The 230,686-nt window shown below is 50.6% G+C and carries 171 protein-coding genes, 2 tRNA genes, 1 other RNA gene and 3 other annotated features (2 of these 177 cut by a window edge); of the genes, 90 read left to right on the forward strand and 84 right to left on the reverse strand.

Annotation, left to right across the window (positions count from 1 at the left end):
- Both C4F51_RS14600 and C4F51_RS14605 read left to right on the forward strand, forming a co-directional pair.
- Positions 1 to 941, forward strand: partial view of a peptidoglycan DD-metalloendopeptidase family protein gene (locus C4F51_RS14600; protein ID WP_193911018.1) — the 3' portion only. Its footprint begins 505 nt before the window's first position; 941 of the gene's 1,446 nt are visible here — the last part of the coding sequence; the start codon falls outside the window, past its left edge; it ends in the stop codon at positions 939 to 941.
- Positions 941 to 2,047 (forward strand): anhydro-N-acetylmuramic acid kinase, encoded by a 1,107-nt coding sequence (locus tag C4F51_RS14605; RefSeq protein ID WP_202987695.1) that lies wholly within the window; start codon positions 941 to 943, stop codon positions 2,045 to 2,047. Before C4F51_RS14600 ends, C4F51_RS14605 begins: the two co-directional genes overlap by 1 nt.
- Before the next feature lie 64 nt (positions 2,048 to 2,111).
- On the opposite strand, the gene erpA is transcribed toward C4F51_RS14605, so the two are convergent.
- The 4 genes from erpA to argC form a co-directional block, all read right to left on the reverse strand.
- The gene (gene erpA / locus C4F51_RS14610; RefSeq protein WP_193911020.1) at positions 2,112 to 2,465 is read right to left on the reverse strand and encodes an iron-sulfur cluster insertion protein ErpA; all 354 of its coding nucleotides are present in this window, start codon (positions 2,463 to 2,465) and stop codon (positions 2,112 to 2,114) included.
- A gap of 92 nt (positions 2,466 to 2,557) precedes the next feature.
- Positions 2,558 to 2,977, reverse strand: a complete 420-nt coding sequence (locus C4F51_RS14615; protein ID WP_193911022.1) for a bactofilin family protein — start codon at positions 2,975 to 2,977, stop codon at positions 2,558 to 2,560.
- Between the two features lie 22 nt (positions 2,978 to 2,999).
- Complete coding sequence (locus C4F51_RS14620) at positions 3,000 to 3,743, reverse strand: DUF6776 family protein (protein WP_193911024.1); 744 nt, start codon at positions 3,741 to 3,743, stop codon at positions 3,000 to 3,002.
- Positions 3,744 to 3,822: 79 nt separating this feature from the next.
- Positions 3,823 to 4,869, reverse strand: coding sequence for an N-acetyl-gamma-glutamyl-phosphate reductase (gene argC / locus C4F51_RS14625; protein ID WP_193911026.1), 1,047 nt, complete (start codon positions 4,867 to 4,869; stop codon positions 3,823 to 3,825).
- 267 nt (positions 4,870 to 5,136) lie between these two features.
- On the opposite strand from argC, the gene hemJ reads away from it, so the two are divergent.
- Positions 5,137 to 5,559 (forward strand): protoporphyrinogen oxidase HemJ, encoded by a 423-nt coding sequence (gene hemJ, locus C4F51_RS14630; RefSeq protein WP_193911028.1) that lies wholly within the window; start codon positions 5,137 to 5,139, stop codon positions 5,557 to 5,559.
- A 14-nt stretch (positions 5,560 to 5,573) separates the two neighbouring features.
- Complete coding sequence (gene thiE, locus C4F51_RS14635) at positions 5,574 to 6,182, forward strand: thiamine phosphate synthase (protein WP_202987696.1); 609 nt, start codon at positions 5,574 to 5,576, stop codon at positions 6,180 to 6,182.
- A gap of 68 nt (positions 6,183 to 6,250) precedes the next feature.
- Here thiE and C4F51_RS14640 read toward each other — a convergent pair whose 3' ends face one another.
- The gene (locus C4F51_RS14640; protein WP_193911030.1) at positions 6,251 to 6,814 is read right to left on the reverse strand and encodes a mechanosensitive ion channel family protein; all 564 of its coding nucleotides are present in this window, start codon (positions 6,812 to 6,814) and stop codon (positions 6,251 to 6,253) included.
- 128 nt (positions 6,815 to 6,942) lie between these two features.
- On the opposite strand from C4F51_RS14640, the gene C4F51_RS14645 reads away from it, so the two are divergent.
- On the forward strand, positions 6,943 to 7,689 hold the full coding sequence (locus tag C4F51_RS14645) for a glycerophosphodiester phosphodiesterase (protein ID WP_193911032.1): 747 nt from the start codon (positions 6,943 to 6,945) through the stop codon (positions 7,687 to 7,689).
- On the opposite strand, the gene C4F51_RS14650 is transcribed toward C4F51_RS14645, so the two are convergent.
- The 18 genes from C4F51_RS14650 to C4F51_RS14735 form a co-directional block, all read right to left on the reverse strand.
- Entirely contained in the window at positions 7,686 to 8,162 is a 477-nt protein-coding gene (locus C4F51_RS14650; RefSeq protein WP_193911034.1) for a GNAT family N-acetyltransferase, read from the reverse strand. The genes C4F51_RS14645 and C4F51_RS14650 overlap by 4 nt on opposite strands.
- Before the next feature lie 98 nt (positions 8,163 to 8,260).
- On the reverse strand, positions 8,261 to 9,271 hold the full coding sequence (lipA, locus tag C4F51_RS14655; RefSeq protein ID WP_193911036.1) for a lipoyl synthase: 1,011 nt from the start codon (positions 9,269 to 9,271) through the stop codon (positions 8,261 to 8,263).
- Between the two features lie 14 nt (positions 9,272 to 9,285).
- Complete coding sequence (gene lipB, locus C4F51_RS14660) at positions 9,286 to 9,975, reverse strand: lipoyl(octanoyl) transferase LipB (protein WP_193911038.1); 690 nt, start codon at positions 9,973 to 9,975, stop codon at positions 9,286 to 9,288.
- Between the two features lie 2 nt (positions 9,976 to 9,977).
- Positions 9,978 to 10,250: a YbeD family protein gene (locus tag C4F51_RS14665; protein ID WP_193911040.1), complete on the reverse strand. Its 273-nt coding sequence runs from the start codon at positions 10,248 to 10,250 to the stop codon at positions 9,978 to 9,980.
- A 109-nt stretch (positions 10,251 to 10,359) separates the two neighbouring features.
- The gene (locus tag C4F51_RS14670) at positions 10,360 to 10,974 is read right to left on the reverse strand and encodes a DUF805 domain-containing protein (RefSeq protein WP_193911042.1); all 615 of its coding nucleotides are present in this window, start codon (positions 10,972 to 10,974) and stop codon (positions 10,360 to 10,362) included.
- A 63-nt stretch (positions 10,975 to 11,037) separates the two neighbouring features.
- Positions 11,038 to 12,213, reverse strand: a complete 1,176-nt coding sequence (locus C4F51_RS14675) for a D-alanyl-D-alanine carboxypeptidase family protein (protein WP_193911044.1) — start codon at positions 12,211 to 12,213, stop codon at positions 11,038 to 11,040.
- Between the two features lie 149 nt (positions 12,214 to 12,362).
- A complete protein-coding gene (locus tag C4F51_RS14680) occupies positions 12,363 to 13,214 on the reverse strand; it encodes a septal ring lytic transglycosylase RlpA family protein (protein WP_193911046.1) in 852 nt (283 codons plus the stop codon).
- A complete protein-coding gene (gene mltB / locus C4F51_RS14685; protein ID WP_235992345.1) occupies positions 13,214 to 14,251 on the reverse strand; it encodes a lytic murein transglycosylase B in 1,038 nt (345 codons plus the stop codon). The genes C4F51_RS14680 and mltB overlap by 1 nt, the downstream gene beginning before the upstream one ends.
- Before the next feature lie 68 nt (positions 14,252 to 14,319).
- Positions 14,320 to 15,477: a rod shape-determining protein RodA gene (gene rodA, locus C4F51_RS14690; RefSeq protein ID WP_193911047.1), complete on the reverse strand. Its 1,158-nt coding sequence runs from the start codon at positions 15,475 to 15,477 to the stop codon at positions 14,320 to 14,322.
- A 3-nt stretch (positions 15,478 to 15,480) separates the two neighbouring features.
- Entirely contained in the window at positions 15,481 to 17,394 is a 1,914-nt protein-coding gene (gene mrdA / locus C4F51_RS14695) for a penicillin-binding protein 2 (RefSeq protein WP_407926923.1), read from the reverse strand.
- 67 nt (positions 17,395 to 17,461) lie between these two features.
- Positions 17,462 to 17,929: a 23S rRNA (pseudouridine(1915)-N(3))-methyltransferase RlmH gene (gene rlmH, locus C4F51_RS14700; RefSeq protein ID WP_193911052.1), complete on the reverse strand. Its 468-nt coding sequence runs from the start codon at positions 17,927 to 17,929 to the stop codon at positions 17,462 to 17,464.
- A gap of 30 nt (positions 17,930 to 17,959) precedes the next feature.
- Positions 17,960 to 18,295, reverse strand: a complete 336-nt coding sequence (gene rsfS / locus C4F51_RS14705) for a ribosome silencing factor (RefSeq protein WP_193911054.1) — start codon at positions 18,293 to 18,295, stop codon at positions 17,960 to 17,962.
- 35 nt (positions 18,296 to 18,330) lie between these two features.
- Positions 18,331 to 18,984 carry a nicotinate-nucleotide adenylyltransferase gene (nadD, locus tag C4F51_RS14710; protein WP_193911056.1) on the reverse strand — a complete coding sequence of 218 codons (654 nt, stop codon included), beginning with the start codon at positions 18,982 to 18,984 and terminating at the stop codon, positions 18,331 to 18,333.
- 12 nt (positions 18,985 to 18,996) lie between these two features.
- On the reverse strand, positions 18,997 to 20,262 hold the full coding sequence (locus C4F51_RS14715) for a glutamate-5-semialdehyde dehydrogenase (protein WP_193911058.1): 1,266 nt from the start codon (positions 20,260 to 20,262) through the stop codon (positions 18,997 to 18,999).
- Positions 20,263 to 20,423: 161 nt separating this feature from the next.
- Entirely contained in the window at positions 20,424 to 20,993 is a 570-nt protein-coding gene (locus tag C4F51_RS14720; RefSeq protein WP_193911060.1) for a flavin reductase family protein, read from the reverse strand.
- Between the two features lie 407 nt (positions 20,994 to 21,400).
- On the reverse strand, positions 21,401 to 23,263 hold the full coding sequence (locus C4F51_RS14725) for a glycoside hydrolase family 13 protein (protein WP_193911062.1): 1,863 nt from the start codon (positions 23,261 to 23,263) through the stop codon (positions 21,401 to 21,403).
- A gap of 143 nt (positions 23,264 to 23,406) precedes the next feature.
- Positions 23,407 to 26,175 carry a TonB-dependent receptor gene (locus C4F51_RS14730; RefSeq protein WP_193911064.1) on the reverse strand — a complete coding sequence of 923 codons (2,769 nt, stop codon included), beginning with the start codon at positions 26,173 to 26,175 and terminating at the stop codon, positions 23,407 to 23,409.
- A 585-nt stretch (positions 26,176 to 26,760) separates the two neighbouring features.
- Positions 26,761 to 28,383, reverse strand: a complete 1,623-nt coding sequence (locus C4F51_RS14735; RefSeq protein ID WP_193911066.1) for an alpha-glucosidase family protein — start codon at positions 28,381 to 28,383, stop codon at positions 26,761 to 26,763.
- 524 nt (positions 28,384 to 28,907) lie between these two features.
- Here C4F51_RS14735 and C4F51_RS14740 point away from each other — a divergent pair.
- A complete protein-coding gene (locus C4F51_RS14740) occupies positions 28,908 to 31,331 on the forward strand; it encodes a glucan 1,4-alpha-glucosidase (RefSeq protein ID WP_193911069.1) in 2,424 nt (807 codons plus the stop codon).
- A gap of 61 nt (positions 31,332 to 31,392) precedes the next feature.
- Positions 31,393 to 32,886 (forward strand): MFS transporter, encoded by a 1,494-nt coding sequence (locus tag C4F51_RS14745; protein ID WP_193911071.1) that lies wholly within the window; start codon positions 31,393 to 31,395, stop codon positions 32,884 to 32,886.
- Between the two features lie 417 nt (positions 32,887 to 33,303).
- On the opposite strand, the gene C4F51_RS14750 is transcribed toward C4F51_RS14745, so the two are convergent.
- The 8 genes from C4F51_RS14750 to C4F51_RS14785 form a co-directional block, all read right to left on the reverse strand.
- Positions 33,304 to 34,428, reverse strand: coding sequence for an SIR2 family protein (locus C4F51_RS14750; protein ID WP_193911073.1), 1,125 nt, complete (start codon positions 34,426 to 34,428; stop codon positions 33,304 to 33,306).
- 79 nt (positions 34,429 to 34,507) lie between these two features.
- Entirely contained in the window at positions 34,508 to 35,176 is a 669-nt protein-coding gene (locus C4F51_RS14755) for an SLATT domain-containing protein (RefSeq protein ID WP_193911075.1), read from the reverse strand.
- A 433-nt stretch (positions 35,177 to 35,609) separates the two neighbouring features.
- A complete protein-coding gene (locus C4F51_RS14760) occupies positions 35,610 to 36,560 on the reverse strand; it encodes an FRG domain-containing protein (RefSeq protein ID WP_193911077.1) in 951 nt (316 codons plus the stop codon).
- A 133-nt stretch (positions 36,561 to 36,693) separates the two neighbouring features.
- The gene (locus C4F51_RS14765; protein WP_193911079.1) at positions 36,694 to 37,185 is read right to left on the reverse strand and encodes a hypothetical protein; all 492 of its coding nucleotides are present in this window, start codon (positions 37,183 to 37,185) and stop codon (positions 36,694 to 36,696) included.
- Between the two features lie 613 nt (positions 37,186 to 37,798).
- The gene (locus tag C4F51_RS14770; RefSeq protein ID WP_193911081.1) at positions 37,799 to 38,836 is read right to left on the reverse strand and encodes a LacI family DNA-binding transcriptional regulator; all 1,038 of its coding nucleotides are present in this window, start codon (positions 38,834 to 38,836) and stop codon (positions 37,799 to 37,801) included.
- A gap of 105 nt (positions 38,837 to 38,941) precedes the next feature.
- Positions 38,942 to 39,664, reverse strand: coding sequence for a hypothetical protein (locus tag C4F51_RS14775; RefSeq protein ID WP_193911083.1), 723 nt, complete (start codon positions 39,662 to 39,664; stop codon positions 38,942 to 38,944).
- Positions 39,664 to 40,584: a hypothetical protein gene (locus tag C4F51_RS14780; protein ID WP_193911086.1), complete on the reverse strand. Its 921-nt coding sequence runs from the start codon at positions 40,582 to 40,584 to the stop codon at positions 39,664 to 39,666. Before C4F51_RS14780 ends, C4F51_RS14775 begins: the two co-directional genes overlap by 1 nt.
- Before the next feature lie 16 nt (positions 40,585 to 40,600).
- The gene (locus C4F51_RS14785; protein ID WP_235992346.1) at positions 40,601 to 41,986 is read right to left on the reverse strand and encodes a deoxyguanosinetriphosphate triphosphohydrolase; all 1,386 of its coding nucleotides are present in this window, start codon (positions 41,984 to 41,986) and stop codon (positions 40,601 to 40,603) included.
- Positions 41,987 to 42,089: 103 nt separating this feature from the next.
- Here C4F51_RS14785 and C4F51_RS14790 point away from each other — a divergent pair, with 103 nt between their 5' ends.
- Positions 42,090 to 42,956: a DMT family transporter gene (locus C4F51_RS14790; RefSeq protein WP_193911088.1), complete on the forward strand. Its 867-nt coding sequence runs from the start codon at positions 42,090 to 42,092 to the stop codon at positions 42,954 to 42,956.
- Positions 42,957 to 43,168: 212 nt separating this feature from the next.
- On the opposite strand, the gene hisN is transcribed toward C4F51_RS14790, so the two are convergent.
- Entirely contained in the window at positions 43,169 to 43,960 is a 792-nt protein-coding gene (hisN, locus tag C4F51_RS14795) for a histidinol-phosphatase (RefSeq protein WP_193911091.1), read from the reverse strand.
- A gap of 158 nt (positions 43,961 to 44,118) precedes the next feature.
- On the opposite strand from hisN, the gene C4F51_RS14800 reads away from it, so the two are divergent.
- From C4F51_RS14800 to C4F51_RS14825, 6 genes are all read left to right on the forward strand, one after another.
- Complete coding sequence (locus tag C4F51_RS14800) at positions 44,119 to 44,763, forward strand: TetR/AcrR family transcriptional regulator (protein WP_193911093.1); 645 nt, start codon at positions 44,119 to 44,121, stop codon at positions 44,761 to 44,763.
- Positions 44,764 to 45,064: 301 nt separating this feature from the next.
- Positions 45,065 to 47,059 (forward strand): ligand-gated channel protein, encoded by a 1,995-nt coding sequence (locus tag C4F51_RS14805; RefSeq protein WP_193911095.1) that lies wholly within the window; start codon positions 45,065 to 45,067, stop codon positions 47,057 to 47,059.
- Positions 47,060 to 47,304: 245 nt separating this feature from the next.
- Entirely contained in the window at positions 47,305 to 48,267 is a 963-nt protein-coding gene (locus C4F51_RS14810) for a siderophore ABC transporter substrate-binding protein (protein ID WP_193911097.1), read from the forward strand.
- Positions 48,268 to 48,347: 80 nt separating this feature from the next.
- Positions 48,348 to 49,346, forward strand: coding sequence for an ABC transporter permease (locus C4F51_RS14815; RefSeq protein ID WP_193911099.1), 999 nt, complete (start codon positions 48,348 to 48,350; stop codon positions 49,344 to 49,346).
- Positions 49,339 to 50,307 (forward strand): iron chelate uptake ABC transporter family permease subunit, encoded by a 969-nt coding sequence (locus C4F51_RS14820; protein WP_202987697.1) that lies wholly within the window; start codon positions 49,339 to 49,341, stop codon positions 50,305 to 50,307. Before C4F51_RS14815 ends, C4F51_RS14820 begins: the two co-directional genes overlap by 8 nt.
- On the forward strand, positions 50,304 to 51,062 hold the full coding sequence (locus C4F51_RS14825; RefSeq protein WP_193911101.1) for an iron ABC transporter ATP-binding protein: 759 nt from the start codon (positions 50,304 to 50,306) through the stop codon (positions 51,060 to 51,062). The genes C4F51_RS14820 and C4F51_RS14825 overlap by 4 nt, the downstream gene beginning before the upstream one ends.
- Positions 51,063 to 51,081: 19 nt before the next feature.
- Here C4F51_RS14825 and C4F51_RS14830 read toward each other — a convergent pair whose 3' ends face one another.
- Positions 51,082 to 52,335, reverse strand: a complete 1,254-nt coding sequence (locus C4F51_RS14830) for a DUF418 domain-containing protein (protein WP_193911104.1) — start codon at positions 52,333 to 52,335, stop codon at positions 51,082 to 51,084.
- A 479-nt stretch (positions 52,336 to 52,814) separates the two neighbouring features.
- Between C4F51_RS14830 and C4F51_RS14835 the strand changes: the two genes are divergently transcribed.
- The 13 genes from C4F51_RS14835 to C4F51_RS14895 all read left to right on the forward strand — a co-directional run bounded on the left by C4F51_RS14835 (position 52,815) and on the right by C4F51_RS14895 (position 71,134).
- Positions 52,815 to 53,915: an alpha/beta hydrolase gene (locus tag C4F51_RS14835; RefSeq protein WP_193911106.1), complete on the forward strand. Its 1,101-nt coding sequence runs from the start codon at positions 52,815 to 52,817 to the stop codon at positions 53,913 to 53,915.
- Between the two features lie 80 nt (positions 53,916 to 53,995).
- Positions 53,996 to 55,132, forward strand: coding sequence for a cupin domain-containing carboxymuconolactone decarboxylase family protein (locus C4F51_RS14840; RefSeq protein ID WP_202987698.1), 1,137 nt, complete (start codon positions 53,996 to 53,998; stop codon positions 55,130 to 55,132).
- Between the two features lie 32 nt (positions 55,133 to 55,164).
- A complete protein-coding gene (locus tag C4F51_RS14845; protein WP_193911108.1) occupies positions 55,165 to 56,253 on the forward strand; it encodes an alpha/beta hydrolase in 1,089 nt (362 codons plus the stop codon).
- 312 nt (positions 56,254 to 56,565) lie between these two features.
- Complete coding sequence (gene atzF / locus C4F51_RS14850) at positions 56,566 to 58,365, forward strand: allophanate hydrolase (RefSeq protein WP_193911109.1); 1,800 nt, start codon at positions 56,566 to 56,568, stop codon at positions 58,363 to 58,365.
- A 22-nt stretch (positions 58,366 to 58,387) separates the two neighbouring features.
- Positions 58,388 to 62,008 (forward strand): urea carboxylase, encoded by a 3,621-nt coding sequence (uca, locus tag C4F51_RS14855; protein ID WP_193911111.1) that lies wholly within the window; start codon positions 58,388 to 58,390, stop codon positions 62,006 to 62,008.
- A gap of 4 nt (positions 62,009 to 62,012) precedes the next feature.
- A complete protein-coding gene (locus C4F51_RS14860) occupies positions 62,013 to 62,711 on the forward strand; it encodes a GntR family transcriptional regulator (protein WP_193911113.1) in 699 nt (232 codons plus the stop codon).
- 97 nt (positions 62,712 to 62,808) lie between these two features.
- A complete protein-coding gene (urtA, locus tag C4F51_RS14865) occupies positions 62,809 to 64,110 on the forward strand; it encodes an urea ABC transporter substrate-binding protein (RefSeq protein ID WP_193911115.1) in 1,302 nt (433 codons plus the stop codon).
- A 370-nt stretch (positions 64,111 to 64,480) separates the two neighbouring features.
- Positions 64,481 to 66,124 (forward strand): urea ABC transporter permease subunit UrtB, encoded by a 1,644-nt coding sequence (gene urtB / locus C4F51_RS14870; RefSeq protein WP_193911117.1) that lies wholly within the window; start codon positions 64,481 to 64,483, stop codon positions 66,122 to 66,124.
- 99 nt (positions 66,125 to 66,223) lie between these two features.
- Positions 66,224 to 67,336, forward strand: a complete 1,113-nt coding sequence (gene urtC / locus C4F51_RS14875; protein ID WP_193912621.1) for an urea ABC transporter permease subunit UrtC — start codon at positions 66,224 to 66,226, stop codon at positions 67,334 to 67,336.
- Entirely contained in the window at positions 67,336 to 68,163 is an 828-nt protein-coding gene (gene urtD, locus C4F51_RS14880) for an urea ABC transporter ATP-binding protein UrtD (protein ID WP_193911119.1), read from the forward strand. The genes urtC and urtD overlap by 1 nt, the downstream gene beginning before the upstream one ends.
- 2 nt (positions 68,164 to 68,165) lie before the next feature.
- Positions 68,166 to 68,861: an urea ABC transporter ATP-binding subunit UrtE gene (gene urtE / locus C4F51_RS14885; protein WP_193911121.1), complete on the forward strand. Its 696-nt coding sequence runs from the start codon at positions 68,166 to 68,168 to the stop codon at positions 68,859 to 68,861.
- Positions 68,862 to 69,093: 232 nt separating this feature from the next.
- Positions 69,094 to 69,483, forward strand: a transfer-messenger RNA (tmRNA) gene (ssrA, locus tag C4F51_RS14890).
- 434 nt (positions 69,484 to 69,917) lie between these two features.
- Positions 69,918 to 71,134, forward strand: a protein-coding gene (locus C4F51_RS14895) for an IS3 family transposase (protein WP_193906707.1) whose coding sequence is annotated in 2 segments (ribosomal slippage) — positions 69,918 to 70,197 and positions 70,197 to 71,134 — 1,218 coding nt in all. Because the reading frame shifts where the segments join, the coding sequence is not laid out codon by codon here.
- Positions 70,196 to 70,312, forward strand: a sequence feature (AL1L pseudoknot). Its footprint overlaps the gene before it by 117 nt.
- Positions 71,135 to 71,970: 836 nt before the next feature.
- Here C4F51_RS14895 and C4F51_RS14900 read toward each other — a convergent pair.
- The gene (locus C4F51_RS14900) at positions 71,971 to 72,279 is read right to left on the reverse strand and encodes a hypothetical protein (RefSeq protein ID WP_193911123.1); all 309 of its coding nucleotides are present in this window, start codon (positions 72,277 to 72,279) and stop codon (positions 71,971 to 71,973) included.
- Between the two features lie 417 nt (positions 72,280 to 72,696).
- Positions 72,697 to 72,996 (reverse strand): hypothetical protein, encoded by a 300-nt coding sequence (locus tag C4F51_RS14905; RefSeq protein WP_193911125.1) that lies wholly within the window; start codon positions 72,994 to 72,996, stop codon positions 72,697 to 72,699.
- A 254-nt stretch (positions 72,997 to 73,250) separates the two neighbouring features.
- Between C4F51_RS14905 and C4F51_RS14910 the strand changes: the two genes are divergently transcribed.
- From C4F51_RS14910 to C4F51_RS14925, 4 genes are all read left to right on the forward strand, one after another.
- A complete protein-coding gene (locus C4F51_RS14910; protein WP_193911127.1) occupies positions 73,251 to 73,901 on the forward strand; it encodes a hypothetical protein in 651 nt (216 codons plus the stop codon).
- On the forward strand, positions 73,871 to 74,512 hold the full coding sequence (locus C4F51_RS14915; RefSeq protein WP_202987699.1) for a S41 family peptidase: 642 nt from the start codon (positions 73,871 to 73,873) through the stop codon (positions 74,510 to 74,512). The genes C4F51_RS14910 and C4F51_RS14915 overlap by 31 nt, the downstream gene beginning before the upstream one ends.
- A gap of 51 nt (positions 74,513 to 74,563) precedes the next feature.
- Complete coding sequence (gene alkB, locus C4F51_RS14920) at positions 74,564 to 75,211, forward strand: DNA oxidative demethylase AlkB (RefSeq protein WP_193911129.1); 648 nt, start codon at positions 74,564 to 74,566, stop codon at positions 75,209 to 75,211.
- A gap of 457 nt (positions 75,212 to 75,668) precedes the next feature.
- Positions 75,669 to 78,551: a TonB-dependent receptor gene (locus C4F51_RS14925; protein ID WP_193911131.1), complete on the forward strand. Its 2,883-nt coding sequence runs from the start codon at positions 75,669 to 75,671 to the stop codon at positions 78,549 to 78,551.
- 82 nt (positions 78,552 to 78,633) lie between these two features.
- On the opposite strand, the gene C4F51_RS14930 is transcribed toward C4F51_RS14925, so the two are convergent.
- From C4F51_RS14930 to C4F51_RS14940, 3 genes are all read right to left on the reverse strand, one after another.
- Positions 78,634 to 79,644 (reverse strand): LacI family DNA-binding transcriptional regulator, encoded by a 1,011-nt coding sequence (locus C4F51_RS14930; protein WP_193911133.1) that lies wholly within the window; start codon positions 79,642 to 79,644, stop codon positions 78,634 to 78,636.
- 33 nt (positions 79,645 to 79,677) lie between these two features.
- A complete protein-coding gene (locus C4F51_RS14935) occupies positions 79,678 to 81,012 on the reverse strand; it encodes an MFS transporter (protein WP_193911135.1) in 1,335 nt (444 codons plus the stop codon).
- Between the two features lie 92 nt (positions 81,013 to 81,104).
- Positions 81,105 to 83,492, reverse strand: a complete 2,388-nt coding sequence (locus C4F51_RS14940) for a glycoside hydrolase family 2 protein (RefSeq protein ID WP_235992347.1) — start codon at positions 83,490 to 83,492, stop codon at positions 81,105 to 81,107.
- A 446-nt stretch (positions 83,493 to 83,938) separates the two neighbouring features.
- Between C4F51_RS14940 and ogt the strand changes: the two genes are divergently transcribed.
- Together ogt and C4F51_RS14950 are read left to right on the forward strand one after the other, a co-directional pair.
- Entirely contained in the window at positions 83,939 to 84,493 is a 555-nt protein-coding gene (gene ogt / locus C4F51_RS14945) for a methylated-DNA--[protein]-cysteine S-methyltransferase (protein WP_193912624.1), read from the forward strand.
- A gap of 220 nt (positions 84,494 to 84,713) precedes the next feature.
- A tRNA-Asn gene (locus C4F51_RS14950) sits at positions 84,714 to 84,789 on the forward strand.
- A 60-nt stretch (positions 84,790 to 84,849) separates the two neighbouring features.
- Here C4F51_RS14950 and C4F51_RS14955 read toward each other — a convergent pair.
- Positions 84,850 to 85,083, reverse strand: a complete 234-nt coding sequence (locus tag C4F51_RS14955; protein WP_193911137.1) for a hypothetical protein — start codon at positions 85,081 to 85,083, stop codon at positions 84,850 to 84,852.
- A 129-nt stretch (positions 85,084 to 85,212) separates the two neighbouring features.
- Here C4F51_RS14955 and C4F51_RS14960 point away from each other — a divergent pair, with 129 nt between their 5' ends.
- From C4F51_RS14960 to C4F51_RS15035, 16 genes are all read left to right on the forward strand, one after another.
- Positions 85,213 to 87,447, forward strand: coding sequence for a TonB-dependent receptor (locus C4F51_RS14960; RefSeq protein ID WP_193911138.1), 2,235 nt, complete (start codon positions 85,213 to 85,215; stop codon positions 87,445 to 87,447).
- A 281-nt stretch (positions 87,448 to 87,728) separates the two neighbouring features.
- The gene (locus C4F51_RS14965) at positions 87,729 to 89,150 is read left to right on the forward strand and encodes a PepSY-associated TM helix domain-containing protein (protein ID WP_193911140.1); all 1,422 of its coding nucleotides are present in this window, start codon (positions 87,729 to 87,731) and stop codon (positions 89,148 to 89,150) included.
- Between the two features lie 498 nt (positions 89,151 to 89,648).
- Positions 89,649 to 90,128 (forward strand): hypothetical protein, encoded by a 480-nt coding sequence (locus C4F51_RS14970; RefSeq protein WP_193911142.1) that lies wholly within the window; start codon positions 89,649 to 89,651, stop codon positions 90,126 to 90,128.
- 61 nt (positions 90,129 to 90,189) lie between these two features.
- Positions 90,190 to 92,151, forward strand: coding sequence for an AAA family ATPase (locus tag C4F51_RS14975; RefSeq protein ID WP_193911144.1), 1,962 nt, complete (start codon positions 90,190 to 90,192; stop codon positions 92,149 to 92,151).
- 1,716 nt (positions 92,152 to 93,867) lie between these two features.
- Positions 93,868 to 94,641, forward strand: a complete 774-nt coding sequence (locus C4F51_RS14980) for a GntR family transcriptional regulator (protein WP_193911146.1) — start codon at positions 93,868 to 93,870, stop codon at positions 94,639 to 94,641.
- Positions 94,638 to 96,374: a fumarate reductase/succinate dehydrogenase flavoprotein subunit gene (locus C4F51_RS14985; RefSeq protein WP_193911148.1), complete on the forward strand. Its 1,737-nt coding sequence runs from the start codon at positions 94,638 to 94,640 to the stop codon at positions 96,372 to 96,374. The genes C4F51_RS14980 and C4F51_RS14985 overlap by 4 nt, the downstream gene beginning before the upstream one ends.
- Positions 96,375 to 96,390: 16 nt before the next feature.
- The gene (locus C4F51_RS14990) at positions 96,391 to 96,636 is read left to right on the forward strand and encodes a 4Fe-4S dicluster domain-containing protein (RefSeq protein WP_193911150.1); all 246 of its coding nucleotides are present in this window, start codon (positions 96,391 to 96,393) and stop codon (positions 96,634 to 96,636) included.
- 112 nt (positions 96,637 to 96,748) lie between these two features.
- Entirely contained in the window at positions 96,749 to 98,146 is a 1,398-nt protein-coding gene (locus C4F51_RS14995; protein ID WP_193911152.1) for an ABC transporter substrate-binding protein, read from the forward strand.
- 5 nt (positions 98,147 to 98,151) lie between these two features.
- Positions 98,152 to 98,952 carry an ABC transporter permease gene (locus tag C4F51_RS15000; RefSeq protein ID WP_193911154.1) on the forward strand — a complete coding sequence of 267 codons (801 nt, stop codon included), beginning with the start codon at positions 98,152 to 98,154 and terminating at the stop codon, positions 98,950 to 98,952.
- A complete protein-coding gene (locus C4F51_RS15005) occupies positions 98,952 to 99,770 on the forward strand; it encodes an ABC transporter ATP-binding protein (RefSeq protein WP_193911156.1) in 819 nt (272 codons plus the stop codon). Before C4F51_RS15000 ends, C4F51_RS15005 begins: the two co-directional genes overlap by 1 nt.
- Before the next feature lie 315 nt (positions 99,771 to 100,085).
- Positions 100,086 to 101,054, forward strand: coding sequence for a HEAT repeat domain-containing protein (locus tag C4F51_RS15010; RefSeq protein ID WP_193911158.1), 969 nt, complete (start codon positions 100,086 to 100,088; stop codon positions 101,052 to 101,054).
- The gene (locus C4F51_RS15015) at positions 101,051 to 101,377 is read left to right on the forward strand and encodes a DUF971 domain-containing protein (protein ID WP_193911160.1); all 327 of its coding nucleotides are present in this window, start codon (positions 101,051 to 101,053) and stop codon (positions 101,375 to 101,377) included. The genes C4F51_RS15010 and C4F51_RS15015 overlap by 4 nt, the downstream gene beginning before the upstream one ends.
- 96 nt (positions 101,378 to 101,473) lie before the next feature.
- Positions 101,474 to 101,911 carry a DUF411 domain-containing protein gene (locus tag C4F51_RS15020; protein ID WP_193911162.1) on the forward strand — a complete coding sequence of 146 codons (438 nt, stop codon included), beginning with the start codon at positions 101,474 to 101,476 and terminating at the stop codon, positions 101,909 to 101,911.
- Positions 101,912 to 102,124: 213 nt separating this feature from the next.
- Positions 102,125 to 103,219, forward strand: coding sequence for an FUSC family protein (locus tag C4F51_RS18370; protein WP_193911164.1), 1,095 nt, complete (start codon positions 102,125 to 102,127; stop codon positions 103,217 to 103,219).
- A 174-nt stretch (positions 103,220 to 103,393) separates the two neighbouring features.
- Positions 103,394 to 104,734: an amidohydrolase family protein gene (locus C4F51_RS15030; RefSeq protein ID WP_193911166.1), complete on the forward strand. Its 1,341-nt coding sequence runs from the start codon at positions 103,394 to 103,396 to the stop codon at positions 104,732 to 104,734.
- Positions 104,735 to 104,767: 33 nt separating this feature from the next.
- Positions 104,768 to 105,358, forward strand: a complete 591-nt coding sequence (locus C4F51_RS15035; RefSeq protein WP_193911168.1) for a hypothetical protein — start codon at positions 104,768 to 104,770, stop codon at positions 105,356 to 105,358.
- 36 nt (positions 105,359 to 105,394) lie between these two features.
- On the opposite strand, the gene galE is transcribed toward C4F51_RS15035, so the two are convergent.
- Together galE and C4F51_RS15045 are read right to left on the reverse strand one after the other, a co-directional pair.
- Positions 105,395 to 106,444: a UDP-glucose 4-epimerase GalE gene (galE, locus tag C4F51_RS15040; RefSeq protein ID WP_193911170.1), complete on the reverse strand. Its 1,050-nt coding sequence runs from the start codon at positions 106,442 to 106,444 to the stop codon at positions 105,395 to 105,397.
- A gap of 107 nt (positions 106,445 to 106,551) precedes the next feature.
- Positions 106,552 to 107,268, reverse strand: a complete 717-nt coding sequence (locus C4F51_RS15045; protein ID WP_193911172.1) for a response regulator transcription factor — start codon at positions 107,266 to 107,268, stop codon at positions 106,552 to 106,554.
- Between C4F51_RS15045 and C4F51_RS15050 the strand changes: the two genes are divergently transcribed.
- The 3 genes from C4F51_RS15050 (at position 107,267) to C4F51_RS15060 (ending at position 117,407) form a co-directional block, all read left to right on the forward strand.
- The gene (locus C4F51_RS15050; RefSeq protein WP_193911174.1) at positions 107,267 to 109,180 is read left to right on the forward strand and encodes a sensor histidine kinase; all 1,914 of its coding nucleotides are present in this window, start codon (positions 107,267 to 107,269) and stop codon (positions 109,178 to 109,180) included. The genes C4F51_RS15045 and C4F51_RS15050 overlap by 2 nt on opposite strands.
- Positions 109,181 to 109,394: 214 nt before the next feature.
- On the forward strand, positions 109,395 to 109,805 hold the full coding sequence (locus C4F51_RS15055; RefSeq protein ID WP_193911176.1) for a hypothetical protein: 411 nt from the start codon (positions 109,395 to 109,397) through the stop codon (positions 109,803 to 109,805).
- 57 nt (positions 109,806 to 109,862) lie between these two features.
- Positions 109,863 to 117,407 (forward strand): putative Ig domain-containing protein, encoded by a 7,545-nt coding sequence (locus tag C4F51_RS15060; RefSeq protein ID WP_193911178.1) that lies wholly within the window; start codon positions 109,863 to 109,865, stop codon positions 117,405 to 117,407.
- A gap of 339 nt (positions 117,408 to 117,746) precedes the next feature.
- On the opposite strand, the gene C4F51_RS15065 is transcribed toward C4F51_RS15060, so the two are convergent.
- Entirely contained in the window at positions 117,747 to 118,391 is a 645-nt protein-coding gene (locus tag C4F51_RS15065) for a TorF family putative porin (protein ID WP_193911180.1), read from the reverse strand.
- A gap of 250 nt (positions 118,392 to 118,641) precedes the next feature.
- Positions 118,642 to 119,586, reverse strand: coding sequence for a DMT family transporter (locus C4F51_RS15070; RefSeq protein WP_193911183.1), 945 nt, complete (start codon positions 119,584 to 119,586; stop codon positions 118,642 to 118,644).
- 449 nt (positions 119,587 to 120,035) lie between these two features.
- On the opposite strand from C4F51_RS15070, the gene C4F51_RS15075 reads away from it, so the two are divergent.
- From C4F51_RS15075 to C4F51_RS15090, 4 genes are all read left to right on the forward strand, one after another.
- Positions 120,036 to 121,262: a multifunctional CCA addition/repair protein gene (locus C4F51_RS15075; RefSeq protein ID WP_193911185.1), complete on the forward strand. Its 1,227-nt coding sequence runs from the start codon at positions 120,036 to 120,038 to the stop codon at positions 121,260 to 121,262.
- A 10-nt stretch (positions 121,263 to 121,272) separates the two neighbouring features.
- Positions 121,273 to 122,028: a pteridine reductase gene (locus C4F51_RS15080; protein WP_193911187.1), complete on the forward strand. Its 756-nt coding sequence runs from the start codon at positions 121,273 to 121,275 to the stop codon at positions 122,026 to 122,028.
- A 47-nt stretch (positions 122,029 to 122,075) separates the two neighbouring features.
- The gene (locus C4F51_RS15085) at positions 122,076 to 123,044 is read left to right on the forward strand and encodes a magnesium transporter CorA family protein (protein ID WP_193911189.1); all 969 of its coding nucleotides are present in this window, start codon (positions 122,076 to 122,078) and stop codon (positions 123,042 to 123,044) included.
- Between the two features lie 136 nt (positions 123,045 to 123,180).
- Entirely contained in the window at positions 123,181 to 124,677 is a 1,497-nt protein-coding gene (locus C4F51_RS15090; RefSeq protein ID WP_193911191.1) for an acetyl-CoA hydrolase/transferase family protein, read from the forward strand.
- Here C4F51_RS15090 and folK read toward each other — a convergent pair.
- From folK to tsaD, 3 genes are read right to left on the reverse strand one after another with little or no spacing between them, the layout of a single operon-like run.
- On the reverse strand, positions 124,674 to 125,192 hold the full coding sequence (gene folK, locus C4F51_RS15095) for a 2-amino-4-hydroxy-6-hydroxymethyldihydropteridine diphosphokinase (protein WP_193911193.1): 519 nt from the start codon (positions 125,190 to 125,192) through the stop codon (positions 124,674 to 124,676). The genes C4F51_RS15090 and folK overlap by 4 nt on opposite strands.
- Positions 125,189 to 125,548 carry a dihydroneopterin aldolase gene (folB, locus tag C4F51_RS15100; RefSeq protein WP_193911195.1) on the reverse strand — a complete coding sequence of 120 codons (360 nt, stop codon included), beginning with the start codon at positions 125,546 to 125,548 and terminating at the stop codon, positions 125,189 to 125,191. Before folB ends, folK begins: the two co-directional genes overlap by 4 nt.
- Before the next feature lie 15 nt (positions 125,549 to 125,563).
- The gene (gene tsaD, locus C4F51_RS15105; protein WP_193911197.1) at positions 125,564 to 126,613 is read right to left on the reverse strand and encodes a tRNA (adenosine(37)-N6)-threonylcarbamoyltransferase complex transferase subunit TsaD; all 1,050 of its coding nucleotides are present in this window, start codon (positions 126,611 to 126,613) and stop codon (positions 125,564 to 125,566) included.
- Positions 126,614 to 126,816: 203 nt separating this feature from the next.
- Between tsaD and rpsU the strand changes: the two genes are divergently transcribed.
- The 5 genes from rpsU to C4F51_RS15130 all read left to right on the forward strand — a co-directional run bounded on the left by rpsU (position 126,817) and on the right by C4F51_RS15130 (position 133,350).
- Positions 126,817 to 127,032 (forward strand): 30S ribosomal protein S21, encoded by a 216-nt coding sequence (gene rpsU, locus C4F51_RS15110; RefSeq protein WP_193911199.1) that lies wholly within the window; start codon positions 126,817 to 126,819, stop codon positions 127,030 to 127,032.
- A gap of 335 nt (positions 127,033 to 127,367) precedes the next feature.
- The gene (dnaG, locus tag C4F51_RS15115) at positions 127,368 to 129,410 is read left to right on the forward strand and encodes a DNA primase (RefSeq protein ID WP_193911201.1); all 2,043 of its coding nucleotides are present in this window, start codon (positions 127,368 to 127,370) and stop codon (positions 129,408 to 129,410) included.
- 118 nt (positions 129,411 to 129,528) lie between these two features.
- Positions 129,529 to 131,391: an RNA polymerase sigma factor RpoD gene (gene rpoD / locus C4F51_RS15120; protein WP_193911203.1), complete on the forward strand. Its 1,863-nt coding sequence runs from the start codon at positions 129,529 to 129,531 to the stop codon at positions 131,389 to 131,391.
- A 282-nt stretch (positions 131,392 to 131,673) separates the two neighbouring features.
- Positions 131,674 to 131,750: transfer RNA gene (locus C4F51_RS15125), tRNA-Ile, on the forward strand.
- Between the two features lie 383 nt (positions 131,751 to 132,133).
- Positions 132,134 to 133,350 (forward strand): IS3 family transposase gene (locus C4F51_RS15130; protein ID WP_193906707.1). Its coding sequence is split into 2 segments (ribosomal slippage): positions 132,134 to 132,413 and positions 132,413 to 133,350, totalling 1,218 coding nucleotides; the frame shifts between segments, so codons are not numbered across the junction.
- Positions 132,412 to 132,528, forward strand: a sequence feature (AL1L pseudoknot). It overlaps the preceding gene by 117 nt.
- On the opposite strand, the gene C4F51_RS15135 is transcribed toward C4F51_RS15130, so the two are convergent.
- From C4F51_RS15135 to C4F51_RS15165, 7 genes are all read right to left on the reverse strand, one after another.
- Positions 133,338 to 134,441, reverse strand: a complete 1,104-nt coding sequence (locus tag C4F51_RS15135) for an ATP-binding protein (protein WP_193911204.1) — start codon at positions 134,439 to 134,441, stop codon at positions 133,338 to 133,340. The two genes, C4F51_RS15130 and C4F51_RS15135, sit on opposite strands and share 13 nt — an antisense overlap.
- An 18-nt stretch (positions 134,442 to 134,459) precedes the next feature.
- Positions 134,460 to 137,477 (reverse strand): type I restriction endonuclease subunit R, encoded by a 3,018-nt coding sequence (locus C4F51_RS15140; protein ID WP_193911206.1) that lies wholly within the window; start codon positions 137,475 to 137,477, stop codon positions 134,460 to 134,462.
- Between the two features lie 14 nt (positions 137,478 to 137,491).
- On the reverse strand, positions 137,492 to 138,655 hold the full coding sequence (locus C4F51_RS15145) for a DUF4268 domain-containing protein (RefSeq protein WP_193911208.1): 1,164 nt from the start codon (positions 138,653 to 138,655) through the stop codon (positions 137,492 to 137,494).
- Positions 138,656 to 138,664: 9 nt separating this feature from the next.
- Positions 138,665 to 139,975: a restriction endonuclease subunit S gene (locus C4F51_RS15150; protein ID WP_193911210.1), complete on the reverse strand. Its 1,311-nt coding sequence runs from the start codon at positions 139,973 to 139,975 to the stop codon at positions 138,665 to 138,667.
- On the reverse strand, positions 139,975 to 142,404 hold the full coding sequence (locus C4F51_RS15155; RefSeq protein ID WP_193911212.1) for a type I restriction-modification system subunit M: 2,430 nt from the start codon (positions 142,402 to 142,404) through the stop codon (positions 139,975 to 139,977). Before C4F51_RS15155 ends, C4F51_RS15150 begins: the two co-directional genes overlap by 1 nt.
- A 113-nt stretch (positions 142,405 to 142,517) precedes the next feature.
- On the reverse strand, positions 142,518 to 143,456 hold the full coding sequence (locus C4F51_RS15160; protein ID WP_193911214.1) for a WYL domain-containing protein: 939 nt from the start codon (positions 143,454 to 143,456) through the stop codon (positions 142,518 to 142,520).
- Between the two features lie 256 nt (positions 143,457 to 143,712).
- Positions 143,713 to 144,903, reverse strand: coding sequence for a Tn7-like element transposition protein TnsE (locus tag C4F51_RS15165; protein WP_202987700.1), 1,191 nt, complete (start codon positions 144,901 to 144,903; stop codon positions 143,713 to 143,715).
- A 274-nt stretch (positions 144,904 to 145,177) separates the two neighbouring features.
- On the opposite strand from C4F51_RS15165, the gene C4F51_RS15170 reads away from it, so the two are divergent.
- Positions 145,178 to 146,394 (forward strand): IS3 family transposase gene (locus tag C4F51_RS15170; protein ID WP_193911216.1). Its coding sequence is split into 2 segments (ribosomal slippage): positions 145,178 to 145,457 and positions 145,457 to 146,394, totalling 1,218 coding nucleotides; the frame shifts between segments, so codons are not numbered across the junction.
- Positions 145,456 to 145,572: a sequence feature (AL1L pseudoknot), on the forward strand. It overlaps the preceding gene by 117 nt.
- A gap of 95 nt (positions 146,395 to 146,489) precedes the next feature.
- On the opposite strand, the gene C4F51_RS15175 is transcribed toward C4F51_RS15170, so the two are convergent.
- From C4F51_RS15175 to C4F51_RS15185, 3 genes are read right to left on the reverse strand one after another with little or no spacing between them, the layout of a single operon-like run.
- Complete coding sequence (locus tag C4F51_RS15175; RefSeq protein WP_193911218.1) at positions 146,490 to 147,794, reverse strand: TniQ family protein; 1,305 nt, start codon at positions 147,792 to 147,794, stop codon at positions 146,490 to 146,492.
- A complete protein-coding gene (locus tag C4F51_RS15180) occupies positions 147,787 to 148,869 on the reverse strand; it encodes an ATP-binding protein (protein WP_193911220.1) in 1,083 nt (360 codons plus the stop codon). The genes C4F51_RS15175 and C4F51_RS15180 overlap by 8 nt, the downstream gene beginning before the upstream one ends.
- Positions 148,859 to 151,264, reverse strand: coding sequence for a Mu transposase C-terminal domain-containing protein (locus tag C4F51_RS15185; RefSeq protein ID WP_193911222.1), 2,406 nt, complete (start codon positions 151,262 to 151,264; stop codon positions 148,859 to 148,861). The genes C4F51_RS15180 and C4F51_RS15185 overlap by 11 nt, the downstream gene beginning before the upstream one ends.
- A 772-nt stretch (positions 151,265 to 152,036) precedes the next feature.
- Here C4F51_RS15185 and C4F51_RS15190 point away from each other — a divergent pair.
- The 3 genes from C4F51_RS15190 to yghU all read left to right on the forward strand — a co-directional run bounded on the left by C4F51_RS15190 (position 152,037) and on the right by yghU (position 154,912).
- Positions 152,037 to 152,849 (forward strand): hypothetical protein, encoded by an 813-nt coding sequence (locus C4F51_RS15190; protein ID WP_193911224.1) that lies wholly within the window; start codon positions 152,037 to 152,039, stop codon positions 152,847 to 152,849.
- A gap of 190 nt (positions 152,850 to 153,039) precedes the next feature.
- Positions 153,040 to 153,573 (forward strand): hypothetical protein, encoded by a 534-nt coding sequence (locus tag C4F51_RS15195; RefSeq protein WP_193911226.1) that lies wholly within the window; start codon positions 153,040 to 153,042, stop codon positions 153,571 to 153,573.
- A gap of 496 nt (positions 153,574 to 154,069) precedes the next feature.
- Entirely contained in the window at positions 154,070 to 154,912 is an 843-nt protein-coding gene (yghU, locus tag C4F51_RS15200) for a glutathione-dependent disulfide-bond oxidoreductase (protein ID WP_193911228.1), read from the forward strand.
- 179 nt (positions 154,913 to 155,091) lie between these two features.
- On the opposite strand, the gene C4F51_RS15205 is transcribed toward yghU, so the two are convergent.
- The 4 genes from C4F51_RS15205 to C4F51_RS15220 form a co-directional block, all read right to left on the reverse strand.
- Positions 155,092 to 159,996, reverse strand: a complete 4,905-nt coding sequence (locus C4F51_RS15205; protein ID WP_193911230.1) for a beta strand repeat-containing protein — start codon at positions 159,994 to 159,996, stop codon at positions 155,092 to 155,094.
- A gap of 318 nt (positions 159,997 to 160,314) precedes the next feature.
- Positions 160,315 to 160,881, reverse strand: a complete 567-nt coding sequence (locus C4F51_RS15210; protein WP_193911232.1) for a gluconate 2-dehydrogenase subunit 3 family protein — start codon at positions 160,879 to 160,881, stop codon at positions 160,315 to 160,317.
- Positions 160,878 to 162,566 carry a GMC oxidoreductase gene (locus C4F51_RS15215; protein ID WP_193911234.1) on the reverse strand — a complete coding sequence of 563 codons (1,689 nt, stop codon included), beginning with the start codon at positions 162,564 to 162,566 and terminating at the stop codon, positions 160,878 to 160,880. The genes C4F51_RS15210 and C4F51_RS15215 overlap by 4 nt, the downstream gene beginning before the upstream one ends.
- A gap of 24 nt (positions 162,567 to 162,590) precedes the next feature.
- A complete protein-coding gene (locus C4F51_RS15220) occupies positions 162,591 to 163,487 on the reverse strand; it encodes a hydroxypyruvate isomerase family protein (RefSeq protein WP_193911236.1) in 897 nt (298 codons plus the stop codon).
- 373 nt (positions 163,488 to 163,860) lie between these two features.
- Between C4F51_RS15220 and cysC the strand changes: the two genes are divergently transcribed.
- Positions 163,861 to 164,418: an adenylyl-sulfate kinase gene (gene cysC, locus C4F51_RS15225; RefSeq protein WP_193911238.1), complete on the forward strand. Its 558-nt coding sequence runs from the start codon at positions 163,861 to 163,863 to the stop codon at positions 164,416 to 164,418.
- A 173-nt stretch (positions 164,419 to 164,591) separates the two neighbouring features.
- Here cysC and C4F51_RS15230 read toward each other — a convergent pair whose 3' ends face one another.
- The 6 genes from C4F51_RS15230 to C4F51_RS15255 form a co-directional block, all read right to left on the reverse strand.
- The gene (locus C4F51_RS15230; RefSeq protein ID WP_193911239.1) at positions 164,592 to 169,730 is read right to left on the reverse strand and encodes a discoidin domain-containing protein; all 5,139 of its coding nucleotides are present in this window, start codon (positions 169,728 to 169,730) and stop codon (positions 164,592 to 164,594) included.
- A 372-nt stretch (positions 169,731 to 170,102) separates the two neighbouring features.
- On the reverse strand, positions 170,103 to 171,500 hold the full coding sequence (locus C4F51_RS15235) for a glycosyl hydrolase family 28 protein (protein ID WP_193911241.1): 1,398 nt from the start codon (positions 171,498 to 171,500) through the stop codon (positions 170,103 to 170,105).
- A 78-nt stretch (positions 171,501 to 171,578) separates the two neighbouring features.
- Complete coding sequence (locus C4F51_RS15240) at positions 171,579 to 173,501, reverse strand: TRAP transporter large permease (protein ID WP_193911243.1); 1,923 nt, start codon at positions 173,499 to 173,501, stop codon at positions 171,579 to 171,581.
- 183 nt (positions 173,502 to 173,684) lie between these two features.
- Positions 173,685 to 174,671 (reverse strand): TRAP transporter substrate-binding protein DctP, encoded by a 987-nt coding sequence (gene dctP / locus C4F51_RS15245; protein WP_193911245.1) that lies wholly within the window; start codon positions 174,669 to 174,671, stop codon positions 173,685 to 173,687.
- Between the two features lie 80 nt (positions 174,672 to 174,751).
- On the reverse strand, positions 174,752 to 176,647 hold the full coding sequence (locus C4F51_RS15250) for a glycoside hydrolase family 97 protein (RefSeq protein WP_193911247.1): 1,896 nt from the start codon (positions 176,645 to 176,647) through the stop codon (positions 174,752 to 174,754).
- 149 nt (positions 176,648 to 176,796) lie between these two features.
- Positions 176,797 to 179,655, reverse strand: a complete 2,859-nt coding sequence (locus C4F51_RS15255) for a TonB-dependent receptor (protein ID WP_202987701.1) — start codon at positions 179,653 to 179,655, stop codon at positions 176,797 to 176,799.
- A 395-nt stretch (positions 179,656 to 180,050) separates the two neighbouring features.
- Between C4F51_RS15255 and C4F51_RS15260 the strand changes: the two genes are divergently transcribed.
- The 4 genes from C4F51_RS15260 (at position 180,051) to C4F51_RS15275 (ending at position 185,998) form a co-directional block, all read left to right on the forward strand.
- Positions 180,051 to 181,163 (forward strand): LacI family DNA-binding transcriptional regulator, encoded by a 1,113-nt coding sequence (locus C4F51_RS15260; protein WP_193911249.1) that lies wholly within the window; start codon positions 180,051 to 180,053, stop codon positions 181,161 to 181,163.
- A 357-nt stretch (positions 181,164 to 181,520) separates the two neighbouring features.
- Positions 181,521 to 182,738, forward strand: coding sequence for a glycoside hydrolase family 88 protein (locus C4F51_RS15265; protein WP_193911251.1), 1,218 nt, complete (start codon positions 181,521 to 181,523; stop codon positions 182,736 to 182,738).
- On the forward strand, positions 182,738 to 183,646 hold the full coding sequence (locus tag C4F51_RS15270; protein WP_193911253.1) for an ROK family protein: 909 nt from the start codon (positions 182,738 to 182,740) through the stop codon (positions 183,644 to 183,646). The genes C4F51_RS15265 and C4F51_RS15270 overlap by 1 nt, the downstream gene beginning before the upstream one ends.
- Before the next feature lie 417 nt (positions 183,647 to 184,063).
- Positions 184,064 to 185,998, forward strand: coding sequence for a TonB-dependent siderophore receptor (locus C4F51_RS15275; protein ID WP_328701435.1), 1,935 nt, complete (start codon positions 184,064 to 184,066; stop codon positions 185,996 to 185,998).
- Here C4F51_RS15275 and C4F51_RS15280 read toward each other — a convergent pair.
- Genes C4F51_RS15280 through C4F51_RS15305 form a run of 6 tightly spaced genes read right to left on the reverse strand, consistent with a single transcriptional unit; the run spans position 185,992 to position 196,286 of the window.
- Entirely contained in the window at positions 185,992 to 187,293 is a 1,302-nt protein-coding gene (locus tag C4F51_RS15280; protein WP_193911257.1) for a molybdopterin molybdotransferase MoeA, read from the reverse strand. The genes C4F51_RS15275 and C4F51_RS15280 overlap by 7 nt on opposite strands.
- 27 nt (positions 187,294 to 187,320) lie before the next feature.
- Positions 187,321 to 187,926, reverse strand: coding sequence for a molybdenum cofactor guanylyltransferase (gene mobA / locus C4F51_RS15285; RefSeq protein ID WP_193911259.1), 606 nt, complete (start codon positions 187,924 to 187,926; stop codon positions 187,321 to 187,323).
- The gene (locus C4F51_RS15290) at positions 187,926 to 190,712 is read right to left on the reverse strand and encodes a nitrate reductase (RefSeq protein WP_193911261.1); all 2,787 of its coding nucleotides are present in this window, start codon (positions 190,710 to 190,712) and stop codon (positions 187,926 to 187,928) included. Before C4F51_RS15290 ends, mobA begins: the two co-directional genes overlap by 1 nt.
- A gap of 43 nt (positions 190,713 to 190,755) precedes the next feature.
- Positions 190,756 to 192,369 carry a nitrite reductase small subunit NirD gene (nirD, locus tag C4F51_RS15295; RefSeq protein WP_193911263.1) on the reverse strand — a complete coding sequence of 538 codons (1,614 nt, stop codon included), beginning with the start codon at positions 192,367 to 192,369 and terminating at the stop codon, positions 190,756 to 190,758.
- A gap of 14 nt (positions 192,370 to 192,383) precedes the next feature.
- Entirely contained in the window at positions 192,384 to 194,927 is a 2,544-nt protein-coding gene (gene nirB / locus C4F51_RS15300) for a nitrite reductase large subunit NirB (RefSeq protein ID WP_202987702.1), read from the reverse strand.
- 18 nt (positions 194,928 to 194,945) lie between these two features.
- Complete coding sequence (locus tag C4F51_RS15305; protein WP_193911265.1) at positions 194,946 to 196,286, reverse strand: MFS transporter; 1,341 nt, start codon at positions 196,284 to 196,286, stop codon at positions 194,946 to 194,948.
- 394 nt (positions 196,287 to 196,680) lie between these two features.
- Between C4F51_RS15305 and C4F51_RS15310 the strand changes: the two genes are divergently transcribed.
- Both C4F51_RS15310 and C4F51_RS15315 read left to right on the forward strand, forming a co-directional pair.
- Positions 196,681 to 197,268: an ANTAR domain-containing response regulator gene (locus C4F51_RS15310; RefSeq protein ID WP_193911267.1), complete on the forward strand. Its 588-nt coding sequence runs from the start codon at positions 196,681 to 196,683 to the stop codon at positions 197,266 to 197,268.
- Between the two features lie 4 nt (positions 197,269 to 197,272).
- Positions 197,273 to 198,295: a CmpA/NrtA family ABC transporter substrate-binding protein gene (locus C4F51_RS15315; protein ID WP_193911269.1), complete on the forward strand. Its 1,023-nt coding sequence runs from the start codon at positions 197,273 to 197,275 to the stop codon at positions 198,293 to 198,295.
- A 10-nt stretch (positions 198,296 to 198,305) separates the two neighbouring features.
- Here the strand turns inward: C4F51_RS15315 and C4F51_RS15320 are convergent, their stop codons facing one another.
- Together C4F51_RS15320 and C4F51_RS15325 are read right to left on the reverse strand one after the other, a co-directional pair.
- On the reverse strand, positions 198,306 to 199,052 hold the full coding sequence (locus C4F51_RS15320; protein WP_193911271.1) for a transporter: 747 nt from the start codon (positions 199,050 to 199,052) through the stop codon (positions 198,306 to 198,308).
- Positions 199,053 to 199,089: 37 nt separating this feature from the next.
- Entirely contained in the window at positions 199,090 to 200,718 is a 1,629-nt protein-coding gene (locus C4F51_RS15325) for a methyl-accepting chemotaxis protein (protein ID WP_202987703.1), read from the reverse strand.
- 321 nt (positions 200,719 to 201,039) lie between these two features.
- On the opposite strand from C4F51_RS15325, the gene mqo reads away from it, so the two are divergent.
- Positions 201,040 to 202,608 (forward strand): malate dehydrogenase (quinone), encoded by a 1,569-nt coding sequence (gene mqo, locus C4F51_RS15330; protein WP_193911273.1) that lies wholly within the window; start codon positions 201,040 to 201,042, stop codon positions 202,606 to 202,608.
- Positions 202,609 to 202,664: 56 nt separating this feature from the next.
- Here mqo and C4F51_RS15335 read toward each other — a convergent pair whose 3' ends face one another.
- Positions 202,665 to 203,561: a J domain-containing protein gene (locus C4F51_RS15335; protein ID WP_193911275.1), complete on the reverse strand. Its 897-nt coding sequence runs from the start codon at positions 203,559 to 203,561 to the stop codon at positions 202,665 to 202,667.
- Positions 203,558 to 205,249, reverse strand: coding sequence for a molecular chaperone HscC (locus C4F51_RS15340; RefSeq protein WP_193911277.1), 1,692 nt, complete (start codon positions 205,247 to 205,249; stop codon positions 203,558 to 203,560). The genes C4F51_RS15335 and C4F51_RS15340 overlap by 4 nt, the downstream gene beginning before the upstream one ends.
- Before the next feature lie 323 nt (positions 205,250 to 205,572).
- Between C4F51_RS15340 and moaA the strand changes: the two genes are divergently transcribed.
- The 9 genes from moaA to C4F51_RS15385 all read left to right on the forward strand — a co-directional run bounded on the left by moaA (position 205,573) and on the right by C4F51_RS15385 (position 214,246).
- Positions 205,573 to 206,553, forward strand: coding sequence for a GTP 3',8-cyclase MoaA (gene moaA, locus C4F51_RS15345; protein WP_193911279.1), 981 nt, complete (start codon positions 205,573 to 205,575; stop codon positions 206,551 to 206,553).
- A 72-nt stretch (positions 206,554 to 206,625) separates the two neighbouring features.
- Positions 206,626 to 207,156, forward strand: a complete 531-nt coding sequence (gene moaB, locus C4F51_RS15350; protein WP_193911281.1) for a molybdenum cofactor biosynthesis protein B — start codon at positions 206,626 to 206,628, stop codon at positions 207,154 to 207,156.
- Positions 207,153 to 207,656, forward strand: a complete 504-nt coding sequence (moaC, locus tag C4F51_RS15355; RefSeq protein ID WP_193911283.1) for a cyclic pyranopterin monophosphate synthase MoaC — start codon at positions 207,153 to 207,155, stop codon at positions 207,654 to 207,656. Before moaB ends, moaC begins: the two co-directional genes overlap by 4 nt.
- A 57-nt stretch (positions 207,657 to 207,713) precedes the next feature.
- A complete protein-coding gene (locus tag C4F51_RS15360; protein WP_193911284.1) occupies positions 207,714 to 207,965 on the forward strand; it encodes a MoaD/ThiS family protein in 252 nt (83 codons plus the stop codon).
- Positions 207,966 to 208,418 (forward strand): molybdopterin synthase catalytic subunit MoaE, encoded by a 453-nt coding sequence (moaE, locus tag C4F51_RS15365; protein WP_193911286.1) that lies wholly within the window; start codon positions 207,966 to 207,968, stop codon positions 208,416 to 208,418.
- A gap of 324 nt (positions 208,419 to 208,742) precedes the next feature.
- Positions 208,743 to 210,074 carry a BNR repeat-containing protein gene (locus C4F51_RS15370; RefSeq protein WP_193911288.1) on the forward strand — a complete coding sequence of 444 codons (1,332 nt, stop codon included), beginning with the start codon at positions 208,743 to 208,745 and terminating at the stop codon, positions 210,072 to 210,074.
- A gap of 167 nt (positions 210,075 to 210,241) precedes the next feature.
- On the forward strand, positions 210,242 to 211,267 hold the full coding sequence (locus tag C4F51_RS15375) for a CDP-glycerol glycerophosphotransferase family protein (RefSeq protein ID WP_193911290.1): 1,026 nt from the start codon (positions 210,242 to 210,244) through the stop codon (positions 211,265 to 211,267).
- Between the two features lie 33 nt (positions 211,268 to 211,300).
- Complete coding sequence (locus C4F51_RS15380; RefSeq protein WP_193911292.1) at positions 211,301 to 212,074, forward strand: glycosyltransferase family 2 protein; 774 nt, start codon at positions 211,301 to 211,303, stop codon at positions 212,072 to 212,074.
- 18 nt (positions 212,075 to 212,092) lie between these two features.
- Positions 212,093 to 214,246: a lipopolysaccharide kinase InaA family protein gene (locus C4F51_RS15385; RefSeq protein WP_193912628.1), complete on the forward strand. Its 2,154-nt coding sequence runs from the start codon at positions 212,093 to 212,095 to the stop codon at positions 214,244 to 214,246.
- 95 nt (positions 214,247 to 214,341) lie between these two features.
- Here the strand turns inward: C4F51_RS15385 and C4F51_RS15390 are convergent, their stop codons facing one another.
- The 5 genes from C4F51_RS15390 to C4F51_RS15410 form a co-directional block, all read right to left on the reverse strand.
- Entirely contained in the window at positions 214,342 to 215,409 is a 1,068-nt protein-coding gene (locus C4F51_RS15390) for a glycosyl transferase family 90 (protein ID WP_193911294.1), read from the reverse strand.
- Between the two features lie 214 nt (positions 215,410 to 215,623).
- Positions 215,624 to 216,679, reverse strand: a complete 1,056-nt coding sequence (locus C4F51_RS15395; RefSeq protein ID WP_193911296.1) for a glycosyltransferase family 9 protein — start codon at positions 216,677 to 216,679, stop codon at positions 215,624 to 215,626.
- A gap of 549 nt (positions 216,680 to 217,228) precedes the next feature.
- A complete protein-coding gene (locus C4F51_RS15400) occupies positions 217,229 to 218,491 on the reverse strand; it encodes an allantoate amidohydrolase (RefSeq protein ID WP_193911298.1) in 1,263 nt (420 codons plus the stop codon).
- A 606-nt stretch (positions 218,492 to 219,097) separates the two neighbouring features.
- Positions 219,098 to 219,652 carry a hypoxanthine phosphoribosyltransferase gene (hpt, locus tag C4F51_RS15405; RefSeq protein WP_193911300.1) on the reverse strand — a complete coding sequence of 185 codons (555 nt, stop codon included), beginning with the start codon at positions 219,650 to 219,652 and terminating at the stop codon, positions 219,098 to 219,100.
- Between the two features lie 314 nt (positions 219,653 to 219,966).
- Positions 219,967 to 220,716 carry an SDR family NAD(P)-dependent oxidoreductase gene (locus C4F51_RS15410; RefSeq protein ID WP_193911302.1) on the reverse strand — a complete coding sequence of 250 codons (750 nt, stop codon included), beginning with the start codon at positions 220,714 to 220,716 and terminating at the stop codon, positions 219,967 to 219,969.
- A 219-nt stretch (positions 220,717 to 220,935) separates the two neighbouring features.
- On the opposite strand from C4F51_RS15410, the gene C4F51_RS15415 reads away from it, so the two are divergent.
- The 5 genes from C4F51_RS15415 (at position 220,936) to fabB (ending at position 225,558) form a co-directional block, all read left to right on the forward strand.
- Positions 220,936 to 221,610: an IMPACT family protein gene (locus C4F51_RS15415; protein WP_235992348.1), complete on the forward strand. Its 675-nt coding sequence runs from the start codon at positions 220,936 to 220,938 to the stop codon at positions 221,608 to 221,610.
- Between the two features lie 100 nt (positions 221,611 to 221,710).
- On the forward strand, positions 221,711 to 222,490 hold the full coding sequence (locus C4F51_RS15420) for a 4'-phosphopantetheinyl transferase family protein (protein ID WP_193911305.1): 780 nt from the start codon (positions 221,711 to 221,713) through the stop codon (positions 222,488 to 222,490).
- Positions 222,491 to 222,580: 90 nt separating this feature from the next.
- The gene (locus C4F51_RS15425; protein ID WP_193911307.1) at positions 222,581 to 223,543 is read left to right on the forward strand and encodes a polyprenyl synthetase family protein; all 963 of its coding nucleotides are present in this window, start codon (positions 222,581 to 222,583) and stop codon (positions 223,541 to 223,543) included.
- 138 nt (positions 223,544 to 223,681) lie between these two features.
- A complete protein-coding gene (gene fabA / locus C4F51_RS15430) occupies positions 223,682 to 224,206 on the forward strand; it encodes a 3-hydroxyacyl-[acyl-carrier-protein] dehydratase FabA (RefSeq protein ID WP_193911309.1) in 525 nt (174 codons plus the stop codon).
- Positions 224,207 to 224,340: 134 nt separating this feature from the next.
- Positions 224,341 to 225,558, forward strand: coding sequence for a beta-ketoacyl-ACP synthase I (fabB, locus tag C4F51_RS15435; protein ID WP_193911311.1), 1,218 nt, complete (start codon positions 224,341 to 224,343; stop codon positions 225,556 to 225,558).
- Between the two features lie 136 nt (positions 225,559 to 225,694).
- Here fabB and C4F51_RS15440 read toward each other — a convergent pair whose 3' ends face one another.
- On the reverse strand, positions 225,695 to 226,576 hold the full coding sequence (locus C4F51_RS15440) for a sugar nucleotide-binding protein (protein ID WP_193911313.1): 882 nt from the start codon (positions 226,574 to 226,576) through the stop codon (positions 225,695 to 225,697).
- Positions 226,577 to 226,766: 190 nt separating this feature from the next.
- The gene (locus C4F51_RS15445; RefSeq protein ID WP_193911315.1) at positions 226,767 to 227,129 is read right to left on the reverse strand and encodes a MarR family transcriptional regulator; all 363 of its coding nucleotides are present in this window, start codon (positions 227,127 to 227,129) and stop codon (positions 226,767 to 226,769) included.
- Between the two features lie 210 nt (positions 227,130 to 227,339).
- Between C4F51_RS15445 and C4F51_RS15450 the strand changes: the two genes are divergently transcribed.
- From C4F51_RS15450 to C4F51_RS15460, 3 genes are read left to right on the forward strand one after another with little or no spacing between them, the layout of a single operon-like run.
- On the forward strand, positions 227,340 to 228,191 hold the full coding sequence (locus C4F51_RS15450; protein WP_193911317.1) for a sugar phosphate isomerase/epimerase family protein: 852 nt from the start codon (positions 227,340 to 227,342) through the stop codon (positions 228,189 to 228,191).
- 25 nt (positions 228,192 to 228,216) lie between these two features.
- Entirely contained in the window at positions 228,217 to 229,278 is a 1,062-nt protein-coding gene (locus tag C4F51_RS15455) for a putative urea ABC transporter substrate-binding protein (protein WP_193911319.1), read from the forward strand.
- 23 nt (positions 229,279 to 229,301) lie between these two features.
- Entirely contained in the window at positions 229,302 to 230,333 is a 1,032-nt protein-coding gene (locus C4F51_RS15460) for an isopenicillin N synthase family dioxygenase (protein WP_193911321.1), read from the forward strand.
- 189 nt (positions 230,334 to 230,522) lie between these two features.
- Here the strand turns inward: C4F51_RS15460 and C4F51_RS15465 are convergent, their stop codons facing one another.
- Positions 230,523 to 230,686, reverse strand: partial view of a DUF2061 domain-containing protein gene (locus tag C4F51_RS15465; RefSeq protein WP_193911323.1) — the 3' portion only. 55 nt of this gene lie beyond the right edge of the window; only the last 164 of its 219 coding nucleotides appear in the window; its start codon lies beyond the right edge, outside the window; the stop codon is at positions 230,523 to 230,525.

A 230,686-nucleotide genomic window follows, 5' to 3' on the forward strand; every position in this document is an offset into this window, starting at 1 on the left:
AGCTGACCTACGTAAAAAATGAGCTGACCAGCCTGGAATTCTCCCGTACCGAGAAAGGCTTCAGTAGCAAAAAAGTAGAGCGCGAACCGGAAATCCGTACCGCATTCCGCCACGCCACTATTAACAGCTCATTGTTCATGGCCGGCAAAAATGCCGGTATGTCGAACAGCATGGTGATGGATCTTGCCAACATCTTCGCCTGGGATATCGACTTTGCCCAGGATATTCGCCGCGGTGATCAGTTCAAGGTGATGTTCGAAGAAAAGTTCATTGACGGTAAAAAAATTGGTAATGGTGCGATTTTGGCGGTTGAGTTTATCAACCAGGGCAAAAAGCATAATGCTGTACGTTATACCGACCGCGAAGGCTACACCAACTATTACACCCCGACGGGCGAAAGTATGCGCAAAGCGTTTTTGCGTATGCCAGTCGACTTCGCCCGCATCAGCTCACACTTTAATCTGAATCGCAAACACCCGGTACTACACACCATTCGCGCGCACAAAGGCACTGATTACGCAGCCCCTCGTGGTACGCCAATCAAAGCGGCGGGCGATGGCAAGATAGTACATGCCGCTGCGAAAGGCGGTTATGGTAATACCGTGATCATCCAGCACGGACAGGGCTACCAAACCTTGTATGCTCACATGCATAATTTTGCGCGCAACATCAAGTCAGGCTCACGGGTGCGACAGGGCGATATTATCGGCTACGTAGGCACCACCGGTCTTTCCACCGGTCCGCATTTGCACTATGAGTTCCACGTTAATGGCGTTCCAAAAAATCCGCTGACCATTGACCTCCCCAAAACCGTTGCGATCGAAAAATCCGAGAAGCAGGAATTCCTGAGCAAAACCCGGATGGTTGTAGCGCAGCTTGATCAATACAGAACCCCTACCCAGCTCGCACTGGCTGACGATACCGAACCCAACATCAACTGATGAAGCGGTACTATGTCGGACTGATGTCCGGAACCAGTGCCGACGCCATAGATGCAGTACTGGTCGATTTTTCGACCGGTACTGCCATCAAGCAAACCCTCTCCCACCCTTATTCACAACAGATCAGTCGTGAGATTCGAGCCCTGGCTCGCCCCGGAACCAATGAAATAGAGCGCGCGCTTTCGCTGGACGTTTTATTGGGAGAATTATTTGCTGACACCGTTCAGAAATTACTTCATCTCGCCGGCGTTGCAGCCAATGAGGTCGCAGCGATTGGCAGCCACGGGCAAACCATCCGGCATCGCCCCGCCACCATCAATACCGCCGGCTTCAGCTGGCAGGTTGCCGACCCCAACATTATTGCCGAGAGAACCGGCATCACGACTATCGCTGATTTCCGCCGTCGGGATATCGCGGCCGGCGGGCAAGGTGCACCGCTGGTACCAGCCTTCCATCAATCTGTTTTTCAATCTGCCGAACGCCATCGGGTAATTGTTAATATCGGCGGCATTGCCAATCTGACCTGGCTGCCGATCGAAGGCACGGTGGTCGGTTTCGATACGGGCCCCGGCAACACGCTTATGGATGCCTGGATTCAACAGCATCAGCAACGGGCTTATGATGCGGAAGGCGCATGGGCAATCTCGGGGAAGGTCAATCAACCACTGCTTGCAGAATTACTGGCAGATCCTTTTTTCATGCTGCCATTTCCAAAGAGTACAGGGCCGGAATATTTCAATCTGGCATGGCTGGAGCACAAGATACACCAGCACTTGCTGAACCCGGAGGATGTGCAGGCAACCCTGCTGGCCCTGACTAGCCATTCGATTGCTCAGGCGATAACAACTCTTGCCCCTTCAGGCCCAACGGATGTTTTTGTATGCGGCGGTGGCAGTAAGAACCATGCGCTGATGAAGAGCCTTCAACGACAGCTTCCGGATTTTTCTGTCAGCAGCACAACGATGCTGGGAGTCGACCCTATGTGGGTGGAAGCGCTGGCATTTGCATGGCTGGCCAAACAAACTATGGAAAGCAAAACCGGCAATCTGGCCGCCGTTACCGGGGCAAAAGGTGCCAGAGTGCTGGGGGGAATTTATCCGGGGTAACCGGTAAAGAGGCGTATGGCAGAATCCCTGGTATTAACCTGACCTGCCATAACAAAAAGAAGCGTTAGATCGAGAAAGACGAGCCGCAACCGCAAGTACTTGCTGCATTGGGGTTTTGCACAATAAAACGGGAGCCTTGCAGCCCTTCTTCATAATGAACCTGGGCGCCAGCCAGATAGGGGTAACTCATGGCATCAACCAGTACTTTGACGCCATCACGCTCCACTACAGAATCATCTTCTGCAACGCTTTCATCGAAAGTAAAACCGTATTGAAACCCGGAACAACCGCCACCCGTTACATAAACGCGCAACTTGAGCTCTGTATTTTCTTCTTCCTCAATCAGGCTTCTGACTTTGGCGATGGCGTTATCACTAACCATGAACGCCTGAGGCGTGAAAACTTCTGCTGTAGACATATCAACTCCGGAACAAGGCCTCATCAAGGAATGAGGCCGAATATTATTGCTTTACCCAGGTAAAACAGTCAACTATTGTCCGGAGGGATTTGTCAGTCTGCGACCGTCTCGGCTATCTGGCTGGAGATTAACAAGGGTTCCGGCGCCTTTCTCGTATCATTGCAAATAAGGCTGCCATTGACCTGGGAACCTTTGACCATCTCGATGGAAACATAATTAACATTCCCGGCCACCACGGCTTTGGCTGCCAGCTCTACGTGGGCAGATGAATGGATATCGCCTTGCACAAACCCGTTGATAACGGCGGACGGCACGCGAATATCGCCCTCTACCAGACCGGTTTCAGCCACCACAATTCTCGCATCCTGCCCCGGCTCGGCGGTGATATTACCAACGACCTTACCCTCAATTTGCAACTCACCAGCAAAATGGATATCGCCTTCGAGGCGAGTAGCCCGGGATACCAGCGTGTGGTGATTGGAGATGCTTGATGATTTCCTTGAGCCAAACATAATAATCCTGTCATATCAAAAGTTATAAAGCGGTAACCGACCAGTCCAGCTGTCGCTCCACATGGGTTGTTTTTTTTCTGTCGGAAGATTCCACGACAATGATGACGCGCTCTGCAGAAAAGCCTTCCGGCAGCAGCAGCTCACCTTCCAGGTTCTGAAAGTATTTGAAATCCAGCGGAATGCGCTCGTCAGACGCCTGTGCCGACACCTGGTGCAAGGGAATCTCCAGCGCCTTGTTGTCTTTAGTGCCGAGAATCGAGAACTTCAAGGTGCCTTTGAAGGCTTCTTTGTTAGCAGAAAGTTGTTGTACCAGCAGCTTGTACTTATAACCGCGCACCCCACCCTGCCCCGTCAAGGTTAACGAGCCGACACTGATTCCGAGCGGATTGGAGCCATTGGCGGTAGGCAACATACCGCGATAAACCGTAATGTCGTGTTCCAGCTCAAGAATTCTGGCTTTTTGCTCCACGGCTTCACGGCGAATATCGTCGTAGCCTTGCTTATCCACGGCAGACGCCATTTGCAGGTTGGCAATTTCCTGACGCAGGGCATCTGTCTCTTCCTGCAACTCAAGAAATTGCTCGGACGGAACATCGCCCACCGACGCCAGATTGCCCCCGGAGGACGCATGGCCATAACCGAAAAAGAAGCTGGCACCGGTAGCAATTAAAAAAATCAGCGCCAGCAGAAAATAGGTAAAAACACGGCGCATGGGGCGATAAGGCATCACCACCATGCGATATTGCGTACTTCCTTTTACTGACATGAACCGCCCTTAACCGCCAAAAGCAGTAATTGTCGGCCAGCGAGAAGGTGATGCGATGACATATCCATTACCCCGGTTTTTACGGCAACAAGGCAACGATATCCAGACCTTCCTTTTCATCAAACCCGAACATGATGTTCATGTTCTGAACAGCCTGTCCGGAAGCGCCTTTGGTGAGGTTGTCAATAATGGAAAGCACCACGATGGTATCTTTGTCCTGCGGTCTTAATACCGCAATGCGACATATGTTGGAGCCTTTTACGGTACGCGTTTGCGGTAATACACCGGCTGGCAACACATCCACAAACGGCTCGTTGGCATAACGTTGCTCATACAGCTGTTGCAAGTCCGGCAGGTTTTTCACATCCAGCGCGGTGGCATAGAGTGTTGCGTGAATACCCCGAATGATTGGCAGCAAATGCGGCACAAAGGTCAGCGATATCGGGTTGGCACCGGCCGGTTGCACATCACCGAGACCCTGCTCAATCTCCGGCAAATGACGATGCCCGGCAACGCCATAGGCCTTGAAGCTATCGCTGATTTCGGTCAGCAACACGTCAATTTTTCCCTGGCGACCCGCACCGCTGGCACCGCTGGCTGCGTTGGAGATAAGACGTCCGGGATCCACCAGATTATTTTCAATCAGAGGCAGAAAGCCCAACTGGGTTGCCGTTGGATAACAACCCGGACAGGCAATCAGTTTGGCAGTGCGAATTTTTTCCCGGTTAACTTCCGGCAGTCCGTAAACCGCCTGATTCACCAGTTCGGGAGCACCATGTGCCTGGCCATACCATTTCTCCCACACTGGCACATCACGAATACGGAAGTCTGCCGAGAGGTCGATAATACGCGCCGGGGTTTTCATCAGCGCTGGCATCAGGTTTTGCGCTACGCCATGCGGTGTTGCGAAAAATACCACGTCGCAGGCACCGAGCGTGTTGATATCCGGTTCGGTAAATGCGAGGTCAATATGGCCACGCAAACTGGGGTAAATATCCGCGACTTTAACGCCAGCTTCAGCGCGCGAGGTAATGACCGTGACTTCAACCTGGGAGTGACGTGCCAATAACCGCAACAGCTCCACACCGGTATAACCTGTCGCGCCAACAATGCCTGCTTTAATCACGGAAATCTCCTCACGCGTGAATCGGAAAGATACAAAATGGCGGATAGTGTAACGCCAAGATAGTCAGGCGGCTATGATAAAAGCCGTCTATGCAAAGCAAAAGTGGCTGACAACACAATTGCCATGAATACCGCAGCAGCGCCGGAATAGCGTGATAGAACGCACATAAAACGGCAGCGACAAACGCAACCCGAGGTTGGGTTAATTACATGAAAAGATTACAAATACAGTATCATGCAGCAGTTTTCGTGCTTGCAGAGATTAATCATGCTGTGGATTAAAGCCTTTCATATTATTGCGGTGGTGACCTGGTTTGCCGCCCTTTTTTACCTGCCTCGCCTGTTCGTTTATCACAGCATGAGTGAAGACGAAACCAGCCGCGAGCGCTTTAAAATCATGGAGCGCAAGTTGTATCGCGGCATAGCCACACCGTCGATGGTAGTGGTTATTTTGCTGGGCGCCTGGATGAGCTATTTAAACTGGGCCTGGTACTCACAAACCGGCTGGTATTGGTGCAAGCTGATTCTGGTTGCCATTCTTATGGGTTATCACCATGCCTGCGCTGTTTATATGCGCCAATTAAAAGAAGACCGCTGCCGTAAAAGTCACGTCTTCTTTCGCTGGTTCAATGAATTTCCGGTGTTGTTGCTGGTGGGAATTATTCTCCTTGTAGTGGTCAAGCCGTTTTAAAGGCCAAGATATTTATGAGCAAACTTTACGCAATTACCGACAGCCAACTGATGCCCGGGCAATTATTATTTGATGGGGTAAATGCGGCATTGCAAGGCGGTTGCCGCCTGGTGCAATACCGGGACAAATCCGGGGATGCGGTAAAACGCCGCCAGGAAGCTGAGGGACTATTGGAGATTTGCCACTATCACGGTGCCCGTCTGATTATTAACGACGATCCTTTACTGGCAAAAGCCATAGGCGCTCACGGCGTGCATCTGGGGCAAACTGATGGTGACGCCAGGGCCGCACGGCAGCTACTGGGGCCGGAAGCGATGCTGGGCGTTACCTGCCATGCTTCGCTGGAGTTTGCCCGGCAAGCGCTGGCAGATGGTGCCAGCTATATTGCTTTCGGGCGCTTTTTCCCGTCGCAAACCAAACCCGATGCGCCACCTGCCCCGCTATCCCTGATTAGCGAAGCCGCAACACGTTATCCGGACACTCAGGTGGTAGCAATTGGCGGCATCACCCTGGACAACGCAGCAACCATTACCGAAGCCGGTGCGCATTACGTCGCCGTAAGCCATGCACTTTTCAATGCACCGGATATTCGCTGGCAGGCCGAGCAATTTTCCAGGCTGTAAAGCGCTCGCTATAAGCGCCTTACGCTTTGCCAGTACGGGGCGGTGATACAACGCCTGCAGCAAACGATCTAGAGCTTGGGCGATGTTGAACCGTCATCCAGCAAAGAGAGCTGGGTTACCGAGGGCGGATTTTCGATCTTCAATACCGCTTTTTGCAGAATTAACGAGTTGGGATAGGTAATCAAATTGCCGTCATCGCGGCGGATAATGACATGAAACATACTGATTTCATAAACAACGCCCGTCATATCATCGTCCTTGTCCATGATCTTGATGCGGTCCCCGACTTTGTAGGGAAACGAAAAAAAGATGATCATGCTGGCGGTGACGTTACTCAAAATTGACCACTGCGCGAACAGGGCAATGCCAACCACGGCGAAGATAGAAGAGAGAAAAACAGAAACCTGGCTATAACCCAGCCCCAGCAAAAAGCACACAACAACGATGCAACAAAATGCCAGCCCGATATTGGACATGCGCTCCATGTACCTTACGCGTAACATGCCCAGCGAGCGCGCGATCGCCAGCTCATGAATAATTTTTCGCAATAATTTGCTCAGCAGATAAAATGCGAAAATGGTAATAACAACCAGCATCAACCGGGTGAATGCACTGTGGCTTAAAATGCTCATAACTCACTCAAATAAAACATAAAATATGCGAAATTGCGGAGCCAGTTCAGGAGCTTCGCGTTGCAGCTTTGGAAAACGCCAATGCAGCGAGTATAGCGTTATTCCAGCCTTATTCTACAGAGGTGTTTATGTCTGCACTGCTATGCATTGCACACCGTGGCGGTCCCATTATTGACGATGTAATCAGCCCGGAAAACAGCTTGCAAGCTATTCAGCGCAGCCTTGCGCTGGGTGTCGATGCGATTGAAATTGATGTTTGGCAATTACACGGCGAACTGTTTGTCACCCATGACCGTGCGCTCGGCAGACAGATTGCAGGTGCAGGATTATTACAATCGAAGTCGCTGGAGGAATTGCACAGGTTAAGACTCGGCAATGGTGAACCCATACCCCGACTTTATGAGGTGTTACATGCTGTTGGCGATAAAGCTGCACTGAATATTGAGATCAAGGGCGCCAATTCGGCCGACGCGGTTATCAAGACCCTGACCGCTTTTGTACAAGATCATCAGCGGTCATTTGAGCAATATTCCGTGTCCAGTTTTGACCATCAGCAGCTCTTTGAAATGCTGCAAAAAGCGCCACACATCAAACGCGGGGTACTGATTGAAGGCATCCCTCTCGACTACGCGGCCTGCTGTGCCGCCTTGCAGGCCTGGTCGCTGAATTCCCATGTGGGGTTTTTAAACCATGCGCTGATTAACGATGCACGCCAGCGCGGCCTGAAAAATTTTATTTATACCGTGAATACCGAGGAAGACTGGCAGTGGATGCTGGAGCTGGGCGTAGACGGGGTTTTTACGGACAGGCCAGCAGAGCTGTTACGGTTTAACCAGCATCAGACAATTACCCGGCAGCCCGGTGGCGGTATTTAACGATCAATCGTCAAGCGCATAATATTCACATCGCGCCCGCCCAGCCTTGCCTGGCGGGTGACCTTCCAACCCCGTCGATGATAAAACGCCGTGTAATCTGCTGCCGATAACCACAACTCGGTAAAAGCCAGTTGTTTAACATAAGCGATGGCAGCGTTGATCAGTGCTTCACCAATCCCCTGATGACGCAGCGATTCCAGTACAAACAAATTGCTTAGCCACACCGGCAGTGCTGTTTCTCCTCCTGAAAACGAATAACGAACCAGACTGACACAACCCACCGGCTGATCTGCCAGCACCGCCACCAGGGTTTTCGGAATAGCATTTTGCTGGACGTGTAACTGCAACCGCTGGCGACGCAGCGCCAACGTGCTGCGCAAGCCCTGGCGCTCGCATTCCTGATGGTGCCAGGCGGCGATAATTGCCATGTGCTCGGGCAAGGTTTCCAGTGGTTTGATCAACAGCGAAGACATAGATAAATGACCATTCTCATCTGCCACAATTCCAGGCAGATGAGAGGAGCAAGGGGAATGAAAATCAGATGCGGGGGTGGTGCGGGGGGCTGAAAAAATCAGCCCTGGGCGACATCAAACCATTTTACGTCTTCACCGTGAGCCTGCTTGTCAGCATGATAGCTGGAGCGCACCAATGGCCCACACGCGGCATGCTTGAAGCCCATTTCATGAGCCAGACGGGTATATTCGGCAAACTCATCCGGGTGAACATAACGATCTACCGGCAAATGCTCACGAGACGGCTGCAGATATTGCCCGATGGTCAGCATGTCGATGTCGTGATCACGCATATGCTGCATGACTTCAATAATTTCTTCTTTGGTTTCACCGAGGCCAACCATCAAACCGGATTTGGTCAACACATCCGGGCGACGCGCTTTGTACTTTTTCAGCAGCTCCAGCGACCAGGCATAGTTGGCACCCGGGCGCGACTGACGGTAAAGACGGGAAACGGTTTCCATATTGTGGTTGAAAACGTCCGGCGCTTCTTTTTCAAGAATATCCAGCGCGATATCCATGCGACCACGGAAATCCGGCACCAGCACTTCTACTTGTAATTTCGGACTCAACGCCCGCGCTTCACGAATACAATCGGCAAAATGCTGGGCGCCGCCATCACGCAAATCATCGCGGTCAACGGAGGTAATTACCACATACTTCAAGCGCATTTCGGCAATGGCTTCGGCAAGTTTACGCGGCTCGTTTTCGTCCAGCGGATTGGGCTTACCGTGGCCCACATCGCAGAAGGGGCAGCGGCGGGTACAGATGTCGCCCATGATCATAAAGGTGGCGGTGCCGCCACTGAAACACTCACCCAGATTGGGGCAGTTGGCTTCTTCGCAAACCGAGGAGAGTTTGTTTTTACGCAGAATACTTTTAATGCGGTCCACTTCCGGCGAGGCCGGAATACGCACCCGGATCCAGTCCGGTTTGCGCGGCATGTCATCGCGGTCGGTGGCAATGACCTTAACCGGGATGCGTTCTACTTTTGCACCATCGCGGAGTTTCTCGCCCTGCCGGTAACGTTCGGTACGTTTGACGGGTTGTAATTCAGAAAAATCGGACATGAAAAGAGAATCTCTTACTCGGTTAATGAATTCACAGCATCACCCCGGAATCCGGGTAAAACCGCGGGCATTGTACAGGCTTTGTGGCCACTCTTGCGGACAAATTGATCAACCAATTGCTCCGCCACCTGGGCCATTGTGGGTACTTCCTGGAGAAAATCCGCCATACGGGTCATTTGCAATCCCTGATAACCGCAGGGGTTAATACGGGAAAAAGGCGACAAATCCAGAGAAACGTTCAAACTGAGGCCATGGAAACTGCAACTTCGTCTGACACGCAGACCAAGCGAAGCGATCTTGGCTCCATCCACATAGACACCGGGGGCGTCCGGTTTGGGAGACGCGGCAATGGCGTAATGCTCCAGCAGAGCCACGATAGTTTGTTCAATCATGGTCACCAGATCGCGTACGCCGATATTCAACCGCCGCAGATTCAGCAGCGGATAGGCGATCAACTGGCCGGGGCCATGGTAGGTGACCTGCCCGCCGCGATCCGATTGCACCACCGGAATATCGCCGGGAAACAACAGGTGTTCTGCCTTGCCGGCCTGACCCTGGGTGAAAACCGGTGCGTGTTCCAGCAACCAGAGTTCGTCGCTGGTGTCATCAGTGCGGTCGCGGGTGAAATCCATCATCGCTTGCCAGATTTCACGATAATCCCGCTGCCCCAGATAGCGCACCTGCAATGGCAAGGATTCAGCCATGATTACATCACCATTTTGGTGATGCTGTTGGCTCGCAAATCATTGTGAATGGCATGCAGTTGCGGCTCGCCGGTGGCGGTGATCCACACCGTCAAAGACTGAAATCGTCCTTTGCTACTTTCGGCGATGGTAATGCGCGTCTGGTCAAACCCGGACGCGTGGCGCTCCATGACTTCAATAACCAGCTGATAAAGCTCGTCACCGGCTTCACCAAGCACTTTGATCGGGTAATCTTCGCAGGGGAATTCAATTTTCGGGGGCTGTTGTTCAGACATGGCAAGGCAACCATAAAATCGTAAAGGCGCAGATTATAACAGAATCCGGTGAAAGGCTGACGGGCATCAACACAGGTCATTTTCACCTCGCCAACCGGCGGCTACAAACTCATTCGTCGGTAGGGCTGTCGGGGTCGATTTCGTTAGCTTCCCCGCCTTCCGGCGCTGGCAACAAACCGGCTTCAGGCTCAGCACTGCCCAACCGCACCTGCTCGGCATACACCGTGTAGAGCTGACCACCAACAACGTAGATCGCACTTCCCATCAGCCCGATCATGATCAGCGGAGCCACCAGACCGGCCAACCAGTGCCAGAAACGGTTCGGCGGCGGGCAAATACCATAGTGATTTTCGCTGCGACTGCCCGGGTAGAGGCAGATTATCAATAAAAAAATCAGATTGACGCCGGGTACCAGCAACAACAGCGCCAGCCAGGTTGACCCGTTGCAGTCGTGCAATCGCTGCAAGGTAAACAGATACAACATCACCGAAAAAACGATAAAAGCCGGTACAACCAGCACGGCAAAGGTTTGCCATTGGCCAAAAAACAAGACCGCTGCTACAGCAACAACGCCCAGCAAACACAGAGTAATAAGACACAAACGGGCAAGATAGCGCAAACGGCCAATGCGCAGACCGGGCGTTAATAAAAAAGAAAGGGTGTCGGAAACCTGGGCGGGCAAGCGGGATACGGGAGATGCCGGTTTATCTGTGTCTTTACTCACGGGATTACCTCAACCGGAAAAGCAAACCGGCGACAGACACAGCTGCCGCCGGCCAATCAATCATTAGCTGAAAAGATTGCGGAAGAACAATTTGATGTTATCAATCACACGGGCAAAGAATCCGGCGCGCTCAACCGGCTCGAGTGCCACTACCGGCACCTCGGTCAGCACCTGATCTTCCAGCGTAATGGTTAAAGTACCAATGGCCTGACCCACTTCCAGCGGCGCCTTGATCACCGAATTGATCACCAGATCCGCTTGCAAGTCATCCTGCTTGCCACGCGGCAAGGTCAGTTTGATATCCTGGGATACCCCGTAATTAACATTGTTGGCTTCACCACCCCACACGCGAGTGTTGTTGATCACATCGCCCGATTTGTAGAGCGCGCGGGTTTCAAAGTAGCGGAAACCGTAGGTCAGCAGCTTTTGTGATTCAGCGGCGCGGGCTTCTTCACTGCGGGTTCCCATCACCACCGAGATCAAACGCATATCGCCACGTTTGGCAGACGCCACCAGACAAAAACCGGCTTCGTCAGTGTGGCCGGTTTTCAGGCCATCAACGGTTTCATCACGAAACAACAACAGGTTGCGGTTGGGCTGGCGAATATCATTCCAGACAAAATACTTTTCTTTGTAGAGCGCGTAATGATCCGGGTGATCATTAATAACCGATTTGGCCAGAATGGCGAGATCACGCGCGGTGGTCAAATGCCCTTCTGCCGGCCAGCCGGTGGAGTTTTCAAAATGCGTCTGGGTCATGCCCATCAGCGCAGCTTTCTGGTTCATCACATCAACGAAGGCTTCTTCACTGCCGGAGATATGTTCCGCCAAGGCAACGGTAGCATCGTTGCCGGACTGCACGATAACGCCCAGTAACAAATCATGAACCGACACTTGCGTGCCTTCACGAATGAACATTTTCGAGCCGCCCATGCGCCAGGCTTTCACGCTGATATTGACCATGTCCTGTTCACCAACACGGCCGCGCTCGATTTCCTGGGAGACGATGTAGCTGGACATCATCTTGGTCAAACTGGCCGGGGGCAAACGCTCATCGGCATTGTGCTCAACGATCACGTGGCCGGTATCGGCATCAATCAGCAAATAGCCGGTTGCCGCCAACTGGGGCGCCGACGGAATAATAGTAGGCTGTGGCGCCAGCGTGGGCGTAAGGGTCTGGGCAAACACCGCATTGCCTGCAGCACACAGGAGGAATCCGGCAAAAATTTTCTTCAACATATCAAGAGTTCACATCCAAGGGTCAATATCAAATCAGGTATTAAAAGCGGCTGGTCCAATCGGCAACACCCGGTACATTATGGACACATTACCTTGCGGTGTCCTCTTATGCGGGAATTTATGCCACAGACGTGATCAGCCGCGCTTTATTAATCGCCGTATACCACATGCGGTTCGGGGATATTCAAGCTACGAATCTGGTCGCGCGCATGCTGCATCTGGCGCGCATCTTTCAGTGGGCCAACCCGCACACGATACAAGGTGGCGTGGGTTTTTACTCTACTGATAAACACCGGATAGGTCAGTTTACGGCCAACATCCGCAGCAAATTGTTTGGCGCTGGCTTCCGAACCGAAAGCACCCAATTGCAGATGGGTGTTGGGTGGTAACTGGCTGCCCGGTGTCGCCACCGTTTGCTGGCTGGCGCGGGGCGGCGGCGCGGCATCGGTGGGCAGTACAATTTCTACATCCACCTGGCCGGTACCATTGCCAAGAATGCCAATCCGTTGTGCCGCCGCGTAACTCAAATCAATAACCCGGCTGCTATGAAACGGGCCCCGGTCATTTACCCGCACCACCACCGTTTTGCCGTTACTCACATTGGTAACGCGAACGTACGACGGAATAGGCAAGGTTTTGTGGGCTGCGGTCATGGCATACATGTCATAAACCTCACCATTGGAGGTGCGCTCGCCATGAAATTTGGTGCCGTACCAGGAGGCGTAACCGCGCTCTTTATAAGAGCGCTCGTCCTCAATCAGATAGTAGGTTTTGCCGAGTACCGTGTAAGGGTTTTTATTGCCCGCCATGGTACGCACTTCATAGCGCGGCACAGCATCCGGCACATGGGATGTATCAACAAATTTACCCGGACCCGCATCGTGTTTTTGCTTGTAACGCGAGGGCGGCTCCGATTTCCCGGGCTTGGTCGTTGGTGTGCTGGAACAACCTGCAATCAACGACACCAACAGTGCCGGAACAAGAATTCTCCATGCATGCATCAGCGAGTTGCCTCCATTGACTCACGAAGTTGCTGACTCAATTGATACACCGCCAGAGAATAAAGATGGCTGCGGTTGTATCGGGTAATCACATAAAAATTGCGTGGCGCGATCCAGTATTCGGTACCGTGCTGCCCTTCCAGTTGCAAGACTACCGCAGGCAATTTGCCATCCAGGGGCGTAATCGGCTCGAAGCCGCGTTTTTTCCAGTCAGCGACCGTTTGTTGTGGCGGTTCTATCTGGTTAAAGGTAATACCATCCGGCTTGCCTTCAAAACGGGCTCGCACCGCGACCGGTTCGCCTTCTTTCCAACCATGGCGCTTGAAATAATTGGCTACACTGCCGATCGCATCAGTGGTGTTATTCCAGATATCGGTAAACCCGTCGCCATCAAAATCGACCGCATATTCACGGTAGCTGGATGGCATAAATTGACCGTAACCCATGGCACCGGCGTAAGACCCTTTAAACGAGAGCGGGTCCTGTTTTTGTTCGCGGATCAGCAGGAAATAGTTTTGCAGTTCCTTGCGGAAAAACGGCGAGCGCGGCGGATAGTCAAAGGCCAGTGTAGATAGAGCATCAATCACTTTATGGCTGCCGGTGTTGCGACCGTAATTGGTTTCTACACCAATAATAGCAACGATGATTTCGGCTGGAACGCCCCATTGTTTTTCTGCACGGGCGAGAACGTCTTTATGTTCCTGCCAGAACTTTATGCCATTGGTTACCCGTAACGGCACGATGAAAATGGGTCGGTATTCTTTCCAGGTTTTGGTACGCTCGGCAGGGCGGGCAATCGCATCGAGAATGGACTGTTGCTTGTTGGCATTGGCAAACCAGTTTTCCATTTGCTGGCGATCAAAACCGTGCTCGTTGACCATCTCATCAATAAATATTTTTGCTTCGGGATGTTCCCGATAATCAGCAGCTGCAAACGGAGCCAGCATTGCCAGCATCCAGCCGGCACCTGCTCTGCGCAGGGATGTAAACGCGGAGCCAACTCCGCTTTTCTTACCTGAAGTGTTGCCTGGCAACATAAGCAATCCTCTTATAGACGGCCCCGGGCGTTTTCGCCGGCCGTTCTTTTCATGTGAAATATCCGGTTTTACTGCGGGGTCATTACCCGTTTTGGCTGTGTAGCAACGGCCATAATAATGCCGAACCCGGCCATCAGGGTAACCACCGCAGTACCACCCTGGCTGATCAGCGGCAAGGGTACGCCAACTACCGGTAACAAGCCGGAAACCATTCCCATATTGACGAAAATATAGGTAAAAAACGTCATGGTGATACCAGAAACCATCAACCGGCCAAAGGCATCCTGTGCGCGAACGGCGATCATCATGCAGCGCACAATGAGTAATAAATACATGGCCAGTAAGACCACTACACCAACAAATCCAAACTCTTCAGCCATTACCGCAATAATAAAATCGGTGTGGCCTTCAGGTAAAAAGTCGAGCCGCGACTGCGTGCCTTCCAACCAGCCTTTACCGTAAAAACCGCCCGAACCAATGGCGGTTTTGGATTGAATAATATTCCACCCCGCCCCGAGGCGATCCGCCTCCGGATTGAGCAAGGTCAGTACCCGCGTGCGCTGGTAATCATGCATCATAAAATGCCAGATTGGCCACAGGCTGGCACCAAGAAGAAAGACCGCCGCAAAAATATAGCGCCAATGCAGACCGGCAAAAAATAGCACTACAAAACCCGAGGCAGCAACCAGAATGGAGGTTCCCAAATCCGGCTGGTCGATAATCAACGCGGTGGGAATCGCCACCAGCAACGCGCTGAAAAAAACGTGCTTGAAACGCGGTGGCATAAAGCGGGTGCCAAGATAGGCGGCAATGGTCATCGGCATCGCCAGCTTCATCACTTCCGCTGGCTGGAACCGAAACCCGCCCAACGATAACCAGCGCTGGGCGCCTTTTGCTCCAACGCCGATCACCAGCACCAGAATTAACAGCACCACGCCGCCAGCGTACGCCCAGGGAGCCATGCGCCGCATAAAATCGACAGGAACCTGAGCCACCATGACCATGACGACGTAAGCGAGACCAAAGAAAATACACTGGCGGGTCATGGACTCCCGGCTTTCCGAGCTGGCGCTATACAGCACCACCAGGCCAACCGCCGAAATTGCCAATAACAACAGCAGCAAAATAAAATCGATGTGCAGCCGCTGCTCCAGCCGTTCCCGGCGGGCAAAACTGCGGCTCGCACCAGGCAGGCGCCGTAAAAAATCTCTTTCACTTATTTTCACAGCTTAATGATTCCGTACGCTGGCTACACCCGCAGCGGGGGCTGATTCATCGGGGCCCGGCAATTCACCGGGCGTCAGGAAATGCCCTAACAAGTAGGCATCCATCATTTTTCTGGCGACCGGCGCCGCCTGGCTGGAACCACCTTCACCGTTTTCTACAATCACCGCCACGGCAATTTGCGGGTCTTCTATCGGCGCAAAAGAAACAAACAGGGCGTGTTCACGGTTGCGTTCGGCCAGTGCAGCGCTGTCGTATCTTGCGCCCTGGGCGATACCCACCACCTGCGCCGTACCGGATTTTCCGGCCATACGATAACTGGCACCTTCGGCAGCGCGGCGCGCCGTTCCGCGGGCGCCGTGCATCACTTCAGCCATGGCCTCGAATACAGAATCCCAGTGATGCGCTTCTACTTCCATCACGCCTTCTACCACTGGCTCTACCACGTGTTCATTAATAGAACGCACCATGTGCGGGCGAATACGTTTGCCGCGATTGGCAATGGTAGCGGTAAATTGCGCCAGCTGCATGGGCGAGGTCAACACCATGCCCTGGCCGATGGCCATATTGACGGTGTCACCCGGGTACCAGCTTTCGCCGCGCGCGGCGCGCTTCCACTCGCGGGATGGCCAGATGCCTTTGCGTTCATTGGGAATATCCACGCCGGTGACTTCACCAAGACCAAAATAGGCTCCAAATTCACTCATGCGATCAATACCCATGCGAGTGCCCAGATCCCAAAAATAGGTATTACAGGACTCCGCAATCGCCTGCTTGAGGTTAACCGCAGGGCCGTGGCCTCCGCGCTTCCAGTCACGCCACACCCAGCGGGCGTTGGGCAACCGGAAGGTACCCGGGTCATAAATCGTGCGACGTGCGTCAGTAACGCCGTAGTGCAAACCGGCCAGCGCAACCATGGGCTTGATGGTGGAACCAGGCGGATAAACGCCCTGAATAAAGCGGTTGTAGAGTGGCCGGTCAATGGATTCATTCAGCGCTTTGAAATCTTCATGGCCAATCCCGGTCACGAATAAATTAGGATCAAAATCCGGCAAGCTTACCGCGGCCAGCACACCGCCGGTTTTTACATCCAGCGCCACCACCGCACCACGGCGGCCTGCCATGGCGGCGATGGCGGTTTCCTGCATGCGAATATCGAGATAGAGGTGTAAATCCTTGCCTGGCACCGGGTCTTCGCGATCCAGCACCCGCAGTACCCGGCCACGGGCGTTGGTTTCCACGTTCTGGCTGCCTACCTGACCGTGCAACACATCTTCATAAAAATTTTCCAAACCGTTTTTACCGATGGAGTGGGTGCCGCGATAGCGCAGATCCTGCTCTTCGGTAAATCGGCTCACATCCGCTTCACTGATGCGACCGGTATAACCGATATTGTGGGCAAACAAGGCGCCGTAAGGATAATGGCGCACCAATTGCGCATCCACTTCCACGCCTTCAAGGCGATACTCGTTAACCGCCAGACGGGCAATCTCTTCTTCAGTGAGACGATAGCGCAGTGGCACGGGTTCAAGAGGATGGCGGCGCTGACGAATAGCGCGCTGGAAACGTTCCAGATCAGCGTCGGTAATGCTGACCAGACTTTGCAGCAGAGAAAGGGTTTTATCGAGATCGGTGGTACGTTGAACCACCACTGACAAGGTATAGGTTGGGCGATTGTCGGCCAGTAAAATGCCCTGACGGTCATAGATCAGGCCACGGGTTGGCGGTACCGGCTGAATGTGGATGCGGTTGCGATCCGACTGGGTGACATAATGCTGATAAAGATCAACCTGCAGGTGGTGATAGCGATACGCCAAACCACCCAGCATGAGCACCATCACCAGCAACATGAACAGCACACGGCGCTGAAAAAGTCTGGCTTCGCGCAGATAATCTTTGAAATGTTGCGACTCGGACATCATGCCTCGGACAAACAGAAAAATAGTTATGATGTGACAGACAAACGTTTTCCCAAGGCGTTCACCCTTACTTGTGGTAAGGGTGATTTTGCAAAATAGTCGTCGCTCGGTAGAGTTGTTCGATCAGTAAAATACGTACCAGCGGATGAGGCAATGTCAGCGGCGAGAGCGACCAGCGAATGGTCGCCTGTGCCAGACAGGCTGGCGCCAGGCCGTCAGGGCCACCAATAAGCAGACTGTAATTATTACCACTCATCTTCCAGCCAGCCATTTGCTCGGCCAGCTGTTCAGTACTCCAGGGTTTACCTTTTACATCCAGCGCAATCACCGTATCGCCTTTGCCAAAGGCGGCCATCATCGCCTCACCTTCTTTTTCCATGGCTCTGGCAATATCGCTGTTTTTACTGCGCACGGCCAAGGGCAATTCGACCAGTTCAACGCTGCAATCCCTTGGCAGACGCTTGGCATATTCGTTGTAACCCTGCTCTACCCAATCGGGCATGCGGGTACCTACGGCAATCAAACGGATTCGCACAACAACTCCGATACAGTGAATTAATCAGTGTTATTCACGGCCCGCCGGCTTCATGGACCAGAGTTTTTCCAGTTCGTAAAAATCGCGGGTTTCCTGCTGCATCACGTGTACCACGGTATCGCCGTAATCCACCAGCACCCAGTCACCGGCATCAATACCTTCTACACCAATCGGGCGATGTCCCTGTTTTTTGCTTTCTTCAACCAGATTGCTGGCCATGGATCGCGCATGACGGCTGGAGGTGCCGCTGGCGATAATCAGGGTATCCATCACATCGCTGAGTTCACGCACATCGAGCTGGACAATATTTTGACCTTTAAGATCTTCCAGTGCAGTGATCACGAGTTGATTTAACGCTTCAGACATTCTTTGTATACCTGTGAAATGAAAAAAATAACAACCTAACGATACAAGCGATTATCGACCAGATAATCACAAATGTTGTCCGGCAATAAATAACGTGGCGACAGCCCTTGCGCCAATTGCTGGCGAATCGCTGTGGCCGATATATCCAGCATGCTGAGCGCCGGCAATACGATGGCGCCCTGCGGTGTTGTATCCAGTGCTGCCAGTGGTGCGCGGTGCGTCTGCAGAAATTCTGCTTCGGCGCCCTGTTCCGGCAAGCGGTAACCGGGGCGTCCAATAACGATCAAATGCGCCAGGTCCAACAGTTCCTGCCAACGGTGCCAGGAGGACAAATGGATAAACGCATCCATTCCTACTACCCAGCTCAAACTGACATCCGGGCCGATTTCGCCGCGAATATCCTGCAAGGTATCGAAGGTGTAAGACGGTCGATCCTGGCGCAACTCCCGCTCATCCAGTTCAAGCTGCGGACAATCGGCTATAGCCAGCCGAACCATCTCCGCCCGCGCTTGCGCCGACGCCCCCGGATTATCCCGGTGTACCGGGCGGTGGCAGGGCATCAGGCTCATCCGATCCAGCTGCAGAGCGTGTTGCAACTCCAGCGCCAGCCGCAAATGGCCGTTATGGATGGGATCAAAAGTCCCGCCCAGAATGGCTTCCTTGCGAAGTACTTTTTGTGGCGCCGCCATTACTCGCCCGGCTTACTGACGAATATGGCCATCGCCCAGCACGATCCACTTCTGCGAGGTCAGGCCATCCAGCCCAACCGGGCCGCGTGCATGAATTTTGTCAGTAGAAATACCGATTTCGGCACCCAGGCCATATTCAAAACCGTCGGCAAAACGGGTTGAGGCGTTCACCATCACCGAGCTTGAATCCACTTCGGTCAAAAAGCGGCGGGCGCGGGTAAAGTCTTCGGTCACAATCGCTTCGGAATGCTGCGAGCTGTAGCGATTGATATGCTCAATGGCCTCATCCAGACCGGCAACGATTTTGATAGAAAGAATCGGCGCCAGATATTCGGTAGACCAGTCAGCTTCGACCGCTTCGTTGGCACTGATGATGGCACGGGTCTTTTCACAACCGCGCAACTCAACGCCTTTTTCCGCCAGCGCTTCTGCCAGCGACGGCAGTACTTGTGCGGCGATACCTTCCGCAACCAGCAGGGTTTCCAACGCATTGCACACACCGTAACGGTGAGTTTTGGCATTCAGAGTGATGTCAAAAGCCTTTTTGAGGTCGGCTTTGTCATCAATATAAACATGACAAATACCGTCCAGGTGTTTGATCACCGGCACTTTGGCTTCGCGGGAGATGCGCTCGATCAACCCTTTGCCGCCACGCGGTACGATAACGTCCACATATTCCGGCATGGTAATCAGCTCACCCACCGCTGCACGGTCAGTAGTTTCTACCACCTGTACTACAGTCGATGGCAAACCTGCCACTTCGAGGCCACGCTGCAAACAGGCGGCAATGGCGCGGTTGGAATGGATGGATTCCGAACCACCACGCAAAATAGCCGCGTTACCGGATTTCAAACACAGGCTGGCAGCATCAATGGTCACATTGGGGCGCGACTCATAAATAATGCCGATGACCCCGAGCGGTACGCGCATTTTGCCAACCTGAATACCGGAAGGCATGTAATTCAAATCAGTAATCTCGCCGCAGGGATCGCGCAAGGCCGCAACCTGACGCAAGCCTTCGATCATTTTATCGATAGTGGCGTCTTTTACGGCGAGGCGATCCAGCATGGCTGCATCCAGACCGTTGGCAGCTCCGGCCGCCAGGTCTTTGCTATTTTCGGCAATCAGCATGCTACGGCACGCATTCAACTCATCGGCAATGGCCAGCAAGGCTTTGTTTTTGACGGCAACTGGTGCCGCTGCAACCAGACGGGAGGCCAGACGGGCTTTTTGCCCGAGTTCGGTCATATAAGCTTTTACATCGCGCTCAGCAGTCATGGGCAGAAATCCGTAAACAGTCAGTAATCTTTGAAAAATCGGGCATTATACCCGGAAGCGGGCCGGAAGTCGGCAGAAATAGCGACGATAGTGTGGATAATTCGCAAGCTGTGATCTGGCGACAAACCTCACTCAGCCGCACCTGAAGCACCGGCAGGGCTTCAGCTTTCTACCGCATCACCAATGGCGTAGTAATGACCGCCGGCAACATGGTGCAAACTTTTCCAACGGGCATCCGCCTGCTCAAACAACCAATGGCCTTGGCGAAAAATACGCTGATCGGCCCAGGCGGCGGTTACCTCGCCGATAAACAAATCGTAGCTTTGCTGATTATGGGGTTCCGATACCAGTTCACAAGCCAGCCATGCCGAACAACCGGCAACCAATGGCAGGTTGTTATCGCCCACAGAAAATAACTCCACGCCGTGTTGCTGCAACTTGTCCGGATTATCGTGCAGGCTGTTATTACCTACGCCATTAACCAGTGCCAGTTGCGCCAGGTTGGGCACCTGTATCACGAAGCGGCCACTGCGCTCCACCAGCTCGCGGGTGCGGGTAATTTTATCCAGCACCACCGTCAGTTTTGGCGGCGCAAAGTCCAGCGCACAACACCATGCCGCCGCCATCACATCCACCACACCGCCGTGCGATGCAGAAACCAGCACCGTGGGGCCATGGGTAACCAGGCGGTACGCTTTTTCCAGCTCAACAGGAAGAATATTACTGTCCATACAACCTCTGCAAATCATGACAGCGGCGCCACGGGCTTGTAGCGGCACCGAAGAATAAAGGGGGTAATTGCAGGCGTGCGTTAAAGCCAGGCCCGGCCTGCTGCGCTCAAACATGCCTGCAAAAAACATCATTGAAAAAGAGCATCGTAGCAGTGTACCAGGCGCGCGAAATAAAAACGAAGGGAGTTTGTTTTTTGCGGGCAAGTTGCCCGAGCGGGATAAAGACGGGACAGAATGGCGGACACCAAAGGCGATATCGGTGTATCAGCGGCAGTGGCGGCATAAAGACCTGAACTTCATGCAGAAGAAGATCGCGCCCTGTTTGGCCGGGATCTTCTTCCGCATTATTTTTTATCTGGGGAGTGTGCCAATTTACCGATGGTCCGCCCATTCACCGGTCGGCTTTTTTACCATTCAAGAATCATGGATTGCCTGGCAGGCAGGTCAACGAATTTACGAATATCCGCCACTTCACCGGTTAACAGATTACGCGCCTCGCTTGCCTTGCTAACAAACCCGGCAAAGCGCGCCGTTTCCAGCCGCAGGTTTTCGGTATTTTTATTGAGAATAACCATAACCGTTTTATTGTCGTTGTAGCGGAAGTAAACATAAGTGCCCTGTTCGGGTGCAAAGTGCATCAACTTGCCGATGTGAATAACCGGGTTGGCCTTACGCCAGTTAAACAGTTTCCGTACCAGCGACTGCATATCTTTTTCGGCGGACGACAAGCCTTCGCCGGTGAATGCATTCTTCCGGTCACCCGCCCAGCCACCGGGCATATCGGCACGCACGGCACCATCGTCCCGCTCGCGGGGGCTGGTCATTAAAATTTCTCCGCCGTAATAAAACTGCGGAATGCCGCGCATGGTGGCCAGCCAGATCATCGCACTGCGATAGAGATTTTTGTCTTCATGCAGGTAGCTGAACAAGCGCGAGGTATCGTGGTTTTCAGGAAAAATCACCAGCTCATAAGGGTCAGGGTACAAATGATCATTGGCAAGGGCTTCGTACAATTCAATCCAGCCTTTATCCCAGGACTCTTCGTTTAACAGGCCGCTACGCAAAGCCTCGTACAACGGAAAATCCATCATACTATTCACATGAGAGACGTGCCCATTGGCGCTGGTATAACCGCGCTGCCACTGGGCAATCATCAACGGATTGTTGCTCCACTCTTCACCCACGATAGAAAAATTCGGGTACTCGGTCATCAGGGCTTTGCCCCAGCGCGTGAGAAATTTTTCGTCCGCATAACCGTAGGTGTCTTCGCGAATACCGGACAGACCCGCGTACTCTGTCCACCAGATGGAGTGTTGCACCAGGTAAGTGGCCAACAGTGGATGCTGCTGATTCAAGTCCGGCATGCCCCGTGAAAACCAGCCATTTACAAACGCGTTTTTATCGGAAGGTGCCGCGTAGGGGTCTTGCAACGTGGTGCGACGGTGATTGGTTTCCACATAGGTGTCATGCTCATTCAACCAATCTTTGGCAGGCAAGTCTTTCATCCACCAATGTTCGGAACCGATATGATTGAGAATAATATCCTTGATAACGCCAAGGCCGCGCTGGCGAGCTTCCTGAACAAAACGGCGGAAGTCTTCATTAGTGCCAAACCGCTCGTCAATGCGGTATAAATCGGTAGCGGCATAGCCGTGATACGAATAAGCGGGCTGGTCATTTTCCAGTAACGGATTGGGCCAGATTTGCGTGAATCCCATCGCGGCAATGTAATCCAGCTGCCGAATCATGCCGTCAAGATCACCACCGTGTCGCCCGCCTTTATTTTTCCGGTCTGCATTTTCCTTTAGCTGTGGCAAGGAATCATTGCCGGCATTGCCGTTGGCGAATCTGTCCGGCGTTATTAAATAAATAGCATCGCTATTATTAAAACCCTGGCGCTGCGCTGAACCGGGTTCGCGAGCGGCGAGGTTAAAATCAAATCCGGCTTTGACGGTTTTATTGTCCAGCAAGTCAACTCGCAAATCACCGGGTTTTACCGCCTCGCCAATTTCAAGCGTAATAAACAAATAATTGGGGTTATCGGTTGTTTCGGTATTCACAACGCGTACACCGGCGACCTGAACCTGCGGCGTTAGCGTGGCAATATCTTTTCCGTATACCATTAATTGAAGTTGGGAGTGCTGCATACCCACCCACCAGGACGGCGGCTCGACGCGATCAACCCCATGGTTGCTCGCCTGAGATAACGGCGATAATAGAAGTGTAACGAGGCTGATAAAAAATATAACCCGAGGAAAAATCACTTTCATAGATTCTGCTCCTTCATCATGAGCGTTTTATTATTAAGTTCAAAGCAACAGATTGCTGTGGTAAAAATAAAAAAGCCACCTGAATTTATAAGGTGGCAGAGTTAAAGCGGCATCCTTGCAACAGAAGAGCCATCCAGCGGAAATCAGAAGGAGTAATTTACTCCCAGGAACATTTGCCTTCCGTAATATTGAAGAGTACCGGTTTGCGCTTCAGATCCAAAGTAGGTAGTGGTCGGTTCGTCGGTCACGTTATTGATCTGGAAAACCAGATTGATACCGCTATCAAAGGTGTAGGAAGCCTGATAGTCCACGACGGTTTCATCACCGTAATAAACATCCATCGGGTTTTCCGCCATCATCTCTTCACCCACGAAGGCTTCCTTGTAGCGAACTGAAACACGGGTAGAAAATCCCTGGTAATCGTAAAAAAGTGTGCCGTTAAAGACACTCCTTGATAAGCCGGGGAAGCCGACATCACGCGCGAAACCGGCGTTGGTATTGGTTTTGCTGATGGAGCTTTCGGTGTAGGAGTAACTGGTAGTAAAACCCAAGCCGGAAAATGCCCCAGGCAGAAAATCCAGAGTTTGGGTAAAGCCCAACTCCACACCGCGAATATAACCACCGTCGGTATTATTACGGGCGGTCTGGTATTCACCATTCAGGAAAGGCTGATTGGTGTTGGGATCGGTCGGCACAAAAATACCGGCAGCAGCGAAGTCGAAGTTACTGTAGGTAATATTTTCTACATAAGACTCAACATCTTTGTAGAAGAGAGCAATCACCAGTGCGCCGTGCGTCTCGGAAAAATAATGCTCATAAGACAAGTCAGCCTGGGTTGCATAGAAAGGATCCAGCAACGGGCTGGTATTGCCCCACACATTAAAGCGGCCACCATCCACCCAGGAACCGCCACCGGATTTCAGTTTGTCCAGCGGTGCGCGCGCCATCACCTTGGCGGCGGCAAAACGTAATTGGTCGTTATCTGTAAGGTGATAATTCAAATTGAGCGATGGCAACCAGTCGGTGAATTTTTTGCCGGCTTCAACCGGTTGGTAATCGTAACTCACCAAACCATTATCATCCGCGATGCCCGGGCCATTACCGCGTTCCGCACCTTGCAGTTCCAAATAACCGTTACTGCTTTGATCGGTTTCAACCATCCGCACACCCAGGTTACCGGTCAGCGGGCGGTCGAAAAGGCTGGTTTCCAGATTGGCTTGCACATAAGCCGCCAACACATCTTCGTACACATCGCCGGTTTGAATCATGGTCCAGTTGTTGTTCCAGTTTTTCACCGGATTGGCCTGAATACCATTTCGTGCCAGCACTTTATCGAGATCAATTGCCAGGAATGATGGAAAGTTGGCGAATTTGTTGCTGAAATGAATCACCTCAACATCGTCCGGTGTGAGTGCCAGCGCCGGTTGGTCTGCCGGGTTCAAACCGAAATCGTTACCGTACTCAAATACGCCGCGCTCGGCACTGAAATGGCGCTCGGAGTAACGAGCACCAAACTCAACAGACGAAATAAACGCAGGGTTATCAAATTCGAACTTCACATCCGTTTTATAGGCGGTTAACACGTCTTTGTTTTTAAACGGGTAAACACCCACTTTGGATAAACCCATTTTATCCAGATTGAGATAATTTTCCGGATTGGAAAAACTCACCTGCGGAACGTTCAAACCGTTCAGCAAATAATCGACCGAAATATTCTGATCGGGTGTTGGTGACGCGCTGTTGATGTCATTGAACAAAATGCCCCAGCTGACGCCATTGATAAAATCGCCATTGGCTTCGGAACGGGAAATATCCGCAGAAACCGTCCAGGGGCCTTCCTGCCAGGTGGCATTTAACCCGGTAGAAAGCACATCGCGGTTGCGAGACTCATCATCGTTAGTGGTTTGAACCGTGAAATAATCATTGGCCGGATCACGAGTAATAGTACCACCCGTTACCGCGCCGCCCGCTTGAATCACCGGATTGGTAACGATGCCATCATTAAGGGTTTTTACACGAAAACCGCGGGCAAAAGCTTCAGACTCAAACTCGGAATAAAATACATCGCCCTTCAGCGTGAAGGCATCTGACGGTTGCCACACCAGGGTGCCCATAAAACCGTCGCGGGTTTCGTCGCCACCTTTTTGTTGCATTTCGAAACCTTCGCTCAGGTATTCGTTAGCGCCATCGCCATTCAGATCATCCTGCCCGGTGTATGACAGGCCGACAAACTGGGTATTGACGTAGGGCTGGAACAAACGGGAATAACCGAGCGCAACACCAATGGTGTCATCGGCAAATTTTCCCTGCCAGGAAGTGCTCAAACGGTAGCCGTATTCATCGGCACCCACCACGCTGTCGGCCCGGTCGTTATAACTGCCGCGAGCGTTGATGTGAAAGGCATTGTCCTTGTCGTTATTCAAGGGGTTGGCGGTACGCAGTTCTACGGTGCCGGCCACGCCGCCTTCAATAAGAGAAGCTTTGGGCGATTTGTAAACCGCCGCTTCGGAAATCAACTCGGAGGGATACTGGTCAAACTCGATTTTACGGCTGCCACTGGTGGCTGTTTGTTCACGACCATTGAGGGTGGAATGCACATACTCGCCGCCCATGCCGCGAATATTCACCATGCCCGCCTGCCCACCGGCACGCACCAGCGATACACCGGGCAACCGCGACAGCGCATCGGCAATGGAAACATCGGGCAGTACACCCAGGTCATCGGCAGAAATGGCTTCTACCACCACATCCGCATTACGTTTGGCGTCAATCGCGCTGAGCACACTGTTACGGAAACTGGAAGTCACGAGAATTTCTTCTACCGGCTCCTGCGCGTACACACTGACAGAACCGGCAACCATGGCCATGGTGGAGGCCAGGGCAAAAAATTTATTAAATTTATGTTTTAACATGAGGTCGCTCTCCATAGAGATATTGCTTTTATTGTTAGAGCATCGTGTAAGTAAAGAGGCGCTTTACACAAGTTATAAAACAGTTCACCTGTCTTGAATGGATTGTCGGCGCAAGCTCGGGCACTCACAAGGGCTTGCATACGTATTCAGCGTTAGCATACGTATGCATTTGGCCAACAATAAATCGCATAAATTGTCCTTTGGCAAGCCCCGAATACACTAATCTGGCCGCCCCCTTAAGAATCATTACCCTTTTTGCAATAAAATCGCTACCGCGTTAGAGCGCAAGAGGTTTCCGGTTAACGGCAGCAGGCTGATTGAAGCTTTTTGTACCTGTAAATTCTACCGCCACACAGGTGTGTGTAACCGGATAGCAGCAGCATAGTTTGCCAATGGTTGGCGAGCAGATGAGCGGGAAATAAAGAAAGGGATCGGCAACAGACAATGGATAATGTCTTCAAAAAAAACAAACCGCTCCGGCAAGGAACGGCCTGTTATTCATTGAGCAACAGCAGTATTGAAAAACGAAGCTTATTAAAAAATCAATGGCGTCAAAAAAATCGCTGCGCACTTTACTGAAAATTATTAAAACCGAATAAACTGGCTGCCATAAGGTGCCAAAGTAATCCTATTATTCGCTGCCAACGCCATGGTTTGTGCCGGCGAAGCGTAAACCGGCATTCCGCCACTCTCCGGCAAGGTAAACTGCTGCGCCTCACCGGAAAAATTAAATACTGCCAGCAGGCGCTGTTCACCCGTGTAACGATAAAACGCCAATACATTTTCCGAATCGCATACAAAACGAATATTCCCTTCCAGCAACAGCGGTTGCTGTTTGCGCCAGCGGATAAAATCACGGTAATGATTTAATACCGAGCCGGCTTCATGCTCCTGCACATCCACGGCAAATTCGCGGTGGCTCTCGGAAACCGGTAACCAGGTGTTTTCGCTATCGGAAAATCCCCCGGCAATGGCAGTTTTATGCCATGGCATGGGCGTACGGCAACCATCGCGACCTTTAAACATTGGCCAGAAGGTAATGCCGTAAGGGTCTTGCAACTTGTGATGCTCAATGACCGCTTCTGTCAGCCCCAGCTCTTCACCCTGATAGGTACATACGCTACCGCGCAGTGACAACAATAAGGTGTTGAACAATTTTGCCATCGCCGGGGTGGGCGTTTCACCGCCCCAGCGGCTGAGAACGCGTACCACATCATGGTTGCCGTGCGCCCAGCAAGACCAACCTTCGGTGAGGTTTTTTTCCAAATTCTCGACCGTTTCACGCACATAAGCAGGCGATACCTTTTCGGCCAGCAATTCAAAACTGTAAGCCATGTGCAAGCGATTGTTGCCCGCCGTGTATTCCGCCATGGAGTGCAACGAGTCTTCGGTAGAAATTTCACCCAGCGTTACCGTGCCCGGATAACCATTCAGCAAGGCGCGCAATTTTTCAATAAACGCCAGTGTTTCCGGGCGATCATTGTTGTATAAATGACGCTGAAAAGCATAAGGGTTATCTACCGAAAAGCCCCTGCCCTTGCGCTCCTCTGCCGGCTTGGCCGGGTTGTCCCGCAGCGCCTCATCATGAAAGCAAAAAGTAATGGCATCCAGACGCAAACCGTCCACACCCCGTTTCAACCAGAATTCCACTTCATCGAGAATTTGTTGCTGTACCGCTTCGCAGTGATAATTCAAATCCGGCTGGCTTTTTAAAAAATTGTGCAAATAATACTGGCCGCGGCGCGGTTCCCACTCCCAGGCGACACCACCAAAGATCGCCAGCCAATTGTTGGGTGGTGAACCGTCATCACGTGGATCGACCCACACATACCAATCGGCCTTCTCGTTAGTTCGCGATGTGCGGCTCTCCTGAAACCAGGCATGCTGGTCAGAGGTATGGCTGAGCACCTGATCAATAATGATTTTCAGACCGAGTTGATGGGCTTTTTTAATAAGCCGATCCAGATCATCCAGGTGACCGAAAATAGGATCAATGCTGCGGTAGTCACTGATGTCGTAACCGAAGTCGTGCATGGGGGATTTGAAAAAAGGCGATATCCAAATGGCATCCACACCCAGACTGGCAATGTAATCCAGTTTTTCAATAATACCAGGCAGGTCACCAATGCCATCGCCATTGCTGTCCATAAGGCTGCGAGGATAAACCTGATAGATCACCGCACCGCGCCACCAGAGAGAAGAGGTCATGATGGCTGTACTCCTTCGCGCCGATTTATTGTGTGGGCTTGATAATTTGAGGCTGCGCATAAGCGCGCAGCAAGACCGAATACCACTGCAACCGTCAGTGACAGTGAACACACCACGACAGACATAAACGTTACCTGACATCGTTATTATTGACTTGCCATCCGAGGTGATTCGATGGCCTTGTTAAGCAATTTTTCGGGATCGCTTTTTTGTCAGACCAAAATACGCCAGTGTTCCTTTACGTCGCAAGGCTATACATACGTATGCATAGCCGCGCCAGCTTAATTTTTGTTCGATTCGTGTAGGAATACGTATGCAATAAATAACTGAAAAGGTTTTATATGGCGGAAGAGACTACGGCGCCCGATGGGACGGCGGTCTCAACGCCTATGTCAGAAAAACCAAATAACTCTGTTCAAATGAACAAGCTTTAACGACTGAATACGTATGTAACCTATTGAATTGAAGAGCCCCAAAAACTACCGTAGGCGTAACTCATAACAATATCCAATAAGGCCTTCACCATGCGTATTCTTTGCAGCAGCTTTCTGCTGGGTTCCCTTGCCTTGCTCACCGGTTGCGACTCCTCCCCCAAAGAAGCTTCCACTCCCAACAAAACAGCCAGCGCACTGGTCGCGCCCGGCGCGCCGGGTGACAACCCGGTATGGGCGTTTTCGGGAAAAACCGGTATCGGCACATCTTATGAAGCTTACCGGGATGGTCACTATCACGATGATGCCAGCACCGGCACTGTGTCCAAAGTATGGTTCTCGCTGGCCGAAGGCATCATCACCGAAACTATGTACGGCATGATTCATGAAGCCCAAATTAAAGACATTCAATTTTTTATTCAGGGCGAGGGCTTTTTGCATGAAGAAAGCAAAGACACCATCAGCCATATTGAATATCTGCATACCGATGCAGAAGGCCGCCCGTTATCCCTGGCGTATAAAATTATCAACCGCGATAAACAAAACCGTTACGAAATCGAAAAACATGTGTTTACCGATCCGGACGGACAATCATTAATGTTCCGGGTCATCTTTCGGGCCAACGAAGAACATATTACGCCCTGGTTACATATTACACCGCAGGTTGCCAATACCGGCATTAACGACAAAGCCTGGCAGGAAAATAGCACCTGGTACGCGCAAGAAGGTAATACCACTCTGGCGGTAAAAACCGATGCGCCGGTGGCCAGCAGCACCGTCGGTTTTATGGGGCAATCCGATGGTGTTACACAGCTGCAACAGCAGGGAAAATTGCACCGGGCTTACACCACCACCGGCGATAAACCCGGTCATGTGGGTATCACCTTGCAGCTGCCAATGCTGAATAATGAAAGCGCCGATTGGCAATTTGTCATTGGTTTTGGCGATAGCCCGGCCAGCAGCTCACAACAGGCCGATGCAACCTTGAAAAGAGGCTATGAAGAAGTACTCGGGCATTACAATGGTGAAGGCCAACATATCGGCTGGCAGGATTATCTGGAAAGTTTGCCGCAATTACCGGCGTTGTCTGCAATTGCAACTGACCAGGGTAAATTGCTGTATGCCAGCGCGCTGGTGTTAAAAGCCCAGGAAGATAAAACCCATGCCGGTGCGCTGATCGCATCACTCTCAAACCCTTGGGGTGATACCGTACCGGCGACTACCGCACGCACTGGTTATAAAGCCGTGTGGCCACGGGATTTTTACCAGGTTGCCATGGCGATGCTGGCGCTGGGTGATCGCGAAACGCCCAAAGTCGCGTTTGAATATTTACAAAAAGTGCAGGTAACTGAAAACACGCCGGGTTTTAGCGGCGCACCCGGCTGGTTTTTACAAAAAACCCGGGTTGATGGTGAGCTGGAATGGGTAGCCATTCAAATGGACCAAACCGCCATGCCAATTATGCTGGGCTGGCGCTTGTGGCAAGAGGATGTACTAACCGATGAAGAAGCAGTGCATTGGTTTAACCACATGCTGAAACCGGCCGCCGATTTTCTCGCCGATGGCGGCAAGGTAAAACTGGATTGGGTCGATATTGATTTAAAACCACCCTTTACCCAGCAAGAGCGCTGGGAAGAACAACAAGGTTATTCGCCGTCCAGCACCGCAGCCATTATTGCCGGCCTGATTACCGCAGCAGACCTGGCAAAACTGGCTGGAAATGAGGAGCGCGCCGCGCATTATCTGCAAGTTGCCGATCGTATTTCCGGTGAGATAGAAAGCACCATGTTTACCACGCAAGGTTCGCTCACCGGCGAGTACGGCGATGGCCGTTATTATTTGCGCATTACTGAAAACACCAACCCCAATGATCGTGCGTCGCTGGCAACTCGCAACGGACGCGATATGACCGATGAAAGTCTGGTGATTGACGGTGGCTTTTTGGAGCTGGTGCGGTATGGTGTTCGCCCGGCCAATGATGCCTATATTCTGGAAGCCCTGCCTGAGTTGGATAATCAATCGCTATCGGATGATTTACGCGTGAAATACGAATTCAGCTTCCCCGGTGTTGACGGATCTTTCCCGGGCTGGCGCCGCTACGGTATTGATGGCTACGGTGAAGATATCAAAACCGGGCTGGGCTACGGTGCAGTCAATGAAGTGATGAGCCCCGGCCAACGTGGCCGCGTATGGCCATTTTTTACTGGCGAACGCGCCCATTACGAACTGGCTCATGCGCGAGCAACCGAGGCACTCAATGAAAAAACACTGGGCAATTTGCGCAGTACCTATGTAAAAGGTCTTGAGTTGTTCGCCAACGAAGGGCTGATGCTACCGGAACAGGTATGGGACGGTGTCGGCAATAATGAAGTTCGCCATTATGCGCCTGGCCAAGGCACCAACTCGGCAACCCCGCTGGCCTGGACCCACGCCGAATATGTAAAACTGCTGCGCTCCTTACACGATAAAACGGTGTGGGATCACTACCCACTGGTAGAACAGCATTTCCAACAATAAAAAATAAGGTAACGGCTAAAGGCAGGGACGCCATAGCCATAGATCACAGGTAATAATAAAAATGAATGTAAAACCGCAGTTAAGTTTTTGGCAAATCTGGAACATGTGTTTCGGGTTTCTTGGTATTCAATTCGGCTTCGCCTTGCAAAACACCAATGTCAGCCGCGTGTTTCAAACACTCGGCGCATCCATTGATGATATTCCGCTGTTATGGATAGCCGCGCCAGTAACCGGCTTGCTGGTGCAACCGATCATTGGTTACTGGAGCGACCGCACCTGGAGCACACTGGGTCGTCGTCGGCCGTTTATTTTATACGGCGCTATTGCCGCCAGCCTGGCATTGATCGTTATGCCCAACTCGCCCACGCTGTGGATTGCAGCCGGTATGCTGTGGGTACTGGATGCGTCCATCAACATCACCATGGAGCCCTTTCGTGCGCTCACTGGCGATATGCTACCGGAAAGCCAACGTGCCACCGGCTTTACCTTGCAAAGTTTTTTTATTGGCGTGGGCGCGGTGATTGCTTCGGCGCTGCCGTGGATTTTCAGCAACTGGTTGGGCATTGCCAATACCGCCCCGGAAGGTGTAATTCCCGATTCGGTAATTTATGCATTTTATTGCGGCGCTGTTATTTATTTATTGAGCGTGCTCTGGACGGTACTAAAAACCCGCGAATATACACCGCAACAAATGGCAGCATTTGATGGCCTGCGCGAAGAAAGTCGCCAGAAACATAACGACCCGGGCATTCAACACCGCTTCTCTCGCAATGGTATTTATTACCTCGCCGCTGCCATGTTATTTACGCTGGTAATTTATTGGCGCAACTGGGATGCCCAGTTGTATATTCTGTGCGGGTTGCTGGCGACATTTGCGCTGTTACAAATGATTGCCGGGCAACTGCAAAATAAACAACGCCTCAACAATGCCTGGTTTCAAATTACCAACGATTTGTACCAGATGCCCAACACCATGAAACAGCTGGCCGTAGTGCAGTTTTTCTCCTGGTTCGCCCTTTTTTCCATGTGGATTTACACCACACCGGCAGTAACCTCCCACCACTACCAAACCACCGATACCACATCTTTGGCCTACAACCAGGGCGCTGACCTGGTGGCTATTTTATTCGCCGCCTACAACGGCTTTGCCGCACTGGCCGCGTTGATTATTCCTTTTCTCGTGAAGAAAACCGGCGCGCAAATAGCACATGCACTGTGTCTGGTTTGCGGCGGTTTGGGGTTAATTTCCTTCTGGCTAATCACCGACCCAAGCTGGTTAATATTCTCCATGGTCGGCGTAGGCATCGCCTGGGCGTCCATCCTCTCCCTGCCCTACGCCATGCTCTCCTGCGCCTTACCGGCACACAAAATGGGAATTTATATCGGGATTTTCAATTTCTTTATTGTAATTCCGCAAATACTGGCTGCCAGTTTATTGGGGCTTTTACTGCGGGAAGTATTACAAGGCAGCACACTGATGGTACTGGTAGCAGGCGGCGGCTCGTTTATTCTGGCAGCGCTATTCAGCTTGCGGGTGCGGTGGCAAAGTGTTTGAAATTTAACACCGCATGCAAGGACGCGAGTTTATGAGCACCCCATCGCCTCTTGGGCGGTTTATTGACATGCTTTGTTAATGGTCATTTCATCGCGCTCATCCAACCTCGCCTGCCTTTCCTGGAGAATTTCCCTGTAGAGTGGGCGCATGCTGATCCATCTCTGCGTATACGAACCAAAGACCTCACTTTCGGGGTGTTTTGCAAGTTATCGCTTTGCTGCTTCGTGGTATCAGCTGCAAATAAGTAGAGTATGAGATCCACTACCGGCAAGACTAAAATTAACGTGTAAATTGCTTTTAAGGCCATATAGCCTGGTTTCAAGCACAGCCGCGCGACGCAAATGGTCACAAAAAAATATGAAATATATAGAACTGTAATAAGGCTAGATTCCACATGCTACTCAATTAACGCAAAGCTCAGGAGCGGCTCTCGAAGCGAGCCATCCCCAGCAGCGTCTTGTTAGCTGAAAGCAGTCCATCAAAAATTTTCGATTTTACAAACCGTTCGAATGTATATTCATAGTATTCAACATTTTTTGACAACCCTTCATATCTATGTTTGAGGTCCTTGGCTCTACTTTTATTTATAACGATAATCTTCCCGTCTTCTGAAAAACATCTCCTTATTAGCGCACGAATATGAACATCAGCTTCAGGAAATGAGTATCCGATAAAAACAAGCTGCTTAGCATTTCCTACAAGATAGGACGCCTCATCATAAAGCTTACTAAATATGAAATTATGGTTAGTCTTAATATGCGTTGGCATTTGAAGTAAAGAAGAAAGCCGGTTCCGATCAAAGGGGCATTCTGTGACCTGATTGTCCATAAACGACTTAAATGAGTCTAACTTAAGATTAAACTCGTGCTGCCAAGGTGTGAGAGCTATCTGCCCACAGCATGAGCAGTATTTCCAATTCAGACTGCCGTGCAACTTGATTAGTTTAATTCTAGTAACCTTATCGTAATTGAATCTCTCGCTAGGCTTTTTGGGATCAACCCACCAATCAAATGCCCCCCCTGCTTCTGGATTTCTGAAATTTATAAAGTCAAGACAGTAATCAATTAAACACTCTGGATATATTGAGTCAAAAGCTTCGTCTGCAAGCGTGTCGTAATTTGTTGTGATTACACCTACTTCTGGATCTACCTCCTTGATCTTTCTCCAAAACTCTCCAAATAGCTCACTTCTCTTCGTATTCTTGCTTATGAGATAGTGTACAACTTTGGTGAAATCTACCTTTATCTCAAGCAGCTCCTTAACTCCCCACCCTCTCGATAAAGAGAGATCATTCTTAATGAAGAACTCAATAAACCCGAAAACTTCCTCAAGTGACGGTGTTTGTTCTCCTTGGGCAAAATACTCAGTCAGAAATTTACGAAGACGCTTTGCTGTATCAGAGTGCTTGAGCTGAGGATCTGTATCTCTAATTATCTGAGGTAGTATATCCGCCTGCAAGGGAACACCATCAGCATAAGAAGCACCAGCACCAAATATGAACACAGTTGAAGGCTTATCATTCTGAACTGGTAACGCTTCCATTTTCTCGATCTACCCTTTGAGCCAACGTTTAAACTCAGGCCGCGGGCCGCCATGGCGAGCCGTACCTGCAAGCGAATGGTTAGTCCGAACCACACTGATTTCCGGGCCCACCGGCATGTCTTTGTAACTCCAATTTCGTCAAATCGACCGCCTTCTTCCATTCAGCAGTTTCAGTGCCAAGCACCAAATGCATCTGCTCGATAAACTCAACAGAACGATCAATCAATAAAACCGATTTCTCTGCATCCGAAGCAAAAATATTTGATACAAAAATTCGTTTGGCATCAAGCGCATATAACTCGAATATTCGCTCTATATCCAACTGTGTCTTCACATATCGGTGGTGAGAGTTAGTTCCACCAAATACGTTGTCTGCGACCAGGACGGAGCCTGCGAGCGCAAAGAAGTAGTACCCCCAAGAAAGGAAATTCTCAGGCAAGTCGCTCAAAATGTGTCCCGCAACTGGAACCAGTATTCCGACAGTACCGAATAGCCATGCCATATAATGAAGAAGAGTTGATAGCCTTCTTGCTTGCACACGACGCAGATAGTAATAACGAATTTCCGCATTGGCGAGTTCGCCAACCAGAGCGAAAATTTCATTTCCTGAATTAGTAGGATCTACTATTCTCAATGTTTCCGAGAACTGAGTTACACGAACGGGATCTTCTACCTTAGGGCCAAAAGGATATGGAAGTCCTATGCGCCACCTGAACGGATCGAGCTTATGCTTGTCATTTTTGAACATCCCCATTTGACTCCTGAACCAACCTTCATGTGCCAGCTAATCTTCGCTAAGGGGAGCGCACCAAGGCGTCCCATGGAAGCCGCACGCGGCCGGAATATACTTAAGCTAATTGTTATTGGAGCCAACGCAGAGAGAAAGTGACAAAAGGAAACTGCAACCAACCTTGGCACATTTAATTTTCTCGGATATTGGCACCTAAGCCAGCATTTGGCAAGACTCAATATAACTACATTTTTCGCCGAACTTTAATATTTGCAATGAATAAAAATTCCAAATCAGAGAATCACTAAAAAAACATGAAAAAATACACACGGAATTTCAGATTTTACTCGTTAAGAACAACACGAAAATAATAACGCCGCGTTATGCAGAAAATTTGGAGCGCAGCGGAAAATTTTTCCGACAGCAGCGCCTTGCTAAGCGCGTCGCCCCACTAGTAAATTTTAATTTTCGGTGTCGCAAAGTTAGAAAATCCTGAGAAATCCGGGTAGATCGTAGAATGCCTATAGCCGAAAAGCTTGTCCAGTCTTCGGCGAATATCCTCTTTTGCTCCGGCTTTAATTCTGAACGTATACAAGGCTCCAGATCCAGCACCTTTGCCTTTGGCTGGATCAAACACATGAGGCCTTGCTGCTATACAGCATGCATTTCTTCCTTCCTCAATCGTCCACCAACCATCTTTAAAGTTTGGGGTCTTTGGAAACTGAAACTTCTTTTTATCTGGCTTATTTGACGCAGGCACGCCGCCAAATAAGAAGCCGCCGTTTTGAGCTGCAATTCGTGCATCTATATTGGCCGGCTTCCACGCAAAAACCGATGTAGTCCATTCCTTCTTGTCTACTCCATCTTCCCGGCCAATCTTCCACGGCCTGTTAAGATCGTCCTCCCAGGAGCGAAAACTATCGTTCTCATTGATTAATCGGTCGGTTATGTCAAACGCGAATAGCCTGGCATCCTTATCTTCGTGAACTCGGGCTCCGTTGCTCCATTTTTCCTCAACCGCAAACCATGCACCGACCCAAGCATTGAAAGTGATATCAAGTAAGCGCGTGGGCGCTCCATAATGTTGGAGCATCGCAAGTTGATTCAGGATCGAAAGTCTTCCAGTTTGAGAGGATGAGTGCAGTCCCCAGCGGTGCAGCTCAGCGAGAATATCTTGCTCTTCTTTCGCAATCTCATCTTCGGTGAGAACCTTAGCCTTTGTAATATTCATCCTCCGATACAACGAGCTATGAAGCGCCCAACTTGCATCAATCTGTCCTCGCCAAGCAAACTTAATGTCCTTGGTGACGGCTTTTTCCATGATCTGGTTAATAACTGAAAGCAATCCATTAAAGTCGGCAACTTCTACCTCAAAGGGCTTCCAAAAATCCTCAGCGCTCAAAATATATTTCCTTATCGCTTAACGCCGTAATAAACGGTGGCTTTTAAGTTTCACTTTTTCCAAAAAATGGAGCGAAGCGGAATGGAAAAAGTGAAACTTAAAAGCCATCCGTTTGACTGCTTTGGTATATATATTAACCACGATCTGGAACCCTAATTGTTCCTGTCAATTTGCTATCTGTAAGAATTGATTGAGCCGCAAATTTTTCCAGAAGACTTTCAACAATAATTCTATCGCTGCAACTACAAAGAGGGCCGAGTGTCACAGTCATTTCATCAAATATTTCGGGATTAAGATCCATGTCATAATAGTTAATATCAGAACCCTGTCCCGACTCTAAAGCTTGAGTAACATTTCCCATTAGCTCTTTATTGAATTGAATAAATGAGTTGTTGCACCTCACAGCCGTACTATTAGGAAATATCATTAAGACAAACCTATATTCGTCTTGAAAAGACCAATCCGGACTTTTTAGAGCGGCCAACTGGCTTGGGGTATTAATTTTTAAGTTTATTAGTTTTCCATTTTCAAACTCAGCTTCTATCCCTCTATTTTTTTGTTCTTTATAGTCATCTCGATATATCACTTCTCTCGCAAACCACTCATGCCTAATGAAATCAGGCATGATAAAATATTTATCCGACGACCACTGTTCAAAAGGAATTGGGATAAAAAACTGACCTTTAGATCGCTCCGTTAAATAATCAGGTGCTTTTAATGGCTGTTAATTAAACATTCGCTCTGGAAGAGATATACGAACGCCAGACATATTCGGCGTATACATATTCCACTGTGGAATACTTTCCCTACATTGGGTAGTCCAGCAACTAACAAAGAAGAACTCTCCCAACTTCAATTGTGAAAAAGCATCATTTTCAGTTGTGTCATCTACACGATCTAGCCTATTGAATCTTATGTTTCCTGTCTTTAGTATCAATGCCAACGCATCGATACTAGTATAGTGATGGATTATTCTATTCAACTACAACGTCTCCGAAAGACACATAACATTAGTATATCGCGCATGCGCGTTATCCTGCCTGATTTTGCACATTATCATTCCTAGCGTGCTGGGAACCGGCTGACTATAAATCGGTTTTTAACGAAAGCAAAGTGGATAACACGTATTACAAGTAGATAAACGAGCAATAGATTTATTGCAGCTTCAATACAATTAATAAAAACACAATATAGGCCAGCGACTACTTTTCTTATGGCAGGTCTGAAAAAAATTATCGCTATAAGTTATTTTTCCCACCGCAAGAACCACGCACCATTAAATCCGCTGGCATAAGAAAAGATTGCCGGGTTTCGCCATTGACCAGATCCAGCAAATTTTCTACCAGCAATTCACCGGCCTTGCGGGTGTTTTGTTGTACGGTGGTTAGCGGTGGATGGGTGTAGCTGGCCATGGGGATATCATCAAAACCGACGACGGATAGTTCATCGGGGATTGCTACACCGGCTTCCTGAAAGGCTTTCATGGCACCAATGGCGATGAGGTCGCTGGCACCGAACAAACCGTCGATGGTGGTGTGTCTTTCCTGTAATGTGAGCGCTGCTTTGTAACCGGCATCTTCCGAGGTTTCGGCATCTACTTGAAGTAGTGGCTCGGCTGCAATACCGGCTTCTTGCAAAGCCGCCAGGTAGCCGCGATAGCGTTGTAAAAATTCCGGGCTGCGTTCGGAAATGTCACCAATAAAGGCAATGTGGCGGCTCCCCAGATTTATTAAATGACGGGTTGCGGTGAGTGCGGCATTGAAGTTATCGCAGCCAATAAACATGCCCGGCTGACCTTCCAGCACCGGCCCCCAGGTGATGTAGTGCGCACCAGCGGCGTCCAGACGCGCCAGCTTTTCAGAGTAGGTTACGTAGTCGCCATAGCCCAGAAAAATAATGCCATCGGCCCGGTTGGCGTCTTCGTAGTCGGCTTGCCAGTCTTCGCTGAATTGTTGAAAGGAAATCAGCAAGTCGTAACCACGCGAAGCCGATGCTCGGGTGATGCTACCCAGCATGGAGAGAAAAAACGGATTGATCAGTGAATCGCCAGTGCCCTGGTCTTCACAAAAAAGCAGTGCCAGGGTGCGTGTTTTTTGCGAGCGTAAATTGCGCGCATTGATATCCACTTTGTAATTCAGTTCGCGGGCAATGGCTTGCACCTTGCGGCGGGTTTCTTCATTCACCAGCGGGCTGTTGCGCAGAGCACGCGACACGGTGGGCTGGGAAACCCCGGCCAGCCAGGCAATATCAAACGAGGTGGGTTTGCCGTCTTTCATTGCGTACTACTCCGGGCAACGCCATCAACAGGGGCGGTCGGGTTATCGTTATAATTAGGTCGCGTTGGCGGATACTATACCGGGTGCATGCGCTTAACAATAGCCTCAAAAACGACTGCCCAGGGCGACAAAAAATTGCGCTCCGGACAGGTCCACTTCACCGGCATCGCCAAAATCAAACTCTACTGCGGTGTGGCGAACCCCGGCGCCCAGAATAATGTCATGCGGTAACAACAGATCAACACCGGCACGCGCTGAGACGCCAAAGCGCCAGTCGTCATTGCCGTTACGGCGGTCAATAATAATGACCCCGCCACTGCCATTGTTATTAGCAACCGCATTGTTGCCTGAGCCACCTTTCATGTTTAAACGACCCCAGTAAAGACCCGGGCCAGCAGCAACATAGGCTCGCGCCCATGACACAGGCCGCACGCCAATAAAGGCACCCGCAGCTATTTCTGCACTGCGAAAGCGACTGTTGCTTTCCAGCCGCAGGTTGCCGCCGTCTTCACCACTGTAAAAATAAAGCGTTGGGCGGTGGTCATGCACATAACCCAGATTGATATCCAGACCGTATTCCAGCCCGCGTGAGGTGTCGCTGTGTTTATTGCCACGCAAGAGTTGCAACGAAAACCCCAGTTCGCGCACCCGTTCAATATCCGCCCGATAAGCACGCTGATCTTCGGTAAGGTACCAGGCGTTATCAATATCACCACTGCCATAACGCACATGGGCGTAACCGGACTGATCGGCAAACACATTCGCCTGGCTGCTCGCACTACCCAGACACAACAGGGCGCTGAATAACGCCAAAGCTGATTTTTTCATCATGGCTCCAAACGAAAATTGTCAAAATACAGCGTTACCGGCTGTGGCAAATTCATGGTGAAAATGCCCAGAGTTTGTATGCGGCTTAAATCCATATCGCGCTTTGTCGGGGCGTTCAATATATCGTCCAGCGCAAATTGATAGCTGTTCCAACCCGGCTCGGCTTGAAAGCGAACATTGTAACGATCGCCGTAAGCCTGGCCGGATTGCTGATGCCAAATGTCGTGCACCCGCAGTACCATTGTTAACGATTTTTCGCCCGGATTGAAAAGGTCAAAATGTAAACGCTTGTAACCCCGCCAGTCTGCCGGGAAATGCTCAAAATAAAACCCGGAATAACGCGCCGTATTGAGCTCTACTTTTAGTGCATGACCATTGGCGTTTTCTCGCCCGGGCACTGCCGCAATGCTGACATCACCCCGCCAATAATCCACCCCCACCGGCCGCTCAAAATTGGCCAGCACCGGAAACTCATTAAACGATTTCACTCGATCAACGGCCAGGTTAATGAACGGAACAAACAACACCGCCAGCGCGACCGCCGAAAGCACGCGATGCCAGCGCAACCACTGTGCCTGCGCTACCCCCCAGGCCAGCCCGAGCCACACACCGGTCATGTTTCTGGCAACATCTCCCCAACTGGCATTGCGGCCAGTCATGCCCTGGATCATTTCAATACTGCCACCCACTGCAAATGCCAGCGCGGCAACCAGAAACCAGCTGCGAGCGCTGACCAGTTTGTAACGCCATTGCACGGCATATACCACGCAGAAAAAAAACAGAATATGGCAGAGGTCCCACACTGCCAACAGCAGCGGCGAGCGCCAGCTGTGGGGCAAATGTACAAAAAACCACGGCACCACCAGCACCAGTAATAACAAAGATACCCACACCGGCTTGCGCAGCAACCAACTTGTCAAACCCTTAACTCCTGAATCAATAGCGCACTTCGCCCATGCCATTAAACTGCTTGGCAAGGTTGGTGGCATAGTTATCGGTCATACCGCTGATGTAATCAATCACCGCCATCAGTGCGAGATAATAATGATCACCCTCGCGCGCCTGCACTTGCGGATGAAAATGGCTTTCGCCCAGTAACGATAAAATACGGCTGTCTTTATAGGTAACTTGCTGCTCATCACCGAGCGATGCGTAAACCGCCGCACACATCGCGTTCAACAAGGTGGCAATAGTGGCGTAAGCACCAATTTCCAGCTCAATACGTTTGGGATGGTTGAATATTTTTTGTTTGGCGAGATCTTTGGCAGCTTGCACGGCGTTCATTACCCGCTCATCACACAGCGAGATCAAATCGTGCTCCACCTTTCCGGTAAGAAAATCCTGTTGATGATTAATAAACGCACGGGTACCCGCCGAGATAAACGCGTCAATAATAGTACCGCGCAATAACGCCGGTTTGCGGCTGTCGTTAACGCGGGATAAAGCGCGTTCCAGTTCGTGCTGCTGGTTTTTATCGGCAATGACCGGGCGCAAAATTTCATAAATTTCGCCCCACTGCAGAATGCCCATTTCCAGACCATCTTCCAGGTCAATAATGCCGTAACAAAAGTCATCGGCGGCTTCCATCAAATACACCAACGGATGTCGGCAATACCAGTTTTCTCCGCGTGCAATCAAACCGGTTTTACCCGCGACTTCGTGAAAATAATCGAGTTCTGACTGAAAAATGCCGTACTTGTTACGCTTGGGGCGTTCGCCGCGTTGCGTCGGCGCGGCACACCAGGGATATTTTATGGAAGCCGCCAATGTGGCGTAGGTAAGACGCATACCTTCCTGATGCTGATGGTATTCCGACGAGGTAAGCACCCGCAGCCCTTGCGCATTGCCTTCAAAAAACAACACGTCCATTTGTTGTTCGGGCGTTAATTTTTCAAGATACTCCGCGCCCTCTTTTTGAAACCAGTTGCGAATGGCCTCTTCACCGGTATGACCAAAAGGCGGGTTGCCAATGTCATGGGCAAGGCAAGATGCCTGCACAATATCGCCAATATCTGTGGGCAAAATGGCCTCTGGCAAATCACCGGCTTTTTTCAACGCCGCCCCGACGCGAATTCCCAATGTTCGCCCCACACACGCCACTTCCAGGCTGTGGGTCATACGGTTGTGAATATGATCATTGGAGGCGAGCGGGTGCACCTGGGTTTTACGGGCCAGGCGCCGAAAGGCACCGGAAAAAATTATCTTGTCGTGATCCGACAAAAACGGCGAACGCCCCTCTTCTTCTTTTACCGCCCTGCCGCCAAGCCGCTCGGCACACAACAGCTGATTCCACTGCATCGACATAAACAAAGCATCCATCATTCGTTAAGTTGCTCCGATGGTATCATTTGCACCCGGCGGTGTACCCGAACCCGGCCCAACTTTTTACAGGACTTTCTTCCAAGACTTTCTTCCAGGACTTCTCATGCTTTACATCCTTATCAGCGCCATTGCCAGCGTGAGTGTGGCCATACTGCTCAAACAGGCGCGCCACCGTGGCATGGACGCCGCCCAACTGATCACCTGGAACTACCTCGCGGCCCTGACACTGTGTGCGGTTATTTTCCGACCGGCAACCGAATGGGCGACTGACCACACCTTGCCCTGGTTCTCGCTGCTGGCGTTATCGGTAGTGCTGCCGGGCATTTTTCTGGCGCTATCCCGTTCGCTGCACGTCGCCGGTCTGGTAAAAACCGAAGTCGCGCAACGCCTGTCATTGCTGCTCTCGCTCTCGGCCGCATTCATCTGGTTTGGTGAAACGATTACGCCCTTGAAAATGGCCGGCCTCGCGGTCGGGTTATTAGCCATTCTCGGGCTGATTACCGGTCGGGCAACCAATAACAATGGCAGCGGCCAGCGCGTCTGGCCCTGGTTACTGCTGGTGTGGATGGGTTATGCACTGGTGGACGTACTGCTAAAAAATATCGCCGCCGCTGGCGTGCCCTTCAGCCTCTCACTGCTGATCACATTTTCTATCGCCTTTACCGGCATGATGGCCTGGCAACTGGTGCGCCATTTTCAAGGCAGCCAAAAGCTCACGGTTAAACACATTGCGGTCGGGCTGGTGATGGGATCACTGAATTTTGCCAATATCGCCTTCTATGTACTGGCACACCAAAGCCTCGCCAGCCAACCGGCGATTGTGTTTGCGATGATGAATATTCTGGTTGTGGTGCTGGGCACGTTAGCGGGGGTCGCAATTTTCAAGGAAAAACTGGGCAAACAGCATTGGATTGCTATTGGTGCGGCGTTGGTGGCGATTGGCTTGTTGGCGTTAAGTCGGCATTTGTGAAATGAAAAATGCTGCTCGACAGCCGCTCAACTAACGAACGGCACGATGCGAGTTTGTCATTGCTACCTGTGTTTCAAAACCGTCGAGTCAGGGATGACTCGTCGGTGCCACATGGATGTGTTCATGCGCTTTTGGAACACAGGTAGTAATGACAAACGGACGGACATGGCACCGCAATGCACAAGGGGCTGTCCGCTGTGTCAAATGTGCAGTTAAATAAACTCAGCCAATCGCTTCTGCAATTGCTCGTGCAAAACCGCATCGCCACACGCCAGCACCGTACCGCCCTGCTGTGGATCGCTACCATCCCACGCGGTAATCACCCCACCGGCACCTTTAATAATCGGAATCAACGCCTGCACATCATAGGTCTTCAAACCCGACTCAATAACCGCATCCACCAACCCCATCGCCAACATGCAATAGGCATAACAATCACCGCCAAAACGCACCAACTGGGCATCCGCCGCCACCGCAAAAAAGCCCTCTCGCTGGCGCTCGTTATCAAACATATCCGGCGTTGTACACATCACCCGGGCACTGCCGATATCCGAACAAGCGCGGGTTTTTAACGGCTGGCCATTACACCAGGCTCCGGCTGGCGTACCGAGAAAACGCTCGCCGGTAAACGGCTGGTTCATCACCCCGATCACCGGCTGCTCGCCATCATTCAACGCAATCAACGTACCCCACAACGGCAAGCCGGTAATAAACGCGCGGGTGCCATCAATCGGGTCCAACACCCAGGTCAGGTTGCTGGTGCCCTGGCGGGCGGCATCTTCTTCACCCACAATACCGTGCTCCGGGTAACGCGAAATAATCAACGTCCGCATCGCCTGCTCGGCCGCCTTGTCAGCCACAGTTACCGGATCAAATAAACGCCCGCCCTTATCTTCTACCGCCAACTTCGAACGGAAATAAGGTTTTATCGCCGCCGCCGCCGCTTCGGCGAGTTCTTCAGCAAAGGGTTGCAAGCTGGCAATCTGTTCAAGAGTCAACGACATATCAATACATCCACAAAAAATAGAGCCCGAGGAAAATACCTGACCGATGCCGAAAACCGGCCTGTTTGTCGGTGGGCATTTGCCTCTGGCAGGGTTAGGCGGTTAGAGTAGTTGGCCTTATTATTCCATAATTGATTTTTTTCTTACGGGTTATTCACATGCTTTCTCACCTGTCGCAGCTGACAGTGGCTCAGCCGGAAACTCCGGCAGCCTTGCGCCTGCAACATGCCGCGCTGCTGCGTTTTGAAAAACAGGGTTTTGACGCAACCTCGCTGGCTGAAATTGCCGCCGATGCCGGTATTAAAAAGCCGTCCATTTACGCGCACTTCAAAAGCAAAGACGCCTTGTTCCTGAGCCTGGTAGCGCCAGCTATTGCCCAGCAACTGGACTATGCCCGCGAGAAATTGACCAGTGGTGATGACCTGCGCGCGTCCTTGCAGCACTACATGGAAGACATTCGCGTACGCTACGAAACCTCACCGCAAATGCGCTTTTGGCTGCGCACTTTTTTTCTGCCGCCAGCAGAACTCTATGACATTATCATTGAAGCCTTACACGTCTATATGGCAGAAATGGAAACTATTATTCGCCAGGCTTTTGCCGGTTCATCACTGCTCAACCCCGAGCACGGTTTAAACGCTGACGCGCTCGCCTCTGCCTACCTTGGCATTCTCGACAGCATTCAGGCCGAGTTACTGTACGGCGGCGCGTTAAAATTCGAGCGCCGCTGCGCCTCGCTCTGGAAGGTGTTTGACCTCGCCTTGAAGACCTGCAACCACCCGCAGCAGGACAGCAAATCCTGAATTTTTCCGCCCCCGTGTCGCCTCTTGTTTCATTTACTATCTCATTGAAAAGCCGATAATTTTTCCTTTATGGGGATTTTTTCGAGCCAGACTCACGCCCAATAACGAGTGATAATCTGTTGCATTTGCACTTGAATCGCTTTAACCTCTGCCGCCAATTGCGATGAAGCGGCCTATACCCGGCACCGCCATCCTCTGAAAAGCCTGCAGAAAGACGGAACTCACCCGCTGCCTGACAGTGCTTTTTTTTGAACCCGCCTTAACTAACGAACGATAGGTTTTGACGTACAGGATACCGCTCATGATGACCATCTCCCCCGCCACCCTGATTAAACCCCTCGCGTTACTGATCGCCGGCCTCACTGCCGGTAACGCCTTGGCACAAACCGGCCAGCCTGCCGATGCACTGAAAACGGTAGTGGTGACAGCTTCCGGTTTCGAGCAGGAAATCAAAGATGCACCGGCCTCCATCAGCGTGATTGGTAAAGAAGATCTCGACAACAAGTTCTACCGCAACGTGATTGATGCACTGCAGGATGCACCCGGGGTGATCGTTACCGGCGGTGGCGATTCCCAGGACATCAGCCTGCGTGGCATGGGCAGCCAGTACACCCTGATGCTGGTCGACGGCAAGCGCCAATCTTCACGTGAGACCCGCACCAACAGTGACAGCGGCGGTGTAGAAGGCGGCTGGACACCACCCATTGCGGCTATTGAGCGTATTGAAATTGTGCGCGGCCCCATGTCGTCCCTGTATGGTTCGGATGCCATTGGTGGCGTAATCAATATCATCACCCGTAAGGTGCCGAAAGATTGGGGCGGTGAAGTACGCCTCGACTCCACGCTGCAAGAGCGCAGCGAATCCGGCAATATTTATCAGGGCAATTTTTACCTCGGTGGCCCGATTAAAACCGACACACTCGGGGTACAAATTTATGGCCAGTACAGCGAGCGTGAAGAAGATGAAATTTTCAGCGGTTATCGCGAACGCAAAAGCAATAACGTCACCGCCAAACTCGCTTATACCCCCAACGAAAACCACGATATTGAATTCGAAGCCGGTACATCCCGTCAGCGGGTTTACAGTACCCTGGGCAAAACCGTAGCGCCGCTGGCCGCTGGCGAAGCCTGCGGACGCAATGGCTGCCCGGCGTCTTCTTTTACCGACTACCAGAACACCAAATGGCAGTTGTCGCACACCGGCCGCTTCACAGAAAGCATTTCCGACTCTTACATTAAATACGAAGAGTTCGACAACCTTGCGCGGCAAATGAAAATTCGCAACACCGATGCACAAAGCAATTTCACTACCGTGTACGCCGACGTGCACACAGTCACCACCGGTGTTGCCTATAACTACCAGGACCTTAGCGACCAAACCGGCAACCAGCTGGCTACCGGCATCACCGATATTGATCGTTACCAATGGTCGGTTTTTGCCGAAGACGAATGGCAATTGCTGGATAGCTTCGCTTTGACCGGCGGCCTGCGTTACGACAAGGATGAAAATTACGGTGACCATTTCAGCCCGCGTATTTACGGTGTCTGGCATGTGGCTGAGGCATGGACATTAAAAGGCGGTGTATCCACCGGCTTCCGCGCACCCGATTTACGCCAGACGGTTCCCGGCTGGGGGCAGGTAAGTCGCGGCGGTAATATGTATGGCAATCCGAATCTGGAAGCTGAAAAATCAATCAGCAATGAAATCGGTATTCACTACGGTAGTGAAGGCGGTTTGAATGCCAGCTTCACCGTTTTCTACAACGACTTCGACGATAAAATTACCCGCGTTGCTTGTCCGGAAACACAGTGTACCGAAGGCCCCAACCAATTCGGCTCAAACCCCACTACTTATGTCAACGTCGATAAGGCCATTACTCAGGGTGTTGAAGCCACTATCAAATTGCCGCTGACTGCAACCTTGTCATTAAAAGGTAATTACACCTACACCGACTCTGAACAAAAAAGTGGCCCCAACCAGGGCCAGCCGTTAAACCAGCTGCCCGAACATTTGCTGCACGCCACGCTGGATTGGAAACCGAGTGACGCACTCAGTGCCTGGGCGCGCGTGAATTATCGCGGCAAGGAAAGCCAGCCGATCACCGCCGCGTCTGCCAGTACTACGCGTGCACCGTCTTATACCTTTGTGGATACCGGAGCGACCTGGCATTTTGACAAGAGCCTGTCTTTCTCTGCGGGTATTTACAACCTGCTCGACAAGGAATTGGATATTGATGAGTACGGTTATATAGAAGATGGCCGTCGTTACTGGCTGGGTGCGACCTACACATTCTGATAACCGTTACTGCCACAGCGGCACAAAGCGAGTTTGGCGTCGGGATATTTTTTCCAAAACCGCCGAGTCATAGACGACCGCCATGGATGGCGGAAGTTAGAGCAATGCAGGAGCAATTGCCGCCGACTCGTCTGAGCTACAGGGAAGTATTTATGCGTTTTTGGAAAAAATATCCCGATGACAAACGGACAGGGAATGTTATTAAAAAATTGTATCTGTTCGCCTTTCGAAACCGAGGATTTTTTATGAACCAGACTGCTCGATCGTTTCGCTCCACATTGCCCCGCTTTCGCCAATCCTTATTGGTACTGCTCTCCCTGAGCACACTGTCTTTTGCCAGCCATGCAGAAACCATTAGCGTGCAACACGCACAGGGCACGGCACAAGTACCGATAAAACCCGCAAAAGTCGTGGTGTTTGATCTGGCAACACTCGACACGTTGCGCACACTCAACATTGCCGATGTCGTCATCGGCGTACCGGAAACGCCCTACCCGAAACACCTGAGCCATTTCCAGGAAGCCAGCTACACCCGCGTCGGCTCATTGTTTGAACCGAATTACGAAGTGGTCAACCAGTTAAAACCGGAACTGGTTATTGTGGGTGGACGCTCCGGCCCCAAACAACCGGACCTTGCCAAACTGGCGCCAACCATTGACCTGACCGTCAATCAGGAAAACCCGGTTAGCAACGTGGACAGTAACGTGCGCTTGCTCGGTAAAATTTTTGATAAAGAAGCAGCGGCAGAAGCCGAGTTGAAAAAAATGCACGATGCCATTGCAGCATTAAAACAAAAAGCCTCCGGCGCAGGCACCGGCCTGATTGTGCTCACCACCGGCGGCAAGATGAGTGCCTACGGCCCCGGCTCACGCTTTGGCATCATTCACGATGTGTTCGGTTTCAAACCGGCGGTTACCGATTTGAAAGAATCCAACCACGGCCAGGCCATTTCTTTCGAGTTTATTTTGAAAACCAACCCGGACTGGATATTTGTGGTAGACCGCGATGTCGCTATCGGTTCTGAAGGTCAGTCGGCCGCGAAGCTGCTCGACAACGCGCTGGTGCGCAAAACCAATGCGTGGAAAAAGCAGCAGGTGGTTTATCTCGATTCTTTCAACTGGTACCTGCTGGCCAGCGCCGGATTAACGGCAATGCAGGAAAACATTCAGCAATTGTCTGATGCGGTCAGCGCCCACCAGCACCATTGATATTGATGATATTCCGTTGAATACACACGGCGGTTTGCACATGACGGGCAAACCGCCGTTGGTCATTAATGATGAAGCCCATGTTAATACACCCCGGTAGCAACCCGCTCACCAGCTCGTATCGCTTACTGTTACTACCCACTATTTTTCTGCTGGCGCTATCGCTGATCAGTATCAGCATCGGCGTGGGTGATTTTTCTTTTTCTCACCTGTGGGCCGATAACGACGATGCCGACGTGTGGCAACTGCTGGTAATCAGCCGCCTGCCGCGCACCCTCGCCCTGATTTTATCGGGTATGACATTGGCCGTTGCCGGGTTGATTATGCAAATGCTGGTGCGCAACCGCTTTGTAGAACCCTCTACCGCAGGCACCATTGAATCGGCCACGCTGGGTATTTTACTGGTCACGCTGATTGCCCCCGATACGCCGGTGTTTATTAAAATGCTGGTGGCCGGTGCATTTTCCATGATGGGCACGCTGGTATTTATGGCGTTGTTGTCGCGGGTGCCGCTGCGTTCGCCGTATCTGGTACCGCTTATTGGCCTGGTACTCGGCGGTGTGGTGCTGGCCTGTACCACCTTTGTCGCTTACCGTTTTGATCTGGTGCAATCACTGCATGCGTGGACCATCGGTGATTTTTCCGGTGTATTGCAAGGCCGCTATGAATTGTTGTGGATAGGTTTATTACTGGCGCTGCTGGCCTGTTTTGCGGCGGATCGTTTTACCGTTGCCGGCATGGGCGAAGCCTTTACCACCAACCTGGGGTTGAATCACCGGGCGCTGACATTGTTCGGGCTGCTGGTGGTATCCGGCATCTCTGCCACGGTGGTGATCACCTCCGGCAATATTCCTTTTCTCGGTTTGATTGTGCCCAACATTGTCAGCTTGCTGTTCGGCGATAATATGCGGCAGTCCATCCCGTGGGTTGCGCTGCTGGGCGGAACCTTTGTACTGCTGTGCGATATCATCGGTCGCCTTATTTATTACCCTTACGAAATTCCTATCGGTACAGTCGTTGGTGTGATTGGCAGTATTCTTTTTCTGACGATATTGTTTGGCAGACGCAACCGTGCTTAAAAATATACTGCATACTCGCCCATCATTCGTGCTGTTATTGCTTTCAGTAACAGCGGTAATTTGCATCATTTTATTTATGACGCTCGGCGTAAAAGGCCAATGGGATTTTGCGTTGCCGCTACGCGCAGGCAAAATCGCCGCCTTGATACTGGTGGCTTTTTGTATTGGCATTTCGGCAGTAGTGTTTCAAACCATCAGCCACAATCGCATTCTTACGCCGGGCATTATGGGATTTGATGCACTCTATATACTGATAGAAACACTGGCGTTATTTGTATTCGGGTTAAATATTTCCGGGCACATCGCCACCAGCGGCATGTTTGTGCTTGAAGTTGCGGTGATGACCGGCTTCGCCTGCCTGTTATTTTACAGTTTGTTTTCCGGCGGTGTTCGCAGCCTGCATTTAATTCTGCTGGCCGGCATTGTGTTCGGGCTGATGTTCCGCAGCTTGTCGGCGTTTATGATCCGCATCATTGACCCCAACGAATTTGTCATTTTGCAAGATCGCTTGTTCGCCAGCTTCAATCAAGTCAATACCAGCCTGCTGGTCATTTCCATTGTTACCGTTGCCCTCACCAGCATGATTGGCTGGCGCCTGCGGCATCAATACGATGTGCTCTCGCTGGGGCGCGATATCGCCGTTAATCTGGGTGTGCCTTATAAACGGACGCTCATGCTGACGCTGGTATTAATTTCGGTATTTGTGTCGGTATCTACCGCGCTGGTTGGCCCGGTACTTTTTCTCGGTTTGCTGGTGAGTAATCTTGCCTACACGCTAACCGGCTCTGACAAACACCGCTATACCTTACCGGCAGCTGTTTTATTGGGCGTGGTGTTTCTGGTGGGCGGGCAAACACTGCTGGAACGGGTTTTTGAATTGACTACGCCGCTCAGCGTGGCAATCGAATTTATCGGCGGCTTGTTGTTTATTTATCTGGTAACTCGCAAGGGGCGCGTATGATCAAGGTCTCGTCAGTATCCAAACATTACGGTGATACTACGGTAGTTAATGATGTGAGCCTGGAAATTCCCGCCAAAGGCGTTACCGCTATTATTGGTCCTAACGGCGCTGGAAAATCCACGCTGCTTTCCATGATCAGCCGCCTGTTGCCGATGAGCCAGGGGCAAATCACCGTAGACAGCCTGGATGTGGTCACTACCGACAGCAAACAACTGGCAAAACGTCTCGCCATTTTGCGCCAGGACAATCACCTGCCGCTGCGATTAACCGTGCGCGACCTGGTTGCCTTTGGCCGTTTCCCGCACTCCGGCGGCCGCCTCACCACGCAAGACAAACCCATTATTGAGCAAGCAATTGCCTATTTGAATCTGCAAAACCTCGCCGACCGTTTTCTGGATGAATTATCCGGTGGCCAGCGCCAGCGCGCCTTTGTTGCCATGGTGCTCTGCCAGGACACCGACTACGTTTTACTCGACGAGCCGCTTAACAACCTCGACATGCGCCATGCCGTAGACATGATGAAAACCTTGCGCCGAGCTGCCGATGAACTCGGCAAAACCGTGGTACTGGTACTGCACGACATCAACTTTGCCTCCTGCTACGCGGATCAAATCATCGCCATGAAAAACGGCCACCTCGCTTTGCAAGGCAGCCCGGAAACCGTGATTACCGAAGAAAATCTACGGGATATTTATGAGTTGGATATTCAGGTCAATGAAATTGATGGGCAGAGGATTTGTGTTTATTACCGATAACGCCCTCAAATAGCTTCCCTTATTTTTGTTGCTTTTTGGCAAATGACTGGAATGACAGGTAGGTGCCTGAGCGCCACAACCACTCCAGGGGGCCGTACAAATAATATTTAAGCCATACATAACTAAACGCCCCTTGAACCACATAAATAAATAACCCAAGAATGACCAGAGCGAAATTCCCCCATGACGCAAAGGTAAAACCAAATGCCCATGGAGCAAACAAAATGCTACCGATGACACCTTGCATAATATAGTTGGTCAACGCGGCTCGACCATAAGGAGATAATACGTCCAGGTAGCGACCAAACCGTTGAGAATAATAAAGTGCGAGGAACCCGCTCACCAACGCACCTGACCAGGTTACCAAACTGAGGTCATTGAGCGTCTGGGAAAAAACAACGGCCCAAGACAGATGCACACCATTCGCCCTGAAAAATACACGAGTGTCTTGCTCAGGCATCAACATTTGTAATATACCAATGGCGATTGTGACAGCGGTAAAGCCCGTAAATAGCCGTAATAATCGAGGCTTGTGCAGTTGAGCACTTTCCAGAAAACGGCTTCGGCCTACTAACAGCCCTAATATAAACAAAGCAAAAGTCACATAGCCTCTTCCTATAAAGCCAAATTGATAATTAATCTTGCCTTCGAGACGTTCCGCATAGTTATATTTCGCCGAGTTGATAAAAGAAGGGTTAGCGATATGTTCGGGCTGGCCCATGCCGGTCTGTTGTTCAGTATTGACTACTTGCTCCGATAAACCGAGCTCAGCCACCACCTGTTGATTATGAAAGTGAACCTGAATAACACGCGGCGCCCCCAGCATTAGCACAACAAATAGAACCAGCAATACCCCTGTTTTTACCCGATACAGCATTAACAACAGCAGGCCAAAAAGAGCATAAACGGAGATAATTTCAACGTTATAAAACGAATGGCACAATAATCCGAATAGCATCAATAAAACCATTCGCCATACAAAGCGGCCTCGAAAGTCGATCCCCTTTTTCGCAGCTTTATCAATTTGTATGAATAAGCTCATACCAAACAAAAAAGCGAAAATATTGACAAAGCGCCCCATCACTATATTGCTGCCTACCCACTGCATTCCAGCATCCAATGCCGGAAAATGAAGTATTGTTCCGGTAGCCGGGACAAATCCATAACCAAAGCTTTGCAGCATATGCATCACAATGATACCAAGCAAGGCAAACCCGCGCAGTGCATCCAGGGCAGTAATACGTTTCAGCGGGGAAGATAATGAGGATGACATAATTGTTTACACTCGTTAGCAAGACGTCAAATTTCGCATTTGCTTTTTATAAAAAAGCACTGAGATAAAAGCACAGAGACAGGTGGCATATCAGGAGATCTATTTTTAATTTATTTTCAGAGTAAAACCTTGAAAACAAGCCAACACGATTTATCTCAACTAAAATCTATCAATTACAGATTTCTATTTTTTATCCGGAAAAAACCATTACAGAGTAATAACATTTATTCCGTCATTCAACCGTACAATCTTAATTCTGCAAAAAGACTATCCGGCAGATTTTATCCTGAATCAAATTAACAATATTAAAATAATTACAGAAATTACGAATGGCACTGAAAGTAAGAGCAACAAAATAGATAACTGACAAAATTGTTATCTAACTGTCAGTATCAAGTCAGTCAGCAATAGCTATACTCCTGACTATCAGAGCGTTCAGCTAGTCCGCGCGGTCGGCATAGCGAAGTGAGGAATACAGCATGAAAACGACTTTTCTGAAACGATACCCGAGTGCCCCGGCTTTAAAAACTGTAGCGGCACCACTGCTGGTATTTATCGCAATCACGTTTTGCTGCGGCAAAGCGTTTGCAGATACTGGCAAGCCTGCCAATCCATTCGGTCTGGTTTACCAGGGCGCAATTACCGAAAACCGTACCGATCAGGTCAATATTCGTAGCCTCACCTATCAATTGAATGGCCTTGAAATAGCCGCCAATATCTACACACCCGCAAATTTTAACCCCGACAAAAAATATCCCGCAGTCGTGGTGGCTCATCCCAATGGCGGCGTAAAGGAACAGGTCGCTGGCCTTTATGCACAGCAACTGGCACAGCAGGGTTACATCACCATCACCGCTGATGCTGCTTACCAGGGGGCAAGTGGCGGCCAGCCCCGCAACGTGGATAAACCGGCTAACCGTATCGAAGACATTCACGGAATGGCTGACTTTATTACACAATATGCAGCGGTTGATGTTGATCGTTTGGGTTTATTGGGAATTTGCGGTGGAGGCGGTTATTCATTGTCAGCCGCGCAAACCGATAAACGGTTTAAGGCCGTTGCGACCTTAAGTCTGTTTAACTCAGGCCAGGTTCGTCGTAACGGTTTTATGGACTCCCAACTCGATACTATTCAAACACGTTTACAACAAGCCACCGAGGCCCGCGCTCAGGAAGCTGCAGGCGGTGAGAGCCTCTATGCCGGCGATGCCAATATGACCGATCAGCAAATTGCTGCACTGCCGTTTGAAATGTATCGTCAAGGTTATGAGTATTATTGGAGAACGCATGCCCATCCAAATTCAACTTTTAAATATACGATGAGCAGCCTGCTTGATCTGATGCGTTGGGATGCGAGAGATCAAATCGAATTGATTAACCAACCTTTATTGATGATTGCCGGTAGCAAGGCAGACAGCCTTTATATGACAGAAGATGCCTTTGCCAAAGCCACAGGAACAAAAGACAAGCAACTCTTTAAAATTCCCAACGCCAGCCATATCGAAACCTATTGGAAACCTGAATATGTCAAGCAAGCCATGGATAAGCTGGCTACATTTTATGACCAGCATGTGAAATAAATATTCCCGGCTTGCAAAATGACGCATTGGGTTTGCGCAAGCTATTGCTTTACTTCCTTTCAAGACAGGAATGGTAAAAAATGTTGAAGCATCGAATCAATACTTTACTGGTGATGAGTGCCGTATCTGGCATGGTATGGGCGGAAGCACCGGCCCAACAGCAGCTTACCCCGGCAAGTCAGCATGAAGTAACGCAAGCACCGGCCAGTCATTTTTCAGGTCAGGCAAATTTTTCCCGTTTCCCTGTAATGCCATCCCAAGGTGATGTAGCCCCTGCCATTGTAAATTTTGAAAGAGGCACAATTAGCAACTGGCATACTCATCCACATGGGCAATATCTCATTGTCACAGAAGGCGAAGGACGTACACAGGAATGGGGTAAAGCCACTCAAACCATCCGCAAGGGCGATACCATCTGGTGTCCGCCCAATGTCAAACACTGGCACGGGGCGAGTGAACACAGTTCAATGTCGCACATCGCCATTACCCCCGTGGCAACTGATGGGCAAAGCGTGACATGGCTTGAAAAAGTGGCGTTACCCACTGAAGCCAAAGTATCTGCACAGGCAAATTCCAGCACACCGGTGGTGTTAAGCCAGAAACAATTAAGTCTGATTCCCATTGCCGCTTTTAATGCCACCGGCGACCTTGAACAGCTCAAACCTGCATTGATTCAAGGTTTGGAAAATGGTTTAACGGTCAATGAAATCAAAGAAGTCTTTGCCCATCAATATGCCTATGCGGGATTTCCCCGTGCGTTGAACGGAATGCTTACCTTTAAAAGCCTGCTGGAGGAACGTGAGAAACAGGGCATCAAGGACATACCGGGAGCAATGCCGACCAACTTGCCAGAAAATACCAACTATTATCAGTTAGGCAGTGAAACGCTCGCTTATCTGAATAAAACGCCCCTGGCAGAACGTTCGCAGCCGCTATTTGATAATTTTTCGCCCACTATAGATCACGCATTAAAAGCGCATTTATTTGGTTATTTATTTAGCCGCGATAATTTGGCTTATCTGGAGCGTGAACTGGTTGTTGTCAGTACGCTGGCGGCGCTTGGCGATGTTAATGCCCAACTGACGTCTCACCTGAGAATCACCAGAAACCTGGGTGTGGATAAAACCCAAATGCAAAAAATAATAACAACCCTGGAGAAAGACGTTGATCCTGCGGTGTCGCGCAACGCACAAAATGTGTTGCAGCAACTCAAATAACGGGAAGCCGTCTCAAGCCAAAGGAAGTAATCATGAATCAGCCATTTATTTCAAAAAGTAAAAAAACTCTGATCCCGATGGGTCTCCTTGCATTGATTTCAGCCTGTACAGTTAACCCGCAACAATCGGCGGTATTAACGCTTGCAGAACAAGGTCATTTTGCGGCGGGTGGCAAGGTTATCCAAAGTGAAGGGCAATTTAATGGCGAGCAGTTATTTAACCCGGCAGGGCAGACCTTGCACGGTGATCATGCGTCGGTCTTTTATCAAATTCCCGTCAATGCACGCCCTCATCCACTGGTGTTTTTGCATGGTGCGGGCCAGTCGGCAAAAACATGGAGCACCACACCGGATGGCAGAGAAGGGTTTCAGGATATTTTTTTGCGTCACCGCTTTCCTGTGTATGTTGTTGATCAACCCCGCCGGGGTCAGGCCGGGCAATCTACTGTTTCAGCAGAAATAACACCCGCAACCCAGGATCAAGCCTGGTTCAATATGTTCCGATTGGGGGCTTACCCGGATTTCTTTGAAGGTGTGCAATTTCCACAAACGCCACAAGCCTTGAACCAATATTTTCGGCAAATGACACCCAACACCGGTGCTTATGATGAACAACTGATCAGTGATGCCATGGCAGAAGTAGTCAAGCGTGCCGGGGAATCCATATTGGTTACCCATTCCCAGGGCGGTGGCCCCGGTTGGTGGACGGCAATAAAATCGGACAATGTTAAAGCTATTGTTTCTTATGAGCCGGGCAGTGGTTTTGTTTTTCCTGAGAATGAATTACCGGAAGCAATGCCAAGCCTGACAGGTACGCTAACCGCCACACCGGTAACCCTGGAACAGTTTAAAAAACTCACCCAAATGCCCATTATCATTTATTACGGCGACAATATTCCCGTGCAAGTGAGTGATAACCCGGGGCAGGACAATTGGCGGGTACGATTGAAAATGGCACAACTCTGGGCAGACACCATTAACCGACATGGCGGTAACGCCAGTGTGGTGCACTTGCCTGAAAAGGGCGTTTATGGAAATACCCACTTCCCTTTTTCTGATTTGAATAATCAAACCATCGCCGGACTGCTCTCAAGCTGGCTTGAACAACATCATCTCAATTAAGCTATCGAGTAATCGCGCCTTATAAAAGCCGCTCACCTGCTGCCAGCAACGCATTAACCGAACCTATCGCGATGTAAAAAACTTGCACCAGAAAAATCCATTCGCGGCATTCGCTCGCACACTCAACGCGCACAATAAAAACTTGTATTAAAAAAAGTACAAGATGGCTGCGCTTTTTTCATTCCTGAATTATGAAAAAACCCTTTAAATACAACTACTTTAATCATTCCATTGTCGATTAATCACGGCTGGCACGGTTTCTGCTGAATACCATCTTGAATACAAGACGGTATTTTTTCACGAGCAGATGCTATGACCGATGTAACAGGATGGACCATTAACGATTGGCTGAGCGCCTACCGTAACCAGACACTGACACCGCGTGAGGCGTTAACCGCATTGCGCAACCAATTGAATCCGCATGATCCTTGCTGGATTGCAATTGCTTCTGACGACCAACTGAATACACAAATTACTGACATTGAAAGACGCGCAGCCGCTGGCGAAACAATGCCACTGGCGGGTGTTCCGTTTGTGGTTAAAGACAATATTGATGTCGCAGGTTTTGCCACCACTGCGGCTTGCCCCGCGTTTTCCTACACACCGCATGAAGATGCCACTGCCGTGGCCTTGTTGCGTCGTGCCGGTGCGGTTGTACTGGCAAAAACCAATCTCGACCAATTCGCAACCGGCTTAAATGGCACCCGCTCGCCCTACGGCGCGGTGCCTAACAGTTTTAACCCGGCTTATATTTCCGGTGGTTCCAGCTCCGGTTCGGCAGTTACGGTTGCACGCGGGTTGGTGCCTTTCAGTTTGGGTACTGACACCGCCGGTTCTGGCCGGGTGCCCGCCGGTTTTAACAATATTATCGGTTTGAAGCCGACTAAAGGTCGTTTCAGTACCAAAGGTGTAGTGCCCGCCTGCCGCAGCCTGGATTGTGTTTCGGTATTTGCGCTCACCCTGGATGACGCCGCGACCGTCGCCGGTGTGTTGCAACAATTCGATGTGAATGATGCCTTTAGTCGCGCCGCAAAACCGGCCACTGCTTTTGCCGCAACACCGCGTTTGGGCATTCCTTCCATTACCGAATGGTATGGCGATAGCCAGGCAGAAGCCGCGTGGCAACAACACCTGAATGATTTACACAAGCTGGGTGCAGAGCTGGTTGAGCTGGACTTTACCCCCATGCAAACGCTGGCGCGCATGTTGTACGAACGCTCTTTTGTTGCCGAGCGTGATGCCGCTACCAAAGACTTTTTTGCCGATCACCGCGATGATGTACACCCGGTGGTGCGCAGCATTATTGAAAATGCCAAAGGCTTTACCGCAACTGATGCCTGGCAGGATGAATACCGTCGCGCCCAACTGGCACGCGAGATTCAGCAAATCATAACCGGTGTGGACGCTCTGGTAGTACCCACCGCACCGCGTTTGCCCACCACAGAAGCAGTGCTTGCTGATCCGGTAGGGGTAAATAGCCAACTCGGCCTGTGGACCAATTTTGTTAACCTGGCAGATCTCTCTGCGCTTTCACTACCCGGTGCGTTTCGTGCTGATGGCCTGCCAGCCGGTATCACCCTGATCGCCGATGCCTGGCAAGACGACGCCCTGATCGCTTTTGGACAGCAGTGGTTGCAACAACTGCAATTGCCACTCGGCGCCACACAAAAAGCCTTCGTGCCAGCGACTGCAAACTCAAAAATTCCCGCCGGATTTTTCCGCCTCGCGGTGGTCGGTGCGCACCTTACCGGTATGCCACTGAATGTTCAGCTGCAAGAACGCCATGCCCGTTTTGTAGAAACCACGCACACCGCTAACAACTATCGCCTTTATGCCCTGCCCGACACAGTGCCGCCAAAACCCGGCTTGCGCCGTGTGTCAGATGCAGCGGAATTTTCCGAAGGCCTGATTGTGGAATTGTGGGATGTGCCCATTGAACACATCGGCAGTTTTGTTGCACTGATTCCCGCTCCACTGGGCATTGGCACCCTGACCTTGCGTGATGGACGTGAAGTAAAAGGTTTTATTTGCGAGGGCGACGCCCTTGCCGGCGCGAAAGACATTACCACCCTGGGCGGCTGGCGCGCTTACATCCAATCATTGAAAAAATAAAACAGAAGTCCGGAGAATAACCATGCTGAAAACCGTCCTGATTGCAAACCGTGGTGAAATTGCGGTGCGCATTGCCAAAACACTGAAAAAAATGGGCATCACCTCGGTCGCGGTTTATTCCGATGCCGACCGCAATAGCGCGCATGTGGCAGCTTGTGACAAAGCTATTTGCCTGGGCGGTAACAGCGCTGCAGAAAGCTATTTGAAAGTGGATAAAATTCTGGCTGCCGCGCGCGAAACCGGCGCACAGGCGATTATTCCCGGTTATGGTTTTCTCTCGGAAAATGCCGCCTTTGCAGAAGCCTGCGAAGCAGCCGGCATCGCCTTCTGCGGCCCAACACCCGCGCAAATTCGTGAGTTCGGTTTAAAACATACCTCCCGTGAAATTGCTGAAAAAGCCGGTGTACCGCTCACCCCGGGTACCGGTTTGTTGCAATCACTGGAAGAAGCGGTGAGTTTTGCGGCACAACTGGGCTACCCGGTGATGCTGAAAAGCACCGCTGGCGGTGGCGGTATCGGTTTGACCCGTTGCGACAACGAAGCGGCACTCGTCGATGCTTACGAAACTGTAAAACGCCTGGGGCAAAATTTTTTCAGTGACAGTGGTGTTTTTCTTGAGCGCTTTGTGGATAACGCCCGCCACGTAGAAGTACAAATTTTCGGTGACGGCAAAGGCAATGTGCTAGCGCTGGGTGAGCGCGATTGCTCGCTACAACGCCGCAACCAGAAAGTGGTTGAAGAAACCCCTGCCCCCAACCTGCCTGCGGCAACTCGAGAAAAATTACTGGCGGCCTCGAAAAGCCTCGGCGAAGCCGTCAATTACCGCTCAGCCGGTACCGTGGAATATATTTACGATGCTGCCCGCGATGCGTTTTACTTCCTGGAAGTAAACACTCGCCTGCAAGTAGAACACCCGATTACCGAAGCTTGCACCGGTGTGGATCTGGTGGAATGGATGATTCTTACCGCCGCCGATCAGGCGCCGGATTTGAATATCACGCTCAACCCGCAAGGCGCTGCGATTGAAGTTCGCTTATACGCAGAAGACCCGGTACGCGACTTTCAGCCATCACCCGGCGTACTGACCGATGTATATTTTCCGGAAGATGCTCGCATCGATACCTGGGTTGCCACCGGCACCGAAGTATCACCGCATTACGATCCGATGATCGCCAAAATTATTGTCAAAGGCGATAACCGCAACGACGCCATCAACAACATGCTGGATGTACTCAACGCGACCCGCGTGAGCGGTATTGCCACCAACCTGGATTATTTACGCCGCATTGTTGCCTCCGATTTTTTCCGCAACGCTGATGTTGCCACTAACAAGCTGGCTTCCTTTTCCTGGCAGCCGCCGGTGATTGAAGTGGTAAAACCCGGCACTTACACCAGCGTGCAGGATTATCCCGGGCGCGTTGGCTACTGGAGCATCGGTGTACCTCCCTCGGGGCCAATGGACGAATATGCCTTTCAACTCGCCAACCGTATTGTAGGCAACCACGAAAGCGCTGCCGGTCTGGAATGTACTCTGGTCGGCCCGGAATTACGCTTTCATACCGATGCGGTCATCGCCCTCACCGGCGCACCCAGCGCGGCAACTCTGGACGGCGTCAGTGTAGATTTCTGGCAGCCGATCAGCGTTAAAGCCGGGCAAAAGCTGGTCGTCGGGAAAGCTGAAAAGGGTTGCCGTACTTACCTTGCCGTGCGCAATGGCCTGGACGTACCGGTTTACCTCGGCAGTCGCTCTACTTTTGTATTGGGTAATTTCGGCGGCCATGCCGGCCGCATTCTGCGCGCCGCCGATATGTTGCCGATTAGTAACCCGCAACTACCCGCTTGCACCACACCCGCCCCGGCTTACGAGGCCGAAGCGACACCGGTGGCAATGATTCCGCATTACCCCAACGAGTGGGAAGTGAATGTAATTTACGGCCCCCACGGCGCACCGGACTTTTTTACCGAAGACGCCATTGAAATGTTTTTTAGCACCCCCTGGGAAGTGCATTACAACTCCAACCGGTTGGGCATTCGTTTGAATGGCCCAAAACCCACCTGGACGCGCAGTGACGGTGGTGAAGCCGGTTTGCATCCTTCCAATATTCACGATACCGAATACGCCATTGGCTCTATCAACTTCACTGGCGATATGCCGGTCATTCTCACCAAAGACGGCCCGAGCCTCGGCGGTTTTGTATGCCCGGTCACCATTATCAAAGCCGATTTATGGAAAGTAGGCCAATTCAAACCGGGCGATAAAATTCGTTTTAAAGCCGTGAGTTTTGATACCGCGCTGGCACTGGAAAACGCCCAGGACAGCGCCATCAAAAACTTGCAACCGGCCACGGCAGTAACCGCTGTTGAAGCACCGCTAGCGGCACACGGTTTGTCGGCTTGCATTGTTGAACACTTACCCGAAACCGCACAGCGTCCGCTGGTGAACTACCGTCAGGCGGGTGATAAATATCTGTTGCTCGAATACGGCGAAAATGTACTGGACCTGGCGTTGCGTTTGCGCGTCCATGCCCTGATGGAATCCATCAAGGCATCACCGATTGACGGTGTTATTGAATTGTCGCCCGGTGTTCGCTCTTTGCAAATCAATTACGACAGCCGCCGTTTACACCAGCGCGATTTGATCGCAACGCTGTTAAAGCACGAAGCCGGTTTACCCGCAGCAGAAGATATTTCTGTGCCCAGTCGCGTGGTGTATTTGCCCATGGCCTTTGAAGATTCGGCAACCCTGGATGCGGTGGCTCGCTACCGTCAATCGGTGCGTGACACTGCGCCCTGGTTGCCCAGCAACACCGAATTTATGCGCCGCATTAACGGGCTGGAATCCATCGAGCAAGTAAAAGACATTCTGTTCGATGCCAGCTACATGATTCTCGGCCTGGGCGATGTTTACCTCGGCGCGCCCTGTGCGGTACCGATTGATCCTCGTCACCGCTTGCTGACCTCCAAGTACAACCCGGCGCGCACTTATACCGCCGAAGGCACTGTAGGTATTGGCGGTGTGTACATGTGTATCTATGGTATGGATTCGCCGGGCGGTTACCAACTGGTTGGTCGCACCCTGCCCATCTGGAATACCTTTTTGAAAAGCCCCACCTTCGTTAACAACGAGCCCTGGCTGCTGAAATTTTTTGATCAGGTGCGTTATTACGAAGTGACCGAAGAAGAACTGCTGCAACAACGCGAAGCCTTTCGCGAAGGTCGCCTGTCACTGCGCATTGAAGAAACCGCCTTTAACCTCGGCGAGCACCAACAGTTTCTTACCGACAATGCCACCAGCATCGCAGCGTTTAAACAAAACCAGGCCGAAGCCTTTCGCGAAGAAGTGGCACTGTGGCAAGCCGATGAAGAAAAACAGGTCGATGCCGCGCTGCAAGTCAACCTCGGTAGCGAAGCCATTGAAGTGGATGGCCATGCCATTACCGCAGAAATCAGCGGCAATATCTGGAAACTGCTGGTAGAGCCGGGGCAACAGGTAGAAGTTGATCAACCGCTGTTAATTGTGGAAGCCATGAAAATGGAATTCCAGGTTTATGCCGACCGCTGTGCCACCGTCAGCTCGGTACATTGCCAACCGGGCAAACCGGTTAATGCCGGTGACCTGCTGCTGGTACTGGAAGCGGAATAACGCCATGAAACTGCTGCAAAACGAAAAGCCGACACCGGATGCGCCACGGGTCAATTTAACCGAGCGTATTTACCAGGCGATTAAAAATGAAATATTTGAATTTCGCTTATTACCGGGTGAACGCTTTAGTGAAAACGAAGTAGCGTTGCGCATGGATGCCAGCCGCACACCGGTGCGCGAAGCCCTGTCGCGCCTGCAAAACGAAGGGTTTGTTGAGGTTTCGTTTCGCAGCGGCTGGCAGGTAATGCCCTTTGATTTTGAAAAATTCGAACAGCTTTACGATGTGCGCATCGTGCTGGAAATGGCAGCCGTAAAGCGCCTCTGCGAAATGGACTCACCCGCAGAACTGGACGATTTGAAAGCAGTATGGCTGGTAGAACGCGAACAACGTCTTAGCGATGGCCCCACAGTTTGCGAACTGGACGAAAAATTTCACAAGCAGCTGGTAGCGGCAACCGGCAACGGCGAGATGGCACGTATTCATCACGACATTACCGAACGGCTGCGCATTATTCGCCGTATCGACTTTACCCAGCAACCACGTATTGAAGCCACTTACGACGAGCACGCAAAAATTTTACGCAACATCATCAAGCGCCGTAGTGACGACGCGCAACTGCTGTTGAAAAGTCATATTGAAGCCAGTAAAGCAGAAGTAAGGCGCATCACCCTGCATATGCTTTACCAGGCGCGCCACCCTTAAGTTGCACCCAACCATTAACCCGAAAAGCAAGGAGAACACAAACACTTAGGCTCGTAATACCGCTATCAACACATTATCAAAAAAATCGGAGACAGGAATGAACGTAAATAAATTGCTAAAACACATTGGAACCTTTGGTGTTGCTTGCAGTATGGCAATGACCTCTATGGCAACCTCCGCTGCGGAAACGATTAAAGTGGGCGTGTTGCACTCACTATCAGGCACCATGGCCATTTCAGAAACCACCCTGAAAGACACCATGTTGATGCTGATTGAAGAGCAGAACAAAAAAGGCGGTCTGCTCGGTAAAAAACTCGAAGCGGTGGTGGTTGACCCCGCCTCCAACTGGCCGCTGTTTGCCGAAAAAGCCCGTGAACTGCTGGCCCAGGAAAAAGTAGATGCCATGTTCGGCTGCTGGACTTCAGTTTCCCGTAAATCGGTTTTACCAGTAGTGGAAGAACTTAACGGCATTTTGTTTTACCCGGTTCAGTACGAAGGTGAAGAATCTTCGCGCAATGTGTTCTACACCGGTGCTGCCCCCAACCAACAAGCGATTTCTGCCGTTGATTATTTGATGAGCGAAGGTGAAGTGACGCGCTGGGTTCTTGCCGGTACCGATTATGTGTACCCGCGCACCACCAACCGCATTCTTGAAGCCTACCTGAAATCCAAAGGCGTAAAAGATGAAGACATCATGATCAACTACACGCCGTTCGGTCATTCCGACTGGCAAAACATTGTGTCTGACATTAAACGCTTCGGTAGCGCAGGCAAGAAAACTGCGGTGGTTTCTACCATCAACGGTGATGCCAACGTACCTTTCTACCGCGAGCTGGGCAACCAGGGCATTACCTCTGAAAATATTCCGGTGATTGCTTTCTCGGTCGGTGAAGAGGAGCTTTCCGGTATTGATACCAAACCTTTGGTTGGTCATCTGGCGGCATGGAATTATTTCATGAGCGAAGAGAATGAGGCGAACGAAGCTTTCATTAAAACCTGGCACAGCTTTATTAAAGATAAGAAGCGCGTAACCAACGACCCGATGGAAGCGCATTACATTGGTTTCAATATGTGGGTTAAGGCCGTTGAGAAAGCGGGCACTACCGATGTGGATAAAGTGATTGATGCAATGGTGGGTGTTGAGGTTCCTAACCTGACTGGCGGTACCAGCAAGATGTTGCCGAACCACCATATTACCAAGCCGGTGTTGATTGGTGAGATTCAGGACGATGGGCAGTTCCTGACTGTGTGGCAAACCGAAGGTTTGGTTGAGGGTGATGCATGGTCTGATTACCTGGAAGGCAGTAAGGATTTGACTGCCGATTGGACCAAGCCAATTTCCTGCGGTAACTACAACACCAAAACCAAAACCTGTCTGGGTGCTGCGGCAGCGCAGTAAAACAGATAGCCCGAACCAATCGCGCCCGGGTTGGTTCGGTGCTTTTTGCAGGAGTTTATGGTGATGGGAGGAGTATTAATTATTACTCCTCTTATAAATCCGTTTGATGTGTAAGAGCCTGTTTCAAACACGCATGAATACTTCCATGTAGCTTGAGCAAGCCATCCATGGCTTGCACATTTTGAAACAGGCTCTTACACACCAAACTCACAACGTACCATCCATAGACAAAAGCATAATTCTGAAACTCGAATTAATTTTTATTTAAAGAAATGCACATTGTTTCCAGACTACAGCCCGCACGATACATAATTACATATATGTAGTTTTATTTATAAAAAAATTCTCACGCTATTGACATGGTAACCCTATGTTCAGATTTTTAAGGATTACAAAGCCAACTCACCAAAGCATCGGGCTTCTACCCTGGGTGCTGTTACTGGGTTGCCTCACCTTTCAAGTACAAGCATCAGACGATGAAACCGGTAGTGTTGTGCAAGATGACGCAACACTGATTCAAACCATCGCCACCAGCAGTTTGCAACAACGCCTGAAAGCCATAGAAGCGCTGGCAGCGTCCGATTCCGAGCGCAAGCTGGCAGTATTGTCTGCCTTGCAACAAGGGCAATTATATGCCGATCGCGGCAAGCCACCGCAGGTCGCGATCAGTGAAAATAATCAATGGCACGATGCTATTACCCACGCCGTCATTGAGAGCGATGATGCTTTAAGGCGCATCCCTATCAACAATCCGCTGCGCAATCGCTTGCGCACCTTGCTGGCAGAAATTCAGCTGGATGCCGACGATAGCAGCATGCGCTACCAGGCCGTGCGCCGTATGATCAGCGATGGCGTGGATGAAAATACTCTTCAGCTATTAAGCCAGCGCTTGCAGGAAGAGCAAGATGACACGGTGAGCGAGGCCATTGAAAGCGCGCTCGCGTTGTATGCCATGCAACACGGCGATGAAACCGCGCAGTTGGCGGCGATTCAACAACTGCGCACCTCACTGGAACCCGAAATAAAAACAGCCCTGACGCGCATCGCTAGTAGCGAAGCACCTGCGTCTGTAAAAGAAGCAGCCGATAAAGCGTTGCAGAAAATTGATTCGCGCATCAGCTTTTTTCGCTTTGCGGAAAACGTATTTTTCGGTTTGAGTCTCGGTTCGGTGTTGCTGCTTGCGGCGATTGGTCTGGCCATTACCTTCGGGGTAATGGGCGTTATCAATATGGCGCACGGCGAGCTGATGATGATTGGTGCTTACACCACCTGGATGGTGCAACAAATCTTCCCCAACCATATTGGCTACAGCCTTGCTATCGCAGTACCCGCCGCGTTTTTAATTGCCGGGTTGATTGGTATTGCCATTGAGCGCGGTGTCATCCGTTTTCTGTATGGTCGCCCGCTGGAAACCCTGTTGGCGACTTTTGGTATTTCGCTGATTTTGCAGCAGGCGGCGCGGAGTATTTTTTCACCGTTAAACCGCGCTGTGAGCCTGCCGGATTGGATGAGTGGTTCGTTGATTATTAACCCGGTGTTTTCCATTACCTGGAGCCGCTTGTACATTTTGCTGTTCGGCTTGATGGTGTTTTTTGCTCTGTTGTTTGTATTAAAGAAAACCTCTCTCGGCCTGAAAGTACGCGCCGTTTCGCAAAACCGTGCCATGGCACGCGCGGTAGGTGTGCGTGCCAATTGGGTAGATGCACTGACCTTTGGCCTGGGTTCCGGCATCGCCGGTGTGGCCGGTGTCGCGCTGTCACAGTTGACCAACGTGGGCCCTAACCTCGGCCAGGCTTACATTATTGATTCCTTTATGGTGGTGGTATTTGGCGGCGTAGGTAATTTGTGGGGCACGCTGGTGGGCGCGATGGGCCTTGGTGTGTTGAATAAGTTTATGGAGCCCTGGGCGGGTGCTGTGCTGGCCAAAGTGGTGGTGCTGGTGTTGCTGATTCTGTTTATTCAGAAGCGCCCCAAAGGTATTTTTCCACAGAAAGGTCGCGCGGCTGCGGATTAAGACCCGCTCCGGAAGAAGCTAAAAGCCGCTTCCGGATCAGCAACAAATTTATCGGGCAGGATTGCCCGACTCATGAAACCCGTTATTGAGAGAGATTGCATGTTAACGCAACGACTATTAACCAGTGACCGAGGCGGCATGGTGGTATTGGGGCTGATTCTCCTGATCACTTTGCTGGTACCTATTCTGAATCTGGTCGTGCCACCGGATTCTCCTTTTCACGTTTCAACCTTTACCGTAACCCTGCTCGGTAAATTTTTATGTTACGCGCTGCTGGCTTTGTCAGTGGATCTGATATGGGGTTATGCCGGTATTTTATCACTCGGCCACGGTGCATTTTTTGCGCTGGGCGGTTATGTGATGGGTATGTACCTGATGCGTCAGATCGGCGAGCGTGGTCAATACGGCCACCCGGAATTGCCGGACTTTATGGTGTTTTTGAATTGGGAAAGCTTGCCCTGGTATTGGCAGGGCTTTGACATGTTCTGGTTTGCGCTGTTGATGATTGTGCTGGTACCTGGCGTGCTTGCAGGTATTTTTGGCTGGTTGGCATTTCGCTCGCGGGTTACCGGTGTATATTTCGCCATTATTACCCAGGCACTGACCTACGCGCTGATGCTGGCTTTTTTCCGTAACGAAATGGGCTTTGGCGGCAACAACGGCTTGACCGACTTTAAAGATATTCTCGGTTTTTCCATCACCGCCAACAGCACCCGCATCGGTTTGTTTATGGCGTCCGGCATCATGTTGATTATCGGCTATCTCGCCTGTCGCTATATTGTCACGTCACGCATGGGGCGCGTCATTATTGCTATTCGCGATGCCGAAAGCCGCACGCGTTTTTCCGGTTATCAGGTGGAATCCTACAAGCTGTGGTTGTTTGTGTTTTCCGCCATGCTTGCCGGTATTGCCGGTGCTTTGTATGTGCCGCAAGTGGGCATTATTAACCCCGGCGAATTTTCACCACTCAATTCTATTGAGCTGGTGGTGTGGGTTGCCACCGGCGGACGCGGCACACTCTACGGCGCAATCGTTGGTGCATTCTCGGTCAATTATGCAAAAACGATTTTTACCAGCTGGTCACCGGAGGCCTGGTTATTTGTATTGGGCTCGCTGTTTGTGCTGGTAACGCTGCTGCTGCCAAAAGGCCTGGTCGGGCTGGTAGCCCGTTTTCGCCGCCACAAACCGGCTGCTGAAAAAGGAGACGAATAATGGTGGAATTTTTAAAACACGCCCGCCAATACGGCAACCGCGCCCTGCCCCGTCGCGACCCCAATTTCGGAGCCCCATTGGATACTTCGCACGGCCCGATTCTCTACGTAGAAGGCGTCAGCGTCAGCTTCGATGGTTTTAAAGCGCTGAACAATTTGAACCTGTATATCGACGAAGGAGAATTGCGCTGCATTATCGGCCCGAACGGCGCTGGCAAAACCACCATGATGGATGTGATCACCGGTAAAACCAAACCGGACGAAGGCAGCGTTTATTTTGGTCAGCAAATTAATTTGCTGGAGCTGTCGGAACATCAAATTGCCCGTGGCGGTATTGGCCGAAAATTTCAAAAACCTACGGTGTTTGAAGCGCTCACCGTGTACCAGAATCTTGAACTGGCCACCGCTGCCGACAAGCGCGTCTGGTTTACGCTTTCACGTGAATTGAACACTATTCAGCAACAACGCATTGATGAGGTGCTTTGCCTTATCGGTTTGAAAGATCATCGCCACCGCGAGGCCGGGGCACTGTCGCATGGGCAAAAACAGTGGCTGGAAATTGGCATGTTGTTAATGCAGGAGCCACGCGTGCTGCTGGTAGACGAACCGGTAGCGGGCATGACCGGTGAAGAAACCGAAAAAACCGCTGAGCTATTGTTATCCTTGGCGGGCAAACATTCGGTCATCGTGGTTGAACACGATATGAAATTTGTACGCTCCATCGCGCGCAAGGTCACCGTACTGCACCAGGGGTCGGTGCTTACCGAAGGCACCATGGACCAGGTGCAGAACGACCCGAAAGTGATTGAAGTGTATCTGGGAGAGTAACCGTGCTGAGCATTCAAACCATTAACCAGTTTTACGGGCAAAGCCATATTCTCCGCTCGCTGTCGCTTGATTTACGCAGCGGCAGCTGTGGCTGCCTGATTGGCCGTAATGGCGTAGGTAAAACCACGCTGTTAAAAAGCATTACCGGCTTGCTGCCCATCCGCGATGGCCAAATTCAATTTAACGGCAGCGACATCAGCAAATTGTCCACCGAAGCCCGCGCTCGCGCTGGCATTGGTTACGTACCGCAAGGGCGGGATATTTTCCCGCTGCTGACAGTGGAAGAAAATTTGAAAATTTCGCTCGGCGCCCGGCCGGACAAACTGCGCCATATCCCCTCGTTGATTTATGAATTGTTCCCGGTGCTGCAATCCATGAAGCATCGACGTGGTGGCGATCTGTCGGGTGGCCAGCAACAGCAACTGGCTATTGGCCGCGCTCTGGTACTCGACCCGAAACTGTTAATTCTCGACGAACCCACCGAAGGGATTCAGCCCAACGTAGTGCGGGATATCGGTGATGTAATCCGCCGCCTGAATCGTGATTTCGGCCTCACCGTATTGCTGGTCGAGCAAAAACTACCTTTCGCACGCCGTGTTGCCGACGACTTTTTTATGATGGAAAAAGGCGAGATTGTGGCCACCGGTGCTATCGACCAGTTAAGTGATGCGCTGGTGCGGCAGTATCTGAGCGTATAACCCGGCAAAGCACCACCCCTGGTGCAGTTTGGGGCTGGTATTTAGCGGGCACTGCGCCTACAATGGCCGACTCGCAACGGAAGGGCTCAATGAACTCTTCCGGTTGGCAAGGGTCTTAACACTTGCCAATGGAATGCGGTGCCGGCCTGGCCGGTACAGTTACCCGGGGGAAGTTTCCCGGCAGCGTTTTCGCCTTTTGATCACCGCTCGCAGCAGTGGCCAAGGGGCAAACGGGGGCGATTTGGATTCGACGCTGGTAACAAAGTCCAAGGTGCATGTCGTGAGGGTAGCCAATCACGTTAATCCAAAGCTGCAAACCTTACAGTTGCCAATGATGACAACTACGGTGCCCAATTAGCTGCGTAAGCAGCTTTTGAAAGCACTAACTAGTGGTTCGCCGCTAGCGGTCTCTAACAAGGTGCCAGTACCGCGTTAAAGCCCGTCATATAGAACTGGATCGCAGTGAAGCCTGCCTGGGGTGGATCAGCTAAACCTTATCAGGATCGCGTTTTACGTCCCGCCCGCTGGGCTGTAAATCGCTAAATCAATAGGCGGATCTAAACATGTAGAGCTGCGGATAGAGTGCTGACGGACGGGGGTTCAACTCCCCCCGCCTCCACCAACACCTAACAAAAAAAGACGCCCCTGGGCGTCTTTTTTTGTGCTTTAAATTTAATGTTTTCAATTACATAGTCTTAAATTATGCCGTCATGCAATATAAGTCCATTAAATTCAGCAGAGACATTATTCGGTCTCAAATTGGCATGTTTGGATGGGTAATGACAATGTTTGGACAACATTTCCCCTACTTTCTTTTAAAACCTTGCCCTGTAACCCGGCTTCACAATAGTTGGTCAATTCAGAATATCCCGCTTAGAGAAAGCAACCTACCCGCGTGGTAAATACGCTTTGCACTAATTGGAACAACACATTAAGTGCGCCCCTGGAGTCAATACGCACCGAGCTGAGCGCACAACTGCTGATAGATAGTGAATAATACTCACTCTGAATCGCTCCGGGTTTGTCGGAGGCTAACTTTCTTGAGAGAATTAACCTATGAAAAAGAGACCCGGATATTCACCTGAAACGCGTGAACGAGCTGTAAGGCTTGTGCTCACCACCGAACAAGATCACAGCTCGCGCTGGGCGGCGATCACTTCTGTTGCCGGCAAGATTGGCTGTACACCTGAAACACTCCGTGCATGGATAAACCGAATCGAATCCAATAGCGCCGCTCCCGACACTGCAAACGTTACCGAATCCGAGCGAGTTAAAGCCTTGGAGCGCGAGAACCGTGAACTCAAACGTGCGAATGAAATCCTGCGTTTAGCCTCGGCTTTTTTTGCCCAGGCGGAGCTCGACCGCAAACCGAAACTCTAATCCACTTTGTTGATGCCCATAAAAGTGTTTTTGGTGTCGAGCCGATTTGTCAGCAGTTACAGATTGCACCATCAACGTATTATCGGCACAAGCAATTGGAGAAAACACCCGAGTTGCGGGCGCGGCGAATTCAGCAGGATGAGCGTTTAGTCGTTGAAATACAGCGTGTTTGGACTGAGAGTAATCGCAATTATGGTGCGCGAAAAATCTGGAAACAACTGCGTAGAGAGGGGTTTGATGTGGCTCGTTGTACCGTTGAGCGGCTCATGCGTCAATTGGGTATTGAAGGTGTGCGTCGTGGCAAAAAGTGTAAAACAACGATCCCCGATCACAAGGCACATTGCCCGCAAGATCTGGTTAACCGTCACTTTAAAGCGGACAAGCCAAATCAACTTTGGGTTGCCGACATTACTTACGTCGCCACCTGGTCAGGCTTTGTCTATGTCGCCTTTGTAATCGATGTATTTTCACGTCGCATTGTTGGTTGGCGAGCGATGACGACAATGCAGGCGGATTTAATTCTGGATGCATTGGAGCAGGCATTGTGGGCAAGAGGAAAACCGCGTGGCGTGATTCATCACAGTGACAGGGGCAGCCAATATTTATCCATCAGCTACACCGAACGCCTTGCTGAGGCAGGATTTAATGCGTCGGTTGGGAGCGTGGGCGATTCTTACGATAACGCCTTAGCTGAAACGATTAATGGACTCTACAAAACCGAGGTTATCCATAAGAGCGCACCGTGGAAAAATCTTGATGCTGTGGAGATGGCGACACTTGTATGGGTTGAATGGTTTAATAACCGTCGGCTTCACAGTGCGTTGGGTTATGTGCCGCCAAAGGAGTTCGAGGAATTTTTTTATCAACAAACCGAGTTGGCTCATGTAGCATGACTCAAATTAAACCGCCTCCGAAAAAGTCGGGGCGATTCACTCCGTATGAAGAAATTGACCACTATCAAGCCAGCCTCAATTGCCAGTAATGAATCCAACATCGTCCGGTAGCAGCCCTATGGACGGGGCAGCTCCTCATTGTAATCGGGAGACACTGAACCTGGCGGCTGATACCTGCCCTAACGTACTGGATTACGCCACACCAAAACAGGCTTTTCATTCAAAGCCTTCCGCACTCTTTCGCAGTACATATACGATTGAATAGCAAATTAAGACTGCCTACCGCCTCCGATGACAAAGAGAATGCGCGCCGCAATTACAGCATCACTGTAGATGTGCCGTTGCTGCCCTGAATATTCAGAAAATTTCATTAGAAAACCACCAATAGCAACCAACCAAATTAAAAAAACTGTAATTTTAAAATAGCCTTTAAATTTTCATAAAATACGAAGAATAGGTATCGTCAAAATAGTTTGCGTTTATCTATTAAAATTTTTATTTGTTTTTCCAGAAAAAGCGCGCTACCTCCTCTGATTGGATTTCATTGCGGGTTGTAATATCAGTATGCGGACAGTGTATTGCAGCTTAAATTGGGGGGGTTCTTTAACCGGGGCTTACTGACCTGAGCACGACACTACATCACTATCGATAAAGCAACCGATGATGCTCAATAAGAGATAACCAGATTGGTAGTCAAGGGAACTTAAAGCGGGAAATCATGTTGGAATGTGGAGGCAAAAAAGGGGATTGCAGGGGCGGCTTAACCTCCCCCCAATACCGAACACCCATCCGCTTTGCGCCGATACGTATTTCACAACCGGGGGCTTAAAAACCCCTTAAACGAACTTCTCCTGAGCCCAATCCAGAACCATATCGTAGGCCAATTGGTGAACAGGTAATACCACCCTTGTTTCCTCGCTATCTGCTTTACAATCCCTTACAAAGGCCAGGAGCCGCTCAGGATCTTGTGCAGACAAAGGAAACTGCCCTTCACCCAACAGTACCGACGTGGGCATTTCAAATACTTCATATTCAACGAGCGGGTCAAAAATCGACTCTGCCTCATCGTCTATGGAGACTCGCACTTTTAATAACTTATTGTCACCGAAATTACCGCTTGTCCAAGCGTGGGTTTTAAAAGCCATAAATATATCCTGGAAAAACCGGATTTACATCGACCTTGAAGGCAACAATTTTCTGTCAGGGAAGATGGAAGGAACCTCTGTGAGAAAAGAAACAGACAGAGAATTGAAGTGAAACGTTGCGTCAGAAGGTTAACCTGCCAGCGGGTAAAAAACTACACATTTGTGACGAATTAACCACATGTGGTGAGGTATAAAAATCTGGATAATGCTGAAAAATTCTGCTAGCCGCAGTCGGCAGATTTGAGGGAATCAAGCAGGAAAGCGCTTATACAAAGCATTTTTCACGTTACAGAACTGTTAATGATTACGGTGGACCCCAGATAAATGTCGCCAAAAATGGCAAAGAAAATTATGTTTCACCACCGTCAACTTAAGGCACAAAATACGCATCTCGTAAAAACCGCCATATGGCAGCTGTTAAATTTGCGCCAAGACCGACAAGTCAATTTTTATATTTCGCTCTTTCAGCCGCTCGGCGATTTCTGACGACGACTTTTCCTCCAGATCAAGCTCGTAGTTATCCCTGTGAAAGACAACCTTGTCTCGTTCAATGGTAGCCACGGGTTGATCTTTATAAATGACTCGACCACCTTCATCAACAAACCCGGCAGTATCAATCTCCGGCGCCCAGCCGTATTCGTAGATACGGTCATTGAAGATGAAGCCCATGGGCGCACCACCGTTGCTGCAAAATTCGTAATATTTTCCCTGTTCCATAAAAGTCTCTATTTCGTTCACGGATGAAAATAGAGTATAGGCGCACTTGGCTTGCCGGGAAGATTCTGTTGTTTACTGCGCCCCACCCTTGAGCAAATTACACCTGGATTATTGATCATAAAAAGCCAATCTGCTATACGTCACCGCACCGTGCACACCGCCCGCGATACGCATAAAGCGTTCATGGCATCCCCCATGTAAACCACCTTGATAAGAACTGTTTACTGCCAGGCCAAATAAAAAGGAATTACTTGATGCTACCCCGAGCAAAACGCCTCACCTTTTTCATATCAGGCAAACGCATAACGCTTTTTGCGTTGATACTTACCGCCAATTTTTCATACGCACTTACCGACAAAGACATTCAGGCATGGACAGCGGATATTGATCTCTATGCTAAAAAAATATCCACTTCCCATATCGACCCGTTTCATTCCATAGCTAAAGAAAAATTCTACAGTGACCTCAATAATTTGAAGCAGGCCTTACCGGAAAAAAGTGAAGAAGAAATTCTCGTCGAGTTAATGCGTTTGACCCATAGCATTAACGATGGACATACCTCATTTCCTTTATGGGGACGAACCCTGCACAACTTTCCTTTCTCGGTCAGCATTTTTAATGGCGAGCCTTACATTACAAAAACAAGCGCCCAGCATAAATCGCTATTAGGGGTTAAATTAATTTCGATAAACCACGTGCCCTCCCAAACTATTATGGAGAGCCTGAAGCAAATTACGCCCTTCACTGAAAACGAATACTCCTCTGCAGTAAGGGTGGCCGAATATATGACCAAAGCAGAAGTTCTGGTGGGGCTGGGTGTTTTCCTAAAGTACAAACGACGCCCATTGAGTTTGAAATTAATAGCAATAGAAAGGTGTTACAGCTGGAACCGGGCAAAAGCCTGAAACCGGACCAGGCGTTTTCTGCGAGCACTGACTCCATTTTCCTACGCAAAAAGCAGCTCAGTGATGACCTTTGGTTTGGCTCACCGGAAGATAACAAAACGGTCTATGTGCGATTCCACCGCTACCCGACCATAAAAAACATGGAATCCTTCGCCGATGACTTATTGAAGTTTATCAATAACAACCATTCCGAAAATTTGATTATCGACCTCCGGGATAACCATGGCGGCGACTTTTTCGTTGGCCTGCGGCTGGCGCAACGACTGGTGTTGGCAGATAGCATCAACTGGAAATCCGGCGTGTATGTGTTGATCAATAACGTGACTTTTTCCGCGGCCATGAGCAACGCCGCTCAGTTTCAACAACTGTTGAATGCCAAACTGGTAGGCGAACCAACCGGCGCCCGACCTTCCGGTTATCAGGATATGGGATCATTTACCCTGCCCAACTCCCAACTGGAGTTAACCTGGTCGAAACGTTTGTACCGTTTTAATGACAGCCAAAAAGATGCACTCTATCCGGATGTTACTATCAAACTTTCTATCAACGACTACATCAACCGGAAAGACCCGCAGCTGCTTTGGATACTCAATGATATCCGCAGCAAGTGAGTGTGCCGTCACAACCCCATACAGGCTACATGCCTTGGAAGCGAACCCATTATGACCTTTGACCTGTTCACCCCCACCGAACCCGGCGCCCGCGAAACACTCGGGCCGCAGGCGTTTGTGTTGCGGGGTTTTGCGTTGGATGTTGTAGATGCGTTGTTGCCAGCAATTGATCAGGTGGTAGAGGCTTCGCCATTTCGCTATATGGTGACGCGGCGAGGTTTTACGATGTCGGTGGCGCTGACCAATTGCGGGGCGCTGGGCTGGACGTCGGATCGGCGGGGTTATCGCTACCAACCGGATGATCCGGAAACCGGCCAGCCCTGGCCGACGATGCCGCCGGTGTTTCTTCAATTGGCCACGGATGCAGCAAAGGCGGCGGGGTTTGCCGGTTTTATTCCGGACTCCTGTTTGATTAACCGCTATTTGCGGGGCACACAATTGTCGTTGCATCAGGATAAAAACGAGCGGGATTTTTCGGCGCCGATTGTGTCTGTATCGCTGGGGATGACTGCCACTTTTTTATTTGGCGGGCAGGAGCGCACCGATAAAACCGTTAAGGTGCCGCTGTACCATGGCGATGTGGTGGTTTGGGGCGGTGCAGACCGCTTGCGCTACCATGGCGTGATGCCGCTGAAAGATAATCCGCACCCGCAATTGGGAAACCGGCGAATAAATTTTACTTTCCGCCGTGCCGGATAAACCGGCTTATCTCATGTGAAACCTGAAAGCCTTCTTAAACACCACCGGTGTGAACACACTTACCAGCCCCTTCCAATACCAAATGCCCCCTTAAAACACCCCCGAAGAAGCGCCAATTGACAGCTATTTACAGGCCGGGCTTATCCGGTTATATTAAGGTAAACGTTTACCAAACTATTTGCATTACTCAATAAAAACACCCCTATATAAAGAGAAAAATCAGCAGTAAACGGTTTCCTTCCAGTAGTTTTTAACGCTTGAGCCGCAGGGCAACCGGCTCCGGTGTGTTACCCCCTGAATGACACGGAGACGATTGATAAAGGCGCGCACGAATGTATTGCAGCTCGTGGCGCAGAAAAAACGGGGATTTATAAAAACGAGTTAACGTCCAGGTAAAACGGGCGATACCAGCCCGAGTTTCCAATAAAACGATAATACCAATAAGAGGAAGTAGCATATGTTCAAGCTAAATGCGTTGTCGGCAGCCGTTCTGGTTTCTGTCGGTACGTTGAGTATTTCGGATGTCTACGCGCAGGAAAATCTCCCCATTGAAGAGGTCGTGGTTCAAGGCATTCGTGCCAGCCTCAACCAGGCAAGAGACCTCAAACGTGAATCTGCGGTCATCCAGGACAGCATCGTCGCAGAAGATATTGGCAAGTTCCCCGATCAAAACGTTGCCGAATCGCTGCAACGTATTACCGGTGTCACCATCTCCCGGATTAACGGCGAAGGCTCCCAGATCAGCGTGCGCAGCTTCGGCCCTCAGTTCAACATTGTAAAACTCAATAGCCGGACACTGGCGACCACTACCGGTGAACGCAGCTTCGATTTCCAGGTGCTGCCATCCGAGTTAATCGGCGGCGCCGATGTGATCAAATCACCCACCGCAGATTTATCCGCAGGCAGTATCGGCGCTTACGTGAATGTTACGACGCCTCGTCCCTTGCAGGATGTCGGCTTCCATGCCGTAGCGTCAGCAAAGCTTAATTACCATGATCTTGCTGAAGAAATTAACCCGGAGTTCAGCGGCCTGATCAGCAACACGTTTGCCGACGATACGGTCGGCGTTCTGCTCGGTGCCACCTTCAAGGAATCGGACGGGCGCATTGACAACTACCGCACCAGCCACTGGAACCAGTACTCGAATGACGGCAGCGGCTTCGGCTTACCCATGGGAGAGAATACGCTGGGAGAAGATGGTCAACCGACCCGGCTGGAAGGCAGTCGCGGCCCGGGCCGAACGATCTTCAACATGATTAATGAGAACCGCAAACGCACTGGCGCCATGGCAGTGGTGCAGTGGCAACCGAACAGTAATTTTCTGACCACGGTAGATGTGTTGCACACCAAACTGGAGCGCGAATTCCTCGGCTCGGGCTTGCAGGTTCCCAACCAGACGCTGGGCCGCTACACCCGAGCGGTGGTGAGCGATTCGGGCACTTTGCTTGAAGCGACAATTGCCAATACGGATCTGGAAATGAACGTGGCATACGGTCTTCAGGAATCCACCACCAATGCATTCGGTATTAACAGCGTGTTCACCGAAGGCAACCTGACACTGGAGTTTGATGCGTCATTTTCGAAAGCCGACAGTGATTTTGAAGGCGACGACACCTCGGCTTTGCACTACACACTGTTCGATAACAACGGTGCAATCCAACCGGGTGAAATTATTCTGGATTACCGTACCGACATTCCCACCATGACGACCACGGGCGCGCTGGAAGTGACCGACATGTCCAAAGTACGAGCCGCCTGGCAGCGTTACTCTGCGCAGGAAATTGAAGATGAAGTTAGCGAATTCAAACTGGATGCGCTCTACCAGATCGACACCGGTATTCTGCAATCGGTAAAAGCGGGCGTCGCCTACGAAGATCGCAACATTTCCTTCCAGCGGTTTGGTACCGAGTTTGATCCTGTGAGCGGTGGCGAAACCTGGAACGGCGCCGGTATGTGGATCGGCGACGGCAGCACCTGGGGAACTGACCCAAGCCTGGGAGTACTACCCAGCAGTGTGCTCTCGATGAGCGACAGCAACTTTATGGATGGTATATCGGGTAATTTCCCTCGTCAGTGGGTGCAGGTAGCCGACCATAAAGCCTATCGACAAGCAACGCAGAAATATCTGGAAGAGCGCGTCGCCAACGGAGACAGCTACCGCGCAGACATCGTTAACGCCGGTTGGGATACGGTTTATCTGGGGCCAGGCGGCAGCTATACCAATGAAGAAGAAACCGTATCGGCCTATGCCATGGTGAATCTGCAAGGTGACCTGGGCGATTTTGCATGGTCCGGTAATGTAGGCGCGCGCTACCTGTCCATTACCAACAACGCTATCGGCACCGCATCAACTATCGACCTTTTGCGACTCAACGAAGAATCTTCAAACTTGCCGGAACAGGTCGACAACACCGCGACCACCTCGCCACAAGCGATGGAAGTTGAAACCACGGAAGACCATTTCCTGCCGAGCCTCAACCTGAAACTTGATCTGGGCAACGGCCACTACCTGCGAACCGCGGCGGCCAAAACAATCACGCGTCCGGCCTTGAGTGATTCGGGTGTAAACGTACAGGAATCAGCTGGCGTAGACAGCCCCACCGTGGCGATCAGCGGTGGCAACCCCTACCTGAAATCCTACGAGGTTATCCAGTTTGACTTGTCTTATGAATATTACGCCGACGATGACAGCAGTTACTCGGTCAGCTATTTCTACAAGGATATTGATAACTTTATTTCTACCATCAACACCGTAGCCCCCTGGAATGGCCCCATTGACCCGCAGCTGGCAGCAGCCTACGCACTGACAGGCCAAACGGTCACCTTCAACTCGACCAGAAAAGAGAACCGCGCAGGCGGTGTGGTTCAGGGTATTGAGCTGGGCGCCCTGCACTATTTCAGTTATCTGCCGGGTTTCTGGGATGGCTTCGGACTACAAGCGAACTACACCTTTGCCGACAGTGAAGACAAGGACGCGACTCCGATTAACCAACCCCTGGTGCCAGAACCGGGTGCAGGGCTGGAAGGTTTTGCCAGACACTCCTACAACCTGGTGGCCTTCTACGATAAAAATAATTTCCAAACTCGCCTGGCATACAACTGGCGCGATAACTTCCTGAGCAGCCGCAGTGGCGATGGGCTTCAACCGGAATACACCGAGGATTATGGTCAGCTCGATCTGAGTATGTCTTACGACTTTACCGAGAGCCTGACCGGATCCCTCGAAGTGATCAATCTGACCAATGAAACCCGGCTGATGTATCTCGGCCAACGGGATCGTGTCAGCCTGGTTGAAATGTCAGGCACCCGCTTCCAGGTGGGGCTGCGCGCTACGTTTTAACGATCACGCACAGAAAAAGCTCTCTTGAGGCTCTTCGGAGCCTCTTTTTATTGCTGCCGGGTTTGCCGGACTGACAGACAGCTTATGACTTACTGATATCCCTCACCGAATCGCGCTCTACCAGCGTTGGCAAAAACAGATGGGTATTGCTAATGGGTTCCTGTGGCGTCTTGCTCAAAGTTATCGCCAGATTAGCCGCATACTCGGCCATTTCTTCGATGGGATAAGCCATGGTCGTAAGATGAGGACGACAGGCCTTACTGATATAGAGATCATCAAAGCCCACCACAGAAACATCGTCAGGCACCCGCAGGCCAGCATCCTGCAACGCGTTCATGGCACCTATCGCCATAAGATCGTTGTAAGCAATAAGCGCCGTAAACTTCGCACCACTGGCCAGCAATCGGGAAACGGCTTCTGCACCACCCTCCATATTGGCTGTGGATTCCACAACATTGGCCGGGTCCAACTTCAGACCCGCCGCGTCGAGCACTTCAACAACGCCTTTCAGGCGCAACTGGGGATCATGGTTCCGGTACACGCTGGTGACCACGGCAAAGCTGGTGTGGCCGCGACTGATGAGATATTCGGCCACTTGTCTGCCACCGGAGAGGTTATCGAGCCAGACACAACGACTCGCCAGCGCGGGTATGTAGCGATTAATCAGCACCAGCCCGGGAATATTTTCTGCCAGTTTTTTGATGGTTTTTTCATCCGAATATTCACTGTGCAAAATAATCGCGTTGCAGCTGTGCTCACGCAGTGATTCGATGGCATCCAGCTCGGTTTTGGTTTCGTACAGCGAGTTGCTCATCAATAACTTCAAGCCCTTTTTGCGTGCCGCCTTTTCCGCGCCGGACGCAAGGCAACCAAAAAAAGTCATTGAGAGTTTCGGCGTTACCACACCGATGGTATTGCTGCTGTTATTGACCAGCGCCCGGGCATTTACATTGGGTCGGTAACCCAGTTCTTCGATAACTTTTTTGACCCGATGGCGACAAGCTTCGCCAACCTGACCGCCATTGTGTACCACTCTGGACACTGTTGCCGTTGATACACCGGCCACCCGAGCTACATCTTTTATCGTTACCATTTGCTTACCCTATAATCGACACAGTTGTCGCATTCACACCTGTAACTCTACGTTCCTGTGACTCGAATAACGCGCCAAAGCCAATAGCCCCAGCACACTGAACCCGACGGTTCCTGCGGACAGAATCACTCGCATGGCGAAGAGAGTGTCCTCAGGTTGATTGCCGGCCAGTTGCGACTCAAAACCTATGAGGTTAAGGCACAGCCCACTGCCCAAAAACACGATAACGCTGGCCAATATAATCACCCAGCTTTGCACCGACGCATAAACACCGGTTTTGCTGTGCTGACCGGCCGCCGCCGAACTGCGATCCGCTATCATCGAGGGTACCAGTACCACCATCGCCGTCCAGACTGCGCTGCACAATGCCGCATCCAACAGTAACAACCACTCGGCCCCCGGTACATAAATGAACCATTTGGCCAGCCCGCCCACCGCATTGAGCCCCAGAATCAAGCGCAATGCCTGCACCTTGCCTACCCGGTATGACAAATGCGTCACCACTGGCACATAGGCCATGCCACCCACGGCATAGGCGGTAGAAAGTACCCCTTTCCACACCGAGCCTTGCTGAATATCGCCACCGTTGACGTAATACACCAGCAAGTAGTAATCCATCATAGCCACACAGGCAGCGCCGCCCATCTGGATAAGAATGATGGCCATGAGAATACGCATGTTACGATCTTCAAATACCGCACCCATGCTTTGAAGAAAAGGCAAATGGGCATCCATCAAATGACGTGGCCCTGCGGCTTCACGCACCAGTAGCGCAGGCAACAACCCCAACAAAGCAAACACGCCGATACCAATGCCCCACCCGACGAATTTAATACCGGCCAGCACGCCACCAAAGAATGCCAGTTGCGCCAGCGGGAATGCCCACTGGTAGGTTAGCGATCCGGCCTTCAGAAAATACGCGGTGAAGCCCATCAGGGAGGTACGCTGGTGGTAGCCTCCGGCAAGTTCATAAGTGAAGCTGCGCAAACTCACGCTGTACACCACACCGGCAAGATAGAAACAGGATGCGGTTACCGTGAAGTAGCTGATTTGAGCAAAGCTCGACCAGTGTTGCGGCACCATCCACACCAGACCGTAACTGAAACATAATGCCAGAGCGCTTCCCGCAATGAACGGCCTGCGCCGCCCCCAACGACTATGCATGTTGTCGGAAACATGTCCTGCCACTGGCCCCAACACCCCGGCCAGCAGTAAAGGCAGCGTCATGGCCAACCCTAAAAGAAAGGGGTCAACGCCTAACGTCATTTGATAGTAAGGCACAGCCAGAATATGAATGCCCTGCGCCGCATAAAATTGCGCGAGAAAGCCGAAGCCAAGGGCGAACTTGCCAACCGTGTTCAATGACATTGTAAAAAACTGCCCCTATTCGCTGATAATCCGTGTGGTAATTTGATGAGTGGCGGCGAGGCGGGTGACCATCATCAAACCGTCGCCACCGGTCATTGGGAGAGGTGCAACCCGGCCTCCTTAACGCCCTTCGCCGACGCGGTCACCCGAATAGATTCCAGGTTGTGACCAACCCGAATCAAGGCCGCCGCAATACCATCTTCAGTAACAACCCTGGCAGGCGATACCAATTCGGCATCGCCGCTCACTTCGAAGAGAACCCACTCACCATTAACGCGACTATTATGGTTTTTGTCATCCTGTAATTGTGCGTAAACAAAAACTACATCGTTCACACCCGCTTGCGGTGCCAGCGCCGACTCGTCCAGCCACATCACCATCGCTGCTGGCTCGCCCGGGGTCGCCACACGGTGGCTGGCCACCGTGTGGCCGTTAACCAATGCACGCGCTTCCAATATGCCCGGCTTGAATGCTGTCAGATGGAACTCAAAGGGTGGGTGCGCCAGGTTGCTGTAGTTTCCACTATGTATGCCCTCAGCTACTTTTTCGCCGTTGAGGTATAAGTCCACGGAATCTGCATTACTGTAAACCTTGAAGTTCAGCGAAGAATCCGCTGTCCAATGACTGGCGATATGAGCCATATATCCGCCGGCCTGTTGGGTAGCGTCACGCTGACTTTGGTAAAAGTAGTAACTGAACTTGGGCAGCCGATCAATGCTCATAATGCCGGATGCTTCAAGATCATCGGCATAACCGCGGTTGTAATCAAACATCACCCAGTAACCATCCGCGAACGCCGGCACATTGAAATTGTCGTTATGGGCTTCGGCCACGTTGGCGGCCTGTTGCTGCAAACGCTTTTCGCCATCGCTCAGCAATTGCCGACTGGAGCGATCCGCCTGCTGAAGATCCTGCCAATCGTCCTGATTCAGCCCGGCGTTCATCGCGTAGTATTCCCAATCCCCATACTCGGAAACGACATAAGGCTTGCCACGGGTTGGCTGCTCATGATCCGAGCGGTGTTGGCGCGCCTGCAAAAAAATGTCGTAACGGTAATCCATCCACCCCGCCGAATAGGTGTGCTCACCGGGGAATTCTTCATGCACCGCGGCATGCAGCCGGTCTATCAGGGATTCGCTCATCGCGGATTCATTCAGGGAGCACTCCCAGGCCAGCACCGAGGGGCGGTTGCGGTCGCGGCGGATCATATCGCGGCAGGTGTTTACCACATGATCTTCAAACGCCCGGGTTTCACCCACATACTGCCAGCCGAGTATTGCATCCACCAGCACCAGCCCCAACTCATCCGCCGCGGCCATAAAGGTGTTGGAGTGCGGGTAATGCGACAAGCGGACATAGTCGAAGCCGGCCGCCTTGATCTTCTCCGCATCCCGATACTGGGCAGCATCCGATAATGCATAGCCAATGTAAGGGTATTCCTGATGGCGGTTCACCCCTCGCAGAAAGGTTTTTTCACCATTGATGTAAAGATCTTGCCCCACCAGTTCAAAGCGGCGGATACCGATGGAAGTCATTTCAAGATCCCACACCTCATCATCCACCAGCACTTCGGTTTTTAATTGGTACAAGTTCGGGCTGTCGGGTGACCACAGCTTTGGCAAACTCACATCAAGCGTTTGCGACAGGGTCAATTCACGCTGCCCCAGGGCGTTAACCAGCGTTTCTGTGCTGCCAACTGTTTTATCACCGTCGATAAGCGTCTGGCGTATTTTTACGGTCGGGGCATTACCATCATTCACCAGATGCGTCTGCACCCATACCTGCGCAGCCTCGCGGGTCACCTTCGGATAGCGCACAAAAATACCACCGGAAGCCACCTTATCGGCGGCTACCGCATCGGTAATGTGCAGCGGATTTTCCACACGTAACCACACGTTGCGGTAAATACCACCGTAGGTATTAAAATCCAGAATATCGAGTGGCTTGGGGCCGGTAATGGGGTTGTCGCGATTATCCAAACGCACATACAGCCTGTTCTCACCCGCTTTATCCAGCTTGCCGGTAAGATCCACAGAAAAAGGTAAATAGCCGCCCAGGTTGTGCGCTACCTTTTCGCCGTTCAGCCACACCTCGGTTTCATTCATGGCGGCTTCAAAATCCAGAATGACTTTTTTGCCATCCCATTCACTACGGTACGCCATGGACTTGCTATACCAGGCATCGCCCTGCCACTGATCATTGACAATTTTCGGCTCGACCCTGGCGGTGTGCGGCAAAGACACCGATTCCCAGGCATCAATAGCTTGTGCCTGCTGAAAATCGAGTTTCTTGTCAGAGCGCGCAAATTGCCAGTCGGTGTTGAACTTCACCGGTGCCTGATAACGGCCAGTGGCCGATACGGACAAAATTTCTTTTCCAGCCAGGTTTTCCGGGGGACTTGAGCAACCGCTCGTTAACATGGCAATCAATGTACAAAAACCCAGCGTACAGAGGCTTAAACCGGCTTTTAACCTGCGCATATTTTTTACCATTTATCCTTTATTAATTATTGGTGCCTAGCGTCGCGATGTGGCTACGGCTGCTGCGAGGAAAATTGACTACTGGGCTGACGCGGGGAAAAATGCAGCAAGGTAAACGTTTTCCTTCGGTAAAAATACTCGATTTATAACAGAAGGTAAAGCCGCTTACTCAACCGCACCGCAGCCCGTATTCATACCTCCTGCCACGGCAGCAGCATTACCAAAACGGCGGGGCATACCGCCAGCGTCACGGTTAAAAGAGGCGCCGCCAACGCAGACCTGCTCATCCTTTTTACAGCCCATGTTTTATTGGCTTCCGGTAAGATTGAGCGAGCCACCTTATTGAGCACGCCAGGATAATCCGGCTTGCTACGGCAACGAATTCACGTCACGCTTCGTTGCGTAACACTCTTCTGTTTAGCCTGTATAAAACCGAGCCACCCGTGATGCCTGAATTACATTTTTTTATCGAACGCGAACCCAGCCCTGTGGGTGAAATGCTGATTGTGACTGACGAGCAGGATCAGTTGCGTGCACTTGACTGGCACGATTATGAAGAGCGTTTTTTATTGCTGGTGCGCCGCCAGTACCCCGGCCATCACATAGAATTTCATGAGGCCACGCAACGCTCTACGGCAACACCGGCATTGCAGGCTTATTTTAAGGGCGACCTCAATGCGGTTGACCAATTGATTACCGCGACTGGCGGTACCGAATTTCAACGTGAAGTGTGGCAAGCGTTACGCGAGATCCCGGCAGGGGAAACGCTCAGTTACGGTGAGTTATCGCAGCGCATCGGCCGCCCCAAAGCGGTACGCGCCGTCGGCATGGCCAATGGCGCAAACCCCATCAGTATCGTGGTGCCTTGCCATCGGGTGATCGGTGCCAATCGCTCGCTCACCGGTTACGGAGGTGGGCTGGATAGAAAGCGCTGGTTGTTGCAACATGAGCAAACGCTGTCGCCGACAATTCCACAAAGCGGACGCTTGCCGGGGTTTTGACAGGAGTGGTTGATCACCACCACGGATGCCGTCCTATACCGGGTCGTGTTTAAAGCAACCGTTAACCTGACACGCCGCCCGACCTGACCCGCGACAACCGCATGACCGGCGCTCTGCGCGCGCATTAAAATCAACGGGTTAGCGCAAAAACAGTAAAAACGTTTTCGGGGTTGCTTTCATTTTTGAATAACAGTATTATGCGCGCCTTCGGAAATTCCGATCCGCCTTAGCTCAGTCGGTAGAGCAAATGACTGTTAATCATTGGGTCGCTGGTTCGAGTCCAGCAGGCGGAGCCAAATACAGGAAAGGGGTTGCAAGCAATTGCAGCCCCTTTTTTTTTCTGCTTTTCCTGCCAGTTATCCCTGACTGATGTGATACAAACGCTGCGCCAGCTCGGTAGAGGTGCGGCTCACGCCTTGCAGTTGATGGGCGTCTTCCGAGTTTTGTTCGGTAATCTGCTGAATGCGGTTGGCCAGCTCATCCAGACTCAAACAATGGTCGCTACGTCCCGGAAGCGCCCGCTGCGATGAATCACCACCGTGCAGATGGTCATGGCAACGCCGGATACCGGTTTTTTTGAACCGGGCCATTCAATTCGGAACAGACAGGGGGCAGTGTGCGGGCGGGCGCGACATTATGTCGCATGGTCAGCAGAGGGGGATCATAGTAATTTTGTGCACTGCAATTTTCAGTGCCTTCTGATCCCCTAAGGATACGCCATGCCACGTTTGCACACGCCAGCATCACACCTCTCTGCCCGATGTGTTACCCGCCCTTTTAAATTGCCCTTTTTACCGGCGGCGCTTTTTCTGGCGTTATTTGGCAACACGGCGTTGGCACAACAACCTGCGGCGAGCGAAGCTGAACCGGTTGAGACAATGATTGTAATCGGGCGTGCTGCGGCCATGGCACTCGACACAGCAGCCCCGGCTGCCAACCGCCTTGGACTGACCCATCGCGAAACCCCGGCAACCCTCGATGTATTAACCCAGGAGCGGATGCAAATTGAAGGGCTGCGCACCTCGGTGGAAGCCCTGAACGCCGCGCCGGGTGTGAACAGCGGCACCCTGCCCGGCTCGGTGGGCGTGTCGTCGATGCGCGGCTTTACCAGTACTGCCATCGCCTATTTGTTTGATGGCGTGCGTGTTACCGGCTCCAACAGCGCCATTCGCAATTTCGATACTTTCAATTTCGAACGGGTAGAAATTCTTAAAGGCCCGGCGTCGGTACTCTATGGCGAAGGCGCATTGGCTGGTGCTATCAACCTGGTGCCCAAGCGCGCGTATTTGAATGAGTGGTCGGGCGCGGCGCTGATCAGCGGCGGCTCTTTCGATACCTTTCGCGCCGGTGTGGGCGGCAATATTCCGCTGAATGACATCATGGCCCTGCGCACCGATGTGAGCATGAGCCAAAGCGATGGCTGGGCCGATGACACCGACAGCAAAACCACCGCCATTACCAACTCACTGTTAATCAAGCCCAGTGAGCGCCTGACGATTAATCTGTTTCTCGATTACTTCAAAGACGAATCCACCACACCGTATTTCGGTTCTACCCTGGTGCCCTTGTCGGCTGCCCGAGATCCGGTGAATCTGGTCAGCAATAACCAGGGGCTGGTGGTAGATCGCGCCACCATTCGCACCAACTACAACGTGGACGACGGCCTGATGGATTCCGAATCCTGGCAATTGCGCAGCCGTGCCAATTATCAATTGGATTCACAGTGGAGCCTGGTGGGTGAAGTCGCCGGTTACACCGCCGATCGCTTGTGGAAAAACGTAGAAGACGTGGCCTTTAATAGCAGCACCGGTTTGTTAAACCGCAGTACCACGCGCATCGCGCACGATCACGATTACTGGTCAGCACGCGGTTGGGCAGCCTTCGACGGCGACATTGCCGGGCGTCGCACCCGTTTTACCCTGGGAGCGGAGTACAGCGATACCTCGTTTGGTACCTCACGACGTTTTGGCACCACCACAGCGGTTGACCGCTTTCATCCGCAACGCGGTTTATTCCCGGCATTAACCGAGGCAAACTTTCCTGGCAGCGGCAGCCGTGTGGAATGGCAAAGCGATTCCACTACCGAAGCGGTTTTTATGGAAGCGGCGCATTACCTGACACAAGGCTGGCAACTGGTTGGTGGTTTACGCTACGAGCGGGTTGATCTGGATCGCGAAACACTGGATTTAAATACCGGTGCCTTGGCCAATTACGGGCAGGATTACGACCCGCTTTCCTGGCGATTGGGCAGCGTGTTTGATGTAACGCCGCGCACGCATTTGTATGCGCAGTTCAGCCACGCGGTGACACCGGTTTCCAGTTTTTTATTTTTAAACAGCACCAACGCTCAGTTTGATTTAAGTTCCGGCGATGCCTTTGAGCTGGGCGTGAAAACCAGTTTCTGGAATGAACGCGCTGATTTAACGGCAGCGGTTTATCACATTACCCAGGACGATATTCTCACCCGCGATCCACTGAATCCGGCGATGACGGTGCAAGGTGGTAGTCAGGAATCTTACGGCGTGGAGTTATCATTCTCGGCTGCCTTTACCGATCAATTCAGAATTGACGCTAACACCGCTTTATTGCATACCGAATTTACCAAACTGCTGGAAGCCGGTGGCGCCAACCGCGAGGGCAATCGCCCATCCAATGTGCCGGAGCAGCTGTTTAACATCAGCGCTTATTACAGTTTGCTGAGTCTGCCAGTGACTTTCGGCACCACGGTGCGTCACAATGGCGACTTTTATACCAACAATGCCAATACGTATCGGGTAGATGGCCATACCTTGTTGGATGCACAAATCAGCTGGCAAACCGCTTACGGGTTATTGACCTTGCGAGGCCGTAATTTAACCGATGAGCTTTACGCGGACTGGTCAGGTTATGGAGCTACCCAGTTGTACCTGGGCGCACCGCGCAGTGTGGATTTGACGATGAGTCATAAATTTTAAAAATATCTGAGAGATCACCCAATGCTTTGCGACTGTGTACTGGCAGTAGGTTATATTCTCCGTATTGTAGATACCAATCAATCTGTACGTTTGCCATTAGGCTTCGTGTTCCAAAAATGCATAAATACATCCCTGTAGCGCCGACGGGTCGTCCATGACCCGACGGTTTTGGAACACGAAGCCTAACGTCAAACTCGCCCGGTGCAGAACTTGAACTTTCTGTAAATCAAACGCGCGGCTTTGCAAATGGTTTCAAATAACAACAAATGACAAATCCAATAATGAAAACAGAAAATACCACCGAGCGACTTCCGTCTTTATACCGTTCCATCTGGCGCTGGCATTTTTATGCCGGGCTGGTGGTTGCGCCGTTTATGCTGATTCTCGCCGTCACCGGTGCTATTTATTTATTCAACGATGAAATTAATGATTTGCTGTATAGCGAACAGCGTTTCGTTAACGAGCAACTGCCCGCAAAACCTGCCAGTGAGCTGATTACCGCCGCGCTGAATTATTATCCCGGCAGTACTGCGACTCGTATTGATATGCCGACAACACCGGAACGCACAGCCACGGTATTTGTCACCCTGGAAAATGGCGAGGCGTGGCGAGTGTATGTTGACCCGGGCACCGCAGAAGCGCTTGGCTCATATGTCTATACAAAAACCCTGGTCGGTTTTGCCGATGTTTTTCACGGCTCGCTGTTGCTGGGCGATGTGGGCGACGCGGTTGTAGAGTTGATGGCCTGCTGGGGGCTGGTGCTGATTGTTACCGGTTTGTATTTATGGTGGCCGCGCAAAGGTTCCGGTTTATTGGGTACCTTGTTGCCGCGTTTTAATGTGCGCGGGCGTAAGGCCTGGCGGGAATGGCACAGCGTAACCGGCTTCTGGACATCTGCCCTGCTGGCCTTTTTGATTATTACCGGCTTACCCTGGGCCACCGTGTGGGGCGGTTTTTTACGGGAAGGAACCGATGCACTGGATATTGGCTACCCCGCCAGCCACCGTATGCACGGCGCAGCGCCAACCGCAGAAACCTTACAACAGGCGCTGGGCGATGCGCCCTGGACATTGGAAAACGAGCCTATGCCCGAATCCCATGTGCATCATTCCGATGCATCGGAGCCTGACCCGCATGCCGATCACCACGGCGGTGGACACGGTGTTTCCAGTGAACATTTGGCCATGGGTATTGGTGTAGACCGCGCTACAGAAATTTTTGCACAACAGGGTTTGAGCAACGATTATCGATTGTTCCTGCCGAAAAATCCGCAAGGCATTTACACCGCTTACACCTACCCGGATCAACCACAAGGCCAGCGCACCATTCACCTGGATCAATACACCGGCAAGGTGCTGGGCGATGTGAGCTTTGCCGATTACGGCTGGGCAGCCCAGGCGATTGAGCTGGGTGTGCAGTTACATATGGGTAATTACTTTGGCCGATTGAATCAGTTGCTTATGTTATTCGCCTGCCTGGGCGCCATTGCACTGTCTATCACCGGGCCAATAATGTGGTGGAAGCGCCGCCCCAAAGGCCAACTCGCCGCCCCCAAACCTCTCGCCCCCATTCAAATGCGCAACATCGCCTGGATAACACTGGGCTTTATGTTGCTATTCCCGCTGGCGGGGATATCGCTGGTGGTTATTCTGATCGGGGAAAAAATGATTGGACTGATCCGCAACATCACCAAACCCTCCTGAACCTCGGGCTAACGCAATCCAAACGAATCAAAAACCGCCTGTTTATACAGTGTATTGAAGCTGCCGCCCAAACCCTGCTCGTATTTCTCCACTTAAATGCACGTTATCATCTTGATTTCCATAAAAACCGCTTTATAGTCAGCAGCTTGCCTGTTTGGATAAGAGTGATAACGAGCAACACCAATCAGGATAACGCGCATGCGCGTTATAAAAATGTTATGGCTTAAAATGATGCAATGGATAGATTTAATAAAATACTCTAGTGTTCAACTGCGAAAACATGACGATCATGGGCGTGCCTTGTGGTTTTGGTTCCGGGTGCCTTCTTGATTTCAAAGGGGGGCGCTTTTTATTGACTGTTTTCCATGTTGCACAAAGATCATCAAAATGGAGCGCCCAGATAAAGTTGGATGATGAAAATCAGAGAACTAAAGTTTTGTTTTTAAATGAATTTAGTTATTTAGCTGATTACCCTAAAGACCAAAAAATGATAAAGATGTGGAGTTCTCTTTCCATCCTGCTCTCCCTGACTTCAAGAGCTTTTATCACAATAGAAACTGGAAGGGTGAGACATTAGAGCTTAAAGAAAGACCTGTGTTTACAGTGGATGATATTGGTGAACCAAACAAAGATACATACTATGGGTTCTCTGGTGATATCAAGCCAACATTAATCCCTGATTTAAACGCTCTTGAAACAACGCAACACATTTATCATGGTTTGAAGTTTGATAGACTAGAAAATGACATGCTGTACTTTAAATTGCCAGAAGAGCATCCAGGACATGAAATGTTTCAAGGCTGTAGTGGTGCCCCCATTATTGGAGAAGACGGAAAGGTTGTAAGTGGTGGTTGTGATAAAACCAACGAAATTTACGGTTTTAATATTCTCAAACGCATAAAAACTTTAGATTTTTTTTCTGAAGTAGCTAGCTATAACAAGGCGCACCAGTCACGGCCTACGGCCGCTGGGACGTAAAACCGCTAACGCATTTTTCTGCTCCTGTGCTTTGCGTTAGCTTCCATATCAAGGATCGAGAATGAAAATAGAATCAGTACGAATTCAGAATTTCCGAACTTTCAAGGACGAAACAATATTCTTTGATGATTACAGTTGTTTCGTTGGACCAAACGGTTCCGGAAAATCCACAGTAATGAATGCACTTAACGTGTTCTTCCGTCAATACAAGGACAGTAAAACTGATTTAAGTAAGCTCTCGATTGACGACTTTCATCATAAAAATGTGAAGGAACCAATTTCAATAACGGTCACATTTAAAGATCTATCTGCTCAAGCTAAACATGATCTTTCTGATTATGTTCGGCAAGAACGTTTAGTTGTCACAGCCAAGGCAGAGTTTGACGAAGGCACGGAAAGAGCAGAGGTGAAGCAATTTGGTAACCGCCTTGGAATGACTGAGTTCAAGGTATGGTTCGAAGCTGAAAAGTCCAAACAATCTGTCTCAGAATTAAAGCAAATTTTCGCAAATTTACAGTCAAAATGGCCGGATATCAAAAAAGCTACCGCAAAAGCCGATATGGCTAATTCACTTAATGATTTTGAATCATCGCACCCTGAGCAATGTAGTTTAATTCCAAGTGAAGATCAGTTCTATGGTGTATCTAAAGGAGCTAACCGACTTGCACCTCACTTGCAATGGGTTTTTGTGTCGGCTTCTAAGGATTTTTCTGAAGAGGCGGAGGAAAGCAAGAACTCAGCTCTTGGACAACTGCTTTCAAGAGCAATTCGGGCTAAAGTTAATTTCTCAGAAAAAGTATCAGGCCTTAGAGATGGTTTAAGGAAAAGCTATCAAACAATGCTGGAAGAGGAGCAGAGTATTCTTTCGGCTATTTCTGAATCGCTGGAAAGTAAGTTAAAGCTGTGGTCAAATCCAAGTGCGACGGCAAAAGTTCTTTGGAAGAATGATGCAGAAAAATCAATAAAGATAGAAGAGCCGCTTGCTCATATTAAAATAGGTGAGAAAGGATTCGAAAGTGAGCTGGCTCGTTTTGGTCATGGCATGCAAAGGTCATATCTTCTGACCCTTTTACAAGAGCTAGCTGATATTGATGATGGAAATGCGCCGACACTCGTGATGGCAATTGAAGAACCTGAGCTATATCAACATCCTCCACAAGCACGTTATTTGTCTGAGGTTTTGCAAGATTTAGCCAATGAAAATTCACAAATAATTGTTTGTTCACATAGTCCGTACTTTATCCCCGGAGATGATTTTCACAACGTTCGTTTGGTGAGGGAGCTAGGTTCTCCATCATGCTCAAATGTTACTTCGCTAACTTATGCTGAACTGGCAAAGGAACTTACCGATGCTGGTGAAAAGGCGGTTAAAGAAACGGGAATGATTGCAAAGCTATACCCTACCTTACGGCCAGAAATCAGCGAAATGTTTTTTAGTCGAAAGCTAATATTGGTTGAAGGTATAGAAGATGTTGCCTATTTAACCTCCTATATTCAGCTTATGGGTAGGCTTTCAGATTTTAGACGTTCTGGTTATCACATTATTCCTGTGGGTGGAAAAAATGAATTGCTAAAGCCTTTGGCTATAGCAAAGTTATTGAAAATTGAAGTATTCGTCGTCTGTGACGCAGATACAGACAAAACGAGAGAAGATGAAATCAATAAGCATAAAAAAGATAATGCGGCAATCTTATACTTGTTAGGTCACGATGTGGCAGAAAACTGGCCTGAGGCAGATATTAGAAAGTCCAATTTGAGAATGTGGAAGACAAATATCACGGATACTGTGGGTCCAGAGTTTGGTGAGGATTGGAAGACGCATGAAGATAAAGCTGCTTTATATTATGGGAATGCAGGTGGATTAAAGAAAAACCCTCTGGCTGTTTCTCGTGCACTGGAATCTGCATGGAATGCAGGCTTAAAATCCACAACGTTACAGGAATTAGTTGTTAGGCTCCTTGCTCCTAAACCACAAGAAGCTAACAAGTCAATGCAGCCGACTGCTGACGCAGCGGCTGATTGAGGCGTTAGGCTCAAGGAAAAATATATTGCAAACTGTATGCAAGCTGTGTCGTCAACCTAAGGCGTTGGTTAATTCTCACAGCATTCCAGACTCTCTCTTTCGGCAAATCTTTAAGGCTGGATCTGGTCAGGCTGTCGTCCTAGTGGGGGACGACGTCACACCCAATGTGTTGTCACAAGATAGTTGGAGTGATTATCTACTTTGTGGAGATTGCGAGCGCTTTCTGAACGAAGCCTACGACGAGTGGGGTCTGCGTCTCCTCCGAGGAAAAATCGGTCAATTGCACCGCTCTGAGAGTGGAGTCACCTTCCACAACCTGGATATTAATCGCTTTAGGAAGTGGATTCTGTCTCTCATGTGGAGAATCTCAATATCCGGTCATAAATCCTACTCAAACGTAAACTTCCCCCGAGAAATAGAAGATCACTTACGAAGTGTCATTCTTAATCAGCTGCCAATGTGTAGATTTGACTACCCAATGGTAATAACTCGGTTGCGCACCCCTCAACCGGTGCCTGGATTTAGTGAGTCGGACACAAGGACTATTCAGGCGGCTCCCTTTGCGAGACAATACCCAGTCGCAAGAAGTGTTTGCTTTGTAATGATCGGATTCTTCGTAGAGGTATTCTTTGAGTCCTTCCCAAAGACATATCGGAAAAAGCCGCAGGTTTTGACAGGTAACAATTCGGCTGTATTTTGCCTTTATCAATCGCCGTTTGACATAAAAGAATTTTCGGAGACTTTGGGCCAGGCATTGGCGAAAGAAAGTGGTGGTCGCAATGGTCCGGCCTAACAATCTGTTCCAGCCTGACGGCTGGTACTGTGCGCCTTTTGCGTTACTCGCTGGTGCTCAAACATTAACACAAAATCGCCCCGCACTAGCCGCAGCTGATCAGGGCGTTATAGCTAGAAAGCAATGAAAAATTTAATTTACATTCAGGTTCATGAGGGTCACTTTAAAATCCGAACCTTCCAAAAAACTCGTGATAGAACAATTACGTGCTCTGGGTTAAGTCATCCTAGGACGCTGGCAGGCATTTTTTCGGATGTGCAGGCTTCTTTCAAGACTGCAATAAATCAGGAGCCAAAAGTTCTCTTGGGGCTCATAAAGCCCAAAATGCTAGTTCATCTGGTGCCAGAAATGAAGGGCGGTTACACTGAGCTAGAGCTCCGATTTTTCCGAGAGGCGGCATTGGGGGCGGGGTCTAGCGCAACCTATATGCTAACAAACGAGTATGGACCTTTATCAGATGCCGAAATATCCATTATTGCCAAAAAGCTATAACCAAGCGCAGCAGTCCTGCCGCCGCAAGCTCGCGCCTCTGGGCGAGCCACTAGGCAAAGGTTAGCATGATAATTAAAATATTATTTACAGTAATTTTTGTATCAACGTTATGCTTTGCAATATCAAGAACAAATAACGAGTCATGGCTTACTCTATGGTAGTCTCCCCGAAAACTAGCAGCATTCAAAAGTGGACTTCCCGAAAAAGGTAGGCAGTCAATTATCACCTGAGCCTTTTCCTGCTCCGCCCAGCCAAAGCCAAACCAACCACTACCCAATTCGCCTCATCCAATACCCACCTGATTTTCTCCTGTTACCCCACTTTGGTTATAACCTTGGAACTAAACGTTCCTTCCTGACTTTTTTGCTCATCTCTATACTCGGCTCAACTTGTTATAACAAGTTATAACTTTTCGATTGGACGCTATAACTATGTCGAAGGCTAAATCGCCCAAACTGATTCCTCTGTCTCCGGTTCCGCTGTACAACCAGCTGAAGGAAATTTTGCGTGGGCAAATTCTGGATGGTACCTGGCCGCCACTTAGCCGGATGCCGTCGGAGAATGAATTGGGGCAGCGTTTTGACGTTAGCAGAATCACGGTGCGTCAGGCGTTGAACGATTTGCAGAAGGAAGGGCTGATTTTCAAGATCCATGGCAAGGGTACTTTTGTTGCCAAGCCCAAGGCATTTCAGAACGTCAGCACCCTGCAAGGCCTGGCGGAATCGCTGGGGCGGCAGGGCTACGAAGTTATTAACCGTTTGATCAGTTTTAAAACCGTTGCTGCCAGCAGTCAGGTAGCGCAACGGTTGAAAATCAAGGAAGGCAGCCCGGTTAGCGAGATAAAACGGCTGCGCCTGGTCAACCGCGAACCTGTGTCATTGGAGGTAACCTGGTTACCGCTGGACATTGGCCAGCAACTGGAAAAGGCCGACCTGGTTACCCGCGATATTTTTCTGATTCTGGAAAACGATTGCGGTTACAACCTCGGCCATGCCGAACTGGCGATTGACGCCATTCTCGCAGAAAGCGAATTGACCCGTTTGTTAAAAATAGAAGAAGGCTCGCCCATCATGCGCATCGAGCGGTTAACCCATACCGACGACGGCACACCGATTGATTACGAGTACCTTTATTACCGTGGCGATGCCTTTCAGTACCGTTTACGTATTGATCGTCATCGTACCGACTCTGGAGAAAAGTCATGACCGCTCACATTAACACCGTGGAGCAAGAGTACGACATCGTGGTGATTGGCGGTGGCACTGCCGGGCCGATGGCTGCCATCAAAGCGAAAGAACGCAACCCGGCGTTGCGTATTTTGCTGATTGATAAAGCCAACGTAAAACGCTCCGGCGCTATCAGCATGGGCATGGACGGTTTGAATAATGCCGTTATTCCCGGCCATGCCACGCCCGAGCAATACACCAAGGAAATCACCATTGCCAACGATGGCGTGGTGAACCAGAAAACCGTCTACGCCTATGCGCAAAACAGTTTTAAAACTATCGAGCAACTGGATCGCTGGGGCGTCAAGTTTGAAAAAGACGAAACCGGTGATTATGCAGTCAAGAAAGTGCATCACATGGGTTCCTACGTGTTGCCCATGCCGGAAGGGCACGATATTAAAAAAGTGCTCTACCGCCAATTGAAACGCGCACGCATTGCCATTACCAACCGCATTGTTTGTACGCGGGTGTTAACCGATAGCGAAGGTGCCGCTTGTGGCGTAGTCGGATTTGATTGTCGTAGTGGTGACTTTCATATTCTGCGCGCAAAGGCGGTCATTCTCTGCTGTGGTGCGGCGGGTCGTTTGGGTTTACCCGCATCCGGTTATTTGATGGGCACTTACGAAAACCCGACCAATGCCGGTGACGGTTATGCGATGGCGTACCACGCCGGTGCCGAGCTGGCGAACCTGGAATGTTTTCAAATCAATCCGTTGATTAAAGACTACAACGGCCCGGCTTGCGCCTATGTGACCGGTCCGCTGGGTGGCTATACCGCCAATAACAAAGGTGAACGCTTTATTGAGTGCGATTACTGGAGTGGGCAAATGATGTGGGAGTTCTATCAGGAACTCGAGGGCGGCAATGGCCCGGTGTTTCTGAAACTGGATCACCTCGCGGAAGAAACCATCCAGAACATTGAAACTATTTTGCACAGTAACGAGCGCCCCAGTCGCGGCCAGTTCCACGCCAATCGCAACACGGATTACCGCAAAGACATGGTGGAAATGCATATCTCCGAAATCGGTTTTTGTTCCGGTCACAGTGCTTCCGGCGTGTGGGTGAACGAGAAAGCTGAAACCTCGGTAAAGGGGTTGTATTCAGCAGGTGACATGGCGGCAGTGCCGCACAATTACATGCTCGGTGCCTTTACCTATGGCTGGTTCGCCGGTGAAAACGCCGCGGATTATGTTAGCGAGCGGGAATTTTCAGAACTGGATCAACAGAAAATTGAACAGGAAAAACAGCGCGTTTATGCCCCGCTGTTGCGCGAAGAAGGCTTACCTCCCGCGCAGGTGGAGTACAAATTACGCCGTTTTGTAAATGATTATTTACAGCCGCCCAAAGTGACTAAAAAAATGGAAATCGGCCTGACCCGTTTCCATGCCATTGAAGAGGATATTGAACAAATCAAAGCTAACAACCCGCATGAATTAATGCGAGCCATGGAAGTGAGCTTTATTCGTGACTGTGCCGAGATGGCAGCTCGCGCATCGCTGTACCGCAAGGAAAGCCGATGGGGTTTGTATCACCACCGCGTTGATTACCCGGAGCGTAATGATGCCGAATGGTTTTACCACTGCCACCTGAAAAAAGACGCCCACGGCAATATGGTGAGCTTCAAGAAAGATGTGGAACCTTACCTGATTCCATTGAATGAGTCCGAGCAAGATGCGTATCAGCATTTGCGCCTGAAAGCAGCCAACGGCTGAGCGGAGAACCTGTTAAATGGCACAACGAGCACAGGATATTTTTTTTCGCAGCAGCGCACCGGTAACCGTAGATGAAGACAAGTGCATAGCCCACAAAGGCTGCACAGTTTGCGTTGACGTTTGCCCGATGGACCTGCTGGCAATTGACCCGGTAACGCAAAAAGCGTTTATGCAGTTTGACGAATGCTGGTACTGCATGCCTTGCGAAACCGATTGCCCAACTGGCGCAGTGAAGGTAGAAATTCCTTATTTGCTTCGCTAAAAAGTTCTGCTACCCGAACAACTTTCGGATGCATTTTTGCTTTGACCCTCTCGTAGCCTACCTCGCACACCGGGGCGGAGACGAATCCGATGATGACTCCTGAGAGGAAACCATGCCTTTTTATTCGAAAATTTTAACACTGCTATTAGCATCTGTAGTCAGCTTTACCGCGTCTGCCGAGACCATCCGCGTTGCCCTTGGTACACAGGACACCACCATCAACTGCGCCGCCGGTGGTTTGGTTATTCGTGAACTGAAACTGCTCGAAAAGCATTTGCCGCGCACCGGTAAATACGAAAATGTTACCTACGACATTCAGTGGAAAAACTTTACCAGCGGCGCCCCGCTGACCAATGAAATGGTCGCCGGTAAATTGGATTTTGGCTCCATGGCTGACTTCCCCGGCTCCTTTAATGGCGTTGCCTTTCAGGAAGCAGGCAAGAAAAGTTTGTTTATCAACGTGCTCTCCGGCAGCATCAAGGGCAGCGGTAACGGCATTGTCGTGCCAGCCAGTTCGCAGGTGCAGTCACTGGCAGAGCTGAAAGGCAAAACCATTTCAGTACCCTTCGCGTCTACGGCGCATGGTGTGTTGCTACGCGCAATTCGTGACCAGGGCTGGGACCCGGAAAAAGATGTACGCATTATTGCCCAGGCTCCGGAAATCGCTGGCTCGGCGCTGAAAAGCAATCGCATTGATGCACACGCCAACTTTGTGCCCTTTGCTGATCTTTTCCCCAACCGCGGCTTCGCCAGAAAAATTTTCGACGGTTCACAAACCAATGCACCGACCTTCCATGGCAGCCTGGTTGATGCCGCTTATGCGGAAAAATATCCGGAGATTGTCGTTGCCTATATTCAGGCAACCCTGGAGGCCAACCAATTACTGGCAGCAGAGCCGGAAAAATATAGCGAGCTGATTGAAAAAGTTACCGGTATTGAAGCGGAAGTAAATTACCTCTTCCACGGCCCGCTGGGATTGCAAACTCGTGATCTGACCTGGAAACCGGAATATCGCCAGGCAACCCAAACAGCCATCGACACCTTAAGAAGCATGAAACGCACCCAAAGCGATCTGGACGCAGAGAAATTTATTACCGATAAATACGTTCGCGCCGCCTTTGCGGCATCCGGTATTGATTACGAAGCCGCCTTGAAAAATTATGAGCAATTGCCACTCACGGCCAAAGATCACACGACCGGAGTAGCCATCACTGATACCAAACGTGTAGCGCAAATCTGGGTAAAAGATGAACCGCTGGTGCGTCATTACAGCTCACCGGAAGCTGCTTTCACCGCGTTGAAAGCACTGGAAGAAGAAGGCAAGGCTATACGCGCGGTTTACGCTCAGGCATTTGATAGTGGTATCAAACTGCTGGCAACCCAGGCCTGGTTTGTGGCGGATGAGCAAGGGCAATTGAAAGCATTTTTGTTGAAAGGCCAGGCTGAAGAACATGCAGCAAAAGCTGGTGGCAAAGTGCTGGACTTCCCGTCGGCCAACCAGCAGGGATAATGAACATGCGTTTGGTCAACTATTTTATCAACCAGTGGAAACGCCTTGCCTTGCAGACCGGTGCGCTACTTGCTTGCCTGCTGTTCTGGCAAGTAGCGTCTACAACGAAATTGAATCTGGGCTTCATTACTTTTACCTATGTGCCCACGCCAACCGCTGTGCTTGATGCAGCCTGGCATTTGTTTACCTCCAACAAACTGCTGCCGCACCTCGGCAGCAGTTTGGCACGGGTATTTTCCGGGTATTTTGCGGCAGTCATTGTCGGGATTGCCCTGGGGTTAGTGATTGGGCGTTCACGCGTGGTTGAAGCATTATTACTGCCACCGCTGGAAGTCTTGCGCCCTATTCCCGCCGTTGCCTGGATTCCGCTGGCAATTCTGATGTTTCCATCCTCCGAAGTATCGATGATTTTTATCACGTTTACCGGCGCACTTTTTCCGGTGTTGCTGAATACCATTCACGGGGTGGAAGCGGTAGACAAACGCTTGATCGCTTCGGCAAAAAGTTTGGGAGCTTCACCATTTGCCATTTTGCACGAAGTGATTTTACCCGGCGCTGCGCCGAGCATTATCACCGGTTTGACCATTGGCATGGGCACCTCCTGGTTTTGCCTGGTAACCGCTGAAATGATTTCCGGCCAATGGGGTATTGGTTATTACACCTGGGAATCCTATGTGATTCAAAACTACGCCGATATTGTGGTAGGTATGTTGTTGATTGGTGTGCTGGGCATGGGGTGCAGTTTGCTGGTGCGTCTCGCCGGTAACTTTTTCATTCCCTGGTATTACCTGCGGAGAAATGTGTAATGACGATTGATCACATTATTCCCGGCGAAATTGAGCTGAAAAATCTTTCGATTCATCTGGGTGAAAAGAAAGACCGCTTTCAGGCAGTGGATAGTGTTTCTATCAATATTCAGCCGGGCGAATTTATTTGTATTCTCGGCCCATCCGGTTGCGGTAAGTCTACTTTACTGGGCGCGCTTGCCGGTCATTTGCCGCCGAGTGCGGGCGAATTGCTGGTAGATAACACACCGGTTAAAGGCCCGTCACCCGAACGCGGTATGGTGTTTCAGCAACACACGTTATTTCCGTGGAAGTCGGTTATCGATAATGTTGCTTTCGGTTTGAAGATGCGCGGGTTGGGTAAAGCCGAGCGCGAGCAACAGGCGCAGGACATTATTTCGCTGGTGGGGTTGAATGGCTTTGAGAAGCGCTGGCCGAGTCAGTTGTCCGGCGGTATGCAGCAGCGCGTGGAAATTGCTCGCGTATTGGTGAATCAGCCTCGTTTGTTGTTGATGGACGAGCCTTTCGGCGCGCTGGATGCTCAGACGCGTTTGGATATGCAGCAGTTGTTGTTGGATATCTGGTCGAAGATTCGCACTACCGTTGTTTTCGTGACGCACGATATTGATGAGGCGTTGTTTCTGGCGGATCGCATTCTGGTGATGAGCCCGAGGCCGGGGCGAATTATTGAGGATTTGCGTTTGCAGTTTGCCAGGCCACGTCATACAGACCTGGTGACCAGCAGCGAATTTATGCAACTGAAACGCCATTGTCTTGAGTTGTTACGCCATACTGACGATCAGGTATTTCCAAGATTGTCCCCGTTGGGATTGCCTTGAGTATTATCAACTCGCGATTTAAAAGTGCCAATTTGAAAGTGCCATATGGTCGTCTGGCATCAGGAGCACTACTTCGAAATCGCATAGATACTTCCATGTAGCTCCCGCAAGCCATCCCTGGCTTGCAAGGTTTCGAAGTAGTGCTCCTGACACCAGACTCGTACGCAGCATATATCACGTACAGTTTAAAAATTTCACATCGGCACAATGCGAATTTGGCGTTAGATGTTTGGCTCCAAAACCGGCGAGACGAGGAATGCTAAACAAATATAAAACGCTGTACGTTTTTTTAAAATCAATTTACCGTGAGCCACTATGTTTACCACTGAAACCGACAATGACGATATTCTTCAATTACTGCCCCGCCTTCAGGATGACGATGCCGGTGTGCGGCGTATCGCGTTGATTGCGTTGGCTGATCTTGAAGACCCGGATAGCCTGCCCTTTTTGACCGGTGCCTTGCTGCACGATGTCGATGCCGAAGTGCGCTTTGAAGCGGCGCGCCTGCTGGAAGCCTGGGAAGAAACCGAGGTAGTTTCTGCGTTGTGTACCGCGCTCACCGATACCAGCCAACAGGTGCGTGGGGCAGCAGCACAAAGTTTGAGCTTGTTAAAAGAGCCACAAAGCGGCCTGGTTATTTTGCCCTGGGCTGAACATGCCGATGAACAGGTTCGTCAGAGTGCCTTTCGTGCACTGCGAGAGCTACGCTTGCCCGATAGTAGCGGTGCAGCTATTCAGGCATTGCAGGATACCAGTGCCGGTGTACGCCGCGAGGCGGTGGGCGTATTGGGTTGGTTGAAGCACACTGAAGCCTTGCCCGAGCTCGCCCGACTGGCGAGCAGCGATGCCGATATTGAGGTAAGACGTGCCGCCGTTGGCGCACTGGCGTTTGCCAGCGATGAGCAAACCTTGCCCGCGTTGCAGGCAGCGCTGACTGATCCGGAGTGGCAAGTGCGTGAAGAGGCCGCAAAAACCTTGGGTAAACTCGCGCATCACCACAGCGGTGAAGCGTTACTGGCTGCATTGCAGGATGATTACTGGCAGGTGCGTTTGCAGGCTGCTCGTGCTTTGGGCAAGTTGCGGTATTTACCGGCACTTGAGTCGCTGTTAATAACCTTGCAACACAGCATCAGCAATTTGCGAAAAGAAGCAGCGCTGGCGTTGGGTGAACTGGGCAGTGCGCAGGCTATTCCGGCGTTGCAGCAAGCCGGGCAGGATGGCGACCCGGAAGTGAGAAAGGCGGTGCGCATTGCCTTGCAACAATTGGCACAGGCATCATCATGAATGCATTGAGCCAACCGGCCCCGCAAAGTATCCGCAATGAGCCGGCACAACAGCAAGTAAGCCTGGTGTGGAGCGACGGGGAAATCTCGTCGCTCTCGTGGTTATTGTTGCGTAGCGCTTGCCAGTGTTCCGGCTGCCGCGCCCGGCGCCTGAAAGGTACTATTTCATTGCTTGACCCGGATATCCGCGTAACCGCCATCAATAATATGGTGTACGGCATCCAGCTGGTGTTTAGCGATGGTCACGAGCGCGGTATTTTTCCCTGGTCGTATTTGCGCCAGTTATCCGGCTTCAAACCTGACGCGCCAGCAGCTTTGGCGTGATAAGTTGATGGATGTCATTCCCTCGCGCGGGGTTCTGGTGAATAATGGCGTCTTTGATCCGCCCGGATAAAGATGCCATTTTCCAGGATTCCTGCCATGAAATACCCCGCTATTTTTTCTGCCCTGTTTAGCCTGTTATTCAGCACGTCGGCGTTGGCGTCGGAGCTGCACGCCGATGTGCATCGCGATGCGTTTTGCGGCTGCTGCAAGGACTGGATTGTGCATCTGGAAAACAACGGTTTTACCGTGAATGACCAGGTGGAAAGCAATATGAATTCCATTAAAGAAAAACTCGGCATTGCACCGGCGTTGCGCTCTTGCCATACCGCTGTTATCAACGGAAAGTTTTTTGAAGGCCACGTTCCTGCGGATGCGGTAAAAAAGGTATTGGCCGATGACGATTTAATCGGCGCCGCCGTGCCCGGTATGCCGGTCGGTTCGCCCGGTATGGAAATGGGCGACCGTCAGGATAAATACGATGTTGTCGGCGTCACCCGCGATGGCAAAACCAAAGTGGTTGCCAGTTATCCCTGACCTCCGGCTTGCCGCTGTAACACCGCGTGGTTTACAGCGACGCAACAAGCCTTGCTCTGCCGTGGCGATTTTCAGCCATACTCACTACACCCTGTCAGTATTCCGCGTGCTGCTGCAACCTCTGCATTGCTGGCGACCGACCCGCCAATGCCGCCGCTTTAACAAGCAGCCATGCACTGACAGCTTCATGCAACCGTTAATGGATTTTGCGCCGTGTCACCATCGCCTTTGAGAAAAACCCGCCGCGTATTGCGGGAACAGTGGCAACAATTGATCACCTTCAATGCATCGGATCGCCGCTGGCAGTTGCCCTTTACCGCAGCGTTGGCGGCCGGGCTGCCGATGCTGATTGCGGCCATTCTCGGCCATATTCAGTTTGGTCTGGCGGCATCACTGGGCGGCATGGTGTTTTTGCATGTCAGCAAAACGCCGCTGTCTCATCGCATGATTCGCCTGATGACCTGCGCCTTCGGCATGATCGCCTGTTATGCCGTGGGGACTTTCTGCCAGTTTGTGCCGCTGTCGATTATTCCGGTGATTACCTTTACGGCGGTCGTGGTCACCATGATTGTGCGCTATTACGATATAGGCCCGCCGGGCTCTTTGTTTTTTGTGATGGCGGTGTCGATTGGCGCTTACACGCCCATTCCTATTGAACGCTTGCCGATGATGGTGGGTTTGCTCAGCCTCGGCTGTATTCTGGCGGTGTTTCTGGCGTTTTGTTACAGCCTGTATATTTTACGCATTGAACCAGCCAACCCTGCGCCGGTGATTCAGTCCCCCGCATACAACTACGTTATTTATGATTCTGTCATTATTGGTGGCTGTGTTGGCGCCTCATTATTGCTGGCGCACCTGCTGCAAATGGAACGCGCGTATTGGGTACCAATCAGCTGTGTGGCTGTTATTCAGGGCGCATCACTGCAAGCGGTCTGGTCGCGACAATTACAGCGGGTGCTGGGCACGGCGTTGGGTATCTGGCTGGCCTTCGGTTTGTTGTCTTTACCGCTGAACCCGATCAGCATTTCATTTTTAATTATGCTTCTCACCTTTTTGGTCGAAATGCTGGTGGTGCGCCATTACGGCATTGCCGCGCTGTTTTTCACTCCACTCGGCCTGCTGCTGGCTGAAGCAGCAACACTCAGCATGGGCGGTGATTCATCAGCCATTGCCGAAGCCCGTTTTTACGATACCCTGCTGGGCTGCGCGATCGGATTGCTCGGTGGCCTTCTCATTTACAACCAGCGCTGCCGCCATTATCTCATGCCCAAATTACGCCGCCTGATTCCTGCCCGCTCCATGTCATAACAGCGCATGGAGTGGCTGCGACATTAACCCGTGGCTTTTATAAAAAATTCCGTTAACGTTTTTTTAAATTCTCTGTAAACGCTGCGCCTGCACTTCTGGCACAGAATATGAATTATCCGTGTACCCGAATCATTACGATTGATTATTCAACACTGGATAAAATAGAGAGAACGCATGAAAACACGGATAACAACGCACCTGCTCCCCTTATTGCTGGCTTTGTGCCTGCCGGTATTCGCCAATGCGGCTGCTGAAAGTAAAACAGTCACTGTTTTGAAAGCGGCACATTTACTGGATGTAAAAACCGGCAAGCTGGTGGCCAACCCGCAAGTCCTTATTGAAAACGAACGCATCACCGCGATTGGCAACAATATTAATGTGCCGGACAACGCTGAAATTGTTGATCTGGGTGATTACATTTTATTGCCGGGATTTATTGATGCGCACGTTCATCTCGCCGGTGGTGGCGGTTTGAATGCCGGTGTCGCCCGCGGTGCATTGCGTGGCGCCTACAACGCAAAATTGACCTTGAATACCGGTTTTACCACGGTAAGAAGTATGGGCGGCGCAGCCTTTTCCGGTATTGCCTTACGCAATGCGATTAATGACGGTGATATTCCCGGCCCGCGCTTGTTTGATGGCGGTGCGATGTTGTCGGTTACCGGCGGCCATTGCAGCGGTCAACCATCGTCACCGGACAATATTACCGAGAGCCGTTACAGTGCCAACAGCCCGGATGAATTTCGCCACAAGACGCGAGAAATTTTTAAATACGGTGCAGACTTTGTAAAAATTTGCATCACCGGCGGTTTTGTTAGCGGCACCGACCCGACCAGTGTGCAATTTACCGAAGAAGAAGTACGTGCTGTCATTGAAACTGCTCATGCGCTGGGCAAAAAAGTGGCGGTGCACGCTTATGCACCCGAGGGTGTAAAAATTGCGTTGAATGCCGGTGCCGACTCTATTGAACACGGTTCATTACTCGACGATGAAAATATAAAACTTTTCAAGAAAAGCCCGCACTCGGTATTGGTGCCCACACTGGCCGTATTCGGAACAGCACTGGAACGCGCCGAGCGAGTGGGCATTACGCCGCTCACCCGTGAACGTTTAACCCATGTTTTATCCGTATACAAAGACAATATTCGTAAAGCCGTTCGCGCTGGCATTCCGATTATTTACGGCACGGATGGCCCCGCAGGCAATAACACCAGTGAATTTCCATTGCTGGTTGAAGTCGGCTTGTCACCCCTGGAAGTCATTCGTTCCGCCACATTGCATGCGGCAAAATTTCTCGATGCTGAAAAAGATATCGGCTCCATTGAAGTGGGCAAGTATGCAGACATTGTTGCGGTAAAGGCAGACCCCACACAAAATATTGACGTACTCAGCTATATTCCCTGGGTGATGAAAGGCGGTGTTATTTATAAAGATAAACGCGGCGAAGAAAAACCGGTGGCGCGCTTGCCAGCAAATATAAAGGACCGTTTGGCATCCGCCAACTTAGTGAGATAGACTGAACGCATCATTCACAGCAAGGACGCTGCTATGTTGCGATACATCTCTCCCGTTTTTTGCTTTCTCGGCTTTTGTCTATTGCCTGGCGGGTCACCACCGGCGCAGGCCAACAATTCCTGTGAATACCACCAACAGCGGCTTGACAGTTATAACCAGAAGCGACGCGCCGGTGGCAGCAGCCGTCAGATGAATGACTGGTTGCGCAAACGCAATTATCACCGCTCACAACTTGCCGAGTGTATCCGCACTGCCCGCTCGCAGAATATTCAAACAACCGCTGCGCCTCGCCAGCGCCGTTACGATGATCGACAATCAGAAATAAAAATCACCGCCACCGATGCAAGGGTTGTTCGCTTGTATCAAACCTGCAATTTCTGGATTCGCGAGCACAACCAGCACGCCACGGGCGATACGCTGGCGCAGCGCAATGCGGCTTGTCGCATCGCAAAAAATGCCGAACGCGAACCACCGCCCACAAGCAGCGATACACCGCTGCATTCGCGCACGCTGAAAGATTGTGTAAAACCGGGAAATTTAATTGATAACGAGGTGAGCGCCTGCCTGCAAGGTAAGCTGACGCCGGATTGGAATAAGGAGAGTATTAATGAACCTGCACATTAATGCAGGTTCTGAACGCTCAATAAGCTGACTGACCAACTAACTCTCATAGCCTTGCGGATTTTGCGATTGCCAGCGCCAGGCGTCTTGCATCATGCGCTGCAAGTCGAATTTTGCTTCCCAGCCCAGTTCCTGTTTGGCTTTTTCAGCATAGGCAAAACAGGCAGCAATATCACCCGGGCGACGCGGTGCAATACGATAAGCCACCTTGCGACCCGATGCGGCTTCAAACGCGGCAACCATTTGCAACACCGAATAACCGGTGCCCGTGCCGAGGTTGTAGGCGCGGCAACCGTCACCGCTTTTATCCAGACCTTGCAAGGCTGCCACATGGCCTTTGGCCAGATCAACCACATGAATGTAATCGCGTACGCCGGTGCCATCCACGGTGTCGTAATCATCACCGAAAACGCCCAGCTCTTTTAATTTGCCAATCGCCACCTGAGCAACGTAAGGCAGCAGGTTGTTGGGAATGCCCGCCGGGTCTTCACCGATGCGACCGCTTTCGTGAGCGCCCACCGGATTGAAATAACGCAGCAAGCTGATGTTCCATTGATTGCCCGGCGCCGCTGCCAGGTCGCGCAGAATGTCTTCCACAATTAATTTGCTGCGGCCATAAGGGTTGGTAGCCGAGGTGGCAAAACTTTCGTCAATCGGCACACTGACCGGATCGCCGTAGACCGTTGCCGATGAACTGAAAATCATTTTCCAGACGTTGTTATCAGCCATGACTTCGGCCAACGTCAGGGTGCCAGCAACATTGTAGCGATAATATTTCAGCGGAATCTGACTGGACTCACCCACTGCTTTCAGCCCGGCAAAGTGCATCACCGCCTGAACCTTGTGCGCGTTGAATACCGATTGCAGGCGTTCGCGGTCGTTGATGTCGACTTCGTAAAAAACCGGTGCAACACCGGTAATTTCTGTCACGCGTTTGAGCGCTTCATATTTGCTGTTACAGAGGTTATCAACCACCACCGGCAGATAACCGGCTTCAATCAATTCCACACAAACATGGCTGCCGATAAACCCGGCGCCACCGGTTACCAGTATTTCCGGACGGTTGGCATTGGAGGAGAAACTGCTCATCAATAGCATCCTGTTCTATTCAGATAGTTGTCAGTTCAATCAAGGCAGCATTCTGCCATATTCCGCCCGCCAACAACCTCGATAAGTGCAAACCTGGTGCAGCTTTATTACCAGCTTTTATCACTGGCGCGGCGGTTGCCCTCGAAGGTGTAACCTTTGTTGCGCAGAGTATGAATAGGAAGGTTGAGCCCGGTTTCTTTTTTGGCTTTGCTGCGCAAGCGGCTCAAAATACTATCCAGCCGGCGAGTGTCATCCTGATGACTGCCTGGCGGCAGGCATTCACATAAACGATCACGGCTGACCGGTTGTCCGGGTTGTTCCAGCAGCGTTTTTAACAATAAGGATTCAGTAACGGTGAGCGCCACACGTTCGGCATTGGGACAGATCAACTCAAGACTCATGGCATCCAGCCGCCATTGCGCCAGCGTTGAAGTTTCCAGCGACGGCTGGCCGCCGAGGCGCTGTCCAAGGTGATCAATGGTAACTTTAAGTTCACGCAAATTGATCGGCTTGATCAAATAAGCGTCAGCACCGGCACTGATTCCGTCAATACGGTCTTCCACCTGACCGCGGGCTGTGACCATAATAATGCCCAGTTGCAAGCCGTAGGTTTTGCGAAGCTCCCGTGCGACATTGAGCCCGTCACCGTCGGGCAAGGTCAGATCCAGCAACAACATGTTCCAGTGCTCATAGCGAAGCGCCTGTTGCATGTCGTGTACATTGCCAACACCACTCGCTCGATATTGACAAAACAGTAAATAATCGACAATTTCTACCCGCAGATCGGGATTGTCTTCAACAACAAGAATACGGGGAGTGGGCATGCGAGAAAGCCTTGCGCGTTATGGAATGTTTATTATTTCTCTAACGGCCTTTTTGTTATGTCATCCGGTTATGGCAGCAGCACCGGTTGCGGTACCCGATGTTCGCCTCTCCAGCCTGTCACTGCTTCCTTACACAGAAATTTTTGTTGAAAAAAACGACAGCATGACAACTAGTTTAGAAGAATTGGTGGCTGCAGACCAGTCTGGTCATAGCTTTTTTACCTGGTTTGAGGACCATAACTTCTCTTTTGGTTATACCCCCAAGGTTCACTGGTTTCGCTGGACGCTTCAACCGAATGCCAATACCGAAGGTGAATGGTGGTTGCAAATCAGCCCCACCTTCCTGGATTCGGTGGATCTTTATATTCCGCAAGCCAATGGTGAACACCGGCATTTGCGTATGGGCGACCATGTAAGACCCGCCAACCGCCCGATGCTGGCAAGGCATTTTCTGGCACCGCTGGATCTCTCCAGCGATAGCGGCGGCACCTATTATTTGCGTGTGCAAACCTCCAGCACCCTGACACTGGGGCTTACCTTGTGGGACCCGCAGGCCTACGCCTACACCCTGACCTTCGAGAATATGCTGTACGGGCTGCTGTTTGGTTTGATCCTGGCGGCGATGGTGGTGAGCCTGATCAGCGGCTTGTGGATGCGCAAAACCTTTTACTTCGCGATCACCGCCTTTTTGTTTTTTAACGGCATGATGCATTTCTGTATCAATGGTTACGACCAGATATTTTATGACCAGAATGGCAACTGGCCGGATCGCATACTGGCGTGCGGCATCTTCGCCTCCGGCGCCGCCGGGGTTTCCATGTCCATGGTGTTTATCCAGCCACGCAATTTTTTCCCGCGCTTTTCGGTGATGATGTGGGGCATCGCCATTTTCAGTGCACTGGGCGCGGTGGTCAGTCTGCTTGGCGCACCCCTGCCGTCTGTTGCGGCTATTGGTGGCATTGTGGTGCTGGTCAGTGTGCTCACCCTGACGCTGATTATGCTGAAACACCGCTTTGTGCCATCGCTGTTAATGCTGTTACTGTTCGGCCCGGGGATAGTGACGCTGAGTTTTCAAATGGCGAGAAATTTTTCACTACTGCCGATGAATTTCTGGACCACGCACGTGTGGGCCTTCATGACCATTTTGCAGGTGCCTTACATTGCGCTGGTGGTAATGCTGCATTTACGCGCCCAGGAAAAAGCTTTTCTTAGCGAACAGCAAAAGGCCAAGCTGCACCGCGAGCTGTTCAGCATGGTGGCTCACGAGTTGCGCACCCCGCTGGCGGTGGTCGGCTCGGCCATTACCAATATCCAGCTGCAAACCCAGGACTCTCACCCGGAACTGGCACCCCGCTTTCAACGCACCCACCTCGGGCTTGCCCGCATCAACGCCCTGATTGATAACGCGCTGGCAGAAGACCGCCTGTTAAATCGCGATATGCCGTTACAACTGCAGACAGTTTCGCTGAAGCGGATGATCGAGCAGGTTGAGGATTTACGCCCCGTTGAAGCGCCTCATCATCTGCACCTGGATTTCCCGGAGGAGGACATTTATCTGGACGTTGATCCCCAATGGTTTGGTCACGCGCTGATCAACCTGCTGGACAATGCGATCAAATATTCACCGGGTGGCGGGCTGATTGTTATCCAGGCCGAATGTCAGCCACAGCACTGCCAGATTCAGGTGATCGACCACGGGATCGGGATTCCGGAAGGAGAAACCGACCGGATTTTCGACAAGTTTTACCGGACAGATAACGCCCTGAAGATGGAAGGCACCAACGGCATGGGGCTGGGCTTATTCATTGTTCATACCGTCGTTTCCCGCCATAACGGACAACTGCAATACCGCGCCAACCCTGCTGGTGGCGCGATTTTCACGATTATCCTCCCCCGCAAAAACGGTGTTTGACGCACCGTTCCCTCGCTGCAAGAAATTGCAAGAAAACGCAATAAAATGCGACACGCCACCTGATTATACTCAGCAACAAGTAGTGAACTGAGTCACAGTTTTCTATCTGTGGCTTTTTGCCACCCGAGTTGCCGGAAGAGACGTATTGCCGGTCGTCCCTCTGGCGGCCCGCCTGCGTCGAACGGCTTGTTTTTCACTCTTGTTCGAGCCCGTTATGACGTTATCAAGACCTTCAAATCCGCCCTCGGCGAAGCGGTTGATTGCTGCATCACTGTTGCTACTGGGTACCGCGTTTTCAACCACCGCATTCGCTGATGAAGCCTGGCAACAAACCGTAGTGGATATTGCCGGTGTAGAAAACTACTTCCGTGAGCATTGCATGATGCTGGAAGCAGGACAAACCATCAGCTACCGCTACCAGTCCATTTATCCGCTGGATTTTAATATTCATCACCACCCGGATAACAACACCATATTCCTCTACAACGAAGAAAACCGCACCAGCTCGCGCGGTGAATTCCACGCAGATAACAAAGACCATTTCTGTTTTACCTGGACCAATAAGGTTGAACGTGGTGGCGAGGAATGGAGTGTTGTTCTGGATTACCAGGTGACCAACCAATAACAAATCGGTGTCTTTCCTCAAGACATTGTCACGTTTAACTTCAGGAATTTGTCAGCTATGAAAGCAGACTTTATTCGCAAGTACCGCGCTGTTTTAACAGCGGGATTGGTACTTGTGGCCACCCTGGCGTCAGCCCAGGCATCAGCCGTGCATTTTCGAGGCGGCTCGATAACCTGGCAGACCAAGGATATTGACGGAAATGGAGGTCAGAACGATGTTGTTTTAACCGTAAATACGGCATGGAGCCGTAGTCACGACAACATATCGTTTCAGACCAGCCCTAATCTTGCCTTTTCAAAAGTAGGTAACGATGAGCTCGTTTTCGTTAATGGGACCAACCTTAACGATGCCGATTACACTTTAAAGACCACCATCTTTCACGCACTGAACCTGGATCCCAATACCGCTTATAGCGTGGTATTTGGCGGAGGTAACAGGATCAGTACTCTGCGAAACAATGCCAACGGTTCATGGCGGATTCAAACCCGTATTTATCTGAATGACAACAATCTTGCCCCCAAGATTGATATGCCAATTGTGATGGATGTGCCGCAATTCCAACTGAACGGAACCACACGTCTGACGGACTGGAATTATCAGTTAAGCTCTACCGATCCCAACGCAGACAAACTGCGTTATCGTTTGGCTAACACCGACGAACTGGGCGGAAATGCCTCCTACACGAATCCGGTCGGGCTTGCGATAAACCCCAATACCGGTGTTATTACCTGGGTGGGCTCAGGCAATATGACCGCCGGTTTATACAGCGCCGGTCTCGTTGCTGAAGACGTTGACGAAAATGGCCAGATGAAATCCAAAACCCATGTGGATTTGATTTTTAATCTGGTGCCTAAAGCGCAGATTACTTTCAACAACTCGGGCAGTATTCCGGAGACACGTAACGTAATTGTGGAAAAGGGGGAAAGTTTTTCCTTTGCAATCACCGGCACAGCGATTGATACCCAAAGCCTGGGAACCATACAAAGCTCCCTCGCCGAAGTTACTCCTAACAACTACACGTTTACCCCCGGCCCGATGGGTTCAGGCCTCGACCCTGGTGCTTACCCGATCACTTTTGAAGTGCGCGACAACACCACGACACGCAGCAATAATTATTTGGGCCTGACCTTTATCGTGCCCGATCCGAATGCGCCGCGTGTTCGTAATCTCGAAGCAGATCGGGTTGTTTACAACGGAGCCCAGCCGATTCGGGTCGACCAGAACCTCAACGCGACAGTGACAGATGCCAACACCACGGATTTCCAGGGTGGCATGCTGAAACTGAACGTTACGTTTACGGATGGTCAACTGGAGATGTTGAGTGTTGACGCCGTTGGTAACGGTACCGGCGAAATCAATCGTGTCGGTGACACTATCTATTACGAGGGTAATGCCTTTGGTACAGTGCACCCGACCTTGAACGGGCTTGGTCGTGCATTACAAATCAATTTTACCGGCCCCACCGATATCGCTGCATTGCAGGCACTGGTTCGCACGCTCACCTACCGCGATACCTTTGCCCTGCGCTCCGAGGGTGACAGAGCGCTGTCGTTGTATGTTCGCGACCCCGATGGTCTTAGCACCTTCAATGACTTCTATGTCTACGTCGAACCACATCCGGATCGCGGCGATTACTCCGGCGTCCCCCTGGAAGCAGCCAACACCATCACGCTGGTAGAAGGCGATGCAATTGCATTGAGTAACGAAAATATCAGCTACGCCGACCCGGAAGATGATCCTATTACCTTCACGGTTAGCAATGTTACTCACGGCCGCTTTGCGCTGGTGAGCGCTCCCAATGTCGCCATCACAACCTTTACCCAGAACGACATCAATCTGGGACGTATCGCGTTTGTGCATGACGGTAGCAAAAATGCACCTGCGTACGATCTGGTTGCCAGTGATGGCACCAACAACACCAGCCCCAGTGCCGGTGATGTGAATTTTACCGCGATAAGCAACCAGACGCCGGTATTCACCAACTCGCCTGCTGCCACCATCGTTGAAGGTGCAACCTATACTTACACCCCCACCATTACCGATGGTGATCCCCAGGATACGCACTCTTTCAGTATTACCAACCGGCCTGTATGGGCAACGTTTGATCCGGCAACCGGCACCCTTTCAGGAACGCCGACTCGCGCCCATGTGGGAACCGCCAGCAATATCACTATCCGTGTGCTGGACAGCGGCGGTCGCGCTGCAAACCAGGGCCCATTCAGCATCACCGTAACTGCTGCGCCGGATACCGATGGCGATGGTGTACCGGATCATGTGGAAGCGAGCGAAGGCACCGATCCTAACGATCCGGAAGACTTCCCGGATACTGATGGTGATGGCGTACCCGACTACGTAGAAAATTACATTGATTTCACCGACCCGAACGATCCTGATGATGTAAAAGATTCAGACGGTGACGGCGTACCTGACTATGTGGAAGCGGCAGAAGGCACTGACCCCAATGACCCAACGTCATATCCCGATACTGACGGTGACGGCGTACCGGATTATGTTGAAGTTTATGTGGATGGCACAGATCCGGATGATAAAGACTCGGTTCTTGATACTGACGGCGACGGCGTACCCGATTATGTGGAAACCGAAATCGATAACACCGACCCGAACGACAAGGATTCTGTAAAAGACAGCGACGGTGACGGTGTTCCTGATTATGTGGAAGACCAACAAGGTACTGACCCGGCCGACCCGACTTCAGCCAAAGACACTGATGGCGATGGCGTACCCGACCATATCGAAATTCTGAATGGCACCGACCCGGAAGATGTTGATGATTTCCTGGATACCGATGGTGATGGAGTACCGGATTACGTTGAAGTTAATGTTTACAGCACCGATCCGAACGACAAAGACTCGGTAACCGACAGCGACGGTGACGGTGTACCCGACTATGTAGAAAACAAAGACGGTACTGACCCGAACGAGCCGACGTCATTCAAGGATAGTGATGGCGACGGCGTACCCGACCATGTTGAATTACTGGACGGTACTGACCCGAACGATCCGACTTCCTACAAGGATACCGACGGTGACGGCGTACCGGATTACGTAGAAGTTCATGTCGACAATACCGACCCGACCAACAAACGTGACTACAAGGACACCGATGGTGATGGTGCGCCTGATTACGTAGAAGTTCAGCAAGGTACTGATCCGGAAAGTGGTGACTCTTTCAAAGATACGGATGGTGATGGTGTACCCGACATCGTAGAAATACTGGATGGCACCGACCCGACCAGACGCACATCTTTCCGTGATACAGACGGCGACGGCGTGCCCGACTATGTAGAAGCTAAAGACGGCACCGACCCGAATGACGCCGATGCATTCAAGGACACTGACGGTGACAAGGTTCCGGATTACGTTGAAATCGTCGATGGCACTGACCCGACCGATCCCAAGTCTTACAAAGACACGGATGGCGACGGCGTACCTGATTATCAGGAACTGCGTGATAACACCAACCCGCGCAGCCCAACGTCTTACAAAGACAGCGATGGCGACGGCGTACCTGATTACGTAGAAACGCAAACTGACGGCACCGACCCGAATGATCCGACTTCATTCAAGGATACTGACGGCGACAAGGTTCCGGATTATGTTGAAGTGGTAGACGGTACCGACCCGACAAATCCAACGTCTTACAAAGACAGCGATGGCGATGGCATTCCGGATTACGTTGAAATAATCGACGGCACCGATCCCGGCGGCGATGATTCACTGACCGACACCGACGGTGACGGCGTACCGGATTACATCGAAATTGCCGATGGAACTGATCCAACCGACCCGACCTCGGCAAAAGATAGCGATGGCGACGGTGTGCCCGATTACCTAGAAGTACGCAACGGTACTGACCCGAACGACCCGACATCTTACAAAGACACCGATGGTGATGGCGTACCGGATTATGTCGAGATTCATGTCGACAATAGCGATCCGGAAGACAACCGTGATTACAAAGACACGGACGGCGACGGTGTACCTGACTACGTAGAAGTTCAGCAAAACACTGATCCGGAAGATGCCGAGTCTTTCAGAGACACGGATGGCGATGGCGTACCTGACCTGATCGAGATACTGGATGCTACTGACCCGACAGATCCGACGTCATACCGTGATACCGACAATGACGGTGTACCTGACTATGTGGAATTACATAACGACGGTACAGACCCCACCGATCCGACCTCTTTCAAAGACACCGATGGTGACGGCGTACCTGACTATGTTGAATTGGTAGAAGGTACAAACCCGAACGATCCGAAGTCTTACAAAGACAGCGATGGCGATGGCATCCCGGACTACATTGAAAACCGCGATGGCACCGACCCGGGTGGTAACGGTTCGATCACTGACACCGATGGTGATGGTGTGCCGGACTACATTGAAGCTGTCGATGGTACTGACCCTAACGACCCAACGTCCTACAAAGACCGGGATGGTGACGGCGTACCTGACTATGTTGAAGTGCGTGAAGGTTCATCACCTACTGATCCGACACGTTACAAAGACAGCGATGGCGATGGCGTACCTGACTACATCGAAATCCGCGATGGTACTGATCCGTTCAATCCACGCCACTACAAAGATAGTGACGGTGACGGCGTGCCTGACTATGTAGAAGTTCAGCAAGGTACCGACCCGAACAATCGCACGTCTTTCCGAGATAGCGATGGTGATGGTGTACCGGACTTTGTTGAAAGCATCTTCGACAACACTGATCCGCAAAACCGTCTGTCGGTAAAAGACAGCGATGGTGATGGCGTGCCCGATTTTGTTGAAGGTCTGGATGGCACAAATCCGCGAAATCGCACCTCCTTCAAAGACAGCGACGGTGACGGCGTACCGGATTATGTTGAAGTGCAGCACGACAATACTAATCCGAACGATCCGCGCTCCTTCAAAGATACCGATGGCGATGGCATTCCGGACTATGTTGAAAAACAACAAGGCACCAACCCGGATGGCACTGATCAGTTCCTGGATAGCGACGGCGATGGCGTACCGGATTATGTAGAACGCGCGGAAGGCACAGATCCGTTTAATCGCAATTCCTTCAAGGACAGCGATGGCGACGGCGTACCTGACTACATCGAAACCCATGTTGATAAAACCGATCCGAACAATGCCAATGACTATGCCGATATGGATGGCGACGGTATTCCGGATTATCGCGATACCGACAATGACAACGACGGTATTTCCGATGAAGACGAAGGTCGTGCCAGCAATCGTGATACCGACGGCGACGGCATTCCGGATTATCTGGATCTCGACTCCGATAACGACGGTATTCCGGATGTGATCGAAGGCAATCGCGATTCTGATGGCGACGGTATTCCGGATTACATCGACACCGACAGTGATAACGACGGTATTCCGGATATTCTCGAAGCAGCAATCAGCGTGAAACTGAGCGGTAAGGACACAGATAAAGACGGCATCGACGATGCTATCGACGTGGACCAGACCGGCGGCCCGGACGCGAATGGCAACGGCATTGATGATCGCTTTGAACCGCGTGACACCGATGGTGATGGCATCCCGGATTATCGTGACAACGACAGCGACAATGACGGCGTACCGGATCGTCTGGAAGCTGACATGATTCCGCTCAGCGGCACTGACAGTGATGGCGACGGTATTGACGACTTCCTCGATGTTGATCAGACCCGTGGTCCGGACCGCAATGGCAACGGCATTGATGACCGCTTCGAACCGGTTGATACCGATGGCGATGGCTTGCCGGATTATCTGGATCGTGACAGCGACAACGATGGTATTGCTGACGGTGTTGAAGCCGGTGCATCCGGTCGTGACAGCGATGGCGACGGTATTGATGACGCCTTCGACGTAGACCAGACCGGCGGTACCGACGCCAACGGTGACGGCATTGACGATGCTGCCAGACTGCGCGACAGCGACGGTGATGGCATCCCCGATATGCGCGACCTCGACAGCGACAACGACGGCATCTTTGATGTGATCGAAGCCGGCTTGCCCGATGCCAACAACGATGGCATGGCGGACGGCGGCATCATTATCGATAACCCGCGCGATACCGATGGCGATGGCATTCCTGACTATCGCGATACCGACAGCAACAACGACGGTATTCCGGATATTGTTGACGCCGGTTACGCCGACCTCGACAAAGATGGTGACGGACGCATTGATGACATCACCGATAAAGACGGCGATGGTATTCCGGATGTTGTAGACAATGATGTTAATGGGTTCGGCGGCAGCCTCGACAGCGATCGCGATGGCATCCCCGATGCGATTGATCAGGACGATGACAACGACGGTATTCCGGACTGGATTGAAAATGGTTTCAGCTCACCATTTGAAACCGGCCCGGATCGCGACACCGATGGTGACGGCATCCCGGATCGTCTGGACCTGGACAGCGATAACGACGGCATTCCGGACATTATCGAAAGCGGCATTCGCTTCCTGCTGGACGCTGACGGTGATGGCCGTATCGACAACTTCGTTGACAACGATCGCAACGGTTTGCACGACGCCATTGATTTACTGCTGGCGATTCTCGACACCGATGGCGATGGCATTCCTGACTTCCAGGACCTCGACAGCGATGGCGACGGTATCTGGGATCTGATTGAAGCCGGCTTGCCAGCTTCACTGGATGCCAACAACGATGGTCGTATTGATGTGTTTGTTGATATTGACCGCGACGGCATTGCCGACAGCGTTGACGGCCATGTGGTTGGTGGTACTAACGGCAAACCACCGGTACTGCTCGACAGCGATGGCGATGGCATTCCGGATTATCTGGACACCGACAGTGACAACGACGGTTTCCCGGACTCCATGGAGCGCGGTGATTACAACAACGATGGCATTCCGGATTATTTGCAAAAAGATTCCGGTGAACTGAAAACTGCAGTGAAAGGATCCGGCTCCATGCAAATCGGATGGTTGGCTCTGCTGGCGCTTGCCGCGCTGGCCAGACGCCGTCAACTCAAAGCACGGTCTTTAAAAACCGTAATGGCAGTGAGCGCGCTTGGCGCGCTCACTGCCGCACCGCTGGCACAAGCTGACAATTGCGATTTTGATTTGTCACGCTGCTGGTACGCCGGTGCTGGTGTGGCTATGTCCAAACTCAGCCCCGAAGGTGAAGTTAATGGCTGGTACAACGACGATGACAGCAGCAGCGGTTATTTCATTCACGTAGGCCAGCAGCTTTCTGCGCGCTGGTTCTGGGAGCTGAAATACACCGATGCCGGTGAAGCGGGATTGACCAACTACAACCCGGCCATGACCGCAGCCCTGCCGGACGCCGCCATTGAGTACACCGTACCCTCATTGATGGTCGGCTTCACTTTCTGGCAGAAAAATGCGTTCAGCACTTACGCCAAAGCCGGTGCTTCGTTTATTAAAACGGATGCAACGGACAAGCGTATTGGTCAGGCTCGTCAAACCTCAACGCAACTTGCTATCGGTATTGGTGCGCGTTATCAGTTTGCTGAAAAATGGCATGCGGACCTGACGCTCGACAGTTACGACAGCGATGCCCGCGTGTTAATGCTGGGGGTATCCCGCCGTTTTAACTGGTAATGGCTGTTTAATAGCACGTCATTTGCAAACAAAAGGCTCCGCATAACGCGGGGCCTTTTTTATTTCTGATCACCTGCACGCACCCACCTCCCCCACCCGCAAAATAACCTTATGTGCTGAATACTCAGTCCGCATACTGACACCGAAAATCCGGCAACGTTGATAAGAAAAACATGCAGAAGGCAAGTAATGTTTGGAACGAAGACAAGCAATCAACGCTAAAGCTGAGGATGTAATACCGGAAGATTTTTTAGAGGAATAGCAGAGAGGTATTTATTGCAGTTAAAAACAACATCCTTGTAAAGCAGGGAGGCAATTGCCTCCCAACTCGCGGAAAACTTATTTGAAGTCGATTGGCAGAGACAAGCTTACGATAAACTTGGCTTCGTCCGGATAAGCGCCACTGGCATCGTCAACCACTTTACCAACGGTGAAGCTCAGGTTGTCGTTGTACTTGTAGGTCAGGTCGATGTGCGACAGATCATCTTCGTGCTGACCGTAAAGCACGGCAAATTTCTCAAAATCCAGCGCCAGGGTGAAGTAGTTGTAACCGCTGCTGCCCGCTACGTTATCGTAGTAAGTTGCCGCAAAAGGACCGTAACCCAGACCCAGAACCACTTCCGTCAAATCACCTGGAGACAAAGGCTCGCCATCTTTCGGGTCAGCGTAGTTGTAGCTTACAACGCTCAGGCTGTAGTTAAAGTCACCAACCTCACCACCGTAACCGGCATACAGGTCATACTCGGTACCCATGGCTTCGTCACCGGAAGAAGTCCATGCGCCCACAAAGAAACCGCTCACGCTGTAGTTGATGTCAGCAGACAATGCTGCACCGCCACCCAGATCCAGACCACGCCAGTAGTACATGTTAGCAACACCTACCGACGCCGAAACTTCTGCCTGTACAGCCGGAACCATTGCCATGGATGCAAAAGCCGCAGCGGCTACAGTACTGGCCAGTAATTTCTTTTGTATCTTCTTCATGAGTTCTTTCTCCAGGATTGATCTATTTGTGTTTTCAACAGCTCTCGGTTTTTACGAGCAAGCCTGAATGGATAATTGCAGTTAACAAGCCAACTTTAATTTTCCCAACAGAATCATGGAGATAGCATTTAATTTATAAAAAAGACCAGCGCCGATGATTTTGGCGAAGCGCTTTGCTGGTGCACCTTTTATCGCCAAACAAAACACCGGCGCACAATAACAGTGCAATGTTTTGTCGCATTTCACTGCGCTATTTGTAACGATCAATCGTGGCTCTTATTTCATCCGAAACCGTGCTATTCACAGCACCTTGTTTGATGTAAAACTCAAACCACCGGCCAAAATTCCAGGGCGTCAGTAACAGCAGCCCAGCCAGCATAAATACCGCACCACCCAACACATACCAGGTTAAAGGTTCATGCTCCAACCAGTAACCCAGTAGCAAGGCAACCACCGGCGTGATCATGGTGATCAATGACACGCTGCCCGCTGATAACGTTGCCAATAGATAGAAATACAACATGAGCGCCACCAGCGAACCACCCAGCGCCAGATAAATCGTCGCGCTCCAGGCTCTGGTAGAAACGGTGGCTGGCCATTCAAAACCGCTGAACAAAACACACAACCAGATCGCTGGCACCGCCAGTAATAAAGCACCAGTAGACAGCACCAGCGGCGGAAAACGAACCGGTGAATGCGTCAGCGCTACACCACTGAAAGACACCAGCAAGGCAGATAACAGAACCGCCAGCGGCGCCCACACAGGCACATCACCGAATTGCAAAACCGGCCAGAAAATCAGTAGCAACCCGGAAAAAGCCAACAGCAACGCAACTATTTTTTTGCCCGATAAACCACGCCCCTTCCACACCCATTCAACCAACGCCGTAAAAAAAGGCGATACGGCATACAGAAGCGCAATCCAGCCGGAGGGCAACCAGACTGCAGCGCTGTATAAAAGCGGCATTGCCGGAAACAAACTTAGCGCTGCCCAGGCAAAATATTTCCAGGCATTTTTTTTGAAAAGCACGTCACGATAAATCACCAGCACCAGAGGCACGGCAATAAGTGCGGCTAACGACAAACGCAAGGCAACCGCCAGCGGCGCAGCAAAAAATTCACTACTCCACTTCACCGCCAGCGGCGTCGAAGACCACAATAAAATCAGTAATACATACGCGAGCAATAACGGCATGACAGCCTCCCTGAAAATGTCATGTCAGCGCCGTCAAACCCGAAGCCCAAAAACAAAAAAGGCCGCAGGTTTGAAACACTGCGGCCTTTTTTGAAAGAAAAATTAATCAATCATAAAAATCCGCACACGCAATAACGCGCTTGGCTGCCCAGGAGCGGCGGCCAATCGGTTGATGCATAGTGCAGACAATATTCAACATAACGAATTAATCTATGGAAATAACTGAATGATCGACTCTATCCACTTTTTTATTTTTCTACAAGATTTTTTTGAAAAGAGAAAAACTATTTTGAAATAACAAACCGCCCGGAAACCTCACATTTATCCCACACGATGTTGTTGCTCGCACAAGCGTCCCAACATAGCAGCACCAACGCCCCTTTCTATCACTGGAGAATTCCCCCCTGTTGCAGTAGAGTGTTCTGCCCTTTATTCAGAAATACAGGCGTATGAAGATCTTTCTTGTAGGCGGTGCGGTGCGTGACAAACTGCTCGGCTACCCGTCTACCGAAAATGACTGGGTGGTCACCGGCAGCTCGCCCGATGCCATGCAGGCCCTGGGTTACACGCCCGTGGGCAAAGACTTTCCGGTGTTCCTCCACCCCCACACCAAAGAAGAATATGCACTCGCTCGCACCGAGCGCAAAAGCGGCCACGGTTATGGCGGCTTTACCTTTTACTGTGGCGAAAATGTCACCCTGGAAGAAGATTTACGCCGTCGCGATTTGACCATCAACGCGATTGCCGAAACGCCCGAAGGCGAGCTGGTTGACCCCTACGGCGGCCAGCAGGATTTGCAAAACCGCCTGCTTCGCCATGTTGATCCTGCCTTTGCAGAAGACCCCTTGCGCATTTTGCGGGTCGCCCGCTTTGCCGCCCGCTACCACCATCTCGGCTTCACCGTTGCCCCGGAAACGCTGCAACTGATGCAACACATGGTTGATATCGGCGAAGTCGATCACCTGGTGAAAGAGCGCGTCTGGAAAGAAACCGAACGGGCGCTGGGGGAACAGTCCCCCTGGATTTATATCGACCTGCTGCGTCAGTGCGGCGCCCTGAAGGTATTGATGCCCGAAGTCGATGCACTCTTCGGCGTACCGCAAACGGCCACGCATCACCCGGAAATTGACACCGGCATTCACACCCTGCTCAGCCTGCAACAAGCCAGCCTGCTCAGTGAACAAACGCTGATACGCTTTGCGGTGCTTTGCCATGATCTCGGTAAAGGCACCACACCGGAAGCAGAATGGCCGCGCCATATTGCCCATGAAACCCGCAGCCTACCCTTGGTAAAACGGCTGGCAGACCGGCTGGCAGCACCGCGCGAATACCGTGAGCTGGCATTGCTGGTAGCCGAGTTTCACACCCACGCTCACCGCGCACTGGAGTTAAAACCGGCCACCGTTTTAAAAGTTCTCAAAAAACTGGATGCCTTTCGCAGACCCGGCCGCTGGGAAGCCTTTATTCTGTGCTGCGAGGCAGACGCACGCGGCCGCACCGGGTTTGAACAGCGGGACTACCCGCAGGCCGACTACCTGCGCGCGGCGCTGACACACTGCCAGCAAATTGATGCCAAAGCGATTGCCGCCGCCGGTTACACCGGCGCAGCCTTTGGCGAAGAAATTGATAAGCAACGCCTGCAACAACTCACGGCGTTGAAAGAAAAAAATCATTGAGTTGCCCTGCATGATCACCACCCATAACGCAAACCCCGTTGTTCTGATTACCGGTGCCGGTCGCCGCATTGGCGCTACCCTCGCCGGGGAATTGCACAGCGACGGCTTTAACCTGGTACTGCACTACCGGCGATCACGCAGCGAAACTGAAGCGCTGGCGCAAACGCTAAATCAGCGTCGCCCCGACTCGGCCATCGCGCTGCCAGCAGACCTTAACAACACCGATGCCCTGACAGAACTTGCCCGGCTCGCCAGCAGCCACTGGGGACGCCTGGACGTACTGATCAACAATGCATCGGCCTTCTACCCCACGCCGCTGGGAAATGTCACCAGTGACACCTGGGACGATTTGATTGGCAGCAACCTCAAAGCTCCTTTTTTTCTCGCACAGGCACTGCTCCTGGCATTGAAACAGCAACAGGGCTGCATCATTAATATCGCCGACATCTATGCCGAAAAACCGCTAAAAGAACACACCGTGTATTGCATTGCCAAAGCGGGCAACGTGATGCTCACCAAGTCGCTGGCACAAGAGCTGGCACCGGATATTCGCGTTAACGGCATTGCCCCCGGCGCTATTTTCTGGCCGGAAAATGTGCAACAGGACAACACCGATTACATCAACCACCTTTTGCATAAAATACCGCTGCAACGTCGCGGCCAGGCCGCCGATATTGCCCGTACGGTTCGCTTTCTCATCAGCGATGCCCCCTACATTACCGGGCAAATTATCGCCGTGGATGGCGGACGTAACCTCCATATCTGAGCCATACTGATGGCAGCTCGTCACTCTGAATACAACGGAAAAACACCATGATAAGAACCCAGTTAATCACCGCGACCGGTGAATACTTTCAGGGCGCCGAAGAATTGATTGAACGCTGGCAAAATGATTCCGGCAGTTATTTATGGATTGATCTGGAAAATGAAGCACCGGCAAAAGAAAGTGCGCTGCTCGAATCCATGGACTGCCACCCGCTCGCTATTGAAGACGTGCAGCGCTTTCGCCACCCGCCCAAAACCGAGGATTTTGATGATCACACTCTGATCCTCTACCGCGGTATTACCCAATTCAATCCCGATCTCACCATTGAGCAAATGTCGATTGCGCTGTTTGCCAAAGAGCGCTGTCTGATCAGCTGCCACCCACAGCCCTCAACCGGCGTTAATTATTGGTGGAATCACGCCGCGCAAAGCGACATGTTGCGTAGCCCCGGTTTGCTGGCATCGCGCATCATGCTGTTTTCTGTAGGCCGCTATCTGGATGCCATTCTGGAATTCGAACCATCGCTGAATGATCTTGAAGACGGCATGCAGGAGCGCCCCAATGACGACATGTTGCGCGAACTGATTGCCTACCAATCACGGCTGCGCAAACTCAAGCGTATTTTTAACTACCACGAACGGCTGGCATACAATCTGCTGAAAGATATTCCGGCACGCTGGCACGCCGAAGACGGCGATATTGAACACGCCCTGCAGGATTTGTTTGAGCGCTGCGAACGTCTGCATGGCCTTTGCGCAATGTATTACGATATTTGCGGTGACCTGATCAACGGCTACCTTTCCATTGCATCGCATCGCCTGAACGACACCATGCGCATTCTCACGGTGATTACCGCGATTTTTGTACCACTGACTTTTATTGCCGGTATTTACGGCATGAACTTCGTCAACATGCCGGAGTTGCAATGGCAGTACGGTTATTTTTACGCCTGGGGTTTTATGTTGTTTACCGCCAGTATTTTCGGCTGGTTTGCCTGGAAAAAATGGCTGCAGTAATGCAGCCCCTTCGCTACATCTACCGCTAAAGAAGTAGCTCAACTACCCACCAGGTAAATGACGCCGGTAATTCTGTATAAAAACCACGTTGCAAAGCATAAAATCGATTTATCCCGTGTAAATCAGAGTGTGTTTAATGCATCAACAAGCTATTCGCCGCCCCGAGTTATTGAGCAAAGTGATGTCGGCCGACGCGGCCGCAGAATTGATCAAGGATGGCATGACCGTCGGCATGAGTGGCTTTACCCGCGCCGGTGAAGCCAAAGCCGTACCCAGGGCTCTGGCCATCAAAGCGCTGGCCTCACCGCTGAAAATCACCCTGATGACCGGTGCATCACTCGGCAACGACCTCGACAAACAACTTACCGAAGCCGGTGTACTGGCCCGCCGAATGCCATTCCAGGTTGACAACACCTTGCGCAAGGCCATCAACAACGGACAGGTCATGTTTATTGATCAGCACCTGTCAGAAACCGTTGAGCTATTACGCAACCATCAATTGAAGTTGCCGGATATTGCCGTTATCGAAGCGGTCGCCATTACCGAAGAGGGCCACATAGTACCCACCACATCAGTCGGCAACTCGGCCAGTTTTGCGGTGTTTGCCAAACAGATTATTGTGGAAATCAATACCGCACATCACCCGAACCTCGAAGGCCTGCACGACATTTATATCCCCACCTACCGCCCCACCCGCACGCCCTTGCCACTCACGCAGGTAGATGACCGAATCGGCAGCAGCGCGATTGCGATTGACCCGGCAAAAATTGTTGCCATTGTTTATTCCGAACAACCGGACTCCCCGTCAACCATCTTGCCACCGGATGCGGAAACCCGGGCAATTGCCGATCATTTAATCGATTTTTTTGAAAACGAAGTGGCAGAAAAACGGCTTGGTAAAAACCTCGCGCCGTTGCAGGCAGGTATTGGCTCTATTGCCAATTCGGTGATGAACGGTTTGTTGAATTCTTCGTTTGAAGATCTGGTGATGTATTCCGAAGTGTTGCAGGACTCTACCTTTGATTTGATTGACGCCGGCAAAATGCGCTTTGCCTCAGCCAGCTCTATCACGCTCTCTGCGGAGTGTAATGCGAGGGTGTTCGGTAACTTTGAAAACTACAAAAACAAACTGGTTTTACGCCCCCAGGAAATTTCCAATCACCCGGAAATTGTGCGCCGACTGGGTGTTATTGCGGTAAACACCGCGCTGGAATTTGATATTTATGCCAACGTCAATTCCACGCATGTGTGCGGTACAAAAATGATGAATGGCATTGGCGGCTCGGGGGATTTTGCCCGCAATGCCCACCTGTCCATTTTCGTGACCAAATCGACGGCTAAAAACGGGGCAATTTCTTCGGTTGTGCCCTTCGCCAGCCACGTTGATCACAATGAACACGATGTGGATATTCTGGTTACCGAAATGGGGCTGGCAGATTTGCGCGGGCTCGCGCCAAGAGAAAGAGCTCAGCTGATTATTTCCAACTGCGTGCATCCGGATTTTCAAGCCGCGCTACAGGATTATTTTGACCGCGCCTGCCAGCGCGGCGGCCACACACCGCACATTCTGGAAGAAGCCTTATCCTGGCATGTGCGGCTGGAAGAAACCGGAACGATGAAAAAGCCGGGTTAATTCCCGGCTTTCGATACCTGCCGTTCACGCCAGGTAAAATCAACCCGCCACAGTGACTGCGACGCTTTGTCGTAGCTTCCCCACAGCGCATCATAAGTGCCCAACAACGCAGGATGCTTTTCGCTGCCCGCGATTTCTGCCAGCGGCAATAGCACAAACGCATTTTTGGTAATTTCCGTGCGCGGCAATTCAACACCGTGCTCCACGCCAACAAAATCACCGTAGGTGAGAATATCGATATCCAGAGTCCGCGGGCTGAACTTCGGGCCGCTGCGCACCCGGCCGTTATCATTTTCAATTTGTTTCAGTTGGTCTGATAGCGCGGCAATGGGCAAATCGGTATCTACACCCACCACCAGATTGAAAAAATTACTGCCATCAAAACCGACCGATTTACTTTCGTAAACCGGTGAAATCATCAGTTCACCAAAGGCATCTGCCAGGGCATCCAGCGCCGCGTGAATATGCTGGTGGCGATGAATATTGCTGCCCAGGCTCAGGTAGACTCGTGTCATTCGGGTTTGACTCCACGCTCGATAATCAAACCGACATCCTGAGCACCGCGCACCGCACCGGGCTTGCTCAAACGCAAACGCAGCCAGGGCACATCAAACTCTTGCAATACAATCGCCGCCAATTCTTCGGCCAGCGACTCAACCAGCAACGCATTGCGATTTTCAACGTAGGCAATCACCCGCTTGGAAACGGCTTTGTAATTCAGCGCGTATTGAATATCGTCGGTGGCCGCCGCCTGGCGAATGTCAGAGGCCATTTCCAGGTCAATGCTGACCGTTTGTTTGACCTGACGCTCCCAGTCGTAAATACCAATGATGGTTTCAATGCGCAGATCGCGAATATAAACAATATCCATAACCGGACTCAGTTATTACAGGGAAGAGGAAACACCGTCCAGCGGCGAGAGAGAATCGAGCGGCCAGCGGGCGCGCACATTAACCGCCAGCGGCTCCTGCTGACCAGCCAGTAAACGCTGGCAGCCGGCATAGGCGATCATCGCCCCGTTGTCGGTACAGAATTCATGGCGGGCGTAGAATACTTTGGCGCCGATTTTCGCCAGCGCCTGTTCCAGGTCAGCGCGCAATTTTTTGTTAGCGGAAACGCCACCGGCAATCACCAGGGTTTTCATGCCGGTGTGCTCCAGCGCGCGGCGGCATTTCACCACCAGCGTACTGACTACCGCCGTTTGAAAGGCATTGGCGATATCGGCGCAGGTTTGTTGGTCGGGCAAACCGTCTGCCAGTGCGTGTGCCGCCACGGTATTCAGGGTGTAGGTTTTCAAACCGCTGAAACTGAAATCCAGCCCCGGGCGATCAACCATCGGACGCGGGAAGACAAAACGCCCATCTTCGCCCTGCTCCGCCAATTTGGCGACTTGCGGACCGCCCGGGTAATCGAGATCCAGCATTCGCGCCGCTTTGTCAAAAGCTTCACCGGCAGCATCGTCCAGCGACTCGCCCAGCAGCTCGTAACGGCCAATCGCATCAACCCGCACCAATTGGGTGTGCCCGCCGGAAACCAGCAGCGCAACGAACGGAAAGGCCGGTGGCTGCGCTTCCAGCATGGGGGCTAGCAAATGCCCCTCCATGTGGTGTACACCCACCGCAGGCACCTTCCAGGCGTACGCCAGCGAGCGCGACAGGGTTGCCCCTACCATCAGCGCGCCGATCAGGCCCGGCCCTGCGGTATAGGCCACCCCGTCGATCCCGGCGGGGGTAGAGCCACTCTCGGCCATCACCTGCTGAATTAGCGGCAATAACTTGCGTACGTGATCCCGCGAGGCCAGCTCGGGCACCACACCACCGTATTCGGCGTGGATGTCAATCTGACTGTAAAGCGCATGGGCCAGCAGCCCGCGCTCACTGTCATAAACCGCCACACCGGTTTCGTCACAGGAGGTTTCAATACCTAAAACACGCATAACCACAGAATTTCCGGCCGGATAAAAGCCGCTATGATAAAGCTGCCGGCAGCGCCCGACCAGTTAAAATTCGCCACTTGCTGCTCATAAAAGCGCCACACGGTTGCAGCGGCAAAAAGAAATGTATAGAATCTGCGCCCCTCGGAGCCCTGGATGCACACTTGCACCTGTGGGGTATAGACACGACAGTTACAGGTAATGACATGCCATCAGTAAAACTCAAAGAAAACGAACCATTTGACGTAGCTTTGCGCCGTTTCAAGCGCGCCTGTGAAAAAGCCGGCATCCTGGCCGACGTTCGCGCTCGCGAAGCTTATGAAAAACCCACCACTGTACGTAAGCGTAATGCTGCTGCTGCAGTAAAGCGTCACGCCAAGAAAGTTCAGCGCGAATCCAAGAAGTTTACTCGCCTGTATTGATTCCTGGTTTTGGGGCGTAATGCCTCAACGGACTCCGGACGACTGCCCGCTCGATAGCAGAGCAACCAACAGCGTCAACTGCCGAATGTGATACCCCGAAAAACCGCTTTATCGCGCAGGCGATAACAAGCGGTTTTTGCTATTTGCCAAATTGGCTCACAGCGTGCGAAAGCCGGCAACGGTTAACGCACCGGATCTTTCACATTCGTCTCACCGCCCGCCAGCAAGTGTTATGCTTGATTGCGGCTGTGCCATCCCGTTGCCTTTGGCAAACCGGCAGGCAAGCGCCTCAATGACCGATAACACCAACCGAACTCCGTGAACGAAAAAACTCCATGGCTGGCCTGATTCCACAGCAATTTATCGACACCCTGCTCGACCGCGTCGACATCGTCGAAGTGGTGGATCATCGCGTCAAGCTGAAAAAATCCGGCAAAAATTACAGCGCCTGCTGCCCGTTTCACGAAGAACGCACCCCCTCATTTACCGTCAGCCCCGACAAACAGTTTTATTACTGCTTTGGCTGTGGTGCCAGCGGCAATGCGCTCGGCTTTATCATCGACTACGAGCGGCTCGCGTTTCCCGATGCGGTAGAACAACTGGCGCGCCTCGCCGGCCTTGAAGTGCCCCGCGAAGCGCGGACCGAAGCGCAAACCCGCAAGGAAGAAGAAAAGCGCAGCATTTACACCCTGCTGGAAAAAGCCGATCAGTTTTATCAATCGCAACTGCGCCAGCACCCCAGCAAACATGTCGCCGTTAACTACCTGAAAGGTCGCGGCCTGGATGGCAAAATTGCCCGTGAATACGGCGTAGGCTTTGCGCCACCCGGCTGGGACAACCTGCTCAAAGCGCTGGCAACCAACGATGAAGACAAGCATCTGCTGATTGAAGGCGGCATGCTGATTCATCAGCCCGACGAAAAGAAAATTTACGACCGCTTTCGCCACCGCATCATGTTCCCGATCCGCGACACCCGCGGGCGGGTTATCGGCTTTGGCGGGCGCGTACTGGGCGACGACAAACCCAAGTACCTGAACTCCCCGGAAACCCCGGTATTCCACAAAGGCCAGGAACTCTACGGGCTGTTTGAAGCGCGCAAAGCCCACCGCGACCTGCCCCGCCTGCTGGTGGTAGAAGGCTATATGGACGTGGTGAGCCTGGCGCAATTCGGCATTCATTATGCCGTGGCCACACTCGGCACCGCCTGCGGCGAAGAGCACCTCAACCGCGCGTTTCGCTACACCAGCGAAGTGGTTTTTTGTTTCGACGGCGACAAAGCCGGCCGCACCGCCGCCCAGCGCGCCCTGGAAAGCACCCTCGGCAGCATGACCGACGGCCGCCAGGTAAAGTTTCTGTTTTTACCTGACGGCGAAGACCCGGACACCCTGGTGCGTCAGGTCGGCCCGGAAAAGTTTACCCGCATGATCGAGATGGCCGTGCCGCTCGAAGATTACCTTTTCGACGCCATCGCCGAAGGGCTGAACATTCGCAGCATGGAAGGTCGCGCCACCTTCAGCAAACGCGCCGCGCCGCTGCTCGACAAGCTCCCCAAAGGGGTTTTTCGCGAGCTGATGTTTGAAAGCCTGGCAACCCGCACCGGCCTCAGCCGCAGCGTGCTCCAGGAGCTGGTCAGCACCCAGGAAAAGCCACTCGCTCAAATTGAAACATCTGAATTAACAAGCAAAAACCCGATAGCGAGCACTCACAAACCGAAACAACAGCCACCGACATTCGCCCCACCGCAAATGCCGGATTACACGCCCGCGTACTACGGCGATTACGACGATCCCGGCTACCCATCGCCACCGGCCGATTACCAGGGATACTACGAATCCGCACCCGCGCCAGGGCAGCGACAAAAGCAACTCACGCTGGCCGCCCATCCGGAAAAGCGCTATCGCATGCCGCCGGTTCGCAAAGCCATTGCCCTGTTGCTGATGCACACCGGGCTGGCAGCTCACGAACCGGAGCATGATCGCTGGCTGCAAAACGACGATGAAGACCTGGTGATGCTGGGGCAACTGCTCAAACTTCTGCACGAGCGCCCGCACTACCAGCTATCCCATATCATCGGCTACTGGCGCGCCATGTACGGCGCCGAAAGCACCGAACAACTGGCCGCTATTGCCGGGCACGACCTGCTACAAGCCACCCGCGCCATGGCACAGCAACGGGAAGACAAAGCCATTAAAGCCGACTACGACGCCCAGGCCGCCTTTTGTGATTGCATAGGGAACCTTTATCGCCAGGAAGACACCAAACGAAGCAATCTAATGTTGGAAAAGCTGCGCAACGCCAACACAGCGCAAATGACAAAGGAAGAGCGGGAACAGCTGGTCAGGGAGCTTTTGGCCACAAAAACCAAACTGCCCTCCTGAATCACCACTTTTTCTCTCAAAACCAGCGGAAACACTGGTATTTCTGGAATAACAAGCAGCGTTTGGAGTATAATCCGCCGCTTTGTAATTATTACCTCACGTTCTTACAGGGTCTCGAATGTCAGACGACGCTCAACAGCAACAATCTCGTATTAAAGAACTGATCGCCCGCGGTAAAGAGCAGGGCTACCTGACTTATGCCGAGGTTAACGATCACCTTCCGGAAGATATTTCCGATCCCGATCAGGTCGAAGACATCATCCAGATGATCAACGACATGGGCATCCGCGTTTACGAAACCGCGCCGGACGCCGACACCCTGTTAATGACCGACGGCGATTCTGCTGCTGACGAGATTGCCGCCGCAGAAGCTGCTGCCGCTCTCGCCGCCGTAGAAACCGAAGCCGGCCGCACAACAGACCCGGTGCGCATGTACATGCGCGAAATGGGTACCGTTGAACTGCTTACCCGCGAAGGCGAAATCGTCATTGCCAAGCGCATCGAAGAAGGTGTGCGCGAGCTGATGCACGCCCTCGCCTACTGGCCAGGTGCCGTTCGTCAAATCCTCGACGAATACGCCCTGGTTGAAAAAGAAGAGCGCCGCCTGGCCGATGTTATTATCGGCTGGCTCGACCCCACCGAAGACGTTCCTCCGCCCACCGCCGACGTAGAAGAAGTCCCGGCCGTCGCCAGCAATGCTAAAAAAGCAGCTGACGATGACGAAGACGAAGAAAGCGAAGCGAGCGACGAGGAAGAAGAAGCGGTATCCGGTGTAGACCCGGAAGAAGCCCGCGCCCGCTTCGGAGCCCTGAGAGATCAGCTGGACAAGGCCGAAAAAGCCATTGCCAAACATGGCCGCGATGCCAAGCAGGTAGAAAAAGAACTGAGCGCCCTCGGCGACCTGTTCAAATTCTTCAAACTGCCACCGCGTCAGTTTGACCCCATCTACACCGGCGTCCGCGATGTACTGGAAAGCGTTCGCAAACAAGAGCGTGTGATTATGGATCTGTGTATTCGCAGAGCCCACATGCCACGCAAAACCTTTATCAAGGAATTTCCGGGCAACGAAACTGACGTAACCTGGATTCCGGAAATTATCCGCAAGAAGCGCGACTACTCCGAAGGCATGAAAGCTTTTGAAGAGAAAATTGTCGACGCCCAGCGTAGCCTGATCCAAATTGAAACTGACTCGTCCGTTTCTCTGGCGCACATCAAGGACATCAACCGTCGCATGTCGATCGGTGAAGCCCGTGCCCGTCGCGCCAAAAAGGAAATGGTTGAAGCCAACTTGCGTCTGGTTATTTCTATCGCCAAAAAATACACCAACCGCGGTTTGCAATTCCTCGACCTCATTCAGGAAGGCAACATCGGCCTGATGAAAGCGGTAGACAAGTTTGAATACCGTCGCGGCTACAAGTTCTCGACCTACGCCACCTGGTGGATTCGTCAGGCGATTACCCGCTCGATTGCCGACCAGGCACGCACCATCCGTATTCCGGTACACATGATTGAGACCATCAACAAACTCAACCGTGTCTCCCGTCAGATGCTGCAGGAAATGGGTCGCGAACCAACACCGGAAGAACTGGGTATCCGTATGGATATGCCGGAAGACAAGGTGCGCAAGGTACTGAAAATTGCCAAAGAGCCGATCTCCATGGAGACGCCGATTGGTGACGACGAAGATTCACATCTGGGCGACTTTATCGAAGACACCACCATTATTTCACCGGTGGAATCTGCGACGATTGAAGGCCTGACTGAAGCGACCCGCGAAGTACTCGCCGGCCTCACCGCCCGTGAAGCCAAGGTACTGCGTATGCGTTTCGGTATTGATATGAACACCGATCACACACTGGAAGAAGTCGGCAAGCAATTCGACGTAACCCGTGAGCGTATCCGCCAGATCGAAGCGAAAGCGTTGCGCAAACTGCGTCACCCTTCCCGCTCCGACCACCTGCGCAGCTTCCTGGACGAATAATCCCGGCAGCCAACAAACGAAGAAGCCCGCAAATGCGGGCTTTTTTGTGTCTTTCAATCCTCGGTTACCACCTTTCGACGCCCTGCCGGAGCAACATCAAAGATAACTCCCGACCACTTTTTGTGGGCGCTTACTTACCGCTAAAACCGTGTATTTAAGCGGGCAAAAATACAGAAATACCAGAGAAATCAACAACTTCACAAGTTGGCAGTAAAAGCTGGTCATCGCCCTCGCTTCACCTTATAATGCCACCCGCTGCAACTTTCGCAGCCCCCGTACTCCGGGCCTATAGCTCAGTTGGTTAGAGCATCCGACTCATAATCGGCAGGTCGCTGGTTCAAGTCCAGCTGGGCCCACCATTTATCTCCTTGCGATACATACCTGTTCTTGACACCATAGCTTGGCCATTTTGGCCAATGTATCGTGTATTAGTACACCCGAAATGGCCATAATTAAAAGCACCAACTGCCAAGAAGAAAAATTCTTGCAGCATACCCCACCGCCAATTGGCAAACAGACTTCTGCACTTGTTAAATCCAGCTAACTAGTTGCAATGGTGTAGTAAATTATCAGACCCCAGCAGTGTGCAGATTCAATTCTTCTCTCGAACTCTCCCCAGACAAAGTTTCGTGATTGCAATATCGAATTAACCCTTTACTATCCAATATCCTGAATAATTAGCTTTATGTTATTGAATCGCTCCGGGTTTGTCGGAGGCTAACTTTCTTGAGAGAATTAACCTATGAAAAAGAGACCCGGATATTCACCTGAAACGCGTGAACGAGCTGTAAGGCTTGTGCTCACCACCGAACAAGATCACAGCTCGCGCTGGGCGGCGATCACTTCTGTTGCCGGCAAGATTGGCTGTACACCTGAAACACTCCGTGCATGGATAAACCGAATCGAATCCAATAGCGCCGCTCCCGACACTGCAAACGTTACCGAATCCGAGCGAGTTAAAGCCTTGGAGCGCGAGAACCGTGAACTCAAACGTGCGAATGAAATCCTGCGTTTAGCCTCGGCTTTTTTTGCCCAGGCGGAGCTCGACCGCAAACCGAAACTCTAATCCACTTTGTTGATGCCCATAAAAGTGTTTTTGGTGTCGAGCCGATTTGTCAGCAGTTACAGATTGCACCATCAACGTATTATCGGCACAAGCAATTGGAGAAAACACCCGAGTTGCGGGCGCGGCGAATTCAGCAGGATGAGCGTTTAGTCGTTGAAATACAGCGTGTTTGGACTGAGAGTAATCGCAATTATGGTGCGCGAAAAATCTGGAAACAACTGCGTAGAGAGGGGTTTGATGTGGCTCGTTGTACCGTTGAGCGGCTCATGCGTCAATTGGGTATTGAAGGTGTGCGTCGTGGCAAAAAGTGTAAAACAACGATCCCCGATCACAAGGCACATTGCCCGCAAGATCTGGTTAACCGTCACTTTAAAGCGGACAAGCCAAATCAACTTTGGGTTGCCGACATTACTTACGTCGCCACCTGGTCAGGCTTTGTCTATGTCGCCTTTGTAATCGATGTATTTTCACGTCGCATTGTTGGTTGGCGAGCGATGACGACAATGCAGGCGGATTTAATTCTGGATGCATTGGAGCAGGCATTGTGGGCAAGAGGAAAACCGCGTGGCGTGATTCATCACAGTGACAGGGGCAGCCAATATTTATCCATCAGCTACACCGAACGCCTTGCTGAGGCAGGATTTAATGCGTCGGTTGGGAGCGTGGGCGATTCTTACGATAACGCCTTAGCTGAAACGATTAATGGACTCTACAAAACCGAGGTTATCCATAAGAGCGCACCGTGGAAAAATCTTGATGCTGTGGAGATGGCGACACTTGTATGGGTTGAATGGTTTAATAACCGTCGGCTTCACAGTGCGTTGGGTTATGTGCCGCCAAAGGAGTTCGAGGAATTTTTTTATCAACAAACCGAGTTGGCTCATGTAGCATGACTCAAATTAAACCGCCTCCGAAAAAGTCGGGGCGATTCATGGGTTCCCGTGATAGGGACTAACCCTCGATCTTCAGAAACATTGATGAGTTGACCCTTCGAGTATTCCAAAGCCAATGAGAAAGTTAGCTGCCTAATAACAATGATAACTTTCTCTTTGCTAGCGTGCTCTCGACTACTCTTAAAGCCTAGCCCCCGACCTTTACCAAAGCGACTAACCTCACCAGATGTAAATGCTTTTTGAACGAGCGCAATGTCATTCTCAACAGTTTCCGCTGAAAACTGTGCGTACAACTTCGGATGTTCACTTTGTAACGTTGTTCTCAAAGTAGCGGCAATACCTAAACCAGAGTCGGATATGACTGTTTGAATATGCTTTGGTTTATTATACGGTCGATACACTTGCAGACCTGCTAGTCCAGGTATTTTGGATTCACTGTGATCAGTAACGTTGCCTACAAGCTCTGAAAAAACAGTCTTAGCCGCTAAGAAATAGCTAGCTGAAGAATGTTCTACAAACCTGTCGCCCAAACGAATTACAAGCTCTTTGTTTTGGGTTGGCTGTGCAATTTCTCCTAGTTCGACCAAGGTATCGCTTTTATCCCGATAAGTTTTAGCAGCTGACAAAACGGGCCTTTCAGGAAGACAAGTGACACTTTGATTAAGATAATCAAAGAAGCCATTTCTGCTGAAAAAACCGCGTGTATTAGGACATGCTGTAGTATCCATCACCACATCCTTACCATTCGCAGTAAGCTGATTCGCGAGAGCAAGAAAACGGGCCAATGCTATCAGCAAAAACTTACAATCGATGCCGAATCTAAAGGTGATCTTGTTTGCATCTTTTTGATACGCAAGCTTACCGATAGCACTCTCAAAGGCTTTATCATCAATCCAACCTGTAGCGAAATCAATTTCCACATGCTGAGCCCGTATCAAGCACCATTCATGATTTGAGTTTTTCACAAACGTATCCTGGTTTTTATGAAGAAACGAGTTCACTTGAGACTTATCCAGTCCCAGCTCCTTGGCAATTTGACGTCCTTTCAGGCCTGGTGACCCATTTAACAACTCTGAGACTGCCTTCAGCAAACCATCACTCCTTTCTACCTACCTACCTACCATTCGTTGCATACTTTGCGTCCACGACGCTTTAAATGCTGAATCTCCTGCGAACAACTTGTAGAGCTCAAGTTCATCTTTACGGCGTTGCAGCATAATTTCCTTGAGCATTTTTTCGAAAGCCAAATCTCGATTATGAGGATCTGGGTTGTTTTTGTATTTAGATTCAAAATCTGGGTGATTACGGATACTCTCAGCGATGTTCACGAACTTAACCTTTTGCTCTTCAGGTGTGGCACTCCAGCCCTGGAACCATCGTTCATTAAATGTGCGAATTATTTCATCCAGCGGGTCAGTTTCTTTTTCACCGCCATGCGCCCCACGTGGGTTCGGATTTTGAGGATCAAGCTCCGCTTCTTGGTCACTAAGTTTAATACTGTGGTTAAGCTTCACACGTTGCAAACCGTATGAACTCAGATCGACAGAATCGAGAAGCTCATCAATAGCATCAGCATCGGGATCTTCTACTTTCAATTTCGGTATTAAAAACTTCAGGAACCAAAACAGTTTTTCCCAGCTGACCATTTCATAAGGCATGATAGAAGCCATCTGCCCATAGATTTTCACGAACTGCTTGGCTTTAATCTTAAAGTCCACTTTAGCTTCAGCTTCAAGCTCCAGCTCATGGTCAAACCGTGCTGCTGCAACATCAATGATTGGACTGAGTGTCTGGGCGTCTTCATTCTTGAAATAACGCGTCACAAAGTCTTCAACTTCATACCACTCGTACACACCGACATCGTCCATTTCATCTTTCAACTCGTGCAGTACGTTTATATCTGTAGCTTGGGACAATGACGTTGCTGTGTAGAAAGGATCGAATGCTGACTGAATATCTTCAACCGAGTTGAAAAAATCTAAAACAAACAGGTCTTCAGTTTTTTTACCCCATTTAGGCGCACTTCGATTGAGACGAGACAATGTCTGTACACACAAGACACTGGCGAGCTTCTTGTCCACATACATGGCGCAAAGCTTAGGCTGGTCAAACCCAGTCAGATACTTGTTAGCAACCACTAAAAGTCGATATTCATCGGTATCAAACATATCTTTGGTATCTGACTCGGAAAAACCATTAATATCTGCTTCGGTATATTCAATACCGTCAACTTCTTTGGTTCCTGAGAAAGCAATGGCAACTTTAAAGGGGTTCCCTTGCTCCTCAAGTATCCGCCTTATCGCTTTGTAGTATCGAATGGCCGTCTCAATATTTTGAGTGACCACCATTCCCTTACCTTTACCTTTGAGTTTTTTCGCATTCACGACATGTGGAACAAAATGCTCCAGCATAATCTCTGCCTTGGTATCAATTGTTTGCTGGCTTCGCTCTACATAAGCTCTGAGTTTTTTCTGCGCCTTTTTGGTATCAAACTCAGGGTTATCAGCGATTGATTTCTCAATCTCATAATAACTTTTGTACGTCGTATAATTTGCCAGCACATCCAAGATGAAGCCTTCTTCAATGGCTTGTTTCATCGAATACAAGTGAAACGGCTTGAAAGAGCCATCTTCTTGGCGTTGACCAAATTTCTCCAAAGTGCTGTTTTTTGGTGTCGCTGTAAATGCCAGGTACGATGCATTCCCGCGCATCTTGCGCGATTTCATCGCCTGAAGGATTTTATCCTGAGCATCTTCTACCTCTTCGATTTCAGACTTGCCCATCGCTCGGTTCATATTGTCATGCGCCGAACCAGACTGTGAGCTGTGTGCTTCATCGATGATCACCGCAAAGCGCTTGTCACTAAGATCAGCGATACCATCAATAATGAACGGGAATTTCTGAATCGTCGTTATAATGATCTTTTTGCCATTCTCCAGCGCCTGCTTAAGCTCAGATGACTTGTTCGCCGGGGCAATAATGTTCTTTACTTCAGAAAACTCTTTAATGTTATCCCGCAGCTGCTTGTCCAATAGGCGTCTATCGGTGACAACAATCACAGAGTCAAACAACGGTTGCTCCAAGCTTTTTCCGCCTGCCACATCAGACGATGCAGGATAGGTTTCAATTAACTGATAAGCAGCCCAAGTAATCGAATTAGACTTACCTGAACCGGCAGAATGTTGAATTAAATAAGTCTGACCGACACCGTGCTGGGCAGCATGGTCTACCAATTTTCTCACCACATCCAATTGGTGGTATCGAGGAAAGAACAGGGTTCGCTTTGGTAATGGATCTTTGCTTGACCCATCCAGACGCACAAAATGCTGAATAATATTCGCCAAGCTTTCTTTGGTGAATACTTCTTGCCATAGGTATGCCGTTTTATGGCCAGTTGGGTTCGGCGGATTGCCTTGTCCAAGATTGTGTCCTTTATTGAACGGCAAGAAGAAGGTACTGCCACCTGATAACTTGGTGGTCATATACACTTCGTCGGTATCGACCGCCATATGCACTAGGCAGCGACCAAAGGTCAGCAATGGCTGAGTTGCATCTCGATCATCCCGATACTGCTTTTGGCCGTGATAACGTGCTGTTTGCCCCGTCCATGCGTTTTTCAACTCCAGCGTTATCAATGGTATTCCGTTGATAAACAATACCATGTCGATTTCTTGTAGGGGATTTGCCATGGAATAGCGTACTTGGCGAGTACAACTAAACACGTTATCTGCAAAGTTTTGCTTTACCTTCTCACTACTGCTTGCCAAAGGGGCTGGATAGAGCAAATTGAAATGAGCATCGTCTACGCTTAGCCCTTTCTTAAGTAAATGCAGAATGCCATGCTTCTTAATCAGTCGGTCAAATCGTTCGAGTAACTTACACTGCCAATCTGCGGGGTTGTTCTTTTGCAGTTTGGCCAGCTCTACTTCTTGTGTCTTTTGCAGAAATTGCCAGAAAAAACGCTCATCAATGGCATATTGCATATTAAAGTCACTAGCAGCACCAATGAAGTATCCAGCACCCAGTGACTGCTGACTCAGCCCCTCTTTGAGCTCTTCAGTACTGATCCCAGCCAGACATTTCTCAATGGCCGACTCTAATGCTTGTTCATTGGTTTGACTGACCATAATTGTAAATTCCCTTAATCAAAATTCTTCTGTTTCATTGCCTCAGCCGCTTTTTGTAGCGGTCCTTTCAAGGCTTTTTCTAACTTTGTCATCTGCTCTAAGTGCCATGCAACCGCTTGGGGCCAAGTCTCTTTATTAAACCCATCAGCTTTGGTCGAAAACTGGATACGGCAAGATTTCTTCTCATCCAGCCTCATCCACTCAAGTTCTGCACCAAAAGTATGTTCAATGTCCTGTTTGGACTGACTCAACAAGTCAAAAAGGTATTTATTCTCTTCGGTAACCCCACGGCTGATCCAAAGCTCTACTCGAAGCTCTTTTTGCAGAAATATCAGGTTATACGGACATCCACTTAGCCCTGAGCCTGCTGATAACCAATGATCTTTGCTTGGGCTAATGTTGTTATAGAGTTGGCAAGCGCTTTTCTGAAACGCCTCTAAGGCACGCTCCCAGTACTCGCGACGCACGGTATGGCGGTTTTTCAGTACCACTTCGGTGGTTTTTTCTTCCGCTTCCTTGGCATTAATGCCGATCATCAACTCTTTCGCTTCTGGCGTTGGGATGATCTGGTCAATATTAATCAGGAGCTGTTCACCCAGTGAATAAGGAGTGATTTTGAAGCAGGCAATGCTAATGCCTTGACCCAATAACCACAGCGCTGTGCTGGTGACTTCTTTGCGAAAGTTCGCCGCAACTAGCATAATGCGCTGGCTGTTACCCAGGTTGAGCTTTAACTCATCCAGATCGGGCGCATCCAAAAACTCACATATTCTCGCCGAGGCACTTGCAGGGGCATTTAACAAGTCAACCTCTCCTGTTACAGGCTCATAGCGGTCTAAATACTGCTGGTAAATTTCAACGATTTGCGCCTTGGTTAAACTTGCACAGTAAGAGGCATATTTAAGCGCCTGCCAAACCACATCTCGGCCACTGTCGTCCAGCTTGTTTTCAATAATGACCAAATTGCCATCTTTATCCAGCGCCAGTAAATCTAAGCGTTCACGGGTATCATCAAAGCCATCGAACTCCTTTTGAATAATCAACAGCTCTTCACCGAGTGAGGAAGGTTCGTGTGCCAACCATTCCTGAAGATGTTTGCGCTCAGTAAAGCCCAACTCACTGAACTTCTTCGTCTTAACCGGACTAATCCTATTGGTCTGATGATTTACCGTAAACATATGCGCGTCCTATTGCTCAACCATTTCTGGGGTGATTTTTATTTTTCCTGTCACGGCGCTGTTGATCAGGGAGGTTTTGTATTCCTTGATTTTTTCAATTTGCTTGGTCAGAACGCTAATGCCACCATCAATTTCTTGATGACTTTTTTCAATTTCTAAAACCACCTTATTTTGCGTTTCGATATCTGGCAGAGGAAAAAACAACTCTGAAAAATCTTTATATCTAAAGTCAGTTGACCTTTCGCGAATTCCTTTTGCTAAAGATTCGATAAAGCCACCTAACGCTAAGCTTCTTAAATAAAGTGCATAGTATTTTGGATTAACCTTCACACCTGTTACTGGGGTGCATGCAGAATATACTGGGCTTGATTTACCGTCAGAGTCGGAAACACCTATAGCTCCCGCAAACGCATCCATTGCATGAATAACAAGATCTCCTTTCCGTATCCCCTGATAACCATGCTCCTTAGTAGCAAATGTAAAACCTTCGGTTCGCCTGTTAGTCCGTAATGTAACCTGGCCATCCCTAAAACATGTAACAACATCGTCTTCGAGCCTAACAGGTCGGTTTTCTTTCTTAAAAATATACTTAGCTCTTCTAACCTCCCAATGTTCTGGAATCTTTCCAATCCAATCCACACCGGAATCTTTCATTGGCACATTAAGATCAAGCCCTTGGGTCACCGCCTGTTGGATGATGATCTGCTTACGCTCTTTGAGCAGGTTAATTTGCTGCTCTTTGATAGCAATCGCGTCGTTAATTTGAGTCGTTTTCTTGTCGAGAAAATTTGCAATTAGGGACTGCTCTTCTTCTGAAGGCAGGACAAAAGGAATCACCTTCATCCTTGTTTTTGAAAGGTCCCACTGACCAATCCTTACACCATCTGATGCACTACCAAAAAACGATACGTATAACTTACTGCGTATCGCCCAATTGAAAAACTCAGGATTTATTGCCTTTGTAAAATCAAAAACAAAATACGCAGGACTTACAATTCCAGTGAACTTTGATACACCGTAGGAACCTTGCCACGCTTTCATTTTATTCATACCAAATTGACCTTTCTCAAGCTTTTTATAGCCGCTAAGATCATCTGGTATAAAATTGTGATTTGACTCTTGATCATCCACGTCTCTCTCAATAACACCTTGTTCGCGTGTTATCGAAAGCAGTGGCAATTCAGGGCAGTTTTTGACCGATACTGGGGATAGGCACGAGCCCAATTTAACCAAGTCCCAATGCTGTGGAATTTCGCCAATCCACTCATAACCCGAGTCAATATATTGATCATACTTCGGCGTTGAGGTAATGCTTTCCATTAGGCTTCTCCCTGAACTTCCGCCACTTTTACGCCTAATATTTGTGCAATCAAACCCTCAGCCTTCTGCTCTAGGTTAATAATATCAGTTGCTACTTCTTCAAGACTACGTAATGGCTTATGCAGATAGAAATACTTATTGAAGCTGATTTCATAGCCAATTTTTACCGTGTCTAGGTTTATCCATGCCTCATCGACATGAGGCTTCACTTCGTCTAGGAAGTACTGGTAGATGCTTTGCTTCAATGGAACAGATTCTGTGTCACGCAGGTCTGAACTCGTCTCGTAAGTAATGAACTCGCCTTTTTTACCGCCTTCTGTGGTAGGAACGGGGTAATAACCAAAATCTGGCAGGTCAGCGACTTCACACTCATAGCGATCCAGCAGGTCGTTTAATTTTTCACCCGTTAATTTAACGGTCTTTTTCACCACTTTCTTGGCGGTTTCGTCATACCAGCTCACCGCGTTCAGGATGGCATTTTTCTCAGGTGCTGAAAGCTTAATGGCATGGGCTTTTAGCGATTTATCAACCTGGGTTTTAAAGCTATTGAAGTCATCAAATTCATTGCTACCGATGTCAGCCATCAGCGTTTGTGCTGTTTCAAGCAATGCTTTTAGCGCCAGCCAGTGTTTCACATCAAGCAGTTTAGCCTTAGCCTTGGCATTGAGACTGATGTCGTTTTCTTCACACCAAGAAAGAATGTCTTTCTCGATGGATTTTAAAAAGCTCTTTTTCTTGTCAGAACCATAGCCATTTTTTTCGTAAACACGTTCGTCGTGCTCTGCGTACACGTACTCCATCACTTCACTGAGCTGCTTATCAAAACGCAGTGGGGCTATTGCGTCTTGAGTGAACTTTGCTCTTCGGCGGTCTGGGCGCTCGATAGTGACTTTGTAGTAGCCAAAGTCGTCATTACTAAACACCTTACTGGCGATACCGATAGGATCATTGTTTGCATCAAGCGCTCTTTCAACATCCTCACACGCGAGGTAAGTATCGGTGATTTCCGTGATGTGCTCAGGCGCAAATTCGCAGTTTTTGTTACCCAAGTTCTTACGCAACTTACGGTATAGCAAGCTGGCATCAATCAGTTGCACCTTGCCTTTGCGTGCCTCAGGTTTATTGTTGTTCAACACCCAAATGTAAGTGGTAATACCGGTGTTGTAGAACAGGTTATTTGGTAACTGAACGATGGCATCTAGCATGTCGTTTTCAATGATGAAGCGACGAATGTTACTTTCGCCACCGCCCGCATCACCGGTAAAGAGCGATGAGCCATTATGAACAGAAGCAATCCGGCTGCCTAATGGGCTTACGCTCGGATCTTTCATCTTATTGACCATTTCCATTAAGAAGAGCAGCTGGCCATCACTTGAACGTGGCGTGGCATCCACCACTTCGAGATTTCCCCAATAGTCTTTCAGGCTAACCTTAAAACGCGGGTCGATCACATCACTGCCGTCTTTAATGTGCTTCTGTTCGGACGCCCAACTCTTACCATATGGCGGGTTAGACAACATAAAGTCAAAGCGAGAAGCCGCAAACTCGTCGGTAGACAAGGTTGAGCCTACTTTGATGTTCTCAGGGTTGTTACCTTTGATCATCATGTCCGATTTACAAATCGCGTAGGTCTCGTCGTTGATCTCTTTGCCGTAAAGGTAAACATCACGGCTGTCGTTCGGGTATTTCTCTTCAATGAAGTTTTGAGATTCAGTCAACATACCACCGCTACCACACGCAGGGTCATACACTGTCATGGTAAGCGGTAACTGGTCTTTCACTGGGTCAAACACCAGGTGCGTCATCAATTCAATCACTTCACGTGGCGTAAAGTGTTCACCTGCTTCTTCATTGTTTTCTTCGTTGAACTTGCGGATCAACTCTTCGAACACGTAACCCATACCCAGGTTAGTAAGGGCTGGCATCTTGTTGCCATCCGGGTCTTCGACCGTTTCATGAGTTAAGTTGATGTAAGGGGAAACAAACTTTTCGACGACATCAAGCAGGACTTGCTTTGAGGCCATGTGACGAATTTGCGATTTGAGGTTAAAGCATTCAATGATCTCTTTAACATTATCGCTAAAGCCAAGCAGGTACTCTTCAAAGTTGGCGAGTAATATCTGTTGGTTATTTGTCGCGGTGTTGAACAGGGATTTCAGAGTCCATTTAGACGTATTGTAAAAGACATAACCACTGGCCGCCTTTAATGGTTCATCATCAAGCTCCGTGGCTTGCATCTCTTCTTTTTGGAACTTTACCTCTTCAAGCACGGCTTCTTTGGTGGGTTCAAGTAACGTATCTAAACGTCGTAATACCACCATAGGTAAAATCACATCACGGTACTTACCGCGAACGTACACATCCCGTAAACAGTCGTCGGCAATGTTCCAAATAAATGAGATGAGCTTGTTATGTACACTATGATCCATTTTCTTTTCCTATTCAGTGTTGGTTGCACCCCACTTGGTTGCTGCAACGGCTTCACTATAAATTTAAAATTCAGTTCTTTATGTAACGTCTCAATGGTCGCTACATCGTTCGATTAACTTGTTCTACCCGGCGCAATGCTTAAGTTTGTGACACCATAAAGTGCCTGGCTGTTACGCAACCAAAGCTGATACTCAAAGCCCATTAATGAGTGTTCCGTAGAACAATCCACATGCCATTGGCGAAGCAAATACCCTGCCGTTGCCGCTCTAATCTCAACCTTTAGAACGCCACCCGTCATGCCATAGTCCAGCTCTATCGCCTCGCTGTGTTCAATACGTGGATGCGGCACTAACTCTAGTTCTACAAATCGGTTCCATTGCCGATCTTGGGTTTCGAGCTCACTTTCTTTGATAACAGAAGGCGACAAAGTGGAATCTTCAATCACAACCGCGGCTTTAATTCGGGTCAGCACAAAGTCACGAAACTCGCCATGCTTGCGGTCAAAACCACGCACATGCCAACGCAGCCCATTGTCCACCAGCGTATGCGGCACAATTTCACGCGTGGTTTCACCGCTCGATAACGACACATAGGTGATACGCAAGGCTTTGCCTTTGTGAATGGCCTCGGTGACTTTCGCCACTATCGATAGATTCGGTTTGTTAAGGTGATAAGGCGCTTCACAAGCAAGGGGTGGTTTTACCTTTCCAGTGAAGCCATCTCCGTAGCCTTGGCTAATGGTTGCCAGTGTTCTCACAACGTCGTAGTCGAACAAGGATTCAAATGCTTCACCACGCTTATGCAACTTGAGCTTTTGGTCATACTCAATGTTGCCTGGTGCAAGCTCTCGGTACATTGTGAAGTCTTTCGTTGCTTGTGCAGCGGCTATGCTGAACCGATCGACTAAGTCTGCCCGTACCGCTTCTCCCTTAAACAATAAGGTGAAATCGATGTGGGCAATGCGATCCCTGGTTGCTTGTGGCAACTGCGCTATCTGCGAGAGCCTATCTGGCTTCGCCACTACTGTTTGTTTCAGACCATCATTTGTCATGCGTCTTGTTTATCCAATTCAACCAGATTCTTAAAACTCTGTTTATAAAGTACGGACCGACATCGCGTAATCACATTGAATAGCGTCACTCAATGCTGCTCTGCATCCGCAATGACTTAGCAATCTCTACCGGTTGAAGCTGGACAGACGGCTATAGAACACTGAATAGGCTTCAACCTAATTAATTTTATTAGGTATCATCCTATCACAAATTATTTTGTAGGGAAGACTAAGCGGCAACTTTTTGATCTGTAAACTAAAGCTTTTCTGCAACTCTTCCAGCCCAATCTAGAATTGACTCAGTAGGAATACCTGTCGGGTGTCCTTCTACCGACTTAGGGTGAGATATACCAATATGCTTTTTGAAGCCAAACATGGCATCCATTTCTTGGGTTGGCCATCCAAGAGACTTTGTCACTACGCCTTTTTTGATTCGAGAAAACTGCTCTTTCCAATTGCGAGTATCAATCTGCCGTATACATTTTGTGGAGATCCATTTACTCAGACCTGTTACATCAACTTCGAGCAAGTAATTCACATGACCATTTCGCTCCACGACAACGCAACGAATCGTTCTCTTTGCACCAGAGTCAATCAAGTGGCATTTACTGCGTCCAACCTGATCCAGCTCATTAGTGTAAGAATCAATGATTGTGCAGGCGTATTTTTCCTCTAGCATTTGCACCATCATGTTAAAGGCCGTAAAACGAGAAGCATACTCCTCTGATTTATCAGTACAATCTTGCATACCTCCGCCCATGTCTGCCGAAGGTACCTCGCCATTACTACCAGGCTCATTGGTACTTACCGTATCACCCGCTTTCTTGGATGTATCTATACTGCTATATGGCCTATGACTCCTTTTGGGCGTTGTTGCTTTAGACGTTGAAAAATGATTTTTAAATCTTACTGAGCAGGTGTTTTCTCCTAGCAAGAATGCATGGTTAGCATCGGAAGCCTCTCTATCGTCATCGATAATATGATCTTCTGGGCGCTCATACGGTTCAGGGCCTTCACAACTAATCGTTGGCTCTTGGCCTTCATCTGGATGCGTAAAAGACGGGTTATGAAAGTAGACCCTAGACGGCATTTGAGCATTAATTTCAATATCCGTTATCTTTTCAACCAAAAAGTAGCGACCACTTGTATCAAGCCTGCCTTCATATGAGAAAGACCACCCAGACATTTGAGGTGGATCGAAATGAAATAGCCAGCGCTTAAACCCCGCATATACATCACGGTCTTTCTCGACGTTGAAGTATCTAAAAATCGATTCAAATGAACGCTTTGCATTGCAATCAATAAGCAACCAGCTCAACATTGCTCTTGTTGCTGAATCATTGAATGCCGAAGGAGGAAAGTTTGATGTTTGCAACACTTCGATATTGGCATAGTCCTCCTTGGTGTTAACTTCGACCTTGAAGTCTATAAGCAAACGAGAAGACATTAATGACGCTCGCGATAAGTAAGAGCTGGCATAAAATAGGACCCTTGCCAACTCAAGCTGAGGAATAATCAGTTTAGGGGCAGATACTCGGTCTAATACAAATGCATGTTGCTCTGACTCTTTCTTTCTTAAAGACCCTGCTGACTCTGAGTCTGGGAACTCACTCAAGCTGCTGTGTCGAAGGAACTCATTACTTCTAAATTTATGACGCCCTCGTTTAGCATTGAATCGCTCCGGGTTTGTCGGAGGCTAACTTTCTTGAGAGAATTAGCCTATGAAAAAGAGACCCGGATATTCACCTGAAACGCGTGAACGAGCTGTAAGGCTTGTGCTCACCACCGAACAAGATCACAGCTCGCGCTGGGCTGCGATCACTTCCGTTGCCAACAAGATTGGCTGTACGCCTGAAACACTTCGCGCCTGGATAAACCGAACTGAATCCAATAGCACTCCACCATCCACCTCAAGTGCTACAGAGTCAGAACGCATTAAAGCCTTGGAGCGCGAGAACCGTGAACTCAAACGTGCGAATGAAATCCTGCGTTTAGCCTCGGCTTTTTTTGCCCAGGCGGAGCTCGACCGCAAACCGAAACTCTAATCCACTTTGTTGATGCCCATAAAAGTGCTTTTGGTGTCGAGCCGATTTGTCAGCAGTTACAGATTGCACCATCAACGTATTATCGGCACAAGCAATTGGAGAAAACACCCGAGTTGCGGGCGCGGCGAATTCAGCAGGATGAGCGTTTAGTCGTTGAAATACAGCGTGTTTGGACTGAGAGTAATCGCAACTATGGTGCGCGAAAAATCTGGAAACAACTGCGTAGAGAGGGGTTTGATGTGGCTCGTTGTACCGTTGAGCGGCTCATGCGTCAATTGGGTATTGAAGGTGTGCGTCGTGGCAAAAAGTGTAAAACAACGATCCCCGATCACAAGGCACATTGCCCGCAAGATCTGGTTAACCGTCACTTTAAAGCGGACAAGCCAAATCAACTTTGGGTTGCCGACATTACTTACGTCGCCACCTGGTCAGGCTTTGTCTATGTCGCCTTTGTAATCGATGTATTTTCACGTCGCATTGTTGGTTGGCGAGCGATGACGACAATGCAGGCGGATTTAATTCTGGATGCATTGGAGCAGGCATTGTGGGCAAGAGGAAAACCGCGTGGCGTGATTCATCACAGTGACAGGGGCAGCCAATATTTATCCATCAGCTACACCGAACGCCTTGCTGAGGCAGGATTTAATGCGTCGGTTGGGAGCGTGGGCGATTCTTACGATAACGCCTTAGCTGAAACGATTAATGGACTCTACAAAACCGAGGTTATCCATAAGAGCGCACCGTGGAAAAATCTTGATGCTGTGGAGATGGCGACACTTGTATGGGTTGAATGGTTTAATAACCGTCGGCTTCACAGTGCGTTGGGTTATGTGCCGCCAAAGGAGTTCGAAGAAATTTTTTATCAACAAACTGAGTTGGCTCATGTAGCATGACTCAAATTAAACCGCCTCCGAAAAAGTCGGGGCGATTCAAACTATCAAATTGTAATTAACAATTACGCTATGGCAGCATATTGCATTTAAATAAGCTAATCCGGCTTAGTCAAAGTCAGATACACGTCTTGAATCACGCTTTTTAGCAAAAACTTAGGCAAGCCGGTCTCTGCGCGAATACTAAAGTATGCCTGCTTCCTAGACTTCGGGGCATCATGGGCTCCACTGACGAAATACCTCAACGCCTTTTCTTGTGCGCAGCGATATTTCTGCAATCGAAGGCTGGAGAGAAAATCCTGGTTTCTTTCCACTATGTACCGCACCTGTACTGGAAAGCGATACTCAAGATAGCCGACGGAGACTTCCAGCGCTCTAGCGACTGCTTTGAGAGAGAGGGGTTTTACTTCATCCTCCATCAGTTGCTGAAGTTTATGCAACAAAGCTTCATGATCGCGTTTAAAACGAGGAGATGCGCCCATGAAGCTGGAAGGAAAGGGGCAAAACTCTAGATAATTGAAGCTTCGAGAAGCCTGTACCGCATTACCACTCAATAGATCGTAAAGAGAGATACCAAGACGAAACGCTACCTTGCGTGCGGTATTGAGGCTGAGAATTCTCATACGATAACCGAACGAAGATAATTGATTACAATCCAGTATTTGATTGAAGTCTTCCCCTCTTTGTCGACGTAAACAGTCGTCAAAAATTCCATCAAGCGACTGGAAGACTCCGTCATCCGGAAGAGAGTTATATCCATATTCGGACAAATCCCTAAACAACTCAACAATATCTCGGCCTATGTCTTGCCAACTACTAGCGAAGTCTCGCAGCTCAAGCATATTCCCTCGCACCGAGAGTGGTGCACCACAATCCTGACAAAAATCTAAAGCTCTTCGTTTAATATAGCTTGTCTGATCACAACCGCAGTGATCACATTTCACAAGTAGGGGGGTGTAATGAATAGGACATGCCTGTATCGCTTTAAATTGCCAAATAAGCTTGAAATAAGGCTCCTCCCCCATCATTGCCATTTCAGTAAAACATTCAGGACACCACCTGAATCCTGCGTGCAGCTCTCCTCTGGACATAGTAAGGGGACCACTGAAAACTGTAACTGTTGTGCCTGCGAGACATTGGTGAGTCAAATGTTCGAATATGCTCACAAGCCCTTGAGCGAGCCCATTTGATCTAAGTAGATCATGAACATATATATGATGAGGAAGAGTGACCAATTGCCCACTATAACTCTTATCTCTTTCAGCCTGTCTGACTACAAATCTCAGTAGCTCACCAACGAAAACTCCGTGCCTGTAGGCCAGTCTGTGAACGTAAGAGGGAAGTGACTCCACCTCAGCAGTTCTAATGCCACGTACAGGGATTGGAAAAAGGCGGTTAGACATCCGGTAATACCTCCGTCCGATTGCCAGATTTTTGCCGAGTTGGATTCTTCTGAAAAGGCCTACCTTTGTTCTTATTATTACTATCAATGCGCCCGTCGCCAGCGGCTAACGCTTGTCGAACACCGCCAGTTCGCTCTAATAGCGAAGTCCTCTCCAACCATTTTTCGCCATTCCGTATCTCAGCGCTGATCTCACGCAAGTCCATGTCGGTCAGGCGCTTGCTTCGCAACAACTCTTCACTCACCGGCACATTATGATATGACGCCACTGCATCTGTGCGTTTGAGCCAAGCCTTGAGTAGGCCAATACACCCCAGGCTACCCTCGTACATCAACTCTGCTACGTCATTGAGCGACGTTAGTGACTCGTCCAGGCTCAGAAACTCCGAGTATTTTTGCAGGAGTTGGCCGAACGCGACGATGTCTTCTCGATTGGCATGATACCGAGGGAAGTGAACCTGATGGTTTCGACCCAAGAGATGAGGAGAATTCTTAACAATATCCAAAATTGGATAGGCACCGACTAACACTAAAACTAAACCCGTGGTTTGAGCAAGACACTTCCATGAGTCCATTACTGCAAACGAAGCTTGCGCATCCTTACTGGCATACCTGACATGCTGAGCCTCATCAATAAAAAGATATTTTGTCTGACGAGCAATCAATGCGTGTTCCAGTGCAACCCTAAGGGTTGCCTCTGTCGAACGATCCATTTTTTGCATGGCTATAAGGTCCTCTAAATCGTGTCCTTTCATCGAAAAAAGAGGGTGCTTCACCGACTCCAGAAGTCGCTGTGTGAAGGCCTTGGTAGAAAAGCCTCCATGAGGGCCAGCATTTACCGCTTCCACAACTACCGCAGGAAGTAGCCCACTCTCATCGAAATGACTTTCACCAAACAACATCTGTATCAATCGGTGAATTAGCAACGATTTTCCTGCGCGTGAAGGGCCAGTTATACATACAACTTCACCCGGTGATGCGCAGCTGAGGACGGCAAACGCGTCGGCCAAAGCACACTGCCAATTGCGATGAGGAATTGCTACGTCGAACATGCTGGAATTAATGCTACCAGACATGTTTCACCTCCCAGTCCTCAACCTCAAGCGTTTGAATATCAGCATCCTTCAGTAATTGAAAAACAGAATCCTCCTCGTATTCTTGCGACTCATCAACGGGGGATAAAACCGCTATTTGACTCTTTCCATGCTGTTGACGGCTTTCAGTCATACTTCGGATTATCCTAACTACCTCCTCATCAGCCTGCGCCTTCACCTTTTGGCGAGCGCTGAACGCATCAAGCACAATAAGGCCGTCTACCCATTGCGATATAGGGTCCAGTGCGGAATACCGATTGATCCTTGAGCTGTAACATGGCACCCATCTATTGCCTATCAACGCATAAACTACGTGCGGGTTTTCAGGATCACACCTAACCTCTACAGAATTTTTCTTTGCCTTCAACTCGTTGAGCTCTGGTGACCAGTACCAAATCCCTCCAATGTGAAGACCTCTCTGAAAATCTATCTTGTAGTTTCGCCCATCGACAGCGGTTGCAATTGCATATTCACTGTTAAACTCTTGTCGTACACCGATAAAGGGAAACTCTCTCATGTGCCGAGCCAAAATGTTCCTTGGCGCACTTATAGAAGCGCTTTTCGGGCACGAATCGCGCCAGGAAATAAAAGTCTCAAACTCTCGATAAAAATCATACGGCGTCAGAACAGCCAACTTCTTCGGTTGCAACTTTCCGTCGACTCCACGAGCATTCTTGAAGTCCGTCGTATTTCCAGGCCGTTGCGATAACCATTGCTTCTTGAATTCGCCGAATAATCCTTCAACCTCACCACCGTAACGAGAATGCGAAGAGGGTCGTAAGACAAGCTCCATTTTGCTATGTGCTAGCAATGCAGAAAAATAAACCGAGCGAAAGTCAGAACCCCGATCTACGATAATCTCTCTTGGTAACATGCTATGGCGTCGAACACAGTCCCGCATAACCTTTGCAACTGATCTTCGGGACGGATTTTGGAATGAGATACTGAAAGCAAGTGTGCAGCCGGTGGCCAAATCAATCATTACCGTGAGCCAAGGTCTCATCACATGAGGGCATTCTTCTGAATCGAAGAAAACCAAATAGATATCAGCTAAATAATGGTCCACAGCGGCTCGCTGCCATGCAAGCTCAGCTTTTAATTGCCTCAGAAGAGGATTTGAAGGGGCTGCAACAGCATTTGCTTTCCGCTTCCCCTCTCTAATCAAAGCGACTCGTTCCGACAAGACCTGTAAGCGCCTGATAAAAGTAGTCCTTGCTGCAGGAGGGTACGCAGGATGTTCCTCCTGCGCTCTAACTCGATAACGAATATAGCTACGATAGTCACTTAAACCCGGTGAGGCAGCATGGTCCTCTATTATGTATTTATATAGAAATTCTTCGACCAACTCATTTACTTTTCTGCGCCGATTACCAGAAAAAAACCATTTGGGTATTAATGACTGAAATTCACTCCAGCCTTCACGCCCCCCTTTCTTTACAAGCGCCCGCCAACGCCTCACAGAACGGCCATTTTCATGTGAACCTATTCGTTTTAGGCGCTCTAGTGCAGACTCCGCGTAGGCTGTTGGTGGCATCCGCACCACCTCAATGGCAGACAATAAGCTATCGTGATATATCTTCGGCCCACGAAACTCTGAAACATACTTTAGCAAGTCCTTTCGCTTCACCAAATAACAGCCACGGGGCTCTGAAAGCATTTCGGTGTCGCACTCGAAGAATAACTTTCCTTCGTCTATACATTGAATAATGCTGGTATAGTCGTTTAGCTTCATTCGCTCGCGAAGATCATATAAAGTCCAGCAAAATGACTCTTCAAAAGCATTACTAAGATCATCTTCTACTATACATGGAGAGCCCATAGTTCTCGTGCGTAAGAGCAACTCCTGATTAAGCACGCGAAAACGTAAATCATTCGACGCAACAAAAACCCTAAATCCCAGTCCGATTTTCTCAAATACTCGCTTGGCAGGAAGGTAATCGATACTTCCATCATATCTCTTAACCCAGTCTTCAGCTTTAGCAGCCACAAGCTTCGTTATCGTAGCAACATCTTTCACCTCCACAACACATGGCCCATCTTTATCCAATATAAGAAAGTCAGCGGTATAAGAGGAGTTCCTTCTCTGGCCTTTGCTGTTGTTTTTTTGAATTATCACAGGTTCTGGCTGATCCCATATTTCGAATACATTCCTGTCGAATTCTGACAAAACAACGAAAGCTCTCTCGGCAGTCCTGCTTTCTGTTGAGATTGTCCGCTCCATTTTCTCGGAGTAGAACCATGAACAGACATTATTTCTGGCGTGTGTTCCTACCATTCGTGATGGCTGAGAGTTACGAGTATTGAGTATGTATTGCACAGCATCAGAACTGACATTGTGATCATCAAAGTAGCGGTATAACTGGCTTTCACTGAGCATGGCATCTCCCATGAGCGATCGAGTCGTGCTAACCGAGCGGGCAGCAGCGAACCTCGAAGGCTCAATTCGTGAATCAAAGAACTTGACTAGAGACTTTTAGGGAGGGATACTTCTGGCTCCTATACCGAGGGCATCGCCTTCCCTAAGAGCCGAAGACAAGTGTATGTTTTCGGCTTTTTTGTTTTCTACGTCATATAGTCAACCCTCAAAATACCCGCCCAAAAAGATTTAGACACTCTGATATATACCTGCATTAGTGATCTGTGAGGATGCACTTCAACCTTTATATTTTTTAGAAACTCTACAAATTTTAGGTAAATTCTTAATCAATTAAAAACCGGTTAAGTCCTTTAATTAATTATCAACTCGACCAAAAAATCACCTTTCTTCTATGACTCTATAGGACAGGTTTGGACAGGCGAGGACAATTTCATTTTTTCGATACATTCCGCAACATCTTCTACATGGGCAAAAAATCCCGATCGGCCCTTCAGGCGATATAGATTAATTGGAAGTGTTTTTCGTGCATGCGCTTTTCGCACTGCTGCCACAGTTTTATAACGAAATATTTCAGCCACTTCGTCAATCGTCAAAATTTGGCCATACTTTTCCCTCAAGTATGTCACCGTATCCGGGGATGTTAACGTCATTGAATGCACCAGCACCTTTGTTAGGTAGAAATGTCGTCGCCTGTCAAAATTTAACATCAATAAAGGGTAAATTCCCGGTAGAATTTAGTTATTAATTTCTGCTAAAAACTACAGGATCATTTATGCACCGCACCATATTTGAAGTCATGTCGAAATCGAGCAAAAAAAGAACTAGCTCAAAAACAACTGTTGGAACCCTCCAAACCAGAATTTGGCTGGAGAACCTCCTTCGCACCCATAAAATAAGCAGAAAAGACTTCACTAAAAAAATTGGTGCGGAAAACGGAGATCCCACGGGAATAGTTCTACGCTGGTTAAAAGGCCTACACACTGTCAAAGAAAGCCGTGTAGAAAACTTGGCGAAAATTTTCGAAGGAAGTGACGCTCCATATAAGCTGCCTCTATTTAAATTACTAAGAAACCGGCCACTGACAAAAGCTGACTTATTCAAGATAATGTCTCCATACATGCGCATATCTTGGTGGATATTTCCTGATCCCAAGCAACCTGAAAACATGGGACTTTCATTCCCTCCTTGCCTGATAAATGACACAGACACATTAATAGAAAGAGGAGACATATATGGATTTACAGCCATCCTATATTTGGTGAGAATAGCTGAAGCAGAAAAAGATGCGATTGCGCATTTTTATTATATGGGTGCCGCATATAGCGCGCTCCCAGGACTGTGTCGCAATCAATTATTTAGAAAACGATGGAGGGAAGTATTGGATTGTTTGCAAAGCATACATTGTCGAGTAATGACCTCAATGTTTATTGTGAAACCTATACCGTCAGTGATAGAGACGCAAATTTTTTCAAAATATCATATTACAAGACGCATATTCAGACCTATAGACCCTGAAACCAGCAGACTCATCGAACTACAGAAACCTTTTGAAATCGCTGATTTCCACCAGCCTACAAGGCAATGATCATATGGAAATCAGTTAAATATCCCGTTTTTTATTAGAATCTACAGTTCCAGCCACAATAATAAATATACTATTTACTCAAGAAAATATTATGAAGGAATATTTCATTTGCATTAAATGTGGGAAGGTTAAATACAGATCGAAATCGAGGCATTACAAATTAGATGAAAGTCAGAATAGTGGAATGACAATGAATACGGAAAAAATAGCCCAAGAAATAATAGATGCTGCAGATTTTTCGAGAATAGCGCATATTCACCACTCGAGAAAGTTGACAGGAAGAGTGAGATTTCATGACAAGAAAACTCCTTACATTGTACATCCGATATGGTGTGCAATGACCATTCTCACCGAAACAACTCTTCAGGAGAGTGTAAGACTAAATGGTTATCTTGCTTTAATGTGGCATGATGTTCTAGAGGATACGAGTATCTCTCTTCCTACCTTTGCAGATGATGCAGTCAAAGAGCTCGTAAATAGCATGACCTTTAGCAGCTTCGAAGAGGAAACAATGCGATTATGGGAAAAATCTCCGATAGTACGCCTGCTAAAACTATACGATAAAACCTCTAACCTACTTGATGCCTCCCACCTCAGCAAAGAAAAATGGAGTCGTTACACCGATTTCACCAAAAGACTAATCGAGGATGTACATAATAATTATGGGGATTTAAATATCGTAAAAATAGCTCAATCAATCACTGTATCTCGCAAGAGCGAATAAAGTGAAGCCTTAACTACCATTATAAGAGACACCCATCACCTGCTCCACAAAAAAACCATAAAAATCAATAACTTGAAAAAAACAACTCAAGCCAATGTAGTAATCCCGTCCTGATGGAAGGTCAAAATAGGCCTTGACTGCCAAGCTCGTGGCATAAATGAAGCTCTACAACGGCCAATCTATGGTGTCAATTCACGGCCAAACTATGGTGTCATGAACAATACCTGTTTTTACCTCATATCCTGGCCACCCGGGCCAATATATCCTGCATTGACGCACCATAAGTGGCGGCGTTAGCACTGCACAATTTCCATATCAACCAACCACGTGTTCGTTGCATTTTCAAATGGCGCCCCAACCTATCTCAAACCGGGAAGGATGCGGGTGCGGCCTATCATATCTCGTCAAACGCCCAACCTGAGCCTCAATGAAACGCTTAAGAAATGGTAATTATGATGCACGCTGATGTCAGATTACGCCTGAGGAAAAATTGAGCATGACCACAAAAACTTACACCCCACCAAAAGTATGGCAAGCACCGCAAACCTCTGACGGCGCATTTGCCAATATCAATCGCCCTGTGGCTGGCGCTACGCATGATAAGGAACTGCCTGTTGGTAAACATCCGCTTCAGTTGTACTCGCTGGCAACGCCGAATGGCGTGAAAGCAACGATTATGCTGGAGGAGTTGTTGGCGCTTGGGCATAGCGGCGCGGAGTATGATGCGTGGTTAATTCGCATCAATGAAGGTGATCAGTTCTCCAGTGGTTTTGTAGATGTAAATCCGAATTCAAAAATTCCTGCCTTGCTGGATCGAAGTTCCGATACGCCGGTGCGGGTGTTTGAGTCCGGGTCGATATTGCTTTATCTCGCGGAAAAATTTGATGCGTTTTTACCAAAAGACACTGCAGCTCGCACGGAAACATTGGACTGGTTGTTTTGGCAAATGGGCGCAGCGCCTTATTTGGGCGGCGGTTTCGGTCATTTTTATGCCTATGCGCCTGAAAAAAATGAATACGCCATTAATCGCTTCACCATGGAATCGAAGCGACAACTGGATGTGTTGAATCGCCAGCTGGCTTTGCACCCTTATATTGCAGGAGAGACTTATAGCATTGCTGATATTGCTATTTGGCCATGGTATGGCGAGCTGGTGCGAAATAATGTGTATGAGGCTGCGGAGTTTTTATCGGTGCATGAATACCCTCACCTGCTCCGTTGGGCAGATGAAATTGCAAAAAGACCGGCAGTAATCCGCGGTCAGCGCGTCAATCGCGTTTGGGGAGATGAAACAACTCAGTTGGCAGAGCGCCATGATGCATCTGATTTTGATAAATAATCAGGACGTGCAATTTAGTCGGCGCAGGCTGGAGAACAACAATTTTCCAGATTTTTTATATTAAAAATTGCAGAAATTTAATAAAAAAAAGCCACAACATATAAATGTTGTGGCTTGACCTTAAACACCTTATTACGGTTACCCTTTTTATTTTACAAAAGAGCAACCCGGGGCTTCGTTTATTGCAAACGAATCAGGGTGTAACTCGCCTCTTGATCGGGTATCGCTACCGGTGTTAATCGAATCGTCGCAGTTTCTCCTGCACCCACTGCAATACGAATGTAGCCAGCGCCACCATCTTTTGCATAGGGAATTGCTGTTGTTGTTCCTCCAGCAGGTATTGCCATCTCGCGCAGAGGGAATCCTCCCAAACCACCGTAAACAGAGCGGTAATTCCAGCTGGTGGCTGAATATTTTCCTGTTGAGCCCGAGAGGCCAATACCAGGATAGTCATCGAGATAAACTGACATAAGGAAATCATGCAACCAGGTATTTGCGTCATCATTGATCAAATTTTCCAGGTTGGTGATTCCAGTGTACGGGCTATCCACCAGGTTGCGGTACATCGCCCCTTCAATTGCCAGCGATAAATTGGCATGTCGGTCTGCAACATAGCGTAAAAATGCCCAGTTTAAACCACGCGAAGCCAACTCATTGCCCGAACTATCAAGCACTCCCAAACGAGTAGGGGATTGAAGCCAGAGACGATAGTTTGTGAAGTAGCTGTTGATATAAGTATTGAATGCGGCAACTTTTACACTGGCATTGGCGCCTGTTGTCAGGTTGCTTAATACAATATTTTGCAGTGGATTAAGCGTGGATCTCAGGAAAAATACTTTTTCTACTGCGATTGCTGCAAGTGCTTCATTCAGCCAGCTCTCTCCAAAATCATACCCTGCTGCAATACGGCGACTATCGATAATAAGCTGTGCCAATTCATGCGCAATTTGTGCCGGAGCACTACCTTCAACATAGCTAACGGTACGTACGTTAGAGTTAATTGCACCGGTTGGGTCCGGCGCAAGCACATAAATAATTTCACCAAGGTTACTTGTCGGGCATTCGTTTTGTGTAAGCGCATCGCGAGGAGAATACATTGCCACATTGACCACAGAGGATGCAGGAGGAGACAATCTATTCACACCCGCTGTCATAAAAATAACGATCTTGCCATTGGAGTCCTTATCTGACGGTGTTCCCAATGTTGTTGTGATCGTTGAATAGAATGAATCAACCGTAGTGCCCAGTGTTTCGTATTGTGTACTCGTGAAACCACCTGCTGGATTGTCATTGTCAGAAACTACGATGATATTGGTACCTACATATCTAATCGTTGCATTCGCTGCCGTGCCAACTTCACACAAGCTGTCCAGTTTTGAATTGAGGCTCCATACATCGCCAACACCTGGTGTAACGCCGGCAGGAATTACGGAAATTGGGGAGGTCGGTGTTCCTGTTCCCACGGTGCCACGTCTTAGCTGATATTCCGCAACGTGGTTTTTGCGATTAACCAGACTTGAATCTTGTAACAGTGCAGTACCTGTCGAGGGAGCACTTCCGTTATTGGGCAGCAAATTATTTGACACATCCACTGTTAATTGCAGATTGCTGTCACGCGTGAAATTCATTGGCACCAACAAGTACTCCGCAGTAGCGCCTGCACTATTGAGAAGGTTTAACTCCTGAACAGCACCACTGCTATTAATAACATCACGATGTTCTTCAGCAATATTTAGCGAGATTGCTGTGCGGGTAAATGAAGCAACAACAGAAATGTTGCTGGTGACATTAACATCAACTCGAGGGTTATCGGTGCTTCCATCACTCCACTGATTGAATACAAAACCGTTATCCGCCACAACGGTAACGCTGGTGGAATCACTACCGTGATTAATAGCCTGGGAGGCTTGGCCGGACAAGCTGCCGCCAGTTGCCACATCGTAATTAACCGTGTATTGCTTCAACTCGAAAATGGCTTCAATCGATGCGTCTGCGGTGATATTCAAATCCGTCCGAGGATTGGTTGTCAGGTCATCGCTCCACTTAACAAACGCATAGCCCGCATCAGGAACAGCAGTGACTGCTGCACCATTACTACCATGCGCAATATTCTGGGAAGTGCTGCCGCTGAGCGTTCCGCCATTACCTGCGGTGTAAACCACACTGTATTGCGCCAACTCAAAAATAGCCTCAACCGATTTATTAGCAGTGACATTCAGATCAGTACGGGCGCTGGTCGCGACATCATCACTCCATTTAACAAATAGGTAACCGGCATCAGGAACGGCAGTCACGATTGAACCATCATTTCCATGAGCCACAGTTTGCGACGTCGTACCGCTGATGGTCCCTCCGGCAGCAGCGGTATAAGTAAGGCTGTACTGCACCGGCTCGAAAATGGCTTCAACCGTTTTGTTAGCAGTTATGTTCAAATCCGTACGTGGATTCGTCGTTACATCATCACTCCATTTGGCAAAGGTATAACCTGCATTGGGAACCGCTGTGACGGCTGCGCCATTACTGCCATGCGCAATATTTTGAGAGGTATTGCCACTGAGCGTTCCGCCATTACCTGCCGTATAAACCACACTGTATTGCGCCAACTCAAAAATAGCCTCAACCGATTTACTGGCGGTAATATTCAAATCAACACGCGGATTTTCTGCTACATCATCACTCCATTTAGCAAAGATATAACCTGGATTGGGAACTGCTGTGACAGCTGCACCATCACTACCATGCGCAATATTTTGGGAGGCGTTACCACTTAGTGTTCCGCCATTACCTGCAGTGTAAACCACACTGTATTGCGTCTGCTCAAAAATAGCTTCAACAGTTTTATTAGCGATTATGTTCAAGTCAATACGTGGATTTGTCGTTATATCATCACTCCATCGAACAAAGGTATAACCTGCATTGGGTACCGCTGTGACGGCAGCTCCATTACTACCGTGTGAAATATTTTGAGAAGTATTGCCACTGAGAGTTCCGCCATTACCTGCGGTGTAAATTACGCTGTATTGCACCAACTCGAAAATGGCCTCAATTGATTTACCGGCCGTAATGTCCAAGTCCACACGCGGGTTTGTTGTTACACCATCACTCCATTTAGCAAAGGCATAACCTGCATTGGGAACCGCTGTGACGGCTGCGCCATTACTACCGTGCGCAATATTTTGAGAGGTATTGCCACTGAGCGTTCCGCCATTACCTGCAGAGTAAATCACACTGTATTCCGCCAATTCAAAAATGGCTGCAATTGACTTATTGGCGGTGATATTCAAATCTGTACGAGGGTTAGCTATTAATTCATCACTCCACTTAACAAATTTATAACCGACGTTGGGAACAGCGGCAACTGCCGCACCATTACTGCCATGCGCAATATTTTGAGAGGTATTGCCACCGAGCGTTCCGCCATTACCTGCGGTGTAAACCACACTGTATTGCGCCAACTCAAAAATAGCCTCAACCAATTTATTAGCGGTAATATTCAGATCGGTACGGGAGCTGGTCGCAACGTCATCACTCCATTTAACAAATACATATCCGACATTGGGCGTTGCAGTTACTGTCGAGCCATCATTGCCGCTTGTAATGAGTTGTGATGTCAGGCCGTTCAATGAGCCACCGGCACTCGCGGTATAGATGAGGTTGTACTGCCCAATCTGGAACATCGCTTCAACAGCCATATTCGCTGTGACATTCGAATCCATGCGAGGATTGGAAGTCACACCATCACTCCATTTAACAAATATAAAACCTGCGTCAGGAACGGCAGTCACGGTGGTGCTGTTGCTACCATGATTGATTTGCTGGGAAGCCGTCCCCAGGATCGTTCCACCACCAGTTGCGGTGTAATTAATTTGGTAGCTGCTAGCAGAAAAAATGGCCGTCAACGTCAGGTTGGCGGTGACATCGCGATCCACGCGAGGGTTGTTAATACGGCCATCGCTCCATCTTTCAAAACGATAGCCGCTGCCGGGAACGGCTGTAATTTCACTACCGGACTGACCATAGGCAACTTGCTGTGAGGTCGCACCTTGCAAACTGCCGCCCTGCCCCGCGCGATAATCGAGCGTGTATTGCACCCTGGCAAAATTAACACTGACCAGACAATCAGCGGTGATTGCCCCCGTCTGATAATTTGTCTGATTCAGACTGCCATTGCACCCGCTTACACTGGCGATGCCGTAACCCGGTGCCGGTGTGATAACCAAAGACAATTGCTGGCTTCTTGCAACCTGCTGCTGCGATACAGAAACGGAGCCACCTTCAGATACCTGAGTGGATACCGTAAATCTGGGTACAGATACGGGAGCTTCTGCGGCATTGGGAGCGGACAGCCAGTTATCCATAGCGGAGAGCCACCGCGACAATCCACCGGTTTGTTCTATTAGAGCCAGAACACCGGCAACATCAAAATCGCTATCAGTGAGAGCACCTTCTCTATAAAGAACAAAAGGATCTTCGTCGGGCTGCAAATGATAGTAGTTCATAGCCTGAAGTTGATTGGCAATCTCTTCGGTAGTTGTATTTTGCGAATTGGCTACCGCGAGCAACAAGGTAGTCCAAGGGGTAATATTACAAGTAACCCTTGCCTCACTACTTTCACACAAAGCCTCAAGCTCGCTGTTATCTGCGGTAGATACTGCAGAGGCCTCCGCAAAGAAGCTCATTCTTAGCACGCTTACACTGCCTTCAGAACCAATGCCTGGCTGGATGGGTGTAGCGACCAGGTGATAGAAGTCAGATGCATCAACCTCGGCCTGGTAATACCCTGCGGCATCGGTAGTCCAGGTGGCGATTGCATCGCCGTTGCCATCTATGCGAGAAAGAGTGAAACCTGCAGCATCGTTACCACCGATAACGCGCCCCGCCAGAGTAACGGTTACGGGCTGCTCCGGTGGCTGTTCAGTGGGAGGTTGTTCTACAGGTGGTTGCACCACAGGAGGTTGTTCAGTGGGGGGCTTAACCCCGCTATCCACTTTTTTGTCATCCTTACATCCGGCCAAAGCCAGAAAACAGCCCAGCATCAGTGCCAACCAATAGGGAGATTTTCCATAGAACTGCGGTAATTTCATGTATTCCTCGTTATGAGCGCAAAAGTGGCATAACCGGTTGATATAAAAATCATTATTTTTAAAATGGATCTGGCAGAAAATCAGACGCTCATCATAACTTGTTACTTATATATCAATCGATCTTTTTGTGACCGGTTTGGCACTTTTTTAACTGGCACGAAGATCTGGAAATGGCGCGCACGAGGGTCAAGCCAGATGTCAGTCAAAGCGATGCACGAGAGGAAAGTGAGCGAAATGAGGAATAGCGAAGGGATATGAAACAAGGCCAGCCCGGCGGTTCCCGCAAGGGGGGCCGGGCTGGCTTCTATCTGACGAGAATCAGGTTGTAGCCCAGGCGCGATCGCCTTTTTTATAAGGCAGCTCGCCGTCGTATCGTCCGGGGATTGGTGCGTGGCGAAGCACCTGGGTGCCGCCGATTTCCGAGGTGAAGAAGCCGAATACGGTGAGTTGCTTGAGCATGGTGAAGTAGTGCATTTCGCCTTTACCCTTGCTGTTTACCGCATGTACCCGTGCTTCCTGATCCAGGGTATTGATAAACGATTCCCGCTCGTTGGGCTGCAGCGACATGAAGTTGCGGTTATAAACCGCCTGGCTGCGCTCTTCGAGGGTTAGCAAACCTTTATGGAAGGTTGCCTGTTCTTCCAGGGTGTAGCAGGCACCTACATAAACCGTCATGAACTGCCCGACCTGCGCATCTTTTGCGCCGGGGGTTTCGGTGCGGGGGAGAATGGTTTCAGCAATTTCGTCCAGTAACAGCACATCATTTTGCGAAAAAACGAAAGCGTTCGGTGCTGGCGTAGCGCAACCACTTATAAACGCAGCGCTGCCGATCATGGCAGTACCGGTGGTAGCAGAAATCAGTTTTAAGAGTTCACGGCGATTCATTTCAGATTCCCCTTTTGCAATTCTTTTACTGCGTGATCTACCGCGCGCGCGGTAAGCGCCATATAAGTCAGCGACGGATTGACACAGGATGCCGATGTCATACAGGCACCGTCAGTCACAAACACATTGGGCGCATCCCACACCTGATTAAAGCCATTGAGTACCGAGGTTTTCGGGTCACGCCCCATACGTGCGGTACCCATTTCGTGAATACCCATGCCTGGCGAATACCCCCAATCGCCACCCTGAACATTTTTAACACCGGCGGCTTCAAACATTTCTACCGCATCTTTCAGCATGTCTTTGCGCATCGCGATTTCGTTTTCACGAATTTCAACGTCCATCGCCAGCACCGGCAAGCCCCATTTGTCTTTTACTTTGCGATCAAGATAAATACGGTTGTCGTGATGTGGCAGCATTTCACCAAAAGCTGTCATGCCGATAGTCCAGGCACCCGGTTCAGCCAGCGCATTTTTAAAGTCTGCGCCTATGCCCATTTCGGCAACATCTCTGTCCCAGTTTTGACGACTGGCTGCACCCTGATAACCAAAGCCACGCAAGTAATCGCGTTTCTCGCTACCGAGGTTGCGGAAGCGTGGAATATAAAAACCGGCCGGACGACGACCGTAATAATATTTATCCTCAAAGCCTTCGACCATGCCACCCGCACCCACACGGAAGTGGTGATCCATTACGTTGTGTCCCAGCTCGCCACTGCTGCTGCCCAAACCTTCCGGCCAGATGTCGGTAGCCGAATTCATCAGAATCCAGGTAGAGTTAAAACTGGAGGCATTGAGGAACACAACGTTGGCCGTAAATTCGTAGGTTTGATTGGTTTCTGCATCAATGACTTCTACACCGCGTGCGCGCTTTTTATCTTTATCGTAAAGCACCTGGCTGACGATGGAGAAAGGACGCAAGGTAAGATTGCCGGTTTTCATAGCGGCAGGCAGGGTGGAAGATTGGGTACTAAAATAGGCACCGAACGGACAGCCCAGCCAGCACTTGTTACGGTACTGACAATTCACACGCCCTTGTTCCGGTTTCGGCTGGGTGATATTGGCTACGCGGCTGTTGGTAATTAAACGCGATCCGCCGAAGGCTTTTTTAACCCGGGCGGCTACATCTTTTTCTACACAGTTTAATTCAATGGGTGGTAAAAACTGGCCGTCGGGCAAATGTTCCAACCCATCACGATTACCGGAAATACCGGCAAACCGCTCTACATAATCGTACCAGGGCGCCATTTCGGCGTAGCGAATTGGCCAGTCAATGGCGATACCTTCGCGCAGGTTGGCTTCAAAGTCGCGTTCACTCAAGCGATAGCTTTGGCGCCCCCATAATAATGAACGACCGCCCACGTGATAACCGCGGTACCAATCAAACCGCTTTTTTTCAACGTAGGGATTTTCTTGCTCATTAGCCCACATACCTTGTGTTGGTTCGTTCAGCACAAAGTCACGCTTTAACACAGGGTGATTTCTTTTCATCTCCTGAGTGGGGCGGCCACGGTGCGGATAATCCCAGGGTTCTTTGCCGGCATTCACATAATCTTTAATGTGCTCAATATTACGGCCGCGCTCCAGCAGCAATACTTTCAAACCTTTTTCCGTAAGTTCTTTTGCAGCCCAACCGCCACTAATACCGGAACCAACAACAATGGCATCGAAGTGTTGTGTAGACATATAGAGTGAACCTCTGATCAGGGATTAAACGTCGCAGATGCGAATGGCGGCTTGCAAGGATTCGATTTTTTCCTTATCGGTCGCACGATTGGGCATAAACTCTTGTGCAACATAACCTTTGAAACCGGTAGCTTGAATAGCGCGGGCAATAGCCGGGTAGTAAAGCTCCTGGGTATCATCAATTTCATGACGGCCCGGCACACCGGCGGTGTGGTAATGACCAAAATATTGATGATTATTTTGAATGGTGCGAATAATGTCGCCTTCGCTGATTTGCATGTGGTAAATGTCGTAAAGCAATTTGAAGTTGGGTGAATCGAGACGCTTGCACAACTCAATACCCCATGCGGAGTTATCAGCAAAATAATCCGGGTGATTTACTTTACTGTTGAACAATTCCATTTGCACAATCACACCGCGCTTTTCAGCTTGTGCGAGAATTTTTTTCAAACCGGTGGTAGCGTGCTTCAAACCTTCTTCCGGATCTTTGCCGCGTTTGTTACCGCTAAAGCAAATCAAATTTGTATAACCGGCGTCAGCAACCAGATCAATATTTTTACGATAACTCTCGATTAAGGGCTTATGAAAACGGGCATCGCCCCAACCGTCTTCAAGGCCTATCTCGGCACCGTTGCACATGGAAGAATCAATGCCGTGCTTTTTGAGAATGTGCCATTCACCAGGGCCGACCAGATCAATAGCCGAAAAGCCCAGCCGTTTGACCACCAGACACAGTTCCTCAAGCGAGAGAAAATCAAAAGTCCAGCGAGCCACTGAATGACGGATATTGCCTTTTAAAGGTGCGTCAAGAGCAACGGATGATGATGCAGATACTTCGCCAAGTGCAGAAAGGCTGGACAAGCCTAATGCCCCGGCCACAGCGCCACGCAACATGGCACGACGGTTTACCGAATAGTCCATAAAGAATAACTCTGGTTATTATGAGGTGAATTTAGCCGTGCTAAAGATTAGCCCACCCCAAAATGCTTATCTATGGGATCAACGGTTCTTTACTCTTTAGGCAAACACAGCCGGTGGATTAAATCGTTTTAAGACTTTTTGCGCATAATAGTTGCGGAAAAGCTACAGAGATTCACAGATAAGAGAAAAGTTTCCAAAACCCTAAAGGCGAGCCGCACCTTTTCAACAGAGTTATTGATTTTTATTCTCATTAATTTGTTTGTACTGAAACTACATAATGGTTGAAAAATCAACTTGTCATTGACGACGATCTTGCACATATTGATTGATTTTTCACTGGATATAATTTTGTACACCGCAGCCAGGAAGCCCAATGCCCCACCATCAATCACAACTGTACCGCCCCTGCGTTATCTGGTTTACCGGCTTAAGTGGTGCAGGGAAAACCACTACTGCATCATTTTTGTTACAGGCACTTCAGCAACGGGGACTGCCTTGTTATCTGCTGGATGGCGACGAACTGAGAAAAGGTTTGTGCTGTGAGCTGGGTTTTAGCGAATCAGACCGGGAGGAAAACGTACGACGTATCGGCGAAGCGGCGCGTCTGTTGATGGATGCCGGGATGATTACTCTGGTTGCAGTTATCGCGCCCATGCGCCACATGCGCGAAAAATTGCGCGCGAGGTTTGCTGAGGGAGAGTATCTTGAGGTGTTTGTAGATACGCCGCTTTCAGTTTGCGAAGAGCGCGACATCAAAGGTTTGTACAAAAAATCCCGCAGCGGCAGCCTGAAAAATTTTACCGGCATAGATTCCCGTTACGAAACACCACTCGCACCCGACATCCACTTAAAAACCGCCAACACGTCCATTGATAATAATATGGATCAACTGATAAAAATGCTGGTAGCGCGCGAGATTGTTCGGGGCTGAATTCGTCCCGAACAATTTGTCTTGAGAAAAATGGCTCTGTGTCCAATTCTCTCAACCCCATTTCCTAAACCCTATGCCCTAAACGAAAGGCCCCAACAAAATTCCGCAACCCGATTACCTTAACCGAAGGCCAGCAAGTTGCACCGACCTCCTGCGGCAACCGCCTCATGCAGTTAGAGGGTAAATCTGGACAGTAATAATAACCCGGATAAAAACAGGACAAATAAACCCACACTGCCGCCTCCGGAACTTCCGGAGGGAGCAGCGCTGGCAACAGATGACAATACCTGAGCGGTACTACTGGAGGATTCCACAACCGGTGCCGAACTTGCAGCACTGCCATTTTCCGATGCAACCGACGATAAGGATGATGCGGCAGAAATATCGGACTGCACGGATGAAGCAAACGATGATGATTCCGCAGAAAGCACCGAGCTGCTCGCTGCACTGATCACCGCACTACTGGTGTGGCTGCTTGCAGCATTACCCGACGACGCGGGCGCTGATGAAATTTGCCCGGAAGACGAAGGGGTTGAAGATGTCTGCGCTGATGATTGATGCGAAGATGAGTTGTCTGACGATGAATGCCCGGCCGTAACGGAAAACAGGTAAAGATCAGACAGCGAGTTGCCCGCATTATCTTCTACCAGAATCAAAATTTCATGGCTGCCGGAAAAGCCGCCGAGGTCAATCAGCGTAGCACCGGAGCTGTTCACCGGCTGGTCATCGCCGTCTACTTTTATCGTCAACAAACCAATACCGGATAAGGCATCGGTAACGACAATTTCCAGCTGCTGTGAGCCAGTCAGGTTATTGTTGTCGGTTAACGGACGGCCATTCACCAGCACGTCAATTTCCGGCAGGGTTTTATCAATTTTTACCGGGACAGTTTTAGTAGTCTCTGTATTACCAGCACGATCCTCACTCCAGTAACTAACCTGGTGCTCGCCTTCCTCGCTAATAACAAACTGATTGCCGGTTTGCACGGTACCCTGATTAATTTGATAGTGCGTAATCGCAACGCCCGCTGCGTTATCTTCAACCACCAACGTTAGCGATACATCCTGGTTCACCCAACCTGCAGGTGCATTATCACCAGTGACCGGTGCAGTATTATCCGTATGCAAGCGCAACTCGGACAGGTTGCCAAACCAGTTGGCGTTATTGAAGATGCGCACATAGCGCCATAATTGCGGGCTATTAATGACCAGGGTTTGCCACTCGGCAGTTTGTATCGCGGCGTTTGAAATAGTCGTCCAACTGGTGCCGTCGCTGGAACCCTGCACAACAACACCGCGAATACGGGCAAGCTGATCCGGCCTAGCCAGTACATCTACACTGGAAAGCCAGATGCCACTGTCATCACCAAAGTCAAAACCTATGTAAGCATTTGACCCGGCAGATCCGGCGCGAAAGTCCGACGAGGTAGCCGGTTTGCCATCAAACAATTTGGCAAGTTCTGCAAGCGTCGCTACCGGATTGGGGCGTCCGCCGGTGGTACTCGGGTCGAGCAGCGCCACATTATTTTCAATAAAATCCAGCGTCACAAGATTTGCGCCATCGACCAGGTAAAGTTTGCTGCTGTCTGTGGTCGCTTGCTTTTTAATACAAGGCGAAGTATTTATCGCGGTACATTCCACACTGATCTGAATAAAACCATCTGCAGTAGTTTCATCCATCACCGCTGCTGCTTGCCAATGAATACCATCCTGGCTGGTAACGGCTGCATCAACGCCCTGAATTTTTGCCTGCAGGGATGCCAGCGGTTCATTCGCCACGATGGATAATAAAACCCGATCGCCTTTTAACACCAGACCACTGGTATTGGCAGTATCTTCGGGGCTCAGACTGATCGCATCAAGATAATCTACCGGCCCCAGGTAGCTGCCGTGGAATTTAACTTCTGCCAGATTACCGAACCAGGCATTGCTGTTAAAAATCCGAATAAAGCGAAATGCAGCAGAGTTGTTAATGGTCAGTGTTTGCCACTGTGAGACGCCTTGCGCGGCAGAAGAAATGGTAGCCCAGTTAATACCGTCATTCGATCCCTGAATAACCGTGCCGTTGGCGCGTCCAAAATAGGTATCCTGCCGGGCAAGCACATCCACAGCGGTTAATGCCACCGAACCGTTTTCGCGAAAATCGAAGGCGATATAACCGCCGCTGCCATTACCCGCCAGCCGAAAATCGGAACTGGTAGCCGGGTTATTATCAAAAAGATAATTGACCTGCTGCAAGGTAACCGCCGGATCAGGGCGACCCGCCGTGGTAGACGGATCAATCAAATCTGCTTTGGTTGGGATATTTTCAATAAGATCATTTTTATTGATCAGATAAAGATCCGATTCAATAAAAGCATCCAGCGATGCACCGCTGCTAACGGTTATATATTGAACGTAGTAACTGACCGTACCGGGGCGAACATTGCCATTCAGCGTTGCGCCAATCTGCCAATGAATACCATCGGAAGAGGTTGCAACGGCGTTTACTCCTTGAATTTGCACTTGCAGGTTGGCGATCGGCTCCTTGGCCGTCAAGGTAAACTCCAGCGTATCACCTATGCCGATAAGACCGGCAACACCGGGATTGCCCACCGGTTCAATGGCCGCTATCTGATTGCCGGATTCATAAGCCTGGCCGCGAATTCTGATCTCGGCCAGCTCCATAATATTCTGGTATTCGCGGCGCAGCGCATCGGGGTGGTGAGTGACCATCTGAAACTTCAAATAACGATAACGCTCGTTATGAAAAGCAGAGTCAACCGGTAACATGGTCATCGCGCCTTGGAAGAGCGATTCACCGGGCGTGATGCGCTGCCAATTTTGATTATCGTTAGAGGCAAATACCGTAACACCGGCACCGCGATCCGCAAAATTCATACGCGCCTGAATTCCGATTTCAGTGACGCTGACTTTGTAATCAAGCCCAAAGTCGAGGGTATGAAATGGATTTGCATAACGCAGAAACCCGGTAAAGGTGTCATCGTTGCTGTCGATCAACACACCAACGCCATTACCAAAAGTAGAGCTGGCAACCATCGCCGGAAAATTCATACTGCCATCTTCCAGCAACGGTGTTACCAATTTCAGTTCGCGAACAGCTTGCTGCAACAACAGTAACTGCGCAGCAAAATCATGATTGGATGCGCCGCCAGACATAGCCACAGTGGTGTTGAAAACGGCAGTGTAGGCAGCCAGGGTGGAAGATGTATAAATTTCCTGATCATCATAATTCTGCACAATAGAGTCAATGGCAGCAACGCGGTCCGCAGCCACTATTACGCTTACCCGTTTGGTCACCATCACGTCACCGTCATCCACCGAGACGATAAAGGCATAGCTGCCTGCCTGTGAGGGCGTCCAGCTGAACACACCATTGGCAGCATCAAGACTGGCACCGGCAGGCAAGTCGGCAGATTGATAATTCAGTTGATCCGTTACACCGGCATCGGTAGCGGTAAAATTCAGCTCAAGCGGTGCACCGACATAGCTGTAGATAACCAGCGGCTCATTACCTTGTATGAAAGCAGGCGGAGTGAAATTACCGGCGGGGTCCATGATATTGACATTGATATGATCAATATCCACCAGGCTGTTATTACCTTCTGCAGTCAGCCAGGTAATAGTGCTTACCGCGGGCACCGTAAAGGCGACATACCACCATTGGTTATTGGTATCCGGCAGCTCAATCACACGGTAAGGCTTGTCACCGGAATAGTGGGCCAGCGCCAGGGTTGCGGCGCCATGGGTTCGCACACGTAACGCGATGGTTGATGAATGCGAGTTATTAAAGGAAATATTAAACAGCGCAATTTCCGCCGGGTTTGGGCTGGGTCTTGCGGTCAGGCGAATATACGCAGACTCGCCCGTTCCCAGGGTTTCACTGTACTGATCCAGAGAAGTATAAAGTTCATCGACTTCAATCAACCGTGAACCATGGTGCGCCCGGGGCACATGAGCAGCGCCCTCTTCTACTGCGGCACGCTGGGGAATATAAATCCAGAAGTCAGTACCACCATCCACATTGCCCCAGTTATTAACAAAGCCGTTGTTATGGTAATAAATAGTGGGCACCCGTTTTTTAAAAGCTTCATAAAAATAGGGCGCAATTTGCTCAACATTTTCGTTGCGAACATAGGTGTAGTAGTAATACACATCCCAGAAATTGGCGGTAAGCAAACGGCCACGATAAGCATCGGACAAGCGGTAGTAAATTCCCCAAATATCTCCATCTACCATAGAAAAGGGCGTTGGCGTCCAGGGCGTTTCATAGCCGATCATGAAACGCCAGAAATAATCTGCCGCGGCAAGAATACGATCATCAAGAAACTGATAAATGTCCACCGCATTGCCCGCCGTAGAAAGCTCGCCGGTTAGCGGATCAACCAGGGTATTTTGGGCAAGAAACATACGGGCAATAATGGCGGCATTATTCAAATCGCCACCACCATGGGCCTGGTCGCGGCCCATTTCAACGTGTTGAACACGCGGAGGACTCACCGGCAACCCGGTGGCAGCATCGGTATCTACCAGACGAAATAATTGCTGGATAGAACCGTTAAAACCCTGATTAACCGCACCGGCGTTTACCGTCATCCACTCTACCGCCTCTTCGTAACGGGGCTTGTTATCGGTAAAAATATAACCGGCCATGGCTCCCATCAGCGGATAGAGATGCTGGTTCATGAAATGATTTTTTTCGTATTGAAAAGTTTCGATAACCGGTATCACCAAATTATTAGTGAAAGTCAGCGTATCGTTTTCTGTCCAGTCGAGCGCAGCTATCTGGCTATCGGTATAGCGTAAAATTTCCGCACCGGTGAGCATTCTGTTTAACGGAATTCCGGTATGAATATGCGCATCACTGAAATAGGCATATTGTGCCGGGTTCATTTGTGCCCAAATGCGTACAAGACGCATGGCATTTTCACGATAGACTTCATCGCCAGTGATGTAATACATCAAGGATTGTGTATACACCTTCAGGCTGTCAGCAATAAACCGGGAGTTATCACCCTGGCTGGCAAAGCCGGTGTGCGCAGGCGCTGTCGGGTCACTGCTGCTCTCATTGCTGGAGGTAATCGTTCTTGATGCAGCGGGCGATTCAAGCATGTCTTTGTAGTAGGAAAACCACGGCTCCTGCTGCGCAGCAATTTGCGTACGAAGATTTTCCAATACCTCTTTAGTCACACCAACACCCGGGTGCACAAAACCTGAAACCGGGTCCACCACCTGATGAATCGGCGGCTGGTAAGCGGTAATAACCGGCAAACTTTGCGCATGCGCCACAAGTGCCGATAGCAGTAACGACACTGCTCCGATTGAAAAACCGACTGTTTTAATGATTTTTTTCTTGAAAGCGATAGACCTGCACATTTTTATTATCATGGACGACCTCCATTGATCAGGCGAGAAAATGATGAAAGAAACGTTATTACTATTTTTTTTGGCGAGCGATGTAACGACGGAAGAATCTGAACGTTTATTAAAATAGTTATTTATTTATGGTATCGATAACAAATAAATTGCACAAGAATGATTTTTGAATAAGCAGTCACAATTTAAAGCAATAAAAAGAAATCGAGCAGAGGAATAAAAATAATGTAGGCAGCAAAAAATATGACTGGCGCGCCCTGCAAGAAGGTGCGCCAGTCATATTTGAAGAAAAAATGAGTGTGGGCGGGCCTAGCGTTTTATGGTGATATTCTCAACATAGTCACCTACATCAATATCTTCACGGTGTAACGGTTTACCCATAACAGTTACATTCTCAAAGGTAATATTTTTCACCATGCGTTCGGCAGAAAACCCGCCGATAACGGAGCGGTTAATATCATCAGCACGAGAAGTAATATTTCGGAAGGTAATATTCTCCACGCCTCGCCCTGGCGCATGGCTGTATTTTTCGTTGTAAACAACACGGATATTAAACAGCATGCCCTCTTCAATGCTATCTACCCGAATATCCTCAAACAGTACATTTCTCACCAGGTTATTGTCACTGTTGGAAATCGCCATAGCACCCTGATAATTCCGGTCGTCTTCGTCGTGACCAAGAATATCAATATTGCGGAAGATGATATTTTCGACCATTTCCGGATTCTCTTTATTACCATGCAAACCGATATTGATTGGGTGAGCAACATCTGCCCATAGCGTGGAGTTGGTGACGGTAATATTGCGCGAGTCACCGTAATAGTCCCAACGGTGTCCGTAAATCGCAATGCTGTCATCAGAGGTACGCAAAAATACCTTATCTATTTCTACATCGGAGCAGCTCATCATATCGATGCCGTCTGTCCAGGAAGCGGCACTGAATGCCTTGATATTGCGGATGGTCAGGTTGCGGGTTTGTCCGCAGTAAACCGTGTAATGTTTCGGGTTGATAACAACCGGGCCATCAAGGGTAATATGTTCCGACTTTGTAACTTCAAACCCTCGCCCGCCCTGGTCAATAATGCCGCGCCCCACCACGTTTACGTTGTGCGCGTTATTAATGAGCAGCTTGCCTTGCAGAAGAGCACTGCCATGGATATAAACGGTTTTATTGGAAGGGATAACAAAGGCGCCTTCGGTATCTTGCGGCGGCGTATGAACGCCAGGCCCAAACCAGATGACATCCGGGTCAGCTTCGTTGGGTATGTCGGTTTGAAGAGGGTTGGCAAACAGGTGTAAATTATGCAGACGGTCGCCATCAAACTCGATGGAAAGGTTGGCCGGGTTTTTCAATGTAAACCTGGCAGTATTGCCTTTTAAGGTAGGTTTGACCTTGGCCGACGCCGGGCGGATTTCAACGCGCGACACATCGCCATTATTTTTTTTAACTGATACCTCTACCTCGCCATCCATATCAAAATGAACCATAGACGCATCGCGTGGTTTATCGTGGTCTACTTTTACGTTGTATTCATACAAATCCTGCCACTCCCCGCCGGGTATTCTGACCCGCACCGTAAAGTCATCATTGTGGTGACTATAAAGCGCCTTTTGCGGTACGTCATAAGTGACAACCTGGTTATTAGCCAATGCAGGCTGGCAGACGGATACTGCCAGAAGAAGTGTTGTTATATTTCTTAAAAGCATGAAATCTCCGTAGTCACTGAATCAGAAAATAGCGGCGGTTATGAATGCGCACTGACAGCCAATAAACGCCCTGCCGGTTTACAAACCGAAAAGCCGTGGCAATGCCAGGCTGATTGCCGGGAAGAACACAATCAGTAGCAAACCAATCATTTGAAAAAGAAAAATAGGCAGCAGCGGCTTTATCAAATCGGTGATTTTTTCACCGGAAATACTGCACGCGACAAATAACACGGTGCCTACCGGCGGCGTTACCAAACCCAAGGACAGGGTGTAAACAATAATAATGCCGAAATGCACCGGGTCAACGCCAAGCGAAGTGACGACCGGGTAAAAGATAGGAGTAAAAATCAGCATCGCCGGCGACATATCCATAAAAATTCCCACCACCAACAACACCAGCACAATGAGTAACAGCACCACGGTTTTATTTTCGCTGAAACCGGTCAGTAAATTACCCACCGTGTCAGGAATATAGGAAAAGGTCATCGTCCAGCTCATCATGCCGGAGCAAGCGATAAGAAAAAGAATAACGCCGGACACAATAGCGGTATCAAGAAAAATGGCAAAAAATGCTTTTGCAGACAGCGAGCGATAAAGCAGTGCCAGAACCAGGCTGTAGAGCACCGCCACCCCGGAACCTTCAATGGCGGTAAACACGCCACCAAGAATACCGCCGATAACGATCACCACCAGCAACAAACTCGGCAGCGCACGCCAGATTACCCGCAGCACTTCGCCAGCACTGCAACCGCCCTCTTCCGCTTTGTAACCACGCTTTTTTGCCATCAACCAGGCGGAAATCATTACCGCCACGCCCATCATAATGCCGGGCACATAACCGGCCATAAACAAGGCAATAATAGAGGCGCCACCACCGGTAATTAATGAATAAACAATCAGGGCGCCGGAGGGCGGAATCAACATACCGCACGGTGCCGATGCGGCGTTGACCGCAGCGGTGGTTGGCATGTGGTAGCCTTTTTCGCGAGCCACCGGCGTGATAATGCCGCCGATAGCCGAGGCAGACGCAATACCGGAACCGGACAGCGTACCGAAGAGCATATTGCCTACCACGTTGGACTGCCACAAACTGCCGGGTATGCGACGACCAATCAACATCGCCAGATCAATCAACCGCAGCGCCAAACCGGACTGACTCATAATACTGCCGGCGAGAATAAAAAATGGCAGCGCAAGAAAACCGAAGCTGTCCAATCCGTTGAAGATAGTTTGCCCGGCGGTCGGAAAAATTTTATCGAGATCCACTTGTAACGCCAGGGTGAACAAACCGGCATAAGCCAGACCAATGGCGATGGGGCTGCCCAATATCAAAAAAATCAGAAAAGCACCAAACAATACCAGCAGCGCAAAAATTTCCAGATGTTCCGTTACCAGGTAGTGAAACACGTCGGTTGTGGAAAACCACCCGCAGAGTAGCAGGGCCAGGCCCATCACCGCGGCGGTCGCCAGCAGGTCGCTAAAGCGCGCCAGACCACCGGTGAGCAAACGGTAAAGCGAGACCAGTTGAGAGAGCACAATCACCAGGCCACAAATCAACATCACCGACTGCAAAAGGCCTACCGGAATTCTGAAGATGGCGGTTTTCATTGCCATATTGTCGAGTAGCGATTGGTAACCGGCGAGGGAGAAAATTACACCGAATACCAGCGTTAGCAGGGCGTTGAACAGATTGAGCCGCGCTGCATTGCGGGCCGAGAGTTTTTCAATCAGTAGCGGCAAGTTGAGATGTCGGCCAATGACAAAGCAGTAGCCACCGGCGAGCAGGCCCAGCCAGATTAAGGCGTAGCGAAGAAATTCCTGGGTCCACATGCCCGGCGCATTGAATACATAGCGGGAGATGACTTGCCATGAAATCGCGAAGGTCATACTGGCCACCAGTAATACCAGCGTCCATTGCATCAACCGTTCACACCCTTGCAACAGGTGGTCGCGATGACGTTGTGCGCGCTGCCTGGTGGCAGTTACTGCAGAGCTGATCATAGATTTATCCTGTTTATCAGCAATCATTTTAATATCTGATAGTCAGCAACCAAGTCATTATGAGCTTTCCTTTAATAGGGCATACCTGTTTCAGGCCGCCCGTTTATCATCAGGAAGTGTGTTCCAAACGCTAAACGCTAAACGCTCATTGTGCCGAGCCGTGACTATTTTTCTCCTGATAACTCAGGAACGTTTTTCAATGGCGAATATGGCTTTGAGTAATTTTGCTTTTTCAGGGTCTTGCATGGCTTTTTCGTACATGGGTTCCACCGCCTTAATCAGCGGTGTTTTATCAATTTCATAAAATTGCACCCCGGCCTCATCAATTGCTTTTTGTTTGAACAGCTGTTCTTTTTCTTCGGCGTAGGTAATAGAGTTGGCGCTGATGCGGGCGAATTCTTCGTTCACAATAAGGCGGTCTGTTTCACTCAGACTCTGCTGAAACTTTAAACTGCTCACCACGAAGTCGGTCAGGCGGGTATGTTCGGTCAGTAGTACGTGCTTGGTGACATCGCTGAAACGCGCTTCGTAAATACCCGCTACACCACCTTCTGCGCCGTCCACAACACCTTGTTGCAGCGCAGAGTAGAGTTCCCCAAAAGATAAAACCGTGGGTACGGCACCGAAGCGCACCAGCATATCAATGTAGGTTTGGCTGGAGATGGTGCGCAAACGCAGTGATTGCAAATCCGCATGGTTTTTTATCGGGCGGGTGCTGTAGATGCTGCGAAAGTCGCTGCTGAGATAACCCAGAAACGCGAAGCGGTGTTTGCTGGCGGCTTCAAAAAGTGCATCGCGGAACAAGTCGTTATCCATTACCTGCCGGTATTCCTCTGCGGAACGAAACAGGTAAGGCATATTGATAACTTCAAAGGCGGGGATGACCGACTCCAGCGAGGCGCTGTTGATTAACCCTACATCAACCACGCCGCGCTGAATATGTTGAAAATATTGCAACTGGTCGCCCAGCACACCACCGTGAAAAATTTTGAATGTGACGCGGCCTTCGGTTCTTTGTTCAACGCGCTCGGAAAATTCCGACAATAAACGTCCGGCGGTGCCGTCGGCCTGGATGTCGGTAGCAATTTTATAGAGCGTTGCCTGCGCCTGGCTGGCTGCCAGTAGCAGAGCCGGAATTGCCACTAGTCGTAACACGGCGGATAGTTTCATCAGCAAAGCCCGTGGGTGAACGTTTTCAAGGTGAAGAGCCCTTTATCAGCCGCGAGCGTCCTTGCTGTACGCGAGATCAATTATTGTTTTGCGATATGAATAGCAATGCCGCCAGATGCCTGCAAGTCAAAGTTTTCAACAGATTCGCGGGTTACCACCAGGTCTTTGATAGAGACTTTTGTTTTGCTGGTAGAAGTGGGGTCATCATAGTAAACGCGTGCATTGTAGCGACCACCAGCGTCAAGAAAATCAAAGTTGACACTAATGCTGCGCTTGTCGTTATTGGTAATGGCACCGAGGAACCAGTCATCGCCGGAGCGGCGAGCGGTGACAATATGCTCACTGATGTTGCCAGACAGGATGCGGGTATCATCCCATACGGTGGGCACTTTGGCGAAAAATTCGATTTCCTTTTCGCCGGTGTAGTCACTGGCTTTGTCATACCAGAAGAGGGTTTGCAACGGACTGTACATCACCACCGCCAAGGCCAATTGGTGGGCATGGGTGGTTTTAATGCGATCCGAGTAATAGCAAATGGTGTAATCGCCCATGCCCGCCAGCCCGCGTGTAAATGGCAAGGTGGCATTGTGGGTGGCATCCGGCATTTCTTCGTTACCGCGAATACCTTCTACCGTTACCACGTTGGGCCAGGTACGCTGTTCGCCGGTAAAACGGAACTCATCGTGAATGTTTACCATCAACTGATTTTCTGCCGCACGCTTGATGGAGTCATAGAGCCAGGCAGTCCAGCGGTGTGCGCCTACTTGTACGAATCCGTACTTAACGCCGACTACGCCCCATTCTTTATAGATGGGAAATATTTCTGCATCCTGTTTCAACAATGCCTGCTGATTGACGTACAGCCAGATGCCCACGCCTTTGGATTTTCCGTATTCAATGATACGTTGCATATCCAGATCAATCGCCACTTTGCCCGCATCGGATTCAAAGGTGAATGCCGGACCGTACCACTTCCAATCAAACAACAAATATTGCAGATTGTGTTGCGCCGCAAAATCAATCCAGGCGAATGCGCCTTCGTTGGTCAGTGACATATCCCGAACAATTTTTCCCGGTTTAATCCAGGAGGTATCGGCAATACGCGATGCCTCATTCAGGTTGAGCAAAATATCATTATTTTCAATCAGCGCAGCAGCGCTGTCTGCCACCATCACCACGCGCCATGGCGTGCCAGTGCCGGTAATCAAATCCACCGGGTCATGCATGCGGGTTATTACGGTATTCTTCCGTTCGGCCAATGCAAATTTGGTGCGTACATAGTCGGTCACGTTTGCCTCTGCCAGCGCAGCAAACAAGCCGTTCGGTAACTCCAGTACTAACGGGCGCTCGCTGGTCGTTGGCCAGTCTTTCAGTGGCAAACGGCTGTCCGGCCCTTGCGCCCAGGGAGTGAACCAGGCCATGGTTTTTTCCGGCAAGGTGAATTCGGTATTCTCGGCCATTACCCGGTAATAAATGCCGGTGGGGTTGTCAGGGAAAAAATAACGAAAGGCAATGCCTTCGTCGTAAGCACGCACATCAAGGTGCATGGTGTAGGCATCGTTGGTTTGATGCACGAAGGCAACTTGCATGGCATTGTAATGGTCTTGCACGTTGCTGCGTTCACCGTACACCGGCTGCCAGGTATTTTTATGGTTACTTCTTTTTACTTCCCCCATAGCGAGGCCAGCAAACCAGTCGCCCTGCGGGGTGTTTTTAATGGCCAGCGCCCATTCGGATAAATGGTTGTCCAGATCCATATGTAAAGCGGATTTTTCAATCACCGCTTTTTTATCTTTTTGTACACGATAATGCAGAGACGCTTTACCTTTTTCCGTCTGGCTGTAATACAAGGTTATTTGAAGCTTGCCGTCTGGCGATACCAGCACTTCTTCGGTGTTTTTTGTAGCCGCCTGCGCCTGGCTGGAGCAGAACAGCAACACCAGTAAAGATAAAAATGTTGTTATCGTTTTTTTCATCAGACTATGCCTTTGTTAATGCCGGCCTGTTAATGGCAGGTTGCTCGAATAACAACCCTTTGCGTCAAACCGGTATGAACGACTATAAAAACGAGGCATCCGAAGATGCCTCCAACGGGATCTACCCATGCTAAAAGCTGAACACTCAATTAAAAGCTTGCGCTGATGCCTACCGAGAAATTGCGTCCATTGACGTAATACTGGTTCTGGAAGCCGGTAGTTACTGCACCCGGCTCACCCACATAACGTGAAGGTGCGCTGTCGGTCAGGTTGGATGCCGTCAAGGTCAGTTTATAGTTATCAGAAAGATCGTAATTAACCGATGCATCCAATACGCCGTAAGCTTTTATGTAGCGCCCCACCGCCGGTGTTGCCGCAACGCCGAACAGAATAAAGTCAGAGCGCCAGGTGTAAACCACACGCGCCGACAAACCGCCATTCTCATACATACCGGCAACGCTGTAGCTGTCATCGGATTGGAAAGCCTGCGGCACGTTGACGATACGCCCTTCACGCAAGATCGGGTTTTCGGTTTTTACGTGCGTGTAAGAACCGGACACACCAAAGTTGCTCCAGATACCCGGCAAGAAATCAAAGAAGGTTTGTGCAGACAGCTCAACACCACGCGCATAACCGGATTCGGAGTTCATCTGACGGCTGATCATGTACTGGCCACCGGAGCAGTAGTTATCAATCACCCCGGTATAAGCCGGTGCAATGGACACCGTCTCACATGATTCTACCGAATTGATAAAACCATCAATATCTTTATTAAAAACAGCGATGGCGGCGTAACTGGTCGGGCTGAAATAACGCTCAAGAGAGATGTCATAACTGTCTGCTTCGAGCGGTTTCAGGTTAGGGTTACCGGCGCCGCCTTTACCGGTGGTCTGGTCAACCGAAATGGTCGGGCTGATGGCACCCAGGTTCGGACGGGTAATGCCCTTGCTGTAGCCGAAGCGCAGCAACAGATCGTCCTGCAAATCAATGGTAATGTTCAGCGATGGCAACACATCCACATTGGACGTTGAAGCATTTTGCGCAACAATTTGTGAGGTTCCCCCGGAAGCGTCGATCACCATTGCGCGCGTAGATACATCGGCGTCAATCACCCGCACGCCGATATTACCGCGCACACGCTCGTTCTCTGTCGCAAACTCACCCATCACGTAAGCGGCAAGCGTATCTTCCTGTGCCCAGCGGCGTGATGTGACGTTCTCGGCAAGGCTGCCATTTGCCTGAATACCCGCCAGCGGGAAACTGTCACGCACAGCGCTGCCGTGTAATACCGAAGGCTTCACCACCAGATAACCACCGGCGAAATCGGTTTTATTTCTCACCCAGTCACGCGGTGCCAATTCGGTCAGCTGCGCAAAATCGGCAGCGGAAATAGCATTGGACTGATCGGCACGCAGCGGTAAGCCATCGGTAGTTAACGCACGACCGCCGTAACTGTAGTTGTGATAATTGGATTCTTGCGTAGCAAAACGTGCACCAAACAATAACGCATTAAAGAAACCATCCAGCTTGTATTCAAAGTCGGTTTGAATCGCATAACCGCTATCATCGAATACCTGATTGGTGCCGTTACCGTAATCAAAGAATACAAAGTTACCGGCATCGGCAACGCTCGGCCCGGCAATACTGATGTTATGAGGCGAGCCTTTTAAATTGCGGGTAATGTCCCAGGTATTGCCGGCTTTCGGGCGCAGGGTAACGCTGCGGTTATCCTGGGTTTGATCGGCTTTTACATAAGAAATATCAGTTTTTACATTTAACCGGTCACTCACATTCCAGTCAAAACCGGTTGCTACCAACCAGGTTTCGTAAGGACGATCTTCCTTACCGGATTGGGCATTGAATGTGGAATCCAGAAAAGTGCCGGAAGTCAGTGCGTGTTGTGCCAGCACTTCGTTTTCACCGCCGTTGGCATTACGGTCAACCCAGGCTTCGGTGGTGTCAAACAATTCTGTTTGCAAATCCTGCACGGTGCGGCTGTCGCTCATGATCAGGAAACGGTAGTCCTGTTCGTATTTGTAGTAGTTGTAGTTACCTTCAACGTACAACTCAAAATCATCGTGCGGCGCCCATTGCACAGCGGTATTAAAACCGCGGCGGTCACGTTTGATATCTTCCTGAAACACGTGCGCGTTTTGCGAGGTTGTGGCAATCAAATCACTCGGGTTATCACCCGCTTTCGCATCCACCAAACGCCAGATATCGGTGCGCCCGGCGTAACTCTGGTCAGCAGCGGACAAGCCGGCGTACTCGGCAGAGTCAGCACGCACCGCACGTCTCAGGCTGGCGCCGGTGTTGCTTGGGGTAGAGTCGGAACGGTTATGGCTTTTTTGTTGCGTACCGGCAAACAGGAAGCCCAACTCGCCACCACCTTCAAGATCCCAGCGCTCGGAATACAAGCCGAACACTTCCGGTTTTACTTCGCCAACAAAATCGTTGTAACGCGCGGTTGCTGAACCACTGATCACGCGCTCGTCGAGATCAAACGGGCGGCGGGTGCGGATGTTGATCAAACCACCAATGCCACCTTCAACATGTTTGGCGCTGGGGTTTTTGAAAACGTCGATACCGGCAATCATGCCAGGAATCGCGCTTTCAATATTGAATTCGCGGCCACCGGCGGTGAAATAGGTTCTGCCATTCAAACGGGATGCCGTTTGCCCGGACAAACCGCGCACCGTCAAACCGCTGCCTTCGCCCACGGGCGACGCACCTTCACCACCGTAGCGATAACCTTGAACACCGGGAATACGGGTCAACGTTTCTGCTACGTTAGGATCGGGCAACTTGCCCACATCTTCAGCGGTAATGGATTCAACCACTTCGCCGGAATTACGTTTGATAGCAGCCGATGTTTCCAGGCTGCTACGAATGCCCGACACAACCACTTCTTCAATAGCACCGTTTTGCGCGAGAACAACCGGAGAGAGACTGGTGACGGCACCGGCCGCTGCCAAAGCAACAACCAGCTTGTTAAGTTTGATTTTCATTATTTCCACCCTTTTATTAGCTTTATCCAGGATTTGGAAGACACCTGTGGTGCGATAGAGAAACCTTCATGAAGCACACAAAATTGATGGTATCGATAACAAAACAACATCGCAAGCCTTTTATGTGAATTTTTAACGGCTTAAAACGTCCTTATAGCCACCAACCGGCAGAAACGCCGCCTTGCTGACAAGCCGGTAACAAACAGACTAAGATAACGATACCAAAGGTAACTCCTTTTTACGGAAAAACCGCCATAACACCCGCTCTTATTCACTGGTCGTCACAGCGGTCTGGCAGAGGAGTACACTTGGCGCTATCCTTCCGAACACAGCAGTCCCGACTCACCCTACCGACACCCGAAAACTATTGCCGGTGACGCCAGAAACAGACACGAATGAAAGACAAAAACAGCAATTCCAAAACATCCACCACCCTTTCAGCAACCGATGCGCTGCACGACACACGGCAATCCGCCACCGTGCATGACGTGGCCGAACTGGCCGGTGTTTCTTCGATGACAGTTTCCCGGGTGGTCAACGGATCGGCGTCGGTCAGCGACAAAATGCGCAAGCGTGTTGAAGAAGCCATTCGTCAGCTCAACTATATTCCCAACCTTGCCGCACGCGCCGCACGCAGTGGCCAGCGCCGTATTGGAATTATTTTCAGCAACCCCAAGTCATCCAACCTGGGCGATTTTTTAATGGGCGCCTTCAGTGCCAGCAGCACGCTCGGTTGTCAGCTTTTAATTGAACCCTTGCTGGCTCATCCGCAACCAATTGATGCCTTGAAAAAATTGATCGAACTCGGTGCCCAGGGCGTAATTTTACCGCCGCCAATTTGCGACTCGCAGGAAGCACAACAAATGGCACGGCGCTACGATATTTTGCCGCTCAGCTTCGCGTCCGGCAGCCCACGGCTGCACTCGCCAGCGGTGTTGATTGACGATTTTGCCGGCGCCCGCGCTATGACCAATTACCTGCAAAGCCTTGGTCATACCAAAATTGCTTTTGTAAAAGGCGACCCGCGCCACTCCCCGGCCAACAACCGCGCCGAAGGTTTTCTTGCAGCTATGGCAGAAGCCAATCTGGAAGTACCACCGGAGTGGATGCCGGAAGGCGATTTCAGTTACCGGCGCGGCCTTGAGCTGGGCAAACAATTACTGGACGTTCCGAAAAGAAAACGCCCCACCGCTATTTTTGCCTGCAACGACGAAATGGCTACTGGAATTCTTGCTGTGACGCACGGGCTTGGCTTGAAGGTACCGCAAGATGTCAGCGTGGCAGGTTTTGATGACACAGCGATGGCAACCGCGGTGTGGCCGCAACTGACTACCATTCACCAACCGCTCACCGATATGGCGCGCGCCGCTGTAACCATGCTTGATGATATTTTAAAAACCACACCGCACACCGCTGAACACGATGGCGTGGTTAGACATTTTGTTGCGCCTTACAAATTAATGAAACGCGACTCAACGGGGCCGGTTAGTAAAGCACCTGCTGGCTGACGAGTTACTGCGATAGACTTGGCGCGACGAGTTATTCCGTCCGTTTGTCAGGAGGGTACAGGTTCCAAAAACGCATAAATACATCCTTGTAGCTCCCTCGAGTCATCCCTGACTCGACGGTTTTGGAACCTGTACCCTCCTGACAAACTCGCATTGAGCCAATCTGAAATACCCAACACGCCGAAACTTCCAACAAATTCTCTTACCTGCTTTCGTTTATTTTTCCGCACTTTTTAAACTTGATTGCAAAAGGTACTTGCAGATAACAAGCCCTGTTGTTATCGTTAACAAAAGCGCATGGATTTGCCCTCCTGCGAATTGATAACTCAATCAGGCAAGCATTTTCGGAGTCCCCCAATGCCCTCGACAAATCCGCATGCAGATCATCTGCTGGAAACTGGCAGAGAACCCATTTCCCACCCCGAGCAATTTACCGCACTGGATGGTCTCACGCCGGCATTGCTGGCAGATGCAAAAGGCCGGGCGCTGGCGCGGTTGCAAAAGGGGCTGGCTATTTTTGGTGATCGCTTTCCGGCGCCCTCATCAGAAAATGGGGAATACCCGGCCATTGATAATATCGAGTGGACCAATGGTTTCTGGACCGGGCAATTGTGGCTGGCTTATGAAATGTCCGGCAATGCAGTATTCCGAGAAGCCGCCGAAAAGCAGGTGCAATCGTTTGCCGAGCGCATCGACCAACGCATTGTCGTAGACCATCACGATTTGGGGTTTTTATATTCGCTGTCCTGTGTTGCCGCCTGGAAAATTACCGGCAATACCCTCGCAAGAAGTGCCGCGCTGAAAGCAGCCGAGTGTTTATACGAACGCTACTTGCCCAGCGCCGAAATTGTACAAGCCTGGGGCAACCTCAACGACCCGGAAGAAGCCGGACGGATGATTATTGATTGCAACCTGAATTTGCCGCTACTGTATTGGGCCAGTGAAGAAACCGGCAATCAGCGCTTTCGCAATGCAGCCAACAAGCATATTGAAAAAGCCATGCGCTATTTGATCCGTCCGGATGCATCCACCTTTCACACTTTTTTTATGGATGTAAAAACCGGTGCAGCGCGCAAAGGTACAACGCATCAGGGCTTTTCCGATTCCTCCTGTTGGGCGCGTGGCCAGGCCTGGGGTATCAGCGGTTTCCCTCTGGTTTACCGTTATTATCGCAACCCGCAATTGATTGCGCAGTCAGCGCGACTGACCAATTATTTTCTCAATCGCCTGCCAACCGATCTGGTTTGTTATTGGGACCTGGTATTTACCGAAGGTGATGAACCGAGAGATTCTTCCGCCGCCGCGATTGCCGTGTGTGGAATGCTGGAATTATTACGCCATTTACCCTTGCTTGATCCGGACCGACAAACCTGGCAGGCCGCAGCGGGCGCAATAATGAGCCAACTGATCAAACACTACGCCGCAAATAGCGAAGACAGCGGCAGCGGTTTGCTAAAGCACGGCGTTTACCATAAACCGAAAAATATCGGCGTCGATGAATATTGCATCTGGGGAGATTATTTCTACCTCGAAGCGCTTCTGCGCTTTGAACAGGTGTGGGAGTCTTACTGGTAATGCGTATCGGAATTGATTTTGGCGGCACAAAAATTGAAGCAGCGGCCATTGATAATAATGGCAATTTTTGCGCACGGGTGCGCACCGACACACCGGACAGTTATGAAAAAGCCATCACCAGTGTACGCGACCTGGTAAAAGATATTGAAAAGCAATTAAAGCTGAGCGCCAGTGTTGGCGTTTGTATGCCGGGCTCAATCAGCCCGCATACCGGAAAAATTCGCAACTCCAACAAATTGTATTTGAATAACAGCGACTTTAATAAAGATCTCGAAAATGCGCTGGGGCGCTCGGTTAAATTCGCGAACGATGCCAATTGCTTTGCCTTATCTGAAGCTTACGATGGGGCTGGCGCTGGTAAAAATATTGTCTGCGGGATTATTCTCGGCACCGGTTGCGGGGGCGGTATTGTTATTAATTCCCGCCTTGTTGAAGGCAGCCAGGGCATTGCCGGCGAATGGGGGCACAACCCGCTGCCATGGGCCAACTCCGGCGAGCAAAATGCCCCCGGCTGTTATTGCGGCCAGGAAGGTTGTCTGGAGCAATGGATTTCCGGCACAGCGTTAACTCGCTGTTTTCGCGAACGCACCGGTCGCAGCGAATCCGGCGCGACGATTGCGGCGCTTGCCCAATCAGGTGATACCGCCGCTATCTATGAAATTTCTGCCTTGATTAACCGAACCGGTCGCGCCATCGCATCTATTTGCAATGTGGTTGATCCGGACGTGGTAGTCATTGGCGGCGGGCTGTCCAATATTCCCATGCTCTACCACGAGCTACCGAAGGTTATTGAAAAACATATCTTCGCAGATTCGTGGCATGGAAAAGTCGCTCCCCCTTATTGGGGAGATTCATCAGGCGTACGAGGGGCTGCTCGCCTGTGGCCCAGCGGCAAAGATATTCGCTAGCAATCACCCCTCGGGCTGACAGCACCCGATAATTCACTTTCCTCTTCATCACTTCATCACTTCATCACTTCATCGGGCAGGCACAGGTTTTTTATTGACCTCAACTGCCCTCCATCTCAAAGCAGCCGCAACACCTTATTTATTTAACAATTCACCCCGCCATAATAATGTTATAACATAACAACACACAACAATATTAGACTTGGGGAACACACAAAATTGAACAAAAACCAAACATCCGCCCGTCGGTTATTCAAGATCACACAACTGCGCCTGCCATTAGCACTTGTAGTGAGTGGCCTGTGCGGCGCTCCAGGCTGGGCTGCAGAAGTCACTTTGCCAAAGGTCAGTGTTACTGCCGCCACAGATGGTGATAGTTACGCTCCGGAAACCACTACCGCCGGCAGCAAAACAGCAGTGAAGTGGCTGGAACAGCCTCGCTCGGTTACAGTCATTAACCGGCGCCGAATGAACGAAGAAAACTTGCACACCCTTGGTGATGTACTGCAACAGGTAACCGGCACCACCGTCACGCCCTTTGATGGCGCCAATCCTGATTATCAGGCGCGCGGATACAGCCTCGAAATTACCTACGATGGTGTGCCCTCAGGCAATGGCGGTAGCGGCACGCAGGAATTTGATATGGCAATTTACGAAAGTATTGAGGTACTTCGTGGCCCCAATGGCGTTTATCAAGGCACGGGGCAGCCAGGAGGCAGTATTAATTTCGTTCGCAAACGGGGCACTGAAACCTTCGCGCTATCCGGAGGTGCCAGTGCAGGCTCCTGGAATAACTGGCGAGGTGATATTGATATCGGAGGGCCGATCAGTGATTCAGGAAATGTTCGAGGTCGTGCGGTAGCAACCTGGCAAGACCGCGGGTTTTATTATGACAAGGGCGACGAGGAAAAGTGGCTTGGTTATGCCACACTGGATTTTGATCTGAGCAAACAAACTACCCTATCGATTGGCATCACACATCAGCAAGATGATTTTCACTCGCCCTCCATGGGATTACCCGCATTCAATACCGGTGGATTTCTCCGGGTCCCCCGCTCGACACATGTTTACCCATCCTGGAATTTTTTTTCCTGGGAGACCCGGGAATATTTCGCAGAGCTGGAACACCGCATGGAAAACGGCTGGATCATTCGGGCCAAAGGACTGGACAGAGAGCAGGATAAATTTTTCAAGGACGCCTATCCCGCACCGCAGGTGGGTGTTGATCCGGAAAGTTTCACAACGGACTACGCCGCACGAAAAAATCATGGCATGACCAATCGCACGGCAATGGATCTTTATGCTGCAGGCCCGCTAACACTCTGGAACAGAGTTCATCAAGTTACGCTGGGATACAATCGCGAAAAACGTGACTATGCCGGAAGATCTGTGACATTCCCATTGATTAAAAATGTTTCCATTTTTGATCCTGACAGCATTATTGAGCCAGATGGACCTTATCTGCGCGGTAACGCCAACGTGTTTGAACAAAGTGGTTATTACACTCAGGCGCGTCTTTCCGTTACAGATCCGCTGACATTGATTCTCGGCGGGCGCCTCAGTGACATGTCCAATAAAAGCCGCAATGTGGCGCCTTCACAGGAAACTGCCTTCAGTACCAGTACAGAAGAAAGTGAACACTTCACTCCCTACGTGGCTGCAGTTTGGCAAACGACGCCTGACATTTCAATTTACGGCAGTTTTTCAGATATTTTCATTCCGCAATTTATGCGGGATCAACAAAATCGCCTTCTGAAGCCCAGAGAAGGAGAGCAGTATGAGCTGGGTATTAAAGCGCGCTTGTTGAATGAAAAACTAAATGTCTCTTTTGCCTATTTTGATGTACGCGACCTTAACAGAGCAATGCCGACGCTCACACCCAATGTGTATGCGGCAGCCGGTGAAGTGCGCGTGGATGGTTTTGAACTGGAACTTTCCGGAAGCCCTCTAGCCGGTTTGAATATATCTGTCGGTTATACCTATCAGGATACTCGCTATCACAAACACCAATCCATGCAGGATGAATGGTTTTCATTGTTCGAGCCGCGCGAGTCTCTCAAACTTTATACACGCTATGAACCGGCCAGCCTTGCAGGCTTTTTTATCGGCGGTGGTATTCAAGCCAGAAGCGCCATCATTGGCACGGGAGAAAAAGGTATACGCGAACAAGGCGGTGTTGCCATTTTCAATGCTCACGCCGGGTACCATGTGGGTAGAGATACCACATTGACACTTTCAGTTAACAATCTTTTCGACCATAGCTGGTACGCAAGAACCGGAGGGCTTAATACTTATAACACCTACGGCGAACCCCGGCAGTTTACCTTGGGCGTTCGAACCACGTTTCAATAAGCCTGGAACAGGTTGGTAATCTGGCAAAAAACGCGCATTCCTGCCGATAAACTTTCATCGGCAGGAATGCGCACCAGGCAGTTGGTTTGGAATAGATTTCCCAGCATATGGGATTGCTGATTGCCGGGGTTACTCACCACGATTTCGCCGTTAACAAAGGTATACACCATGCGTAAAAGGCGCTCGCGCTTGTCTGCTTTTATCGGTGCCTGTAATCGCGCCGGAAACCATTGCGGCAAGTGGCTCACGCCCTGTAACGCATTAAGCAATATTTTTCCGTAGACTTGCATCGTCACATAAACCGCCGCCGGATTGCCGGGCAAACCCAGCAGGTAGCAATTATTTTGCTCGTTACTGCCGGTGTCCTTACCAACAGTTTCATTGGCAATACAGCGGGCAAAAAATAACGGTTTGCCGGGCTTTTGGTCTACTTTCCAAAACACCTGCTCAAAACCGGATGTCTTTGCCGCCGCCCGGATAAAGTCATAATCCCCTACGGACACACCACCGGTGCTGATCACCAGATCATAATTTGCTTTGAGTTGCGCCAGGGTTTGCGCAACCGTGTCCATACAGTCTTCAACATAAAAGCGCTCGCAAGCGATGCCGTGTTGTTGAAACCACGCCGACAGCAAAGGGCCATTGGCATCGTGTATTTTTCCGTCATCTACCGAATCGGCAGCTTGCCCCCGGCTGGACACTTCATCACCGGTAATCAGCAGCGCAACACGCGGCAAGCGATAAACAGCCACCTGGGACACACCCGCCATGGCGAGTGCAGCAATAGCACCGGCGTTTAAATACTGACCGGCTTGCGCCAGCAAACTGCCCTTGCGACATTCTTCACCGGCATCGCGAATATCCCGGTGCGGCTCCAACGCTGCCAGCAATTCAATACCGGATGACGAAACCCGCTGAACAATTTCCTGACGGGCAACGGTGGTGGTGCCGGGTGGAATTTTTCCGCCGGTAAAAATACGCACGGCATGCTGCGGTTGCAGTACCCGGTCAACGACCTGTCCGGCTCTGATCTCGCCCGACAATGTAAAGCGGCTACCGGCAGGTGCAGAACCGTTGATGCGCAACGCATAACCATCCACCGCACTTTGCGAAAAAGCCGGCAAATCCACGGCGGCAAATGTGTCACTCGCCAGCGTTCGCTGACAGGCTTGTGCAACCGGAATGCGTTCAACCGCTAACGGCGTTACCGAGGTTGACAGTAACGCCATTGCGGTGTCGATGGAGATCAGCCCGGGTTCAGAGCCGCAATCGGTTACAAGAGTTTGCTTTACCATGGATGACTGCTGCATAAGTTTTCCGAATCACGCCGCGGATTGACGATAGATTTCCATCTCGGCGATGGAGTTGATGCTGTGCAACACTGACCGGGCATTGGAAAAATTCACGCAAACTGCGCCTGATGCCTTAAAGCAACGGTGCAAGCTGAATTGCTGCTGGTCAAGATGCTGCTGCAATACCGGTTCGGCACTGCGGTGCATTAAACACAAAGGATAAAGCGCGTCCCCATTAATGGTGGCATAAACCACCCGGGCTTCCGTTTGTTCAGCAAGTTGTGCCAGCATTTGCTCAACCAGTCGCGTCGGTATCCAGGTGATATCGCAAGGCACAAATAACACATAATCGGCGGCAACCACAGACCAGGCCGTTCGCATACCGGCAAGCGGCCCGCAGAAACCGGCGGGCGCATCGGTAAAACAGCGAACGTCTCTAACCATTGTCTGGTAGCGCGCGTGATCGCGGTGGCTATTTACCCAACATTGCGCAACATCATCACGCAGCTGGCTGATGATTTTCAACAACTGCGGCTGGCCATCAAAATTTTGCAAGAGTTTATTTTCGCCGCCCATACGAACGGCCTGACCGCCAGCGAGAATAACCAGATCAACCAACGGCAACGGTTTTTTCATCAGGCAACGGCCTCATGTTGGCACGCCTTGATCAACCCGCGAATTTCCGGCAAACAGGAGCCACAATTGCCACCCGCTTTCAGGCAAGCGGTTACCTGCTTTTCATCACTGATATTCTGTTCGCGAATAGTTTTAATAATTTTGTTTTTACCCACCTTGAAACAGCTGCACACTACCGGGCCATCATTGGCCTGCACTGACATGGGCAAACCGGCCAGCAAAGCTTTGCGATGCATGGCGCTCAGGCGTTCACGTTTGAACAAGGTAGCAACCCATTCGCGGTTGGGCAGCAAATCCGGCGGTGCAATATACAAACTGGCCACCAGTAAACCATTTTTCAACACCAGGCTATGGCTCAACTGGGAACAGGTATCGTCGTAGTGCAACCATTCATAATCTTCCGCTTTAAAACCGGGTAAGGCTTTTACGGTTTGTATGGCATCGGTGAACAACCGGCGATCAGCCAGTTCATAACGGCTGGCTTTTGCGGTAGTAATTTTTGTCCACCAGGAGCAGCGCTGTAAAAATTCATCAAAGGCGCTTTCCTGCCCGTGACGCACATACAAAACGCCCTGCCATTTGGTAAAGAACGGGAGCACAAATACCGGCGTGTGTTTGAATTCCGGCTCTCCGGAGATGGCATCCACTTCGGGATTAACCACCTGACCGATGCGCGCATCAGAAGCGGTTTGATCAGTCCAATGAATCGGTGCAAAAATATGGCCGCGCCGCATATTTTGCGAGATATTGGCGCGCACCACACAACGCCCCCAGGCGGACTCTACAGACACCAGGCCTTTTTCGGTGATGCCGTATTTCAAGGCATCCAGCGGGTGTATCTCACAGAAAGGCTCGATGATGTGTGAACTTAAATTGGCCGACAGACCGGTGCGGGTCATGGTATGCCACTGGTCGCGAATGCGGCCGGTGTTTAGCACCAGCGGGTAAGCACCGCTAATCGCATTGACCGGGTCAATAGCCGCCGTGGCAATAAATTTTGCACGCGTTTGCACATGGCTGAAATTACCAGCGCGGTAAATGTGCTCCGCGCTGCTGTCAGATTCATGAACAGTGCCAGGCCGTGACATATTTTGCAGTTCATCCGACGCTAACACCGGCCACTGCACCGGCGCCAAATTATCATAGGTTTGGGGATTCAGCGCAGTCAGCCCGGAGAGGTTAAAGTAGCGAAAGGCGCTGGCACTATCGCGCTGATCCGGGTGGGAATTACCGGCCGCCGACAAAGCCGCGTGCTCGGTAAAAATATCAGCCGGGTGGTTAAAATCAAAACCGGAAAAACCGAGGGCACGGGCAACGCGGGATATCGCCCACCAGTCAGCTTTTGCTTCACCCGGCGCGGGCAAAAATGCACGCTGACGGGAAATGCGCCGCTCGGAGTTGGTTACTGTGCCGTCTTTTTCACCCCAGCCAAGTGCCGGTAATAAAATATCGGCGTAGGCGGTAGTGTCGGTATCGGTGCAGATATCGGATACCACCACAAACTCGCATTTTTCCAGCGCGCGCTTTACCTGCTCGGCATCGGGCAAGCTGACCACCGGGTTGGTGGCCATAATCCAGATCGCTTTGATTTTTCCGGACTCTACCGCACGGAATAGATCCACCGCTTTTAAACCTGGTTTATCGGCAATCAGCGGGCTGTGCCAAAAATTTTGCACCAGCTGTTGATGCTGCGGGTTATCCAGTTCCAGATGCGCCGCCAGCATATTCGCCAGGCCACCCACTTCGCGCCCGCCCATGGCATTGGGCTGGCCAGTCATGGAAAAAGGCGATGCGCCGGGTTTGCCAATTTTTCCGGTGAGCAGGTGGCAGTTGATAATGCTGTTAGCTTTATTGGTGCCCTGGGATGACTGATTAACGCCTTGCGAAAACAGCGTCATGACTTTTTCAGTGCGGGCAAAGGCTTCAAAAAACTGCAGCAGTTTTGGCAGAGCAATGCCGGTTTTTTCAGAAACCCAGGCTGGGTCTGTTTCATCCTGCATAACGGCCAGCGACTCTTCCAGACCGGAGGTGTGAGCTTCAATGTATTGCGCGTCGGCGTAACCATTACGGGACAAGTACTGCAACAAACCATTAAACAGCGCTACGTCCTGGCCTGGCAACACCGGCAAATGCAAGTCGGCAAATTCACAGGTGCTGGTAAAGCGCGGATCAATTACCACCACGAACAAATTATCCCGGGTGCTTTTCGCCTGAATAATACGTTGATACAAAACCGGGTGACACCAGGCGGTATTGGAACCGACCAGCACCACCATTTCGGTTTTTTCAAAATCGCTATAACTGCCCGGCACAATGTCTTCACCAAAGCTGCGTTTGTGTGCGGCCACAGCTGATGACATACACAAGCGCGAGTTGGTATCAATATTGGCGGTGCCGAGATAGCCTTTTACAAATTTGTTCACCGCATAATAATCTTCGGTGAGTAACTGGCCGGACACATAAAAGGCAATGCTGTCGCGGCCGTATTGATCAATACACTGTTGAAATTTATCAGCAATGGTTTGGGTTGCTTCATCCCAGGAAATGGCTTGCCGCCCCGGCTTGCGATTTTTTTGCGGTTGCAACAAGCGGGTTGACAGCCCCAGAGTATCGCCAAGATTGCTTCCTTTGATACAGAGCTTGCCATAATTGGCCGGATGCCCGGTATCACCTTCAACGTGCACCTGGCCAGCGGTTTGCGTCACTTTCACACCGCAACCTACTCCGCAATAAGGGCAGGTAGTCAGGGTAACCGGGTCAGCACTGATCAAAGGAATCATATTCATTTATTAGTCCTACTCATTGACTGGACCTGTTCGTTTATTGGCATCAGGCAGCGTTGGTACTTTTCAGCGCGAAGTCACGACCAAACAGCATCTTGTGACGGAAACTGCTGACCGGGGTTTGATCACTGATCAGCTCGGCGTACCAGGCGCCATCTTCGGTATCGCCAAACAGCACAGCACCGATCACTTTATCTTTGCGAACAATAATGCGCTTATAAATATTGCGCTTTTCATCGTTAAGAATAATGTCTTCGTAGTCGCTATCTTGCGGATCAAAATCACCCGCCGAAAATACATCCACACCGCTGACTTTCAACTGCGTTGGCACCGGTCGCGATTTGAAAGTCAGGCTGCCGTGTTCTGCCAGATGGGTCGCGCAAATAAATGCCTGCCCCCACAGCGGCTCTACCAGACCAAAGGTTTCACCACGGTGCTCAATACATTCGCCCACTGCGTAGATAGCCGGGTCCCAGGTTTGCATGGTGTCGTTAACGATAACGCCGCGGTGACAACGCAAGCCGGATTTTTCTGCCAGTGCCATATTCGGGCGAATACCCACCGCAAAAACCACCAGGTCAGCATTCAGCACCTTGCCATCTTGCAGTAACACGCCGGTTACTTTGCCGTCTTCACCGCGAATTTCTTCGGTCACTGCGCCGGTAATTACATCAATACCTTTGGCTTCGATGCTGGTGCGCAGCAATTGCCCGGCGCGCTCATCCAGCTGGCGATTCATCAGGCGGTGCGCCAGATGCAAAACAGTAACCTGCATACCACGGCGCTTCAGTCCCCAGGCCGCTTCAAGCCCGAGCAAGCCACCACCAATGACCACTGCATGTTTGTGGTATTTGCTGTACTCGATCATCTGATTAACATCATAAATGTCACGGAAACTGAGTACGCCTTTCAAATCATTGCCGGGCACCGGTGGAATAAACGGGCGCGAACCGGTAGCCAGAATAATGCGATCGTAATCTACCGCGTGTCCGGATTGCGTGAGTACGCGCTTGCCGGTGCGGTCAATATAAACCGCCGGGTCATTACCGAGAAAACGAATGCCCTGCTCTACATACCAGAGCGGCGGGTGCAGCATAATATCTTCAATGGTTTTTTCGCCGGATAAAACCGGTGACAACATAATGCGGTTGTAATTACCCCAGGGTTCTTCGCCAATCACCGTTACCTCGTAACGATCCGGTGCCATATCCAGCAAATCTTCCAGGCAACGCATACCGGCCAGGCCATTGCCAATTAACACCAGTTTCATTTTTTCCTGTTGTGGCGCCTGGTGGGTGATGTAGGTTTTTTGCGGCTTGCTACTGACCAGCACCCGGCCGTTTTCCAGCTTCACCGGGTAGACCAGCAATTTCTTTTCGTGATCTTCCAGGCAGCGCCCGGTTGCCAGGCTGAAATGTTGTTTGTAAATCGGCGAGGCCACCACGCGCTCGCCCTGAATATCGCCGAGTATGCCGCGAGACATCACATTCGCGTTGCTGAAGGGGTCAGTGTTGCTGAGCGCATACACCCGCTCTTCATTGCCAACGCGGAACAACGCAATCAGTTGATCATCAATCGCGGCGCCAACGCCGGTGTTGGGGGTAATATCTTCCAGTGCACAGATATCAAACCAGGTGTTTCGGGTTTTGGAATTCATCATCTTCTCCTGGTTACTCACACTTCAACCACAGGAATGGCATCGGTTAAACGTTCACGTTGCGTCATCGGTCGAATTTGCCCGCGCTCTTCAGAAAATTGAATGTAGGGGTCTTGTTGTGCGGTGGCGTTGATAAACGTTTTAAAGCGTTTACGCACCTCGGGATTTTCAACGGCGGTACGCCATTCATCCTGATAAGTATCGACCACATGATCCATGCGATTTTCCAGCTCGGCAGCAATGCCGAGAGAGTCCTGCACAATTACCGCTTTCAAATAATCCAGGCCGCCTTCCAGGTTATCGCGCCATACGCTGGTACGCTGTAAACGGTCGGCGGTTTGAATGTAGAACATATAAAAGCGGTCGATGTAGCGAATCAATGTGGCTTTATCAAGATCGGACGCCAGCAACTCGGCGTGGCGTGGCTTCATGCCGCCGTTGCCACAAACGTATAAATTCCAGCCGCGTTCGGTAGCGATAATGCCAACATCTTTACTCTGTGCCTCGGCGCACTCACGGGTGCAACCGGATACCGCCATTTTTAATTTGTGCGGCGAACGCAAACCCTTGTAACGATTTTCAAGTTCAATCGCGAGGCCAATGGAATCGTCTACCCCATAACGGCACCAGGTACTGCCTACACAGGATTTAACGGTACGCAGGGACTTGCCATAGGCATGGCCGGACTCAAAACCGGCAGCGATCAATTCTTCCCAGATAGCCGGCAACTGATGCACCTGGGCACCGAACATATCAATACGCTGCCCGCCGGTAATTTTGGTGTAGAGATTATATTTTTCGGCAACCTTGCCGATGGTGATCAAACCGGCCGGGGTAATTTCGCCACCCGCAATACGCGGCACCACCGAATAGGAACCGTCTTTTTGAATGTTGCCCAGGTAGTAATCGTTACTGTCTTGCAAGCCGGCGTGCGAGGGTTCCAGCACAAAGTCATTCCAGCAGGAGGCAAGAATATTGGCAGCGGTCGGTTTGCAGATATCGCAGCCCAAACCGTGACCATGTTGTTCAATCAGGGCATCAAAGGTTTTAATCCCGTTAACGCGTACCAGGTGATAGAGCTCCTGACGCGAATACGGAAAGTGTTCGCAAAGATGGTTGTTAACCGTAACGCCCTGACGCTGCAATTCTGCTTTAAGCACTTGCCCGACAAGAGACGCACAACCGCCGCAAGCCGTGGCGGCCTTGGTACATTTTTTCAGTGCCGACAGTGACGTAGAGCCATCACTGATCGCCTGACAAATATCTTTTTTCGAAACGTTATTACACGAACAGATAATGGCGCTTTCCGGCAGCAGGTCAACACCGCTGCCACCTTTGGCGCTGGAGGCACCGCTACCGCCGGGCATAATCAAACTCTGCGGGTTTTCCGGCAGCGGCATATCGTTCAGTAACATTTGCAGTAACTGACTGTACTCGGTGGCATCACCTACCAGCACCGCGCCCAGCAAGCGGGTTTTTTCGGCGTTGATAACAATTTTTTTGTAAACCAGGGTTTCTTCGTCAGCGTAAAAATAACTGAGTGCGCCCGGCGTTGTACCGTGGGCATCGCCCACCGACGCCACATCAACGCCCATCAACTTCAACTTGGTGCTCATATCAGCACCGCTAAAAGCCGGTGCTTCACTTTGAATAACATGCTGCGCCGCGATGCGAGCCATGTCATAACCCGGCGCAACCAAACCGTACAAACGGTTTTGCCACAGGGCACATTCACCAATCGCGTAAATATCCGCGTGGGAAGTTTGGCAATGATCGTTGATCACAATGCCGCCGCGTTCACCCAGTTGCAAACCGCTGGCGCGGGCAAGGTCATCACGCGGGCGAATACCGGCCGAGAACACAATCAGATCGGTTTCAAGCGACGTGCCATCAGCAAATTGCATGCAGTGTTTTGCTGTGGTGCCATCAACAATGGCTTTGGTGGCTTTTTGGGTATGTACCGACACGCCGAGACTTTCAATTTTTCTACGCAGTACCTGGCCGCCGATATCGTCAATTTGCACCGCCATCAAACGCGGCGCAAATTCCACAACGTGGGTTTTCAGTTGCAAATCGGTCAGTGCTTTGGCAGCTTCAAGCCCCAGCAAACCGCCACCGATTACCACACCGGTCAGGGCTTTTTCACTGGCTTTGCGAATAGCATCCAGGTCGTCAATGGTGCGGTAAACAAAACAGTTTTCGCGCTGATTGCCTTCAATGGGCGGCACGAACGGATAAGAGCCGGTAGCCAGCACCAGCTTATCCCACTGGATAACATCACCTTGTGCGGTGGTTACGGTTTTGGCTACCGGGTCAATGTGGCTGACGCGGGTATTGAGTCGCAAATCGATACCGAAGGCGTCGGCAAAATCCGACCTGGCGAGCGTCAGGTCTTTTACGCTTTTTCCGGAAAGGTAAGAGGTTAGCTGCACACGGTCATAAGCAATGCGCGGCTCTTCCGCAAGAATGGTTATTTCCAGTTCATCGCTAGCGTCTTCGAGCACGCTTTCGATAAATTTATGGCCGACCATGCCATGCCCTACCATTACCAGTTTCATCATCTATCTCCTGTGGTTGGATCAAGCCGTGGTGTTGCGCTCAATCAACGCCTGTTCAAAAAGTTGTTGCTCTTTTTCTTTGTGCGAAGGAGAAAAGCGAATCAGCAGCACACAACCGGCAGCAATCACCACCAGCGCGCCCAACATCATCAGACAGGATTGAATATCCATCATCCCCTTCAATAAAAACCCGGCGGCAACCGCGCCGACGTTACCACCGGCACCAATAATGCCGGCCACACCACCCAATGCCTGGCGATCAATAAACGGCACCAGCGCGTAGGTTGCACCGCAAGCCATGTGGGTGAATAAAGCAAAAATGGTCATGGCGAGAATGGCCAGAGTGACGCTGCTCATTTGCGCAAACAGCATCAGAAAAAGACCTTCGCCGAGGATCAGAAAAAACAGGATTTGTGTGCGGCCATCCAGCCCTTTTTTCAGCGCTATCTTGTCAGACAGGTAACCACCGAGAGAGCGCGCAAACAGCGCCAGCAAACCGAAGATGCCCGCTGCCAGACCCGCTTCTTTCAAACCGAATTCGAAATGCGTGACGTAATACATCGCCACAATATTGTGGATAAAAATTTCAATGCCAAAGCAGGCGGCGTAGGTAACAAAAAGTACCCAGACGCGATAATTGCGGGCGGCGTGCGCCAGAATGGCAAGGCCACCTTTTTTATCGCTGCCGGCATTGATGCCCAGCGCACGCAACTCACTGAAGTTGCCTTGCACGCAATCCTGGGTGAATTTCCAGTAAAGCACGCCGACAATAACCATCAGAATGCCCGGCACCAGCAGCGCAATGCGCCAGCCCATACTTTGCTCAACACCGAACATCACCAGCGCGCCCAGTAACAGCGGCATTAATGCCTGGGTGGCGCCGCCGCCGGCATTGCCCCAACCGGCAGTGGTGGCGTTGGCAGTGCCAACCACGTTGGGCGCAAACATAATGCTGGTGTGGTATTGGGTGATGACAAAGCTGGCACCAATGGCGCCAATCAACATGCGGAAAAACAAAAAGGATTCGTAACTGTTGGCAGAGGCAACGCCAAAAACAGGAATACTGCCAATTAATAATAAGGCGGTGTAGGTTTTGCGTGGGCCGTATTTATCGCACAAGGGGCCAACAATCAGCCGAACCAGAATGGTAATCGCCACGGCGGCAATATTGATGTTGGCGATTTGATCTTTGCTTAAATCAAATTCACCCGCGATAACCGGCATTAAAGGGGCGCAGGCAAACCAGGCAAAAAAGCACACAAAAAATGCCAGCCAACTCATATGGAAGGCACGCATTGCTGGCGTGGAAAAATTAAATAGCTGTATTTTGGTCGCTTTGGGGGCAGGTAAAACCGTAGACATCGCCTTCTCCTTCTGAACTGAACGTGAATGCACTTCCGGAATTTCCCTGAGGGTTTCCGGAGCCGATCAGAACGGACGTCGTTGGCCGTCTAACAATATGAAGAGTCGTCTTTGACTCATAAGGTAAATTGCAAGCTCTGTGCCAGAGAAGGAAAACAAACGTTTTAACGCGGTAAAAGCACCGGCGGCACCCAAAGCATGCTCGTTTATGTTTCATTGACCGGGCATGCGCACCAAATTAAAGCGCAACCCAACCACAGGATTGCCATAACCGCCGCGCCCTGCCACCAATTACCCAAAAGCGGGTGACTGGCACCCTATTTGCTTTGCTCTTCCCTTCCAATAAATGACGGGTGGTAAGGGCGCGGTTATTCAGCGTTGCCAAAAACTGTGTATGGGTAAACTGAAAATCGTATTAATTGATGATGACGAGGAACGCGCCCGCTTTGTTAGCGATCGCCTTACCAGTCACGATTTTGAAGTGGTCGCCAGCATTGCTATTGATCATCGCGGTTTATTTAACCCCGAGCCGCTACAGGCGGATGTGATCTTGCTGGATATGGATCACCCCCATCGCGACATTATTGAAAACTGCGTTGCCAGCTACGATTTACCGACCGTGCTGTTCACCAAAAGCTCTGACAAGGAAACCATCAAACAGGCCATTGAGGCGGGCGTAACCGCTTATATCGTGGATGGTATTGAACCGGAGCGGTTGCAAACCATTCTTGAAATTTCTATCGAGCAATATAAAAAACACAAACAACTCGAACAGGATTTGCAAGACACCAAAGCCAAACTGGCCGACCGCAAAGACATCGAAAAAGCCAAGGTGCTGCTGATGCGTTTACACGGCTTGCGTGAGGACGATGCCTTTCAATTGCTGCGCAAAAATGCCATGAGCCACCGCGTCACCATGGGCGAAATGGCGCGGCGCCTGCTCGACGCACAACAACTGCTCAACAGCCATCTGCGGGATTAAGCCCATGCCATCACTCGAAAAAACCGATATTGATCTGGGCTATATTCCGCTGCTGGATTGTGTGGCACTTATTTGGGCGCACCGCCGGGGTTACTTTCAGGAATTCGGCTTGCAGGTCAATCTGGTCAAGGAAGCCTCCTGGGCAAGCCTGCGCGACCGACTGGCGTTTGGCGTGCTGGATGCAGCTCACTGCCTGTCGGCCATGCTGCCGGCGGCGGCCATCGGCAGCGACAGGATTGGCGTACCTTTAACAACCCCCTTGACCCTGAGTGTGAACACCGCGTTTATCAGCCTGAGCCAGGCGCTTTGCTATGAATTGCATATCGAGCCGAATGAGCCGCCTTACAGCAGCGCACACAAAGTGGTAGAGGCCATCAAGGCCGGTAAAAACATCCGTTTTGCCCAGGTATTCAATCACTCCCTGCACCACTATTGCTTGCGCGAATGGCTGGCACGGGCGGATGAAACACTAGCCGCCGACAGCAAGCTGGCCAGCCTGCCGCCGTCTTATATGGTGGAGGCGTTATCACGCGGCATGATTGATGGGTTCTGCGCAGGAGAGCCATGGAACAGCCAGGGAGAGATATCCGGCGTCAGCCAGATTGTCGCCACCAGCCGGGAGATTATTCCGCCGGTGACCGACAAGGTGCTGGCAACCACCAGTGAGTGGGCAGCGCAGCACCCGCACACCTTGCGGGCATTAACTGCCGCGCTGATCAAAGCGCAGCGGGACATTCATAACACCCCCGACTTCGCCCCGATTTATGCCGCACTGAGCGAATACGACATTATTCCCTTCGTATGCTCGGAGCAGGTTCACGTGAGAAAATACCACGCTATCCAGCAGATCATCCGCAACCTCAATGCGCCGGAAACTTCACCCCGTGCCAGCGATATGCACTGGTTGTTGTCGCAAATTAAAAAATGGAATGACAACACGCTGGACGAATCCCGCTTCGCCAATGTGGCGAGTGCTTGTGTGGATGTTGATTGCTATGAAGACGCGGTCGCGCTGTTGGGCTTGTAAAAAATGCCCGCTACCGCGACACCCAGGACACACCAAAGCCACCCTGCCAATCGGTAGCTTCACGGTTTAACCCGCCCAGAAACCATACGTCCAGTTGCACTTGCCGGGAAATACGCCAGGTGCCACCGGCGCCCGCCACCTGCGTGGCATCCACGCCATCTCCCCAGCTCAACCCCGCTTCGCTGTAAGCACTGAAAACCGGCCCGCTGTAAAAGGTGACGGCTGGCGAAACCGTCCAGATGTCATGTTGTTGATAACGCGTATAACCAACATAGCCAGCCAGACTGCGTCCGGAAGCCAGAGTTTTGGCGATGCTGACGGCGAGCCCACGGGAATGATCACCCGCGGTAAAGGGTTGCTCACCACCGGCATAGCTATAAGTTGCCATCAAGCCCCAGGCAATATCTTCCCGCGATGACGGCAACTGATACTTCAATGCCAATTCACTATCACCACGCCCATCAACTTTTTCATCGCCGCGTTGCCACTGATAGCCGTTGGTCGCGAGATGCAATTCTGCCGCATGCCCGAGCCCCAGCCGCCAGCGGGTATTCAGCGCATACTGGCGGGCGGGTCCGTCGCGACTGAAATCCGGAAGCCCCTGCTCCCAGGCAAACTGCCCGGGCGCCAGCACTTCCGCACCAAAACCGATGCCCGGACGGTTGAAAGATGCCAGCGCCGTTTCCTCTGCCAGAACAGACAAAGGAGCGGCGCAGGCGAGCCCGATCAGTAACCTGCCAACATACATACTCTGCATACAACGATCCTTATCAAGTGAAACGCAGCGTCGATATTTACAAGCGGAATTTGGTCACCATCTCATTCAAGCCAACCGCCAGATGCGACAGTTCCTGACTCGATGCACTGGTCTGATTGGCACCCGCGGATGTTTGCACCGAAAAATCGCGGATGTTGGTCAGGTTGAGATCTACCTCGCGAGCAACCTGGGCCTGCTGCTCGGCGGCGCTGGCAATCACCAGATTGCGATCATTAATCGCAGCGACAGAATCGGATATTTGCTCCAGTGCTTCACCCACCGCCCGAGCCACATTGATAGTCAACTGCGCGCGCTGCTGGCTGGTTTGCATTGCCCCGACCGCCTGATCGGTATCCGTCTGAATGCCGCTGATCATCTGTTCTATTTCGCGGGTGGATTGCTGGGTGCGATGCGCCAGAGCGCGCACTTCATCAGCCACCACGGCAAAACCACGCCCGGCATCGCCAGCACGGGCGGCCTCAATGGCAGCGTTCAATGCCAGCAAATTGGTCTGTTCGGCAATGGCTCGAATCACATCAAGCACCTGGCCAATATCCCGAACTTTAGCAGCCAAATTGCCCACCTGCTCGGCAGTGCCGGTCACATCGGCCACCAGGTCACTGATAGACGCCACCGCCTGGCGAGCCTGGTCACGACCGAGCTGTGCCGTCGTGGCAGAATTGCGGGTTGCCTCCGAGGTATCGACCGCATTGCGGGCAACATCTTCAGCCGCCACGGTCATCTCGTTAACGGCGGTAGCGGCCAGGTCAATTTCACTGCTTTGTTGATGCAAGCCGCGCGTGGAGTCTTCTGTTACCGCATGCAGTTCTTCCGAGGCAGAGGCCAACTGGCTGGAGGAATTGGCAATTTGCTGAATGGTGTTATACAAATTTTGTTGCATCTGGTGCAGCGCCATTTGCAACCGGGAGAGTTCATCTTTGCCAGTTATTTCAATGGTGGGGCGCAAATCGCCAGAGGCAATCACTTCGGCAAAATGCACTACGTTATTGAGTGGCGTTACGATACTGCGCGTTAACAACGCCGCCAGCAAAGCCATCACCAACAAGCTGGCGACCAGCGTAATAATCACCGACCGCGTTGCCAGGTTATACGCATTTTCACTGACCACCGTGGCCTGCAGGGCGCCGTCTATATTGAATTTCGCCAGTGTTGTCAGGGTAGCCGCCACCTCGTTGGCATAGTCGGCCAGCGGGCCGTTGACCAGCTGCAAGGCTTCATCGTACTGATCATTGCGCGCCGCACTGGCAATGCGTTGTTGCAATTCTATGTAAGTACTCCACGCCTTATCGAAGGGCACAAAAGCAACCATCTCCTCCTCATTGGAAAAGGTGTCGCGGTACTGCTGGAGCAAAGCAGGCATGCTGGCGACAAGTTCATCTACCGACCGCAGACTGTTGTCGCGCGCCGTAGCATCCGTTAATAAAATACTGCGCAAGGTCAGGGCACGAATTCTGCCCGCGGTAGAAGACAACCTTTCTACCACCCCCACAGAAGGCATCCAATTCTCACGAATCGAATCGGAGGTGCCGTCCATATGTTTCATTTGTAATAAAGCAAAACCACCCAATCCTAATAACAACAGTGCCAACAGCGCAAAAATAAGACCAGCGCGTCGCCCAATATCAAGACGTCTTAAATACATCATGTAATCCCTCAAGAATAAAAACGCAAAGTGACCACGACACAAAAAATGTCGCCGAAAACAACATTCGTATTATCATTCAATAACGGATTACTTTTAAAGAACTGTAAAAAAAATTCAGCATTATTTAATTTGTATTAAGAAACACAAAGGTCACACTGTTGTTATTGATGCAATTTTTGGCGTAAATTTCCTGACGCAATCACGAGGCTTCACCGCGTTTTATTATCCTGGCGCCATAAATAAGGCAAACCGGCTGCTTTTTCTCACACCGGCCATCTACACTTGTTTTCATATCAGTTGCCCTTCGGATCAGAGGTTTCTATGAAAAAATTATTAGTACTGCTACTGGTCACTTGCCTGTGGAGTTGTTCAGGAAAAGAAGAACCGGATCGCTCGGTGGATGTGTTGTTGATTGGCGGCGGTGTGATGAGCGCCACGCTGGGCACCTGGCTGGCAGAGCTGGAACCGGAATGGTCAATGGAGCTGGTAGAACGGCTGGACGCCGTTGCACTTGAAAGTTCCTACGGTTGGAATAATGCCGGCACCGGGCATTCGGCATTTTGCGAGTTGAACTACACACCGGAAAAAGCCGATGGCAGTATTGATATCAGCAAAGCAATTGAGATCAACGAGTCGTTTGAAATTTCCCGCCAGTTCTGGGCACATCAGGTGCAGCAGGGCGTACTGAACAACCCCTCGTCTTTTATTACCAACGTGCCGCACATGACGTTTGTATGGGGCGCAGAGAATGTGGAATATCTGAAAAAACGCCACGCTGCGCTGCAACACAGCTCACTGTTTCGCGGCATGCTCTACTCGGAAGACGGCGAACAAATTCGTGAGTGGGCACCGCTGGTCATGGAAGGCCGCCAGGTCACTGAGCCGATTGCCGCCACGCGGATGGAGATAGGCACCGATGTTAACTTTGGGGAAATTACCCGCCAGCTGGTGCAATCGCTGCAACGCCACGCCGGTTTCACCTTATCGCTGCAACAGGAAGTGCGTAACCTCTCCCGTGCTGACGATGGCAGCTGGGATGTAGAAATTCACAACCTCGCCAACGGCAACACTCGCACCATCAATGCCCGCTTCGTATTTATCGGTGCCGGTGGTGCGGCGCTCACCTTGTTACAACGCTCCGGCATTCCCGAGGCTGATGGTTATGGTGGCTTCCCGGTCGGCGGTCAATTTTTAATGACCAAAAACCCGGAGCTGGTCGCCCGCCATAAAGCCAAGGTATACGGCAAAGCCGACAGCGGCTCGCCACCCATGTCTGTGCCGCATCTGGACACCCGTCGGGTTGATGGTGAAGAAGCCATTTTGTTCGGGCCTTTCGCCACCTTCTCGACCCGCTTTCTGATGCAAGGCTCATTGATGGATTTACCGCTGTCGATCACCACTAACAACATCGGCCCGATGACCCGCGCCGGGCTGGATAATTTTGACCTCACCAAATATCTGGTCGGCCAATTATTACTGAGCGATGAAGAGCGTATTGAATCCTTGCGCCATTATTTCCCGCAAGCCAACGCCAACGACTGGACATTGCTTACCGCAGGCCAGCGCGTGCAAATTATCAAACGCGACAAGGATAAAGGCGGCGTGCTGCAATTCGGCACCGAGGTGGTTACCGCCAAAGATGGCAGCCTGGCGGCACTGCTCGGCGCGTCTCCCGGCGCCTCCACGGCGGCACCGATCATGCTGAAATTGCTGGAAACAACCTTCAAGGACAAAGTAGCCGGTGAGTGGCAGGAGCGTATTAAAACCATTGTTCCCTCCTACGGCCAAAAACTGAATGACAATATCGAACTGACCAACCGCACCCGCGAATACAGCACCGGGCATTTGCAGTTACTGCATCAGCCGGTGGGAGCGGAAGTAATACCTTAGAAAAAATAGCGGCTGATGTGGTTAGCTGTATTAGCCGCTATTTTTTATCATGTCTATTAGTGAATACCTGTCAATCTGGTGACCACATAAAGAACAAATCCAGTAAATATAGCGAGAAAAACCAGCAACTCATGTCGGCTTTTTTCCCTGATTCTTTCAGCGCGCTGCTGATGCAAAGTACTCAGTGTTGAACTCTTTTCATAATTTATTACTCCGCCGCGCACTTTAAGCCCAATTTCCGGCGATGCAGCAGACTCTATTTGATAACAGAGATCCCGGCAAAAGACGCCACCAAAATTTTGCTCCAGATAATCGCGCCGCGTATTCCAGAAAAATATCTGATTACAATACCCCAACACCGCGTCGGGAATTTTACGATTGTAATAGCCGCCCGACTTACGATGCTTCAATCGAACCTTGCTAAATTCCACAAACATTTTAAAAACCTGGCAACCAAGAGCCCAGTTGAAGTCATCTTCCAGTACATAAGGCGTTGATTCAAGGAAGCGCCATGGTTCAACAGTATCCGCCAGCCTTTTTGATTCCAGCAGCTCAGCCACCTTAGCCGTCAGCGCCATGAACACTTCCTGGCGTGCTCTCAGCGCCTGCTGCTGACGCTCAATATTTTCATTAACAGCCGAGGGGGATTCACTCTGTAAATCAGCAGCTTCGATATTGCCTTGTTCGCTGGCAGCCTGATCGTCGCGCGGCACATCAAGCTGGCGCTGCGAGCCGTCCTGCCCCTCAATCTCCGAATGTACCCTGGGGCGGGCTTCATGCATGGCTGCCGATTCAACTAACGCAAGCGCCTTTTTGTAAGCCTGATGCAGCATTTGAAAGGCATTGGTATCTTCATCAGGGCGAGTAGATTTCAATTGAATCGCATAAGCTTTTTTTATGGCACGCACATCATTTGTTGGCTCGATTCCCAGCAGCCCCCACAGGTTATTCATAACCACTCCTCACGATCCAGTTTGTCAAAAGTCTCGCGCAAGCTTTTACGTGCTTTCATTATTGCATTGGGGTTTTGCTCTTCGAGAACACGTTCGAAACTTGCCAACAGTGCAGCGATCTGTCCGCGCAAATCACCAAGGCTGGTTTCATACAAACGTTCACCTCTGGCCAACAACGCCCGGTTTTCCTCACCATCCCGAGGGTGAAATTTAAGTTCTGCCAGTTTTCGATGTGAAGCCTGCTTTTGCGATTCAGACATCTGCCCGGCATTACGCTCCAGCGTAATAGACCTAGTGATTTGTGTAGAAATAACGGTTGCATCCACTTCCAGCAGACCATTTACATCGTAGGAATAACGGATATCAATTGCCTCCTGCCCTTTCGGCGCAGCAGGTACGCTCATATTTAAATCACCGAGAAAAACATTCTTCTTAACGTAACGACTCTCGCCCTGGTACACATCAATTTTTACCTGGGTCTGCATATCTGACGCCGTAAAAACGCGCCTTACCACACTGGCCGGCACCACTGAGTTGCGCTCAATAATCGGGAAAAAATAATGGCCATATTTCGGACTATCATTATTAACAACCGACGTGCCCAGCGAGTAAGGGCAAATATCCGTAAGAACAATATCCTCCAATGCCTCATTGCGCGCTACCAGCCCCGCCTGCACAGCAGCGCCCATTGCTACTACCAGATCAGGGTCGAGATTACAGGACGGAAACCGCCCCAACATTCTCGCCATGGTGTTGCGGAATAAACCCAGCTTTGTAGAACCACCAACCAGAATAATGTCGCTTATCGCCCCCAGCGACAGTTTCGCATCGCGCAGCGCCTGCTCAACCGGCTGCTTGCAGCGCAGTATCAACGGCGTAACAACGCGGGCAAACCAATCCGGCGTCATGCTCCATGTGGATGGCACATTATCAATATTCAGGGTGATATCGTATTTGTCTATCTGGCTAATACGACGTTTGGCAGTCTCCATTTGCATGTAGAGCATTTGCAGTGTTTTTTTGGAAAGTGTCGATCGGGCGATCGCCAGCTCACCTAGCAGCGCATCCACCATTGCATCAACAAAATCTTCACCACCGAGAAAGTTGTCGCCGGCACTGGCATGCACTTCCATAATGCCATCGAAGAATTCCAGTATGGTGACATCGAAGGTACCGCCGCCAAAGTCGAGAATCAGAAAGGTTCCTTCCTGTTTATCGTTAAGGCCATAAGCGATGGCGGCCGCCGTAGGTTCGTTAATAAGCCGCTGTACTTTCAAGCCGGCGAGCTCACCGGCCATACGGGTTGCCTGTCGCTGGCTCTCGTTGAAGTAGGCAGGAACGCTGATAACAGCCTCGGTAACCTCTACCCCCAAATGGCTTTCGGCATCCTCCTTTAAAGACCGGAGAATCAGGGAAGATAGCTCCGGAGCGGAAAATACCTGGTCGGCCAGCTGAACCTTGTGGTTACTTCCCATCAAGCGTTTGAACGCGCCAACTGTTTTATCGCTGTGGTCAATCAGCCGCTCTTTGGCTGTTTTACCGACCACCACCTTTCCCGACTCATCCAGCCCCACCACAGAGGGTGTTAATAGCTCGCCAAGGCGATTGGGCACCAATGTTGCTCCCGCCTCGCCCCAATAACCGCAGGCACTATTGGTTGTTCCGAGATCAATTCCTATAACCGTCATATTATTTTTTTCTCCCTTTACAGCGCGCCTTTATCCGGAGCGACACAAAAAAGGAAAAGTACGACATTGTGAAGAGAAAGTCATTACCACCAATGCAACAATCTCCTACCTCCAAAAACGCCCTGTTTTGATACAGAAACCTTTCTTCATCACTTGTAAGCGGTCATTAACAGTGCGAAGAGCAAATAATTTCGGGCGCAATTGGCTCATTACTCGCGATTTACGCACCAAATAAGTACTGGCACAGGAGTTGCAGCCGCTCGCATACATCCCGGCGTTTAAAACCAGCACCGGTATTTTTTGGCTGACCGATATTCTTCGCTATGAGCGCCACACTGACCGACAATTTTGCCAGGCAGTTTTCCTACCTGCGGCTTTCCATCACGGAAGTGTGCAACTTTCGTTGCAACTACTGTTTGCCCGACGGCAACGATTGCACCGATCGCAGCGGCGAATTGCGCGTGGATGAAATTGCCCGGCTGGCGAAAGGCTTTGCTGAACTGGGCACCCGCAAAATACGCATTACCGGTGGCGAGCCCTCGTTACGGACCGATCTTTGCGACATTATCCGGGTATGCAAAAACACACCGGGCATTGAAACGGTATCGCTCACCACCAACGGTTACCGTCTGGATAAAGATGTATTGCGCTGGCGCGATGCCGGGCTGGATACACTCAACGTCAGCCTCGACAGCCTCGACCCGCTGCAATTTCAACTGATTACCGGCAGCAAAAAATTCGACAATATTTTGCGCGGGCTGGCACTGGCAGAGAACGCCGGTTTTCAGCAGCTGAAAATCAACAGCGTATTGATGCGTGAGCACAATGCCAATGAACTGCATCGCTTCACCGACTTTGTCAAAGACCGGCCCATAACGCTACGTTTTATCGAATTGATGCAAACCGGCAAGTCCGCTGATTTTTTTGCTCGCCAACATGTACGCGCCCAGGATATTAAACAGCAATTATTGCAACAGGGCTGGCTACCGGTTATTCGCCCGGAACACGCCGGGCCCGCACAGGAATTTATGCACCCGCAATACCAGGGCGGTATCGGTTTGATCATGCCCTACAGCAAAAACTTTTGTGATGATTGCAATCGCTTGCGGGTTTCCAGCCAGGGCGATTTGTTTTTATGCCTGTTTGCCGAAGCACATCAAAGCCTGCGTAATGCATTACAGGATGACAATACCGAAGCCTTGAAACACCGGCTGACGCATTTGATTCAGCAAAAAAAACAAACCCACGGTTTACACGAATACAACCCCGGCAAAACCCGCCACCTGGCAATGATTGGCGGCTGAGGATGAACAGAAAAAGCCGCAAGACTTCTGTCGAGCACCGGGTTTATTTAAACCGACTATTTGGAAATCATCATGTCTGACCTGCTAAAAACCACTCAACCCCTTGCCATTGCGGTACTCACGGTTTCTGATACCCGTCAATTGGAGCAGGACACCTCCGGCGCGTTATTAATAGAGCGCCTTACCGCCGCCGGCCACCAGCTCGCCGACCGGCAACTGATTCCCGACGATATTTATCGCATCCGCGCGGTGGTCTCCGGCTGGATTGCAGACCCGGCCATCCAGGTGGTGTTGATTACCGGCGGCACCGGCATGGCCATACGCGATGTTACCCCGGAAGCCATCAAACCTTTGCTGGATAAAACCATTGATGGTTTCGGTGAATTGTTCCGCAGTATTTCCTATGAACAGATTGGCGTTTCTACCTTGCAATCGCGCTGCCTCGCAGGCTTTGCCAACCGCACCTTGATTTTCTGCCTGCCCGGCTCAACCGGCGCCTGCAAAACCGCCTGGGATGGTATTTTACAATCGCAGCTGGACGTGAATCATCGCCCCTGCAATTTTGTGGTACACCTGAAAAACAGCACCGGTGCCCACTCATGACCGCGCTTACCCATCTTGATGCCAAAGGCGCGGCGCACATGGTGGATGTGGGAGAAAAAACTCCGACCAAACGCGAAGCGATTGCCGAAGCGCGGGTGCAAACCCGACCGGAAGTGGTTGCCATGATCAGCGCCGGAAAAATCCCCAAGGGCGATGTACTGGCCACGGCGCGCATCGCCGGTATTATGGCCGCAAAAAAAACGCCCGAGCTGATCCCGCTATGCCATCCGCTGGCGCTGGAAAAAATCACTATTGAATTCGATTGCGATGCCACCTCCGGTGTTATCACCTTGCAAGCGCGCTGTTCACTGCATGGCAAAACCGGTGTGGAGATGGAAGCCATGACCGCCGCATCGGTAGCGGCATTGACGCTTTACGATATGTGCAAAGCGGTGGACCCGGCCATGGTGATTGGCCCGATTGCCTTGTGCGAAAAGTCCGGCGGAAAAAACGGCCATTGGATTGCCCCCACAACTAACAGCACTCGCAGCACCGATTAAAATGCATTGTCCGGCACGCGATGATGGCCGGGTATTGATGAAGAGACTCTCGCCGATATGATTAAAATATTATTTTTTGCTTCATTGCGCGAAACTCTGGGCTGCGCAGAGTTGCAACTTCCCGCCGCTGAAAAAAACGCAACGGTTGCCACGCTGCTGCAAGGGTTATTGCAACAATACCCGCAATGGCAAGAAGTGCTCACCGCACCCAATATATTAATCAGCCGCAACCGGGAAATGGCGAAAACAGGTACGTTAATCCAGGCCGGTGATGAAATTGCATTTTTCCCACCGGTAACCGGAGGCTGAATGATCGCCATCCAACAAACCGACTTTGATACCGGCGCAGAATACCAACGCCTGGTAAAAGCGGCACCGAATGCAGGTGGCATTGTTTTGTTTATCGGGCGAGTGCGGGAGTTCAGCGAACAACAAACAGTAAGCGCGCTATTTATTGAACACTACCCGGGCATGACCGAGCGGGTATTTTCCGAAATAGCCGAAGAGGCCAGGCAGCGCTGGCCGTTACTGGCTGTTACCATCATTCATCGCGTTGGCACCTTGCAGGCAGGCGACAATATTGTACTGGTGGGCGTTGCCAGCGAACACCGCGCGGCGGCTTTCGAGGCAGCGCAATATATTATGGATTTGCTAAAAAGCCGTGCAACCTTGTGGAAAAAAGAAATACAACCCGATGCAGAAAATTGGGTAACCGCAAAAAACTCCGATCACACCGCCGCTGAGCGCTGGCAAAAAAAATAATGGCCTATCATTAAAGTTATAAATAGCGTCAGGCTACTGACAAAAGTTAAATCTGCACAATGCGAGTTTGGCATTAGGGCATTTGTTCCAAAACCGTCGAGTCAGGGATGACTCGTCGGAGCTACAGGGAATGTATTCATGCGTTTTTGGAACAAATGCACTAATGGCAAACGGACAGAATGGCACTTGGACTCAGAGTGAAAAAATAAGAGGTTTTTTTAATCCCTGGAAGGCATTGGTAAATGCCCTGCTTTACATCCCTCACCGTATCGCCTATTTTCCATCCTCTATCGCACTACCCATAAATAATAATGAGACAATCTTATGCGTGCTTTTCTTGCGGCTCTGCTGCTGGGTATATCACTACTCACCGGCCCCGCCATCGCGGCGCCATCTGCCACACTGATTACCATTGATAACAATGCCTGGGCAGGCAGCTCGGTGAATGTGCTGGCAGGTGTTCGCCAAAGTGTATTTACCGAAGGTAATGTGCAGTACGCCGGTTTTTATAACCAGCAGGGCTATCTGGTGCTGGCAAAACGGACGCTGGATGACGAGACATGGCAAACCCGTGTGAGCCCTTACCAGGCCAACGTGGTGGATGCACACAACCACCTGAGTCTGGTGGTGGATGGCAGCGGGTTTCTGCATGTCTCTTTTGACCACCACAACACCCCGCTGAAATATGCGGTAGCCGTCGCCCCCGGCAGCCTGGAATTGGGCGAGCTGGTCAGCATGACCGGCAAGCACGAAAACTCGGTAACTTACCCGCAGTTTTACCGGTTGAATAATGGCGATCTGTTATTCAACTATCGCCACGGCGGCTCGGGCAGAGGCGTGCTGGTGGTCAATCATTACGACCATAAAACGCACCAGTGGTCACGTCGTCACGACGTGCTTATCGATGGTGAAGGCAAACGCAGCGCCTACTGGGATATGACTATAGACGCCAGGGGCGTGTTGCATTTGGCCTGGAATTGGCGCGAAACGCCGGACGTAGCCTCCAATTACAACCTCGCTTACGCACGCTCTGCGGATCAGGGCAAAACCTGGCAGACGGTGAAAGGTGCCAATTACGCCATTCCGATTACCGATGCCACCGCCGATTACGCGGTGGTAATTCCGCAAAACAGCAATTTGATGAACCCGCCCGCCATTGCCGCCGATGCCAATTCACGCCCTTTTATTGCCAACTACTGGTCTGCCAAACCGGGCGATGCGCCGCGCTATCGGGTAGTCACGCCGGACGGCGACCGCTGGCAAGTGTTTGATGGCCCGAAAACCGCTGCCGATTTTTCACTATCCGGCATCGGCACCAAACGCCCGCCGATATCCCGTTCGGTGTTGCTGATTAAAAATAAACCAGATGCCAGCCTCGTGCATTTGATTTACCGCGATGACCACCAGGGCGAAAAAGTGATATTGGCTACCGCCGCTCTGCCTGCCGGGAAAACGGTTAATGCCCTGCGCTGGCAACAGCGCCCGCTGACCGATCTCAGCGTGGGCGCCTGGGAGCCATCGTTTGATCCGCAACAGTGGCACCTCAATAGCCAGGCGCATTTACCGGTACAACAAGTAGAACAGCTGGATGGCTCTGACCACCAGGCCGCAGAGACAGCGCCAAAACCTTTTTCTTTGCTGATGGTTAACCCCTGACCGGGCGCACCAATACCCTGCCCCGGAACATCCGGGGCGAAAATCCATTCCTCAACCGGTGCCCGCATCCGGCATAATAGCGCCCTGTGTTGCGGGCAAGCCTCCATGGCTTGCAAGCGGCTCGTAACCACCGCATGCTTAAATCGTCTTGAATCCGGAACCAGACCATGCCGAAACACTATTTATTCTATGGCTCGGAGCGCTACACACAGGCCATCATCCGCCCTATTGAAGCCGCCATTCGCGCCAGAGGTGACGAGGTGGCCTGGTTTTTTGGCGGGCCGGGTGCGGAAGATTTAACCCCACAGGACAGGCTGCTGACCACGGTTGAAGCGGTGAAAGCCTGGAACCCGATTGCGGTGATAACCCCCAACAATCTGGTTCCGCACTTTTTCCCCGGTGTAAAAGTGCAAACCTTTCACGGCTTCGATGCCGGAAAACCGCGCCATATTTATATTCGCGGGTTATTCGACCTTTACTGCACTACCGGCCCGCGTGACACACGCCAATTTCAGGCGCTCGCTGAAAAGCACCGTTACTTCAGTGTGGTCGAAACCGGCTGGCCAAAGCTGGACGAATTTTTTCAATCGCTGGGCGCAGGCGTTCCGCCGGTAAAAGAGCGCCCGGTTATTCTCTACCACTCTACGTTTTCGCCCTCGTGGAGTGCGGCTGAAACCTTGTACCCGGAAGTTAAACGCCTGTCCGAGTCGGGGCGCTGGCGCTGGGTGGTTACCCTGCACCCGAAAATGAATGCCGAAACCCGCGCAAAGTTTCAGGCACTGGAGAGCGAAAATCTGCACTTCGCCACCAATGACAACATCCTGGAATTGTTTCCCGAAGCCGATATGATGTGTTCCGATACCTCGTCAGCGTTGAGTGAATTTTTGCTAACCGGTAAACCGGTAGTCACCTTTAAAAACCGCCGCCCGGGCCCACAGCTGATTGATATCCAAAGCCCGGAAGAATTTGAGCCGGCGATTGAACAGGCCTTGGCTCGTCCGTCGGCGCTGATGCAGGAGATCAAACATTTCGGTGAAGAAATTCACCCCCTGCAGGATGGCCACTCGGCGGAGCGCATTCTCGATGCCATTGACGCCTTCATCGCTCAGGGTGGCAAGAACCCGCGTAGCAAACCCTGGAACCTGTTGCGCAAATATAAAATTCGCAAAAGCCTGGGTTACTGGGGTCGATAACACCAACCATATTGAAGGATGACGCCGACGCTCATGTCACAACCACTCCCGAAAATCAGCGCCTACCTGATCACGCTGAACGCTGCTGCGCATCTTGACGAGGTGCTGACCAGCCTCGCCGAGGCCGATGAAATTGTGCTGGTCGATTCCGGCTCGACCGATGCGACACTCGCTATTGCCGAACGCCACGGCGCCCGTATTGTGCATCAGCCCTGGCTGGGGTTTGCCCGGCAAAAAGCCTTTGCTATGGCGCAGTGCAGTAACGACTGGGTGATTAATCTGGATGGTGACGAAGTGCTGCCTCCCGGTGGTGTCATCGCGATCAAAAAAGCCATTATTGATTACCCGGGTCACAGCTTTGCGTTTCACCGCGACGATTATTTTATGGGCGCCAGCATGCGCTTCGCCAAGATGAAACATTTTCGCAAGGCCTACCCGAAATCGGCAGCGCGCTGGCGGGAAACCGATCTGGTGCACGAACATATCGACGTGGATTTACCGGCGCGCATTCTGCCCGTGGTCATCAAACACTACGGTCATGACTCAGCAGAAATTCTCGCTGATAAAAAAAACCGTTACTCCACACTCAAAGCCCGCCAGCGACTGGAAAAAGGTCGCCGCTTTTCCGCAGCGCGCATGTTACTGATTTACCCGGTGATGTTTTTAAAGTTGTATTTGCTGCACCGCTTTTGTTTATGTGGCTGGCGCGGTGTAATCAAAGCGCACCTGGAAGCCAACTATTTCTTTCTGACCGAAGCCAAGTTGTTTGAACAACAGTTCAAACAGAAAAACAACATTTCCTCCTGAGGTTTTCGTTTGACCAGCATGTTTAGTGATGGCGTCTGGCAAGGCGCAGTAGCCCCGCAATTCGATACCGAAACGCTACATCGGCAGTTGCAACAGTTACCGCAGTTGCTGAACGGTGATCGCGTTGAGCGGTTGTCCAAAGGTGCCGATTATGTGGTGAAGCTGCCGTTGCAACTGGCCGACGCAGAATTGTGGGTTACGGTGAAAATATTCAAACGCCAGCGTGCGCTGAAAGACCGCTACGACCACCGTCACGGCTCGAAAGCAGCACGTTCCTACCACGCTGCCAACTATTTGCAAACGCACAATGTCGGCACCCCGGCGCCTATCGCCTACCTGGATCGTTGGGAAGATAAAAACCTGCTGGAAAGTTATTACCTGTGCGAATACCAGCCAGCGCCCTGCTTCCGCGATGTGCTATCCGATATTTATTACAACCAGCGCGACAACGCCCCCTTGATGGATGTCTTGCTGGCGTTGGCACCGACCATTCGCGCCATGCACGATGCCGGCTTTATGCACGGCGATATGGGCAACCAGAATATTCTGTTACCTCGCAACGCCGATGGCAGTTATGCTGCGCCACAACTGATTGATCTCAACCGCGCGCAGACTCAGGCAACACCGCTGAACAACAAACAACGGGCGTTTGATTTATCACGCATTATTCTGCCCGGCGCCTACCTGAAAATTTTCAAGTTTATCTATTCCAATCACGAAGCCATTCCTGCCGAACTGGATCGCTTCGAGAAAAAATTCCGCCGCCGTTTTGAGTGGCACACCCGCAGCCGCAAGCTGCGCCACCCGCTGCGCACGCTCAAACAACGTCGCAACCCGCCAGCGGCGCGCCCGGTTTATCCGTCATTACAGGATATCTGGCTGTGGGATGAAAAATCAGCCCAGCCGATGACGGTGCTGGAGCGGCATGAAAAAAATCGTTTCCGCGATTTGGGTTATGTATTGCGCAGTGCCATGCATTCCATGTTGGCACTGCCCGCCATTTTTAAAAATTACAACAGGTTGCTCGCCACCAGCTACCAGCAACCGGTGACCTTACAAAACCGCATTGGTGTAGCTCTGCATCCGCACCCGGATTACATTGAAGAAGAATTACGTCTGTTAAATCAGCTTGGCAATCCGCCGGTATTGATCCGCTTTTGCCACCATGAAACCGAGGCCGACTGGCAGCGTGGTATTGAGCTGATTGAGCGCTTGCACCAGCAAGGCGTCGGTGTGATGGTGGCATTTTTGCAAGACCGCCGCGCCCTGCTTGAACCGAAAAGCTGGGCAAACTTTTTGGAGCGTGTCATCAGCGCTACCGCTGACAAGGTGGAACACTTTGAAGTCACCCATGCCTTCAACCGCGTTAAATGGGGCGTGTGGAGCGATACCGAATATGCCGCGCTCATGTGGCCGGCATTTGCTTTGCAGGAGCGCTTTCCTAATATTCGCCTCACCGGCCCCGCCTGTATTGATTTTGAATATCATCCGGTTATTGCTGCGCTTAAATCCCTGCCCACCGGCAAGAAACTTCAGGCGCTGTCGCAACTGCTGTATGTAGATCGCCGCGGCGCCCCGGAAAATAAACAGGGCAAGTTTTCCACACTGGAAAAATGCGCCCTGTTAAAAGCACTGGCGCAGTGGTCAGACAGCTGCGATGACAAGGTCATTGTTTCAGAAGTGAACTGGCCGGTTAAATACACCGGCATCTGGTCACCGATCGGCTGCCCTTACGAAGCACCCAAATGGCGTGAAACCCAGCCGGGCGAAAGCGAAGACGCTTACGCCTGGTATATGCTGCGCTATCTGGTTATCAGCTTGTGCTCCGGTCATGTGGAGCAAGTATTCTGGTGGCGGTTATCTGCCCATGGTTACGGCTTGATTGACGATAAGGACGGCTTCCGGGTGCGACCGGCATTTGCAGCGCTGGCAGTTTTTATGCAGCTGCTGGGCAAAGCAAAATTTGTACAAAAGCATGACACCGCAGAACAGCAATACGTTTTTGAGTTTGCCACTGAAACCCATAAAGTGATGATGGCATGGTGCAATGGTGGCGTTGCGGATTATGCAGCGCCGGAAAATCCTGAGCGCATTTTGGATAGTCTGGGGCAACCGGTAGAAAAATTGCAATTATCGGATGCGCCGATTTATCTGCTCTACCCTTTGCAATAATTCGTTGACGTTACCAATAAAAAACCGGCTTGAACGCCGGTTTTTTATTGGTAACGCAGTTTTTTTGGTGCTATGCGGCCGGGTTTATCTGTTTACTATTTCAGACTTTCCAAAACAGGAACCTGCCCTGACAACTGCAAATACTTCTGCATCACCAACAACTCCACCAACAGCTCATCCTGCTCTTTGAAAAACTTTTCAACCCAGATATTGGCATTGCGAATAATATTTAATGCCAGCCCCGGATTATCGTTGTAAAAATTAACCTTCTCTTCCACATCAGAATAGTCATCTTTAATCAACGCATAATGAAAATCGGGAATCAGCTGACCTTCCATAAACCAGGTTTCGTATTTCGGTTTGCGCATCAAGCATAACGAATTCGAAGCCATAATCCATTTCAGATTGGTCGCCACATCGTTTCCTTCCACACTCAATATGTAACGGTACTGCAACTGCTGTGGGATGGAGAGAAAAGGTCTGACATAATCGGTAGACTTTCCCGGCGCATGGGTATCGCCCACATTGCAAAGGCCATTGTTATAAAAACGCCGCAGCACTTCCACCCGCTCCGGCTGGTTTGATTTTCCTCGCCACATTAACCCGGGTATCTTTCTTTCAAATGACAGCGTGTCATCGACCACATAGTAATGGCGCACACGGTTCAGCTTGAGCAACACCGAGTTGGCGTTCTCTGTACCCGCTGTAATCGGGCGGCTTTTCAGGAAGGTAGGGAAATCCGGGATAGTGACGATATCACCAAACCAGTAGGAACAATTAATGTCATCCGGAAAAAAGCGCAGCACGTTTTTCAAGTCCATTTTGTAGGCTGTACTTTTTTTACTGATATATAACTGACATTCAGAATTCATCGCTCGGGGGAAGGCGAACGACGATGTCATTTTGTTGTAATAATTAACGCGGCCAATGATAGCTGCCCGTTTTTCCGGGGTCATCGCATCCAGCCTGGCCAGATGAAAAGCTAACCGCTTCTGCCAATAAGAGCGGGGAATGACCGACGTAAGATTACCGCCGATATAATAACGATACTTGCATAAGTGTTTTCTAAACTGATCCATAGCTTCCATCGAATATCCACCTCGACCGCCATACACTGGCGTTTTAATACTGCCAGCAATGCCCTGATACAGAACATTACTCATCCTGGTTGAACAGCAATAATTACGACGGTTGTAAAGACCGAATGGAAATCAATAAAGTTCCATCCTGCAAATTAAATTTGCAGGATGGAACTGTAAAAATCATCAGAAGAAAAATCTAACAGGACAGGGAACTTTTACTTAAAAGATATTTAAAAATTAAAAACGCAGTTTGCTTTCATTGGCAATGATAGGACCCGGCATATTCAGGTAATTTTTATTTTTTGGCGAACAAATTTTTAAACATGCTGTCCACATCACTCCAAACACGATCCACGGTGATCAATTTGAAGCGCGCAGCAAAATCAAGCCCTTCCAGCTCTGCCGGAGTGGCCACATCATCGAGGTCGATACCGGCATTGGTTTTACCAGGGTTAGGCAACCATACACCTTTTGAATGAAACGGCGAATAAATAGCGTATGCAGGAGTACCGACCGCCTGGGCAATATGGCGCGCACCGCCTTCATTGCCAAAAAAGAAATCACAGTTGCTCGACAACGCACATAAGGCCTGTAAAGAGGGGGCTTTGATGTTGGTAAAAATTCGCGGATCATTGCCCATAGCGTCATGAAATGCCTGAGCCTGCTCGGCTTCATTGGTAGCAAAATTCAATACGACCTGAGCGTCCCAGGTATTCAGCATGCGGCGCAACACTTCCTGCATTCTCTCGGCCGGCCAGGCCTTGCGCTGCAAGCGGGTAATCACTACGGCAAGAATTACCGGCTTGGAAAAATCGATACCTTCCTGCTCCATATAAGCGCGGAATTTTTGCTTTTGCGCATCGCCAACCACCAATCGAAACGCCGGGCAATAGCTGACCGGTGCCATTGCTTCGAGTGGCTTGAGCAACATCATATTGCGCTCGGTCATACTGCGGGTGGGGTCACTGGCGTTGTCAACGGTGTGGGTTAGCAAGGCGGGGGTATAGGATTTTCTTACACCAATACGCACCGGGGTGCGCAGGGAAAACAACGAGAAAAACAGCGTGCGTACCGTACTGCGGGGGTCAACAATCAAATCATACTTTGTACTGCGCATCACCGACCACACACGGCGCAGGTAGCGCCAGATATTGCGGTTGTCCTGGTCAGAAAAGGCGATGGCCCGATCAACATCCGGCTGTCCGTCCACCAGCGATACAATACCTTCGTTCAATACCAGATCAATTTCCGCGCCGGGAAAGGTTTGCTTCAGGCTGCGGCACAACGCCAGACAAAGAACCGCATCGCCCACCCGGCGAAAACGAATTACCAGTATACGTTTGACATTCATGATGGCTAAAAATTAATCGTTCAGGATGTTTAAAGATTTAATCTCCCCGCAGGAGATCAGGCAAGATATGTCAGCATGACAGAAAACGATATTCTGGCAAGTGATCAGCGCAAAGTATTGTTATCTGAAGCAGCGCTATCTATTGAGACTTCACGAACCATGCATCAGGCCATCAAGCGCCTCAGTTGTACCCTCGTAGCTAGCCACCAGGCTTGCCGGGCTTCATGGCGATAGGCCACAGCTGCAAGTCACCGCGTTTTCAAGCACCCCGCTGGTGTAATCGGCCTCGCCCACTGAAACGCCACCGCAACTGATAATGACATCCGCCAGCTAATACAACTACTGCAGATGTTACTTATCAACGCGCACAGATACACCCGGCGCCCTTAGGGTGCAAGCGAAGAAATAATGCGGTTTTCCTGCCCCTGACAATGCCGGGCGTTCATGGCCAAAGGCAAAAAAACCGTAATGCAAAGTTATATCGTGTTTTTATTAAAAATGTCATGCGCTTGAAAGTATTTTTCCAACCGTCCTTATGCAGCTTTTTAGCTACCCGGTGTTACTGCCAAAACTGAGGCGCTCTGCCAGTAATAACAGCGTTTTCTCCAACACTTCAATGGCCTGTGCGACATCATCCTCACGGACCGATTCTTCCGGTTGCTGGCTGATGCCTTTTTTGCAGCGAATAAAATACATGGCAACATCAGTGATGTCGGCAATAGCCATGGCATCGTGACCGGCACCACTCATCAAGCTGTACACCGGCAGATTCATATTTTTCAATACCTGGGTTTGCACATCCTGCAGCCAGGCCGCACAGCCGGTCGCCGGGGCATTATGAATTTCCTCCCAGGAAGCGGTAACTTGTCGGCGTTGAAAAATTTCTTTCAGCGTTTGTTGAATTTTTTCCAGAGCCAGATCGCGCACGTAATCCGAACCGGAACGAATATCCAGAGAAAAGCGTACATCGCCAGGGATCACATTGACTGCACCCGGCTTGCACTCAATAGCGCCTACTGTCGCAACAATTTTGTAACCGGCGGCGATACGCTCGATCGCCTGAATGGCTTCAGCGGCTGCACTCAAGGCATCGCGGCGCATGCTCATGGGTACAGTGCCGGCGTGTCCGGTAAAACCGGTAAGAGATACCCAATAGCGTCTGGCTCCGGCAATGGCAGTAACCACGCCTACAGCACTGTCCATGCTTTCCAGCACCGGCCCCTGCTCAATATGAATCTCGATGTAACCCAGTAAAAAATCGGCCGCACGAGACGCTTCCTGAATATTGTCAGGCAACAAACCGGCATTGTTAAACGCATCCCTGAGACTGACACCATTACTGTCTTGCAATGCCCACCAGGTGTTTGACCAACTGCCCGCCATGGCGCGACTGCCCAGTAAGGCGCGTCCGAAACGGGCGCCCGCTTCATCGCCAAAACCCACAACATCAATGGCAAAAGGCAAGCGTACACCGGCGTAATGTAAACGGGATACCGCCGCAATGGCGATCATCACCCCCAAAATGCCGTCATAACGGCCCGCATTGGCGACGGTATCGAGATGCGATCCGAGTATTAATACCGGCGCGGCGCTGGTGGCACCGGGATAATGCCCAATCAGATTATTGGCCGCATCAATACGCACCGACATACCGGCATCCTGCAACCACTCTTTTACCAGCGCAGTAGCTTGCGTGTGTTGCGGCGTGAGATAAAAGCGGCTGATGGTACCGCCAACAGAAGTCACCTTGGCCAACTGATCGCACCAGGTCATTACCTGACAGGCAATCGGGTCGTAACTCAACTCTTTCATGAAAGGTATTTCCTCGAACACCGGCGTACAAAATGCTAACCGGATAAGTCGCTGCCAATAGTTATTACCATGGCTGAAGAGGTTTCCTTTTTCCGTTTTTTGAAACGTCGCGCGCAGCGTGTCCTTTGGCACTCGGAAAAGGTAGCGATGAGCGACCCTGCTTCCCGGGCATTTGCATATTGTGTGCCTAACCGTCAAAACAGCATCAAACGCTTCATATTTACCATGAATTGCGTGACCGCTTACCGATTATGGATGGTAATACCAATAACCCGACGCGCCAGGATGATGCGCCGAAAAAACGGGCGACCAAAATAAGTGCACATTGCCACTTATAATGAAAAAACCAATAAACAATAGAGCACTTTTTTGGAAAGCAGATTATGCGTCGGGCAAAGATGTTCAACGTGATCTTTGCTGACAACAAGAAGGAAACACAGACGAGTGAAAAAGCGTTAAAGAAAGAATGAAAAATTATTAGCAGAAATAAATTTTCAATTAAAAAATATTTCAGGAAAAATTACAGAATAGAGTAAGAAAGACAATTGGCACTGCAGAATATTGAAGCAAGCAGCAGATAAGTTTTCTTTATCTGCTGCCAGAAAATCAACCGCCATACACATGAGGCTGCAAGGTACCTAAATAAGGCAAGCTGCGAAATTGCTCGGCATAATCCAAGCCGTAACCCACCACAAATTCGTTGGGAATGTCGAAGCCGACATATTTTACATCCACCTCAACTTTGGCCGCATCGGGTTTGCGCAGCATGGTGGCAACTTCTATGGAACGTGGGCCGCGAGTACGCAAGTTTTTAATTAACCATGACAGCGTCAGACCGGAGTCCACAATGTCCTCAACAATTAAAACGTGCTTGCCGGCAAGGTCGGCATCCAGATCCTTGACGATTTTCACCACACCGGACGAACGGGTACCGGAACCGTAAGAGGATACCGCCATCCAGTCCATCGTCACTTTCGGGTGCTGCAATGCGCGGGATAAATCCGCCATTACCATCACCGCACCTTTTAAAACGCCGACCAATAACACGTCACGCCCTGCGTAATCACGATCAATTTCTGCAGCCATCTCCGCCAAACGCGAGGCAATTTGAGCTTCTGTGAGTAGTATTTCTTTAATATCGCTGGCTGCTGTCGAACCCATGAATTAGCCTCTCGAACTTTCAAACCAAAATACAGCAGTTTTAAAACAGAAACGTATTTACGCGCATCCTTTCCATAACCGCTCATAAAAGCGCAGGATTTTACCGTAAGAAGCAGTCAAAATCTTCCGCAAAGCGGATTTTCTGCCAGTCTTTCGCAAATAACCGATCCCGCCCTCGCCTGATGCAGGGCAACTCTTTCTGCGAAAGGAAAGCGCACAGGCGGTTCCGTCGCGCTTATTAACAACCGGAAAACCGGGCGAAGGGGGCAATTCCAGAGGGGCACAGACCTTGCCCCGCCTTCGGCATTAGCGCGTCAAATCATCGCGCCATTGACATGCATAATCTGGCCGGAGATATAAGACGCATCGCGGGAGATGAGAAACTGGATTAACGCCGCGACTTCGTCCGGCTCACCCAAACGCCCCAGCGGAATCAAATGGCGGAATTGATTGATGCGTTCTTCCGACACGCCATCGCGGGTGCCTGCATCTTTATTAATATGGCCAGGCACCACACAGTTAACAGTAGTGTTTTCAGCGGCGAATTCAATCGCCAGGCTGCGCACGGCGGTTTCCAGAGCGCCTTTGGAGGCTGCCGACATGGGGAATAGCGGCATATCGGTGCGGAACACATGCGCGGTGTAGCTGCCCAGCGCAATCACTCGCCCGTTACCGGTTGTTTTTAACAGTGGACGCAAGCCACGGGTAAGGCGGAAAAAGCTGAACAAATTCCCTTTAAAGGCATATTCAATATCAGCGTCCGTACCCTCTTCAAAAGATTTCAACAGCGGGAACCCGGCATTTGCCACCAATGCATCCAAACGGCCAAACGCCTGCTGCGTTTTCGCCACCAGCGCATCGGTGGTGTCACTCTCAACCAAATCGCCCAATACGGTTTCTACCCGGGCACCCGCACGGCGCGCTTCGTCGGCCACGCCTTCAAGTGCATCCGCGGAATGACGGGCATGAATCACCAGCCCGACACCGGGCTTCGCCTCGCGGCGTACCAGCGCCGCGCCAATACCGGACGATGCGCCGGTAACCAGCAGAACTCGCTCACTCATTGCATTTACCCCTTTACCCGTTATGGGTTCAACAGCCGTGCATTTGCACGCTAACCATGACTCGTTTGATCACCGCTAATGGCGTTATTCTTGCGCCTATTAATACGGTTGCTTTTTTGCACCATAAAAGTGCATAAGCCGCTGATACTACGCCACCTGCCCGGCAATAGAAACCGACCACTCCCCTTAACCGACCCGCACGGCCAGCGGGCTGCTAGAATGGCGGCTCTGTCACGCTTCGAAAACATCGCCATGTCATCCACCGCTGCCTATCAGGTGCTCGCCGCTGAAACCTCCTGTGTTCTGGAAGAAAAACGCAGTGAATTTATTACCTGGCTGATCCCGGTGCAAAACCGCCAGCAGGCGATGGATGCCTTGCAAAACCTGCGGCAGCGCTACCCCGGTGCCAACCATTATTGCTGGGCTTATATTCTCGGCAATGCGCAACAGCCGCAAAGCCAGGCATTTAATGATGATGGCGAACCCTCCGGCACCGCTGGCAAACCCATGCTGAATGTGCTCACTCACCGCCAGGCGGGCGATACACTGGCAGTGGTGGTGCGTTTTTTTGGTGGCATCCGGCTGGGCGCGGGCGGCCTGGTGCGCGCTTACTCGGGCGCGGTATCCATGGCCACCGAGCAGGCGGATTGGAAAATTATTACCCCGGCACAGCCATTGGCAATTCAATGCGACTACGCCAGCGAAGATCGCATCCGCCACTTGCTGCAACAGACAGGCCTCAGCGTTACCGACAGCCAATACGGCAGCGATGTCACCTTGTTATTAGCGGCGCCGCTGGATCAATTACCGATGCTGCAACAACAGGTGCAAACGCTGACCGCCGGTAAAGGCAGCGTGAAGGTTTGCGAACCGGCGGGGGAAGACCGGATATGAAAAGCTCGGACATGAAAAACCCGGCAATGAAAAATACGAGTATGAAAACGGCAGAAATGAAAAGCGCCACTACAGGACGCACCGCATGGGAAGTACAGCCATGATTAACACGGAAAAAACTAACGGCCTGCAACCGGTGACACTTTATTTACTGGCACTGTCCGAACAACTGCCGGCAGAAGAAGCGCTCGGCTGGTTATCCGCCAGCGAGCGACACCAGGCAGAGAATTTTTCACGGGAAGCGTCCCGCAACCGTTATCTGCAAGTACGCGCCGCGGTGCGCTATTGTCTGGCGCAACATGCCGGCTGTACGCCGCAGCAACTGGTTATTGAACGCAGCGAGGCGGGCAAACCGCAACTGGTAGCGCCCCGCCCGCTGTTTTTCAGTATTTCCCACAGCGACGACCAACTGGCCATCGCGATAACGACCGCGGGCGATATCGGTATTGATCTGGAAAGAATTGCCGCCCGTCGACCTTGCGCCGCGATTGCCGAGCGTTATTTTCACCCCCATGAAACCGATAAGCTGCAACAATTACCCGCAGCGGAACAAACCCCCTTCTTCTTTGATTTATGGACATTAAAAGAAGCATTCTTCAAAGCCATTGGCACCGGCATTTCCAGCGGGCTGGATAAAGCCCGATTCACCCTGACCGGCGAATCAATAACCGCAACCTTTGACCCGTCATTGCATGAAACCGAAACCCATTGGCAATTTCAGCAATGGTCTTCCGGCGCCGGTTATAAAATGGCGCTGGCCTTGCGCCACCCGCTGCCACCGCTGGTAAAGCAGCCGGTTCAGCTGCAATGGTTACAACTGCCGGTGGTTACCGGCCAACAAATACAAGCGGCAACTTTTAGCGAATCCGCCGCAACTTGACACCCCGGCAACCGCTGTTAGGATGACCATCGCTAATTGCACCCGCTGCCAGGACGCCCGGCGCTACAACCACTTACAAGAAGATTTTTCATGCTGCCACTGCATCACGTTGTTCAAGATGACTTCTCCGCCGTTAATGATCTGATTATTCGCCAACTGCACTCCGATGTCGGGCTGGTGGAAAATATCGGTCACTACCTGGTAGAAGCTGGCGGCAAACGGTTGCGTCCGTTGATGGTATTGCTCACCGCCAACGCCATGGGCTATCAGCAAAAGCATCATCTGGATCTGGCCGCTATTATCGAATTTATTCACACCGCTACCTTGCTGCATGACGACGTGGTCGATATGTCCAGCCTGCGTCGCGGTCGCGCTACCGCCAATGCCAAATGGGGCAATGCGCCCAGCGTGCTGGTAGGCGACTTTCTCTACTCCCGTGCCTTTCAAATGATGGTCGCGATTGGCGACATGGAAATCATGGCCATTTTGTCATCGGCCACCAACCGCATCTCCGAAGGCGAAGTGCAGCAGCTGACCAACGCCCGCAACCCGGAAATCGACGAAGCCACCTACTTCACCGTTATCGATAAAAAAACCGCCGTGCTGTTTGCCGCCGCCTGTGAAGTAGCGGCGGTACTGACCAACGCCACAGACGTTCAACGTCAGGCGCTGAAAGCCTACGGTCACCACGTTGGCATGGCCTTTCAACTGGTGGATGACGCCCTGGATTACACCGGTGATGCCGAAACCCTCGGCAAAAACGTGGGCGACGATCTGGCCGAAGGCAAACCTACCCTGCCGCTGATTTATGCCATGAAAACCGGCACTGCCGCCCAGGCAGAGCTGATCGCCAACGCCATCCGCGAGGGCGATGCCGGCCAGCTGCAGAACATTCTTGCCATCGTGCAAGACACCGGCGCCATGGAATACACCCTCAACGCCGCTCGCCAGCATGTTGCCGCGGCGCAAAAACAATTGGAAACTTTACCGGCCTCTGACTACTCCAAAGCCATGTTTGAGGTAGCTGCCTTCGCGCTGGCTCGAACTTTTTAAGCGTTTTGATCGTTTTATCAACCCTTATCCGGGTCGGCTTAACTGGACAAGTGCGATACAGCGGGTAGAATGGCGCCCTTTGCTGAGGCTGTGCCCGTGGGCGCGCCATTGATAAGCCACTTAAAACGAGTTGATAACATGATCCCTTATGAAGCCAAAAGCTCATACAACCGCGACGAGTTAATCGAATGCGGTAAAGGCAATCTGTTTGGTCCCGGTAACGCACAACTGCCTCTCCCGAATATGCTGATGCTGGATCGCATTGCCCACATTAGCCAGACCGGCGGTGAATACGGCAAAGGTGAGATTGTCGCCGAACTCGATATTTCTCCGGACTTGTGGTTCTTTGATTGTCACTTCCCGGGTGACCCGGTAATGCCAGGCTGCTTGGGTCTGGATGCCATGTGGCAGCTGGTTGGCTTCTTCCTGGCATGGAAAGGCAACCCGGGCCGTGGCCGCGCGCTGGGCTGTGGTGAAGTCAAATTCACCGGTCAGATCCTGCCAACTGCCAAACGTATTACTTACCACATCAATCTGAAGCGTGTTATCGAACGCAAACTGATTATGGGTATCGCCGATGGTCGCGTTTCCTGTGATGGCAAAGACATTTACTTTGCTCACGATCTGCGTGTCGGGCTCTTTACCAACACAGACAGTTTTTAACTATCCCATTAGGCCATCCGCATGCGGTTTCTCTCCTATGGCATAATTATGCGCCATCTGCTTCGCAGGGCGCGCAGAGAAAATGCTCCACAAAAAAAGAGAAACAGGCTCGGTAAACAGATAAGAGGTAGCCTATGAGACGCGTTGTAGTTACCGGCATGGGCATTGTGTCCTGCCTGGGAAATGACCAGACCGCTGTACTTGATGCCCTGCGTGCAGGACGCTCCGGCATCAAATTTCAGGAAGCTTATAAAGAAAAAGGCTTTCGTAGCCATGTAGCCGGTTCTGTTGATATTGATCTTGCGGCACACATTGACCGCAAGGTGTTGCGTTTTATGGGTGACGCGGCAGCATTCGCCTATTTGTCCATGCAGCAGGCGATTGCCGATGCCAACCTGGGCGAAGACCAGGTTTCCAACACCCGCACCGGCATTATTATGGGTTCCGGCGGCGCGTCGTCGCTCAACCTGGTTGAAGCGGCAGACATTCTGCGTGAAAAAGGCCTGAAACGTGTAGGTCCTTACCGCGTAACACAAACCATGGGCAGCACGACCTCTGCATGCCTGGCCACGCCGTTTAAAATCAAGGGCGTCAACTACTCGCTGTCGTCTGCCTGTGCCACCAGTGCGCATTGCATTGGCAGCGCCATGGAACAAATTCAGCTGGGCAAACAGGACATCGTATTTGCCGGCGGCGGTGAAGAAGAACATTGGACATTAACTTGTCTGTTCGACGCCATGGGCGCCCTGTCTACCAAGTACAACGATACGCCGGAAAAAGCATCCCGTGCTTACGATGCAGACCGTGATGGTTTTGTTATCGCTGGCGGCGGTGGCTGTCTGGTACTGGAAGAACTGGAACACGCGCTGGCGCGTGGTGCCAAAATTTACGGTGAACTGGTTGGTTACGGCGCAACCTCTGACGGCTACGACATGGTCGCACCGTCCGGTGAAGGCGCAAGCCGCTGTATGCAGCAAGCCATGGCCACCACGGAAGGCAGCATTGATTACATCAATTCCCACGGCACCAGCACCCCGGTTGGCGACCTGGCAGAATTGAAGGCGATCAAAAGCACCTTCGGTGACAAGATACCGGCCATCAGCTCCACCAAATCACTCACCGGCCACTCATTGGGTGCTACCGGCGTACAGGAAGCGATTTATTGCTTGCTGATGATGCAAAACAACTTCATTTGCGCGTCTGCCAACATCGACAACCTCGATGAAGAAGCCAAAGACATGCCGATTGTATTGCAGCGCCAGGACAACGTAACGCTGAACCGCGTTATGTCGAACAGCTTCGGCTTCGGCGGCACCAACGCCTGCCTGGTGTTTCAGCGCTACCAGGGCTGATGCACCGCAAGCCATAAAAAAGGCCGATCATCCCACGATGATCGGCCTTTTTTGTCTCTGTAATTACCTGACCGGGCAGCCTGCGTTACGCAGCATTGCAATACAGGCAATTGTTCAAACCTGCCCAGGAAAAAACCTACCCGGGCAGATGCTCTCGGTTATGCGCCCACTGGCGAATCATCGGTAACAACGCGGTGCGCCAGATACGCGGTTGCACACCAAAACCATCACGCACCCGGCGACACACCAGCACCGCGCTCAAAGGTTCATTCGCAGCGGCCGTCTCGGTAACGTCCAGCACAATGCCTTCGGTCAGTTGCAATTGCTCCATGGTTTGAATCACCTGCCGGGCAAACTCCGCCTCGGTGCAGGAATCACCGCTGCAATAATGCATGATTCCCCAGTTCTCGGCGCCACACAGCACCTGCTTCACAATACCCACGCAAACACGCGCGATATCCGATAACGCCGTGGGTGCGCCACGTAGCAACGTGCTGGCACCACTGATTCTGCCATGCTCGAAAATGGACTCCAGCTGTTGCGTGAGCAAGTTATTACCGTAGCTGCCAATCACCCAACTCAAGCGCAAACCAATCCACTTTTGCAAATGCTCTTCAAGCACCTGCTCGGCCGCCAGAAATGCCTGACCCAGCTCACTGACCGGCGCCGGCTTGTCTTTCTCGGAGTGCGCGTTTTTGCTCTCGCCGCTGAATACCTTATAGCTGGACAAATGCAGTAAAGGAATCTGATACACCGCACACACATGCGCCAGGTTATCGGCCACCGCACGAATTTCAGCGGCGCGCCCTGGCGCATGCAAATCCGACCAGCCAAAGCCGTTAATAATCATCGCCGGTTGATGATGGCGCACATAGGCCGTTACACTGTCGCTATCGCGCCAGTCAGGCGCATCCGCCCCGCCACCCAGCAAGGTTACCGACTCACGCTCAAACTCGTGCTCCAGCGCTTGCCCCAGGGCACCGCGATAGTCTGTTAGTAAAATTCTGGTTGGTATCATAAGGTTCTTTGTCAGGTTAACGATCGAAGCGATCACTTGACCGGATCGTCAGGGAATCTCCGGTTATAGCGAAAGCGGCTGACCTCAGGTCAAATGGCAATGGCCTTATTCTAGCGGTTGTTGAAATAGCGCGAAAACTTTTCAGCACCGTTTTTCGCGGCAAAACAGCACATCATCAACAAGCTTCGCGTTACCCTCTGGCAAAGTGCTTGCCGGTTTCGTCGTAAAAACGCTCCAGCCGCTCTACCAGCAGACCGGTCAAGGCGACCTGACGCACGCGCTTGTCCTGTGCGGATTCGCTCTCCTTCAACAACCCCTGATCAATCAATTGCTGGATATATTTCACCGCCGTGCGACGGCTTATGCTGGGCATAAAAGCATACAAATCCGTTTTGTTAACCGGCTCTCCCAGCAACCACATGTGCGTCAGCAAATCACTGTAGCTGAGATCACCCATTCCCAAATCGGTAAATAAACCGATCCAGCTTTCGTCCATGGCAATTAATGCCTGCGCCACCCGTTTGCGATTGTGTGAACTATTACGAGCCATCATTCCATTCTCTGACCTCACCCCATAATAGTGCAGTTTTACATATATTTGCCCGACACGGGAGCACCTGTGCTGCTTTTATTTATTGAACAGCCCAACCATAAAAATGCAAATATACATGCAAAACAACATGTTATTTAACATGCATTACGCATGGCACAGGTGTTGCTCTGGCACGGTTAACGTCATCGCAATACAGCACAGAGGATCACCATGCAATTCAAACTGTTTAAAACCTTGTGGGGTTTTTCAGGCTCATTATCCCAAGCCGTTGCAGAGGCGCAACAAGCAGGGTTTGACGGCATTGAAGGAATGGCACCAGGCGCACCCGCCGCCAATGCAGAATTTGCCCGGCTGCTTGCCGATAACAGGCTGGCTTACATTGCAGAAATATGCACCGGCGGCAGTTACGTGCCCGACAGAAAAGCCACACCGGCCATGCACCTGGAGGATTTGGAAAACAAGGTGAGCCAAGCAAAAACCTTGCAGCCCCTGTTGATCAATGTAATGGCCGGTTGCGATGCCTGGCCACTACAAACCCAGGTGGAATTTTTTCGCGCCGCTCAGGCCATTGGAGAAAAACATAAGGTTGTTTTAAGTTTTGAAACCCATCGCAGCCGCTCAACCTTTAATCCCTGGATAACCGAAGCGATTATCCAGCAACTCCCGGATTTACGACTCACCGCCGACATCAGCCACTGGATAGTGGTTACCGAACGCCTGCTGGAAGACGACGCTGACTGGCAAACACTGTTGAACATCGCCGCACAAGTGCATCACCTGCACGGGCGCGTCGGTTATCCGCAAGGCCCGCAAGTACCTCACCCCGCCGCACCGGAATACCGCGACTGCCTTGCGTTTCATCAACGCTTTTGGGAGCAGGTTTGGCGCAGCCAGCAACAACGTCATTACGGCATCACCACCATGACGCCGGAATTCGGGCCGGATCGTTACCTGCACACCCTGCCCTTTACCGACCAGCCGGTTGCCGACCTCTGGCAAATCAATCGCTGGATGGGCAATACCGAGCGCACTCACTTTCAACAATACCTGCACAACCATTAACCATGACCCACCGTCGGAGCATTTTATGAAAACCACCCCCCACTTCAGCCGCTGGCTTGCGGTCATGCTGTTAACCTTTTTTACCAGTTCAAGCTGGGCCACTGAACGCTTTCGTGTTGCCTGGTCGCTGTATCCGGCTTACATGCCCTGGGCCTACGCCAGCGAGGCAGGCATTGTTGATAAGTGGGCAAAAAAATACGGTATCGAAATCGAAGTGGTGCAAATCAACGATTACATTGAAGCCATCAACCAATACAGCGCAGGCAGCTTTGATGTCTGCATGATGGCAACCATGGACGCACTGACCATCCCTGCCGCCGCAGGTGTAGATTCCACCGTGCTGGCGCTGGCCGATTACTCGGATGGCAACGATGTCATTATTTTAAAAAATGGCAGCACACTGGCAGATTTGCGCGGTAAAAAAATCAATTTGATTGAATACTCCATCTCGCACTATTTTCTTGCCAAAGCGTTGGACAGCGTAGGCATGAGCGAGCGCGATGTGACACTGGTGAATACCTCTGACGCCGACATGGTGGCGCTTTACGCTCAGCCATCGGTACAAGCGATGGTGACCTGGAACCCCATGGCCAATGAAATTTTAAAACGCGCTGACGCCACCAATATTTATGACTCACGCAACATGCCCGGCGAAGTCACCGACAGTATTATCGTCAACAGCAAAACCCTGGAAAAACACCCGGAACTTGGCAAAGCACTGGCGGGCGCCTGGTTTGAAACCCTGGCAATCATGATGCGCGATGATCCACAAGGCAAAGCCGCTCGGGAAATTATGGCCACAGCTGCCGGTACCGACCTCGCCGGTTACGAAGCGCAATTAACCGCAACCCATATGTACACCGATGCCGCTGAACTATCGGCATTGATGGCTGCGAAAACCCTGCAGGAATCCATGACAAGTATTGCCCGCTTTTCATTTGATAAAGGCCTGCTAGGCAGCGGGGCCCGCTCTGCCGATGCCATAGGCATTACGTATCCTGATGGCAAAATTTATGGCGACAACAACAATATCAAACTGCGTTTCGATAACCGCTACGTACAAATGGCCGCTGACGGCAAACTGTGATGCAAACAAAACCGGAAACCGCCATGAGCAATCAAACCGCAGTGAATAATGTACCCACCATTGATGTAAGCCCGCTTATCGCTGGCGCAACACATGCCCATTACCAAACCACCGTGGAACAACTGGCAAGTGCCGCCCACCAGGTTGGCTTTGCCCAACTGGTGGGGCACAACCTGCAAGAAAAACACCTGCAACTACTGGAGATGACCAAGCGATTTTTCGCGCTGCCGATGGAGGAAAAAATGAAAGCCTATATCGGCAACTCAAACAACCATCGCGGTTATGTTCCTTTCGGAGAAGAAGTGATGGCATCCGGCATTCCGGACACCAAAGAAGCCTTTGATCTATCACTGGACTTGCCAGCAAATCATCCGTCTGTCACCGCCGGTGCGCATTTGCTCGGCCCCAACCAATGGCCGCAACTGGAGGGTTTTAAAGAAGCCGTAATGGCCTACTACGATGCCGTGTTTGCATTGGGTAAAAATATTTTTCGCGCCTTTGCTATAGGCCTGGGGCAAGACCCGGAATTGTTTTTACGCTACGTAACCACACCCCCATCGCAATTACGATTAATCCATTACCCGCACAACGAAGCCGCAGTAGATCGCCCAGGCATTGGTGAACACACGGATTACGAATGTTTTACGCTACTCAAACCAACCGCACCCGGACTGGAAATTTTTAACACCGCAGGCGAATGGGTTCCTGTTCCTTATAACCCGGATGCGCTGGTATTAAATATTGGTGATTTGTTGCAGCTGTGGACCAATGGCTATTACGTTGCCACCAGCCACCGGGTGAGAAAAGTAAAAGAAGAACGCTACGCGTTTCCGTTATTTTTTACCGTGGATTATTTTACCGAGGTAAAACCGCTGGAAGCATTTACAAAGCCGGGAGATGCGCCTGTAGCGGGTGTGGTTTCCGGTGAACATTTGCGCGCGCAAACCATGCAGAGCTTTCAATATATGTTGAAACGGTTGAAAAACGGCGAAGCCACCTTACCGGACGGCGCACTGCCCTATTACTCATTGGGGCGTGAAGCAAGCACTCTGTAAGTTTGCCGCTTGGCTGCTTGCTTGAAAGACCGTCGAGCCACTCTCCATGAAGGGCTGAATCCAGCGCAACATAAGAACCGTTGGCTCGGCGGTGTTACAGGGTTGGAGTGCGCTGACATCAAACATACTTCGTGCGCACGAATATTAATGCCTGTCTGAGCCAGGCAACCTGATGGCAAATACCCAAATTTATTTCACAAGCATCGTTTGGGAAAACACATCTTCAAATATCGGGCGAAGCGAATCCGCTTTCTTCCAGGCCATTTCATGAAAGAAATAAGCAACCGTGTTAATGGCAGGTTCAACCAGCGCAATGGCACCGCCCACTACCACACTACCGGTCAGGGCGTAGC

It is taken from the genome of Cellvibrio polysaccharolyticus, assembly GCF_015182315.1.
Lineage (GTDB): Bacteria > Pseudomonadota > Gammaproteobacteria > Pseudomonadales > Cellvibrionaceae > Cellvibrio > Cellvibrio polysaccharolyticus.

What these genes read in the sequence shown, in the direction of transcription:
- C4F51_RS14605 (WP_202987695.1), top strand. Translation starts at nt 941, where the DNA reads ATGAAGCGGTACTATGTCGGACTGATGTCCGGAACCAGTGCCGACGCC.
- erpA (WP_193911020.1), bottom strand. Translation starts at nt 2,465, where the DNA reads ATGTCTACAGCAGAAGTTTTCACGCCTCAGGCGTTCATGGTTAGTGAT.
- C4F51_RS14615 (WP_193911022.1), bottom strand. Translation starts at nt 2,977, where the DNA reads ATGTTTGGCTCAAGGAAATCATCAAGCATCTCCAATCACCACACGCTG.
- C4F51_RS14620 (WP_193911024.1), bottom strand. Translation starts at nt 3,743, where the DNA reads ATGTCAGTAAAAGGAAGTACGCAATATCGCATGGTGGTGATGCCTTAT.
- hemJ (WP_193911028.1), top strand. Translation starts at nt 5,137, where the DNA reads ATGCTGTGGATTAAAGCCTTTCATATTATTGCGGTGGTGACCTGGTTT.
- thiE (WP_202987696.1), top strand. Translation starts at nt 5,574, where the DNA reads ATGAGCAAACTTTACGCAATTACCGACAGCCAACTGATGCCCGGGCAA.
- C4F51_RS14640 (WP_193911030.1), bottom strand. Translation starts at nt 6,814, where the DNA reads ATGAGCATTTTAAGCCACAGTGCATTCACCCGGTTGATGCTGGTTGTT.
- C4F51_RS14645 (WP_193911032.1), top strand. Translation starts at nt 6,943, where the DNA reads ATGTCTGCACTGCTATGCATTGCACACCGTGGCGGTCCCATTATTGAC.
- C4F51_RS14650 (WP_193911034.1), bottom strand. Translation starts at nt 8,162, where the DNA reads ATGTCTTCGCTGTTGATCAAACCACTGGAAACCTTGCCCGAGCACATG.
- lipA (WP_193911036.1), bottom strand. Translation starts at nt 9,271, where the DNA reads ATGTCCGATTTTTCTGAATTACAACCCGTCAAACGTACCGAACGTTAC.
- lipB (WP_193911038.1), bottom strand. Translation starts at nt 9,975, where the DNA reads ATGGCTGAATCCTTGCCATTGCAGGTGCGCTATCTGGGGCAGCGGGAT.
- C4F51_RS14665 (WP_193911040.1), bottom strand. Translation starts at nt 10,250, where the DNA reads ATGTCTGAACAACAGCCCCCGAAAATTGAATTCCCCTGCGAAGATTAC.
- C4F51_RS14675 (WP_193911044.1), bottom strand. Translation starts at nt 12,213, where the DNA reads ATGTTGAAGAAAATTTTTGCCGGATTCCTCCTGTGTGCTGCAGGCAAT.
- C4F51_RS14680 (WP_193911046.1), bottom strand. Translation starts at nt 13,214, where the DNA reads ATGCATGCATGGAGAATTCTTGTTCCGGCACTGTTGGTGTCGTTGATT.
- mltB (WP_235992345.1), bottom strand. Translation starts at nt 14,251, where the DNA reads ATGTTGCCAGGCAACACTTCAGGTAAGAAAAGCGGAGTTGGCTCCGCG.
- mrdA (WP_407926923.1), bottom strand. Translation starts at nt 17,394, where the DNA reads ATGTCCGAGTCGCAACATTTCAAAGATTATCTGCGCGAAGCCAGACTT.
- rsfS (WP_193911054.1), bottom strand. Translation starts at nt 18,295, where the DNA reads ATGTCTGAAGCGTTAAATCAACTCGTGATCACTGCACTGGAAGATCTT.
- nadD (WP_193911056.1), bottom strand. Translation starts at nt 18,984, where the DNA reads ATGGCGGCGCCACAAAAAGTACTTCGCAAGGAAGCCATTCTGGGCGGG.
- C4F51_RS14715 (WP_193911058.1), bottom strand. Translation starts at nt 20,262, where the DNA reads ATGACTGCTGAGCGCGATGTAAAAGCTTATATGACCGAACTCGGGCAA.
- C4F51_RS14720 (WP_193911060.1), bottom strand. Translation starts at nt 20,993, where the DNA reads ATGGACAGTAATATTCTTCCTGTTGAGCTGGAAAAAGCGTACCGCCTG.
- C4F51_RS14725 (WP_193911062.1), bottom strand. Translation starts at nt 23,263, where the DNA reads ATGAAAGTGATTTTTCCTCGGGTTATATTTTTTATCAGCCTCGTTACA.
- C4F51_RS14730 (WP_193911064.1), bottom strand. Translation starts at nt 26,175, where the DNA reads ATGTTAAAACATAAATTTAATAAATTTTTTGCCCTGGCCTCCACCATG.
- C4F51_RS14735 (WP_193911066.1), bottom strand. Translation starts at nt 28,383, where the DNA reads ATGACCTCTTCTCTCTGGTGGCGCGGTGCGGTGATCTATCAGGTTTAT.
- C4F51_RS14740 (WP_193911069.1), top strand. Translation starts at nt 28,908, where the DNA reads ATGCGTATTCTTTGCAGCAGCTTTCTGCTGGGTTCCCTTGCCTTGCTC.
- C4F51_RS14745 (WP_193911071.1), top strand. Translation starts at nt 31,393, where the DNA reads ATGAATGTAAAACCGCAGTTAAGTTTTTGGCAAATCTGGAACATGTGT.
- C4F51_RS14750 (WP_193911073.1), bottom strand. Translation starts at nt 34,428, where the DNA reads ATGGAAGCGTTACCAGTTCAGAATGATAAGCCTTCAACTGTGTTCATA.
- C4F51_RS14755 (WP_193911075.1), bottom strand. Translation starts at nt 35,176, where the DNA reads ATGTTCAAAAATGACAAGCATAAGCTCGATCCGTTCAGGTGGCGCATA.
- C4F51_RS14765 (WP_193911079.1), bottom strand. Translation starts at nt 37,185, where the DNA reads ATGCCTGATTTCATTAGGCATGAGTGGTTTGCGAGAGAAGTGATATAT.
- C4F51_RS14770 (WP_193911081.1), bottom strand. Translation starts at nt 38,836, where the DNA reads ATGAAAGACGGCAAACCCACCTCGTTTGATATTGCCTGGCTGGCCGGG.
- C4F51_RS14775 (WP_193911083.1), bottom strand. Translation starts at nt 39,664, where the DNA reads ATGAAAAAATCAGCTTTGGCGTTATTCAGCGCCCTGTTGTGTCTGGGT.
- C4F51_RS14785 (WP_235992346.1), bottom strand. Translation starts at nt 41,986, where the DNA reads ATGATGGATGCTTTGTTTATGTCGATGCAGTGGAATCAGCTGTTGTGT.
- C4F51_RS14790 (WP_193911088.1), top strand. Translation starts at nt 42,090, where the DNA reads ATGCTTTACATCCTTATCAGCGCCATTGCCAGCGTGAGTGTGGCCATA.
- hisN (WP_193911091.1), bottom strand. Translation starts at nt 43,960, where the DNA reads ATGTCGTTGACTCTTGAACAGATTGCCAGCTTGCAACCCTTTGCTGAA.
- C4F51_RS14800 (WP_193911093.1), top strand. Translation starts at nt 44,119, where the DNA reads ATGCTTTCTCACCTGTCGCAGCTGACAGTGGCTCAGCCGGAAACTCCG.
- C4F51_RS14805 (WP_193911095.1), top strand. Translation starts at nt 45,065, where the DNA reads ATGATGACCATCTCCCCCGCCACCCTGATTAAACCCCTCGCGTTACTG.
- C4F51_RS14810 (WP_193911097.1), top strand. Translation starts at nt 47,305, where the DNA reads ATGAACCAGACTGCTCGATCGTTTCGCTCCACATTGCCCCGCTTTCGC.
- C4F51_RS14815 (WP_193911099.1), top strand. Translation starts at nt 48,348, where the DNA reads ATGTTAATACACCCCGGTAGCAACCCGCTCACCAGCTCGTATCGCTTA.
- C4F51_RS14825 (WP_193911101.1), top strand. Translation starts at nt 50,304, where the DNA reads ATGATCAAGGTCTCGTCAGTATCCAAACATTACGGTGATACTACGGTA.
- C4F51_RS14830 (WP_193911104.1), bottom strand. Translation starts at nt 52,335, where the DNA reads ATGTCATCCTCATTATCTTCCCCGCTGAAACGTATTACTGCCCTGGAT.
- C4F51_RS14835 (WP_193911106.1), top strand. Translation starts at nt 52,815, where the DNA reads ATGAAAACGACTTTTCTGAAACGATACCCGAGTGCCCCGGCTTTAAAA.
- C4F51_RS14840 (WP_202987698.1), top strand. Translation starts at nt 53,996, where the DNA reads ATGTTGAAGCATCGAATCAATACTTTACTGGTGATGAGTGCCGTATCT.
- C4F51_RS14845 (WP_193911108.1), top strand. Translation starts at nt 55,165, where the DNA reads ATGAATCAGCCATTTATTTCAAAAAGTAAAAAAACTCTGATCCCGATG.
- atzF (WP_193911109.1), top strand. Translation starts at nt 56,566, where the DNA reads ATGACCGATGTAACAGGATGGACCATTAACGATTGGCTGAGCGCCTAC.
- uca (WP_193911111.1), top strand. Translation starts at nt 58,388, where the DNA reads ATGCTGAAAACCGTCCTGATTGCAAACCGTGGTGAAATTGCGGTGCGC.
- C4F51_RS14860 (WP_193911113.1), top strand. Translation starts at nt 62,013, where the DNA reads ATGAAACTGCTGCAAAACGAAAAGCCGACACCGGATGCGCCACGGGTC.
- urtA (WP_193911115.1), top strand. Translation starts at nt 62,809, where the DNA reads ATGAACGTAAATAAATTGCTAAAACACATTGGAACCTTTGGTGTTGCT.
- urtB (WP_193911117.1), top strand. Translation starts at nt 64,481, where the DNA reads ATGTTCAGATTTTTAAGGATTACAAAGCCAACTCACCAAAGCATCGGG.
- urtC (WP_193912621.1), top strand. Translation starts at nt 66,224, where the DNA reads ATGTTAACGCAACGACTATTAACCAGTGACCGAGGCGGCATGGTGGTA.
- urtD (WP_193911119.1), top strand. Translation starts at nt 67,336, where the DNA reads ATGGTGGAATTTTTAAAACACGCCCGCCAATACGGCAACCGCGCCCTG.
- C4F51_RS14900 (WP_193911123.1), bottom strand. Translation starts at nt 72,279, where the DNA reads ATGGCTTTTAAAACCCACGCTTGGACAAGCGGTAATTTCGGTGACAAT.
- C4F51_RS14905 (WP_193911125.1), bottom strand. Translation starts at nt 72,996, where the DNA reads ATGGAACAGGGAAAATATTACGAATTTTGCAGCAACGGTGGTGCGCCC.
- C4F51_RS14910 (WP_193911127.1), top strand. Translation starts at nt 73,251, where the DNA reads ATGCTACCCCGAGCAAAACGCCTCACCTTTTTCATATCAGGCAAACGC.
- alkB (WP_193911129.1), top strand. Translation starts at nt 74,564, where the DNA reads ATGACCTTTGACCTGTTCACCCCCACCGAACCCGGCGCCCGCGAAACA.
- C4F51_RS14925 (WP_193911131.1), top strand. Translation starts at nt 75,669, where the DNA reads ATGTTCAAGCTAAATGCGTTGTCGGCAGCCGTTCTGGTTTCTGTCGGT.
- C4F51_RS14930 (WP_193911133.1), bottom strand. Translation starts at nt 79,644, where the DNA reads ATGGTAACGATAAAAGATGTAGCTCGGGTGGCCGGTGTATCAACGGCA.
- C4F51_RS14935 (WP_193911135.1), bottom strand. Translation starts at nt 81,012, where the DNA reads ATGTCATTGAACACGGTTGGCAAGTTCGCCCTTGGCTTCGGCTTTCTC.
- C4F51_RS14940 (WP_235992347.1), bottom strand. Translation starts at nt 83,492, where the DNA reads ATGCGCAGGTTAAAAGCCGGTTTAAGCCTCTGTACGCTGGGTTTTTGT.
- ogt (WP_193912624.1), top strand. Translation starts at nt 83,939, where the DNA reads ATGCCTGAATTACATTTTTTTATCGAACGCGAACCCAGCCCTGTGGGT.
- C4F51_RS14955 (WP_193911137.1), bottom strand. Translation starts at nt 85,083, where the DNA reads ATGGCCCGGTTCAAAAAAACCGGTATCCGGCGTTGCCATGACCATCTG.
- C4F51_RS14960 (WP_193911138.1), top strand. Translation starts at nt 85,213, where the DNA reads ATGCCACGTTTGCACACGCCAGCATCACACCTCTCTGCCCGATGTGTT.
- C4F51_RS14965 (WP_193911140.1), top strand. Translation starts at nt 87,729, where the DNA reads ATGAAAACAGAAAATACCACCGAGCGACTTCCGTCTTTATACCGTTCC.
- C4F51_RS14975 (WP_193911144.1), top strand. Translation starts at nt 90,190, where the DNA reads ATGAAAATAGAATCAGTACGAATTCAGAATTTCCGAACTTTCAAGGAC.
- C4F51_RS14980 (WP_193911146.1), top strand. Translation starts at nt 93,868, where the DNA reads ATGTCGAAGGCTAAATCGCCCAAACTGATTCCTCTGTCTCCGGTTCCG.
- C4F51_RS14985 (WP_193911148.1), top strand. Translation starts at nt 94,638, where the DNA reads ATGACCGCTCACATTAACACCGTGGAGCAAGAGTACGACATCGTGGTG.
- C4F51_RS14990 (WP_193911150.1), top strand. Translation starts at nt 96,391, where the DNA reads ATGGCACAACGAGCACAGGATATTTTTTTTCGCAGCAGCGCACCGGTA.
- C4F51_RS14995 (WP_193911152.1), top strand. Translation starts at nt 96,749, where the DNA reads ATGCCTTTTTATTCGAAAATTTTAACACTGCTATTAGCATCTGTAGTC.
- C4F51_RS15000 (WP_193911154.1), top strand. Translation starts at nt 98,152, where the DNA reads ATGCGTTTGGTCAACTATTTTATCAACCAGTGGAAACGCCTTGCCTTG.
- C4F51_RS15005 (WP_193911156.1), top strand. Translation starts at nt 98,952, where the DNA reads ATGACGATTGATCACATTATTCCCGGCGAAATTGAGCTGAAAAATCTT.
- C4F51_RS15010 (WP_193911158.1), top strand. Translation starts at nt 100,086, where the DNA reads ATGTTTACCACTGAAACCGACAATGACGATATTCTTCAATTACTGCCC.
- C4F51_RS15015 (WP_193911160.1), top strand. Translation starts at nt 101,051, where the DNA reads ATGAATGCATTGAGCCAACCGGCCCCGCAAAGTATCCGCAATGAGCCG.
- C4F51_RS15020 (WP_193911162.1), top strand. Translation starts at nt 101,474, where the DNA reads ATGAAATACCCCGCTATTTTTTCTGCCCTGTTTAGCCTGTTATTCAGC.
- C4F51_RS15030 (WP_193911166.1), top strand. Translation starts at nt 103,394, where the DNA reads ATGAAAACACGGATAACAACGCACCTGCTCCCCTTATTGCTGGCTTTG.
- C4F51_RS15035 (WP_193911168.1), top strand. Translation starts at nt 104,768, where the DNA reads ATGTTGCGATACATCTCTCCCGTTTTTTGCTTTCTCGGCTTTTGTCTA.
- galE (WP_193911170.1), bottom strand. Translation starts at nt 106,444, where the DNA reads ATGAGCAGTTTCTCCTCCAATGCCAACCGTCCGGAAATACTGGTAACC.
- C4F51_RS15050 (WP_193911174.1), top strand. Translation starts at nt 107,267, where the DNA reads ATGCGAGAAAGCCTTGCGCGTTATGGAATGTTTATTATTTCTCTAACG.
- C4F51_RS15045 (WP_193911172.1), bottom strand. Translation starts at nt 107,268, where the DNA reads ATGCCCACTCCCCGTATTCTTGTTGTTGAAGACAATCCCGATCTGCGG.
- C4F51_RS15055 (WP_193911176.1), top strand. Translation starts at nt 109,395, where the DNA reads ATGACGTTATCAAGACCTTCAAATCCGCCCTCGGCGAAGCGGTTGATT.
- C4F51_RS15060 (WP_193911178.1), top strand. Translation starts at nt 109,863, where the DNA reads ATGAAAGCAGACTTTATTCGCAAGTACCGCGCTGTTTTAACAGCGGGA.
- C4F51_RS15065 (WP_193911180.1), bottom strand. Translation starts at nt 118,391, where the DNA reads ATGAAGAAGATACAAAAGAAATTACTGGCCAGTACTGTAGCCGCTGCG.
- C4F51_RS15070 (WP_193911183.1), bottom strand. Translation starts at nt 119,586, where the DNA reads ATGCCGTTATTGCTCGCGTATGTATTACTGATTTTATTGTGGTCTTCG.
- C4F51_RS15075 (WP_193911185.1), top strand. Translation starts at nt 120,036, where the DNA reads ATGAAGATCTTTCTTGTAGGCGGTGCGGTGCGTGACAAACTGCTCGGC.
- C4F51_RS15080 (WP_193911187.1), top strand. Translation starts at nt 121,273, where the DNA reads ATGATCACCACCCATAACGCAAACCCCGTTGTTCTGATTACCGGTGCC.
- C4F51_RS15085 (WP_193911189.1), top strand. Translation starts at nt 122,076, where the DNA reads ATGATAAGAACCCAGTTAATCACCGCGACCGGTGAATACTTTCAGGGC.
- C4F51_RS15090 (WP_193911191.1), top strand. Translation starts at nt 123,181, where the DNA reads ATGCATCAACAAGCTATTCGCCGCCCCGAGTTATTGAGCAAAGTGATG.
- folK (WP_193911193.1), bottom strand. Translation starts at nt 125,192, where the DNA reads ATGACACGAGTCTACCTGAGCCTGGGCAGCAATATTCATCGCCACCAG.
- folB (WP_193911195.1), bottom strand. Translation starts at nt 125,548, where the DNA reads ATGGATATTGTTTATATTCGCGATCTGCGCATTGAAACCATCATTGGT.
- tsaD (WP_193911197.1), bottom strand. Translation starts at nt 126,613, where the DNA reads ATGCGTGTTTTAGGTATTGAAACCTCCTGTGACGAAACCGGTGTGGCG.
- rpsU (WP_193911199.1), top strand. Translation starts at nt 126,817, where the DNA reads ATGCCATCAGTAAAACTCAAAGAAAACGAACCATTTGACGTAGCTTTG.
- dnaG (WP_193911201.1), top strand. Translation starts at nt 127,368, where the DNA reads ATGGCTGGCCTGATTCCACAGCAATTTATCGACACCCTGCTCGACCGC.
- rpoD (WP_193911203.1), top strand. Translation starts at nt 129,529, where the DNA reads ATGTCAGACGACGCTCAACAGCAACAATCTCGTATTAAAGAACTGATC.
- C4F51_RS15140 (WP_193911206.1), bottom strand. Translation starts at nt 137,477, where the DNA reads ATGGTCAGTCAAACCAATGAACAAGCATTAGAGTCGGCCATTGAGAAA.
- C4F51_RS15145 (WP_193911208.1), bottom strand. Translation starts at nt 138,655, where the DNA reads ATGTTTACGGTAAATCATCAGACCAATAGGATTAGTCCGGTTAAGACG.
- C4F51_RS15150 (WP_193911210.1), bottom strand. Translation starts at nt 139,975, where the DNA reads ATGGAAAGCATTACCTCAACGCCGAAGTATGATCAATATATTGACTCG.
- C4F51_RS15155 (WP_193911212.1), bottom strand. Translation starts at nt 142,404, where the DNA reads ATGGATCATAGTGTACATAACAAGCTCATCTCATTTATTTGGAACATT.
- C4F51_RS15160 (WP_193911214.1), bottom strand. Translation starts at nt 143,456, where the DNA reads ATGACAAATGATGGTCTGAAACAAACAGTAGTGGCGAAGCCAGATAGG.
- C4F51_RS15165 (WP_202987700.1), bottom strand. Translation starts at nt 144,903, where the DNA reads ATGTCTTCTCGTTTGCTTATAGACTTCAAGGTCGAAGTTAACACCAAG.
- C4F51_RS15175 (WP_193911218.1), bottom strand. Translation starts at nt 147,794, where the DNA reads ATGTCTAACCGCCTTTTTCCAATCCCTGTACGTGGCATTAGAACTGCT.
- C4F51_RS15180 (WP_193911220.1), bottom strand. Translation starts at nt 148,869, where the DNA reads ATGTCTGGTAGCATTAATTCCAGCATGTTCGACGTAGCAATTCCTCAT.
- C4F51_RS15185 (WP_193911222.1), bottom strand. Translation starts at nt 151,264, where the DNA reads ATGCTCAGTGAAAGCCAGTTATACCGCTACTTTGATGATCACAATGTC.
- C4F51_RS15190 (WP_193911224.1), top strand. Translation starts at nt 152,037, where the DNA reads ATGCACCGCACCATATTTGAAGTCATGTCGAAATCGAGCAAAAAAAGA.
- C4F51_RS15195 (WP_193911226.1), top strand. Translation starts at nt 153,040, where the DNA reads ATGAATACGGAAAAAATAGCCCAAGAAATAATAGATGCTGCAGATTTT.
- yghU (WP_193911228.1), top strand. Translation starts at nt 154,070, where the DNA reads ATGACCACAAAAACTTACACCCCACCAAAAGTATGGCAAGCACCGCAA.
- C4F51_RS15205 (WP_193911230.1), bottom strand. Translation starts at nt 159,996, where the DNA reads ATGAAATTACCGCAGTTCTATGGAAAATCTCCCTATTGGTTGGCACTG.
- C4F51_RS15210 (WP_193911232.1), bottom strand. Translation starts at nt 160,881, where the DNA reads ATGAATCGCCGTGAACTCTTAAAACTGATTTCTGCTACCACCGGTACT.
- C4F51_RS15215 (WP_193911234.1), bottom strand. Translation starts at nt 162,566, where the DNA reads ATGTCTACACAACACTTCGATGCCATTGTTGTTGGTTCCGGTATTAGT.
- C4F51_RS15220 (WP_193911236.1), bottom strand. Translation starts at nt 163,487, where the DNA reads ATGGACTATTCGGTAAACCGTCGTGCCATGTTGCGTGGCGCTGTGGCC.
- cysC (WP_193911238.1), top strand. Translation starts at nt 163,861, where the DNA reads ATGCCCCACCATCAATCACAACTGTACCGCCCCTGCGTTATCTGGTTT.
- C4F51_RS15235 (WP_193911241.1), bottom strand. Translation starts at nt 171,500, where the DNA reads ATGCTTTTAAGAAATATAACAACACTTCTTCTGGCAGTATCCGTCTGC.
- C4F51_RS15240 (WP_193911243.1), bottom strand. Translation starts at nt 173,501, where the DNA reads ATGATCAGCTCTGCAGTAACTGCCACCAGGCAGCGCGCACAACGTCAT.
- dctP (WP_193911245.1), bottom strand. Translation starts at nt 174,671, where the DNA reads ATGAAACTATCCGCCGTGTTACGACTAGTGGCAATTCCGGCTCTGCTA.
- C4F51_RS15250 (WP_193911247.1), bottom strand. Translation starts at nt 176,647, where the DNA reads ATGAAAAAAACGATAACAACATTTTTATCTTTACTGGTGTTGCTGTTC.
- C4F51_RS15255 (WP_202987701.1), bottom strand. Translation starts at nt 179,655, where the DNA reads ATGAAAATCAAACTTAACAAGCTGGTTGTTGCTTTGGCAGCGGCCGGT.
- C4F51_RS15260 (WP_193911249.1), top strand. Translation starts at nt 180,051, where the DNA reads ATGAAAGACAAAAACAGCAATTCCAAAACATCCACCACCCTTTCAGCA.
- C4F51_RS15265 (WP_193911251.1), top strand. Translation starts at nt 181,521, where the DNA reads ATGCCCTCGACAAATCCGCATGCAGATCATCTGCTGGAAACTGGCAGA.
- C4F51_RS15270 (WP_193911253.1), top strand. Translation starts at nt 182,738, where the DNA reads ATGCGTATCGGAATTGATTTTGGCGGCACAAAAATTGAAGCAGCGGCC.
- C4F51_RS15280 (WP_193911257.1), bottom strand. Translation starts at nt 187,293, where the DNA reads ATGGTAAAGCAAACTCTTGTAACCGATTGCGGCTCTGAACCCGGGCTG.
- mobA (WP_193911259.1), bottom strand. Translation starts at nt 187,926, where the DNA reads ATGAAAAAACCGTTGCCGTTGGTTGATCTGGTTATTCTCGCTGGCGGT.
- C4F51_RS15290 (WP_193911261.1), bottom strand. Translation starts at nt 190,712, where the DNA reads ATGAATATGATTCCTTTGATCAGTGCTGACCCGGTTACCCTGACTACC.
- nirD (WP_193911263.1), bottom strand. Translation starts at nt 192,369, where the DNA reads ATGATGAATTCCAAAACCCGAAACACCTGGTTTGATATCTGTGCACTG.
- nirB (WP_202987702.1), bottom strand. Translation starts at nt 194,927, where the DNA reads ATGATGAAACTGGTAATGGTAGGGCATGGCATGGTCGGCCATAAATTT.
- C4F51_RS15305 (WP_193911265.1), bottom strand. Translation starts at nt 196,286, where the DNA reads ATGTCTACGGTTTTACCTGCCCCCAAAGCGACCAAAATACAGCTATTT.
- C4F51_RS15310 (WP_193911267.1), top strand. Translation starts at nt 196,681, where the DNA reads ATGGGTAAACTGAAAATCGTATTAATTGATGATGACGAGGAACGCGCC.
- C4F51_RS15315 (WP_193911269.1), top strand. Translation starts at nt 197,273, where the DNA reads ATGCCATCACTCGAAAAAACCGATATTGATCTGGGCTATATTCCGCTG.
- C4F51_RS15320 (WP_193911271.1), bottom strand. Translation starts at nt 199,052, where the DNA reads ATGCAGAGTATGTATGTTGGCAGGTTACTGATCGGGCTCGCCTGCGCC.
- C4F51_RS15325 (WP_202987703.1), bottom strand. Translation starts at nt 200,718, where the DNA reads ATGATGTATTTAAGACGTCTTGATATTGGGCGACGCGCTGGTCTTATT.
- mqo (WP_193911273.1), top strand. Translation starts at nt 201,040, where the DNA reads ATGAAAAAATTATTAGTACTGCTACTGGTCACTTGCCTGTGGAGTTGT.
- C4F51_RS15335 (WP_193911275.1), bottom strand. Translation starts at nt 203,561, where the DNA reads ATGAATAACCTGTGGGGGCTGCTGGGAATCGAGCCAACAAATGATGTG.
- C4F51_RS15340 (WP_193911277.1), bottom strand. Translation starts at nt 205,249, where the DNA reads ATGACGGTTATAGGAATTGATCTCGGAACAACCAATAGTGCCTGCGGT.
- moaA (WP_193911279.1), top strand. Translation starts at nt 205,573, where the DNA reads ATGAGCGCCACACTGACCGACAATTTTGCCAGGCAGTTTTCCTACCTG.
- moaB (WP_193911281.1), top strand. Translation starts at nt 206,626, where the DNA reads ATGTCTGACCTGCTAAAAACCACTCAACCCCTTGCCATTGCGGTACTC.
- moaC (WP_193911283.1), top strand. Translation starts at nt 207,153, where the DNA reads ATGACCGCGCTTACCCATCTTGATGCCAAAGGCGCGGCGCACATGGTG.
- C4F51_RS15360 (WP_193911284.1), top strand. Translation starts at nt 207,714, where the DNA reads ATGATTAAAATATTATTTTTTGCTTCATTGCGCGAAACTCTGGGCTGC.
- moaE (WP_193911286.1), top strand. Translation starts at nt 207,966, where the DNA reads ATGATCGCCATCCAACAAACCGACTTTGATACCGGCGCAGAATACCAA.
- C4F51_RS15370 (WP_193911288.1), top strand. Translation starts at nt 208,743, where the DNA reads ATGCGTGCTTTTCTTGCGGCTCTGCTGCTGGGTATATCACTACTCACC.
- C4F51_RS15375 (WP_193911290.1), top strand. Translation starts at nt 210,242, where the DNA reads ATGCCGAAACACTATTTATTCTATGGCTCGGAGCGCTACACACAGGCC.
- C4F51_RS15380 (WP_193911292.1), top strand. Translation starts at nt 211,301, where the DNA reads ATGTCACAACCACTCCCGAAAATCAGCGCCTACCTGATCACGCTGAAC.
- C4F51_RS15385 (WP_193912628.1), top strand. Translation starts at nt 212,093, where the DNA reads ATGTTTAGTGATGGCGTCTGGCAAGGCGCAGTAGCCCCGCAATTCGAT.
- C4F51_RS15390 (WP_193911294.1), bottom strand. Translation starts at nt 215,409, where the DNA reads ATGAGTAATGTTCTGTATCAGGGCATTGCTGGCAGTATTAAAACGCCA.
- C4F51_RS15395 (WP_193911296.1), bottom strand. Translation starts at nt 216,679, where the DNA reads ATGAATGTCAAACGTATACTGGTAATTCGTTTTCGCCGGGTGGGCGAT.
- C4F51_RS15400 (WP_193911298.1), bottom strand. Translation starts at nt 218,491, where the DNA reads ATGAAAGAGTTGAGTTACGACCCGATTGCCTGTCAGGTAATGACCTGG.
- hpt (WP_193911300.1), bottom strand. Translation starts at nt 219,652, where the DNA reads ATGGGTTCGACAGCAGCCAGCGATATTAAAGAAATACTACTCACAGAA.
- C4F51_RS15410 (WP_193911302.1), bottom strand. Translation starts at nt 220,716, where the DNA reads ATGAGTGAGCGAGTTCTGCTGGTTACCGGCGCATCGTCCGGTATTGGC.
- C4F51_RS15415 (WP_235992348.1), top strand. Translation starts at nt 220,936, where the DNA reads ATGGCGGCTCTGTCACGCTTCGAAAACATCGCCATGTCATCCACCGCT.
- C4F51_RS15420 (WP_193911305.1), top strand. Translation starts at nt 221,711, where the DNA reads ATGATTAACACGGAAAAAACTAACGGCCTGCAACCGGTGACACTTTAT.
- C4F51_RS15425 (WP_193911307.1), top strand. Translation starts at nt 222,581, where the DNA reads ATGCTGCCACTGCATCACGTTGTTCAAGATGACTTCTCCGCCGTTAAT.
- fabA (WP_193911309.1), top strand. Translation starts at nt 223,682, where the DNA reads ATGATCCCTTATGAAGCCAAAAGCTCATACAACCGCGACGAGTTAATC.
- fabB (WP_193911311.1), top strand. Translation starts at nt 224,341, where the DNA reads ATGAGACGCGTTGTAGTTACCGGCATGGGCATTGTGTCCTGCCTGGGA.
- C4F51_RS15440 (WP_193911313.1), bottom strand. Translation starts at nt 226,576, where the DNA reads ATGATACCAACCAGAATTTTACTAACAGACTATCGCGGTGCCCTGGGG.
- C4F51_RS15445 (WP_193911315.1), bottom strand. Translation starts at nt 227,129, where the DNA reads ATGATGGCTCGTAATAGTTCACACAATCGCAAACGGGTGGCGCAGGCA.
- C4F51_RS15450 (WP_193911317.1), top strand. Translation starts at nt 227,340, where the DNA reads ATGCAATTCAAACTGTTTAAAACCTTGTGGGGTTTTTCAGGCTCATTA.
- C4F51_RS15455 (WP_193911319.1), top strand. Translation starts at nt 228,217, where the DNA reads ATGAAAACCACCCCCCACTTCAGCCGCTGGCTTGCGGTCATGCTGTTA.
- C4F51_RS15460 (WP_193911321.1), top strand. Translation starts at nt 229,302, where the DNA reads ATGAGCAATCAAACCGCAGTGAATAATGTACCCACCATTGATGTAAGC.